Source organism: Symbiopectobacterium sp., assembly GCF_047692315.1.
Classification (GTDB): Bacteria; Pseudomonadota; Gammaproteobacteria; order Enterobacterales; family Enterobacteriaceae; genus Symbiopectobacterium.
The window spans coordinates 1-229,724 of sequence record NZ_JBLLJS010000020.1 but is presented as its reverse complement, the minus strand read 5'-3'; the positions used below and the strand labels follow the sequence as shown (position 1 = coordinate 229,724).

The following is a 229,724-nucleotide window of genomic DNA, read 5'->3' as shown; positions in this document are numbered from 1 at the left end:
ACTGGAAAGCGGATCGCGGTCTTTATACCTTGAGCAGGGCGGTAGCGCGTCTGGCGCGGAGAATATCAACGACGGTAAGAAACGGCGATTGCTCCTGCCAGTTAAAGCCGTTGCGATCGATACGTACCAGCTCGTAACGTTCTACCAGAAAATTCGCGGCATTTACCAGCGTGACGCCAGCATCGATGTGCTCCTGAATCACGTTTTCCTCGCAGAACGGTGTGTCGTCCAGCGTGAGTCCGTAGTGTTTTTCCAGCAGATAGGTCAGAAGTTGCTGCCAGACGGCTATAGGCGACGGACAGGGGTTATCCTCCCGTGACGGAATTGCGGGTAATGTTTGCATGGGAATTATCTCTTCAGGTTAAGTCGATAAAATCAGGGAAATGTTCAGAATGGGGATAGAAGCAGCGGATTACTGTGTTGCCACAGAAGAGGGATAAATAGAAATATACACGTAGCCAACGCTGCCCAGCGTATCTGCTTCACAGGTCAATTCGTTGCAATGCATCGTGACGCAGCCCTGCTGGCAGGGATTCAGCTCACCCGCTCGTAGCTTCTGCTCCAACTGCTTAATCAGCTTTGGGAAACAGCGTTCCAGATTGCGGGCTTCTGCTTTGCTGAAAGTACCGATAAAGCTGGCCCGATCTGCCAGATAATGCAGATGGTTACCTTCCTGAACCAACCTGGCTCCGAATTGCGGAGTGATGTCACGTTTTAACCCCCATTCCGGGGTATCAGATGATGTCATGGTATTTTCCTTAGTTAGTAAGAGAGCAGTGGTAAGTGCGGCCATCACAGACAGCCACGTTCAGCGAACGACACCACATCAGCACCGCCGACAACCAGATGGTCGAGCACTTTGACGTCGAGCTGTGACAGCGAGTCCTTCAGCTTGTCAGTGATGTGGCGATCGGCCTGACTGGGCTCTGCCCAGCTGGAGGGATGGTTATGCGCCAATATCGCGGCAGCGGCATTATGACGCAGTGCCGATTTGAGGATTTCACGAGGATGGACTTCGATACTGTTAATACCCCCAGAGCGATAACTTCCTTTTCTATCAGGCGGCGCTGGTTATCCAGATACAGCACCATAAAGACTTCGCGCTCTAAGCTACTGAGTTCCAGCATTAACCAGCTTTAGGTGTCCTCAGAGGTTTTGAACTGTCGCGTATTTTTTCGTACCCGTTTTTCCAGTAGGCGCAGTGCCATCTGGATGATACGTTGCTCCCGGGTTAGCATCGGTGGGGAAGATAAAAGAGATGACATGATGTTGATTCCTTAATAAATAAAACGCCCCCGCTGCATAAGCAACAGGGGCGTAGGTGGCGATAACCAGCCCGATAAGGCTGTCCGAGATACCGGTTTTACTTAAGACAATGACAACCACAACAACAACGATGATGGCAATAATGGGCATGACGTCACCTCTCCCGATTATTCTCGGTGTGTCGTGGCGCACGACGAGATATCTGCCAGCACCTTCTGCACGTTCTTTTGCCTGGGCTCCCAGGCTCCCACATGCCGGTCATTAAGATAAACATCGAACTGTGTCGCGCTGCCAATCTTGCGCCATCCCAGCGGGGACGGGATACCGTACTGCTGCTCATCAATAACGACAACGATATCAATATCGGTGGCAAAGCGTGAATCGACACTCTGACCGCTCACGGGCGATACCGCCACGCTGTGTTGCAACGTGTTGTCCGCCGGTACAGTTAACGGTAAAGACGCTGCCCTCGGTATTGGCTATCCGGTATTCTGTGACGCCCTGACCAGAACCGGTACTCCACAGGTTCGGCACGGCCTGTACGGACAGCGGCAGCAGCAGTGCGCCTGCGAGCAGAAGTGAAGGAGTGTGTTTCATACGGGTTCCTCTGTGTGAATGGACATGTCTCACGGTCAGTAGCCGTAATGCGTAACGGCGGTAGTGCTCTTTGTTAAAGCCATCTGCCATCCACTTACCCAGCCGCTGCTCCTGCTCGCGTTTCTGTGCCTTGATTTCTTCCATCTTTTTCTGGTCTATACACTTCTCCGGAATACTCAGTAATAACGTCGGCTTCTCAGGCTTGCCGTTGGCAAAATTGGCATTGAAGTAGGTCTTTTTATCGGTAATTTCATAGGCACAGTTGCTGGATTTGTTACCGAGATAGGCGACCCCCAGGTCACCTGATGATTGTGACCGGGTCTTTAGATTCACCAGGGAAAGCGTTTTAGCCTTTTTATTCGCCAGAAAGACAGGGCCGGTGCCATCTCTGACAAAAAACTGCTCAGTCCAGGGATAGTTAAAAATCGCTCTGCCTTTATATATTTTGCGGATTAGCTCGTCGTCACTCATCCCATCAGGGTTGGTCCAGCCTCTTTTCTTTAAGGTGAACCAGTCAACCTGAGCAGGAAGTTCAGTTGCTGCCTGAGCAGAGAAGGTTGCCAGTAGCCCGATTATCAGCCATCCCCGTTTGCCCGGAAGGTATGTAAACATCATCGTATCCTTTATGTTGAAGTCATCATAAAAATCGCCCGGGCAGGACAGTGCCTGCCCGTGACGTCTGGTGTGGTCCTTCACTGATATGTCCGGTAAACGGCTTCTGTGGGCGGTTTCCGGTACATTCCTTTCTTATCCGCCTTTCTGGTTTTCCCTGGTGTTGGCCGCGTCTCTGACTTACGCGGTCGGAGACGTGCCGAAAGTGGTCAGTACTTCGTGAATAAAGCGAAAATGCGGCAATGCCGTGATGAAGCCGGATTGCGTGGTCAGGTGACAGATATCATCGCGGCGCTGGAATGACTCAGTGGAGACTGTCACACCATGAATCTCATGCATCGGCAGGACCAGAAGATGCCCCAGCGATTCGGACACCAGATACCACTCGCCATACAGGCAGATAAGCCGGTAAGGCGACAACCCGTCATAGCGTTGACCGTCAGCCAGAACGGTGACGCGTAACTGGTCGCCAATCGCCCGGGTGAGACGGTAAAAATGTCCCGGTAGTGTCGGCGTACCGCGCAAGGGCGGATGCCAGACCAGACAGGGCGCGGCCTCACCGCTGTCCAGCAGGGTGTTGACCAGCCGGTTATCCAGACCGGGAAAGAACACACCTACGCCAGTCTGTCGGGCAAACATCAGCACATCCTGCTCATGCCGTGCCGGATTGTGGTATTCCGGCAAACGACAAAGACCGTTACGGTATTCCAGGTCAAGATACATCAGTCGTTCACGGAAGTCCCGTCGCAAGGTACGGGTGGAGACGCCGAACTCTGCCGCCAGTTTTCTGACGCCCAGCGTTTCTCCTGCCAGTAATCGGCTGATTATCAATGACAGCCTGACAGCCTGACAGCCTGACAGCCTGACGGCCAGCCGGTCATATCGGCGGTCAGCCTGTGTCATGGTGCAGCCTCCTGAGGCAGTTAACTGAATGAAAGTCCTGTGATTACTTTAAATAGGGGCGTGGTCAGGGTATGGACACTGTGAAAAATATTTTTATTTTCAGTAAGAAAGCCGGTGGGATACGGCCTGAGGGGTAATTGAGGTAAACAGGCTATGAGGGCAAACGCTAACCGCCGGACACACCCTGTCCATGTGGTTACAGATTGATAACACGCTGTCCATCAATCACTGGCATGTCGCCAGCATCGTTTCTGCCATCACCCACAGCGCACGGTTGAGTTTGATATCGCCATCAATCCTTTTGACGGCCCGAGTCCGGGACTGCCTGCCTTGCACGGAGCGACCAGGCAGTCCGCCTTTTATCAGGTTCTCCTGCACCCGCTGATAGGTGGTCCACAGGTCGTTGGATTCATCCTGCCAGCGGCGTGGGGCCAGTATCTGAGCCGATGTGACCGGTTGGTGGTCTTCGCCAAAGCGGTAGGTCAGTGCCGCCGTCGCCAGCGCCACCTGAGCAGGTGGCGGCAGCAACAGTGACTGCATCGCATCCCGCTTCTCATCAATACGCTCAAAGGTGTCCAGCACCTCATAAGAGCCTTCAATCACCCGCCCAACCACATCGCCTTTGTGCGGTACCCGGACCTCACCAAACGATTCGCCACAAATCAGCCCATTCTGACACACACTGCGAGACAGCCCCGGCAACATCTGGTAGGAGCTTGAGCCGCCATGGCTGTTCAACAGGATAATTTCCGGCACCTGCTGGCCGGTGATTTGTCCTTCCCGACGCAGGCGTAACATGTGTTTGGTGTGCTCACGTTTGCCGATATCCCTGACACGGGTCTGGCAGGCAAAGAAAGGCTGGAAACCTTCACGTTGCAGGTTATCCAGCAGGGTAATCGTCGGGATGCAGGTGTAGCGCTGACTGCGCGAAGCGTGCTTGTCTTCACTAAACACACTGGGAACCACGCGGAACAGTTCATCACGCGTTAACGGACGGTCACGACGGATAACATTGGCGGCACCAAAGCGGGAAGCTAAACGAACCATAGGAGTTTCCTCAGAGAAAGAATAAGCAAAAGCCCTGCCACAAAGCGACAGGGCCGGACGGGAACGAAAAGGTCAGGTATTACCTAGAACAGCAGTGACCACAATGAACGGGCGAGTGAGACCACCGTTTGTTTGAGGCCACCGATAAGCATTTTTAGCGGCGCAGGGACGACAGGCAGAGCAATAACACTATCAAGAACCTCGCCGACCGACTGGGCAAAATCATCCCGAGCCTAGTTTTCAATGGTCACTGAGCGCCAGTCAGACTGTAAACGGGCCGACAACGGACTGCTAATGGCCTGCGTTACATCATCAGCTATCTGGCGAAAGAAGAGCAGAAGCACGGCCATTATTACTACGGCTCCAGAGAAGTCCCTGCACCCAGCAGGTTAGGAAGGCCGCGAGGTAGCCACTGAAGACAAAACACTTTTTACATTCTCCCCGGTTGTTATGCCGGAGTAGGCAGTGATAATCAGCATCTCGACTCCGGTACTGTTAAACCTTCCCTACTCGAAGACCAGTTTGTCGATATGGCATTCATCACCAAACTGACTGGGTTGACCGACAAATGGTTTTATAAGCTGATCAAAGATGGCCTGTTCCCCAAACCAATTAAGCTGGGACGTAGCTCCCGTTGGCTACAAAGTGAAGTGGAAACCTGGTTACAGCAGCGCATTGCTCAGTCTCGCCAGTAACGCTTTCCGGTATTTGCAACATTCCCCCCCAACAGCTAATTCAACAAGCCGCCTGCTGCGGAACTTTTTGGTTACCTGTTTACTGAGATAAAGGGTTATTTACCGATGAAAGAAACAGTTGCTTGCTACGACGATCTACTCAACGCCTATCAGCGCTGGTTGACCGATTTGACCAATATCGCAATCAGAAACGGTATGTGTCATCCAGACATTCGATACAGTCACTGTCTTGCAGTTTCAGTGTTGCACTTTCCCGAGGCAGGAGCGGTTAACCTTCCGACAGAGATGGTCTTCTTCGACGGTTAAGAGCTGCTGGGCACGAGGACATGAGAACACCTCATTTCGATGAAGATATTGCAATGCTTCGTCAAAAAACGCAGACGGAGGTGGGTCGGCTGCAGCATCATGCCTTACTGCCTATTGCTGGTGGGCTTCAGATTGAGCGAACATTCATGCCAGCACTGAAAACTGCCGCTGACGCAGGCAGTTTTTTGTGAATAGGAGAGCCTGGTGCCGGCAAGACTGGCGTGCTTGTAGAGTTTACTCAGGAGCGTCTGACAGCAAATCAGACAACGGTCTTTATTTCCGCAGATGATCTAGCGGGAGTAGTCACAGAAGATGCCTTACGAATTGCACTAAATCTGCAGCATCCCCTTATCGATGTATTGTTCGCATGGCCGGGGCAAGGCCGCGGTGTTCTTGTCATTGATGCGCTGGACGCATCGCGAGGAGGTTACTCAGAGGGGGTGTTCGCCAGCATAATAGAAGGCGTGCAGGCGAGGCTGGGAGAAAGATGGTCGGTGATTGCTTCCATTAGATCCTTTGATCTTAGGAATGGAAGGCGCTTTCAGAGAGCGATGGCAGGAACGCCACCTGACTTTACGTACATTGACAGTACAGCAGCAAATGTCAGGCACTTCTTGGTACCAATGCTTACAGAGCATGAGATGAATGCAGTAGGTTGCAGAGAAGCACGCATCGGTGAATTGCTCGCTACCGCCCCTGTATCGGTTCGAACATTGTTGCGTAATGTGTTCAACCTTTCGTTAGCGGCTGAATTGTTGGAAAGTGGAACAACAGCTATAAGCATCGCAATGGTGACAACTCAATCGGACTTAATTGATCGCTACGAAGATGAGCGACTGCCCTCTACAGATCTACAAGCATCCGTTACGAGAGCTGTCGAAGTCATGGTCGAACGGCGTCGTCTAATACTTCGCAAAATGGATGTGGCACACCCAGCGCTGGACGGCGTACTCGTTGCTAATGGCGACCGTATCGGGTTTGCACACCATGTTCTTTTCGATCACGCCGCCAGTCGTTTCTTCCTCGACTGAAATGATACTTCGCAACTCGTCACTCAGCTTTCCGGAACTGAAGGCCTTGGCCTCCTTTTAGGGCCGTCTCTGCGGTTCGCTATCGAGAGAGTTTGGCGTGATGATTCTGCCTGCCGTCCGCACAGTTGGGGCTTTGTCACCGAACTGGTCGCGACACCTGGCATTGATCCTGTTGTGTCGAGTGCCGCGCTTCGTTCTACAACTGAGCGAGTTGCTGAACCAGAGGATGTGGCCTCTCTATGTTCAATGCTCATGTGGCCAGAGCAGGCAGGTCGGATGGGACCTATATTCTCAAAAATCGTTCGGTTTGCTGAGCTAAGTTTTGCCCTAAATAGCCCTGTTTCCATCTCGGTTTGTACAGCTTGGGCAATGGCGGCAGCAGTTGCGGCCGACACGGAGCAGCGAGAATATGCCGATGGCATACGTATAATTTTGCAGACCCTCGTCCAGAAGGCGAATTTCACTGATGCTGATTTCTTAGATAGTTTTGGGAGGGCTGCGCGTGGTTTGTTGCGACTCAGTTGGTTGGGGGACCCACAATCAACGTTATTCTCTAGTAGTGCAATTTGTTTCGTCACCAAGTCATTTGGTAGCGACCCTGCTGCGTCAAGGTTCCTTCTTCAGCAGATTCTTCAAGAGCCTCGCTTCTCAGAGTATGCGCACAATGAAGCCCCATGGTTGGCGGAAGGAGTAAAACATATCGTTCCCCATGATCCCGAATTTGTCACCTCTGTTTATGAGACTCTCTTTGGGCGATCCGCGCCTTCAGATGGAGATAGCTGGATCGGTGGGTCAGTAAGCAGGATTATGCCGCTACGCTCAAATCGTCGCCAGGACTACGAGCACGGCCGCTGGAACCTGCTGCAGGCACTTCCCGAGTTTCTTCGTGCCTTTCCTGCAGAGGCGACGCGAGCGGTCAATGCAGCAACCATCGGCATAGCATTGAGCGATGGCCAAAGGTACGCAGAACGCCTAGCACATGTTGTCCAATACGATACACAATCAATTAACATTGTCGAGGATGGCCTTTCCTATACAGATTGGCGAGGTAGTGATGATGGTATGGGCTCACAAGGCGGTGATGTGCTCTCAGCACTCGTCAGTTTCCTTGTGGCATGCCAGCCTGATGAGTTTCGACACGTCGTAATTACCGCTCAACGGGTAGAAGTGGGAGCTGCATCGGTATGGGCACGTATTTTTGGCATTGGTGCCGAACGTCCTGGAATTGCAGACGATCTGCTTTGGCCTATTGCTTCGGCTCACGGTGTCGTCCAAATATCTGGTCTTGCTAGAGATTGCACTGCCTACCTATCTTCTGCCTATGCAACAGCATCGGCAGAGCAACGCTCAGCATTTGAACATCGTTATGTGGAAAGCGTTCACTCAACTGATGAGGACGAGGTTGCTCGAGCGCGTTATTATGCAGCACGTCTGCTCTCTGTGCTGGGCGACGAATTTATAGTTACAGATGCATTTCGCGATCTGAAAGTGCAGCTGGAGGCAGCAGGACTTCTCACGGGTAATCGTCCAGCTATGACCATAGAGACCCGATGGGATGTAGCCAGTGACGTTACCGAAAGCCTTGTACAGAGACTCGGGGCTAACGTTGATGAAGTGCCTGATCGACTGGTTCTAGATGCACTGCGAGCTTTGGATGCCCAGTTTAATGAAGCATTTAATAACCCTGAATTCGAGTCCCTAGCTCGTCTGTGGACTCAGGTGGTCGCAACTGTTGGGTTAATTGATGGGCTTGTAGTTTCGGCTCATGAAGCCACGATGCACGCTGCATGGGGGAAAATAAGCAATGCGCTTGACTGCATTGCAGGGGCGGAACTCTACGATCCTGCGAATACTGCGCATCCCACATTGGCTTTACTTTTGGGGCTATTGGATCGGTTGGTGGAAAGTCAGCACCCCGAACCTCGTTCAAATGAGGAAAGGATCACGATGTCTTGGGGAAACTGGGATGTTCGCGTATATATGGCTTCCAGTTTTATGAACCTTGCTTGCCGATTTGGCAATTCCGACTCCACGTTGCTCGATCGTATTGAAGTGATGCTTGATGATGAGGAGCCTACGGTCAGGCACCAAGTGTCTGGTTATCTCAATCGTCTATGGGATGTAGACCGCCAACGTATGTGGGTCCTAATGACAAAGGTTGCCCACCAGGAAGCAGAACGTTGCACTATGGGCTATTTTGTGGGCGGGCCGCTACGTAGTGTTTCGAACGTGGACGTCGAAGAAGCCGAGCATTTACTTACTACTATTATCCAGCGCTTCCCGCTAGCAAGTGAAAGTGATTCCCATAAGGAGAGAAAACTTGCACAAGCATTAGGATCTATAGTGACCGCACTCTATGTCAGTCAAGATAGAACTGCATGCTTTACTCATTTTCAAAATATTGCCAATGCCAGCGACTTACTTTTGTCAGCCGTTTCTACACTGCGTAATGCGCTCTTCTTTAAATACCAGGATACCGATTCGGATGCGGATATCCAGGATAGAGCGCGTGAAGTATTAGGTCAGGTAGTTGCGGCTGCAGCAAGATCATTGCCAGTAGCACTGTCGAACTTCAACACTTCTGAGGAAGGATCGGATCAACATGCTGCGAGCCAAAGGGATTACAACTTAGCCTTAATGCTTATTTATCATTGTATTAACCAGCTGTATTTCGGATCGGGTGCGTATAATTCCAGCAATGTACAGCACGAAGCCATGCTTAATACGGCAGCCCACAAACGTAGCTTCTTGGTTGATTATCAGACTGTACTTTTTGAGATAGGTCAGTCGGGTGGCCCATCTGCAATTCATTACCTAGTTCAACTCTACGAGTATATTGCTGATGGTGATCCGGCTGCAGTATTCGATGAGGTTGCCGCACTTCTTGTAGGGCCGGCAGCGCGCGAGCAGTATCACTTCGAGAGTCTCGGGCTTGATGTTGTAGTGCGGATAGTCCGACGCTATCTCGCGGATTACCGGGAGTTATTCGAGGATCCTGCCAGAAGATCTGCATTATTCAATGTGCTTGAACTCTTTTCAAATGCCGGCTGGCCGCAAGCGCTCAAATTGTTATACGAATTGCCTGATTTAATGCGATAGAGTTAGTAAGGCCAGTGAAGGTAGGGATGTTCGACAGTGAGCTGTGTATGAAAGCCTAACTCTATGGAATAGATTTACATGTCACGCAAAGATCTCGAAGCAAAAAAACGACACCATTACGTGTGGGCGAAGTACCTCACTAGCTGGGGTAATGGGACGAAAAATGTTTTCTATACTACGAAGACTGGTAAGGTCGCGCATGACAGCGTCCGAGCCATAGCTGCTGACAACTATTTCTACAAAACCACAATACTAACAAGTAAGCACGTCGAAATAATAAAAAGCTTCTCCCGCCAAAGCCCCAATCATCTTCAACAACATCACATGTCGTATCTTAACGACTTCCTAAAGATGCAGCAGCTTGGGGCCATTTACTCTGAGTCTGGTATTCAAGATCATGAAACCGAGGCTCCTCTGCATGCAACGAAGTGTAACCTAATGGAAAATCTCCACGCCTCCCATGAAAAAATGGTGCTACCCGTTTTATCTGCGTTAGCCAATGAGCAGCTTGATATACTGCAAGATAAGCAGCACATGATCGAGTTCATGATGTTTTTTGGGCATCAAATCGTTCGCACGAAGCCTTTTCGAGATGGTGTGCTTCAGGCTCAGCCTCGCCGCAATATTATTGCAATCGAAGTAGCCGACGCGATGGCGCACGCATGGTGGTTTCTAAGCTACATGTTCGGGATGAACATTGGATTCAGCCTGTACTCAAGCCGTCATGACGCTAGACATGCATTACTGATAAATGACACGGAGTTGCCTTTCATTACGTCCGACCAGCCGGTCGTCAACGTGCACTCATGTGTTTCAGAGACAGAGTTCACCGCACCTGAGCACGCTGATTTTTACTACCCAATTTCGCCGCGTGTTGCCTACATCATCTGCGATTCTGAACGGTTTTTACCAGGTAAGAATAAGGTAGATGAAGCCACAGTTGCTAAGTTCAATACTAAAGTGGCAGCCCAAGCTATGGTGCATATCATCGGTAATACTGAGGGAGCCATTCTACCCCTACGGAATCATATTGGACTGCGCTATGCAAAGAAGAACGCAGTTTTGTCAACAGTCACATTAAATCCCATTTATTTCTCTCTGCATTTTAGGGATATTCAATTCGAAAGAACGACAATAATAGATAGGATTTTGATGCTGTAATAAGGGGGGGGTGTAAACGGGGTGACTGCAAAATAACGCTACTCTAAACGGGAGGTAGTGCCCAAAGCTCTTCAAGGTTTACATCATCACTGCTGGGCCGATGCTGCTTCAATAGCGGGTCAATTTTTAGGATCATTGGAAGATCAAACGCCGTTCCTGTGACCACGCAACAGCCTTTAGCGAGGGTTGGGATGAGGGCCTTTGAACTAGAGTCCAACGTGCTGATGGTGTTGTCCAGCAGCATGAGGTCGCGATCGTTCACCAAGCGATGTATGAAGAAGTTGTGAATCTGGGACACAATGGTAGGTGAAATGTCGGCTGGTCGCTGACTGGATGGTGTGAGGTATACGCCATATTTGCGCCCCTCCTTGATGATTTCTTCAAAGAGTTCAAGTCGATAGTCTTTCCAGATTTCATGTTCACGAGCGGACTGCTCTGACAAAATGTTGTGGGCCTCATCAATAATGAGGTGAAGGGTCCGACTCGGTGGACTCTTAAGATTCTCGGCGTCCTTATGATTTGTGTAGAAATTCTTGGCAATTAGCAATGGCAAGATCTTCATTCTTACATTTCTTCAAAGATATGACATGTAAGAGATGTGGCGGTGGTGGCACATCAACGATTTCAAGAACATTACGAAGGGCCGAGGTGGATGATTTGGCCCTGGCAAGCACTGGCTGTATGTGTTCGTATTGTGCATAGCCGAATACGACATCTGAACAGAGTTGGAGGTAGCACCTTAAGATTAGCTCATCGAACTGATTGATTTCATCCAAATTAACATGCTCATCAATGATAGGATTGATGTTGGCGTCAAAGCTATTGCCATTTGAGTTGTAGTAAGTTCCGCTGTTGTGCTTGAAATACTTATCTTTGTTGTAATAAATGATTCCCTTTAGATGATCCTGCAACGAATCGCATTCAATCATCCTCGCAATTTCACGGCTCAGGTCCAATGCATCTGATTTCGCCTCACCAGTGCTAAAAACTTTCTCAAAAACTTTTTCCACATACCTTTTGAGTGGCGTTGTCTTAAATTTCTCTTTACCGGATAGAACGCGGCGCAAGAACGGCTGCTGTGTATTGGTGGTAGCCTGGAACAAGAGGCTCAGTGTTTCAACATCCCAAAAATGAGCGGCTTCAATCTTGAATTTATGCTTGGCTTTTTTAGAGTCCAGCACAATTATCCGCTTTTCCTTGGCCGGCAGGAGCTGGTCTTCCGTGTATTCGCCATTGAAGTCAATGATGACGAACTGGCTCTTCTGCTTCAGTGCCTGGAATCTCTCATTGAATAGGGTAGTGTAGAGCTTCGCTAGCGTATTAGACTTACCGCTTCCAGTGTTGCCAAAGATGCCTAGATGACTGTTGAATAACCGTGTCCATGGAAGATTGATAGGCACATTCTCTTTGAGCATGGATCCAATTGAAAAATCAGCTTTGCCTTCTGCCCCATAGATTTTCGCCACTATGAGTTCGCAGAGAAGAGATGCTTTATCTCTAATCATCGGCATGTATTTCACGCCTTCAAAAAATTTGTCATCCACTATGTAGCCTCCTATGGGGCGAACATCTACCTTTCGGATGTAATGGACCTTCTCGGCATCAGCATCCAGCCTCTTCTCGTCCAAAAATTCGCCTTCAACAAGGCAGACTATGTCTATGAAGCCTCGCTGGATGGAGGCGTGTTCTCTAAGGGAAATTCCCCGATACTTTACTCCTTCATAAAAGATTGTCTCATGATTGGAGTCTTCAAAAATGCGTAGAGAGATGCGCACCCCATTCACTGCAATGACTTCGCCTACAACGATACTCATAGCAGATCTTCCTCTTCAGGTGGGACTGGAGGTTCGTACTTATCTGGCTTGAGAGAGAAGACATATCTGTTGAAATTGGTGAAGTCCATCCTCGTGTCTTCCGGCGGTCCAATGACTTGAACGTTTTTCCAGAGCTTGAATTCTTCCCTCATGTTGTTCGAGCTGTCGTTGCTGTAGCAGCAAATGAAAGTATGAAGTTGCGGGTTGGAGAGGGAGCGCTGGATTAGCCTGAGAATGTGCTCATCGGCAAATGAAAAGCCGAATGTGATGAGTACGGAATTTGGTTTCTCAAGCTCATAACTTAATAGCCTGAGCATCTGGTAGTAGTGCTCTTCAAAGACAGTCTCGTAAAACTTCCACTTAGTGGGGTTCACGATGGGCAGCTTGTTGTACTCATCCCAGAAGTTGTCCATCTGCTCTTTACTGAAGGACAAGGCAGGTATGTTTTCGGTTTTATTGGCTTTGGTACCAAGAAACACCGAATATCTATTCAGATTTTCGAGTGTCTGTTTTCCAAAAGGTTACTAAAATTACTGCGGTAGTTGACCTCAATCTTATCACCGTTTTTGGACCAGTAGACGGAACCATGAAGGTGAATAATGTTAAGCTGCGGGATACCGTAGTTGCTTCGTTCAAAGATTCCGGTTTGGCATTGAAACGTACTGAAGTTTTTGGAATGAAGGTGCTTCCTGTGAAAGCCTGAAGTGCCATCGTTCACTACAAAATCATGTGAACCCTTCATGAGAATACTGTCGGCTGTATGAGACAGGCACCCATCATAGTTAGTGGTGAAAATATTGATCTTGCGGTTAAGGTCTTTCCTTCTGTCCAGCAACCCTAAAAGTGTTGTCAAAAAAATCTCATAATTATTAAGATTTTCCTTCCCTTTAACTGAGGCGATGGAACTTGGATTGAAGGTTTGTACTGGGAAAATACACGTGTCGTAGTAATGCATGAATAAGGCGGTTCGCTTCTCAGGCGAAGTTTCAAACTTCGTGGCGAGCGTCTCAATCGTTTCCCTCTGCCCCTTGGCATCTTTGATAGCGAGAGCTAGCGTCGGGAACAAGTCTGCCGAAGCGCCTGAGCCAATCAGTATGTTGATGTTCTTGTTGTATATGTCCAGTGGCTCAATCGACTCAAACATACTTGCCTCTCTTATTTTGCTTCGTAGAAAATAGCACCACAGCATGGGTAGGCCAAGCTTTGGCCTTGCTTTATTGCTTAGGTTCTGGTGATTGCTACTACTATGCCTGCTAGAGGCTCAGTACAGTTCTGTCCATTAGTGTTCATCATCCATCTTGTTGGTACGTTTCATTGGGAGCATTGCGCTGCGGCAAGCGGTTTCCAGCTCGTCTTGGATATTTGCGAAGGCTTCGTAGTACTTACACGTACACTTAATGACGGTATTTGCACATGGGATGGCATTCTCCGGAGGGTACTACAACGTTCGGTAAGTCCGCTCCTCACCGATGCAGCCAATTATTATGCTATCGGTCTACATGAACTGATTTACTGGAGTGGTGGTAAAAGTCGTCTTGATCACGTAGTGAAAGGGCGATTTGGCACTGAAAATTGTACATTTGAAGAACTTATTGCGGAGATTGGAAGTACTTTTTTGATGGTGGACTTGGGAATTGTCAGTGAGGTTCTGCACAAAAGCAATATTGTCGCCTGGCTGAAAGCACTAAAAAACGACAAGCGCTATATTTTAAAGCCGCCAGTGCGGCATCGAACGCACATCGTTATCTAATGGATAAATTCTGAGCTGGGCAGGTGCTACCAAGGAATGGGACCTTTTAGAGTGAAGATGCTTTTTGGACTTGTAATGCTGTAGGGGCATAGTTGAGGAGGTGTGCTGCCATGGCAAGAACCGAGCAGTCATGTCCCTATTGCGAAAACAGTGTCCAATCAGATATGACCATCAACTTGGTGCCAGAAGCGGACATAACTGGGAGTGAGTCTTTTCGCTGGGTAAAGCTTCCAACCATTAAGGGGCATTTAATTATTGAAATTAACGTCTGGGCTACTAACCTGTCCCAGAATTAGTTCGCTTAACATCTTGAACAGGTAGTAATTTCAGACATGGATAGAATACAGTACTATTTATACGAAAAATTGATGAGCACAGAGATTCGTGGTCCCGCTAGCCTTGATTCAGATGAGGATGGCCGAGAAATGTATGAGTGGTGTAAAACGCAGCCAATGGTTTGCTGAAGTTGTTACGTAACATGTTAAAAAACTATATTATTTATTTTACAATCACGTTCACGAAATCGTAGATACGATAATAAAAAGGGATAATCTATGTTAGAAAGAAAATATTGTCTTAGACTGGCTACTATCCTCTCTGAAAACTGGGAATCCGGTGACTGGAATAGCATGTTTGCTGAGACGGATTGCGAGGATGTTCCAGAAGACATCCCGAGTTTTTTCAGCCATGTCGCCTATAAAAATGAAAACTTGTCCGCAGCCTGTCAGATTGCAATTGAAGAGGTGTTAGGCCGTAATCCCGATAATCTGAACACCCTATGGAAACGCTGCGGAATGGAAAAAATTATTCAAAGGAATGACGCTGAATTATATTCAGAAATAGACTATGCCGTGAGTAATGAATCTCAAAGAAATGTCCAAGCGTCTCCTGTGAGAAACGTGAACGATACCATTCAGAAAGCGCTGGCTGATGCTGAGATTCTGCTGAAAGAAACTGGCCCAGATTCAGCTTATGACGGGATCCACACAGCCCTGTATGGTTCTTTGAAACAAATCTGTGACAATCATGTAATTAGATATAATAGTACCTGTGATTCGGTTGATGGTCTTTTGCCTCTGATAATGAGTTACTATAAAGGTAATAATACAGATAAAAGAAATGATACTGTATTTAAAATGTTAAGATCTGCTAACTCAATTCTTAAGGGAATAAATGAGCTTCGCAATCATAACAGTCTAGCCCACGCAAACTCGTCATTGCTTAATGAGGCTGATGCTCGGCTTGCTATCAACTTGGCTCGTTCGATAATGACTTGCGTGGATGATTTGATGTAGTAAATAACTTACCTATAATAGGCTATTATAGGGCTCAGAAAAATGGGAAAGCATTTTTTCTAAGAAGTGAAGCTTTCCCAATATTTATTTATCCGCATATCTCTTTTATTCATTTTGAGGATGCTTTTTACTCTATCACCTCAACTCACCACGTAAGCCTGTGAGCCTTAACGTTAGGATGGAAAAACAGTTGATAGGAGATGTTTCTACATTCTTCAGCAAATGTACCATTCTTGATTTTTTCAAATTTCGAATGCGTTGTTTCTTGTTTTTCGAAATCAAAGTCAGCGAGAGTACCTGCAATGTAGTCAGGCACTCGTATAAAGCTGTCATATAATAGCTCACCCATTGTATCTGGCTTAACTAGCAATAATTTCCCTGCAGGACCTATGCCGTTGTTTATGCACAATACATGATATGCAGTACTCACTTGTTCAAGCATGAAATCGCCAATTCTTTTATGTTTAAAAGTTAACATATTGTCGCGATCTGAGAGCCAAGAGATGATTTCAACATTCGCTGAAACACTCACTTCAGTAAGGAAATATGCTGCTAGATTTGCAACCATTTCAATATCTCTAAATAGCCGTAAATTAACGCCTGGGGAACTAACTAAATTTTTCGCTTGTTTCAGTTTTGAAATTCTTTTTTTATAGTTGTCTTTTCCCTCAGGTGTGGATTTGCACCAATATTTGAAAAGATTAATCATCGATTCAAACCTGTGCAAATGATATTTCCTCTCGTCACCGTGCATTCTTCGATCTCGATCAAGGATAAGGGAAATATTAAACACCGGACCTTCCTTTAGGAAGGAGATGAATTCATCGCTGACTGAGCTGACATTTTTGATATCTGAAGGCGCCATTAAATTTATGCACTCAGACATTTAGTTAATGTGTGCAAGATGTGGGAATAAAGAAAATGTCACTACATCGTTTTTTTATTAGAGTCATAAAATGCATAGTCTGGAGAGAGGATCCATTTTTTGACACCTGAATGCTCTTTGATGAAGTTATCTAGAAGATCTTTACCGCTCTGAATAAAACTATTATTGAAATGGAGAACTGTGGTGTGGATGCAGAAGCCTATGGGGCTTTGCTCCAGATCAATGCTCTCAAGTGCTTCTGGCTTAATAAAGCTGGAAAAATCCATTTTTACCTCATTCTAATTTAATAAATTTTTGTCTGGTGTAAAATCTTCTCAATGGAAATGTCATCAGTTTATCAAAGCACGTAGTCACATCATAGGTGTAGCGACTCATATTCATCGAAGCTGGCATGGTCGTCTTGCTCTGATCCTCACAGCTCAACACTTAACAATCTTAGGTCCGTTCTTCGCTCACAACCGACTATCAGATTTAGCCACATTTTGCCGCAGATCAGTATCTTGTTGAGCAATGGCTAACCCATTTGATATTCAGCGTTATCTTCTGATATGCATTTGGATATTCCTGTTCCATCGCATCTCTCTAGCGTGATCCCGGTTCAATCAGCGAACTACATACCACCGTGTGAAAGCCGGAACAACTCCGGCTAATTATCCCCTTGCCTATTTTCGGTTCCCTATCTCCACAACCTTCCTTGCATCCTCATGCTCCAGGCCATCAACAAAATCCTCATACCACTGCAACATGCCTCTCCGCTGTTCCAAATACTGCGCATGGTTATACGTCCCACGAATTGTGTTCTTATCTACATGGGCAAGTTGCAATTCGATCCAGGCGGTGTTATAGCCTTGCTCATGTAGTATGGTGCTCATCGTGTGGCGAAAGTCGTGTCCTGTCGCTTTTCCATGATAACCAATCCGTTTCAGTACCTGATTAATACTGGCTTCACTCATCGGTTTCGTAATGTCGTTACGTCCAGGGAAAACCAGGTTGTAGCGTCCGGTAACGGCATAGAGCTGTTGCAGCGCATCGATCACTTGATCGGAGAGGGGAACGAGGTGAGGGCGGCGCATTTTCATGCGTTTTTTCGGTACTTCCCAAAGCTGTTTCTCAAAATCAAACTCCTTCCATTCTGCTTGTCGTAATTCGATAGTGCGCACGCCAGTAAGCATTAGGATACGTGTTGCCAGTTGTGTGACCTTACTACCCGAATAAGTTGATAAAGCGCGTAGAAAATCTGGCAGTTCATCAGGCAATAAGTGAGGGTAGTGCGTGGCTTTGGGTTGGGGAAGGGCGCTTGCCAGTTCTGATGCTGGGTTGTTTTCCGCTCGACCAGTGACGATGGCGTAACGGAACACTTGATTGCAGGCCTGTCTGATTTTTCGCAATTTGTCCAATACGCCGCGTTTTTCCAGTTTGCGCAGTGTGGTTAGAATCTCCGGCGGCTTAATTTCAGCAACAGGACGTTTGCCGATATCAGGGAAGATGTCGTTCTCAAAGGCTTCCATCAGGTCTTCTGCATAGCCTTTCGACCAGTTAGGGCGCTTATATTCACGCCATTCGAGAGCGATGGCTTTGAAGGTGTTATTGATATTGATTTTCTTTGCCTGTCTTTCGACCTGCTTTTGTTCACTAGGATCGCCACCTGAGGCGACGATTTTTCGAGCCTCATGCCGTTTTAGTCTCGCTTCTGCCAGCGAGATATCAGGATAAACACCGATAGATAATTTTTTCTCTTTCCCTGCAACGCAGTACTTCAAACGCCAGTATTTGGCTCCGTTCGGCTTTATCAGAAGATAAAAGCCTGCGCCGTCAGTGAGTTTGTATTCTTTGTCTTGTGGTTTGGCGGTTTCTATCTGTCGAGCATTAAGTGGCATGGTGGGGGCCCCTAATAGTCATTGAACAAGAAGAGCCCCCATATAGGCCCCCAACATCGACTTGATTTCCGGTATGCTGGGTTGACCTCGGTGGAGCTCAGCGACAGAAAATCCTTGTGGTATCAATGAATATAACGGGGTTTTGTTGAATTCGGTAGAGTCTGGGAGAACTTAAAATGGTACGCCCTACAGGGCTCGCACCTGTGATCTACGGCTTAGAAGGGCGATAACTTCTTGTTTTAACTCATAACAGATGATTCCATTCAGTTTCAACCTACTGTAATAAAAAGATTTTTACATGTTGTCTGATTTCACTTTATGACATAGTATTTCACCATAACGACACCCGTAATGGCAGGAATATTACTCACTGACAGCAAGATCAAAGGTATTAAACCCAAAGAGCAAGCGTATTACGTGTGGCAATTATCAGCCACCAGAGGTACAGGACGTTTGGGTCTGAAAATTTACCCTTCTGGTAGGAAGATTTTTGTTTACAAGTACCATAAAGATGGTGCTCGCAAATTCCTTTCTCTGGGAGATTATCCCACTGTAGCCCTCGCAGAAGCAACCGCAAAAGCTCTCACCGCCGCCGCCAATATCACCACCCCAGAAAAGTCTATTGCTGAACACGCCACTATAAAACAATTGTTTGACGATTACATCACTACTCAAAAAAAGCTGGGAAATCGCTCTTATGACAAAACAAGCAATAGGCTCAACCAAGTGTTAAGCAGTAAATACATTGATCCGGCTACACCCGCTAAGGAAATAACAGCCGTTCAGATCAAGCGTGTTCTTGCAGAGTTTATAGAACGTGGAGCAAACTCCGGGGCAAATAAAGTTAGAGCTAACCTTCATGCTGTATTCAATTTTGGGTTATTCGCGGACAACGATCCGGCCAACATTAACGGAAAAACCATTTACGGGCTTGACCGAAACCCGGTAAGCGTCATTCCACTGCAAAAACGTGTAGATAAGGCGCTTGATCGTTTTTTGTCATGGGACGAACTCAGCGAGCTATTACGATTGCTTGCGGTAACGGAATCAGCCTGCCCCATTCATCCAGACTTCGCTCAATTGACCCTGCTGTGTATCTTTAGCGCCGGGCAGCGCCCGTGGGAAATAATGACCAATACTTGTGATCAATGGGATGAAAAAAATAAAACCCTTACAGTACCCCCTCACATATCAAAAAATAGTGATTTCCACATTATCCCACTGAATCAAAGCGCCACTGAGATTCTGAAACGGCAGAGAAAAAAATATCCAGACGCGGTGTTTCTTTTTCCGGGCAATACAAAAGAAGGGCATTTGCTGTCCGCTGAGTACAGTAAACAACTCCGTAAATTCTGTAAATTAACCGGTTTTAATAAATTCACACCCAGAGATATTCGCTGTACCTTTAAAACCCTAGCAGGGGATATGGGCATTAGTGCGGAAATGCGTGATAGACTTCAAAATCACAAAAGGCCAGGTGTGTCAGCGAAACATTACGATAGGTATGATTATCTAAGAGAAAAACGAGAAATAATTGAACAGTGGGGAAAAAAATTACTTGCTTTATGATGGATATACTCAACGTACTTCAAGATGCATCTACCTATCCAGTAGAAAGCACGGACAGTAAGTCTCTCGCAGGGCCTTGCCGTGTATCTTGAAGTTTATTGAGTATAGAAACAATATCTTATGTAAAAGTCAATTTCAAATCAATTTTTACGTACCCATTGCCATATATTCTGTATAGAATCAATGACCAATAATTTATTCATTATTAATATATCGAAGGGATACAGAAAAGCACATGCCAGTACGAATGCACAAAATACTCGTTCCCACAGCGGATATTTACTGGGGCTCAATATTGGAATACAAAAACGCCAACGACATGGCCATAGCAACGGTACTCCTGCTGGTGTTAACATATCGGCTACAACATGGCTAATATAGCCAACGACCATGGCATGGACGAAGTCTATCGGTATTGGAATAATAATTCGTGACAAAAAGCCTGAAAAAAGAAATATGCTGCACCCTGCAATAGCCAAAAAACTGTGAGTAATACCTCTATGACCGAACACCTTGGCAATGGGCATAGAAAGCCATTTTAATCGCTGACCTAACAAAGATTTAGGGTGATCAATGTCTGGCAGCAGGCATGTCAATATTCCACCAATAATAATATGCCCCCAGTTCCCTTGAGCTAAGGCTGGTGATAACTCCAATTTCTTCGCAAAAATAGCGCTTGCTAAAGCAAAGATGAAATGCCCGCCAGCAGTCATAGTAACCACACATAGTTATATTTGGATATAATTATTTATTTGTGTGCATTATGCAGCTAAAATAATTAAATAATCAACGGGTTACTCAGTGAAAAAACTCCGCCCACGCTAGATAGCTGCTGGTGACATCCATGAGAAGCGATCCGGCTTATTTGAGCTTCAGTAATTTCAATGGTAGATTATCCCCTTAACGCGGTATACTACACCCATGACAAAATCATCACTATCCCAACATGATGCACTGTTCAAAAAGTTTCTTGGCGATATTGCTGTAGCTCGGGACTTTTTGGAGGTACATTTACCACCTCATCTTCGGGAGCGCTGCGATTTCAGCACTCTTGCGATGGAATCAGGTAGCTTTATCGAAGACGATCTACGTACCCAGTGTTCAGATATGCTATACTCTGTGCAGACGAATGCAGGGAAAGGCTATATATACACATTGCTCGAGCACCAGAGTAGGCCCGAGAAACTGATGGCGTGGCGTTTAATGCGTTATAGCATGGCCGCCATGCAACGGCACCTTGAACAAGGCAATGACTCTTTGCCTGTTGTAATCCCCCTCCTGTTTTACCATGGCACAACGTCGCCCTATCCGTACAGCACCCAATGGTTCGATTGCTTTGCTGACCCTGAACTGGCAGAATCAGTCTATAGGCAAGCATTCCCGCTGGTTGATATTACCACGATACCGGATGAGGAAATCCTGACGCACCGCCGGGTAGCACTCTTGCAACTTGTACAAAAGCACATCCGAACCCGCGATATGTTGGAACTTGCCGTAGAATTAGCTAATCTAATAGAAACATGGCAGTATTCCAAAGAACAATGCAGGAGTTTATTATATTATATAGCTCAAGCAGGAAATACGATTGACGGCGAGGGATTCATACGAACCCTTGCGGAAAAAGCACCGACTTACCGGGAGGATTTTATGACGATTGCAGAGCAACTTGAAGCAAAAGGCCGCGAAAAAGGCAAGCATGAAGGCTACCAGCTAGGCCGACAGGATGGGGTTAACGAAGGCAGACAACAAGCTACTCGACAATTGGCAAAACAACTTCTTGCTAACGGTGTAGATCGTTCTGTCATTAAGATATCTACCAGCCTAACGGATGATGAACTAGATAAACTATGAGAAAAGAAGCTATACTCAAAATAATTCAAGATGCAGTCGCTTATCCAGCAGAAGGCGTGGGTAGTAAGGCTATTTAGCTTCACCCCCCTACATCTTCAAGTTAATTAAGTATGTATTTTATTTGAATATTACAAAATAAACAAGAATCAATATTGCTATATTGAGCATGTAGTTTATTACTTTTTTAGTTATTACATTATTTTTATCAGTTGCGGATGACATAGTCTTTTTTTAAGACGATTTTTTCTTCGCTCATCTCTAATACGTTTGTACATTGATACGTTTGTACATTTCTTCAACATCATTTTCTGTCCAATTAGTATTGATGGTGATATGAACATACGGTGTGGCATCATCACTCCATGAAGGCAGCCATACTTTGTAAATTTCAGTCGATATAATTTCTCCGCCTTCTTTTAACATTGGCGATATTTCTTTAGCATCTTCACGAGGAACAAAGCCAATCATTAAGTTATTGAATCCAAAAAATCCTGATTTTGAAATATAAACACCTATTGCATTTCTGTCGTGCTTGTTTCCACTGTGACGAATTAAACTGACATTGATTTTAGTGTAGTCGTCAATATCTAAATTTTTTTATAATATCTTTTCGTAATGTTCCATCTTTATTGTCATAATAAATTCCTGCCACCTCGAAGTTGTATTTTATTGAATTAATTCCTTTGCTCAACAATGACCTTATAAATTATATGATTATTGCTTCTGCGATCATCCAGAAATCATATAATGTTAACAACCATTCTCCTTCGTATGGAAGGATTTTCTTTGATCCTTCTTCTCCGAGACCTCTGAGTCACTGAGAGAGAAAGCCGGTTCAATTTGTCCGGCACTTGGTGCTGTTTTATCGGACATTAGCCACATAGTGTATTTATTCAATTTAGGGTGTTTCACAATTTTATCAATAACGTTTAACCCTACTCCACTCTGTCCTGTTTCGTAATTTCGTATTGCTCCAAGGCTTATACCAGTTAATGCTGAAAATTCTGGCTGAGTAAGCCCTTCTGCATGACGAATATCTTTTAGTTTTTTTCCATACTCACTTGACATCATCCTTTCCTCAGGATTATTATGTTCAAAACATCCTTTATAAAGGATGTTTTTTAAGCAAATGCCGAGAAATCCACCACAAATTAGGTCAATTAAGGCAAATGTACCCAGCGTTAAGCATAACAGATGTCAAGCTCTGTTTTGAGATTTAAAGGACTTAGAGCAACCTAGAAGTACCTAGAAGCACTTTGGAGTATATGGGGATCGGATGATTAAGAATGACTACGAGGTTAAATATCCGCTTGACGCAGTAAGCATTGAAAAGTTTTCCGAGCTACTCGGAAAGCCAGAAGCCGCTGTCAGGAAGATGATAATCAACAACAAATTACCTGTTGTCGAGTTAACCGATCCTGAGGCAGCTGCGGCGCGTGTTGGGGAACGTTGGGTAGTCATCTCAGAATTTAATCGCAGAGTCCTTGAAGCTTATTACAACCGTCCCGCAGAAGAACGTGATGCTTGGCTTAAGTGGCTTGGATTGTGAACCAAGCAAGAAGTTTGAACAAAAGCTCATAGCTAGCGTTCAGGGCTGTGAACTGCTCTTTAACAAATTGAACTAGCGTACATCGATAGGTGTACAGGTAGTCGTTTTCAACATAGTCGAACGGCGCGACTTTAAACCATGCGTCGGGTGCTCGGCGGGCTAAGGATTAGCGGCAATGATGCACTATAAAACATTTATAACCAATGCAAAGGTTCAATGATGGAAACATTAACGAAAAACTCTATATTCACTGCTGTGGATAAATTAACGGTAGAAGAAAAAGAAATCTGTATCGAAGATGCAAAAGACTTGTATGAATCTTTGCGTGACGGTGATGTCGCCAGGTTGCTTACTCAAAAAACCGCAGGATGTCGATATCAAGCCTGGAAACTCGCATTAGAAAAATATCCTAATCTTCAATTATTACCAATCGAGTTAGTGAATTTGGCTGCGCAATACGAATATGTCATGCGAAATGATGACATAAGCTATAACGTATCTGAATAAATCATTTAACTCAGTATTAACAACCGCTATCGCCGAAGAAGGAAGCAGCATGGAAATTCAAACTGAAAATGAAATTCTTCGCGCACTGAAAAAATTAACGGTTGAAGAAGAGGAATTCTGTCAGCCGGGCGGGGAGTATTTATACGAAAGTTTAACCAACGGTTATCTTGCGCAAAAACTCTCCGATACAGATAAAGGCGATGAATACGACGCATGGCTACTGGCACTCGAAACTACCGACGGATTCGATGAAGTCTTGTACGATGTTACCCAGAAAGTCGAACAAATTTTATATCTGATGCGATGCAGAGATGCTCATTATGAGGTACCCGCTTAATGAAAGACAAAACGCATTATAGAAATGCGTTCGATTCACCTTATTTGAGCAGCGCCGATATTGTTGAGCCGACAGTATTAACCATCTCTCATGTTGTGCTGGAATTAGATAAAACCAAGAAAACTCAAGACAAGTTCAATACCGCTTATTTCAAAGAAAAGCAAATCAGGCCAAACGAAAAACTTAAGCCAATGATTCTTAATGCAACCAATAGCAAGGTCATTAAAAAAATATCAGGTTCGTCATTTATCGAGGACTGGCAGAATTTAACCGTGATGATTGGAGTTGAACATGTCAAGTTTGGACGTGAATATGTCGAAGGATTAAGGATTTATCCAGCCATTACCAAGAAAAAAACATTAACACCAACTCAGGTTGAAATGTGGGAAAAGGCCAAACAAAGCTACATCAATAATAAATCGCTAGAAAAAGTATTAGCACATGTTGAGATGTCGCTGGAAGACCAGGAACGCCTCAAGAAGGAGTGCGCTAATGCAATGGTATAACGTGCAGCAAAATACGGAAGAGTGGGATACGCTTCGTTTAGGAAAGGTTACTGCATCACAGTTTAGCTCTTTTATGGCCAACCAGGGAAAACTTTTGGCGAACCGGCAAAGCGATATGCGTTACAAATTGCGCTAGAGATTATTACAGGAAAAAAATCAGATTTTAGTTTCACCAATGAGCACATGCTACGCGGACACGAGCAGGAACCAATAGCCAGAAGGCTATACGAAGAAATAAATTTTGTTGATGTAACCAATGGCGGATTTTTTGACTGTGGTGAATATGGTGATAGCCCTGATGGATTGATTGGAGATGACGGGATTATTGAAATTAAGTCTGTTACAGCACCAGTGCATTATGCCACTTTGGAACGCGAATCTTTTGACCCAACTTACAAATGGCAACTTATAGGCCACCTTGATTGCACAGGTCGTAATTGGGTTGATTTTGTCAGCTACTGTTCCGATTTTCCAGAGGGTGGACAATTAATTGTAAACAGGCTGTATCGAAAAAATCACGAGGAAGATATTAATCAACTTAGGATGCGACGCGCTCAGTTTCTTCACTTTATCCAATTCACCAAAATAGAATAAAACAGACCATAGCGTCTTAAAGAGACGAATCTTGAACAATATCACCTTTACGTATAACCAAGAAGCCGCCTTAGCTGCCGGTCAAAGTGCATTTATCAATGAATCTGGCGCTTATATTGTCACGATTCAGGAAGCAAAATATATGACCAGTAGCGGTGGCGCTGAATCAATTGAATTTTCGGTTGAAGCAGATGATGGAAAGAAAGCGAATTACCTGAATGTATATACGAAGAAAAAAGACGGTACGCCAAATAAATACGGAGTCAATATAATTAACGCTATCATGGGCTGCGCAGGCGTTCAGCAGTTAACAACCAAAATGATTAATGCTCACACACATATAGCGCCAGAGCTTACCAATAAGCGTGTTGGGCTGGTATTGCAAAAAACACTGAAAACAAAAACGAACGGGCAAGACACTTATAGTTTCGACATTCTCTTGCCCTTCATCGCACAAACGCGACAAACATTAGACGAGCAATTAAACGGATTACCCGCTCAAACAATCGATAAGAAGCTTGCCATGCTACAGGATAAAGACGAGAGGAAGCCGGTAGAAAGAGGATATCAGCAATATCAATCAGAATATCCGGGTGATGATATTCCATTTTAGGCTTAACCGCCCCATAGCTTAGGTATCAGATCCTTAAACAATAAACTGAGGATACCGGCGAGTATAAACCATTGAAGACGGTCAAACTTAATTTCTAAGCGATCGAATCTTTTTTCAGAAAAATCAAGGCGTTTATCTATCTGGGCAATATCCTTACGTACATCGGCTATCTGCGCCTCAACTTTTTCAAAGCGATGTTCCATATCCTTGCGAACATCCTCAAGATCGCGCTTAGTAGCAAGGTCTGCTACTTCATGTGATTCACGAACGACAAGGGTTATCGCCTTAGCCTGTTCTCTGTTTAAGCCAGAATTTTCCAGCTTTTCAACGAATTCTTGTGTATCAAATGCAACTTGGCCCATATACCGGATCCTCCTTTTGGCAAGTGTAGCGTACCCAGCATATCAACGGGAAGAATTACTATGCAGAATTTAATGAATGTACAAGATTTAATAATTAATAGTGGTAACGATATTGACTCTCAGCGGTTACTGACAATGGTTAACGAAACTTGCAAGGAGTACGGCGAACGGCCGATTCGCAACAATGTTTTTGTTGAGCGAATCAAGGACGAGCTTGAAGGTGAGTTTTACAAAAGTTTTGTAAAACCCTCTGGAGAGACAGGAGGACGGCCTTTAGAGGTCATAATAATGACCCTCAAGCAAGCCCTACGCGTTGCAGCCCGGGAATCGAAAGCAGTTCGCCGCTCGCTGATTGATAAACTGGAGCAACAGGCTGCACCTAAGTCACAGGCAGAGTTAATCGCGGCTATGGCTCTGGCAAATGTCGCTCAGGAACGACGCCTGAAATCGGTGGAAACGCAAGTTGAACAGGTGGTAGAGGAAATAGGCCATATCAAGCAAGGTACTATCCCTGCTGGCTATCAGGGCTACAGCTATTTGCAAGCGACTTACGGCCTAAGCAATGCCAAAAATAAGCAGCTAGTCATGGCGTGGGGCGTTCCGAGTAAGAAAATCCCTCACTGGACGCCGCATGGTCAGGTTGTACAAATGTCCGTCGCTCATGAAGCCGATTTTGTTTCCTCGCTCCACCTCATGATGAGCGAAGCAGAGCCACGCGGCACCCAATGGTATCACCCCAAAATGGGACGTTTTGCGATTGCAGGATGGGAAGTTGACGGAAGCGGAGCTAAACACGCTGAGTATACCGGTTCGGTAACTTCGTTAGCCCAGCATTGACACAAGGACGAAACATGAGCTATATTGTTCCCAGCACCTTAACAAAACGGGTGCCGGGTTTGATAGCCCGAGTCAAAGAGCGGACATGATTGGCCGCTTCAATGCGGTTTTTGCGTCCGAAATCAGCGTTATGCCCCAATAATGGTGGGATGTAACGGGGGAGCTGAAAGGCTCGCCGGATTTCTCTTTGACCGGTCTATCAATCCCGTTACGTCTCTCCACCCTGTTTGATAGCGGGGAGCGAGGTTTGAAAACTTCAAAGAGAGGCTACCACTATGGTTGCTACCACCCTAACTCGCCCCGAGTTTATTGATACCTACTGGATTATCCCAGAATACTCCACCACGCCTTACGGCAAAGTGTCGTTTACACGTCAAGATCGCCGCACCTTCAACTCCATGTTCAAAGACAGCCTCCTAATCTGGGCTGGCCGTCAACCTGTGCACGCTGGCATGGAGGGAAATTAACATGAGAATTGTTGATATCTCCGGTGCTCAGCAGGAAAAAATAAAGCTAGAAATTAGCTCAGAAAGCTACAGCAAGCTTATTAGAGCAAGAGAAGTCGCCGCTAACATCTATAAGTATCTTGAAGCTGGAGAAGCTGAATTTAGGCCTATCCCGTGGCTACCTGAAATTCTGGATTATCTGTGCAAAGACATGGATGTCATTTTGCATGAAATCGATAAATGGGAATTGAGAAATAGCTTATCAAACGCCTATTTATTTAAAGAAAATAATTTACAGGAGCCTCGTCATGACTGACGTTACCTATGCCTATTTTAAATCAAAAGATGAGGAACAGGCGTTTCTCATGACGGGAAGCGATATTGGATTTACTAAGTGGGATAATGAGTTAAAAGAAACATTACTACGTGCGCCTCTTACATTTCGGCAATATAAGGTATTTGATGCTATTCACCGACTGACTATCGGTTGGAATAAACAGTATGCACACATTGAAAATACGCGGATAGGGAAAATGACGGCGATCCATCATACGCATGTCAGTAAAGTTAGGAAGGAACTTGAAAACATGAATATGATATTTAAACACAATAATGAAGTATCCATAAATCAAAATTATCATGAGTGGAGTTTCAATAAAAGTTTAGCTGAAACAGCTAATAAAGTTAAGCCAAATCAGCAAGGGTTAGCCAAAATAGCTAATGATAATGAAACATTAGCTAAAACGGCTAATAAAAATAAGCCAAATCAGCTAAACATTACCGAATTGGCTAATGGTTGCCAAAATAGCTACACATTAGCTGAAACGGCTAATATGAGTTTAGCTAAATCAGCTAATGAGAGTTTAGCCGAATCAGCTAAACATAAAAGAAAGGAAAGAAATATATTAAAACATAAACCACCCCAAACCCCTCCTTTGGCAAAATCAAAATCGTTTGACCCAAGCTTGGTAGAACTTCCTGCTTGGCTACCCAAACCAATCTGGGATTCTTGGGTACAGTACCGCAAGGAAATCAACAAGCCGATTAAATCCCAGCAGACGGTGACTCAGGCTATCAAGCTGCTAGGCAAGTGCCGCGATAACGGACATCAGCCTGAAGAAATTATCAACACCAGTATCGCCAACGGCTGGCATGGACTTTTCGAGCCTCATCAACCCGCACGAACCCAGCAAACCAATCCCCAATCTGTCGCGGATAACTTTTCCAGCAAGGACTACGGCACTACCCAAATACCTGATTGGGCGAGGGACTGTCTATGAACTACAGCACAGAAATTACAACCGTGCGCCAAAAACTGGCAGACCTGAATGCACCACTTAAGCCACTGGAAAACACGGTTTACGAGGAAAGGAAGGCCATCTGCGACAGGCACGGCATGTTCAAACAGCGCTGCCGTAAGATGTCCATCCACGGTAAGGGGATTGAGACAAAAACCGAATGTCCTGCTTGCCTGACAGAAAAATTATCTCAGTTACAGCAAGCCGAAGTAGAGCAGGAAAAGCAGTGTAATCGCTATAACATTCAGATTATTATGGATAATTTTAACCTCCCCGCGCGCTTTGCTGATGTCACCCTGGATAACTACGAGCCAGTTAACCCCGATGCAGCACGTTGCTTAAAACTTTGCAACGCCTATGCAACCCATTGGCCTGAACGCCTTAAGCGTGGTGGAGGTTTGGTGATGTGCGGAAAGCCCGGTACAGGCAAGAATCATCTGGCGTTGGCCATTGCGAAGCACGTTATCAATGAGCACCAAAGTTCTGCGCTATTCACGACAGTTCTGCGAATTGCCCGCGAATTTAAATCAACCTGGAGCAAAAACACAGAGTGCTCTGAAGCTGATGTCATTAAGCGGTATACGCAACCTGACTTGCTCATCATCGACGAGGTAGGTGTGCAGTTTGGTAGTGAAGCGGAAAAGATGATTTTGTTCGAGGTCATCAACACCCGCTACGAAAGCAGGAAGCCGACGATACTCATCAGCAATCTGGCATTGAACGAACTGGCCGGATTTATTGGGGAGCGCGTTATCGACCGTATGAACGACGGTGGCGGTTGCACTTTGACGTTCACGTGGGGGAGTTACCGTTCACGAATGGCTGCATGAATCAGACATCGACCAGAAATCAATTTTAACAGTGCTAAAACTCCCATAGCGGCGTTTTCTCTACTTAAGACAAAAAGGTACCAATTGTCATCTAGAATTGCGCACAGTGCCGCACATGAGATTCTGGATTATTGCAGTACTTAAAGAAAAAATTAACTCGAGGTTAATGTGAAAAAAATCTATTGATGAGCGTTCCTGATGTTCTGCAATCGATGAATTATGACGAAAGGGAAGCCTTAAAACGTTTTACTTATTCTTGTGAGAGTGAAGTCGATGTAGAGAGTCTTGCACGTATGTTAATCCTCATCGCCCACTGGTTTAGGTTAAACGAAAAAATCTCTTTCACAGAATACGCAAGTCATTATATCGAAGCCAATAAAGATACAGGAACATTTGGCACTTCAACTCAAAAAATGCAAGATACTTGGCCTCTTTCTGGAAAGTGCCGCATAAAAAATGGCGATTGTTATTTTAGGTCGTAAAACTCAGATGACACATTCAAAAAAAAGCTGGTTTCGACATGAAGCCATTAGCACACAACAAGCCAATAGGCTGGTTAAGCAATACACGGAGAAGGGCTATCATGTTGAGAAAACACTGAATACTGACCCCAAACCTTGGGATGTATCGGTTAAGTTGGAAGAGCGCCGAAATAAACAACCCACGCCACGCTGCATGATTAACAAAGTTTGGAACTCTCCGTTATATAAAATCCTACTGTGATTTAAAAACTAACCGCAAGATAAAGAGTGTTAGCATGGACTAAGCGTGATTATCGAGCTCCCTTTCCACCTAGCGTTAATACCTATTGGCGACATAACTCAAAACGAACTTACCTAAGTGATAAAGCAAAATAATTTAAAGCAACAACAACAAAAATTGTCAACGAGATGCGCCAGAAATCTGACTATCAAAAATTTGAAGGTGCAGTGTCCGTATTTATGCGGCTATATCAGCCTGACAAGAGAAAGCGTGACGTAGATAATTATTCTAAAGGCGTACTCGATTCTTTAACTGGGGCGGATATTTGGCACGATGATAGCCAAGTTCGCGTGATGACCGTTGAGAAGATGGATAACAACGGCGGTGTAAAAGGCGGCAAGTGTGTCGTCATTATTGATGAATATTGTTAAATCGTCGCTGTCTGAAAAAATCATCAATACACCAACAAGGTCAATCACATTTAAAATCTAAGGTAACAACGATGACTTTTTCAAACCAACCAATATTGGTTAGCGGAGACTCGTTGCCATATATCAAAACACTGTTAGATAATTCCATCGATCTTATCGTGATTGATCCACCATACTACCGTGTTAAGTCCTGTGCATGGGACAGGCAGTGGAAAACAACCGAGCAATATCTAGCGTGGCTAAATGATTACCTTGTTGAATTCCAGCGGATATTAAAGCCAAACGGCAGTCTCTATCTGTTTTGTAGCGCGGTATTAGCAGCAGATACCGAAATTATGCTAAGAAACCACATGAGGGTGTTAAATCACATTATTTGGGCTAAACCGTTTGGCCCGCGGCGGCGACAGAAGAAAGATACGCTCCGCTCATTTTTCCCCAGCACCGAGCGAATATTGTTTGCAGAGCAGTACGGGCAGAGGGTACAGCAAAAAATGACGCTGGCTATGCATTGAAATGTGCTGAGTTAAAAGGCGAAGTGTTCGCTCCACTGATTGAATATTTCATCACCGCAAAAAATCAACTCAATATCACGGGCAAAGAAATTGAACAGTATATGGGAAGCTATATGCACCGGCATTGGTTCTCGTATTCTCAGTGGCAGCTACCGAACGAAACACAGTATGAACGTTTGCAACAATTCTTTTCGCAAAAAGCAGCAGAGAAAAAATTAGCGTCGTCTCTCTCCAAAAGTCACCATCAACTGAGTTTCACGCACGACGAACTTCAGCGTGATTACTGTGAACTGATGAAAAGCTATGACGAACTTAAGCGACAATATGAAAACTTGCGCCGACCTTTTTCTATCACCAAAGACGTGCCGTATACCGATGTGTGGAACTTTCCACCCGTACTATACTATCCCGGTAAACATCCTTGTGAAAAACCAGCAGCATTGCTTGAGCACATTATTAACGCCAGTAGCAAGCCGAAACATACTGTAGCGGATTTCTTTATGGGATCAGGATCAACGGTGAAAGCCGCAATTCAATTAGGTCGGCAAGCTATCGGCGTGGAGTTAGAAACAGATAGATTTTTGCAGACTAAAAAAGAAATAGAAAATCTTATTCCTCAAATCAATAACAAAGGTATGATTTTTTGACGAAGCGCTACCCTTCCCTCAGAAGAAACATACCCCATTATTCAAACACTCGAAAATAAATAAAGCTATCTATGAATAATATTGAAAAATACACAACGGGCACGGCCTATGGTGCCAGCGCTACGACGTTTCTATGCGGTGCGCTATCGCTTAGTGAATGGGCGCTGGTTACGGGTATTATCTGTTCAGTGTTGACCGTTGGCCTCAACTGGTACTACCGGCACAAAGAATACTGTTTTAAGACGAAACATGAAAAAATAATAACAATAAAGAGGACGTGATGATGAGCAAGGAATTAAAACTTAACTTACATCCTTCAAACGAAAACCCCAGCAAGTTATCAAAGGCTGAGCGGTATCTTATTACCAATAATGCAGCATATTACAATGTCGTGGTCAGTGTTATTGCGGAAAGTGGGGATTTTCTCTACTTTCAGGGTTGGGATAACGGTCAGTATGAAACGTTCACGCCCGATATGTACCAATACTGGGCTGAACTACCGAACAGTTTACTATAATGTCTCCCGAACTTCGTAAACGATTGATAACAGTTACGGCAGGCGGCGTATTAGCACTTGCTGCCGTCTTGGTGCAGTGGCACGAAGGTAAGCGCTATAAGCCCTATCGTGATGGCGGCGGCGTGCTCACTGTCTGTCACGGTCATACCGGCAAGGACGTTACGCCAGGGGAAATTTATAGCGAAGAAGAATGCAAGGAGTTGATGAAGCAGGATTTGCAGGTAGCACGTGCCACAGTTGAACGTTATGTCACTGTTCAGCTTACCGATTTGCAGAAAGCCGCTTTGACTTCATTTGTTTACAACATCGGCAGTGGGGCATTTGCCAATTCAACGCTGCTTAAAAAGTTGAACGCCGGAGATATTCAAGGCGCTTGTGACCAGATGCGCCGATGGAAATACGATGAAGGAAAGGTATCAAACGGGCTGATTAACCGCAGGGAGGTAGAACGGGAAATTTGTTTAAATCCAAATGCACTAATCAATCCAACTCAATGAGCCTTGGTTATCGTTCAAGGCTTTTCTATACGCCCCGCTGCGTAAAGAATCACATCGAACCTGAACCATTTGAAATGAGCCTTTGAGGAAGTCGGTTAGTGCTGGCGAGCCTCGATGGACTGATTTCCTGTGCGGCAACGGTTCATTTCAAAAGGAAAACGCAATGCAATATTCAAATGTTGTAGTACTACCTGTATCAAAAAAACCTACCATGAGTAGCCTTGAAATGGTCGACTACATTAATGATGGCCGTGCGTTAAAAGCAAAAAGTGAAGGCTTGGTGTTCCCTTGTAAGAAATATCGGAAGCTGTAGTGGCACACTAATACCAGCCTCAAATTAAAACAAAATGAGGATGACTCCATGTGGATATTAATTTTTGCTATGTATGCGGCTCCTTTTTCAGAAACTGATTTTGCCTCGGTGAGTAGTCAGGAATTTTCATCAAAAGCGCGTTGCGAAAAAGCGAAAGAAGTATTTGAGTTAAATTTTGAAACAGTAAGGGCGATTAACGGTATAGCGTATTGTGTAGAAAAATGAACTGGAAAATTCCTCTCATTATCGCTTCGCTACTGGCCTCAATGCTTGGCGCAACCTTGCATTATCGCACGTTGTATTATGATGCTGAAAAAGCACGGAAGATTGCCGTATCGGATAGAGAAAAACAACAGGTTGCCTTTGAACAGCTAAATCGGCAGATACAAACTGTCACTGCGCTGGACACACAACACACAAAAGAGCTTGAACATGATAAGAATCTTATTGCCCAGCTTGAGCACGATGTGGCTGCTAGCCGTAGTCGGTTGCACATCAAAGCAACCTGTTCCAAAGCAACCTGTTCCAATGTGTCCGCCAATACCACATCCTCCAGCATGGATGATGCAACCCGCGCCAGACTTACAGACACCGCTCAACGAAATTATTTCACCCTCCGACATAGAATTGAAATTGCCGAGCAACAAATAAATGGCTTGCAGGATTATATACGGCAGGTGGTTTTGTCGAATAAACAGGAAAATCAAAAGTAATGAACTGGATTGATTGTCGTGTATACATGCCAGAGATTGACGATAAGGTATTGATTTATAAAGATGATAGAAAAGCGTATTTGGTCGGTATTTATCTGGGTAATTCTCAGTTTCACTATGCCGATTGTTGCCAGGGAATTCAGAAAACATGTGCCGCTAGCCACTGGATGCCGCTGCCTAAGCAGCCAATAGAGGATAAATAACATGGGAAAATATAGGGCTATTGGTTTTCATGCAATTCAAGTCTTTTTCAAAGATACTGATACGCCAGAAGAATATCTGTCGATGTGTGCGCCAACAATAACGTATGATTTCTTAAGCTTTATCACGCTTGAAAAGAAAGAATGTATTATTCCAGCATCGAGAGTAAAACACTTAAAAATACTTCCTCTAGAAAAATACAGAGCAAGCAATAAGAGTGAATCGAAACACACTTTTTGTACAAGTATTGATTCTGATTGTATCAATAATATTCAAAAAGAATTGCGAATATTATTTAATAATAGACCAGTGAATTAAAATACCAAATGAAGAAAACCACACTCTACGATTCTCGCTGGGATAAAGCGCGCCGGGCATTTCTTGCCAAACATCCTTTATGTGCCATGTGTCAAGCCAATAACTTCATAAATCCGGCAACCGTGGTTGATCATATCGTACCGCACCGTCTGCATTTCGCTAAGACGACAGAAGAATTGAAGATAGCCAAAAAACTATTCTGGGATGAAAATAACTGGCAGCCACTCTGTGTTCAGCATCACAACACAACCAAGCAACGGATGGAGAAAGGTAACAAAGGCTATGGCTGTGATGAGACCGGGATGCCGAGTAATCCCAATAGTCACTGGTATCAACAAAATAAATAGGGAGGGTGGGCTAAAAGTTCCCGTAAAAAGGGCTTCCTGACCCGAGGTCCCCCTTTGTACGCACAGTCGCGAAATGAAAACCCGTCTCATTATCTCGTATAAAATTGAAATGTAAATTTTTTTTGTAACAGTTCAAATAAAAGGATGGATTTATGGCAGGAAGACGCCCAAAACCGACCGCATTAAAATTAATTACCGGTAATCCTGGCAGAAGACCGCTCAATAGCGCTGAGCCTACACCACCACCCTATTCAGTCCCTCCCCCAACACACTTATCCAATAACGCAAAAAAAACTTGGGAACGGCTTACTATACTACTCAATAGTATGAGCGTGTTAACCATTGCTGATGCTTTTGCTTTGGAACGGCTTTGTGATATTTACGATGAGATCCTACGGTATCGCGCCATGATACAGAGCAATGGTGAAACATTTGAGGTGCATTCTCAGAACGGAGTATTAATCAAGGCCAATCCCGCTGTTTCCATGCTGTCGGATGCGGATAAACGCTTTAAAAGCTATCTGGTTGAATTTGGCTTAACACCCGCGGCAAGAACAAAGGTTAAAACGCATGATACGGAAAAAGAACCTGACGAACTCGACGAATTCTTCGGTAACTGATTTAGCCACCCACTATGCAACCGAGGTTGTTTCAGGCAATGAGCTTGCCGGCCCCGATATTCGTCACGCCTGTCAGCGTCACTTGCGGGATTTAGCCACGGTGAATACCCGCGGTATCGTGTGGAATTTATCGGCAGCTCAGCGTGCTATTCGTTTTTTTTCCAACGTATTGAAATTGAACGGCGGTATCTATGAAGGCAAGCCGTTTAATTTACTACCTTAGCAGTGTTTTATCGTTGGCTCCCTTTTTGGCTGGCTAAACAACGAAGGACAACGCCGTTTTCGGATGGCATACGTTGAAGCAGGAAAAGGATCGGGAAAATCGCCACTGGCGGCGGGGATAGGGCTATATTGCCTGGTTGCCGATAATGAAGCGCGAGCCGAAGTCTACGCCGCTGCCACCAAAAAAGACCAGGCGATGATCCTGTTTCGTGACGCAGTCGCTATGGTAGACCAATCGCCAAAGCTGGCCGAACGGATCCAGAAATCCGGTGGGGCGGGTAAGGAGTGGAATCTTGCATTTTTACAAGCCAGTGCTTTTTTCCGGCCTATCAGTGCCGATGATGGGCAATCCGGCCCTCGTCCTCACTGTGCCTTGATTGACGAAATTCACGAACACAAAAGTAATCAGGTCGTTGAAATGATGCGGGCGGGTACAAAAGGTCGCCAACAGGCATTGATTTTCATGATCACCAATAGCGGCCATAACAAAACCAGTGTGTGCTACGACTATCACGAGTACGGGCGCAAGGTGGCAGAAGGGACTGTGGAGGATGAGAGCTTTTTCGGCTTTATTTGTTCGCTGGACGAAGGCGATGACCCCTTTAAAGATAGCGGTTGTTGGAAAAAAGCGAATCCCTCATTAGGACATACGTTCAGCGAACGCTATCTACAGGAGCAAGTCACGCAAGCCCGCGGTATGCCAGCCAAAGAGAGTCTAGTTCGTCGTCTTAATTTCTGTCAATGGGTCGATGCCGAGAATCCCTGGATTAATAGTGATAGCTGGATGGCTTGTGAGGAAACCTCGCTGGATTTAGGGGCGCTGGCAAACTCACCCTGCTACGGTGGCCTGGATTTATCCGGCAAGCAGGATTTAACGGCGCTGGCGCTTTATTGGCCGGAAGAGAAAGTGGCTTATGTCGAGTTCTGGACACCGAAAGACACCTTACTGGAGCGTGCCAGGGTGAATAGAGTGCCTTACGATGCCTGGTTAAGAAACGGTTATCTTAACGCACCGCCAGGGAATGCGATTAATCTGGGCTTTGTTGCCCAACGGATAGCGGAATTATCCGCACGATATACCCTCAATCGTATTGCCCACGATGCGTATCATATTGATTATTTAAGGCTAGAACTGGAAAACGAAGGTGTGAATACGGTATTAACGCCTCACGGACAAGGCTTCGGCAAATCGAAACAATCAGGACTTTGGATGCCAAGATCAATTGAATTGTTTGAGCTGCGTCTTCTCGGTGGCGAATTACGCATTGATTTTAACCCCTGCCTACGCTGGAACGCCGCGAATACCGTTATTGAAGAAGATAAAAACGGCAATCGTGTTTTTAGCAAACGCCGCAGTAACGGACGTATTGACGGTGTGGTAGCACTGGCGATGGCAATAGGGGCCGCCGAGGGTGTTGAGGAAGAAACCGGCGATCTTGACAGCTTTTTAACGAATCCGATTATGGTAGGGCTGTAGTGAAAAAACATAAATCTCCCGGCAAAATTAAAAGCGCGGTGCTCAACTGGCTAGGGGTGCCACAGAATTTAACGGATACGCTGTCATCGTTTCATGACTATAGCCAGAGTAAGAGCGGACAAGTGGTGACAACGGATAAAGCCCTGCAACTCTCTGCGGTCTGGGCTTGTGTTCGTCTGTTGAGTGAATCGATATCCACGTTACCGCTCAAACTGTATCACCGTGAGTCGGATGGCTCACGCAGCCTCGCACAGCAACACCCTGCTTATCCTGTCCTGTGTCGTCGTCCTAACCTGGAAATGACACCTTCGCGTTTTATCCAAATGATTGTTGCCAGCTTGTGTTTACGCAGTAATGCATTTGTTGAAAAAAAGAAGGTCGGTCAGCGTCTGGTCTCCCTCGTCCCACTATTACCCCAAAACATCACCGTTAAACGGCGTGATAACGGGCGACTGGAATACCACTATACCAACGACAGCAAACCGGATTATTCCGTATTAAAACCGCGAGTTATTGCAGATAATGACATGATGCACATACGCGGTTTCGGATTAGACGGCATTTGCGGCATGATGCCGTTGAAAACGGGTCGTGAGGTGTTTGGCTCCGCGATGTCGCTCGAAACAACGGCAGCGCGGTATTTCCAGAAAGGCATGGCGGCATCAGGTTTTGTCACTTTCGACAAATTACTCAGCAAGGAGCAACGAGAAACGTTTAATAAAGAGCTTGAGCGATTTTCAGGATCGGAAAATACCGGAAAAGTCATGCTGCTAGAAGCCGGAATGAAGTTTAATGGTATCACCCTTGATCCACAAACCTCACAAATGCTAGAAAGCCGTGATCATAGCGTCGAAGAAATCTGCCGCTGGTATCGTGTTCCACCGTTTATGGTCGGTCACATCACTAAACAAAGCAGTTGGGCTTCTAGCGTGGAAGGGATGAATCTGATTTTCTTGACCAATACATTACGGCCATTACTGGTGAATATTGAACAGGAAATCGCCCGCTGTCTGCTGGATAATGACGATGATTATTTTGCGGAATTTTCTGTTGAAGGACTGCTCAGAACCGATAGCACGGGTCGAGCGGCCTATTACACTACTGCTTACAAAATGGCTGGATGAGTCGCAATGATGTGAGGAGACTGGAAAATCTGCCGCCGATTGATGGCGGAGACCTGTATACCGTTCAGTTGAACCTAACGCCCCTCGATCAACTGGGGCAGGAGAATGACGGCGAAAAAGCACGAGCTGCGCTAAATGCCTGGTTATTTCCTGAAAAATCCCCTTCTTATCACCCGACTGGCAGCCAGCAAGAAACAGAATAACTGGAGTTTTTCCCGATGAAAAAAATACACTTCCGGTATTACCGGCGGTTTTTCCCTGTCCGAAAATGACCAGTGAAATTTCACCGTCAGCATTAGCAAAATGGAACAGCGGCATCAGGGCATCAAGCCAGGATGATAATACGTTATCGATATTTGAGACGATTGGGCAGGATTGGGCAGGCGAAGGGATCACCGCTAAACGGATTGGCGCAATATTGCGTTCACTGGAAGGTAAAGATATCACCGTCAATATCAATTCGCCGGGTGGCGATCTGTTTGAAGGGCTGACTATCTTCAATCAACTACGTGAATATGCTGGCAAAGTGACCGTGAAAATATTGGGGTTAGCGGCCTCTGCGGCTTCAATCATTGCCATGTCAGGTGATGAGATACAAATCGGGCGCAGTGCTTTCTTGATGATCCACAACACTTGGGGTCTGGCAGTCGGCAATAGACATGATTTTGCCGAAATTGCGGAAAAAATGGCGCCATTTGATTTTGCCATGCGGGATATTTACGTCGCCAGAACCGGCATGGATGAAAAAACAATCACCGCGATGATGGATAATGAAACCTGGATTCATGGCGGAGAAGCGGTAAGAGAAAGGTTTTGCTGATACATTCCTGCCCGCTGATAGCACACAACAGGATAACGATTCGCCCACCGCCGCACTGAGAAAACTGGATGCACTGTTGGCGAAAGTCAATACGCCTCGAGCTGAACGGCGACGATTGTTTAAAGCTTTACGGGGTGATATGCCGAGCGCTATCACTCCCTCTCACGGTACGCTGTGCGCTACCCATGATGTTTCTTCCGAGACCTTGACACAACTGGATAATGCCTTGCGTCGTCTGGTGTCGATACCCCATTAAATTGGAGACAATATGTCTGATATTAATGAAATGTTTAAGAAAGTAACGGCTTCTATTGAAGAAGCCAGCAGCAAATATAGCGCCCAGGCAGAGAGAGCCCTGAAGGAAGCGCAAAAATCGGGTGAGCTTTCCGCAGAAACCAAAGCGGCCGTTGATAAAATGGCGGTTGAACTGAACGCCTTACGCGAAGCAGAAAAAACCCTGAAAGCCCAAGTCGGCGAAGTTGAACAACATATTGCCCAAATGCCGATCGCCAATGCGCTGAACGTGGTGAACTCTATCGGGCAACAGGTGGTTGGCATGGAGGTAGTACAGGCTTTAGGCTCGGGCATGGAATCCAGTAAACGGGTGATAGCGCCGATTAACGCCGCACTCATTTCATCGGATGTCACAGGAACGATTGTCGCGCCAGACCGTCAATCAGACATCTTAACCAAGCCGAAGCAACGATTGTTTATTCGTGATTTGCTTGCCAGTGGCAGGACGTAAAGTAACACGATTTATTACGTAAAGCAGAAAGGATTCACCAATAATGCCAAGCTAGTCGCGGAAAATACCGCCAAGCCCTATAGCACGATTGAATTTGAAGAAGCCACAGTACCTGTTCGCACGATTGCCCATATGTTTAAGGCATCCAAGCAAATTTTGGATGATTTTTCGCAACTGGCCTCCCTTATCGACATGGAGCTACGTTATGGCCTGAAATACGTTGAAGAGCAGCAACTTCTCTTCGGTGACGGTACCGGTTCAAACCTGCACGGGATCTTTACTCAGGCCACCGCATTCAAAGTGGAATTAAAACCATCGCATCGAACCGCGATTGATGATCTGCGGCTTGCCATGCTACAAGCGCAACTGGCACGGATCCCCGCGACAGGCCATGTGTTGCACTTTACCAATTGGGCACAGATTGAACTGATCAAGGATACGCTGGGGAGTTATCTCTTCTCCAATCCGGCAGGCCTGGCTACGCCGACATTGTGGGGATTACCCGTCGTCGTCACAGAATCCGCTGAATTTAAAGACAAATTCCTGGTGGGTGCATTCAGTGTAGGTGCTCAACTGTTTGACCGTGAAGAAGCAAACGTGGTGATCAGTACCGAGAATACCGATGATTTTGAAAAGAATATGATTTCGATTCGTTGCGAAGAGCGTCTGGCGCTCGCGGTTTACCGCCCTGAAGCGTTTATCAAAGGTGATTTAACCAAGATCGAGGTCTCGCCTTCCACTCCGTCAAATGCAGGAGGTGCTGGGAAAAGTGGTTAGTCAGGTAATAATGGTGGGTAATCATCAAGTTAAACAGGGTGGCCTACGGATGTAGGCCATTTTTTACTGGAAATAAACCAACATGTTTATTAACAAAGCACAAGTCAAGCGACAATGCAGGATTGAATTAGACGATAACAGTGAAGATGTGCTGCTTGATAGTTATATCGCCGCCGTAGAGCAAAAAACCATCGCACATCTTAACCGTAATCTATACAAAGAATCCGTGCCTAAAACTGACCCTAACGGCCTGGTTATCAATGCGGCGATTATTCAGGGCATGTTGCTATTGGTGACGAGTTTATATGAGCAGCGCAGTGCAGTAGCCGATCTTGAGCAATTGTCTACGTTTCCTGTCTTTAGGTTTCTGGTGGATGACTATAGGCTGAGTGGGCTATGAAACCGTATTATAGTAGAGCTTATTCTCGTTTCCCAGAACCAGGGGAGTTAAATAAGCGCGTTTTATTTTATACGCGACAGGATGAACCGATAGGCGGTAGCGGGATACAGGCAGCAAATCAAGACGAGCATACCGTCTGGGGAAAATTGATCCCTGTGAGTGACACACTTCGCATCCATTCTTTTCAAATCAACAAAACCGTCACGCATAAAATCATTGTGAGATACAGACAATCGCTTTACTCAAGTGATCAAGCACTGATTAACGGTGTCGTCTACATCATACGGGGCGTTACTGATATCAACAGTGCGGGTCGTTTTCTGTCTTTTTCCTGTGAAGAAATGAGCAGTCAACCAGAAAGAGGAAATGATTTTGGATAATCTCCATATTGATTTTCATCAACCCAAAGAATTTGTCTTTAATCGCGCAAGGATTCGTCGTGCTTTTGTGAAAGTCGGTCAAATGCATCTGAAAGCAGTACGTCGTCGACTGATGAAGCGGGGTGGCCGTTCACGACCCGGTGAAACCCCACGATGGCAAACCGGACGATTAGCCCGATCTATCGGTTACTACGTCCCTCGCGCTTCCTCACGGCGACCCGGGTTAATGGTTAAGATCGCCCCCAATCAGAAACGCGGTGTCGGCAGTAAACCGATTGAAGGCGATTTTTATCCTATTTTTCTGCATTACGGGGTACGTAGCGCTTCTCGCGGCATGTCTAAACAGCACAAACGACAAAACGTCACCACCAACGCGGTGGTTGGCGTATTGAGAAACGTCAAAATTACATGGTCGCCACGTTAACGCGGCTGAAAAGTTGGACGAGCTACACGCTAAAGAAAGCACTGCGTCAATCACTGCGGGCAGAGCGAAGGAAAGGAAAAAATCATGAAACTTAGTCCAATTATTGCGGCATTACGAACCTTCTGCCCCCGTTTTGAAAACAGAGTGGGCAGTGTCTCTCAATATGAGGATTTACCCGATTGCGGAAAGCTGACTTTACCCGCGGCTTACGTTATTCCGGGAGAAGATGTTGTCGGTGAACAACGGTCACAAACGGATTATTGGCAATCATTAACCGAAAGTTTTTATGTCGTGGTGATTTTAAATAATGCACGTAATCAAAAGGGACAATACCCCTCTGTCGACACATTAAATGAAGTCAGGTCTGAAATCTGGCGGGCATTACTCGGTTGGCAGCCAGATCCGGGTTGTGGTGCGATTAATTATGCGGGTGCAGAGGAAGCGGATTCAAACCGCGCCGAATATCACTACCTGTTTAAATTTAATACTGAAACAGAAATCAACGCCGAAGATACTCGCCACTATGCTGACCTGAACAATTTACCCGATTTGCATACCGTTGCTATTGATCTAAACGGACAATCAAGCAGCGTAAACTCGCATTTGGAGATGAATATAAAATGATGGGTACACAACCAGAAATTGTTTTTATAAAACCCAAGCACGGGCGAAAAGCGCCTATTCCGCAATATATGCGCGATACCAAAGAGTATTTTGGTGACTATCTTCCCGAAGAAGGTTTGCATGTGCAAAAAACGCTTTTTTGGATCAAAAGAAAACAGGACGATGATATTGAAGAAGTGATTGAATCCGACAATCCCCCTCTTACGATCGATCAAGAGACGACTGATACCGCAAAAACAAAACTAAAAAAAGCGAAAGAGGAGACTCAGGAATGACCATTAGCTTTAATACCGTGAATGCTAATCTTCGTGTGCCTGGGTTTTATCCAGAAATGGATAACAGTGCCGCTAACACGATGCAAGTCAGTGGCCCTGCACTGTTGATTGGTCATGCACTCCCTGACGCACAAATGACCTTGAACTCACCGATGATTATGCCCTCGGCAGAAATGATGCAACAATTAGCCGGTCGGGGCAGCCAGTTGCACCGCATGGTGCAAGCGTATCGCCGGATTGATGCTGTCGGTGAACTGTTTGTCATTGCCGTACTGAAACGGCTGGCACTGACGCAACAGGCGAGATTGCCATTAGCGGCACAGCAACCGATTCCAGCGTCGTCACACTGTATATCGGCAATCAGCGTATTTTAGCTGCCGTCAAGAAATCGGATACCGCGAATACGGTTGCAGTCGCCCTTGGCAAAGCCATTAATGATAACCAGGACTTGCCCGTCACCGCGACGATTGTGGCTGAGAAAATTACCTTGACGGCAAAACATAAAGGGTTAACCGGCAACGATATTCCGTTGATGATGAACTATTATTCGCTAACCGGCGGTGAAAGCACACCACCTGGCCTGAATATCACTATTACGCCAATGCGTGGTGGCACTGGCTCCCCTGATATGGATAGCGTTATCAGTGCGATGGGTGACTTATTATTCGATTTCATTGGCCTGCCTTTCTCCGATGCTGCCCCCCTACAAAAGATGAGTGCGGAGATGAACGACACGAATGGACGCTGGAGTCCTTATCAGCAGTTATACGGCCATGTTTATACCGCCAAAAAAAGGACAGTCGGCGAACTGGTCGCTTTTGGCGACACGTTCAATGATCCGCATCTCAGCATCGCCGGATACGAACCCGCAATCCAAACCGCGCTTGATGAACTAGTAGCGGCACGACTGGCACGTTGTGCGATATTTTTGCGCAATGATCCGGCGAGACCGACCCACACTGGCGAGTTAAACGGGGTATTACCCGCACCGTCGGGCAAGCGCTTCACCTTGACAGAGCAGCAATCCCTCCTCTCACACGGTATCGCCACCGTCAATGTAGAAAGCGGTGTATTACGCATTCAGCGCGATGTGACGACCTACCAGAAAAACAGTTACGGGGTGGCCGATAATAGCTATCTGGATAGTGAAACACTCTATACCAGCGCTTACCTTTTGCGTCGATTGAAATCGGTGATCACCAGCAAGTACGGGCGGCAAAAACTGGCCGGTGACGGTACCCGATTCGGGGCAGGTCAAGCGATTGTTACGCCAGCGGTGATCAAGGGTGAACTCTGTGCTGTTTATCGTCAGCTGGAAAAAGAAGGTATTGTCGAAAATCTCGATGCCTTTAGTAAAAATCTGATAGTAGAACGAAATACAAAAGATCCAAATCGAATTGATGTGGTCTTTCCTGCGGATTATATCAATCAACTGCGGGTATTTGCGTTGGCGAATCAATTCAGGCTGCAATATAACAATGGCGAGGTGGTGTAATGGTGGGTAAAAGAAAAATAGGTGGGACCTGCTATTTTAAGGTGGATGGTCAACAATTCTCACTGAATGGCAGTGTGCAAGTGCCGATGAATACGGTTATCCGGGAAGACCTGGTGGGTATTGATGGCAGTGCGCATTACAAGGAAACGCATCGTGCGCCTTATATCAAGGCAGAATTTAAAGTTGAGCGAAGTTTCCCCATCCAAAAACTGACCACAGCAGATGAAATGACCATTACTGCTGAATTAGCTAACGGTATGGTCTATATGTTGTCTGGCGCGTGGCTATCCGGCGAATCTTCACATAATGCTGACGAAAGCACGGTCGAGATGGAATTTCACGGAGACGAAGGATTTTATCAATGAAATCAATAGCACTTAGTAAGCCGATTCAGGTACACAATAACAAAGTCACCGTCCTGGAAATTCAGGAACCCACGTTTGATCAGGTTGAAAAATACGGCATTCCTTTTAGTTACTCTGAACGAGGCGATATGCGGCTGGATACGCGTTCAGCACTGTCTTATCTTCCTGAACTGACGGGGATACCCCGTTCCTCCGCACAACAGCTAGCGCTACATGATGTGTTTGTCGCCTCGATGATCATCGTGGGTTTTTTTACCGGTGCCCAGAACCTGGCAGTCTCAGACGACGATTCTATAACGTTGCCTGGTTCTGGCGACTAAATCCCCTTGAATTACGCCAGCATCCGCTAAGCCAGTTCTTTGATCTGGAAGCGGAGGCTGTTCGCATCAACGAGGAGCAGCACGGTGGCTAACAGTATTGAGTTAAAAGCAATTATCACTGCCGTTGATAAACTCTCCGCCCCGCTAAAGGGGATGCGGAGTGAAATGAAGACCTTCAAAAAAGAGTTTAGCGCGAGAATGGCAGGCGCGGCGGCATTAGGGGCGGGGATTGTTACCGCAATGGCTGGCCCTATCAAGCAGGCGATAGACTTTGAGTCGATGATGGCCGATGTCCGTAAGGTGGTTGATTTTGATACGCCTGAGCAGTTTAAACAGATGTCGGAAGATATTCTTAAGCTATCGACAGAATTGCCGATGGCCGCAGACGGTATTGGACAGATTGTGGCCGCAGGCGGTCAGGCTGGAATAGCAAAAGAAGAACTGATGTCTTTTGCGGAATCAGCCGTAAAAATGGGTGTTGCTTTTGACCAGACGGCTGAGCAATCCGGGCAGATGATGGCACAGTGGCGGACTGCATTTCGGTTGACGCAAAATGATGTCGTCTCGCTTGCCGATAAAATAAACTACCTTGGCAATAACGGGCCAGCTAATGCCGCCAAAATCTCTGAAATTGTGACCCGTATTGGCCCGCTGGGTGAAGTGGCGGGTCTTGCCTCCGGTGAGATTGCCGCACTTGGCGCGACCATTGCTGGGATGGGGGTTGAGTCAGACGTGGCGGCAACCGGCATTAAAAACTTTATGCTAGCGTTAACAAAAGGGAAATCAGCGACAAAATCGCAAAAAATAGCGCTACACACCTTAAAAATCAGCCCCAAAAAACTGGCAGCACAGATGCAGAAAGACGCGAAATGGGCAATGTTGATGGTGCTGAAAGCCATTGAAAAAGTCCCTAAAAAAGATCAGGCCGCATTATTAAATGATTTGTTTGGTTCTGAATCCCTTGGGGCAATTGCGCCGCTGCTCACCAACCTTGAATTACTGGAAGTTAACCTGGATAGAGTCGCCGATAAACAAAAGTATGGCGGTTCTATGCAAAAGGAATATGCTACTCGTGCAGCCACTACCGCAAATGCAATACAACTGTTTAAAAATCAGATGCATATTGCAAGTGTCAGCATCGGGTCAATTTTTTTACCCACTATTGTCGAAATGACAAAGAAAGTTCAACCATTGATTGAGCAATTTCGCCACTGGGTAAAAACCAATCCAGAACTGATTAAATCCTTCGCCAAGTGGGGTCTTTATCTGTTGGGAACAGCGACAGTAGTCGGTGTTGTCACCCGTGCTTTCAGGGTTTTTAACAGTGTGATGAAAATGTCGACGCTAGGTAAGTTGGTCACCTTAATGGTAATAAGCGGTGGACTTATCGTCGAAAACTGGGAAACGATCAGCCCGATTGTTAAATCGGTCTGGCGTGATATTGATGGCGTTATTCAGGCAATAGGCGGTTGGGAAACCGTACTTGCAGGCATTCTCGTTTTTGTTGCGACAAAATGGTCGGTCGATATGGTGAAATCGATTCGGAATGTCACTCGTGAGATGAAAACATTAGCCAAAAATAGTCCATCGGGTATCAAAGGTTTACTCGGAAAAGCGGGGATTATTGGTGCGGTTGCGATGGACGTTGAACCGATTGTCGACAAGGGTCTTAATGCAGTATTTGGGGGGAATGAATGGTTTCAAAACCTCCGGACAGCGCGGGATTGGGGCGAGTTTGGCAGTTCAATCATAGGCAATAGTCACCTGGTTAAAGATGACACGGGGCAGTGGCAATTTAAGGAAGACTCAAAAAATACCCTGGATTCATTCAGCAAAACTGAGCCACGAGACGGTGAAGTCAGGCTTATCTTTGAAAATACCCCGCCAGGTATGCGTGTCGCCCCGGTTGGCAATGCCCTACCCTGGCTGAGTTACGATGTCGGCTATAACCGATTTTCCAAACAGTGAGTAAAACAAAGGAGAAGTCATATGAGTTTTTTAACAATAGACATTGATAATTACGATAATGGAAACGCCTACGAACCAACGAAAACGATAGGGATTAATTTTGAGGCTATAGGAACAATACAGAAAGTAATCAGCTTAGATGTTCCTCAAATATTAATCTTTACTGAAAGAAAGTCCTTTAAAACCATCAGGGAGCGTGATGATTATTTTGATTACCTTGCCAATAAATTAGAAGCCATCGATTTATCGCCCAAGTAAACGAAAAGAGGTAGGCTACCATGGAATTTTTTAGATTAAAATGCCCTAAAGACAATAAAATTGAAGATGTGATTGTCAGATTGGCTAAAATGCCTTGTATAGACAAAAACTATCCAAACAAATTAAATCCCAACAATCCTTGCGAGATTTCATTAAACATTAGAGGTGAATTTTATCGATTCCCATTTAATAATAAAGCCGATGCGGATAATTATTTTAATTATGTGATGGAAAAACTTCGCGCCGTTGAACTAAAACATAAGCCTTGGTAAAGAAATGACTTTTATTATTAAAATTAAATTTATTTAAGTTTCGAGGTTTAGATGACGGTATGGAAAGATAAACTACGACCAGCATCTTTTCGCGGTGTGCCGTTTCAGGTGGAAGACGATGAAGGCACATTGGGGCGGCGGGTACAGGTTCACGAATACCCCAATCGGGATAAGCCGTATACTGAAGATCTTGGGCGTGCAACCCGACGCTTTAGCATCAGCGCGTATCTGGTCGGTGATGATTTTTTCGAGGCCAGAGATCGGCTGATAGTGGCTATTGATACGCCGGGGCCGGGGACACTGGTTCATCCCTACTACGGCGAAATCGCCGTTTGTATTGACGGTGAAGTGAGAGTGAGCCACAGTGGACGAGAAGGCCGCATGTGCCGCGTCAGTTTTAGTGTGGTAGAAGCTGGCGAATTGTCTTTCCCTACTGCGGGTATCGCCACGAGTCATACACTGATTTCTTCCAGTTCTGCGCTTAATGATCGTATTGGGGCTGTTTTTGCTGATCTGGGGTTGAAAGGTTTGGCAGATTTTACTCAGGATGGCGTGTTGAATCAGGCTAAATCCATGATCAGCCATATCACCAAAGCCTTTGACACTATCGATAGCGGCATTACGGCCGCGTCAAGGCTACTGCATGGCGATATTTCAGTGATCTTAAAGCCCGGCTCATCCGGTAAAAACCTGGTCGAAGCGATACAACGTATGTGGCGTTCGGGCAGACGTACTGTACAAGATGTCTCTATGCTGGCGCAGAAAATCAAGACACTATCGGGGATCACGCTAGGGCATGATTTAGCCCCGCGTGGAGTCTGGAAAAGCGATAGACCAAGTGTACAGGCTGAACGTAGGCACAGTAATCGTATTGCGGCTTTGTTGCGTACGACGGCGATCCATGAGGCAACCTGGCGACTAACACAATTGCCACCGCCACGTACTGCCATGTTACCGGTTAATCAACGTGGAAAACGTCAGATACACGTCAATCTATCCCACCCCGCCTTACATGCTGTTTCATCTACGACAGATAGCACAACTGAAAGGATAGCGGTAGTCACATGGGATTCCTTGATTGCTTTGAGAGAAACATTGAATCAAGCCATCGAGCACGAACAAACATTAACGCTAGATGATGCGCTGTTTCTTGACTTGCAGCAGTTAAAAACCGATGTCAACCGAGATATTGCAACACGACTGGCACAAGTTGAAAAAACGGTTACCCGAACACCAGAAACGGTGCTACCCGCCCTAGTTCTGGCGGCCAACTGGTATGACAATGCCGCACGAGAAACCGATATCACCAGCCGAAATGCCGTTAATCATCCTGGCTTTATGCCGGTTAAACCCTTGAGAGTACCTGCAAGATGAGTGATTACGTGATATTGCGTGTCAACGGGCGCGAATGGGGCGGCTGGACGCGCGTCCAAATTTCGGCTGGCATAGAACGACTCTCACGCGATTTCAATGTGGAAATTACCCGTCAGTGGCCCGGTGAATCGGGAAGTGTACCGTTACAGCCCAGAATTAAAAAAGGTGAACTTGTCGGAGTCCTGATGGGTCAGGATAAAGTCTTAACCGGCTGGATTGAAGCAACCCCGATACGCTATGACGCTAAGCGTATCCAGGTTGGCATTAGTAGCCGGAGTAAGACAGCCGATTTGATTGCGCCGCCAACTCGACTGTATTTACGGGGAAAACGCTTTATCAAATAGCGTCAGAACTGACAAAACCCTTTGGTATTAAGGTCATTAGCCAAAAAGCCCCCCAAACGTTGCTACAGGTTTTTCAGGCTGATTATGGGGAAACACTAAACAAAGCGCTAGGAAGCCAACAGGCGCTCGCCTGGGATGATGAAGACGGCAATCTATTGATTGGCACGGTCGGCAATGATCGTGCAACAACGGCGCTTGTCTGGGGAGAAAATATTCTCACCTGTGATACGGAACAGAGTATCCGTGAACGTTTTTCTGAATATCAAGTGGCGGGTCAACGATCGGGTGATGATGACGATTTCGGGGAAGCGACATTAACCGCCATTCGTGCTAAAGCCAAAGACAGCCAGATAACGCGCTATCGTCCGCAGTACATTCAACAATCCGGTAATGCAACCGGGGCCAGCTGTAAAGCACGTAGCGAATTTGAAGCCAAACAGCGGGCAGCCAGAACGGAAGAAACCACTTATACGGTACAAGGCTGGCGGCAAGGTGACGGCAGTTTGTGGAAACCTAACCAACGCGTGATTGTCTTTGATCCGGTGTTGGGTTTTAACAACCGTGAACTGGTTATCAGTGAGGTGGTGTATACACAGGACGAAGGCGGTACGTTATGTGAATTGCGAGTCGGGCCAGAAGCGGCCTATATCCCACCGCTTGAGGAATTAAAAGCTCCAAATGAAGAGGATTGATGAAAATTTCTCTTTACCGCTTACTTAACGTAATATTTGCACAATGATAAATTATCTCAATCTTTCACTTGATAATTTATATACATTGTTACGTTCCCTCTTTCCAACAGCGATAACGGAAATAATTAGCTTGTCATTTATTACTTGATATACAAGACGAAAGCTAGATGCGCGGAGTTTTATTTTATAACAATCGGGTAGGCCACAAAGTTTTGCCGATGGAATGTGAGGATTTTCACAACATTTTTTTAGTTTTTTAGCAAATTGTTGCTGGATGGTTTTATCCAGTCGCTCTCACTCTTTAAATGCATCATGTTTGAATCTTACTTTGTATCTCATAGATATTTATCCAAATCGACATCTATAAAATCTTGGTTTTCTCGCTCTTTTACTAATTTTATAAGTTCCTGATCATCTAGTGCGTCTAGCATGCGTTCATAAACTCATCAGACGGCGCAAAAAGCGAAGGAATATATCGCTCAGGCGCTCAAGGTGGATGACGGAGGACGGGGTGGCGCTTCGTGTTGATATTGAGGTAGTGCGCTCAGGCATCGATAGATTAACGGCAACTGTTACCCTGACTTTACCTGACCATAACATAAAAGCAATGACCATCAACAATTTGTGGAGCGTAATTCATGCAAAATAGCGGTTTTTCGCGCCCGACATGCGCCGTCTTGATGCTGAGGTGTACGCCAGAGTACAGGCCGCCGCAATTCATACCCTGTACGGCTATATCGATTATCTGGCACGTAATATTTTACCCGATTTAGCAGATGAAGACTGGTTGACCCGACACGGTAATATCAAGCGTTGTCCACGCAAGGGGGCGACCAAAGCGAACGGCTTTGTTCGTTGGGAAGGTGTACAAAATGGCATATCAATACCTTCTGACACTGAAATACACCGTGATGATGGGCAAGTCTACACCACAACTACCCAGAAAACATCAGAAAATGGTGTACTTCACGTCCCAGTCGTTGCAAAAAGCAGCGGTCAGGCGGGCAATTGTGAGGATGGTATCGCGTTACGACTTGCTACGCCTATTTCAGGTTTATCTTCGACAGGCTATGCCGATAGCATCAGGACGGGAACGGATATTGAAGACCTGGATAGCTGGCGACAACGCATCATGGCCCGCTGGTACGATACGCCTCAAGGCGGTGCGGATAGTGATTATGTTCGCTGGGCGAAAGAAGTCTTGGGAATAAGCCGAGCATGGACACATCGACACAAGAACGGTATCGGCACAGTTGGGGTCATGGTTGCTAGTGATGATATAGACCATCCTGCCCCCACACAGGAAATATTAACCAAAGTAAGAGAGCACATCTTACTCCTTGCCCCCGTTGCCGGAAGTGGCTTAACGGTTTTTGCGGTAACAGAAAAAATAGTCCTCCTCTCTCTTGCCTTATCGACGGACACATCCGAAATTCGAGCGGCTGTCATCGCAGAAATCAAAGCCTTTTTGCAGCGAGAAGGGGAACCGGATAGCAAGCTTTTTCTCTCAAGACTCGCTGAAGCCATCAGTCTTGCGGCAGGTGAAGTCGCTCATCGCCTGATTGCGCCAACGGCAGATATTGAATTGACCAATACGGAAGTGCCGGTATTGGGTGAGGTAACGTGGGCAAAATATAAGGAGTGAGCATCATGACAAATCTGGACGACGAATATACGCAATTGTTGAGAACGTTATTACCGCCTGGCCCCGCATGGGATGAAGAAGAACCGCTCATTAAAGGGCTAGCCCCTTCACTGGCACAAGCCCATCAACATGCTGATAGCCTGATGATTGAAATTAACCCGGCCCAATCGGTTGAATTAATTAACCGCTACGAAAAATTATGCGGGCTGCCGGATAAATGCCTAGCTAATAGAGCGCAAACGCTAGAAGAAAGGCAACAAGTGCTTGATGCCAAGGTGAATACAGTAGGCGGTATTAATGAGGCTTTTTTCAAAAAGCAGTTGGAAATATTGGGGTATCCAACAGCAACAATAGAACAATTTCAACATCTTGATAGTACACTGGATCCGGCTTGGGGGGACAAGTGGCGCTACTACTGGCGAGTAAATATTCTTGCTGAAGCTAATGTACGCTGGATTAGCTGTACCAGTTCTTGCAATGAGTCAATTCGGACGTGGGGCGATAACGCCGTGGAATGCGTTATTGAACGCCAATGTCCTTCGCATACCCAAGTACTTTTTGCCTACATAAAAGGAGAAAATGATGCATCGCATTGATACCCCCTCCGCACAAAAAGATAAATTCGGTCAGGGGAAAAACGGGTTCACCAACGGCGATCCCACTACCGGCACACCGTCAACAAAATTGAATAGTGATATTTATGATGCACTACAGGAAGAAGTTTGTACTGTGGTTGAGCGTTCAGGTATCCGATTAGATAAAAGCCAGCATGACCAGCTTTATCAGGCGGTGAAAAAATTGTCTGAGGCAGAAGCGAATAAAGCAAAAAACGCGCTGATTGATGGCTCGCCAATAGATTTAAACACGTTAAACAAGCTCTCAAAAGCATTGGGCAATGACCCGAAATTTGCCGAAACGGTGACACAGCAACTCAGTCAAAAGTTAGCCAAAAGTGAAAATGGCGCAGGCATCCCGGACAAGAATTTTTTATTAAAAACATTGGTTTGTTGGAATTCATGCTTCCTGTAGGAATAGTGACGTGGTTTGCTCAACACAAAAATCCCAATACCTTGTTTAAAGGTACTACGTGGAAATATATTGGTGAAAACAAAACCATCAGACTAGGTAAACAAGACGGTAGTGATATACTGAATACCGGTGGCACAGACAATCTCTCGCTGAGCGTCGATAATCTTCCTGAGCATGCTCACGACTTTTCAGCCAGGACAGATACCTTTGATTACGGCCATAAAGGTTCCAATAATGCGGGTGGTCACTCGCATCAATACAACGCTGTTTTTCGTTATAATGATGTTAGTGATGATGGAGGTGGACACGCTTTATATGGGGTCAGAAGCGAAAATACCAGTCATTCAGGTGACCATAGTCACATAACGTACATTGGGTCTCACAGTCACGGTGTATCTGGTACAACAAAGAATACCGGAAGGGGAGTTCCGATTAATATTGTTAATAGTTTTATCAAACTCATGGCTTGGTACAGAGTATCGTGACCCAGTGAAAATTGAAGCCGTTGTTCTGGCGATTGGTTTATGAAGGAAGAGCTGGTCAGTTGATATCCGGCGCTTTGCTGATATCAACACGGTTAAGCAGCACGCGGTAGGTTTTCCACGCGACAAGCTGCGCCGTTTCTGCCTCCGTGGCCATATCGAGGTCTGCTGCATCCTGTAGCGGGTATATCACTCGGGTGGCTTCATCCATCCGCTGCCGCTTCATCCATCCGGCTTCATTCTTTTGCGCGGGACCGGATTTATTCCGGGTCATATGACGATTAATTTCCTCTTCGGTCATGGCAATCATGTCTGGCTTAATATACTTATCCTGTGAACCATCAGATTCAAAGGCAAAAACCTCAGCACCACGCTGATAATATTTCATTATTGTAGCTCCCAGATACTACCGATATTACTTATCATATACGTTGCCCCTTCCGGAACCATTAACGTCACGGCAGCCGTTATTCCCCCATTAACTACATAAAATTCCTGTATCTTCTTCCCGTTAACATATCCCGTTATGCTGTGTTTGTCCGGTAAATACTGCCTGGCTGACACCACAATGAGCCTACCGGTAGAGTTGGTATACGTTGCTCCCGAAACGCGGCTCGCGGTCATATCCTGCCAAGTCTGGCCTGACCCTACATAGCGCCCATCGGATTCCGCTTTGGTATATGCCTGACCTGCCGGGGTGAAACTGCCTTTTGGCTGGAAAGTATTTCTCAGGTAAGTGGCCAGCCACTGATTTCCCCACATACTGCCGTAGATATTGCCGTCAGAGGCCATCCTTGCGGCTCCGGCATACACGGAAGCAGGAGCACGAAAACTACCCTCTTTATGGAAAATATACTCGCCGCCGCCATCAATACCGTTATTGATGTGTATTCCATCACCGCCCTTATCTTTGTAGAGACTCATGCGAGTTCCACCATCCTGATTATGAAAACTCAGATGCTTGCGGTTATCCCCCTTCAGTGAGATGTTGGCACCCTGTGAAATAATGTTGCCATTGACCGTTCCGCCAGTGCGTCTATCCAGTGCATTTTTTGCACAATTTACCGTTTCTGTTAAACCAAGGTTTTATAAAATCGAGAAATTAGCTAAAATTTAGACAATAACGAGCGATTATAAGGCTTACAGAGGGGTAGAAAAGGTCAAAAATGGCAAAAATAGGCTATATGCGGGTGTCAAAAAATGACCAAAACACCGATTTACAGCGAAAATCGTTGATTTGCGCAAATTGTGAGCAGATTTTTGAAGATAGAATCAGCGGAAAAGTCGACCAGAGACCCGGATTAAAGCGCGCATTAAATTGCTTAAAAGCGGGCGATACATTGGTGGTTTGGAAACTCGACAGGTTGGGGCGCAGCATAAAGCATTTAATCGGCTTAATCTCTGAACTAGAAGATAAAGGGATTCACTTTCATAGTTTGACTGATTCTATCGACACCTCTTCATCCGCAGGACGTTTTTTCTTTCATGTGATGAGCGCTTTAGCACAAATGGAACGGGAACTCATTGTTGAACGTACTAAAGCGGGTTTAGCAGTCGCAAGAAGCAGAGCAGAGGGCGTATCGGCGGTAGACCTTGCTCATTATCTTCTGCACAGCAACAGCAGGCTAAAAAATTACTTGAGTCAGGCAATAGTAGAAAACAGCTGGCATTACTGTATGGCGTTTCATTGGCTAGCATCTACAAGTATTTTCCAGTTAATCGTGCCGCTAAAACGGTCGAAAATACGTCTGATGAAAAATAAAAGTGTAATTTTGTTGCACTGATGGAAATAAAAGTAGCTTGTCATTTATACTCAACGTACTTCAAGATGCATCTACCTACCCAGCAGAAGGCAGTCATCCAGCTTTTTGAGATTGTCTTTATGTGATATTGAGCATCGGTAAGTAATGACGTCAGGGCCTTTGCTTTAGCTTCGTGAACATTGGGTGCTACAAATAGGTCAAAAGCGTGTAGCTCAGCAAGAGTTGAAGGTTTGTAAGCACCAACATTCACAAAAAACAATTTATTTTTTCCTGTGGCTGGCACATCAGACAGCATAACCGTATACCCATCGGTCCAAGTAATACGAGAATATCCATCAATGTGTACTTTGTCCACATCACCAAACCAAGCTTCTCTAAGAGAAGGCCAAGCATCTTTCGGTTTTTGGGCTGCTACAAACTGGATATCATGAACTTCAATGTTGGCCTTACCAGCATTGCCACCTAAGTAAAACATATACAAATACACCTGCCTTTCCCCTTGAATTGATGCCTGATAAGTGGACCTAGAAAATTCTCTGCAACTCTGTCATGCCAATCAGTATGCTTATCTAAATATTTTTATTGATTAATATGACACTTGGCAGTGTGCCTGTATTGCGGATGACTTACTTAGACTACTTATCAACAAATTTAAGTCATGACAGTGCGTTGAGTATAATTCCTTTGCACTGACGGAAAAAAGTAACCCACCATTTATTGCACTTTTTAGCTTCAAATATAGCACATCGGATTATGCACAGCATATTGAATAGCTAGAACTACCGCTCAAAAGAGATTAGGGCTATGAGTATATCAAGTTAAATACATTGGTCACGACAGACTAACTCTCCTTCATTGCGTCATCACAAACCCCATCCCTACGATTCACCGACTGCTCACTGTTATGACGAATAGTGAAGCAGCTTAAAAAGAGGTTTATAAAAATGATAAACTATTATATCGGACTTAAAGAAATGTGTCAATTAACCGGTAAGAGTCACCCTACACTTTGGAGAATGTGGGCAAAAAAGAAAGACTTTCCTGCTCCACAGAAAAGTAGAAGCGGTACATTCCTAGGCTGGCCTGAAAGAGATTATGAAGAATGGGTGGAAGCTCAAAGAGTTAACAACACCCGTTAAAGCACCTATTATTTTAAATTTTGAGAGGGAAATTCACCTAACCAATTGATTTTAAATGGTACGCCCTATAGGATTCGAACCTATGACCTACGGCTTAGAAGGCCGTTGCTCTATCCAACTGAGCTAAGGGCGCATAGCAAGATGCGGCTGTATCGTTTGACGACAGTGGGCTGGATTATACCCACACGTCTTGATGAGTCAACGCATTGCGCCCGGAATTGTGTTATCCGGTGAATCGCTGTACAGTTTTGCGCGATATCTGTTAACTCTCTTCCCCTTCCTCATCCTTGCGTATAATGGCAATCTATTGTGTATTAAGCACATGCTGGTCTAACAATTGCCAAGAGAAGAGTCCCATTGATGCAACGAAACCTTTTGATGCGAGTGCCTCAGCAAGTCGTGCAAACATGGCTGCCCGTCATTTTGCCGCATTATTTACCCTGTTCTGTCTCCCGCTACCAGCTACTGCCGCTGAGAGCACCACACCTGCGGATGTGGCTGCCGCCGCAAAAATCAATGTAGACAGCGAAGTTGCTAAACTGCAAAAGCAGTTGGATGGCATCAAGCAGCAGGTCTCCAACGCCGCCAGTGACAGCAAATACGGTGAATTGAACGACGCGGTACAGCAGTTAATTGGCAGCGTTAATGATCTGGCAACGGCGTTGGCACCGCTTCAGGCTCAGCTTCAGGCGCAAGTCGATGTGCTGGGACCCGCGCCGGAGCAGGGGGCAGCAATAACGGAAACCAGCGAGGTGACACGCAAACGTGCCAGTTTGAATGCGCAAAAAACCAAGCTGGATGCGCAGCTGGAACAGATTCAGGCGATTCGTACCGGAGCCATCAACCTCTCAGCACAGATCGTCACGCTGCGCCGTAATGCGCTAAAAACCCAGTTGGTGCTCAATTCGGGAAGCATTCTGGGGGCGCGTTTCTGGTCCCCGTTGTTGGCGTCTCAGGCCGAAGATGAAAAGCGGCTGTCGCAGTTTCAGGAACAGCTCAGTGACACGTTCATTGCAACCTGGGAACCGGACTGGCGTTACGGAACGCTGTTTTATCTGTTGCTGGCGGTGGCGTTAGCCACGGCGGGCCAGCGGCTGCTGGAGAAATATCTGGCGCGTGCCGGGATCCGCTGGCTGCCTGAGGGGCGCTTGCGCCGCAGTTTTCTTGCATCAGCGACGGTGCTCTCTTCGGTCACCACTATCGGGCTTGCCGCAAATCTGATTGACTATACGCTGGCGCGACCCGGTGATATGCCTGCCGCCATCGGTAATTTTCTGGATAATCTGGTGCGGTTGGCGGTGTTTAGCGCCATGATCGCCGGATTGGGGCGGGCGTTTCTTTCTAACCATCGTCCTTCCTGGCGCTTGCCTGCCATTGCTAACCCGGTCGCCAAAGCGATGGATCCGTTCCCGATTATTGCCGCCAGCCTGATGTTTGTGTTTGGCATGCTCGAGCAGCTCAACACCACCGTGGGCACCTCCGTCGCAGTCACTATCGTAGGTAACGGGTTGTCGGCCTTGGTACTGGCGCTAACGGTCGGGGCCATTGCGCTGCGCAGCAATCAGGTGCGGCGACAAATGGTAGAAGCCGGTGAACAACCGGAGGCGCGTTCCACGCTGTCAGGGCTGGTTCATTTGGCCACGTTGCTGACGGCTATTGCCGTGCTGATTTCGCTGGCAATTGGCTATATCTCACTGGCGCGTTTCTTGATTTATGAGCTGATTTGGATAGGAATGGTGCTTTCCTGCCTGTATCTGCTGATAACATTGGTGACGGATCTCAGCGAAAGTATTTTTTCACCCAATACCGCCAGTGGGCGTCGTATAAAACGCTCTCTCAATCTTGATGACCGCCATTTGGCACAGGCCACGTCTCTGATGTCGGTGTGCGGGAAAGTCTTCCTGATCCTGATGGGGGCAGTGGCGTTATTAAATGGTACTTTTGGTACCACAACGCCGTTGGAGCTGTTGCAGAAATCGGTGGAGATTTGGGGCGGAAAAGGGCTGGAGTCGTTAAGCATTGTTCCGGCAAATCTGGTGAACGCCGCCGTCTGTCTGGTGATTGGCATCTACGTTCTGCGCTCATCCCGGCGTTGGTTAGAAGATGATTTTCTACCGGAGACTACGCTGGAAAAAGGCATTCGCGCCTCACTGGTTACCCTGTTTACCAATATCGGTTACATCCTGCTCATTCTGTTGACGCTGGCGGCATTAGGTATCCAGTGGAACAAGCTGGCATGGATTGTCAGCGCGCTGTCGGTAGGGATCGGTTTTGGTCTGCAAGAGATTGTCAAAAACTTTATCTCGGGGCTGATTCTGCTGACGGAACGACCGGTAAAAGTGGGGGATTTGGTTAACATCAGTGGCGTAGAAGGGGATATCCGGCGCATCAATGTGCGCGCTACGGAAATTCAACTCGGCGATCGCTCCACGGTGATTGTGCCGAATTCACAGTTCATCTCGCAAAATGTGCGCAACATTACCATGGGTAATGCAATGGGGGTGGCAACGCTGGCATTAACGTTCCCGTTGGATACCGATCCTGAAACTATTCGGGAGATCCTGCTTGGGGCTTACGGCGATCATGAATCTATTTTAGAAACGCCCGCGCCTTCGGTAACGTTTAGCCAGCTTACACCGACGGGGATGGTGCTGAGTGTGACCGGCTATGTCCCCAGCCCCCGCATGGTTGCAGGGGCAAAAAGCGACTTGTTGTTTGAGATAATCAAGCGCCTGCGCGCTGCCAGCGTTCCGTTGGCATCCCCGCAGAAGATGGTGTTAGAAAACGCCTCGGACAATACCTTGCTGCCGGAATAACAAAAACGCCCATCGCGGAAACCCGCAATGGGCGTTTTGTGCAGTAGCCTGAAGCAAGCCGCAATAACGCTGTTATTCGCCCTGTGCTTTTACCCGCGCAATATAGATTTCACGCAGTCGTTTGGCGATGGGGCCGGGTTTGCCGGTACCGATGGTTTTGCCATCCAGTGAAATTACCGGCAGTACAAAGGTGGTCGCCGAGCTGAGGAAGATCTCGCTGGCGTGGTATGCCTCTTCCGGCGTAAACGGACGTTCTTCCAGTGCGATATTGTCCTTGGCGGCGAGTTCAAGAAGTGACTGACGGGTAATGCCGTGCAAAATGTCATTGTTCAGTTGGCGTGTCACCACGGTGTTATCGGCCAGCACGATATAGCAGTTACAGGAACTGCCTTCGGTGATAAATCCGTTTTCCACCAGAAATGCGTCATCAGCGCCTTTGCTATGGGCCATTTCCTTTGCCAGACAAGCTGCCAGCAGGCTGACGGTCTTGATGTCGCGGCGATGCCAGCGAATATCCGGGCAGGTTACCACGTGCAGGCCCGTTTCCGCTTTCGGGTTATCGATAACCGAACGCGCCTGAGTAAACAGCACCAGCGTGGATTTCACTTCCGCGCCGGGAAAATGAAAATCACGATCGCCTGCGTTGCCGCGGCTAAGTTGCAAATAGATGGCCCCTTCGTGGAGCTGGTTTTTTTCGATCAGCGCCAGATGGATCTTTTTCAGTTCATCAATCGATACTGGCAGTTGCAGTGCGAGTTCACGGCAGGAACGCTGCAAGCGCGTGATGTGGCCGTCATATTCAGCCAGCTTCCCATTGATGACAGCAGTTACTTCATAGACGGCGTCGGCGAACAAAAAACCGCGGTCAAAAACGGAAACCTTGGCGTCCTGCTCTTCTACATACTGACCGTCAACATACACAATACGTGGCATTACAACACTCCTAAAGAAGGTAAATGATCTGGCATCCCATCAGGGGCCAGATCACGCGCGAATCAGCACTAGCCCCACAATGCGGCTGACGGCGGGTTGATGATGCTGCCTTGGTATTCCAGCCCGGCATCGCGATCGCGTTGCAGCAACAGCGGACCATCCAGATCGACAACATCAGCCCCCTGCGCCACGATAAACGCAGGTGCCATCGCCAACGACGTACTGACCATGCAGCCTACCATAATTTTTAACCCGTGCTTGACTGCTTCATCACGCAGACGCAGCGCTTCGGTCAGGCCGCCGGTTTTGTCCAGTTTGATGTTAATCATGTCGTAACGCCCCACCAGCACGGCCAGTGAATGACTATCGTGACACGATTCATCCGCACAAATCGGGATGGGTCTGGGTAGCGATGCCAGCGCTTCATCTTTTCCGGCGGGCATCGGCTGCTCAATCATGGTAACGCCAAGGTTGACCATTTCCGGCACCAGACGGGTGTAAAGCGCTTCATCCCACCCTTCGTTAGCATCCACTATCAGGCGTGCGGAAGGTGCACCCTCGCGCACGGCGGCAACGCGCTCCAGATCGTGCTGATCGGCCAGCTTCAGCAAGGGGCGGTGTGCCTGCTTCTCCGCTGCCTGGCGCATCCAACGACAGGGTATAGGCGGTTTCCAGCGTGTGAGGCGTTGGCAAATTAAGCCGCTGCCAGATACGCTGGCGATAGAGCTTGCACTCCAAATCCCACAGGGCGCAGTCGAGAGCGTTGCGTGCCGCTCCCGCAGGCAAGCGGGATTGCAGTGTGAGCCTGTCCAGTCCATTGCGCAGGTCGCTCTCAAGCGAAGCGATCTGCTCCGAGACGCTTTCGACCGATTCACCATAACGGGCGTACGGTAGGCACTCGCCGTGACCGGTGATATCGCCCGCCCTGAGTGCGGCGACAACCACATCGGCCTGTCGTTTGCTGCCGCGTGAAATGGTGAAGACTTCACGCAGCGGCCAGCTTTCGCGGGATAACGTAAGTTCTGTCATAGGCTGGCCAGTTGCTCAACAATACGGCCCACGCCGTGACGAACCGGATCGACCGCTGGCAGGCCGAATTCTGCTTCGATGGTTGCCAGCAGGGAGAGGGCTGCATCTTCATCCAGCGCCGAGGTATTTACCGAGATCCCGACGAAGCGTGCATTGGGGTTAGTCAACCGTGCCATCGACAGATTGAGTGCCATGCAGGCCGCCAGATCGGGAATCGGGTAGTCAACGCCGCGCATGGTTTTGCGTGTAGGTTCATGGCACAGTACCAGAGCGTCCGGTTGTGCACCGTGAATAATCCCTGTGGTCACGCCCGCAAACGAAGGATGGAACAGTGAGCCCTGGCCTTCAATCACGTCCCAGTGATCCGCATCATTGGCCGGAGCCAACACCTCAACGGCACCTGCGATAAAGTCAGAAACCACGGCATCAATACTGACGCCCGCGCCGCTGATCAAAATACCGGTCTGGCCGGTTGCGCGGAAGGTCGCCTTGCCACTGCGCGCCAGAATCTCTTTTTCGATGGCCAATGCAGTGTACATTTTGCCGCAGGAGCAATCCGTGCCCACGGGTAGCAGGCGTTTGCCGCTGCGTTTGCGGCCATTTGCCACCGGATAGGTTTCAGTGGGGTGGCGCACATCAAACAGTGAACGACCCAGCTTGGCCGCCAGTTCACGCAATTCCGGCACGTCAGCCAGCCTGTTGTGCAACCCGGCCGCGAGGTCCATACCGCTTTCCAACGCTTCACGCAGAATGGCAATCCACTGTTGAGAGATAATGCCGCCACGGTTGGCCACACCAATCACCAACGTTTGTGCCCCGGCGGCGCGTGCTGCCGCGATGTCCAGATCGGGCAGTCCGCAATCCGCATGGCAGTCCGCCATACGATATTGACCCACACAATATTCTGGGTGCCACTGCTTGATGCCGATAGCGACCTTGGCGGCTAACTGATCGTGCGCATCACCAAGGAAAAGCAAATAGGGCTTTTTGATATCCATTATTTTTCCTCATTAAATTTTGACGTAATAAATGATAAATCGCTATCAGGCGCGTCAATGATTGTTATCTTGATAACAGCCGATTACCTTTGATGATATTCACAGGCTTTTTGTTGTCAATATAGCGACGTTTTTAGAATAAAATATTTAACTGAATGGGTTGTTTGGCGATTGATTTGAGTGATTGCTTTATTGTTTGGTGTTTTTGTCTGTGTTGTGCGTAATTTTGTTATTTCCTCGGTTTTTTATAAAAAAGCATGCCCATACCGTTTTCTTATTTTTTATTTAATTATTTTTTAAGGTTTTTTGTTTATTGGTTTCTGCATCATTTTGGCGCGATGCAATAAAATTGGGCCCACTAATAATGCACTGGGTAATTATTTTTCAATGGCTCATTGAGTAACATTCACTTTACTAATCTCCGCGTGTTGAAAACAAGAAAAAGTAATGAAACGGAGACGCTGTAGTTTGAAATAATATGCTGCGCGATAACCTGTCATCGCAAATGTCAGCATAAAGCTCCGCGATAGTTCGTTAGCGCCATTTATCGATTTCATCAGGAAATATTTCAGGTAACGCGCGCCGTATGACATCGCCGGGCGCTATTCAGCGCCCGCTTCTTTAATATCACCGCCTGGCCAGTCAGAAAGTGCATCCAGAATAAAAATCTCGCCGTCAGCATTGAATAACGTGATGTCTTGCTGGATCTGCTCGATAACCAACCCTTCCATTGGGCTCTCACCTTCCTGATAACGCACACCGTTAAGCGTAACGCTGCGTCGGGACGGATCTGAGGTGAACACATGAGCACTGTAAACTAGCGGCGGCACCTGACCGTTTTCCACTTTAGCCGGTTTGGGCGTTCTTGCTAGAGAGGGAGTAGGAGCCGGTTCTGGTACCGGGAGTGCGGGCTCGGCCTGGACCGGTTGCGGTGTGTTTTCGTTATGCACGTTTTCTAGCGGTTTTTGTGGTGTAGCGGCGTGCGCTGCAACGGTCGCAGGCCTTTCCATCCATCGCTGATGAGCGAACCAACCCAGTGACAATAACAAGAGCGCATAGGTTGCCAGCAGATACCCCGGCATAGCATAAGTCGTTGTCAAAGACATACGTGGTGAAATGCGGGGACTGGATATCGGTTCCACGAGGGGTTTCCTTAATGACATTCAATAGGTGCGACTGCGTGCCAGAAGTGCAACGAGAGTGGCTGCATCGCCAGCTTGCACGGCAGGAGCGTCTTGATAGTTTCTTTACATGCCCGATTTTATGGCAAATGAACAGCGCTAAATGCTTTTACCTGGTCGTTCTGTGACGGAAATTTGATTTCATGAAAAAGTCATAATTTGCCTCTGCACTACTAATGAAACCTTGAACTTAGTCTCAAAAAAGGCGCAGATATGCTTTAATGACTTCTATAATAAAATTGTGTTTTATTAATAAAGATATATAGTTTCTTTTGTGAGAATAACAACATGGCGGTCAATCAATGATGTGAAAAATTTGCATGTAAAAATGTAAGTGATTTTTACGTTGAATAAAACTTAACAACTATAAGCCATGCTTGCCCTTGGTCAGGGTCTTTTTTATCTAAATAATCAAAATATATCAAAGGATTTAAAGAATAACTTTTTTATGCGGTGAAAAAAAGCCGCAGGGCATTATGTTGCCTTTTTTTGTCACAATACTGAGGGATAAAACTTTATGTTAGTCAAAAATAGTCGGCGTTTCCGTTATAGCGTTCTCTGTGTTGCATTGTTTTCTTTATTTTTGTCCGGATGTGATAACAGCTCATCACATACGGAATTGGCTGACGAGACGCTACCGGTTAAAACGGCTCCGTTTGGTTGGGCTGCACAGTATAAGGATGTGGAGGGTACGGCAGCGGCCACAACCGGTGGTGAAGGTGCGCGGGCTGAAAGCATTTACGTCGTCAGTTCTCGCCAAGAATTGAAAGATGCGTTAAGCAATGTGCGCAGTCCGAATTACCTGGCTGGGGATGCCACTGCGGAATTGGCTGCCAAGCTGGAACCCAAAATTATCTATTGGGTTGGCACCATTCGTGGTGATGATTTAGGCAATGGTAGTTACGCCGATGCCACCTATTACAAAACCAAACCGAATAAAACCACCTTTGACTTTGATTTGTACGTGAAGGCGTTTGATAAAGATTATCTGGAGCAGTTGCAAGCGACGATCGATGCCGGTGGCGCAGAGGCTACAGCGGCGCAAGCCGAACTGAGCTTGTTGAAAAAACAGAATGACCAGCGTTCGCAATATGCCAACAACCAAAAAGCGCAGATTCAGTTCCAGGTACCACCCAACACCACCATTTTGGGGGTAGGAGAAGATGCAAGGCTGGAAGAGGGCTACCTGTCGATTAATACCCTGAGCCATACCTTTAATAAAACGGATAACAGCAACATCATTATTCGTAATATTACCTTCCAGGCAGCACCGCGTGATTTCGCGCCTGCCTGGGACGCGGGTGATGGTGCATCAGGTAACTGGAACGCGCGTTACGATGCGGTCTCCATCAATGCCAGTAAAAACGTCTAGATCGATCACTGTACCTTTACTGATGGTGAACACCCGGACAACAAAGAACAGGCGCTGTTTGGCAAACACATTCAACGTCATGACGGTTTGCTGGATATTGAAGATGGTGCTGACTACCTGACCATCTCTTACAACGTTTTCGAAGAGCACGATAAAACCACCATTATCGGCTCGGGTGACAGCGATGAAGGTGAATACCGCATTACCTTTGAGGTTAACCTGTGGAGCAATTTAACCCAGCGTGCGCCGCGCGTGCGTTTTGGTCAGGTGCACCTGGTAAATAACTACCACCGTGGTGCCACGGATGCTGACTATCCGATTCTTTATTCCATCGGCATGGGTTACTCCTCTTCTATTTTATCCGAAGGGAACGTATTTAATTTCCAGGGGGCGGGCGCAGAGGAAAGCACCATTATTGGTGCCTATAAAGATAGCAAGTTTAAAGATAACGGCTCCTGGTTTAATGGTGCAAAAGCTAAAAACCTGAATCAGATTGCTATTGAAAAATGTTCTGCATTGCAAGAAGAAGAAAAAGCGGCGGCGGAAAGTGCGGGCAAAGCACCAGGAAACTGGGCATTGGAAACCTGTACCAATGATATCGATTGGGAACCGCCTTATACCTATGCAGTGGGTAAATCTATCGCTGCCTGACTGATTATTCGCCATGGATGATTTTTAAAACCGTTTTTTTAGGGCTGGCAATAGAATAGTTAACATTCACTATTACACGGGAAATGATTTTATGACGCAATTTTTACCCAAAACCCGATTAACGTTGTGTGCAACATTGGTATTGGGAGGGCTGTTGGCGAGTTGTGATAATAACTCCAGTCACACCACCACTCCGGTTGATCGTTCGGCTGCACCGCAGAAATTGCAGGTGCCGACGCTAGCCTTTGATGACAGTTCTATCTCGCTGGTGTGGGAAAAGCCGCTGACTGCGAGCGGTGAGATCAAAGACTACAACGTTTACATGAACGGCAAACTGCTTGGCAGTACGCTGGAAAACCAGGATAAACACTCGCCTGCCAAACCGTATATCGATAACTTCTACACCAAATTTGATGCGGATAACTGGCACGTGCGCGTCAAGTTCCACAACTTCACCGCCGACAGCACGGACGGTTTGAAACCGGATACCGAATACAGTTTACGGTTCGCACTGTGTATGCTGATGGTAAAGAGTCAGTCGACAGCGAAACCATCACGCAACGCACCAGCAAAACGCTGCATGTGATTGATGTCAAAGCAGAGGGCGCGGTGGATGATGGCACAACGGTCAACACCACGGCAATCCAAAACGCGATCGATTCCTGCACCATTGAAGCATATCCGCAAGGATGTAAAGTGCTGCTGAGTGGCGGTGTCTTTAAAAGCGGTGCGCTGTTCTTGCACAGCGACATGACCTTTGAAATTGCAGAAGGTGCCAAACTGCTTGGTTCCGAAAATCCGGACGATTACCCGCTGGCAAAAGGTTATTACCTTTATCCGTAAGTCATTAAAGGCGAGACACTGACCAAACGTCCACCCTCCTTGCTGAATGCTTTGGTGGCGAATGACACAGGTAGCAGCCATGCCGGTACCTTCAAAAATATCCGTATCGTGGGTAAAGGCAGCATTGACGGCAATGGCTGGATCGCGGGTATTAGTACGGCCAAACCAGATGCAATATTCACTGACGAATTGGGCAATTCATTGCCACAAATCCGCGCCAGTAGCGCCAGCAAAGTCAGCAGCGACGGAATTCTGGCGAAAAACCAGACTGCCGCTGCCATGGCTGATGGCTTGACGCAAGAAGATGCCTACAAAAACCGCCGTTCATCCATGATGACGCTGCGTGGCGTAAGCAACCTCTATGTGGGTGGTTTGACGGTCTTGAATCCGGCTTATCATGGTGTGATGGCGCTGGAATCCGAAAATGTGGTGATGCATGGGCTGCAACACAAAACCTATGACGGCAACAACGCCGATGGTATTGAGTTCGGTAACAGAAAAACGTCATTATATTAAATAACTTATTTGATATCGGGGATGACAGAGTCAACTTCGCCGCAGGGTATGGTGCGGGCGTGGAAGAGCACAATCAGAAAGCCCAAAGCGGCGCCTGGATTTTCAACAACTACTTCCGTGAAGGTCACGGTGCGGTGGTTGCAGGAAGCCATACCGGTGCCTGGATCGAGAAGATTGTGGCGGAAAACAACGTCATGTACCTGACGGATGTGGGTCTGCGCATGAAGAGCCGTCCGTATTACGGCGGTGGCGCACGTGACGTGCTGTTCCGTGATAACGCGATGAAAGATATCGGCGGTAATGAGCCGTTTATTTTCATCATCGCTTACAGCGCGGATACCAACGACACCGATCCTGCCAAAGAACCGGCACAGTTCCGCGATATTACCGTGTACAACATCACTATCGATGGCTCCAACAAAGAAGAGCAGTATCGCTGTGGATGGCATGACTCAAGCTGCAATGCTGGACTCGTATAAATTCGATCTAGGCCGCGATGCGTATCATCAAAACTTCGATTTTGAAGATGTGAAGTTCCGCAACGTCAAAGCGACGGCCATCGGCTTCCTGCACGACAGCCAGTTCAAAAACGTCACGTTTGAGAACGTATCGGGCGGGGCACAAGCCTGGAGCTTCGGTGAAGGGGTTTCCAACGTCAAGCTGAAAGATAGCGTGAACGACGAGACCATTACCACCACGGGTTCGCAAACCATCACGCGCGATGCGGCAACGCCGCGTTCTTTTTTACCGGCGGTAAACAGATGCAAAGTGAAGACGACTATGTGCGCTTCACGCGCGATGGCTGGCTTAACCCGCTGGGTATTTTACCGCGCAGCGAATTACAGGGTGTGGCTTATCGATTGCGTGATAACCAACTGGAGCGGCTGTTTTATCGCTACGCCGATCCGATCCCGGGTGAAAAGCCGGAGCAGATAGCGATATTGACGCAGGTGGAGGGGTTTCGCTTACGTTTCTACGGCAGCAACGGCTGGCAGAACGCGTGGGGCAACACCTCGCAGTTACCGCAAGGGATTGAGGTGATTTTAACGCTGCGCGATTACGGTGAAGTGTCACGCCTGTTTCTTATCGCGCCGGGAGAGAAAACATGAGGTCGCGCCAGCGCGGTGTCGCCTTACTGGTGGTGTTGCTGATCCTGGCGTTGATGGTCACGGTAGCCGCCAGCATTGCTGAACGACAAGGCAAGGTGTTTATGCGCACCGACCGCCAGTTGGGGCACCAGCAGGCTAAATGGTATGCCCTTGGCGCGGAGGCCTTTGTGGGCAAGGTTATCCTGCGGGATGCGCTAATCACGCCGGAACGTACCACGCTGTCGCAAAACTGGGCGCAGCGCGGACGTCAGTTTCCGGTTGAGGGAGGGGAGATCCTCGGCTATGTGCAGGATGGGCTGGCCTGTTTCAACCTGAATGCGCTTAATCAAACTATCAGTGACGACAGCACGGCAGTCAGTACGCCTTATCCGGCGCAGGCGGTGACCATCGTGGCGGCGGTGCTCGATTGGATTGACGAAGACAGCCAGCCGATGGCGAACGGGGCTGAAGATGAAACTTACATGGCGCAGCCCGATCCTTATCGCGCGGCCAACCAGTCGATGGTGGATGTCAGTGAATTGCGCATGGTGCAAGGGGTGGATGCTGCGCTTTACCAGCGCCTGCTGCCGTTTGTCTGAGCACTGCCGACACAAAAGTTGCAGATAAATATTAATACATTGCGGGAATATCAGGCACCGCTGCTTTCCGCGCTGTTTCTTAACACGTTAAACAGCGAGCAGGCGAAAACGCTGCTGCAACAGCGCCCCGTGGCGGGATGGCAAAGTGGCACGGCATTTTTATCGCAAGACGGGTTTCCCAATATTAACAAAAGCAGTGCTCAGCGGGTGCTGGTGGCGAGAAGTGACTGGTTTTTTGCCCATATGCGGGTTCTCATGGGCGACAGCGGAGACTTCTATCAAACCAGCCTGTTGCATCGGGATGGAAAAACAGTGTCCGTGGTACGACGGTATTCAGGCGGTTACCGCACGGTGAATCCATGAACAGGAACAGTATGAAGACGTTTAATTTTCAACGTGTGTTGCCCCGTCGTGCGGCTGCATCTGCGCGCCAGCGTGGCGACAGCGCGCGGGCTTCTGACAAGCCGCGTCTGATCGTGCGTCTGGCAGGGGATGAGACGGACATTGAATGGCTGATTGCGCGCGGTAGTGAGGGGCGCATGGTGACGCAAGGGCTGGGTAGCGCAGCACAACTGCGCGAGCTGCTGGCGGGATATCCGGGCATTCACTCCGCCTTGGTGCTGGTGCCGACGACCGACGTGGCGTTTCACTCGCTGAACATTGCCCGACAGGCTCGCCGCCAGCTACAGCAGGCGCTGCCGTTTATGCTGGAAGAGCGTCTGGCCGTTGATGTGGAAACAGTACACTGTGCCGTACTGGCATGGGAAGTCGATCGCGCCACGGTCGCTGTTGTCGCAAAGAGCAGGATGGAACACTGGATTGCGCTTTGTGCTGCGCTTTCTATCAAACAAACCTGACATCATGCTGCCGGATGCGATGGTTCTGCCCATCGCTGCCTCCGGTATCAGTGCGCAATGTCACCGCGATCTGTGGCTGTTTTGCCATGCAACAGGTGAGGGCATGGCGGCGGAACAGAGCTGGCATGCTGCGCTGCTTGCTGCATTGCCACAAGCGAACCCCTATGTTGATCCTGACGCGCAAGAGCATGAAACCGATGAAGACGTGCCGGTTCTACACGGCGACAGTTACAGCCAGCCAGCTCCTGCCGTTGGTCTCTGGGCATCACAACCTGTTACGCCGCTGCTGCAACTGGCGGCGCAAACACCGAGGCTGGCTGCTTCAGGGCTGGAACAGGGCGCGTTCGCACCGGTAAGAGCATGGCGCAGCGGTTGGGATGCCTGGCGCACTGTGGCCGCGCTGGCAGGCTGCTATCTGCTGCTGGCGGAGGGGATTTGGCAACACTACCAGCTGTATCAACAGGCGAGCTACTGGCAGCAAGAGAGCGTACGTGTCTACCGCCAGATATTCCCCGGAGAAACGCAGGTGGTGAACCCTCGGGCACAGATGCAACAACATTTGCAGCAGGTGGGAGGAGAGCGCGATACGCCGCGCTTGCTGCAATCGATGAATCGTTTACAAGCGTTACTGGGCGAAAATCAGGATATCCGCCTGACTGTGCTGGCCTATAACGGTAACTGGCGCGAAATTCGCCTTGCTTACAGTGCGCCAGCCTATCCCGAGCTGGCTGTTGCTTTCGATAACCCTGATGGGCTGCGTGGAAAAGGCGTGATTCGTGGCTGGCAGCAGGCGCAACTTTTTCAGTGGCAGGTTTCTGTTCCTGCCGCTTACGTAGTGAATAAACTGCCGCCCATTGTTCCTTTCAGCGCGCAGGGCTGTGTGCAATTGCGACTGCAATAAGCCGTTATCGATCCACGCGGATGCCAATCGCTGGAGGCAACGCTGAACTGGCAGGATGCCGCATTAGGCACGCCGCTCGGAACGGTTGCGCTGGCTCAGCCTCAGGCACAGCTCAGTTGCCACGATGGTCGGCTAGAAATGGCACTGCGCCAGCAATCGCCCTACGTGCAAATCACGGGTAAGGGCAGTCTGGCCGTCAGCGGGGAATATCAGTTTGATGGCCGAATGGCCAGCGGTGATGCCATGCCACAGGCGATTGGGCGCATCTTGTCCACGCAGGGTAACGCAGATACGCAAGGTGGCCGTTTGTTGCGTTTTCAGGGGCGTCTGGCGTTTTAATTGCGTGCTGGTGCACAAGCTTGCATTTGCGGATGTTTTACCGGTTGTTGCTCCTTATGGCGTGTGAAACGATAGCGCGCAAAGGCGATGCCAACCATTATGAGGATCATGATATGCGAGGCACGGCGTGGATCAACTGGTAGCGTTTTCTGAAGCGTATCCTCTGCTCTGGTGCAGTGCGCTTTTGGTGTTGGGGCTGGTCATTGGTAGCTTTCTGAATGTTGTGATTCATCGTTTGCCTGTCATGCTGGAAATGCAGTGGCGCGATGAAGCCACACTGAACGCTGAGGGTGATGTGCAGGTTGTACAGGCGCGCTATGATCTGTGGTGGCCGCGTTCTCACTGTCCATATTGCCAACAGCCAATCGCCCTGCGCCACAACGTGCCGGTGCTGGGGTGGCTTGTGCTGCGTGGGCGCAGTCGCTGCTGCGATCGGCCTATTGCTTGGCGCTATCCGCTGGTGGAAGCGGCAATCGGGATCCTGTTTGTTGCGGCGGGTAGCCTGTGGCCTCCGGGGGTATCCTTGATCGGGGCATTGGTTCTGCTCGCCTTTCTTATTGCCTTGGCGGCGATTGATGCCGAGATGTTGCTGCTGCCAGATGCGTTGACGCAGCCATTGCTGTGGTTAGGATTGTTCATCAATCTCAGTGACGCATTTGTACCACTGGAGAGTGCTGTCATTGGTGCCATGGCCGGCTATCTTGCACTCTGGATCGTCTACTGGCTGTTTAAGACCCTGACGGGAAAAGATGCGTTAGGCGCGGGGGATTTCAAACTGCTGGCGTCGCTCGGTGCCTGGCTCGGATGGCAAGCGCTGCCGCAGCTGATGCTGTTAGCCGCGTTGGGGGGATTGGTGGTAACTTGCCTGTGGCGCTGGCGATTTCGATCAGCCGCTGGCATTTGGTCCCTGGCTTGCGATAAGCGGCGGTATTCTGCTCTTTGTACCCGGTTTCTCTTTCTGATTTTTCCTGATACGCATCCAACAAAATAGGCTGAGCGATTATTCGCCCAGCCCTTATTCATTTCTTTTATTCGATTTTATTTATTTTATGCTGTTTGGTATCGAACTCGCGATGACCTTGTCACTAAATCATCAGTATAAAAGTACCCGCCCACACCATCAGCATGAATGAGATACCCATAAAAAAATACTTCACTGATTGTCATCTCCAGCAAACATACGCCCGCAACGATTCCGATTGTGCGTCTCTTTTGGAAAGCATTTACCCCTGCTAACTGACGCAGAGCGAGGGCTTTCCGTCTGTCATGAACGGGACGTGCCCGTTATGATGGAATCGGCGCTAAATCTACGCCTGGTGGGGGTTGAATATCAATAGAGGGAAGGAGGAAAATGCAATAAATAGCATTAAAAAGCAGCGTGTTCGAAAGCGTCTTTAAGGGAAAAAAGCATGCTGTGGCGATTCATGCTACCAATAATCGGGAGGTTGACAGGAAAACGCGAGAAAGGATATCTACCCAGAAAAAGTATTTGAAAGTACGCTTTGCCGTTAATCGCTCTCTTACCGTAATGCTTCCTGACGCCCTCACGAATGATGCCGGATTCAAAGGGGCATTTTGAATCTATACTGTGATCTGTCTCGCGCTATTTGTTGCGAATCGCCCGTGAGTACCGTGATAAAACACGAGACACATTAGGGTTACCTACGCCTGACTTCAGGCCGGTTTTTGACAAAGGAAAATGCTATGCCGAATCTATTCGAGCCAGTCGCTATCGGCGAACTGACGCTGTCTAACCGTATTGTGATGGCTCCGTTGACGCGCATGAAAGCCTTTAACGAAAGAACGCCTGGGCCGCTGATGCTGGAGTACTACGTGCAGCGAGCCAATGCAGGACTCATCATCAGCGAAGCCACTTCAATCTCGCCGCAGGGCGTAGGGTATCCCAATACGCCGGGTATCTGGTCAGATGAACAGATTGCTGGTTGGCGCGTATCCGATCCTGTCTATCTCAATGGGGAATTGCCGGTTGCACCGAGCGCAATTGCGCCGGAAGGTCATGTTGCCACCATTCGCCCTTATAAGGGCTACGAAGTGCCGCGTGCGCTGGAAACGAATGAGATCCCGGCTATTGTTGAGGATTTCCGACAGGCGGCAGCCAATGCCAAACGTGCAGGCTTTGATGGCGTAGAGATACATGCGGCCAATGGTTATCTGCTCGATCAGTTCTTGCACGATGGCTCGAATCAGAGAACGGACCGCTACGGCGGTAGCATCGAAAACCGGGCGCGTTTTCTGCTAGAAGCGGTGGATGCAGTTCTTACTGTCTGGCCTGCTGGCCGCGTTGGCGTACACTTGAACCTGATGTCCAATACCCACTCCATGCAGGACTCCGATCCGGCTGCGTTATTTAGCTATGTGGCGCAGCAACTGGATACACGGAGTCTGGCCTTTATCTTTGGTCGGGAAGATATTGCGGGCAGTACGTTGTATGACCCGCTGGTGCGTAAGCATTTCACCGGTGCTTACATTGCTAATGATGGCTTGACGATTGCGTCGGCACAGGCGCTGCTGGATGAAGGCGGTGCGGATGCCGTGTCGTTTGGGCGCTAGTATATCGCAAATCCCGATCTGGTGCAACGCTTGCGCCTTGGCGCGCCACTCAATGCGTTGAACGCACAGACGATCTACACCAGCGATCGTACCGGTTACACCGATTATCCGAGCCTGGATGACGATACTGCCAGTCTCCAGAGAGAAGAGTGATGGCGAGTATCAAATTAACGGTAAATCACCTGTATCAATTACAGGGTGCGGAAAAAAAACCGGCTCATGCGGTGGCGCGGGTCTATGTGGGAGATACGCTGCTGGCGACGGAAGAGATAACGGGAATGACAGAAGAGGCTGTCAGCAAGTATTTGCACCATTCACTCCCAGAAGGGCAAGCCGTGCTCGTGGAGTGGGATTGTACGGGGTAACAGCAATAAGCGCCGCTGAGGTGCATGTGTGCCCCTGCTGTCACACAGACGATTGACCCGGTGATTTCACAGGCGGGCCCGTGCTGACAACGCTGATGTTAGCACGGGCGCGAAATCGTCACATGCATTAAACGTCGCTTCCGTTTTCCTTGCCAAGCAGCTCTTGAATACGCTGATAGACTTCAGCCGCAGTTAGTCCGCTGTAAGATTCGTTACTTTCAAAATTCAACACTTGCTCAGGATCAGCGCCGAGTAGAGCAAGATCTTGTTGCGAAATGCGTTTTCCCGTCAGGGTGTCAAACATCTCTGACTGGCCATCGGGATATTTAATCACCGAAACCAATTTCCCGCCAAACAGAGGAATGCCTGTCATGATCAATGAATATTCACTACTCGCCGCAGCTTCATCATCATTCTGTTGCTCTGCCTGTTTTCTCTCGGCGGCATCGCCGCGAGCAGCACGCGCTTTATCAGAAGACAGGGTCACTTTGGTACTGTTCGCCGGAGAAAATGAATCCGAAGAATCTGAGCCAGTCGAGGAAGAACCTGTTTTACTCTCGGTATTAACAGCCGCAACTGCATTGGATGACTTGATCACATCGACGGCAGAGACATTAGGTTGAAAAGTGGCGCCATGTAGATTTTGAGTCTGAATATCTGGAATAACCACAATATAACTCCTTTATATATTCATTACTGGCAGTATTTAATGCCAACACGTCACTTTGAAATAAAGCGAAAAAGATAAAAATGTCAGTTAAATATTTCTGACAAAACAGCCGCTTAACATAAATATGCGCAATCACAACGCGTTGGGTTTTGAGGAACGCGACGTCTGGCCTGGTTACCGTTGGTAATCGATGTGTTAGCCTTTGCACGCTGGTGCATCGAGCTTATCTGTATGTGCACAGAACACAAACCCTTAAACATACTATCGGCCAAAAAAAGACCTTTTTTAATACTTAAAATGAATAATAGATGATTTCAGTTATTCCATACGATAACTGTGGATGTGGCGCGTTTTTTGATATTTGGCCAGGATTATTTGGGTTTACGGGATACATTGTTGCCTGCATCTGCACTTAATTTAATGATATCCCACAGCGCCACGGCGGTAATCAGCGCAATCATGGCAAACCCGATACGAAAACTGATACCTGGTATGGCGGGCAAGGTAAACGTATCGCTGAGCCAGGCTCCCGAGCGAATGCACAATGCCCTAAGTATAATACCAAAGCCGTTGGCCAACTGCAATGAGGTGCTGAAAAGCGTGTTGGCGGAACTCATTTCCTGCGAGGGAACATCGGCGAAGGCCAACGAACTGATCCCAGTGAATTGCATTGAACGAAACAATCCCCCCAAAAACAGCACCACCAGCGTGATTGCCTGTGGCGTCTCGGGACTTAACAGCGCACAGCCTAACAAAGAAAGCACACAGAATACCGTTACCGATCAGCAGTTTTTTAAAGCCAAAATAGCGGATTAACGGCGTTGTAGCGGGTTTCATTGCCAGGTTGCCTGCAAAAACTGCCAGCACCAGTGCGCCAGAATGAAAGACATCCATACCAAATCCGACCTGAAACATCAGCGGCAGCAGGAACGGCACGGAGCTGATGGTGGCGCGTAAAACAAATCCTCCGCGCATGGTGATATGGAATGTTGGAACACTCAATGCGTTAAGGCGAATCAGTGGCGTAGAGGCCGCGCGCAGGTGTTTTATGGCCCAAAACAGAGAGAGCATTCCAGCTGCGATGATGACAGATGACAAAGGCATAAGCCGGGTGACTCTGTTGCTGGCTGAGCATTTCCAGCCCAGAAACCAGGCATAGCATGGTGATTCCGGTAGAGAGAAAACCGCGCACATCAAACGGCAGGTTCTTTTCCGGTTTCTGATTGGGCATTATCCGAAGCGCGATGATAATGGCGATAATCCCCAGCGGCACATTGAGGAAAAAAATCCAGTGCCAACTGGCATAGGATGTGATGAATCCTCCTAGCGGTGGCCCGATGATGGGGGCGACCTGAGCGGGCCAGGTGAGCGTGGCTATCGCCTTAATCAGCTGATCTTTGGGGGTAGTTCTTAATACTACCAGACGACCGACGGGCACCATCATGGCACCGCCAATGCCTTGCACGACGCATAATAACACAAACTGCGTTGCTGATTCCACCAGCCCGCACAACGACGATGAAAAGGTAAATATCGCCAATGCCAAACTGAAAATTGTTCTGGCACCAAAACGCTCGGCAACCCAGCCGCTGGCGGGAATAAGCGCCGCCAATGTGAGCAGATAAGCCGTAATACTAATATTGAGATCCACGGCAGAAACGCCAAACGAGTGCGCCATATCGGGCAACGCGGTGGCGATGACCGTGCCGTCGAGAAATTCCATAAAAAAAAGCGCTGGCTACCAATAGAGCGACACCTGAGATGGGGGCCGATGTGGGTTTGCTCTGCTGATGCTGTGCGGAATCCGATACAGCCATAGTTAATCCCCTGACGTGACAATAAAAAATGATATTATTATTTAATGGTATAACAGTACCAATAAAGGTGTTATACCACTATTGGATTGAGGGGAAAACTACAATTCCATAGCAGGATTAGGGTTTTTGGTATGCAAACGTTGCTCTGACTTGCCTAGGTTGCATGGCGTGAATTGTGGTCAGCCAGATGATCCATGAGCTTATCGAATACTGCGCGGTGAAAAAAACTCTCTAGCCGCTTTTACTGAGGCATCAGTTAAAGAGCCAGCCTCTGCAATGATGTTTGCATAATAAATGGTATAACGCCCACAGTCATTGCCGTTGAGGAGGTGTTGATGCCCGTGATGTTGGGTATTGAGGATAAACTGCTTGTCTAACCCAAGGTTTTCTTTGGCCAGAAACTGTTCCTTAAGGTGTTCTGCTCCGTGATAGAAGGCATCAACCAATCCCGCTTTTGAATCATGAAGTGTTATCGTACTTATTTTGCCATCATTGATATCCACCTCGCATAGCGCAAAGTGGCCGCGTGGCCCAAAGCACCCTAGCGGGTTACTTTGTGCGATAGGAATTAAGGTTCTTATTTGACCTGTCGGAAAGTTATTTTTTATTTCCTCTAAAACGGATGCGGCAGAGCGGCCACCAGATCGCTGTGCTGCATTGCTACTCTCATCGAGAAGGTCGTGTGCTGGCGCGCACACGAGACAGGTGATATCATTGAGCTGTTTGCTGCGATAGCCCGTTTGTCTTGTGCCACCGTACTCAAATGATGTTTCTGCTGTCCAATCGTATTGTTGGTTAAACACATTATCCAACTCTCTGTTTAGCTGTGAGCACGTGAGTTTTTCACCATAGGTCTTTGTCAATACGTTGAATAATTCCACGACCCTGGAACAGAAATCTCTGAACTGGAAGGACAGGAGTGACTTCATGGCTTCCTTCACGAGCGTCGCACAACTGCTTTGTGAGAGAGTAGGGATGAGCGGGGGGGGGGGCATCGTTTGAAATTGACAGTGCCATACTATTTATCTCTAAACATGCGTTAATAGACAGTACTAGATACAAAATACTTTAGTGATTCAAGGCGAATTGAATGTCTTGATAAATGAATAATGGATTTTCTGGCTATTGAAAAAATAAGAAGTAAACCTTATTTTGTTGCCTGAAAGGGGGAATCTGGCGATAAACCGGAGCCAACAAGGAGGATTTTGTTGGCTCCGGGAATTTCATTATTTTCTGCTGGAAAGTGCGTTTATTTCTTCCCACGACAGAGCAAGATAGTTGTTTTTCTGCAATTCAGTTAATCCGTACAAGCGTTCACGAACCATATCCAGATTATCTTTAGCGTGGAACAGATAAACGGCAATCAGGTAATCATAAGTAAATTTGCCGAACCCGGTATCACTAAAATAGGTTTGATAGGCATCACAAATTTCTGCTTTAAACAGATCCCACTCTTCTTCATTGAGCATGTTGCAGGTGAAGCCCCAGCGAACCAGCATGGCAGCACGTTTTAAATTGAAAGCAACGAAGGGAAGGGTCGTTTCGTGATGCTTTTCCAACTGCGTTTCTGTCACTGCTGAAAATTTATCCAGAATGGCAAGCGCTTCACTGTAGGTGGATTTGGCTTCCGGTCTGTTCTCTTCCGGCAATGACCGAAATAACTGACCAACAAACTCAACCAAGTCACTGCGTTTTTCTATGTCATAGCTCAGCATTAAATAGGTCAAAAGCGGAGTTATCAATAATGCCTTTTTTATTGGGTTCTTTATTGACATCGTAAGCCTCACGGCTGTTTAAATAGGATCTTGCATGATCGGCGCGGTTGTTTCTGGTATCACAGATATCCATCAACCCAGATAATTTCACCACCAACGCATCTGCGTCATCTCTGAGAGGATAACGCATTGTGGTGGCAATTCCATTGGAAAATTGCGGGATGCCATCCTTGAAGCCATAGTTGGTGACAATATTTAATAATAGCCGAAGGATTACCCACGCTAATGACACACCAATCACCCACGGGAAATAGGTGTGTATGCTATCCAAACGTGTACCCAACAAATTTTCGATGTAGGGGAGGGAATAGTGTACCACCAGAAAGAACGCTGCGATTTTGGTAAGGTCGATGACGAGTTTTTTTATTATAGGTTTGTAGATCTCAAACATAAAATTTCCTTATAAATGTGTCTTGCATAACGCCATGATATTGAACTGGTGAACAGGCAATTTTCCATCATTACCTGAACGGGAAAAACGTGAAAGTGAATAGTAAATATCCGTCTATTAAGCGATGCCAGATGACATTACTGGCGAAAATTTTGGTGTGAATCTAACAATTTCATAGGGATAATTCAATGCCAACGTGACAGCTTCTTTTTTTTGCGATTTGTTGTGAAGGGTAATTATTTTATCTGTTTCTATATTATTATCTTAATATTTTATTTGTGGTGGATGTTCATGCTGAGTCGCTGAGAGCTACCCGGTTAAACAAAAATTTTCTGTTCAGCAACTGCCAAGAGTGTCGATCGCGTCAATAACGCACGTAAAACACGATTTCTTGATAACGCTTGCAATGTGGTCAACTTTATGGGTTAATATACTAGTCGGTTTGATAGACAGGCACGATCAACACAGTTTACTAAAGCAGTTCTCACTTCTAAGTGTTATCCACGATATCCCTTCTTTTTGAGTATCATCTTTACGCTCTGATTCACACTGTTCTCAAACCCTGTTCGCTGTAAGGCTCATTAAGAAGGTTATAGATATGTCTAACAAAATTATTGGTTTAGCAAAATGGTTCAACGCAGACAAAGGTTTTGGCTTCATTTCCCCTGCGGATGGCAGTAAAGATGTTTTTGTTCATTTCTCTGCTATTCAAAGCAATGCATTCCGCACTCTGGATGAAGGTCAGAAAGTGGAGTTTTCGATTGAAAACGGCCCGAAAGGCCCAGCCGCCGCGAACGTGGTTGTGCTGTAAATAAAGGATATACGCGTTATTACTACATTATTTCTAAAATGCCCATGTTGCCAGAGTTCCCAATACAGAACGTCTCACTTTGATGTTTCTGCATGGAATCCCTATGGTGCAAAATGTATTTTTTGCAAATCCATCATGCAACTGGACAGTAATCCTGCTCTTTATCATGGGCAGAAAATACAAACGCCATCTGCATTGGTGAGTTGTTCTTGATTATTTCAGAATAAAAACCTCTGTATAAACTGAACCACACCAGGTGCGCTAATACTCATTGACCGCGGTGTGGTTTTTTTACATCAGGAAGACGTTACTGCATTTTTCTTGATACCTTTGAATATCGAAATAACGGGTATCGTGAACGTCACAAAAAGTATGGCATTAAAGGTAAAAATGATGGTAGTTGTTTCAATAACGGTAAAATACTCGAACATGAAAATGGTAAAGATATTTTGAATTTTATTTAAAATAGGTAAATCATTAAAGGCAGTATACAAACTGTATAAAAAGTTGCATGTTGCCGCAATCGACAATAATAAACATAATTTCCTTTTCATCAATTCTCAATCCCGAACATTATTTCATCATCAAATAAACAACAGTATACATAATCTACCTGCGAGCCACAGGAATTCGGATAAAAATAACTTGTTACCGTAATAGCTTACAGAGTATAGTCTGCCCGTTGCCGCAAAATCGGTAGCCGAGAGTGGAAACCCGTGTTTGCCATTGGCGATACCAGACGCGCCAAGCGTCTTTTTTGTATCGTAGCCTTAGCACCCCCATACTTTACGAATACCTATTCGTAACACAATGGTGGCTCAGGCGGGGCAGCCTTCGGGCTGGCCGGTTTCCGATAGAGCCAGTACTGCTAAACCTGTCTGGGCTACTACCAATTAAGAGATTGGCAGCTCTGGTGGCGGCATCTTTACTACTATCGGAGGCTACCGTAATGGTTACTACCCCAACCCAAACGCTATCTGAGTTTCCCATTTCCTTTCTGTCACTGCATAGTGTTGAGCTGTTTTCTATTGGCGGTTATCTGCGGGCTCAGAGGACGCGCGATGTTTGATTGTGGTGTGATGATGGAGCATGGAAGGGGAATGAAGGGAACACGGTAGTGCCATCAGGCAACATTAACAATAATACTGCGTTTACCTGTAGAAGTGGTGCTTCTGGAAAAATACTGATTCATGCATATATCACATGCATATATCAATTGGGTTGTTCATTATGGTGTGTATCAAATGAGCGCAAATCTCTACGCGAATGGAGTGCTTGTCGATTCTGATAGAACGGCTGCATTTGAATACGATCATGGCAGAGCATCAGGCTCTAGCGTGACGCTGTTTCATACTGTAGATACTTTTTCAGGAAATGATTACACATTTTCCGTTGGAGCATCGAATGATAGCCTTGTTAAGATAAGCTACTCATGCGTGGGCGTTTAAGCTGAAAAAAATCAGGTCATTTTCTTGGCGCAGAAGAAAAAATTGAAGCTGATAGTGATATTGAAAATAACAATACGCTTATACTTGTATTTTTATAAGTTTCGTTGCGTTATTAAATCAATGTGATGTTATATCGAAAACTAAGTCATATTTGATGAGATAAAATCCGAACTTAATTAAAAATATTGCTATTAATATCTGTATCAAAAACTGAATACATCCCTGATAATGAATCTACAAAATCGCTAAATGATAGCGGAATTTTTTTTGTCAAAGGAGAATGACGATGCCGGGTGCAGCCCGACTTAACGATATCGGAAGTGGTCATGACTGCTTCCCACAAACGCCGATTATTGAAGGCAGCCCAGATGTGATCATAAATGGTCAGCCAGCAACTCGTGTTGGAGATGCTGTTGCAACGCATGGCTGTCCCTGTCCCAATGCTCCACATGGTGTGCATCCCAGAAATATCGCTCAGGGTTCAGCGACCGTCATTATTAACGGTAAAGCTGCTGCGCGTATTGGTGATGGCATCATTTCCGGCAGCGGAAACGTCATTATTGGTGATACGGCTTATAAATAATGCGCTAAACAGGCGGCATCAAATCACTCCCCTTTGTTGACATTATCGCCCATGCTGACAACAGAGCCTGTTTTCGCTAAATCCTGTTTACGTGGTGCGGGGTGTACGGATGCGGGAACGGAAGAAGAGCCACAGGGTAATGTCGGAGAAATGAGTGTGTATTTCTCTGAGCCTGCTGCTCATGAGGCCACTCAATCTGAGCAACAGGGTGAAGTGAAACAGCATGCGCAGGCAGCGAAAAAGAAAAATGCCTCTTCCGTAAAACCCGCTACGGCTTCTTCAGCAGCATCACTACAAAACGAAGCTTCACCCAAAACATCATCCGGCGAGGTTAATAAACCTACGTTACCCCCTGAAGAGCCGTGGTATCAGACGATACTTGGCCTGTTAGTGAGTAAAGCCGATGCTGCGATGTTGCCGCCTCCGCCACAGGTCGTAATGGCAGGAACGGCAGCGCAATCCGGTTCAGCGGCTGCTGCGGGTGGCGCTGTGGCTCAGGCTAATCATGATGCGGCAAAAGCACTAACACATCAGATGACACGCTTGTCAGGCCCGTCAATCTGGCAGGGACAGTTACAGATGGCGCAAAGCTTTTTGCTGATGGGGGCGCTGATTCAGCACCATCTTAAAGGTGAAAAAGAAGACCTGCTGACACCTGAGAAGTTATTAGAGGTTGCGAAAAAACAGGGGACGGTGCCCAGCCGTGTGCGTTATCAGTGGGTGGAAGATGAGGAAACGGGTAAGCTGAAGGCTGTTGGCTATCACACCAGTATGGAAAGCGGGTGTGATCAGGTTCGGGTCAGGTTGTTGAAACATGACTTTGCCAATAACCGTTATGAATTTTGGGAAGAGGGCGCAACAGGGCCAACCATTCTGTGGACACCGGATAATCCGGGGGTTGAATTACCCACAGATACGGCACACGGCGAACAGCCCGTTATCTCGTCAGCGGTACCGGGATTTGAAATTCCTGAGATGGATGATGTCAGCATCCTCTCGACGCCCATCCCTGAGGATAAGGATTTTCGGGATTACATTCTGGTGTTCCCGGAGAACGCGTTTCCACCGATTTATGTTTATTTGAGTAAGAATCCATTTGACCCTATCTGGACTCGAAGAAGGAAAATTACTGAGATTAGAAATGCTTATAAACATTGGGAAAAACATGGGCATGAATTTCCTGAAATAAAGAATGCAAAGCAATATGTTGATGCTGCTCATGATTTTATGAATACTCCTCCTGATGGAACGTTAACTAAAATTCGTGACAATGGCGATGAACTTTTCTATCATCCAGAAACTAATATTTTTGCTTCAAGATCTAAAGATAATGCTCCCCAGACTATGTTTAAGCCCACAGACAAAATGGATTACTGGAATGACCAATGAATTTGAACAGGATTACCCATGTCCATGCTGCGGTAAGCATGAATTTGAGGTATTAGGTGAATATGATATTTGCTCTAACTGTGGATGGGAGGACGATCCTTTTCAGTCTAAAAATCCTGATAGAAGTGGGGCAAACAGGATGAGTTTAAACGAAGCTAAGAAAGCCTTTAAGGATGGGCGAAAAGTTGAATAATCTAAATAAGTGTTACTTCAATAAGTTAATGGTTAATGGAGATTAAGTGGAATGGTTATGCATTCCTTTTTTGATATTATTTCTCTAAGTGTTGATTTCCCTGCGCACGGGTTAAAAAAAGGAATGATAGGGACTATCATACATATTTACACCAACCCAAACCTTGCATATGAGATATAATTTTGTGATGATTATGGCGTAACACTGGCCTGTATCGTATTACCACCGAATTGTTTCAGTGTGGTTAACTATTGAAAAATAGATTCACTGTTCACTCACTCAAGAATAAAAAATTATACCCCCCCCATTTTCTTAGTTTGCAACCCGGCAGTGAGGTGGGTTGCAAATGTCATTTCCTGATATTAATTTTATTTTTCCTCTGCATGCCTACTATTCAAAGTGTTGTTATAATTCACTTGCCAATCGTAAATAAATTGATTATCTCCTGTGTATGGATTAATAAATTTTAGGAGATATTATGCTATTCAACAAAACAAAATTATTATGTCTATTAGTAGCCAGCGGTACTACAAGGCGAGCACTATCAGCCGATAGTGTTTTCAAAGCTCCAGTAGATAGTATCTATTCATTGGAGTATAACCCAGCATACATTGGAGCTAACGTATTAAAACTTACCTTAAGCAATGTTCCAGATAAATCGTGTACAACATTAGCCGCGCAATTAGCTGTTAAATATTTTGAAGTATTGGTAAATGATCAATATGTACCGTTAACACCGCCTGCTTCTGGAATCACATGGAACAGAAACTATGTGGTAGCTGATAAAACAGAATCACTGTGCAAATCAGGCAAAGATAACACAGTTGTAATCAATCATTTTTTTTATCCTAAAACCTACGCACTTTACCATTCTGGCGGCGATATCTTCACGTTGTCTGCGGGCATCGGCAAGTCACACCCTGTCATAGTTACCAAACGAGATCATTTTAGGTTTACCCGCAAAACGGTAGCGGAAACGCCAGCCTTTAGTCCCTTTACTATCAACAAGCAAAGATAGCCCATTACCATCGTTGAGCGTGTAGGGCTTGTCTTAAGCCTTGGCCTTTTTGATTTTGATATCAGTCAGTAACATGAACGTATGTGTATAGAAAAAAGTTCGAACTCATTTTACACACAATCTTATACGCATCAACTGTGAGCTTTTATGAGTAATGGTGAGATGAGATTCTGGCGTCCCCAGCAGGAATCGAACCTGCAATTAGCCCTTAGGAGGGGCTCGTTATATCCATTTAACTATGGGGACTTCCGCCTAGGCATTATATCCATTTTGGCTGTAAGCATAAGCATATGAATGTGCGTTTGCTTAATATCACATCAATCGATGATAAAAAAATGTGAAGAATGCCCGTGCGGCGGGCATTGGGCTTGATGATATGCGCCGAAAAAAGCTGATTTTTTGCTCACTGACTCAGTAACACACGCATAAATAAGCACTATTACGTTAGCTTTCCTCGATGAAGAGCAATAAAATGTTACACTAACAACGACTATTTCTTACCCAAGCGCGTTCTGCTTAATTAAGGCGTTGAAACTCGTCGGGGGTATGCTATACGGTTGTAACGTGGGCGAAATGCAATTTTATCAGGGAGAATCACTATGAATAACCGTTTGAGTGGGGTGGTGCTGGCCAGTGTCATGCTGGTTGGGTGCGCCAGCTCTTCGGATAAAACACCCCAGGGGCGTTCCGACCCACTTCAGGGATTCAACCGCACTATGTTCAACTTCAACTATAACGTGCTGGATCCTTACGTCGTCCGCCCGGTTGCCGTTGCCTGGCGTGATTATGTGCCAAAACCCGCGCGTAACGGGTTGAGCAATTTCCTCAGTAACCTGGAAGAGCCCGCCGCGATGGCAAACTATTTTGTCTCGGGCGATCCCTACAAGGCGATGATTCACTTTAACCGTTTTTTCCTGAATACATTGCTGGGGATGGGTGGTCTGTTTGATCTTGCGTCGGTGGCGAACCCGAAACTAGCAAAAGAAGAGCCACGTCGCTTTGGTACTACGCTGGGAAGCTATGGCGTCGGTTATGGCCCTTATCTGGTTTTGCCCGGCTACGGCAGCGCGACGCTGCGTGAAGATGGTGGTGGCATGGTCGATACGCTTTATCCAGTCCTGAGTTACCTGACGTTCTGGGCTTCTGCCGGGAAGTGGGTCGTAGAGGGGGTAGAGACGCGTGCGCAACTTTTGGATTCGGATGGTCTGCTGAGAAACTCTTCCGATCCTTATCTGATGGTGCGCGAAGCTTATTTCCAACGGCATTATTTCCTGGCGCGCGGTGGCCGTCTGTCTCCGCAGGAAAACCCGAACGCGGCAGCTATCGAAGATTCTCTTCAGGAGATCGATGCGCCGGATCCCGTACCCGCAACACCTGCCAAATAGCCATTTCCCTGGCATCGTTCTTGAAAAAGGCTCCTGGTGGAGCCTTTTGCTTTCTGCGCATTCGTCTGAAATAAAACACTGCAATAACCTTAGCAAGCACGGTGTTATCACTGCTTGTTAATCAATAATGATTGCATTGTTATTTTTTATTTAATTACAAAAATTTATTTTCGCCGCTTCTGTAACAATAATGTTGTGCAGATGTGTGAGGCAATGCGCATTTTTCACGCCTGACGTGCGGCGTAGCAACCGCTCACATCTGGGATGGTTGGAGTAGAGATTTACCTGCAACGACAAAATTAAAATAAACAGAGGCTAGAAGTATGAAAAAACTACGGGCTTTGGTCTTGTGCCTGAATCTGGCGGGAGCCGCAGCCATGCCTGCATGGGCGGAAGGTGCCGCAGAATCTGAAAAAACGACAGATGTAGTGCTGATTGGCGGTAATGTGATGAGCGCCACGCTAGGGACTTATCTTCAGGAACTGCAACCGGACTGGTCAATCACCATGGTTGAACGTCTGGATAAGGTTGCCGAAGAAAGCTCCAACGGTTGGAACAACGCAGGCACCGGCCACTCGGCCTTTATGGAGCTGAACTACACGCCGGAAAAAGCGGACGGCTCCATTGATATCGGTAAAGCCGTTGAGATCAGCGAAGCGTTTGAAATTTCGCGCCAGTTCTGGTCTTACCAAGTCAAGAATGGCGTTCTGCACGATCCAAATCTGTTTATCAACAGCGTGCCGCATATCAACTTTGTCTGGGGAGATGAAAATACAGCCTTCCTGAATCAGCGTTATAAGGCGTTGCAGCACAGTACGCTGTTCCGTGGCATGGAATTCAGCGACGATCACGCCACGATTCAATCCTGGGCACCGTTGGTGATGGAAGGGCGCGATCCGGCACAAAAAGTGGCCGCAACGCGTATGCCGATCGGCACTGATGTCAACTACGGTGAAATAACCCGCCAGCTCGTTTCCGGGTTGCAGACCAAACCTAACTTCTCGCTGCGCCTGAATGCAGAAGTGCGTGAGATAAAGCGTAATGCGGATAACACCTGGAGTATCACTTACGCGGATTTGAAAGACGGTGAGAGAGAGCATGCCATCAATGCCAAGTTTGTCTTTATTGGCGCCGGTGGGGCAGCACTGCCGCTATTGCAAAAATCAGGCATCCCCGAGGCTGATCTTTATGGCGGCTTCCCGGTGGGCGGTGAATTTCTTGTCAACGATAATCCTGACATCGTAAAACGCCACATGGCGAAAGTGTATGGCAAGGCGTCTGTCGGTGTGCCACCGATGTCTGTGCCGCATCTGGATACTCGTATCTTTAACGGTAAACCCGCGCTGCTGTTTGGCCCTTTCGCAACGTTCTCCAGCAAGTTCCTGAAGAATGGTTCGCTGTGGGATTTACCGGGTTCGGTTACCCTGTCAAACCTGATGCCGATGACGCATGTCGGGCTGGATAACTTCGATCTGGTCAAATACCTGATTGGGCAAGTGATGATGGATGATGACGATCGCTTCGCCGCCCTGAAAGAGTATTTCCCCGATGCGAAAAAGGAAGACTGGCGTCTGGCGATTGCTGGTCAACGCGTTCAGGTTATCAAGAAAGATGCAGATAAAGGCGGCGTATTGAAGCTGGGCACGGAGATCGTCAGCTCACAGGATGGCACCATCGCCGCACTGTTGGGGGCTTCACCGGGTGCGCCAACCGCAGCACCCATCATGCTGAGTCTGCTGGAGAAAGTGTTTAAGCAGCAGGTGGCAACGCCAGAATGGCAGAGCAAACTGAAAGCGATCGTTCCTTCTTACGGCAAAAAGCTGGATGGCGATATCGATCTCACCAACCAGATCCGCCGTTACACCAGCGATACGCTGCACCTGAACTACATTGAAGTGAAGCCCGAGTAACACGGCGAACGCTGCTTTACTTTGAGCAAAAAGAAAGGCCGCATCTGCGGCCTTTCTTGTCGATCACGAATCGTGATTAGAAGGTGTAGTTCAGGTTAACGACGTATAGCCAGGCGCGACCTTTGGAGCCGAAGTTGTACTCGGTTCCACCCAGCGCCGCCGGTGCGTGTTCAGTGATGTCCACGCTCTTGCCGTGCATATAGGATACGCCGACATCCACGGACATATCTTTGTTAAACGCATAGGTGGTACCGGCGCTTAACCAGAAACGGTCTTGATCGAGAATGGAAATGGAACGTTTATCGGCAGGAACCGGGCTGTCATCAAACGCGATACCGGCGCGGAACGTCCAGTTATCGTCATGATAATAGGTGGTGCCCAGCGCTAAACGTCGCGGAAACCTTCTTGTTTCTCAAACAGCGTGTTGCCGCCATTGTTGGTCGCTCTTAGCTCTTTAAAGGTGCTCCAACTGGTCAATGCCATACTATAATGCACCCCCCATTGTGGGGCGACGCGGTGGTAAGCGGAAACTTCCCACATTTCAGGAAGGTTTAATGTCAACTTCCCTGGAATGGTCGCACCGTTGAGCCGCCAGTTACGAACGTAGGAAGTTGGTTGCTGTAATCACCTTTGAAGTCGATATCGACCTTGGAACGGTAAGTCAGGCCAAAGCGGTTGTTTTTATCCACTTCATAGAGGATACCGGCGTTCCAGCCATAGCCCCATTCTTTGCCTTCCAAACGTGCAATCTCAGTTGATGGGCGAGTCGTCGGGACACTTGCGGATGCTTCACCAAGGTGACGCACAATTGTAGCATCGGCATAAACGGCATTGATACCCAGGCCAAAGCTAAAGTGCTGATTCAGGCGGTAGGCCGCGCTCAGATTCAGGTTGGACGTCAGCAAATCAGTCTTTCCACCAAGCGCACCAGCCGTGTAGCTGTCATTAAACTCGGTTGCCAGACTGAAGTTGGTGGTGGCAGACGCCCCCACAGCCCATTGATCATTCAACGGCATGATAAAGTGCATGTTCGGCACCCAAGCGTGTGGTGCGATGTTTTTTGCACTTGCATCGTTGTAGGTTGGCGCTCGAGTGCTACGCCCCGTAATATCAATATCCGGATTGATATAGGTCACACCACCCGAGAACGTCAGGCGATCAAACATTGTCATGGTGGCGGGGTTGCGGCTGCCGGATGTTGCATTATCGGCCACGGCACCTTCGCCAGAAAACGCACGCCCCAACCCGGATGAAGAGTATTCATTGAGTTGGAAGCCTGCGGCGGAAACTTGTGCTGAAACCAGTGCCACTGCTATCGCTACTGCAAAGTATTTAAACAGGTTTTTCTGGCTCATGACCAAAACCTCATCGTGTACTTGTTATTTGACTTTGTTACATACCGTAACAAGGGACGCGCATTGTAGGGGGCGCTGGTGGGCTGACAAATCAGACCAGTTGGCGAAAGTATAAGTGGGGAGTTGGGAAATGTTGCAATTCTGTGTTTAAAATATTTCCATATTGATGCAAAAACCAGATCCAGTTAACACATTCGTTAAGAAATGCGCGGTCTAAGGTCGGCAAATTTACCTAATAATAACAAAACGATGTGAGCTTTATCACTAAATGCCCTTACTTGCAGTAAGTCCTAGTGCTTGGCGAGCCTGCTGAGTAAAATAGTGTGAAAAGTGATATTTTTGAACCGGATCAAATCTGCCCGGGCAGATCGTTACCCGTAGAGGAAAGGCATCATGACAAACGCGATAAACAAATGTTCTGCTGAAGAAACCGCCGCTTGCTGCTGCGTGGATGTCGGCACCGTAATGGACAACACCGACTGCACGGCATCTTACAGCAAAGTGTTTGCTGACCGTGCCGCTGCACAAGCCACGCTGACGGCGCTGACAGAAAAAGCCCGTTCAGTGGAATCTGAGCCGTGCCAGATCGACAGCCGTTTTGCTGACGTGAACGACGGTGTACAGCTGGATATCGATTTCACCTTCAGCTGCCAGGCTGAAACGCTGATTTTCCAACTGGGATTGCGTTAAGCATCCAAGTTATACGTGCGGTGCAGCGCGCCGCACGTCGCGCATTTCCCCTGTTTCTGTGCCTGCTCTTCGCCTTACTTCCCCTTTTTATATACAACCTCCCGTTGCAGAGAGAGTGCGCTCGCATTTTGTAGTGAATGGGTTTGCTTAATGTAATGCTCTGGTTAACACTCTATTCAGGTCTGACCTGTTAGAACATATTCTTAATTCTCTGTTTACAGGAGTGTTTATGAGCGAGGTGTTACCTCTGATAACCCGTAGCGGCGAACGGGTCGCGATCGTTAGTGGATTGCGCACGCCTTTTGCTCGTCAAGCGACCGCGTATCGCGGCATGCCTGCCATGGATTTGGGCAAAATGGTGGTAAGCGAACTGCTGATCCGGTATGGCATTGATCCTAAATGGGTCGATCTGTTGGTGTTTGGTCAGGTGGTGCAAATGCCTGCTGCGCCTAACATTGCACGCGAAATTGTGCTGGGCACCGGAATGTGTGTGCACACTGATGCCTACACTGTCTCGCGCGCCTGTGCGACCAGTTTTCAATCGGTCGTCAACGTAGCAGAAAGCATCATGGCGGGCACCGCGCAGGTGGGTATAGCGGGTGGTGCGGATACCTTCTCTCTGCCTCCGATAGGCGTTACCAAAAATCTGGCGATGACGCTGCTGGACCTCAGCAAAGCCCGCTCGTTTCGGCAACGCATAAAACTGCTGTCGCGCTTGCGCCCGCGCGATCTGTTGCCGGTTTCATCGCCCGTGGCTGAATACTCTACCGGACTGCGCATGGGGGATACCGCAGAGCAGATGGCAAAAACTTACGGCATTTCTCGCGCCGATCAGGATGCTTTTGCCCATCGTTCGCATCGACTGGCGGCGAAAACCTGGCAACAGGGGGTGCTGCATCAGGAGGTGATGACAGCCTATGTGCCGCCGTATCGTCAAACACTCAAAGAAGACAACAACGTGCGTCATGACTCTACGCTGGAGCATTATGCCCGTTTGTCGCCTGCATTCGATCGTCTGCACGGCTCTGTCACCGCCGCCAACAGTTCTCCTCTTACTGACGGGGCCGCCGCCGTACTGTTAATGAGTGAAGGAAAAGCGCGCAGCCTGGGATTAACGCCGCTGGGCTATTTGAAAAGCTATGCCTTTACCGCCATTGGTGTTCAGCAAGACATGCTGTTGGGGCCGGCGTATGCCACGCCGCTGGCGTTGGATCGCGCGGGTCTTAGCCTCGGCGATCTCACCCTGATTGATATGCACGAAGCTTTTGCTGCGCAGACGCTGGCAAACGTCAAACTGTTCGCCAGCGTTGATTTTGCTCGAGATAAGCTGGGGCGTTCATCGGCATTGGGGGAGGTGGACATGGACAAATTCAACGTGCTGGGTGGCTCCATTGCCTACGGCCATCCGTTTGCGGCGACGGGGGCAAGAATGATCACGCAGACGCTGCATGAGTTGCAGCGCCGCGGCGGCGGGTTTGGGCTGGTTACCGCCTGCGCAGCGGGCGGTCTGGGTGCGGCAATGGTTCTGGAGGTCACGCCATGAAACAAGCGCACAATATCGAGGATGCACCGAGCGGTGTAGAAACAATCCCCTCGGCCTTCACGCTCTCTATACGGCCAGATAATATCGCCGTGATTACCATGGATGTGGCGGGCGAGAAGATGAACACCCTGAAGAGCGCCTTTGCTGAACAAATGCAAAGCGTGCTGCATCAGGCCCAGCAACATGCGGCACTGCGTGGCGTGATTTTGATTTCGGGCAAGCCTGACTCGTTTATTGTGGGCGCGGATATCACCATGCTTGATGCCTGCACGCGGGCAGAAGAGGCTGAGGCGCTGGCGCGGCAAGGGCAGGAAACCTTTGCCGGTTTTGGTGCTCTGCCATTTCCCTTGGTGGCGGCAATTCATGGTCCTTGCCTTGGCGGCGGGTTTGAACTGGCTCTGGCGTGCGATTATCGCGTCTGTTCACTGGATGACAAAACAGTGCTGGGGCTACCAGAAGTACAGTTGGGATTGCTGCCGGGATCCGGTGGAACGCAGCGCTTACCGCGTCTGATCGGTGTCGATCGCGCGCTGGATTTGATTTTGACGGGCCGCTCGGTCAAAGCGCGACAGGCGCTGAAACTGGGGATGATCGACGATGCCGTTCCGAACAGTATCTTGCTGAAAACGTCAGCGGCCTTACTGAAAAAGGGTAAACGTCGCCAGGTGGCACTGCCCTGGCGCACGCGCGTGGTAAACAGCTGGCCGGTGCGCCATGTGCTGTTTAAGGTTGTGAAACAGAAAACGCGGGCCAAAACGCAGGGCAATTATCCGGCGACCGATCGTATCATTCAGGTGATACGACGCGGCATGGATAAAGGCCTGGCCGAAGGGTACAAACAGGAAGCGCGCGCGTTTGGCAAACTGGTGATGATGACGCCGGCTTCTGCTGCGTTGCGTAGCCTGTTTTTTGCCACCAACGCGTTGAAGAAACAGGCGGGATCGCCAGCCAAGCCGCGTGAAATACACCGTGTTGGCGTGCTCGGTGGCGGCCTGATGGGCGGTGGTATCGCCAGCGTCACTGCCCAGCGTGCACAGCTTCCGGTGCGGATCAAAGACATCAATGAAGAGGGGATTAATCACGCGTTACGCTACAGTTGGGAACTGTTGAGCAAGCGCGTGCAGCGCAAACGCATGAAACCCGCTGAACGCCAGCTCCTGATGACGCTTGTCTCCGGCAGTACCGATTATCACGGTTTTGAATATGCGGATATCGTTGTCGAGGCGGTGTTTGAAGATTTGACGCTGAAGCAAAACATGGTGGCAGATATCGAACAGCATGCGCGTCCGGAAACCCTGTTCGCATCCAACACTTCCTCATTGCCAATACATCAGATCGCCGAACGGGCACAGCGCCCCGAGCAGGTTATTGGGCTGCACTATTTCAGCCCGGTCGACAAAATGCCGCTGGTGGAAGTGATCCCCCATGCGGGTACCAGCGCTGAAACCACTGCCACCACGGTTGCCTTTGCCCGCCAGCAGGGAAAAACGGCGATTGTGGTGGCAGATAAGGCCGGGTTTTATGTCAACCGCATTCTGGCGCCCTATATCAATGAAGCCGCTTATTGCCTGCTGGAAGGGGAGCCGGTGGAAACGGTGGATGCCGCGCTGGTGCGCTTTGGCTTTCCTGTAGGACCGTTAACCTTGCTGGACGAAGTGGGCATTGATGTGGCCACCAAGATAGTCCCGATACTGGTCGAGGCGTGGGGAGAACGTTTTCAGGCACCCGCCACCTTTGAGGCCATTTTGCAGGATGGTCGCAAAGGGCGTAAGAATGGCAAAGGTTTTTACCGTTATGACACCCAGCGCAGATTCTGGCGTGCACAGCGTGAAGTGGATAGTGCCATCTATCCTTTGTTGGCGGTAACGCCAAAAGCGCATCTTGATCCTGCGCTGGTGGCACAGCGCTGCGTGATGATGATGTTGAATGAAGCGGTGCACTGTCTGGACGAGGGCGTGATTCAATGCGCGCGCGACGGGGACATCGGAGCCGTATTTGGTATTGGTTTCCCGCCGTTCCTTGGCGGCCCGTTCCACTATATGGATCATCTGGGTATTGATGCCGTCGTCAAAACGTTGGAGACGTTCGAGCATCAGTATGGGGCCCGCTTTTCACCGTGCCAGCGCCTGCTGACCATGCAGGAAAATGCGGCACGCTTTCATCGTTAACCCTTTTTCCCCTTCCGGCTTTACCCGGAAGGGGGTCAGTTGATGGTGACCGCCACGCTCACCGTATCTTTGTAGCTTCCTGCTGGTTTGTTTGCCTGACTTGCGTTGATGCGCGCCGTAAAGGGGATGGTCTGAGTCAGACCCGTGCCAGTGCCAGCAATAGTTGTTACTCTCTGTCTAGGCGCTGTTATCGGCGCGATAAAGCTGATATTGCAGGTAGTAATTTGTACCGGAAACGCTCGCGGTCATCCGACGCCAATTGGCATCGTCAGGGTGTATGCTGGTGAGGCCACGCTGTAAGCGCCATCTTTGGTGCAACGCACGCCCAGGCGTTGATTGGGGTGAACGCGGAGGGAAAAGCTGCGCTGGCAAACGTGACGTTGTTGGTACTGCTGATCTGGCAATCGTTAGTCACGGTCAGCGTTAGCGTAATGTTAGAGGTCGGTGTGCCGGAATAGTACAGGCAGAGATTGAGCGCGCCGATATCACAAACGAGATAGTCCCAGTTAACGGCGATAACATCGGTATAAGTGCCCGCAGAAAGCACAGCAGCGGTGCTTGTTCTTATCCACAGTGGCAAGGTGCTGTTTGGGCCGGTAAACAGACCCAAGAGACCTAAAAGCGTCGAGCTCGTCCAGGTGTATGAGCCATTCAGGGCGAGTATGTTGTTGCAGTTTTGATCGATGCAGAGCGTATAGGGCAGGACATCGATCGCTTTTCGTGGCATGCTTAACTGACGCAGGCTACCGGAGGCGTTATTCCCCGCACCAAACGAGGCAATGACACGGTTGGTGCCAGCCAGTGACAGCGTGGGAGCATCGCAATTAAAACCGGTACTGGCCTGCGAGGTTTGTGCCGTGCCGTTAAGCGTGATGGAACTGGCGCTGCCGAGGGAAGATGAGGTGCTGGGCACACGGCACTGCGCCCATGTCATCGGCGTATAGCTGAAACCGAACAGCAGAAGCGAGAAGAAAAGGGAGAGTATACGCATCATCTTATCCTTGGTTATCCGACTGGCACGTCAGTGGGCCAATCTGTGCCTGCATCGATTGTTGTTCTGGCAGTGAAAACTGCACACGACAGCGACGGCCATCTTCCTGGGTAAACGACAGCCGGTTTTGAGTGCCTAACTGGGAAAAATAGACCAAACCGTCATAGCCGCTGATCGTGGTGTTGCCGCTCGCTTCATCGGTAATCCAGGTGCCAACGCGCAGCGCTTCGCCGCTGCTGTTACGCAACGCGATATTGGCCGAGCGCACCTTTTTGAGCGTGAAAGAGGCCAGCGTTCCGCTGCCTTCCTTCACGGCCAACCGGGTTTCAACCGCTGATATGTCCACATCGGGCGGTAAGGGGAGTGGATCAATTTCTGCTTTGGCCGGGTAGTGGGATGTCACCCACGGAATTAGCAGCCGCCCTTGTTGATTGGTATACCCGACCAACTGGTTTTTGTAGCACACGGGCACATCGGCATAGCCTTGCGTATCGACCACGATAAAGGCGTTGTTAATGCGGTTGCTGGGAAACAGGCTACCATCCAGATAGATAACCGAGCCGCTGATTTCGCCCCATTGCGTTTGCCTTACCTCATTGCCGTAAATCCCACCTTGTATCTGGTTATAGGGGTCGCGCCAACTGAGTGCGCCCTGATGATAAGGATCGTTGCCTGCGCTGTAGGCGACATCCCAGCCAAAACCCCCGTCGAGTGGGAGCGTGCGCGTCACACCCAGTGTGGTGAGGCTCTCTCCCTGGTTATTGCGTTGTACGCTGGTATTGAACGTATCGTTGTTGCCGAAGGGAATAATCACCTGAAGCTGGGCGCTGTAACCACGATCGCCCAGCGTTTTGTTGGCTGCCAGATACAGCGTGCTGTTACCCCACAGTTGTCGCGTATAGGAAAGATTCACCAGTTCCGTGCGTGAATCATTAAACGGCGTAATGGCGAAATAGCCGATACCGACTGTGCCGTTTGCCGTGCCGAATAATGCGCTGCTGAGTGTGGCTTGCAGGCTCTCTTTGCTCATGTTGCCGGGAGTGGCATAGGTGCTGAGATCCTGATAACGCTGGGTGCGACGCTGGTGCTGAACGTTTAAACCTACGGTATTGCCATAATAGGAATAGCCGAAGACGTATTGCTGTCCACTTCCGTCTCTTTCGCTGTGGCTGTAAGCGCCGCTGAGCGTTCCCCAGCGCCCGACGGCCATGTCGGCACCCGCACCGAGCAGGGAAAGATCGCGCACCGTTTCTCCATGTCCTGCGAGCGTCAGGTTCTGCGTGACCCCATAGCGATAGAAGCCGCTGAACGCGGGGTCTGACGCATAGAGATCCTGCCCCAGCCCGTAAGTGCGGCGCAACACGCCAACGGAAAGATCAAAATCGCTAAGTCCTTGGCGCAGTAGAGTGTTAGACACGTAAAACGGCACGCTGGTGGCTATCTGCCGCCCTTGGGCATCGGTGGTGATAATGGTAGCTTCACCCGCACCGTTGAGATAGGGGGTATTGGTCAGGGTGAACGGGCCGGAATTGAGCGTCATGCTGCTGGTTTTAAAGCCGTTGATAAACAGGTCCAGCGTGCTGGGCACCGCCGCTGAACCCGCGTATTGCAGCATCGGATAGGTGACGATATCCGGGCGCAGATTGAAGTTGCGCCCGATGCGCAGGCCCGCCATACGCGCGGATTGGCTCCAGGTCAGCGAGTTGCTGATGAGATCGCCCATGGTAACTGACCATGTGTTCACTGTCGCTGTAGCGCCAGTAGGTATCGTAGCGGCGATAGCGATTTCCATCGCCGGTGTAGGGGCTTTTTATCACCCACAGCCCCGAGTTGGACAAGGTGCCATAGTCACTGAACAGACGCTGTTCCATCAACGCGTTCATCGTGTCACCCTGCTGTGGCGGCGAGGTATAAAACAGGTTGTAATTAAACAACAGGCCGGTACTGCTGCGTGCGGATAAACGCGGCATGCTGCTGCCATCGCTGATGCTGAGCTGCTGCTGAGGCAGCCAGTCTGTCGGTATTGTGAGTTGAAGCTGCTGCATCTGGCTGTCATAGAATACAGTCACATCGGGCAAAGTGCTGACGTCTACCCGTCCTGCGGCATGTGCGGGCAGTTTTATGTGTCGCCGGGCCAGTTCAGCGCTGTCCACTTCATAGTGATCGCCATGCACGGAAACTGGGATGACCTGATTATCGCTGTATCCATTGACAGCTAACGTCAGGTAATACAGTGCCGTCCCTTGGGTGGGTGGCGCGGTGGGAGGTGGCGGCAAATCGCCAAATTCCTGCGCGGCAAACGCGGTCGATACGCACAGGAGCGTACCTCCTGCGAGCAAGGAAATGCGCGGGCAAATGCGCAGCGATGGATATCCCAAACGCTCCAGCATCAGGATTAACCGCGAGTGATCACAATAGGTTCAGGCGCATCCGCTAAATGGGTGAACAGAATGGCATTTGCGCCCGGTGTCGCCGCTGAGGCGGGCAGCGGCCAGCGCATTTCCTGCCCTGGCAATACGTACCCAAGAAAACCTTCGCTGATCAGGGTGCGTGCGCCTTTCCTTTCCCCTGTGGTGAGGCAGACCAAAAAACATTGTTCAGGCGGGCATACGTTTGGCCCTCGTTGCGTACATAGAGATAGGGTTTGTCCTCAACGGGCGCGATGCGCCAGCGCAGTTGCATCGGCGCTAGCGGGCTTATCGTTGCCTGAGCCTCGCAAAAAGAGTGGCAACAGATAACGCATCTGGAATTGTACGCCTGAGGCTGTATTGCTGCTTTGCGGCAAGTAGGGCGTTGCTATTTCATCGATAACAATGCGAAAGGCGCGTTCCTGAGAGGTTGAGGTGGGGGTCACACGCATCAGTCGGATCATGCTGCGCTGGCCAGGTTCGAGTTTGATAAACGGTGGGGTCGGGATCACCTCGGTTTGATCGGCGTAGCGATCCTCATACTGCATCTGACGCCAGGCCATAATCCGAATTTGCAGGCCAACAACATTATTCCCCCGGTTTTCCAACCAGAGCGCTGAACTGCTGTTATTGGCCTCGATAATTTTGTAAATCGGCCACACCAGCAAAGAACTGGCGGCAAATGCGCCTGAACAGACAAACAGTGCTACAACGCATAAAAATCGCCCCACATTACTTTTCATTATCTTCATGCCAACGCCTTATTGTTGTTAATAACGCTGTATTTATTAACGCCGCTACGCTTATCAAAATGATTGCTGCCCGCCCTCCCTCCGCGGTTAATAAGCCACGTTTATGGTGACACTATCGCTATACTGCCCGGCAGCAGGCAACGGCGTAGCGCCAAAATACATGCATACACCGTATAGGTTTGTGTGGTGCTAGGAAAAGAGGAGACGCTGAGTGCCAGTGCGCCGGTGCCCCATACCTGAGAACGCGCTGCGTCACGGTAGAGCTGATAGGGCAGCGTGCGTGTTCCTGCACTGTTTTTCATGTAACGCTGTGCACTGCTGCCGCCGTTTGCGCCGTAATCCAGCGCAATAGAGACAGACACGCCAGGCGTGCAGGTAACGACGATGGAACCGCTGCCTGCGCTGCTGGCCACATTCACATTGGTGGCAGTGGCACTTTGTGCGCCGAAATTGAGGGTGCCCATGTCGCTTGAGCTGCTGCTGTTAACGCCAAACAGACAGCCATTTTGCAAGGTAGCAGTCACGTCAAATGACGCATTGACCGTGACGGCAAACACCGGGTTAGCAAAACCAGGCAGTATTACCAGTAGCGGCGTAGCATCACGGAAAAACCGCCATGCGCTGATGCCCGTGGTTCTCCCTGTGCAAGCCTTCATGGCAATAAGATTCTCCTGTTGATCAGTTCCAGGTAAGCGTTGCAGTGATGGTGTCTGTGTAGTTGCCTACAGGTGGGTATTTGAGCGTTTGCTCAGATGAGACAATTTGGCCATAGATGGGCACGGTTTGTGCTACTCCTGTTCCTGCGGGAACGTTAAGGGTGCCACCGATAGCAATTTCCGATGAGCGCGCACTGTTGCTGTAAAGTCGATAGGAAATCAGTGTCGGAGTACCCGCACCGTTGGTGAGACGGCGCACGGAGCTGGTGCCGTTTGAACCCGATCCGATAGTGAGCACGGCGGCGGTACCTGACGAACAGAGCACTGAAAGGCCAGAACTGCCCACCTCGGCGTCAACGTTGTTGTTTAAATCCGCTACCTGGCCAAAGGCCAGCGTTCCGAATGTACCACTGCTCAGGTTGTTAACAAGGCAGGTCGAATTTACCGTCAGGGAAACACCGATATTGCCGCTAATGGTGGCACTTTCAACAAACGTTGTTGGCATAAACAGGAATAAAGAAGAGAGTGTGGCGAGCGCAGCTTTTTGTTTATTCATTGCCATTCCTTCGTACAAGCGCTGAGCACGATAATCCTAGTAAACGCCATGGCGTTTTAACCGTGGAAATAGAGGCAGCGCATAGGTTTTTCATTTCCACTGCGACAAATCAGCACAGGGAAAATCGGCAAAGCGTGCGGGTTATCAACTTTTAACCCTGTTTTTACAGCATTGCTTTCTCTGGTGGGCAATATAAATAAAAAGAAGGTGCAATCGGTGCTTTCGCGGGTATCGCCAGCGGCACGGAATAATAGGTTATGAACGACTTTTAAATAAATTTAATAATAACTTACATAAAACACTCTTCATAAAGATAGATGCCACCCCCTTGTTTAACAATGTAAGTATTTTGATAAAAAGAAAAAAGAAATGAAAAAGCAAAATTATGTATGCTGTTGGTTTTTAATTTTAAAATAGTAACTATTTATGGGTTTTTAATCTATTTTTTTGCCTTGCAACGATGTCAAAAATGTCGTTTTTCGCTTTTTTTCCTCAATCACGGAAGCAGCAAAAACGAGAAGAAGGCTTAACCATATGATTAGTTTGTGTAATCTGGCCGCAATGTCGGGGTTGGCAGCAGAGTGTGGTGCGCGCCTCTTTATCGGCATGCGCAAATCGGTTGACTCATGCTTCCTATGTAAGGTAAAAAAAGTCTTTCGTGCTTCGGTTAAATTTGCAACAAAACGGCACTTTTTGCCCCCAGCCCGGACGGTGTCCGCACGGATGGGATTGCTCGGGTAAGATGCGTTAACAGCATAATATAAAGAAGTTTTTTACTATAACGGTGTTATATGCAAGTTTTGATCATGCGTCATGGTGATGCAGTTCCTGACGCAGCCAGCGATGCGCTTCGCCCGCTCAGTGCGCGCGGTGTTGAAGAATCGCGTCAGATGGCTTTCTGGTTGCATGACCAGAATATTGGCATCGCGCGTGTTCTGGTTAGCCCTTATGTCCGCGCTCAGCAAACCCTGTCTACCTTGCGTGGTATCCTTTCTCTGCCCGATGAAGAAGATTGCTTGCCGGAGCTGACTCCGGGAGGCGATGCTGCATTCGTGGGTGATTATCTGTTGGCCTTGGCCGGTGAGGGGATTGAATCAGTATTGATCGTCTCACACCTGCCCTTGGTGGGCTATCTAGTGGAGGAGCTCAGCCCGCAAACGGGTGCACCGATGTTTGCCACCTCGGCAGTGGCCTGTGTCACGCTGGATGCGCAGACCGGATCCGGTATATTTGATTGGCAAATCGGCCCATCTCAGCTCACGCTTAAATCCTGAACGACGATAACCTGTCGCGAACGCCTTACGATAATGCGTCACTAAAGTGCGCATTATCGCGGCGTTTCACTGCCTGCTTTTGTCTGGCCATAAGCCGCATCCAGTTCCACCAACACCAATAGCGCTGCGTCGCCGCCAAACTCTTTGGGTGCCTGATGGAAAGCCAGTACATCGGGGTGTTGTGCCAGCCAGAGCGGGGTCTGCTGCTTGAGAATATGCTTGCCGTGACGTGCATGACGCAGGCGCAGTAAACGTGTTCACGACGGCAGGCTGCGAGCAGGGCGCCCAGCTCCTGTTTGGCTTGCAACTGGGTCAATCCGTGCAAATCGAGAAACAGATCCGGGGAGTAGTCGCCGCGCCGCAGTTTTTTCAACTCGTAGTGACTGCTGCCGGGGCGCACATAGCGCATCGGCCCCTCGCTGTCTAACTGGGGCTGAAATTCGTCAGAAAAATAAAAACTGGCATCCACCTGCTCCTGTAACGCCTTGCGTGGCGGTAGCTTCCCTTCGAGGTGAGGGCGCTGAGGGCGGTGCACATAGGTATCTTGGCGCAGCGTTTTAGTTCCGGCAACCGAGGAACGGAACAGTTGCGCGTCGTCGTCATTCAACGCGTGTTTTCTACTCATTTGGTCACCCCGTTGTGAATCTCTCAGTCCTTTTTACGTCGGCGTATCTGCTTCCCGATGGGGCGGCCTGGCGTCAGGGCATCAATTCATATGGCATGTGCCATAAATCATATTTGCTCCAGTGTAACCTGTAATATCACCTGCGCTACCTTTTTAATAGCAAACCCGCTATTGCCTTAAGGAGAAAGACGGTGAATCGATTGATAGGCAAAGAGGTAGGATTTCTGCGCTGACGGGTGATATCTGCTGATTTGTCGTTGGCTTCATGGCAAACTAAGCGGCATTTCCGGACAGGTGGGGTCTGTGGAGGACTAACTTGGATAAAATTTTCGTCGACGAAGCGGTCAACGACCTGCATACCTTGCAGGATATGCTGCGCTGGGCTGTGAGCCGTTTTAACGCGGCCGAACTCTATTATGGTCATGGCACAGATAATCCGTGGGATGAAGCGCTGCAACTGGTGCTGCCGACACTCTATTTGCCCCTTGATTTCCCAGCGGATATGTATGGCTCGCGTCTGACGTTATCGGAGCGTCAGCGTATCGTTGAGCGGGTGATTCGTCGCGTGAATGAGCGTCTGCCCGTGGCTTACCTGACCAACAAGGCGTGGTTTTGCGGGCTGGAGTTTTTTGTTGATGAGCGCGTGCTGGTGCCGCGCTCGCCAATTGGCGAGCTGATTTCGCAGCAGTTTGCCGGATTGATTGCCGCTGAGCCGCAGTATATTCTCGATCTCTGTACCGGGAGCGGCTGCATCGCGATTGCCTGCGCGCACGCATTCCCCGAAGCGGAAGTGGATGCCGTCGATCTCTCCAGCGATGCATTGGCGGTCGCTGAGCACAATATCCAGCAACACGGCTTGGAACAGCAGGTAACGCCGATTCGCTCCGACCTGTTCCGCGCGTCACCGCCGCTCCAGTATGACCTGATTGTGACCAACCCCCCTTATGTCGATGAGGAAGACATGGCCGATTTGCCGCAAGAGTTTCGCCGCGAACCGGAGCTGGGGCTGGCCGCAGGCCATGACGGGCTGGATTTGGTACGGCGTATTTTGGCCTGCGCGCCGGATTACCTCAACGATCAGGGCGTGCTGATTTGTGAAGTGGGCAACAGCATGGTGCATTTGATGGATCAATATCCGGATATTCCATTTACCTGGCTTGAATTCGAGCACGGAGGGGATGGCGTATTTACGCTGACAAAAGCGCAGCTTGTTGATTGCCACAGCCATTTTGCCGCGTATCGGCAATAAACATAGCGTTGATGCCGGGCACATACTGGCCACATAAATCATAATGCTGTACAGAATAGCGATGTAACACAGAAAGGAGCCGTGATGGCGGGCAACAGTATTGGCCAGTTCTTCCGCGTCACTACCTTCGGCGAATCCCACGGTATTGCGTTGGGATGTATCGTTGATGGCGTACCACCGGGCATTCCGCTGACCGAGGCGGATCTTCAACGCGATTTGGATCGCCGTCGTCCCGGTACCTCTCGTTATACCACCCAGCGCCGCGAGCCGGATCAAGTGCGTATTTTGTCCGGCGTTTTCGAAGGGGTCACCACCGGTACCAGCATTGGTCTTATCATCGAAAATACTGACCAGCGCTCTCAGGATTACAGCGCGATTAAAGATGTATTCCGTCCCGGTCATGCCGATTATACCTACGAACAGAAATACGGCGTGCGTGACTATCGCGGCGGTGGCCGCTCTTCGGCCCGCGAAACCGCGATGCGCGTGGCAGCGGGGGCCATTGCCAAAAAATACCTGCAAATGAAACACGGTATTCAGGTGCGTGGTTATCTGGCACAGATGGGCGATGTCACCTGCGAGCTGAAAGATTGGGATATCGTTGAGCAGAACCCGTTTTTCTGCCCCGATGCTGACAAGATTGATGCATTGGACGAACTGATGCGTGCCCTGAAAAAAGAGGGCGACTCCATCGGTGCTAAGGTGAGCGTTGTTGCCGAATCTGTGCCCGCCGGCTTAGGCGAGCCAGTGTTCGATCGTCTGGATGCGGATCTGGCTCATGCCCTGATGAGCATCAACGCCGTAAAAGGCGTGGAAATCGGCGATGGATTTGCGGTTGTCGCCAAACGAGGCAGTGAGAACCGTGACGAAATTACCCCGCAGGGATTCCAAAGCAACCATGCGGGCGGTGTTCTGGGCGGCATCAGTAGCGGACAGGCGATTGTTGCGCATCTGGCGCTGAAACCGACCTCGAGCATTACCGTGCCGGGGAAAACCATCAACCGACAGGGTGAAGCAACGGAAATGATCACCCGCGGACGCCACGATCCCTGCGTGGGTATTCGTGCAGTGCCGATTGCGGAGGCAATGATGGCGATTGTATTGATGGATCATCTGTTGCGTCAGCGCGCCCAGTGTGCGGACGTCGTGAGTCAGTTTCCTCGTTGGTAAATTAAACATGAAAAAAGGGTTGGTGGGGGGGCCATTGCTGTGCTGCTGAGCGCGGGCGTATGGGCAAAACCCCGTGGCAAGAGATCGCGCATCCGGTGCCCGGTGCGGCGCAGGCTATTGGTGCGTTCTCTAACGGTTGTATTGTCGGTGCGCAGCCGTTGCCGTTGGAATCCGTAAATTATCAGGTGATGCGTATCGATCAACGCCGCTATTTCGGTCATCCGGATTTGCTGGCGTTTATCACGCGACTGAGCGCCAAAGTGAAGCAGCAAACCGGTGGTATTGTGCTGGTGGGTGATATGGGGATGCCAGCAGGTGGTCGATTCAGTATCGGCCATGCCAGCCATCAGTCCGGTCTGGATGCGGATATTTGGTTACAGATGCCGTTGCAACGTTGGACGGCCCAGCAACTGCTGAAACCACAACCCATCGATCTGGTGGCGGCCAACGGTCGTCAGGTTAACCCGCGCTTGTGGCAACCGCAGGTGACGGCGCTGATCAAACTGGCAGCGCAGGATAATGAGGTCACCCGCATCTTCGTCAATCCGGCAATCAAGAAACAGCTGTGCCAGGAAGCAGGGCAGGATCGTGACTGGTTGCGTAAAGTGCGCCCCTGGTTTGCGCACCGGGCGCACATGCACGTGCGGTTACGCTGCCCGGCGGATAGCTTGGAATGTCAGGATCAAGAAGCCCCACCCGTTGGCGACGGTTGCGGGGCAGAGCTGAGCAGTTGGTTTACGCCACGCCAGCCGAGCGCTGAAGCGCCAGTGAAAACGCCACCCCCGTTACCGGCCTCGTGCCAGGCATTACTCGATAAACATCTGTTGGTGAACTAAGTCATGGAATGGTTTTTGATCAGCCCCGAAATGCTCGGGGTGTTGTTTGCTTTTGCGGCGCTTGCCGGTTTTATCGATTCTATCGCGGGTGGGGGCGGGTTACTCAGCATCCCTATTTTGCTCTCGGCGGGTCTGAGCCCTGCACAGGCTCTGGCAACCAATAAACTGCAAGAGGTCGGTGGCTCTTTTTCTGCCAGTCTCTATTTTGTCCGTCAGCGCGCAGTGAAATTAAGTGAACAAAAGCTGCCCATCGCGTTAACCTTTTTGGGCTCAACGTTTGGCGCATGGTTGATTCAGCAGATTCACGCGGATTTTTTGCGCCAGATCCTGCCTGTGTTGGTGATCGGCATCGGGCTCTATTTCCTGTTAATGCCAAAAATTGGCGATGAAGACCGCCAGAAGCGCTTGTCTGGCCTTCCGTTTGCCTTTTTGGCGGGCGGATGTATCGGGTTCTATGACGGTTTCTTTGGTCCGGGGGCGGGCTCTTTCTATGCGTTGGCGTTTGTCACGCTCAGCGGTTTCAGCCTACCCAAAGCCACGGCGCATGCCAAGGTGCTCAATTTCACCTCCAACTTTGGCGGGTTGCTGTTCTTTATTCTGGGCGGTCAGGTGTTCTGGGGTGTCGGTCTGGTGATGCTGGTAGGGCAGGTGTTGGGCGCGCGTCTCGGGGCTCGCATGGTGCTCAATAAGGGGAAAAAGCTGATCCGACCGATGCTGGTGATTGTGTCGGCCTGCATGAGCGTGAAGCTGATTTATGATAACCACGGCAGCGATATTGCCCAATGGATGGGACATCTTTGGTCATGACCACATCTACCCTAAGCACCACGCACGATTACCGCGATCTCATCACCTTATTCGCGCAGTGCTTTGAACAGGACTATAACACTCGGCTGGTGAAAGGGGATGATGAGCCTATTTATCTGCCCGCCGATGAACAACTCCCTGACCATCGCATTGTGTTCGCCCATGGGTTTTATGCCAGCGCATTCCATGAAATTTCACACTGGTGTATTGCCGGTGAAGCGCGACGCAAGCTGGTCGATTTTGGCTATTGGTACTGCCCGGATGGGCGTGATGCGGCAACGCAGGGGCAATTTGAGCAGGTAGAAATCAAGCCACAGGCGTTTGACTGGCTGTTTTGCGTGGCATCTGGCTTTCCCTTTAATGTGAGTTGCGACAATCTGGAAGGCGATATCGAGCCGGATCGCATTGCTTTTCAGCGTAAAGTACATGCGCAAGTGATGACGTATCTCGAGCAGGGTATCCCGGCACGGCCATTGCGCTTTATTCGTGCATTACAATCGTTTTACAATACGCCGCCTTTGACGGCGGAGCAGTTCCCGTATCCCGCCGATCTCAACTGATGCGGATAAACGTTAATAGTGAGGATGTTAGATGATCGCAGAATGTGAAGCGCGTATTCTCGCGCTGATTGATGATATGGTAGAACGTGCCAGCGATGATGAACTTTTTGCCGGTGGCTACCTGTGCGGTCATTTGACGCTGGCAGTGGCGGAGGCTGAAGAGCAGGGCGAAACCACTGTTCAGGCGCTCTATCAGCGCGTTTGCGGCAGCGTGCAGCAAGCGATTAAAAACGGTGAGCTTTCGCCGCCGGATCAGATATTGGTCAATGGCATGTGGGAAGATTTATTTCAGCGCGCCTCAAAAATCAACTGATAAATAGATCTGAATGGGTTAGAAAGATGAGAAATAGTATTATTTCTCATCCTGTGACTATTCCCGCGCAAGCGGGTGTTTTGTTTAAAAACAATATCTTGCAAAATAATTTATTTCTATTGGTAAATAAATTTTTCGTACTTTCGCGTATCTTTACACTATTCTGATTAAATTATATACGCACAGTAAACTTCTCTTTATAATATCCGGAATAATAGCCATCAACGAGTGATGCTACAGCAGCAAGGAATAAAAGCAGCTGCCTGGCCTGTTAAACTGACAGGTTATATTCTGCAAGGAATCAGAGTTAATGATGCGTTATCTCGTTATATCTTTACCCTCGTGTTGAGGGTAATAAATTAACTTTGATGACAGAGAATAGATAAATGATGCTGAATAAATATGCTGTAGCTTTTGGTTTTGTTGCTTCACTGGTTGTCGTTCCGGGAATGGCACTGGCTTCTGACAATACCATTTCTTTTCAGGGTGAAGTCGCGGACGAAACCTGTGAGGTTTCGGTCAATGGTAATAACGCATCACCCGTCGTATTACTGCCGACAGTCAGTGCCAGCCAACTGAATGCTGCGGGCCAAACTGCTGGGCAAACCACCTTTGATATCGGTGTGAGCGGCTGTACGGGTGATGCCGACGGCATGACGGTTTCCACGGTATTTGTCGGTAATCAGGTTACCAGCGCGGGCAACCTGGGCAATACCGGCACGGCGAATAACGCTCAAGCTTGCCAGCGATCAGCGTATGTGGCCGCAAGGGCGCAGAGGATTTGCACCAGAAGTGCGCGGTGTGGCGGGGGCGTCGGCGCGCGTGGTGGTACGGCAATTAGGGCAAATTATCTATGCAACCATCGTTCCGCCCGGCGCTTTTGTTATCCGTGATTTGTATAACGCGCAGGATCGCGGAGACTTGCGGGTCGAGGTCATTGAGGCCAACGGACGGGTTTCGACCCTTACTGTGCCTTATGCCTCCGTGCCCGATTCTGTGCTCCCCGGGAACTGGCAATACGAAGTGGCGCTGGGGCGCGTGCGTCATTTTAACAGTCTCGATAACCAGTTTGTCGGAGGGGTTGTCCAGCATGGGCTCAACAATGTGTTTGTGCGCGTTGCAGATGACTATGTGGCGGGGCCGCTTGGCACCGTGATCGCCACCCCCTTAGGGGCAATAGGGACGAACGCGACCTGGTCACACGCGGATGTGAATGGTCATACCGAAGCGGGTTGGCGCAGTGAACTCAGCTATGGCCGCACTTTTACCTCGGGTACCAGCGTGGTGTTGGCAGCCTGGCACTACTCCACCACCGGTTTTCGCGATCTGCAAGATGTACTCGGCCAGCGCCGCCAGTACCGCAATGATGGAAATTACTGGTCAGACAGTCTGAACCAAAAAAACCGTTTCTCTGCCACGGTGAGTCAGGCGATGGGTTCCTGGGACATGCTGAATATGTCTGCCAGCACCAGTAGCTACTACGGCGAGTCATCACGCGTCACCCAACTGCAACTTGGTTACAATAACACCTGGCGCAACATCAGCTATAACCTGAGCGTGGCGCGTCAGCGCACCGTTTGGGATCGTGGGCGTAATTTTGTCAGCGTTAATGACGGAGACTATGACAACACCGGTCAGCAACGCTATACCGAAACCCTTGTCGCGCTCGGTTTTTCTGTCCCCTTTGATGTCGGGAATACCCGCTCCACGGTCTCATTGGACATGAACCGGACAGGAGCCTCGCGCTCAGGCACGCTGAGTGTGGCAGGGGCTTCGGGCGACAACAGTCAGTTCACCTGGTCTGCCTACACCAGGGTTGAAGATTATCAACACGGCGGCAATGCCATGACATTTGGCGGCAGCGCACAGCAAAGCACTTCCCTTGGCTCGGTGCGTGCCTCTGTGGCGCAAGGTGGACAACTACCGTCAGTTTGGCGTGGGAGCCGCCAGTACGCTGGTATTGCATCAGGGCGGAATCACGCTCGGGCCTTATGCCAGCGATACTTTTGCCTTGATTCGTGCGCCAGGTGCCGAAGGGGCGATGGTGCGTAATGGGCAGGGTGCAACTATCGATCGCTTTGGCTACGCCATCCTGCCGTCGCTGGCGCCCTACCGTTACAACACCATCACGCTGGATGCCAGCACCATGAATGATGAAACCGAATTGCAGGACGGCAGCCAGCGATTGGTCCCCTATGTGGGCGCTCTGTGACGCAGGTCAGTTTTTCTACACTGCAAGGCCGGGCTGTACTGATCGCCACGTATCTGGAAGACGGTAGCTTTCCCCCGATGGGGCCGATGTGATAGATGCGGCGGGTAACAGCGTTGGCATGGTTGGGCGAGGTGGACAAATCTATGCCCGTCTTGCGAAGAATGCGGTAACTTGCAGGTAACCTGGGGGCCGCAGGCCGGAGAACAGTGTGCGGTCAGTTACCGTTTACCGCCACGCGGCAGCGACGCTTTCACCCATCTTGATCTGCCTTGTCAGCCACGGAGGTCGCCATGACATTGCGTATGACATTCTGGTTGGCATTGCTGTTGCTCGGGTGCCAGACTGCCTACAGCGCCTGTATTCGCGTCACCAGCACAACATCCTTATCGCAGGCAGCGCGAAATGCGGGTTATACCGCGACCGCCTGGAATGGAGCATATGATACCTGTAACGGCAGAAACATCGGCATGCCCGGCGTGATAAGCTTAAGCAGCGGTACTTTTCAGCCGTCAGGAACCTTACTGGTGAGCAGCTCAATCAGCTTTCTGAGTCAGGGCGCACAGACAGCATTTACCGCCAACCAGATCCTGTTTCGCTGCGCGGTGGCTGATGCCAGCAGCCTGTTTGAAATGTATGCCACCAATGGCGATAGCGGTTATGCCGGTATGTATGCCGCCAGTGAGATAGACGGCGCTTACTACAGCTATGTGCGCAATGTTGCCGTCAGGCTCACTCATTTAAAGACCGATGCCTGCTTTTCCCGCTACTGGCAAGGAAGGCAACTGACGCCGTCGGACTGGTTCTCTCACGGCACCTATATTTATATCCCCGCCAGTGCCTTCAGCGATGTCTTGATGGAGGTGTTTCGCATCGACAGCACCACCTGGTATGGCAACGCCTATAATCGCTATACCTACCTCTACAGCCAGCCTCATGGCTATACTGCATTTAAAGGCCCGGGGTTGAGTACGAATGTCACCGAAGGTGCTGATTCGGCAACTAAATACGAAGGGTGGCCCTACGACTGGCCAGGTACCTGGAGCCTGTACGCGACGGGCGTAACCTTTGTGCGCGGTGCGTCTTGTCGGGTGGATGATTTTCCTAATGTCGTGATGCTGCCGTTGATCACTGCCAATCAACTGCGTCAGGGAGGCACCAGCCGTACCGGGTCCTCCGTCACCATTACAGTGTGAATCCGGGGCATTGTCCAGCACCAGCGTATCAACACTCACTGCTGCGAATGTTTCGATGGGGTTTCTGGTGAATAAGCCCGCCGCAGTGGCGGCGGCACGGTCGTTGGGGTTAGTCACCAGCGGCGGCGGTTTGACCTGGTTGCTGGATAATCAGTACGGCACGGGGGCGGGCGAGGCCTCTGGCGTTGGTATCCGTATTTTCAACAGTAAAGGCCAGGCGATCAACCTGCTGCCGGATTTGACGTCATACGGCACCGGCAACCCGCGCGGGTGGTATGCCTTCAAAGATTTGACCACCAGGGTGTCTGGCGGCAGCACAGAAATTTACGCCGGGGATTTTACTGCATCGCTGGAAGCGATTAATCAACAACCGATTACGCCGGGGACAGTCAATGCGCAATTGCAGATCATGGTCAGTTTTCAGTAGCGTATAGAAAGCCATCGGCGGGATGGTTTGCGCACTTTGGCTGATGGGCTCTGTGCCCGCATTCGGTGTGGTCAATATTGAAGGCACGCGTGTGATTTTGCATGACGGCGAGATGTCGACATCGCTGATTCTCTCCAATTCAGAAAAACAGCCCACGCTGGTTCAGGTCTGGAGCGATGACGGCGATCCGTTGACGCCGCCAGAGCGCGCCACGACGTCGCTGATCGCCGTACCGCCGGTATTCAGTATGAAGCCAGGCGAAGCGCGCTCCTTGCGTTTGCTGCTCACCTCACGTCAGGGGGTTGCCAATGACAAGGAATCGCTGCTGTGGCTTAACGTCTATCAAATCTCACCGAATACGGCAGAGATGACACGCCATACGCAAAACGTGGTGTTGCCGCTGCGTCTGCGCCTGAAAGTGTTTATCCGGCCGGCCGGGTTGGGCGACCCCAATGAGTCTGATGGCGAGCAACTGCGTTTTCGTTTGCTGCAAGGCAGGGACGGAGCGCAGTTGCAGGTCACCAATCCCACCCCTTGGCATATGACGCTGACAGACATCAGCTATGCTGAACAACGTCTGGGCAGCATGATGGTGGCTCCGACGTCCAGCGTAAACCTGCTGATAAACCGCGCGATCGTCGGACAGGCGCTCAGTTATCAGCCCATCAACGATCTCGGCACGCATTGGCGCTATTCCACCACGCTGAATCTGTAATAGCGTGGATTACACCACTCTGCCTCTTAGCAGTTTTCTTACCCAAAAACGGTTCGGATTCAACGCGGCGAGCGTTGGTGCATCCAGAGGCAACGGCTCGCCGTACAGTTGCCCGGCCAGGATCTCTGCGGCCAACGGAGCGGAACACAGCCCGCGCGACCCAAGCGCGCCGATAATGAACAGATCGGGATGAACCGGTGCCGGAGCTACCCTTTCCGGCGTGTGCTGCTGCGTCTCCAGTGTGGCGTATTCCTGTAGCGTTTGCGGGTAATCCGGCGCGGCGCCGATCAGCGGCAGATGATCGCGAATGGCGCAACGTACCCCCCTGACGTGCTGCATTGTCGCTGACGTCAATGTCATTCACCCATGTTGCCTCTGGCAAGCAGGCCGCGAGGCGCTGGTGGTTTTCCTGCTGCTCGTCCGCGCTAAACGTGGTGGCAACCACGCCGCGCTGATAGCTGGCGCCGATACAGTGCTGTTGATGGCGAGGGCTGACGGGCGTCAGATAACCGTCGTAACAGAGCATGCGTTGCAAGCGTTGCATTAGTGGCGTCGTCGGGATATGGCTCACCTGACCGCGCACCGCATAGCAAGGAAGATGTTGGGTTTGCGGCCAGGCGCTGAGCGCGTGTCCGTTAGCCAGGACCACCGCAGGATGGACGAGCTGCTGCTCGTTAGCCAACGTAAGCCGCCAGCCCGAGCGATTGCGCGTGCTTGAGCGCATTCGTCGTCATCTCTGCCGGACACAACCAGCCGCCCTCGGCATAGCTCAGACCAGGAAAACCTATCGCTAATCGTTGCATCCATCTCATCAACACTGAGCGGAGTGACCAAATCGGTTGGCCAATCGCCGTGCAAAATTTGTGTGATTTTTCGCGCGCTCTTTTCATCGTAGGCAATCTGGTTCACGCCACACCAGTCATGCTCAGAGGCAATACCGGCTTGCCCTAGCGCGTCATATTGACGGCGGGCAAAGCCAAACGCCGTGGCGAAAAAGCGGGAAAGCGCATCGTGTTTGTCGTTAAGCAGCGGATAGAGTGCGCCCTGACGGTTACCGGAAGCCCCCAACGCCGGAGCATCATCCTCACAATAGAGCGTCACGTACGCACCGCGGCGCAACAATGCCAGCGCCGTCAGCACGCTGGCGATGCCACCGCCGATAATGGCGATATTATCTGTAGTGCTCGCTGCCGGCCGCGAATACCAGGGTGTTACCGCCGCCGCAGGGATGGCATGGGGTAACACACCGCACAGCATTTCGCGTTTTTGCCCGTACCCCTTGATTTTTTGCACCTCAAAGCCCGCCTGTTGCAAGCCTCGACGCACAAATCCTGCGGCGGTAAAGGTCGCGAAAGTACCCTGTGCTCGGCACAGGCGCGCCATGGCGTGAAACAGGTTCTCCGTCCACATGTCCGGGTTTTTAGACGGGGCAAAGCCATCGAGAAACCAGGCGTCAACCTGATGCGTCAGCGAATCGTCCAGCGTGGGCAGCAGATCGTTGATGTCACCAAACCACAGATCAAGGGTGATGGCGCCGTCAGCCAGAATGAGGCGATGGCAGCCGGGCAGCGCTGACGGCCACGCGTGCCGCAGTTCCTCGGCGTAACGGGCAAACGTCGGCCAGTGGGCGTGTGCCAGCGCCAGATCGTCCACGCGCAAAGGGAGTTTTTCAAAACTGACAAAGTGCAGGCGACGCAGCGTAGCATGCGGGTGCTGCGCGCGAAAATGCACGAAGGCTTCCCACAGCGTCAAAAAGTTCAGGCCAGTGCCGAAGCCGGTTTCAGCGATGACACTCAGTGGGCGATCGTGCTCAAGGAAGCGCGTCGGAAAATGATTGCCCTGCAAAAAAACATAGTGGGTTTCTTCCAGCCCATCCTGATTTGAGAAGTAAACGTCATCAAACTGTTGCGAAACAGGTGTACCTTGTTCGTTCCAGGAGAGTGTACCGTGCTGAATAGCATGGTCTTTCACGATAATTGGCTCATTTTTAAAGCGATAGCGCGATTTTACTCAGCGGGTGCCCGTGGCGCAAATTTTGTAAAAGGTTGGGTGATCGGACTTGTTCAGCTTACATCTGTACGCTAAAGTGCGTGGCGAAATCCCAAAATACATTTATGCGGAAAGAGGTATTGAATGAAACGTGCAGTGATTACTGGCCTGGGGATCGTCTCAAGCATTGGTAATAACCAGCAGGAAGTCATGGCATCGTTGCGGGAAGGCCGCTCGGGTGTTACGTTCTCTCAAGAGCTGAAAGATTCCGGCATGCGTAGTCACGTCTGGGGCAATGTGAAGCTGGACACCGCCGGCCTCATTGAACGTAAGGTCGTGCGTTTCATGAGCGATGCCTCTGTCTATGCTTTTCTGTCAATGGAACAAGCCATTGAAGACGCCAAGCTGGCCCCTGAAGTTTATCAGAACAATCCACGCGTAGGTCTGATCGCCGGCTCAGGCGGTTCTGCGCGCTCTCAGGTGTTTGGTGCGGATGCCATGCGCAGCTCGCGCGGCCTGAAAGCGGTTGGCCCGTATGTGGTCACCAAAGCAATGGGATCGGCGGTTTCTGCATGTCTTGCGACCCCCTTTAAAATTCAAGGTGTGAACTACTCCATCAGCTCCGCGTGTGCCACCTCTGCGCACTGTATCGGTAATGCGGTGGAGCAGATTCAACTGGGCAAACAGGACATCGTGTTTGCTGGCGGTGGTGAAGAGCTGTGCTGGGAGCTGGCCTGTGAATTTGATGCCATGGGCGCACTTTCCACCAAATACAATGAAACGCCGGAAAAAGCTTCCCGCACCTATGATGCCGATCGCGACGGTTTTGTGATTGCTGGCGGCGGTGGTATGGTGGTGGTGGAAGAGCTGGAACATGCGCTGGCGCGCGGCGCGCACATCTACGCTGAAGTGGTTGGCTACGGCGCAACCTCTGACGGTGCCGACATGGTTGCCCCCTCAGGCGAAGGTGCCGTGCGTTGCATGAAGCTTGCGATGCAGGATGTGGATACCCCTATCGATTATATCAACACCCACGGCACGTCTACGCCAGTGGGCGATGTCAAAGAGCTGTGGGCGATCCGTCATGTGTTTGGCGACGCCGTCCCGCCGATCTCGGCGACCAAAGCGATGACCGGGCATTCTCTGGGCGCGGCGGGCGTACAGGAAGCTATCTACTCTCTGCTGATGTTGGAGCACGATTTCATCGCGCCGAGCATTAACGTTGATACGCTGGATGAACTGGCGCAGAACATGAATATCGTGACCGAGCCGACCGAGCGTAAGCTGACGACTGTCATGTCCAACGGTTTCGGTTTTGGCGGCACCAACGCCACGTTGGTGATGCGTAAGTTGCAGTAATCGATAGTCCGTTTTTCTGAACCGGGGCCTTGTGCCCCGGTTTTTTTTGCCGATTAAAACAGTATCCACAGCAGAAACATCACCACGAAAAAGCTGACAATCGGCCAAAACAGCGGTTTGTTGAACACCGACTGCAAAGCGGGTGGCAACGCGGCAACCAGCGGGTTGGTAATCGGCTGTGGATGAGGGAACAGGATCTGTATTGTCAGCCCCCCTTCGGAAGATCGTTGCATGCGGTGAGCAAACAAAAAGGTCACCAGCTCGTTGAGCTGAGGCTGGGTGAGCGGTGTCTGTACCCCGGCATTGAAACGGTTTTGGCTATAGTCCAGCAACAACTGCTGTTCATTGGCTTCCAGCGCGGGCTGAAACAGCGTGTGCAATGCGGACAGGGTCGCCGTCATTGGAGGCTGCGCCGTATTGCCCGCCGTGGTCGCCATGGTCGCGGCTGCGGCCGCCGTTGCTGGTGCGTCGCTGTGCGCATTGCCGGTAGTCAGCAAATGGTGCAGGTCGGTTTGCGTTTGCAAATATTGCATCAGGAGCGGCAGGTGGCGCGCGGGAATCGAGGTGCCCGGCGGCTGGTGTTGCATTGCCGTCAGTGAGGTCCAGATTTTTTCTGTTGGCTCCCCGAACAGCGCTGATAATCGCACTACCATCTGATTCAGGCTGTTCTGCTCGACGCTAGACAGCGGGCGTTGCAGCAGGGCAGTGGTCGCCGCATTGGTAGCGACATTGGTGAGCGCATTTTGCACCAGCGTAGTCGCAAGCGTGGGAGCTCTGCTGGGGGCGGGATTTGTTGTCGCCGCATCCTGCGGCATTTGCAGCATGGTCAGCACCCGCTGTAGCTGAGGCTGGGTCAGCGCTTTTAGCTCGGTGTGACCAAATTCCTGACGCAAAAACTGGGTAACGCGCTGGCTGTTATTTCCTTGCGGTAGCAGATCGGTCAGACGCTGCAACAACGGGTGGCACGCGCTGTTTTGTTGTACCTGAGCCTGGACAAGCTGGTTCTGCAATGACTGCTCGGCGGCAGTAAAATGCTGACCGAGCAGCGTCTGGTTAGGGGCCAGGCCGATATCCTGACGCAGCGTGGTCCAGATGGCATTGTTACTCAGCGACGTCAGCGCCTGTAGCTTAACCACCAGCGTATCCAGCGTAGCGCGTTGGGTAAAGGTCAACGGGGAGTTCGCCGCCGCCGTATTGGAAGACGATGACGTAATGGCTGAAGCCGGCGACGCGGGGGGGCGATCTCCAGGCGTCGGGGTTCCCGGACTGCTGACAGGCTGCATGATGGACTCCTTGCTGCGTGAAAGGCACCCCGCATTCCCCCGGGAGCCCTGAATAGGCAACAGAAATCATAGCAAGGTGTCAGGTGCAAGAATAGTCAGATCATCGGGGAAAATACCGCCTTATTTGTGATTTGCGTCTGCTTCACGCGTTTGCTCAGGTGGCATATTGGCATTTGGCGTGCAAATGGCTTTGCGTCGATAGAGCGGCGTTCGTACACGCTGCGCCATAACAACCCCAAACAATACCATGACCCCACCTACCACGTGATAACTGTGCAGCGCTTCGTGCAGGAACGTTACGGCGATCATTGCGGTAAATACTGGTGTCAGGTTAATGAAAATGCTGGCATTGTTGGCTCCGATGCGCATCACCCCCGCGATCCACATCCAGGGTGCCAGAATCGAGGCAAAAATACCGGCAAACAACACCAGGGGAATATTTTGCGCGTTCAAGGAGATGCTGTCAGCCAACAGCACGACGCCAAAGGCAATTTGCACGTAGAGAGACACCCAGGTCGGCAAAGCAATGGACCAACGTTTGGTCAATACGCCATACAAGGCATATGCCGATGCGGCAATAAACATCATGACTTCGCCGCGCCCGATGCCCTGGGCCAGAATCAGCGCCGGATGCCCACCGCTGATAAGCCAGGTAATGCCAAAGAAGGAGAGCAGCGCGCCGCACAGTAAGCCCAATGTGGGTACCACGCCGAGCAGCGGAAGGCTGATCAACACCGTGGACAATGGGATCAATGAAACCAGAATGCCCATCATCAGCGCGCTGATGCTGTGCGCCGCGTAATAGGCCATGCTTTGGTACAGCACCATGCCGAGAAACCCCAGCAACAGCAATTTTCCCCAGTGTTGCCTGATGGTGTCAGCATGGTGTCGCAGTTGAGGCAACATAAAGGGTGTCAGCACCAGAAAGGCCAACAGCCAGCGGTAGAATGACATCGCAGCCGGATCGATGACGCCAACGGAGAGCTTGTTGACGATCACGTTAAAAGACCAGAACAGGACGGCGATGAGGGGGAATAACGCTTGCATGATAATGATTCTCATTAACTGGGTGAGCCAGTTTACGACAGGCGGGTTCGTTATATATAGTGAAAACAAGACATCTTTAACGGCAAGGCAGACAACATGACCCGGCAACGATCTTACTACCGCCCTGAAGGTATACCGCTACACGGTGTATTTTTGCGTTCAGAGGCGGTCAGTGCCGATACGGAATACTTGCCTCATCGCCATGAGTGGGGACAGTTGCTGTATGTGGTTTCTGGTGTTGTCGTCCTGCGTCTTGAACATGAGCGTTTTTGGGCACCGACCCATTTTGCCATCTGGTTACCGCACGGTGTGGAGCATGCATGCTATAACCAACGTCAGGCCACCATTCGCACCATCAATTTTGATACGCGCTGGTGTGGTGAACTTCCCGAAACGCCTTGTTTGCTTGAGGTCGGCCCGTTGTTTAAGGCGATTCAAGATGATTTGTTTGCGCGCAATGTTTTGATTCCACATGACAAACCCGATCTGCGCTTGTGTCGCGTGCCGTGCGATCAAATGGCGGTGGCACCGCGTCAGCGTAACTATTTGCCGGGAACTGACGATCGACTGCTGGCTCCGGTGCTGCATGCGCTGGAGCAGTGCCCGGCGGATAACCGTACTTTGGCGCAATGGGCAAACGAGGTATACAGCACCGAGCGCACGCTTTCTCGGCGCTGCCAGGCATTGCTCGGTATGTCGTTTAGCGAGTGGCGACAGCGGCTGCGCTACCTGCAAGAGCTGGCATTGCTGCGACAGGGTATGGGCGTGCAGTCAGTGGCGCTGGAGGTCGGCTACAGTTCTTCATCGGCTTTTATCGCCATGTTTCGCCAGCAAAGTGGAGCCACGCCGGAAGGGTATCGAGCCAGACCCTAAGCTATTGGGATAGCGTTGGGATTATTTACCATTCGGTGGCAAAATAGTGCCCCTGTTTTTCTTGCAAGCGTAGTCTGACAGGGGTCGTACATGAAAATTGTGGTTGATGAGAATATGCCGTATGCACGCGAGCTGTTTAGCCGCGTGGGTGACGTGGTGGCCGTGCCGGGAAGGCCGCTGCCCGTGGAGGCGCTGGCACAGGTGCAAGCCCTGATGGTACGCTCCGTCACGCCGGTCAATGCCGCACTGTTGGCGGGGACGGAAGTGACCTTCGTCGGCAGTGCGACGGCAGGCACCGATCATGTCGATGAAACCTGGCTACGCGAGCAGGGTGTGGGCTTTTCGGCGGCGCCGGGATGCAATGCTATTGCAGTCGTGGAATACGTGTTCTCTGCGCTGTTGATGTTGGCGGAGCGCGATGGTTTTCAACTGCGCGACAAAACAGTCGGTATCGTTGGCGTGGGCAACGTCGGGCGACGTTTGCAGGCACGTCTTAATGCCTGGGGCGTGAAAACCTTGCTGTGCGATCCTCCACGGGCGCGCAACGGCGATGTCGGTCCTTTTTTGCCTCTGGATACGTTACTGCGTGAAGCTGATATTCTCACGCTGCATACGCCGTTGACGAAGGGGGGCCCGGATAACACCTTTCATCTCATCGATGATGGGGTGGCAGCCTGGCCGGCGGGGCGTATTCTGATCAACGCCTGCCGCGGTCCCGTGGTGGATAACGCTGCGCTGCTGCGGGCGTTGCAGCAGGGCAAAGATCTGCGCGTAGTGCTGGACGTGTGGGAGCCGGAACCGGGGTTGTCTCTGGATTTGCTGGCGCGTGCTGATGTCGGTACGGCACATATTGCTGGTTATACCCTGGAAGGCAAAGCGCGCGGCACCACGCAGGTGTTTGAAGCGTTGTGCCAGTTTATGGGTCAGCCTCAGCAGGTGCCGCTGGCGTCGCCGTTACCTGTCCCGGATATCACGGATGTCCATCTCACTGCCCCTCTCGATCAAGCGCTGCTTAAGCGTCTGGTACATCTGGTGTATGATGTACGCCGTGACGATGCGCTATTGCGCCAGTCTGCGGGGCAATCTGGCGGATTTGATCGTCTACGTAAACACTATCAGGAGCGCCGCGAATGGTCTTCGCTGCGAGTCACTTGTTCTGATGAGGCCAGCGTGGCCTGTCTGAATGCATTAGGCTTCACTGCCATCTTGCCCTAGTGGGCGAGAGGGTGTCATGAAATACGACGTTTTTAGCGTAGGGTATTCGGGCGGTGATACACCGCCCGAGCAAGAGGTATTGACGAATGGGAGAACACCACATGTTTGACGGCTGGAATATTGCGCTATTGGGCGCAACGGGTGCGGTGGGAACGGCGCTGCTGGAGTTGTTGCAAGAGCGCGCGTTTCCCGTAGGTACGCTCTATCCGCTAGCCAGTGAGCGCAGCGTGGGGGAATCCGTGCGGGTCAACGGTAAATCCTGGCAGGTCGAGGATGCGGCCGATTTCGATTGGTCTCAGGCGCAATTGGCCTTTTTTGTTGCTGGCAGTGAGGCGAGCGCACGTTATGCGGAAGAGGCAGGTAATGCGGGCTGCCTGGTGATTGACAGCAGCGACCTGTTCGCACTGGAGCCGGATGTCCCGTTGGTGGTGCCGGGCGTCAATACGCACGTGCTGGCTGATTACCGCAACCGTAATATTGTTGCGGTGGCAGATAATCTGGTGAGCCAACTGTTGCTGGCTATCAAACCGCTGGTTGATCATCAGGCGGGGTTGTCACGTCTTCACGTCACCAACCTGCTTTCGGTCTCTGCGTTGGGTAAAGCGGCCGTAGACGATTTGGCAGGGCAAAGCGCTCGCTAGCTGAACGGCATTCCACCGGAGCCGGGCCTGTTTGATAAACAGCTGGCGTTCAATTTGCTGCCGTTGCTGGCAGACGAGCAAGGTAGCGTGGCGCAAGAGCGTCGTCTGGTGGATCAGGTACGCAAGGTGTTGCAGGACGAAGGGCTGCCGATTTCCGTTAACTGCGTGCAGGCTCCGGTGTTTTATGGGCATGCACAGGTCGTGCACCTTGAAGCACTGCGTCCGCTGTCTGCGGAAGAAGCCCGAGATGAACTCGCGCGTGCTGAGGATGTGCAACTCAGTGATGAAGATGACTACCCAACGCAGGTGGAGGATGCCTCTGACAACGTTCAACTTAAGATAGGTTGCCTGCGTAACGACTATGATATTCCCGAACTGCTGCAATTCTGGTCGGTGGCGGATAACGTGCGCTTTGGCGGCGCGTTGATGGCAGTGGAGACGGCAGAGCGGCTGGTGCAGGAGTATCTGGGGTAATGTCAGACAGTAATTTGCCGCAGGGGCCAGAAATTATCAAGGTGGCTCTGGGCATTGAGTACGACGGCAGCCGCTATTATGGCTGGCAGTGTCAGGCCGAAGTGGGAAGCGTGCAAGGGCATCTGGAGCAGGCACTGAGCAAGGTAGCCGATGAGCCGATTACTGTGTTTTGTGCGGGCAGAACCGATGCCGGCGTGCATGCTACCGGGCAGGTGGTGCACTTTACAACCCAGGCACAGCGTAAAGATGCCGCCTGGACCATGGGCGTCAATGCCCATTTACCACGGGACATTGCCGTGCGCTGGGTTAAAACGGTGGATGAGGATTTCCACGCGCGTTTCAGCGCGACGGCGCGCCGCTACCGCTACATTATCTTTAATCACCGTTACCGCCCTGCGGTGTTGGCGCAGGGGGTAACCCATTTTCACTTCCCGTTGGATGCAGAGCGCATGGTACGTGCCGGACGGTGTCTGCTGGGCGAGAATGATTTTACCTCGTTTCGCGCCGTGCAATGCCAGTCGCGCACGCCGTGGCGCAATGTAAATCATTTAAAGGTTACGCGTCATGGTGCTTACATCGTGGTAGATATTAAAGCCAATGCGTTTGTGCATCACATGGTGCGCAATATCGTCGGCAGCCTGATGGAAGTGGGGTGCGGCAATCAGCCTGAATCCTGGATAGCCGAATTGCTGGCTGCCAAAGATCGCACGCTGGCGGCCGCCACGGCGCGCGCAGACGGTCTTTATCTGGTCGCGGTAGATTATCCGGTGCGTTTCGAACTGCCAGCGTTGCCGATGGGCCCGCTGTTTCTGGAAGATTGACCTGTGGCGGGCAGTTGCGCCTGTGTCCACACTAAACACTGATGAGGATAGTCACGGCGCTGTGCCGTGAAAAATGCCCATGATGGAACTTGTCGCGTTTATACGCTTTATCATCGATTTTATTCTGCATATTGATGTTCACCTCTTGATGTTCACCTCGCGGAACTGGTTGCGCAATACGGTGTCTGGATTTATGCGATTCTGTTTTTGATCCTGTTTTGCGAAACGGGCCTGGTGGTGACGCCGTTCCTACCGGGGGATTCCCTGTTGTTTGTTGCTGGTGCGCCTGGCGGCGCTACCGAGTAACGATTTGAACGTGCACACCATGGTGGCGCTGATGGTTGCGGCGGCCATTCTGGGGGATGCCGTCAACTACACTATTGGGCGTTTGTTCGGGGAAAAGCTGTTCAGTAACCCGAATTCGAAAATTTTTCGCCGCAGTTATCTGGATAAAACACATCAGTTTTATGCCCGACACGGCGGTAAAACGATTATTCTGGCGCGTTTCGTGCCGATTGTGAGAACATTCGCGCCGTTTGTCGCCGGTATGGGGCATATGCGCTACCGCCACTTTGCTCTCTATAATGTGGTAGGGGCGTTGTTGTGGGTATTGCTGTTTACCTACGCAGGTTATCTGTTCGGCGACCTGCCGATTGTGCAAGAAAACTTGAAGTTATTGATTGTCGCTATTATTTTCATCTCTATTTTGCCGGGTATCATTGAAATCTGGCGGCATAGACGAGCGGCGGCGCGAGCGGATAACCACTCGCACTCGCAAGAATAAACGCGGTAATCTCTCCGGTTTGACCAGTTTTCTATCCACAGTCCCGGAGTGTTATGGTTTAATGAGCGGCATTTATGGTCTGTCCCCGGTGACGACCTGCGTTGCCAACGCCCCGAAACGACGGAGTAGCAATCGGTTCGGACAGCGGCAAACGCACGTAATGACGGGGCAGAGCGGACTGGCCATGGCCAGGTTCAAGTAGAAAGGTTATCAATGAGCTGGATTGAACGAATTCTTAACAAGAGCAACATTACACCGACCCGCAAGGCCAATATTCCTGAAGGGGTATGGACAAAATGTGATAGCTGCGGTCAGGTGCTTTACCGCGCCGAGTTGGAGCGTAACCTTGAGGTGTGTCCTAAGTGTGACCACCACATGCGGCTTTCCGCCCGTGCGCGCTTGAATGCGTTTCTGGATAAGGACAGCGTGGTTGAGCTGGGTAGTGAGCTGGAGCCCAAGGATGCGCTGAAGTTCAAAGACTCTAAGAAATACAAAGATCGTCTGGTTGCCGCGCAGAAACAGTCTGACGAAAAAGACGCGCTGGTGGTGATGATAGGCACGCTGTACGGCATGCCAGTAGTGGCTGCCTCTTTTGAATTTGCCTTTATGGGCGGTTCCATGGCCTCTGTGGTCGGTGCGCGTTTCGTGCGTGCAGTAGAGCAGGCGCTGGAAGATGGCTGTCCGTTGGTGTGTTTCTCCGCCAGCGGTGGTGCGCGTATGCAAGAAGCGCTGATGTCGCTGATGCAAATGGCGAAAACCAGCGCAGCCTTGGCTAAGATGCGCGAGCGCGGTCTGCCCTATATCTCCGTATTGACCGATCCGACCATGGGCGGTGTTTCGGCCAGTTTGGCGATGCTCGGCGATCTGAACATTGCAGAACCTAAAGCGCTGATTGGCTTTGCCGGCCCGCGCGTTATTGAACAGACGGTACGTGAAAAACTGCCTCCGGGTTTCCAGCGTAGCGAATTCTTGCTGGAGAAAGGGGCGATCGACATGATCGTGCACCGTCCGGAAATGCGCTTCAAACTGGCCAGCATCCTGTCTCGGTTGACGAACCATCCTGAGCCGGTGGAAACCGCTGATGTTCGTCCGCCGGAAGTGACCACTGAACCGCAGGATGATGCGCAATAAGTGACACATGTACAGGATGCGGCAGGCGACGCTCGTGTTGGTTACGCATCCTGTATCAATGAACCGTAAGCCAGTGAACGAGACTCATGGAAAATCTTCACATTCCCCAAGCCACGTCGCCTTTGGCCGCGTGGCTTCATTATCTGGAGCACCTGCACGCCACTGCCATTGACATGGGATTGACGCGTGTTAAACAGGTTGCTGCTCGTCTTCACCTGCTTCGTCCGGCCCCAACGGTATTTACTGTAGCGGGAACCAACGGAAAGGGCACTACCTGCTGCACGCTGGAAGCCATTCTGATGGCGGCGGGACTGCGTGTCGGTGTCTACAGTTCGCCCCATCTGCTGCGCTACACTGAGCGGGTGCGCATTCAAGGTCAGGAGTTGCCGGAGGCCGCCCACTGTCAGGCTTTTGCTGAGATTGACGCCGGGCGTGGCGATGTTTCGCTGACCTATTTCGAATTTGGCACCCTTGCCGCGCTGCACCTGTTTAAGCAGGAGAATCTGGATGTGGTTATTCTGGAAGTCGGGCTGGGGGGACGTCTGGACGCCACCAATATCGTCGATGCCGATGTGGCGGTGGTGACCAGCATAGCGCTCGATCATACCGACTGGCTGGGGCACGATCGCGAAAGTATTGGTCGTGAAAAAGCCGGTATTTTCCGCGGTGAAACACCGGCGGTGGTCGGTGAGCCGGATATGCCCGCCTCTATCGCTGCTGTGGCTGAAGAGAAGGGGGCATTGCTGTACAGGCGTGGTCTTGATTGGCAGTTCGCGCAAGAAGGCGACGGTTGGTATTGGCAGCCAACCGGTGGGGAGCGCATGACGCTGCCTCTACCGAACGTGCCGCTGCCTAATGCCGCTACAGCGCTGGCGGCGCTACATCAAGGGCCAATTGATGTTCCTCTGGCTGCTATCGAACAGGGGTTGCGACGCGCGGCACTGCCGGGCCGTTTTCAAACGGTAAGCGAACAGCCGCGGCTGATTCTGGATGTTGCTCATAATCCACATGCTGCGGGTTATCTGGCCGGGCGCTTGGCACAGTTGCCACAAACGGGCAAAGTGCGTGCGGTGATAGGCATGCTGGCTGATAAAGATATTCCCGGCACCCTGGCGTACCTCAAGCCGGTGGTGGATGAATGGTATTGTGCCCCGCTGGAAGGTCCGCGGGGTGCAGGTGCTGAATTGATAACCGCACACCTCGATCGTAGCCGGTCGTTTGATGATGTCGCGACCGCCTGGCGTCAGGCGATGCAAGAGGCGGACACTCAGGATACCGTCGTAGTGTGTGGATCTTTTCATACGGTAGCGCATGTGATGGCGGCGCTGGATGAGAGTAGGGTGAATGGCAAGTAAGTTTCAAAACCGTCTGGTCGGCACCATTATTCTGGTCGCGTTGGGCGTGATTGTGCTGCCTGCGCTGCTGGATGGCAAAAAGAAACATTACGAAGATGAGTTTGCCGCGATTCCTCTGGTGCCTAAGCCGGGCGACAGCAGTGAGGCAGAATCACTGCCTTCATTGAACCAGTCATTGCCCAGTCAGCCGCCAGAAGGGGCGCAGCAGGCGATGCAGGGGCAACCGCCCCAGGGCGGCGTGACCACGCCTGAGGATGAAGGTGAAACGCAGGCACCGCCGACCAACGCACCTTCTTCTGCTTCTGCGCCGATAGAAATCGCACCGCCCGCTGTGGCCGCTCGTCCGGTAGCCCCTAAAGCGGAAGTGAAGCAGGAAACCAAGCCCAAGGCGAAACCGGAAATCAAACCGGAAGTGAAGCCTGAGGCCGCGCCAGCAGGACAAGCCTATGTCGTGCAACTGGGGGCGTTGAAAAATGCCGACAAAGTGAACGAGATTGTGGCTAAACTGCGCCTGTCGGGATACCGTGCTTATACCATTCCGTTGACACCTGTCGCTGGGGAGATAACCCGTATTTACGTCGGGCCGGATGCGTCGAAACAGAAATTGCAATCTGCCCTGGGCGAACTGCAACAGTTGAGCGGATTGAGCGGTCAGGTAAGAAACTACAGCGCACGTTAAATGTGTCCAGAGGGCATTGCCCTCTGAGGTTGTTGGCAAACCTTTTGGTATGTCCTTGTTTCCCGGCGCATCACGCCGTGGGGCGCTCCAGCGGCTTACGCCGCTACGACCCCATCGCCGTACTTCGCCTAACAACGGACTTTGTCATTAGTCTGAGAGGCATCGCCCTCGGGGTTTTGACACCCGATGCGAAAGGGTGAGTGCATCGCGTAGCGATGCTGCCAGCAAATTCACCTATCGGTGAAATCGTTGGGGAAATAGGCTACGCAAACGTTTTCTTTTTCTGTTAGAATGCGCCGCGAACAGGATGATGAGCGGCGCTACGCTCTCTTAACCAGGCGATAATCGTTGCCTGTACGAGAGGGATTGTGTTGGCATCGTTCGTGAGTGAGAGAGTTCATGGTTTGGGTTGACTACGTCATCATGGGCATTATTGGTTTCTCAGCGCTGGTCAGTTTGATCCGGGGCTTTGTTCGTGAGGCGCTTTCGCTGATCACCTGGGGCAGTGCATTTTTTGTCGCCAGCCACTATTACCCATACCTGTCAGTCTATTTCACGCGCTTTGAAGACGAGCTGGTGCGCAACGGGGTTGCCATCGCCATTCTGTTTATTGCGACATTGATTGTGGGAGCGATCGTCAACCATGTGATTGGCTCACTAGTTGAACGAACCGGGCTTTCAGGCACCGACAGGGTACTGGGCATTTGCTTTGGTGCGCTGCGCGGCGTGTTGATTGTCTCTGCACTGCTGTTCTTTTTGGATACCTTTACCGGTTTTTCACAAAGCGACGACTGGAAACGGTCTCAGCTCATCCCGCAGTTTAGCTGTATCATCAGGTGGTTTTTCGACTATCTGCAAAGCACGTCAAGTTTCTTGCCGCAGCACATAGAGCTGCGGTAGCGCTGATGAGGAAAAGACAACATGTGCGGTATTGTCGGTATCGCCGGTTTTACACCGGTAAACCAGTCGATTTATGACGCGTTAACGGTGTTACAGCACCGTGGACAAGATGCCGCAGGCATCGTCACCATCGATCCCATGAACTGCTTCCGCCTGCGTAAGGCGAACGGCCTGGTGAAGGACGTATTCGAGGCACGCCATATGCAGCGTCTGCAAGGCAATATGGGCGTGGGGCATGTGCGTTATCCTACCGCGGGCAGCTCCAGCACATCGGAGGCCCAGCCGTTTTATGTCAATTCCCCGTTTGGCATCACGCTGGCACACAACGGTAACCTGACCAACGCGCACGAACTGCGTAAACAGTTGTTCGAGCGAGGGCGTCGTCACGTTAATACCACCTCTGATTCTGAGATTCTGCTCAATATCTTTGCCTGCGAGTTGGATCGTTTCCAACACTATCCGCTGGATGCTGACAATGTGTTTGCTGCCGTTGCCGCAACCCACAAGCAGATTCGCGGTGCGTATGCCTGCGTTGGCATGATCATCGGTCATGGCCTGTTTGCCTTCCGCGATCCGCACGGTATCCGTCCGTTGGTGATCGGCAAGCGCGAACTGGCGGATGGCCGCATCGAGTATATGGTGGCCTCGGAAAGCGTGGCGCTGGATACCCTCGGTTTTGAGTTCTTGCGTGACGTAGCGCCGGGAGAGGCGGTTTACATCACCGAGAAAGGGCAACTGTTTACGCGCCAGTGTGCCGAGAACCCGAAAAGCAATCCGTGCCTGTTCGAGTATGTTTACTTTGCTCGTCCGGACTCCTTTATCGACAAAATTTCGGTCTACAGCGCCCGCGTACGCATGGGGCAGAAGCTGGGTGAGAAGATTGCTCGCGTGTGGGAAGATCTGGATATCGATGTGGTGATCCCAATTCCGGAAACCTCCTGCGATATCGCGCTGGAGATTGCGCGCATTATTGATAAACCGTACCGTCAGGGGTTTGTGAAAAACCGCTATGTTGGCCGTACCTTTATCATGCCAGGTCAGGAACAGCGTAAAAACTCGGTGCGCCGTAAGCTGAATGCCAACCGCGCTGAGTTCCGCGACAAAAATGTGCTGCTGGTGGATGACTCCATCGTGCGTGGCACCACTTCGGAGCAAATCGTCGAAATGGCGCGTAAAGCGGGTGCGCGTCGCGTTTATCTGGCTTCAGCTGCGCCGGAAATTCGTTTCCCCAACGTGTATGGCATTGATATGCCGAGCGCCAATGAGCTGATTGCCCACGGGCGTGAGGTGGAAGAGATTCGTCAGATTATCGGTGCTGATGCCCTGATTTTCCAGGACCTGGACGATCTGATCGCCGCTGCGCGGGAAGAGAACCCGGATATCGTACAGTTCGAATGCTCGGTATTTAACGGCGTCTACGTGACCAAAGATGTCGATCAAGGGTACCTCGACTATCTGGAAGGGTTGCGCAACGACGATGCCAAAGCGCTGCGCGGCCAGAACGAAGTCGAAGATCTGGAACTGCACAACGAAGGCTGATTGCATTCTCGACATTGATCGGCAATCACAGTGAAAAGGGAGGCGCGTAAGAGTCTCCCTTTGTTGCTTATTGGCCGGGGATGAGGCAAAGTCAGCCCAGTTCTCTTTTTTACGCAGCAGCATTTCGAGGTTAGGCATGAAACGACTCATCATTGGACTTTCCGGTGCCAGCGGAGCTATCTATGGCGTGCGCCTGTTGCAGGTGTTGCAGCCGTTGGAAAACGTGGAAACCCATTTGATCATGAGTCCTGCCGCCAGACAGACGTTGACGCTCGAGAGTGATTTCAGCGTGCGCGATGTGCAGGCATTGGCTGACGTGGTACATGACAGCCGTGATATTGCCGCCTCGCTGTCATCCGGATCGTTTCGCACCGCGGGGATGGTGATTCTTCCCTGCTCGATCAAAACCCTCTCCGGCATTGTGCACAGCTATAGCGATAATTTGTTGATCCGCGCAGCCGACGTGATACTGAAAGAGCGCCGCCCGTTGGTGCTGTGCGTGCGCGAAACACCATTACATCTCGGACATCTGCGCCTGATGACCGAGGCCGCAGAAATGGGGGCGGTCATCATGCCGCCTGTTCCCGCGTTTTATCACCGCCCGCAGACCTTGCAGGACGTCGTCGATCAAACGGTCAACCGTGTCCTCGATCAGTTTGATATTGCGTTGCCCGAGGCGTTGTTCACTCGCTGGCAAGGCAGTTGACGCCGCCGAATCTTGCAAGGTTATGCAAAAACACACCAATCAGGTGCAATTTGCGTTGCCTTTTCTCTCGCTTTCTTGCCTGTCTCCACTGGGTTTGCACTACGCTTAAGCGGTGATGCGTTGTTATGGTGCAATTGTTGATTGATTTGCACCAAATTGTTGCCAAGACCGTGCGCCGCATCCGTCTTGGCTAACCTGTGCATCAGCACCATCGGCAGGGTGCCCCTATCATTACGCGCTTGCGGCAGATTTCGGATTTATCCGTATTCCGCTGCAATTATGGAGCGGATTTTGCAGGGTTTCTGCTGATGAGACTGGCGGCGCTGGCATCCCTTTCGCGCAAACGCGCGCAGGCGTCTGACCGCCCCTTTACGCTTAGTGATATTCATTCTTTTGATCATCATTCCATCAAGATAAGGGTTGCGAAATGAAAAAATTATTCAGAATTCTGCCGTTGGTCTTAGTTATTGCTGCGGGAAGCGCGCTGGCCGATGTTCCCAAGAATCTCAAAATCGGCACCGATCCGACGTATGCACCCTTTGAGTCCAAAAATGCTAGCGGTGAATTGGTGGGATTTGATATCGATCTGGCCAAAGAGCTGTGCAAGCGCATCAAGACCGAATGTACCTTTGTTGAAAGCGATTTCGACGCGCTGATCCCTTCACTGAAAGCGAAAAAAATTGATGCCATCATCTCTTCGCTCTCCATCACCGAGAAGCGCCAGCAGGAGATTGCTTTCACGGAAAAACTCTACGCCGCCAACGCGCGTCTGATCGAGAAGAAAGGGGCGAACATTCAACCGACGCTGGAATCGCTGCGTGGTAAACGTGCCGGGGTATTGCAGGCATCCACTCAGGAAGCCTATGCCAATGCCAACTGGCAGCCGAAAGGCATTGATGTGGTTGCTTACCAGAACCAGGATATGATCTACGCCGATTTGACTGCAGGCCGTATCGATGCTGCATTCCAGGATGAAGTGGCAGGCAGCGAAGGCTTCCTGAAATTACCTGCGGGCAAAGATTACGTGTTTGCTGGTCCTGCGGTAAAAGATGATAAATTCTTTGGCGTGGGTACGGGTATGGGGCTACGCAAAGAAGATAAAGAGCTGAAAGCCGCGCTGGATAAAGCGTTTGAAGAGATGCGCAAAGATGGCACCTACGACACTTTCGCGAAGAAATACTTCGATTTTGACGTATACGGCGGCTAATGGCGTGTTGCCGGAATCTGCCTGCGTCATGCAGGCAGAGTGTGCATTTTTAGACGGAAACGCGCGATGCTCTACGGCTATACCGATTTGATCCTTGATGGAGCGCGCATGACGCTGCAATTGACAGTGTGCTCGCTTCTGTTGGCGTTGGTCATTGGGCTTATTGGCGCGGCCGCCAACCGCCCGCTGTCCGGTTTTTTCTCCGCGTATACCACGCTTATCCGTGGTGTGCCGGATCTGGTGTTAATGTTACTGATTTTTTATGGCTTGCAGATTGCGCTCAACAGCCTGACCGAAACGATTGGCATCGCACAAATCGATATCGACCCACTCTCGGCGGGGATCATCACGCTCGGATTTATCTACGGGGCCTATTTTACCGAAACCTTTCGCGGTGCCTATCTGGCTGTGCCGCCAGGACAGATTGAAGCTGCGGTGGCTTACGGTTTTACCCCACTGAAAGTATTTCGCCGCATCATGTTTCCTTCCATGATGCGCTTTGCGCTGCCGGGGATCGGGAATAACTGGCAGGTGATCCTCAAAGCAACGGCGCTGGTCTCACTGTTGGGGTTGAATGATATTGTCAAAGTGACACAGTTGGCAGGCAAGGGCGCGCATGAGCCGTTCTATTTCGCCATTGTCGCTGGGGTGATGTATTTGATTTTACCACGGTCTCCAATGGGGTGCTGTGGTGGCTGGAACGCCATTACTCGCAGGGCGTGAAGAAGGTGAATTATGAGTGAGATCCTGCAACAGTACTGGCAACCCTTGCTGTGGAGTGACGGTTATCGGCTCACCGGTCTGGCGATGACGTTGTGGCTGCTGATTTCGTCCGTGGTGATTGGCGGTCTGCTGGCAATCCCGCTGGCAATTGTCCGTGTATCCCCGCGGCGGCGTTTCAGTTTTTCGGTATGGGTTTTTACCTATGTGTTTCGCGGCACGCCGCTTTACGTGCAACTGCTGGTGTTCTACTCCGGCGTCTACAGCCTGGAAATCGTGCGCGGTACTGACATGCTGAATGCGTTTTTCCGCAGCGGGCTGAACTGTGCGGTTTTGGCATTGGCGTTAAACACCCGTGCGTATACCACAGAAATTTTTGCCGGTGCGATCCGCTCGGTGCCCCACGGTGAAATTGAAGCCGCCAGAGCCTATGGTTTTTCTCGTTTTAAACAGTATCGCTGCATTATTTTGCCCTGTGCGTTACGCATTGCGCTGCCGGCATACAGCAATGAGGTGATTTTGATGCTCCACTCCACGGCGCTGGCTACGGCATATTCATACCCGTTCTTCTCATTAATATCAGGAAAAAAACAGCATGTCAGACCATCAGCTGATGGTGACGGAACTGCATAAATGTTACGGGGAACACTCTGTGCTGAAAGGGGTCTCCCTTCAGGCGAAAGTGGGCGATGTGATTTCGATTATCGGTTCGTCAGGATCGGGTAAAAGCACCCTGCTGCGCTGCATCAACTTTCTGGAAAAACCGTGCGAAGGGGCGATTTTCGTCAACGATGAGGAAATTCGCATGGTGCGTGACACCGACGGGCAACTGAAGGTGTTCGATAAAAAACAGCTGCAGCTGCTGCGCACTCGGTTGACCATGGTGTTTCAGCATTTCAACCTGTGGAGCTTTATGACGGCGCTGGAAAACGTCATGGAAGCACCGGTTCAGGTGTTGGGATTGAGCAAAGCGGAGGCTCGCGAGCGCGCCGTGCGTTATCTCGATAAAGTCGGGATTACCGGCGAGGCGCAGAACAAATATCCGGCCAATCTCTCCGGTGGGCAGCAGCAGCGCGTATCTATCGCGCGAGCGCTGGCGATGGAGCCGGAAGTCTTGCTGTTTGACGAACCCACGTCGGCGCTGGATCCGGAACTGGTGGGTGAAGTGCTGCGTATCATGCAGCAACTGGCGGAAGAGGGTAAAACCATGGTGGTGGTAACCCATGAAATGGAGTTTGCTCGCCACGTATCAAGCCATGTGATCTTCCTGCATCAGGGCGTGATCGAAGAAGAAGGCCCGCCAGATCGCGTATTTGGTAACCCGACGAGCCCGCGCTTGCAGCAGTTTCTCTCTGGTGCGTTGAAGTAGACGGTGCCGTCATCAACCGGGCGTATTTGCCGATTTTTGGCGATGCGCCCTTTGGCTATTTTTTCCCGGTCACATCCTTGAGCGCTTCTTCCAGTTCATAATAGCGAAAGCCGAATCCTGCTGCCTCCAGCCGATGCGGAATGGCGCGCTGTCCACCCAATACCAGCGTGGCCGCTTCTCCCATCAGCAGTTTGAGCGCAAACGCGGGGACGCGCATAAAACACGGGCGATCCAGCACGTGGGCCAGCATGGCGCAGAACTGCTCGTTACGCACCGGATAAGGTGCGGTCATGTTGAATGGTCCACACAGAATCGGGTTATCCAACAGGTAAAGAATGGCATTGACCATATCGTCGATATGAATCCAGGGCATGTACTGTTTGCCGGACCCCAAGGGGCCACCCAGCCCGATGCGGAAGGGCGGTAGCATTTTTGCCAGCGCGCCGCCGTTCGCAGCCAGTACGATGCCGGTGCGCAGCAGGCACACTCGTGTGTGATCGCTCTCCGCACTCAGTGCCAACTCCTCCCAGCGTGCGCAGAGTTGATGGGTAAATTCGGGCGTGGGAGATTCTTCCTCGGTGATCAACGCCGCCCCTTGGTTGCCGTAATAGCCCACGGCAGAGCCGGAAATGAATACCGAGGGCGGTGAGGCGCTGGTTTTAATCAACGTAGCCAACTGCTCGGTAATGTGCCAACGGCTCTCGCTGAGTTTCTGCTTTTGTTGTGGCGTCCAGCGTTTATCAGCAATCGGTTCTCCTGCCAGATTGATGATAGCATCGATGTCGTCCAGCTCGGTACGATTTTGCAGCGTTGACCAATACTCCACACGTTCGCCCAGTATCTGGCGTGCACGCTCTGTATCGCGAGTGACGACCGTGACATGGTGAGATAAAGACAGTAATCGAGCAATCAGGTGACGACCGATCAAGCCGGTTCCGCCCGTAATCAGTAGTTGCATCGTTGCCTCACTTATTCCCTATCGGTTCTGACGGCGCTTCAAGGATGTAACCTGGAACCTATCCGTATTTTTATCATGAATGCTAATGATAATAGGTGATTCTGAGCGAGATACGGGGACTCTCTGATAAAAAAACGCTGCATTTCAGTACGCCACGCTGCCCTTGGGATTGGCAAAACCTGCTGCATTATGGGGCAATGCTGCAAAACGGCGCATGCTGAATAGCAAAGATGTTCGTTCAGCCTGCGTAATATCAAGGCATGTGAGCTTTTTCGGCTTTGGTATGCGCTTTGCAGCGTGGTTTTCATTCACAGTAACTAAACAGAGCAGACGAGGAGGGGGAATGTATCACACGACACTGGGACACCAGCGTTACACCTTTGACTCTCTGCGTACGCTACTGGCCAAAGCGTCACCGGCGCGTTCCGGTGATTATCTGGCCGGAGTGGCGGCATTGAGCGCTGAAGAGCGCATGGCTGCGCGTATGACGCTGGCCGAAGTGTCGCTAAAGACCTTTTTACGGGAGGCTTTGATTCCCTATGAGCAGGATGAGGTTACGCGACTCATTGTTGATAGCCATGATATGGGCGCGTTTGAGCCCATCTCGCATTTGACCGTCGGGGATTTTCGCAACTGGCTATTGAGCGACACCACCAGCAGTGAACTGCTGGCGCGCGTTGCGCCGGGTATCACGCCAGAAATGGCGGCGGCGGTGAGCAAGCTGATGCGTAATCAGGATTTGATTCTGACAGCAAAAAAATGTCGTGTCGTCACGCGCTTTTGCAACACGATTGGCTTGCCGGGGCATCTCAGCGTGCGTTTGCAGCTGAACCATCCCACCGATGATGTAAAAGGGATTGCCGCCAGCATGCTCGATGGTTTGCTGTATGGCAGCGGCGATGCGGTAATAGGTATTAATCCGGCCAGTGACAGCCTGCCGCTGCTGGAACAGCTTAATTACATGCTCGATGATGTTATTCACCGATTTGAGATCCCCACGCAGTCCTGCGTGCTGACGCATGTCACCAATACGCTGAAACTGATTGAGCGGGGTGCGCCAGTGGATCTGGTGTTTCAGTCGATCGCCGGTACTGAAGCCACCAATGCCAGCTTTGGCTTCAATCTTGCGACGCTGGAGGAGGCGCATCAGGCAGCGCTGAGTTTACAGCGCGGCACGGTGGGTAACGACGTGATGTATTTTGAAACCGGGCAGGGCAGCTGTCTTTCCGCCAATGCGCATCACGGCGTCGATCAACAAACCTGCGAGGCGCGTGCCTACGCGGTGGCACGGCGCTTCTCTCCGTTGCTGGTGAACACCGTCGTCGGGTTTATCGGGCCAGAATACCTGTATGACGGTAAGCAAATTATCCGCGCCGGATTGGAAGATCACTTCTGCGGCAAACTGCTGGGTGTCCCCTTGGGGTGCGATGTCTGCTACACCGACCACGCTGAAGCCGATCAAGATGACATGGATACGCTGTTGACGCTTTTAGCGACAGCCGGGTTGACCTATCTGATGGGCATACCGGGTGCCGATGACATTATGCTCAATTACCAGAGCACCTCGTTTCATGATGCGCTGTATGTGCGCGAACTGTTGGGATTGAAGCATGCGCCGGAGTTTGGCGAGTGGCTGGCGCGCATGAAGATCCTTGATACTCAAGGTCGGCTATGTGATGCCAGCCGTCAGCATCCGTTGCTGCAACACCAACCTTACCTGGAGGGGCGCGTATGAAGGCGATCGTTCACACCAACCCGTGGGAAATGCTGCGTGAATACACGGCAGCGCGCATTGCCTTGGGGCGCTCGGGCGCTAGCCTGCCTACCGAAGAACTGTTGAAATTTGGCCTGGCACACGCACAGGCGCGCGATGCGGTGCATCAGGCGTTTGACAGTGAGAGCATTGCCGAGGCGTTAGCGGCAAACGTTCACCGTGCACAGCGCCGCCACATCACGCGAGCAGTACCTATGCCGTCCCGATTTGGGACGAAGGTTGTCCGATGCCAGCCGTGAAGCGCTACTGGCTCTGCATCAACCGCCTGCCGACCTGCTGATTGTGGTGGCAGATGGCCTTTCTTCCAAGGCGGTACGCCGCTCATCAAACAGGCGCGCCCTTATCTGGAACAACTCGGGTTGTCGCTGGCACCGGTAGTGTTGGCACATCAGTCGCGCGTGGCGCTTGGCGATGACATCGGCGAATGTCTGCGGGCGAAAGCGGTGGCGATTCTTATCTGTGAACGCCCCGGTTTGTCGTCACCGGATAGCCTGAGTATTTATTTAACCCGGAGGCCTCACACGCGCCGTTTGGAGTCGGAACGTAACTGCATTTCCAATATTCGCCCGGAAGGGCTGGATTATCCACAGGCCGCGTTTAAATGGGCCTGGCTGCTGGAGCAAGCGTTTTAACGCCGTCTGTCGGGGGTCGCGCTGAAAGATGAGAGCGATAACCCGGCGATGCACGGCAAGATTCACCCACCTGCCGTAGGGCATTTGACAACACCATGATGGTGACTCGCTTTTCGCTGCGCGCTGCATCGTGCAGAAGGAGGCGAGATTGTTCAATTTGCTTTCATCCGCGTGTCACTGACACGGATTCTGCAACTCAGGATCGTACTGAACAAGGAGTGTTCAGTACGTTTTTTTTCACGCTGTGCTTTCCCTTCGTTTAGTGACGGTATTTGTAAAATACGTTCAGGGTTTGGGTGTGTGCAATCGTGCGGCACGCGCCTTTCGGATGAAAAAAGGACAAGAGATAAGGGAGGTAATTTTGTTACACTTTGCCTCATCGCTCACTGTGTTTTTTCGAGTTTCATCATGAAGTTGATGTTTGCCTCAGATATCCACGGCTCCCTTACGACGACGGAGCTCGTACTTGATATTTTTACTCGCAGCGGTGCAGATTGGCTGATTCTTTTAGGGGATTTTCTTAATCACGGCCCGCGAAATCCCCTGCCGGACGCCTATCAGCCCGCCGAGGTGGCGAGCCGATTGAATGCCTTTGCCCGCAATATTGTTGCGGTTCGCGGCAACTGTGATAGCGAAGTGGATCAGATGCTGCTTGACTTTCCGGTGACGGCACCGTGGCAGCAGGTGCTATTGCCACAGCAGCGTCTTTTTCTGACGCACGGTCACCTCTATCATCCTCAACATCTCCCACCGTTGCAGGCGGGCGATGTGCTGGTTTACGGACATACCCATCTTCCGGTAGCAGAGCGCCAGGGGGAGATATACTGCTTTAACCCCGGTTCAGTCAGCCTGCCGAAAGGAGGCAATGTGCCTAGCTATGGGATGCTGGTGCAAGGGAGCTTCAAGTTTTGCCCTTAATGGGGGGCGAGCCTATTGCACAGGTGACTATTAGTCACTAAGTTATCAACGATCTTGCACGACTAACGTTTAGTACATTTAAAACAGACGCGCGTTGCAACGCGCCAATACTGAAGGGTTCAGAGGATGGTGGAGCAAAGTCAAGCGGCAGGTACCGAGTGGGTGGATATTGTTGACGAGAACAATGATGTTATCGCCCAGGCCAGCCGCCAGCAAATGCGCGCTCAACGTTTACGTCATCGCGCCACCTATATCGTTGTTCATGACGGCATGGGGAAAATTCTGGTTCAACGCCGTACCGATACCAAAGATTTCTACCCCGGCTGGCTGGATGCAACGGCGGGAGGCGTAGTGCAAACGGGCGAGCAAATGCTGGAATCTGCCCGTCGTGAGGCGGAGGAAGAGCTGGGGATTGCAGGGGTGCCTTTTGCCGATCACGGTCTGTTCTATTTTGACGGGGACAACTGCCGTGTGTGGGGTGCATTGTTCAGTTGCGTTACTCGCGGTCCGTTTGCCTTGCAGGAAGAAGAAGTGGCTGAAGTCTGCTGGATGACGCCGCAAGAGGTTAACGCGCGCTGTGATGAGTTCACGCCAGATTCACTGAAAGCCCTGTCGCTGTGGATGAGCCGTTACAATGAGCAGAGCTATGGCAAACCCATTGCGCGCGAGCCTGCGAAAACCGATGACGCCGTTGCTGCGTCGGATGACGCTGAAGAATAGTCGGTCGCTGTTTTGCTGCGGGCTTCCAGTGGTGGCCCGCAGCGCAGGCGATTATGCGGTAGCGACGGCCTGACGTGAGCCGGGGTACACCAGTTGGCGGCTCTTGATATGGTACATCTCCAGGTCTTCACGCAGGAAGAACGCCATCTCCCACGGGTTTTTGTGAATAAATGCCTCGCGCACCTGCTCGAACAGCGGATTGTGTGGCGGGATCAGATAGGCATCGCCCTCAATCAGCGTGTAGTTCTATTCAATGGCGCGTTCAAAGGTGTAGTGTGAGCACTCATCCATGGCAAAGAAGCAGTGCGGGTTACGCTTGAGCTGCCGGGATTTGAACGTCTCCGGGAAGGTGATGAGGAACACGTCATTTTCCACTGAAGAGAGAAACGCCAGCGCCGTAGTATGGGGCTGTTCTTCCGCCATGGTGACCAGCACGCCTACCTTGTTGGTGAAATCGTGGTGTTCCGTCTCTGGCAGCGTATTCAGTGGGGTCAACGGTACCGCGTGTTCTTCCCGTGTATCCTGAGGATCTTCCCGTGTATCCTGAGGATAGTGATAGCCTGGTGCGCGGATATCCAGCACGCAGCTTAGCCCATACATCACCTGACACTCACGCGGTTCCAGCAGCACCCAGTCTTCATCTATCTCCATCACGCGTCCTTTGTAAGAGGCACGATAAACGGAAATACTGGCATCAAACTGATCCACCCCGGTGCGGTTATCGAGATGCAGCGTAGCGAAATCTCCGACGGCCAGCGCGTGTCCTTTGGGGAAGAAAACCCGCAGCGCATTGTTGGTGCGTGGATAGACGCCGCAAATGTGCATCACTACCTTTCCCTGCTGATAGCAGGCTAAAACTCCCAGCGTCTGCTTGCCGAGATAGTGAACCAGATTCATGCTGTGTGTCCTTGCTCGTTGTTTTAATGGGTTGCTGTGTTTTAACCAGTAGCTATTTTTAACAAGTAACTATTTTTAACGGCTTACTATGGCAGAAAAGCAAAAGGCCGCGAAAGCGGCCTTTTGATAATTCAGAACCCCTAAATTACTGCTGGGTAGCCTGAATGGCGGTCAGGGCAACGGTATAGACGATATCATCCACCAGTGCGCCACGGGACAGATCGTTCACTGGCTTGCGCATACCTTGCAGCATTGGCCCGATGGAGATCAGGTCGGCAGAACGCTGTACCGCTTTGTACGTGGTGTTACCGGTGTTCAGATCCGGGAAGATGAACACGGTAGCCTGGCCAGCAACCGGTGAATTCGGCGCTTTGGATTTCGCAACGTCGGCCATCACAGCGGCGTCGTATTGCAACGGGCCATCGATAATCAGATCCGGACGTTTTTCCTGTGCCAGACGGGTCGCTTCGCGGACTTTTTCCACATCACTGCCCGCGCCGGAGTTACCGGTGGAGTAGGAGATCATGGCAACGCGCGGATCGATACCGAATGTCGCTGCGGAGTCGGCGGACTGAATGGCGATTTCTGCCAGTTGCTCTGCGGTCGGATCCGGGTTGATGGCGCAGTCGCCATAAACGAATACCTGTTCTGGCAGCAGCATGAAGAACACGGAAGAAACCAGCGAGCTGCCCGGTGCTGTTTTGATCAACTGCAACGGCGGACGGATGGTGTTGGCAGTCGTGTGAACGGCACCAGAAACCAGACCGTCAACTTCGCCCTGTTCCAACATCAGGGTACCCAGTACCACGTTGTCTTCCAGTTGCTCGCGCGCAACCACTTCGGTCATGCCTTTGCTCTTACGCAGCTCAACCAGACGCGGGACATAACGTTCGCGAACTGCTTCCGGATCGACAATTTCGATGCCTTTGCCTAGTTCAACGCCTTGCGCAGCGGCAACGCGTTGGATCTCGTCCGGGTTACCCAGCAGAACGCAGTGTGCAATGCCACGTTCGGCACAGATAGAGGCCGCTTTCACAGTACGCGGTTCGTCGCCTTCCGGCAGTACGACGCGTTTGCCCGCCTGGCGTGCCAGTTCGGTCAGTTGATAACGGAATGCTGGTGGAGACAGACGACGTGAACGTTCGGACGCGGCGCTTAGGGATTCGATCCACTGGCTGTCGATGTGACGAGCTACGTAGTCTTGTACTTTCTCAACGCGTTCGCTGTCGTCAGCCGGAACTTCCAGGCTGAAGCTTTGCAGGCTGAGAGAGGTCTGCCAGGTGTTGGTGTTCACCATAAATACCGGCAGGCCCGTCTGGAAGGCGCGTTCGCACAGTTTAGCGATGCTGGAATCGATTTCATAACCGCCGGTCAGCAGTACGGCACCGATTTCAACGCCGTTCATGGCCGCCAGGCAAGCGGAAACCAGCACGTCAGGACGGTCCGCAGAGGTTACCAGCAGGGAACCCGGACGGAAATGTTCCAGCATGTGCGGAATGCTGCGCGCACAGAAGGTCACGGTTTTCACACGACGGGTGTGAATTTCACCTTCGTTGATGATGCGGGCATTCAGGTGTTTTGCCATGTCGATAGCGCGCGTGGCGATCAGATCGAAACTCCACGGCACGCAGCCCATCACCGGAAGCGGGCTGTTGGCAAACAGCTGTTTCGGATCGACGTTCGGTACGTCAGCTTTACTGGAATCGTCGAAGATTTCTGACAAATCAGGACGAGTACGGCCTTGCTCATCCACCGGGGCGTTCAGCTTGTTGATGATAACGCCGGTGATGTTTTTGTTCTTGCTGCCGCCGAAGCTGCTGCGCACCAGCTCGATGCGCTCTTTCAACTGATCCGGAGAGTCGTTGCCCAGAGCGATAACGAACACGATTTCAGCGTTCAGGGTTTTGGCGATTTCATAGTTCAGCGCGTTGGCAAACTGATGTTTGCGTGTCGGCACCAGACCTTCTACCAGCACCACTTCTGCATCTTTGGTGTTTTCGTGGTAGTTGGCGATGATCTCTTCCATCAGCACATCTTGCTGGTTGGAACTGAGCAACGCTTCTACGTGGCTCATTTTCAACGGTTCAGCCGCATTGATAGCGGAGTTGGCGCGAATGATGGTGGTGGTCTGATCCGGCGTGTTATCGCCAGAGCGTGGCTGGGCGATCGGCTTGAACACGCTCAGACGCACGCCTTTTTGTTCCATGGAACGAATGACACCGAGGTTGACGCTTGTCAGACCAACGCTGGTGCCAGTGGGGATCAACATGATTATACGGGACACGGCTAAACCTCTTTACGGTTGCTTGTTGAGTCAAAAACAGCTTAGTCAAAAACGACACCATCAGCCTTGGCTGACGGTGTGGAGTAACTTGTCTTACGCGGTAAGATGCAGGGCGTCTTTCGCGATAACCAACTCTTCGTTGGTCGGGATGACCAGCGCAGGGCGGAAGCCCTCTTTGCTTATGTTGCCGCCTTTACCAAAGCGGGCAGCCAGGTTACGCTCATGGTCAACTTCAAAGCCCAAAAGACCCAGTTTGTTCAGGGTAAGCTCACGTACCATGGCCGCATTTTCCCCGATACCGCCGGTGAAGATAACCGCATCAAGACGACCTTCCATCAGTGCACTGTAAGCACCAATGTATTTGGCCAGACGGTGGCAGTACACGTCCATGGCACGTTTGGCGTCTTCTTTGGTCTGGTAGTTGTCTTCCACGTAGCGGCAGTCGCTGGTGACTTCAGTCAGGCCCAGCAGACCCGATTCTTTGGTCAGCAGCTTGTTGATCGCTTCAACGCTCATACCCAGAGAATCGTGCAGGTGGAAAACGATAGCCGGATCGATGTCACCGCTGCGGGTGCCCATTACCAGGCCTTCCAGAGGGGTCAGACCCATAGACGTATCAACACATTTACCGTTGCGCACAGCAGTAACAGAACCGCCATTGCCCAGGTGGCAAGTGATCAGGTTAACTTCATCCACCGGCTTGTTCAGTGCTTCTGCGGCCTGTTGGGTCACGAAGAAGTGGCTGGTGCCATGCGCGCCGTAACGGCGGATGTGATGTTCTTTGTACAGTTTGTACGGCAGAGCATACAGGTAAGATTCTTCCGGCATGGTCTGGTGGAATGCGGTGTCGAACACAGCAACGTTTTTGTTCGCCAGCGCCGGGAACGCTTTCAGCGCTTCGTCGATGCCGATCAGGTGAGCCGGGTTGTGCAACGGTGCAAACGGCACGGAATCTTTGATGCCTTGCAACACGTCGTCGTTGATCACGGCAGACTGGGTAAACTTCTCGCCGCCGTGTACGATACGGTGGCCGATAGCAACCAGTTGGGCGGAGAGTTCAGGTTTCTGAGCCAGAATGGTGTTTACGATAAAGTTCAGTGCTTCGCTGTGTGCAGCACCTGCGCCCAGCGCCGCTTCCTGCTTGCTGCCATCCATTTTCCACTTAAGGCGGGCTTCAGGAAGATGGAAACACTCGGCCAGACCTGACAGGTATTCTTCCCCGTTGACAGCATCGATGATAGCGAACTTCAGGGATGAACTACCGAAGTTAAGAACCAGTACTAACTTACTCGACATGGAAGTACCTACTTGTTATACATGGTGAATAAATGTCAAACAGCGCGTAGCGTAGCCTAAACAGCCGCTGACATTTATGACTAACGTCATGGCACGGTGTGATTTCCCTGACATGACCATGAAAAAGCGCCGATATGGCCTATCCGCATAGCATACTGGATGCACGGCGTGCGAAGATGACATATCGGCCCTGAAAAGCATGTGGCGAAAAATAAGGCGATAAATGTCGCGCCCGCACCAATGGCCCTCTGTTTTTGCCTATGCTGTAGTTGATACAGTAGAAAACGTCATTCAGTATGAAGGATGGTGAATGGATCGTTATCCTGGCATGTAGTATGACCACTTTGGTTCAGTTAGCATAACCACTTTAGTATAGATGGCGGCCTAAGCCGAGGTAGGATACCGATAGCGCCAGGCAAACACAAAATATATTTTAAGTTTATCAAATATAATTTATATATTTTCAATAATTTTATTTTTTATCTGTAATTTTGATGGTGCAATTGAAAATGGTAATAACTGAAACGGTAACAAAGGAGTCGCCATGAAATCTCAACCTACTGATAAACGCGGGGGATGGTGTGTACTCCATTACGGGCAGCATTATATGAAAACCTGGCCGCTGGATAAACGTCTGGCGCCCGTTTTCCCGGAAAACCGCGTTGTGCGCGCCACGCAGTTCGGTATTCGTTTTATGCCGCCGCTGGCGGTGTTCACCTTAACCTGGCAGATTGCGCTCGGAGGCCAATTGGGGCCCGCGGTCGCTACCGCACTGTTTGCCTGTAGTCTGCCGTTACAGGGGCTATGGTGGCTGGGTCGCCGCTCGGTATCGCCGTTGCCATCTACGCTTTCAGAATGGTTTCACGATCTTCGCCATAAACTGCAAGAAGCGGGGCAGGCGCTGGCACCCATTGAGGGTAAGCCGACTTACCAGATGCTGGCTGACGTGCTGAAACGCGCCTTCAAACAGCTGGACAAAACCTTTTTAGACGATCTGTGACCGTTTTCACCCTTTGTGTGTGAATAGCACTATTTTGTCATTCCCCTCTGTTTTAAATCAAAAAAACCGGAGGCTAGCGCTATCTTCCTACTTTGGGGTATGCGATTCTGGCATCAGGTTAAACGAGTCAGCGGCGTCAGGCCGGGTACTATAAGAGTTCAGGAGAACACGATGGAAATGACGAATGCCCAGAGATTGATCCTTTCGAATCAATACAAAATGATGACGATGATGGATCCGGACAATGCAGAACGCTATCGTCGGCTGCAAACCATCGTAGAGCGCGGCTACGGGCTGCAAATGCGTGAGTTGGATCGGGAGTTTGGCGAACTCAGTGAAGATGTGTGCCGCACCATCATCAATATCATGGAAATGCACCATGCCTTGCAGGTTTCCTGGGATAACCTGAAGGACCGCAAAGATTTGGATCAGCGCCGCCTGACATTTTTGGGATTCGATGCAGCAACCGAAGCGCGCTACCTCGGTTTTGTACGCTTTATGGTGCATGTGGAAGGACGCTATCCGCATTTTGATTCCGGTACCCATGGCTTCAACGCACAGACCAAAATGTGGGAAAAATATAACCGTATGCTGGCAGTGTGGGTATCTTGTCCGCGCCAATATCATTTGAGCGCCGTAGAGATTGCGCAAATCATCAATGCCTGAATGGGTGAAATGAAAGAAAGAGGTGGTTGTGGAGTGTAAAGGTTTCCTATTCGATTTGGATGGTACGTTGGTAGATTCATTACCGGCCGTGGAGCGTGCCTGGGTTAACTGGACTATCGCCCACGACATTGAACCCCAGGAGGTGCTCGATTTTATCCATGGCAAACAGGCGATCACCTCGCTGCGACACTTTTTGCAGGGTAAAAGCGAAGCGGAGATCCAGCGCGAGTTTGATGAGCTGGAGCGTACTGAAGCATCGGACACGCGGGGTGTGCAGGCGATGCTGGGTGAGAGCGAGTTACTCGAGCGTCTCAATGCGCTGGGCATTCCCTGGGCGATCGTGACCTCGGGTACTGTGCCTATCGCCCATGCGCGCCACCGCGCCGGGCAACTGCCGCAGCCGCAGGTATTTATCACTGCCGAGCAGGTGGCTCGGGGTAAACCGCAGCCGGATGCTTACTTATTGGGGGCATCACGTTTGGGGCTGGAGCCGCATGAGTGTGTGGTGGTAGAGGATGCGCCCGCTGGGCTGGAAGCCGGGTTGGCGGCAGGCTGTCAGGTGATTGCGGTTAACGCACCGGCAGATACGCTGGCGTTAGAGGATGTTGATATGGTGCTGGCCTCGTTGACGCAACTGCGTTTGACGCCATCGATTAACGGCGTGCAGGTGAATAAGCTAACCGATTGATAAAAGCGTAACTAAATATGATCAAAACCCCGCCTCGGCGGGTTTTTTTTATGGCAGACTAGCCGAACAGACTCGGATTAAGAGTGATTTTTTAGGCTGTTACCGTCTGACGGTTGTGAGTGACCGTGTTGCCGCTTGTGTACGCTTGTTTACGCTTGTTTTTCTGGAGGATCTTTTGAACCGCGAACTGCTCTGGGTGTTATCCCTGCTGTTGATCGCTATCTTATTGTTTAGCAATAATAAGCTGCGCATGGATGTGGTTGCGCTGTTGGTTATCATCGCATTTGTGTTAAGCGGCACGTTGACACTCTCTGAGGCACTGGTTGGCTTCAGCGATCCCAATGTGATTCTTATCGCTGCGCTGTTTGTTATCGGCGAAGGGCTGGTGAGAACCGGCGTGGCTTATCAGGTGGGGGAGTGGTTAATCCGGGCGGCGGGCAGCAGTGAGATCAAAATGCTGGTCCTGTTGATGCTGACGGTAGCTGCATTAGGCGCGTTTATGAGCTCCACCGGGGTGGTGGCAATCTTTATTCCTGTGGTGTTGGGTGTTTCGGCCAAAATGAAAACCTCGCCGGGGCGACTTATGATGCCGCTCAGTTTTGCTGGCCTTATCAGCGGGATGATGACGCTGGTAGCGACGCCGCCCAATATGGTGGTAAGCAGTGAACTGGTGCGTGACGGTAACCACGGTTTCGGCTTTTTCAGCGTGACGCCGATTGGTGTGGTGGTGCTGCTGGGGATTGCTTACATGCTGGTGGCGCGCTTCTGGCTGAGCGGTGTCGATCCGGAGGCAGCCAAGAAAGAGGGGTGGAAGCGTAAAACTTTTCGTGACCTGATCCGTGATTACAAACTGACGGGCAGGGCGCGTCGTTTGGCGATACTGCCGGGTTCACCCTTTATCGGTCACCGCCTGGACGATTTGCGGTTGCGCCAGCGCTATGGTGCCAACGTGGTGGGGATTGAACGCTGGCGTAAATTTCGCCGAGTGATGGTCAGCGTGGCGGGCAATACCGAATTGCGCTTGAACGATGTGTTGCTGATCGATATGTTGGCTTCTGAAGTTGATCTGCGTGAGTTTTGTACTTCGCAGCGACTGGAACCGATGGTGCTGCGCGGCGAATACTTTTCTGAACAGGCGCGCGACGTAGGTATGGCGGAAGTGTCGCTGATTCCAGATTCTGAACTTATCGGCAAAACGCTTTACGAGGTAGGGTTTCGCAGCCGTTACGGGCTTTCCGTGGTGGGTATCCGCCGCAATGGCGAGGCGATGGACTGGTTGCTGGCCGATGAACCGCTGCAACTGGGCGATATTCTGTTGGTGATTGGCGACTGGAGCATGATCCGCCAATTGCAATCGCAAAAGCATGTGATGCTGGTATTGAATCTGTCCGCTGAAGTGGACGACGTTGCTCCCGCTGTGAGTCAGGCTCCGCACGCGCTGTTCTGTCTGGCGCTGATGGTGGCTATGATGCTGACCGATGAAATCCCCAATGCGATTGCCGCGTTGATCGCCTGTTTGCTGATGGGAAAATTTCGCTGCATCGATATAGAGAGTGCTTATCGCGCGATTCACTGGCCGAGCCTGATTTCGATCGTCGGGATGATGCCGTTTGCGCTGGCGCTCCAGCAGACCGGAGGCGTGACGCTGATTGTGAATGGCCTGATGGATATCGCGGGCGGCGCAGGGCCACAGGTGATGCTGGTGTGCCTGTTTGTGCTGTGCGCAACGATCGGATTGTTTATTTCCAACACCGCAACGGCCGTGCTGATGGCGCCGATCGCCATCGCCGCAGCGAAACAGATGGGGGTTTCTCCTTATCCCTTCGCCCTGATTGTGGCCATTGCCGCATCAGCTGCGTTCATAACGCCGGTTTCTTCACCGGTGAATACGTTGGTGCTCGGCCCGGGGGGCTATCGCTTTGGTGATTTCGTGAAAGTCGGCGTGCCGTTCACCGTGTTGGTGATGATTGTCAGCGTTATCATGGTGCCGTGGCTGTATGGTTTTTAATCGTATGTTGATGCACTTTATAAAACCACTTTTTTGCGCGTGCCGTGAGGGTTTCGTGCGCGAAGGGCTAAGAGGCTTTCTGCTACTCGCGTAGCACGCGCCCGACATGGGGCGGCTCAATCGCCGTCGCCCCATGGCCCCTGGCTTTTCGCGGGAAACCACGCCGCTATGCGGTACCCTCGGCGTTCGTGACCGCTATCGGACCGCCAGCGACGCGTTCCCGACGCGGCGCTGCCTTTCGCCGCATCCATGCGGCTCACCCGGCGGTCTCGCCCACCTCGGCGTGATTTTTTACGCGAATAAAAAACAAAAAAATCAAAACAATGATGTTGCTGAATTACAGGGTGGAACCCTGACTAATCTCGTCCAGCGACAGGCTAAAACTCGGAATAAATATCTCCATGAAGTAGTCCATCTCCGGGCTTTGGCGCTGTTGCAGCGTTTTTTCCAGTCGGGTTTTGGCGAGGGCGAATTCGCTGTTACCTGCTGAGAGCTCCTCAAGGCATTTCAGGTAAGCGCACAGGGCATCCGCCTGTTTGACGATGGCGTGTTCTTCTTCACTACAGCAACTGTCGTCGATCAGTTGGCGGTAATCTTGTTGTAATTCGGGTGGTAACATGGCAATCAGGCTCTGCTGAGCCAACTTTTCTATCTTCTTATATTCATGGGCGATTTGTGCATTGAAATATTTGATGGGAGTCGGCATGTCCCCCGTCAACACCTCGCTGGCATCGTGGTATATCGCCAGCATCCCGATGCGTTCTGCATTCAGGTTGCCGTTGAATTTTCGATTTTTGATCACCGCCAGTGCGTGAGCGACAAAGGCCACTTGAAGGCTGTGTTCGGACACGTTTTCTATGCGCACATTACGCATCAGCGGCCAGCGGCTAATCAATTTCAGACGGGACAAGTGGGCGAAAAAGTGACTCTGATTCATCGTGTTCTCTCAGACAGCAGCACCATAATCGTCTATTGTGGGCGCTCTCTGGAAGGATGTAAACCGGGTGAAAGCCGCCTGCGGGTCGTGACAAAACGGCGCGCAGGCGTAATGCAAATGCAGGTTACTGATGATAATGCGACAGGAAACGACCTAGCTTGTGAATGGCGGAATCCAGTTCATCCACGCGTGGCAGCGTCACGATACGCACGTGATCCGGGTGCGGCCAGTTAAACGCTGTACCCTGTACCAGCAGCACTTGTTCTTGCAGTAGCAGATCCAATACCAGTTTCTGATCGTCATGGATATTGAAACGCTTGGCATCAATGTGTGGGAACATGTAGAGCGCCCCTTGCGGTTTCACACAGGAGACACCTGGAATCTGGTTGATCAGTTCCCAGGCACGCAGACGCTGCTCATACAGCCGACCTCCGGGATGGATGAACGCACTGATGCTTTGATAGCCGCCGAGCGCGGTTTGAATGGCATGTTGCATGGGCACGTTGGCGCACAGACGCATTGAAGCCAGCATTTCCAGACCTTCGATATAGCCTTTGGCATGCTTTTTCGGGCCGTTAAGAGCCATCCAGCCTTGGCGGAACCCCGCTACACGGTAGGTTTTTGACAACCCGTTAAAGGTGACGGTCAGCAGATCCGGTGCCAGCGCGGCGATTGAATGGTGCTGCGCTTCGTCATACAGGATTTTGTCGTAGATCTCGTCAGCAAAAATAATCAGGCTGTGCTGGCGCGCAATTTCTACGATCTCCATCAGTAGCTCTTTGCTGTAGACGGCCCCGGTCGGGTTGTTGGGGTTGATGATCACAATGCCGCGCGTGCGCGGGGTGATCTTGCTGCGAATGTCATCCAGATCGGGAAACCATCCGGCTTCTTCTTCACACATATAGTGCACCGCATGCCCGCTGGATAACGAAACCGCAGCGGTCCACAGCGGATAATCCGGAGCGGGAACCAGCATCTCGTCGCCGGTATTGAGCAAGGCTTGCATAGATTGCACGATCAGTTCGGATACGCCGTTACCGATATAAACATCTTCCAGCGTCATTTCGCGCATACCGCGTGCCTGATAATGCTGCACGATCGCCTTACGCGCGGAATAAAGCCCTTTGGAATCGCAATAGCCCTGCGCGGTCGGTAAATTACGAATCACATCGACCAGAATTTCATCCGGTGCATCGAAACCAAATGGTGCTGGATTGCCAATGTTCAGCTTGAGTACTTTATTTCCTTCCTCTTCCAGGCGCTTAGCTTCTTTTAGCACCGGGCCGCGAATGTCATAGCAAACATTATCCAGCTTTTTAGACTTCTCAATGGGAGACATCATAGATAGAGCGAACCTTTTTCAGGAAAAGCGTATTTCTCGATGAAATAGCATAACCTGCCTAATGTACTCCTGTGTTTACCCCTTTTGAAGAATGATCGTCGATTTTAGTGCAATGCTGCGGGCGGCTGCACTGTTATTGTGCATTTATATCCCTGCTGAATTGTGTCAATCCCTTTATGAAAAAATGGATAGAGCATCCCGTGCGCCTTTCTTTTCATCAGGCTATTTATTCGGAGCGTGAAAATATATTTTCCAGTATAAAGGCGGTGCGGTTGTTTTTTTACCGAGGGGATAGCGATGCCGACACTATTTGATGAGGTGTGTTTGCCGCTGGGTGAAAAGGCGATAATGGTAACGGAACGTGAGTATTTTTTTGCCCTAATCGAACGACTGCGATACTGTTTCAACATGTATTGTCATTAGCGATACATGTAATAAAACACCAGTAATGTTTGTTAAATACTAAAATAGAATAGATAAGTGAAAATCGTATGGCCAATGCAAATCGATCGGTACTCAATCTTGATCTCGATCTACTTAGAACGTTTGTGGCGGTAGCGGATTTGAACACTTTCGCTGCCGCTGCCGTGGCTGTTTGCCGCACGCAATCTGCGGTGAGTCAACAGATGCAACGACTGGAACAACTGGTGGGTAAAGAGCTGTTCGCTCGCCACGGTCGTAACAAATTGCTGACGGAACACGGCGTGCAGTTTCTGGGCTATGCCCGCAAGATCCTGCAATTTAACGACGAAGCTTGCACATCGCTGATGTACAGCGACATGCTCGGTACGCTGGCGATCGGCGCATGTGAAGATACGGCGGATAACATTTTGCCTACGCTTTTGCATCGCGTGACCACACTGTTTCCCAAACTGACCATTGACATTAGCGTAAAGCCTAGTCCAGAACTGCGCACTATGCTGGAAAAAAAAAGCGATTGATTTAGCCATCACCACCATGTCGAGTGAGAGCGCCGAGCAAATTTTGCTGCGTACATCGCCGACCATGTGGTACTGCGCGGCGGATTACCGCTTTCGCCAGGACGAACCGGTGTCGCTGGTGTTGCTGGATGAGCCCAGCAATTTTCGCGCATTGGCGATCGCGTTGCTCAATGAGGCAGGAATCCCCTGGCGTATTGCTTATGTTGCCTCAACGCTCCCGGCGGTGCGTGCCGCCGTGAAGGCGGGACTGGGCGTGACGGTTCGAACCGTTGAAATGATGAACCCGGAACTGAGAGTATTGGGAACAGCAGACGGTTTGCCTGTACTCCCGGATACGCAATATTTCCTGTGCAAACGCATGCAAGAGAGCAACACCTTGGCCGATGCCATTTTCAATGTGGTTGAGTCTGGCCACTATTATCGTGGTGCGCTGATTTCTGGCACATCGGCCAAGTGATGATAGCAACGGAAGCGAAGGGGATGCGGCACTCAAAAAAATGCCATGTTCATGTAACCTCGAACGTTGATCTCGTTCATACGAGTATGGCGTAGTAGCAGGACGCCGTCACGGCTATGCCCGTTTTTTACTCCCTTATGATTATCCCTCTTCATGATTATTTCCATTCATTCGCGTTCCTCTTATCATTATTCCTCCTGCTTTCTAAGGTTTTTATTTTATGAAAAGCTGTTTCTTATTTTTCAAATGAATGTTACAAACTTTTAACTGTTAACATTGCCGATGACAATTGGGTTTTTTTACTAACTAAATTGACAAAAATGTGTGTTGGATCAAAAAATAACCCTATTAACGCTAAAGGGGACCGGGTTTTCCGCACGAAAATGGTATAGTGCTTGCGCATTATCACCTATCCTTTAGCTAGCAGGTTGTTAACAATTGCACCCACCAGCGCAAGACTGACTCGATTTAGCTGAAGTGAGAAAAGTGAAATGTTAACAAAGCAGCCTGCATGTTAAGTAATGTGCTGTTATTTTTAGTAAGGTTGAAAAAAAGGTTACAAAATAAAGGACGCAACCGCTGCAAAAGGCGCTGAACACAGATGTTTTCTGTACAGTTTGCAGGGTGATTATCCTTCCTTTTAATCGATGTGACGCATTAACTGCCAGAAGAGCAGGTGTTCAACGTCACTTTTGATGAGTAAGCAAGAAGTATGTCAACAACGACTGAAATCCTCGCCCATCACTGGGCATTTGCGCTATTCGTTATCATCGCCGTCAGCCTGTGTGGCTTCATGCTGCTGGGCGGGTTCCTGCTAGGCGGGAGAGCCAGAGCAATGGCAAAGAACGTTCCCTATGAATCTGGGATTGACTCGGTTGGCTCTGCGCGCATGCGCCTGTCTGCCAAGTTCTATCTGGTTGCCATGTTTTTCGTTATTTTCGACGTTGAAGCCCTGTATCTCTATGCCTGGGCCGTTTCCATTCGGGAAAGCGGCTGGCTGGGCTTCATCGAAGCTGCCATTTTCATTTTGGTGTTGTTGGCGGGGTTGGTCTACCTGGTCCGTATCGGCGCGCTCGACTGGACGCCGGCGCGTTCAAAACGGCAGGTTATCAAGTCTGACTTTCCGGTTAACACCACCAACACTCATCCGCAGTAACAGCGAGGCACTTTTAAGATGGACTATACGCTCACCCGAATAGAGCCGGACGGTGAGAATGACCGTTATCCCCTGCAACGCCAGGAGATCGTCACCGATCCTCTGGAACAGCATGTTCACCGCAGTGTCTTCATGGGCAACCTGGAGCATGCCTTACACGATACCGTGAACTGGGGGCGCAAGAATTCACTGTGGCCCTACAACTTCGGTCTTTCCTGCTGCTATGTGGAAATGGTGACCTCGTTCACCGCCGTGCATGACGTGGCGCGTTTTGGCTCTGAAGTGTTACGTGCTTCACCGCGTCAGGCTGACTTTATGGTGGTGGCTGGCACCTGTTTCACCAAAATGGCGCCGGTGATTCAACGCCTGTATGAGCAGATGCTTGAGCCGAAATGGGTTATTTCCATGGGGGCATGCGCCAACTCCGGTGGCATGTATGACATCTACTCTGTGGTGCAGGGTGTCGATAAATTCCTGCCGGTGGATGTCTATATTCCGGGCTGCCCGCCGCGTCCTGAAGCCTACATGCAAGCGCTGTTGCTGCTCAAAGAGTCTATTGGTCAAGAGCGTCGCCCTCTGTCATGGGTGGTGGGAGAGCAAGGCGTGTATCGCGCCAACATGCAATCCGAGCGCGAACGCAAACGCGCAGAGCGTATTGCGGTGACGAACCTGCGTTCGCCCGACGAGATTTAATCTGTTAATGACAAGCATATTGGCTGCGTAATACTACTCTCACAGGGTAGCAAGATAATAAACGGCGGCCTCACCATTAACAGAATGGCAAAATTACCGTGGTGACATATTTATGACAGATTTAACGACGCACGACCTCGCGCAGCCGGCCTGGGCTACCCGCGATCACCGGGATGATTCCGTCGTTGGCGAGCTGTGTAACCGTTTTGGACCCGAAGCCTTTACCGTCCAGGCAACCCGCACCGGGATGCTTGTTGTATGGGTAAAGCGTGAGCAATTACTGGACGTTGTCACGTTCCTGAAAAAACTGCCCAAACCCTATGTGATGCTGTTCGATCTGTACGGGGTGGATGAGCGCCTGCGCACGCACCGTGAAGGTTTGCCTGCCGCAGACTACTCCGTCTTCTATCACTTCATCTCCATTGAACGTAATCGCGACATCATGATCAAGGTGCCATTGTCTGAAAATGACCTGCGCCTGTCGACCATGGTGAAACTGTTCCCCAACGCCAACTGGTACGAGCGTGAAGTGTGGGACATGTTCGGTATTACGTTTGACGGGCACCCGCATCTGACGCGCATCATGATGCCGCAGACGTGGGAAGGGCATCCGCTGCGTAAAGACTACCCGGCGCGCGCCACCGAATTCGATCCCTTTGTGCTGACCAAGCAAAAAGAAGATCTGGAGATGGAATCCCTGACCTTCAAACCCGAAGACTGGGGCATGAAGCGCGGCACGGAAAACGAAGATTTCATGTTCCTTAACCTCGGGCCGAACCACCCCTCCTCACACGGGGCGTTCCGTATCATCCTGCAACTGGATGGTGAAGAGGTGGTGGACTGTATTCCTGATGTTGGCTACCACCATCGCGGCGCGGAGAAAATGGGAGAGCGCCAGTCCTGGCACAGCTATATCCCTTATACCGACCGTATCGAATATCTGGGCGGCTGTGTCAATGAAATGCCCTATGTGTTGGCCGTAGAGAAATTGGCAGGGATCGTGGTACCGGAACGTGTGAACGTCATCCGAGTCATGCTCTCAGAGCTATTCAGAATAAATAGCCACCTGCTCTACATCAGTACCTTTATTCAAGACGTCGGTGCCATGACACCGGTCTTTTTTGCTTTTACCGATCGCCAGAAAATTTATGATTTAGTGGAAGCCATCACTGGTTTCCGTATGCATCCGGCCTGGTTCCGCATCGGCGGCGTTGCGCATGACCTGCCGCGCGGCTGGGAGCGCTTGCTGCGTGAGTTTTTGGACTGGATGCCCAAGCGTCTAGACACTTACGTCACGGCCGCGCTGAAAAACACCATCCTGAAAGGACGTACTCAGGGCGTGGCGGCGTATAACGCCAAAGAAGCGCTGGAGTGGGGCGTCACTGGGGCTGGGCTGCGCGCTACCGGTATTGCGTTCGACGTGCGTAAATGGCGTCCGTACTCTGGCTATGAAAACTTTGACTTTGAAGTTCCGGTCGGCGACGGCATCAGTGACTGCTATGCCCGTGTGATGCTGAAGGTGGAAGAACTGCGCCAGAGCCTGCGTATTCTGGAGCAATGTCTGAACAACATGCCGGAAGGTCCGTTCAAAGCCGATCACCCGCTGACGACGCCGCCGCCGAAAGAGCGCACGTTGCAGCACATCGAAACGCTGATCAACCACTTCCTTCAGGTCTCCTGGGGGCCAGTGATGCCGGAAAACGAATCGTTCCAGATGATCGAGGCGACTAAAGGCATCAACAGTTATTACCTGACCAGCGACGGCGGCACCATGAGCTACCGTACCCGTATTCGCACCCCGAGCTACGCGCACTTGCAGCAGATCCCTTCCGTGATTCGCGGTTGTCTGGTCTCTGACCTGATCGTGTACCTCGGGAGTATTGATTTCGTTATGTCAGATGTGGATCGCTAATTATGCATGATCAAGACACTCAACAACCTATTAACGCCGCAGCCGCGCTGAACGAGTCTGTTTTTGTATTGAGCGACGCTGAGCGTGATGCCATCGAGCATGAGAAACATCATTACGAAGATGCGCGTGCGGCGTCCATCGAAGCGTTGAAAATTGTCCAGAAAGAGCGTGGCTGGGTGCCGGATGGAGCCATCAACGCCATTGCTGACATTCTGGGGATTCCGGCAAGCGATGTGGAAGGCGTGGCAACGTTTTATAGCCAGATTTTCCGTCAACCGGTCGGACGGCATGTGATTCGCTATTGCGACAGCGTGGTGTGCTACATCAACGGTTTTCAGGGCGTGCAGGCTGCACTGGAGCGAAAACTGAAGATCAAACCCGGTCAAACGACCTTTGATGGCCGCTTTACCCTGCTGCCGACCTGCTGCCTGGGCAACTGTGACAAAGGCCCGTCGATGATGATCGACGAAGATACGCACAGTCATGTCAAGCTTGACGATATCGATTCGCTATTGGAGCCGTATCAATGAGTATGAACAGGATTTTGACGCCCGAACAGCATCCGCTGACCTGGCGTCTGCGTGATGACAAGCAGCCGGTATGGCTCGATGAATACCGCGCCAAAAATGGCTATGCGGCGGCTCAGAAAGCGCTCAGCGGCATGGTGCAGGACGAAGTTGTCAGCCTGGTAAAAGACGCGGGCCTGAAAGGGCGCGGCGGTGCGGGCTTCTCCACCGGTCTGAAATGGAGCCTGATGCCGAAAGACGAAAGCATGAACATCCGCTATCTGCTCTGTAACGCGGATGAGATGGAGCCGGGCACCTACAAAGACCGTTTGCTGATGGAGCAATTGCCGCACCTGCTGGTGGAAGGCATGCTGATCAGTGCGTTCGCCCTCAAGGCGTATCGCGGTTATATCTTCCTGCGTGGCGAATACGTGGAGGCTGCGGTTCACCTGCGTCGCGCCATCGAAGAAGCCAAACAAGCGGGCCTGCTCGGTAAAAATATTCTCGGCAGCGGGTTCGATTTCGAGCTGTTCGTGCACACCGGTGCCGGGCGCTATATCTGTGGTGAAGAGACGGCGCTGATCAACTCCCTGGAAGGCCGCCGCGCTAACCCGCGCTCCAAGCCACCGTTCCCGGCTTCTGCCGGTGCGTGGGGAAAGCCGACCTGCGTAAACAACATGGAAACCCTGTGTAACGTGCCTGCGATTATCGCGCACGGCGCTGAGTGGTATCAGGGGCTGTCTGCCGGTAAGAGTAAAGATGCAGGCACCAAGCTGATGGGATTCTCTGGCCGCGTGAAAAACCCTGGCCTGTGGGAATTGCCGTTTGGTACCACGGCACGTGAGATTTTGGAAGACTATGCGGGCGGCATGCGCGAGGGGCTGAAATTCAAAGCCTGGCAGCCGGGCGGTGCAGGCACCGATTTTCTTACCGAAGCCCATCTCGATCTGCCAATGGATTTCGAGCACATCGCCAAGGCGGGCAGCCGTCTCGGTACAGCGTTGGCAATGGCGGTGGATCACGAGATCAACATGGTGGCGCTGACCCGCAATCTGGAAGAGTTCTTTGCCCGTGAGTCCTGTGGCTGGTGTACGCCGTGCCGCGACGGTTTGCCGTGGAGCGTGAAGATCCTGCGCGCGCTGGAGCGGGGCGAAGGGCAACCTGGCGATATCGAAACGCTGGAACAGCTGTGCCGCTTCCTCGGGCCGGGCAACACCTTCTGCGCCCATGCGCCAGGCGCTGTTGAGCCGCTGCAAAGCGCGATTAAGTATTTCCGTGACGAATTTGAAGCGGGCATTGCGCCGCAATATCTGGGAAATACCAAAGCGATTGGCGGTATTCAGCCGAACCTGCTGAAAGAGCGTTGGTAATCAAGCCGACAATAACAGGGGACGAAGCACATCCCCACTGGCGGATAGCCTGCTCTTATTACAGAATTTTTGATTAGCGCCTGTGGCAACACGGGCCATTATGGAAGCATGCTGACTATGGCTACGATTCATGTAGACGGCAAAGAGTATGAGGTGAACGGCTCGGACAACCTGCTAGAGGCATGTCTTACGCTGGGGCTTGATATTCCTTACTTTTGCTGGCATCCCGCGCTGGGTAGCGTCGGTTCCTGCCGCCTGTGTGCGGTTAAGCAGTACCAAAATGCGGAAGATACGCGTGGCCGTCTGGTCATGTCCTGTATGACCCCCGCAACCGATGGCGCTTTTATCGCCATCGACGATGAGGAAGCCAAACTGTTCCGCAAAACCATCGTCGAATTCCTGATGACCAACCACCCGCACGACTGCCCGGTCTGCGAAGAGGGCGGTAACTGTCATCTACAGGATATGACGGTGATGACGGGACACAACTTCCGCCGTTATCGCTTTACCAAACGTACTCACCGCAATCAGGATTTGGGGCCGTTTATCTCGCATGAGATGAACTGCTGCATCGCCTGTTACCGCTGCGTGTGTTACTACAAAGACTACGCCGGTGGCACCGATCTGGGTGTGTATGGCGCCCATGACAACGTCTACTTTGGCCGTCCTGAAGATGGCGTGCTGGAAAGCGAGTTTTCCGGCAACCTGGTAGAAGTGTGCCCGACCGGGGTGTTCACCGACAAGACCCACTCTGCGCGCTACAACCGTAAATGGGATATGCAGTTTGCGCCCAGCGTGTGCCAGCAGTGCAGCGTTGGGTGTAACACCAGCCCGGGTGAGCGTTACGGCGAACTGCGTCGTATCGAAAACCGTTATAACGGCAGTGTAAACCACTATTTCCTGTGTGACCGTGGCCGTTTTGGTTACGGCTACGTCAACGCTAAAGATCGTCCGCGCCAGCCGTTGCAGCGCCGGGGCGATGACTGGATTGCCCTGAACGCCGACCAGGCGTTGCAAGGGGCAGCGGATGTGCTGCGCCAGTCAAAACGCGTGATTGGTATCGGCTCTCCCCGCGCCAGTGTGGAAAGCAACTTCGCACTGCGTGAGCTGGTCGGGGCAGAAAGCTTCTACACCGGCATTGCGCACGGTGAGCAGGCGCGTTTACAACTCATCCTCAAAGTGCTGCGTGACAGCGGTGTACGTACGCCGATGCTGCGTGACATCGAAGGCTATGATGCCGTATTGGTGCTGGGTGAAGACTTGACCCAAACCGGTGCGCGTATCGCGCTGGCGGTCCGCCAGGCGGTGAAGGGCAAAGCGCGTGAAATGGCGGCTGCGCAAAAAGTGGCAGACTGGCAAATTGCGGCGATCCTCAATATTGGTCAACACGCTAAGCACCCGTTGTTTATGACGTCGGTGGATAAAACCCGTCTGGATGATATCGCTGCCTGGAACTACCGCGCACCGGTAGACGATCAGGCGCGCCTTGGCTTCGCCATCGCCCATGCGCTGGATGAAAATGCCCCGGCGGTCACTGATTTGGCCGCCGATTTGGCACCGAAAGTCGATGTTATCGTGCAGGCGCTGGCAGGGGCGAAAAAGCCGCTGATTATCTCCGGCACTCATTCTGGCAGCGAAGCTATCATTGAAGCCGCCGCCAACGTGGCACAAGCGCTCAAACAGCGTGGTTCTGATGTCGGCGTGACCTTTGTTGCAAGCGCTGCGAACAGCATTGGCCTGTCGATGATCGGCGGTGGTTCGCTTGATGATGCGCTGGCACAGTTGGAGAGCGGCGCAGCCTACAGCGTGGTGGTGTTGGAAAACGATCTGTATCGCCACGCCCCGCAGGCGCGTGTGGATGCGGCGCTCGCCAAAGTCACCAACCTGATTGTGCTGGATCACCAGCGCACGGCCATCATGGACAAGGCTTCGCTGATCCTCTCTGCTGCCAGCTTCGCTGAAAGTGACGGTACGTTGGTGAATCAGGAGGGCCGCGCCCAGCGCTTCTTCCAGGTGTACGATCCGGCTTACTACGATAACAGCGTCGTGATGCTGGAAAGCTGGCGCTGGTTACATTCGCTTGCCAGCACCTACCAGAGCCGCAAGGTTGATTGGACGCAACTGGATCACGTAATTGATGCTTGTGTGACCGCGTTGCCGCAGTTGGCGGGGATCAAAGACGCCGCACCGGATGCCAATTTCCGCATTAACGGGCAGAAGCTGGCGCGCTCACCCAATCGTTCCAGTGGCCGTACCGCCATGCGTGCCAATATCAGCGTGCATGAACCGCGTCAGCCACAAGATAAAGACACCATGTTTGCCTTCTCGATGGAAGGGAACAACAGCCCGACCGCCGCGCGCCAGCAGATTCCGTTTGCCTGGTCTCCCGGTTGGAACTCCCCGCAGGCCTGGAACAAATTCCAGGACGAAGTGGGCGGTCACCTGCGCCACGGCGATCCCGGTGTGCGTCTGATCGAAGCGGGCGAAGATGTGCTGAGTTACTTCGACGCTATTCCGGCGGCATTTAGCGCGCAGCCGGGGCAGTGGCGCATCGCACCTTACTACCATTTGTTCGGCAGTGAAGAGATGACGCAGCGTTCGTCGGTTATCCAACAACGTATGGATGATGCTTACGTGATGGTCAGTACCGCCGATGCCGCGACGCTGGGCGTCAACGCGGGCGCACTGCTTGAGCTGCAATGTCAGGGGCAGACGCTGCGCCTGCCCCTGCGCCTGAGCGATGCACTGCATCAGGGGCAGGTCGGATTGCCGTTAGGGTTCCCGGGTATTGCGCCGTCGCTGGCTGGGGCAACTATTGAAAGTCTGCGGGAGGCTGCACAATGAGCTGGTTAACACCGGAGGTTATGGATGCCTTGATCGCCGTCGGCAAAGCCGTGGTGATCCTGCTGGTGGTGGTCACCTGCGGCGCATTCATGAGTATGGGCGAGCGTCGTCTGCTGGGGCTGTTCCAGGGGCGTTACGGACCAAACCGCGTGGGCTGGGGCGGATCGTTGCAGCTGGTCGCCGACATGATCAAGATGTTCTTTAAAGAGGACTGGGTACCGCGTTTTACCGACCGCGTGATTTTCACACTGGCGCCGGTGATTGCCTTCACCTCACTGTTGCTCTCGTTCGCCATTGTACCGGTCACCCCGACCTGGGGTGTCGCCGATTTAAACATCGGCCTGCTGTTCTTCCTGATGATGGCGGGGCTGGCGGTGTATGCTGTACTGTTCGCCGGTTGGGCGAGCGGTAACAAATACTCCCTGCTGGGGGCGGTGCGTGCGTCAGCGCAGACGCTGAGCTACGAAGTGTTTCTCGGCCTGTCGTTGATGGGCGTGGTGGCACAGGCTGGTTCGTTCAATATGCGCGATATCGTCGAATCTCAGGCACACCTGTGGAACGTCATCCCGCAGTTCTTCGGCTTTGTTACCTTTGCCATCGCCGGTGTGGCGGCGTGTCACCGTCATCCTTTCGACCAGTCGGAAGCAGAGCAGGAACTGGCGGATGGTTACCACATCGAATATTCCGGTATGAAATTCGGCCTGTTTTTCGTCGGTGAATATATCGGCATTGTGACCGTATCGGCACTGATGGTGACGCTGTTCTTTGGTGGCTGGCACGGACCGTTGTTACCGCCTTTCATCTGGTTTGCGCTGAAAACGGGCTTCTTCATGATGATGTTCATCCTGATCCGTGCCTCTTTGCCGCGTCCGCGCTATGACCAGGTGATGACATTCGGTTGGACCGTCTGCTTGCCATTAACGCTGCTCAACCTGCTGGCGACGGCGGCTGTGATTTTGTACAACGCACACTAAAGGGAACTGACCATGAAGATAAAAGACATTGTGGTTGGTTTCGGTACCCAGGTACGCAGTATCTGTATGGTTGGTTCCAACGCGTTCAAAAAGCGCGAAACCAAAATGTATCCGGAAGAACCCGTAAACCCACCGTCGCGTTATCGTGGCCGTATTGTGCTGACGCGCGATCCGGATGGTGAGGAGCGTTGTGTTACTTGTAACCTGTGCGCTGTGGCTTGTCCGGTTGGTTGTATCTCCTTGCAGAAAGCGGAAATGAAGGATGGTCGTTGGTATCCCGAATTTTTCCGCATCAACTTCTCGCGCTGCATTTTCTGCGGGTTCTGCGAAGAGGCGTGTCCGACTACGGCGATTCAGCTGACGCCAGATTTCGAAATGGGCGACTACAAACGCCAGGATCTGGTGTATGAAAAAGAGGATCTGTTGATCTCTGGGCCCGGTAAATACCCGGAATACAACTTCTACCGGATGGCGGGCATGGCTATCGATGGGAAAGAGAAGGGCGACGCCGAAAACGAAGCCAAACCCATTGATGTCAAAGGCCTGTTGCCCTAAGGAGCCGAGCATGGAATTCGCGTTTTATGCATCGGGGTTAATCGCTATTCTGGCGACCATACGTGTGATTACGCACACCAACCCTGTACATACATTGTTGTATTTAATCGTTTCGTTGCTGGCCATTTCCGGCGTATTTTTCTCGCTGGGGGCTTACTTCGCCGGTGCGGTAGAAATCATTGTTTACGCCGGTGCCATCATGGTGTTGTTCGTGTTTGTGGTGATGATGCTCAACCTCGGCAACAGCGTAACGGAACAGGAAAGCGCCTGGCTGAAACCGGGCGTGTGGATTGGCCCCGGGTTGCTCTCGCTGCTGTTGCTGATCGTGGTGGTCAGGGCGATTTTCAGCCTCAGCGGCGCGGAAATTTCTGGCGCAGTGATCGATGCTAAAGCGGTAGGCATTACGCTGTTTGGGCCGTATGTGTTGGCAGTTGAACTGGCATCCATGTTGCTGCTGGCCGGGCTAGTGGTCGCGTTCCACGTAGGTCGCGAAGACAAAATGATCGACAAGCAGCCGAAAGAAGATGCAGAGAAGAAACTGGCGGAGGAGCGCGCATGATCCCGTTACAACATGGGCTGGCCTTGGCTGCCATTTTATTCCTGCTCGGGCTGACTGGTCTGATTATTCGGCGTAACCTATTGTTTATGCTGATCAGTCTGGAGGTAATGATCAATGCTGCTGCGCTGGCGTTTGTGGTTGCTGGCAGCTATTGGGGACATGCGGATGGGCAGGTGATGTATGTTCTGGCGATCACGTTGGCGGCAGCTGAAGCCAGTATCGGTCTGGCGCTGTTGCTCCAGATGTATCGCCGTCGTCATACCCTGAATATCGATACTGTCAGTGAGATGCGCGGATGAACTTACTCTACTTAACAATACTATTCCCGCTGCTTGGCTTTTTGCTGTTGGCATTTTCACGCGGTCGTTGGTCGGAAAACACCGCTGATACCGTGGGCGTGGGTTCCATCGGGTTGGCCGCATTGACCACCTGTTGGGTTGCGATGGATTTCTTTGCGCAGCAGCATGAAGGCGGCGTGACGTTTTTCAGTCAACATCTGTGGACCTGGATGGCGGTAGGCAACTTTGACATTGCCTTCCGTTTGGCGCTGGATGGCCTGTCTCTCACCATGTTGTCGGTAGTGACTGGCGTTGGCTTCTTTATCCACCTGTTCGCCTCCTGGTACATGCGCGGTGAAGAGGGTTACTCCCGCTTCTTCGCCTATACCAACCTGTTTATCGCCAGCATGGTGATTCTGGTGCTGGCGGATAATTTGCTGCTGATGTACCTCGGCTGGGAAGGGGTAGGGCTGTGCAGCTATCTGCTGATCGGCTTCTACTATACCAACCCGAAAAACGGTGCGGCTGCGATGAAAGCCTTTGTGGTGACGCGCGTGGGTGATGTGTTCCTGGCCTTTGCGCTGTTCATCCTGTTTAAAGAGTTGGGCACGCTCAATTTCCGCGAGCTGATGGTGCTGGCACCGCAGAAACTGGCGGAAGGTTCACCGGCTATTACCTGGGCAACCCTGATGTTGCTGGGTGGTGCGGTGGGTAAATCTGCCCAGTTGCCGCTGCAAACCTGGCTGGCAGATGCGATGGCGGGCCCGACACCGGTTTCCGCGCTGATCCACGCCGCCACCATGGTGACCGCAGGGGTTTACCTGATTGCTCGTACCCACGGCTTGTTCCTGATGGCGCCGGATGTGCTGCATCTGGTTGGCATTGTCGGTGCAGTGACGCTGGTGCTGGCAGGCTTTGCCGCGCTGGTGCAAAGCGACATCAAACGCGTGTTGGCCTACTCCACCATGAGCCAGATTGGTTACATGTTTCTGGCGCTGGGTGTTCAAGCGTGGGATGCGGCGATTTTTCACCTGATGACGCACGCCTTCTTTAAAGCGTTGCTGTTCCTGGCCTCCGGTTCGGTCATTCTCGCCTGCCATCACGAACAGAACATCTTCAAGATGGGCGGGCTGCGTAAAACCATTCCGTTGGTGTACGTCAGCTTCCTGATTGGTGGCTCGGCGCTGGCGGCATTGCCGTTGGTCACCGCTGGCTTCTTCAGTAAAGATGAAATTCTGGCCGGTGCCTGGGCTAACGGCCACATGGATCTGATGATGGCGGGACTGGCCGGGGCGTTTATGACGTCGCTGTATACCTTCCGCATGATTTTCATCGTGTTCCATGGCGAAGCGAAGACCAAGGCGCATGCAGGAAAAGGACTGTCTCATCACATTCCATTGCTGGTGCTGATGGTGCTTTCCACCTTCGTCGGTGCGTTGATTGTGCCGCCGTTGCACGGCGTGCTGCCGCAGACAACGGAACTCGGCCATGACCGCACCTTGACGCTCGAAATTGCATCTGGCGTGGTGGCGATTGAAGGCATTCTGCTGGCTGCCGTGCTGTGGTTGGGTAAACGCCAGGTCGTGACCAGCGCACCGGGCCGCTTCTTCTCCACCTGGTGGTTCCACGCCTGGGGATTTGACTGGTTGTATGACAAAGTCTTCGTACAACCGTATCTGGTGATTGCCAAACTGCTACAGCGCGATCCGTTGAACGCGATGATGGGCTTGCCTGCCGTGGTGGTGCGTTGGGGTAACAAAGGGTTGGCCATCAGTCAGAATGGTCAACTGCGCTGGTATGTTGCGTCAATGGGCGTAGGAGCGGTTGTGGTGCTGGCATTGTTACAATTTATCTGATGGCGATGTGCCACCAGATAAACGCGATAAGAGATATGCAGTAACAATGCGCAGGGGCGGGAGGCCAACAATAATGGCCTCCGCCACAGCAAGTTTTCAGATTTCTTAAAATTAGGGACGCAAAACGCCATGCTACTACCTTGGCTAATTCTTCTCCCCTTTATCGGCGGCCTGCTGTGTTGGCAGCTCGAGCGCTTCGGCACCCGCGTGCTGCGCTGGATCGCACTGATATCAATGGGGTTAACGCTGGTGCTGTCGCTGCTGCTTTGGTTGCAGGGCAGCTACTCTTTAACCGCGCAGGCTGATGTGCCGTTGTGGCAGTCTGAATACAATGTGCCGTGGATCCCACGTTTCGGTATCGGTATTCATCTGGCGCTGGATGGGCTGTCGCTACTGGTGGTAGTGCTAACCGGTTTGCTGGGCGTTCTGGCTATCCTCTGTTCGTGGAATGAAATCCAGCGTTATCAGGGGTTCTTCCACCTGAACCTGCTGTGGATACTCGGCGGCGTAATTGGCGTGTTCCTGGCGATCGACATGTTCCTGTTCTTCTTCTTCTGGGAGATGATGCTGGTGCCGATGTATTTCCTCATCGCACTGTGGGGGCACAAAGGTTCGGATGGGAAAACGCGTATTACCGCGGCAACCAAATTCTTTATCTATACCCAAGCAAGCGGTTTGATCATGCTGATCGCCATTCTGGCGCTGGTGTTCGTGCATCACGATGCCACCGGGGTTTGGACCTTCAATTACACCGATTTGTTGAAAACCCCGATGTCGCGCGGCGTGGAATATATGCTGATGCTGGGCTTCTTTATCGCCTTTGCGGTGAAGATGCCGGTGGTGCCGCTGCACGGCTGGCTGCCGGATGCGCACAGCCAGGCACCGACGGCGGGCTCTGTCGACCTTGCCGGTATTTTGCTGAAAACGGCGGCCTATGGTCTGTTGCGTTTCAGCCTGCCGCTGTTCCCCAATGCCTCTCATGAATTTGCCCCTATCGCGATGTGGCTGGGTGTTATCGGTATCTTCTACGGTGCCTGGATGGCGTTTATGCAGACCGATATCAAGCGCCTGATCGCCTACACCTCGGTGTCTCACATGGGCTTTGTGATGATTGCCATCTACTCCGGTAGCCATCTGGCTTATCAGGGGGCGGTCATTCAGATGATTGCGCACGGGCTTTCCGCTGCTGGTTTGTTTATTCTGTGCGGCCAGCTTTACGAGCGTCTGCATACGCGCGATTTGCGCCAGATGGGCGGTCTATGGGCGCGTATTCGTTTCTTGCCTGCGCTGTCGCTGTTCTTCGCGGTAGCAACGTTGGGGATGCCGGGCACTGGCAACTTTGTGGGCGAATTTATGATCCTGTTCGGCAGCTACCCTGTCGTGCCGGTGATTACCGTGATTTCGACGTTTGGTTTGGTGTTCGCATCTGTCTACTCGCTGGTGATGATGCAACGTGCCTACTACGGTGCGCCAAAATCCGAGGAGAAACTGCCGGGACTGTCCACCCGTGAATTGTCGATGGTGATGTTGCTGGTGGTATTGCTGGTGCTGCTCGGCTTGTTCCCGCAGACCATCCTGAATACGTCAGATGCGGCGATGGCTAATATCCAGCACTGGTTTATGTCATCTGTAACTGATTCAACACGTTCAACGACAAGGCCGTAATTCGCCATGACAATAACTCTTCAACACCTAATCGCACTCCTGCCGCTGTTAATCGTCGGATTAACGGCAGTGGTTGTGATGCTGTGCATTGCGTGGCGACGCAACCATTTCTTTAATGCGACCGTCACGGTTATCGGTCTTAACATTGCGTTGTTCTCGCTGGTTCTGGTGGGTAATGCCGGGCCGATGGATGTCACGCCTTTGCTGCGGGTAGACGGTTTCTCAATGTTCTATACCGCGCTGGTGCTGCTTGCCAGTCTGGCGACCTGCACCTTTGCCTATCCTTGGCTAGAAGGCTATCCGGATAACCGCGATGAGTTCTATCTGCTGGTGGCGATTGCCGCATTGGGCGGCGTCTTGCTGGCAAGTGCCAACCATCTGGCGTCGCTGTTTATCGGTATTGAACTTATCTCGCTGCCGTTATTCGGTCTGGTGAGCTATGCGTTTCGTCAGCGTCGATCACTGGAAGCGGGTATCAAATACATGCTTCTTTCTGCTGCTGCGTCTTCCTTCCTGCTGTTTGGTATGGCGCTGGTCTATGCCGAATCTGGCAGCCTGAGCTTTGCCAGCCTGGGCGCACGTTTGGCGGATCGCACGCTGCATGAGCCTCTGCTGCTGGCGGGCCTCGGCATGATGATCGTGGGTTTAGGGTTCAAACTCTCGCTGGTGCCGTTTCACCTCTGGACGCCGGACGTGTATCAAGGTGCACCTGCGCCAGTGTCGACTTTCCTAGCTACCGCCAGCAAGATCGCCATTTTTGGGGCGGTGATGCGTTTGTTCCTTTATGCGCCGATGGTAGACAGTGACTCGGTAAGAACCGCGCTGGGTGTGATCGCGTTTGCCTCCATCCTGTTCGGTAACCTGATGGCCGTTGCGCAAAGCAATATCAAACGTCTGCTGGGTTACTCTTCCATTGCTCATCTCGGTTACCTGCTGGTGGCGTTGATTGCCGTGCAAACTCACCAGTTGGCATTGGAAACGGTGGGTGTTTATCTGGCGGGTTACCTGTTCAGCAGTCTGGGCGCCTTCGGCGTTGTGAGTCTGATGTCCAGCCCGTACCGTGGTCCGGATGCCGATTCTTTGTTCTCTTATCGCGGTTTGTTCTGGCATAAGCCGATCCTGTCTGTGGTAATGACGGTGATGATGCTTTCCCTGGCCGGTATCCCGATGACGCTCGGTTTCTTCGGCAAATTCTATGTATTGGCTGTGGGTATCGATGCCAAGCTGTGGTGGCTGACGGGTGCCGTGGTTGTGGGGAGTGCTATTGGTCTTTATTACTATCTGCGTGTGATGGTTAGCCTGTATCTCACTGCACCGCAAGAACGCCAGCGCGATACGCCTAACAACTGGGCATTGACAGCAGGCGGCGTGGTCGTGCTGATTTCCGCCATCGCGGTGTTGCTGCTGGGTCTCTATCCGCAGCCGCTGATTTCGCTGGTTCAGATGGCGCAGCCTCTAATGTAATTCATTGGGTTTGCGCTATAAAACCGCCGCAGCCGTTATCGGTCGCGGCGGTTTTTTTTGCTGCGTCACTGTATAAGTCTGATCTCTTGGCGGCATCTGTTTTTTTATTTTCGGAATGGTCTGTGGAAATCGTGGTCCTATGAGCGGAGAAGTTGACTATAGTTAATCTACTGTTGTGTTACATAACATGGAGTAGATAATGGCTGAGAAAAAACAACCTGTTGAAGATATTCGTATTGAAGACGACGCTAAATTATTAGCAGATACGTTAGATGATATATTACGTTATTCCGGTGATAGTGCCGATGAAGCTTATATTACCTTGAAGAAAAATGCGGAGAATGCCCTATTGGAAGTTAAGGCCATGTTGGGTATTTCCGACAGTTATTATGCCAAGGCAAAACAAGTCGCGAATCGTGCTGATGGCTATGTTCATAAAAAACCATGGCACGGTGTGGGACTGGGGGCATCGGTTGGGATAGTGCTCGGCATATTGCTGGCGCGCCGCTAACGTGGGGGCCAACGGAGTACGGTGATAATATGATTATTGCCGTGCTATCCCCCTATTGACTAAAAACGCTCGCTATCTCTAAGGAGATTTTTGCTTGCGCGTATTATGTGGTGGGAACTGCATAAGGCAGTCACTTATTTATCGTTGCTAAATATCTTCACAATTAACGAAGATTCTCATTTATTTTCCCTGTCGGTAATTTTGTTTCTTTCTGGCTAACATATCTGCTACTGTGTCGCCGTCATTGACGTTACTTATACCTGTAAATTATATCACTAACGAATAGGTGCATTACTGCTTCGGTGCTGGGGTTATGTTGGTATTATCATCACCGATTCCTGTTGAGAGAATTCGCTGCATAAACCTGTATTGCCAGAGTGCACAAAATATTGAGGAGAACCGCCAAGAATGAAGACGCCACGACCTCGATGGAATGGAACAGAGGCGCCTTGCTTTCTTCACGGCCGTCTCTGTTCACCCCGGTTTGGAACAGATATCGCCGCAAATACCCTTCGCCTCAATCGCTATTAAATGCGTGGGGTATAGAAGCGCTGCAACTCGATGAAGACGCGATGCAGCATCAGTTATTAACACTAAAACAATTGTCTATCTGCTTGCCTGATGGCACCCGGATCGGAACTGCCAATACGGCGGCTCTTCCATGCGCTGTGCCCTTGGATCAGCATCTGGCACAAGAGCTGCAACAGGTCGATGTGCTGCTGGCTCTCCCCACAAATGAGCACCGCCCGTTACAGCACCACTCTCGAGTGCAGGAACCGCCTGCGTTAGCTTACCAGGCGGGATCCTCTGGCCGGGAAGCGTGTGGGAGAGATGTGGCGATGAGTGCCGCGATCGGCTTACGTTTCAGTGCTGATGAAAACCGTGGCTATCAAACCTATCCCCTCCCCTTGCGCGATTGAACCGAAACGCACAAGGACGCTGGGAAATTGACCCCTCCTTCATCCCACCGCTGCTGGCGTTCTCCGCCGCGCCGATGCTGGTGGCACAGACAGAGAAATTGTTGTCGAGTTCACGCATGAAACGCCGCCCCGCCTGCTGGCGCTGCGTTATGAACAACGAGGACACCATAGGCGACCTGATATCCCGCTGTTTTGGCTGCTGAATGTGTTCCGCTACGAGTCAGTGTTGAGTGAAGTGAGCCTGGCAACGGCATTGCATCCGGAATTGGTCTATCGGGAACTGGTTAAATTAGCTGGGCCACTGTTGGTTTATACACCGGAATGGAGCATGGCCGATATTCCACGCTATGACCACTTGCGGCTTGGTGACGTGTTTCCTCCTCTGTTTGCGCTACTCAATGCGTTGCTTGAAACCTGCTTGCCTGCACGGGCTGTGGGAATTGAGTTGATGCGTGAAAAAGATCATCTGTGGGTGGGGCAGTTGCGGCAGCATAATCTGGATTCTGTCTCCGGAGTTTATCTTCTGGCGCGCTCTTCGTGGCCTTCGCATCGGTTACAATCTCATATTATGGCGCGGTGTGAGATCGGCACTCGGCATGCTGTCCGGGGGCACAACGCTGCGACGGGTGAAAGCAGGCCGTTACAACCGGTTAATCGTATTCCCGCTGCTATACCTTTAGATTGGGAAAATCTCTGTTTCATGGTCGATCTTGAGCATTCCGCCGTGCGGGGGGAGCTGGCTGCCGGGCACTGTGCTATCTCGGTGCCCGATCACGGTGGCGATTTAGCGCTTACGCTTTTCGCCGTGGTGGAGGAGTAATCCTCCGCGGTCACCTTTACAGTTCGGTGTCAGACAGCCAATAAATCGCTTCGTAAGGGCGTAGCGTGAGTGACGCCGGGTGCACGCTGGCATCATCATAGTTGCTCAGCAACAGACGCCAGCCCTGTGGATGCGGCAAGGCTGACAGCGCGCAAGGCTGCATATCCCGGCTTAGGTTGGCGAGTACCAGTAACTGCTGTCCCTGCCAACGACGGCGATAGAACCAGATGCTGGGATGTTCAGGGGCCAGGTCCTGATAGTCTCCATAGGTTAACAGGGGAAGCGCTTTACGCAGGGCGATCAACCGTTGGTAGGTGTAAAACACCGAATGCGGATCGGCGAGAGCCTGTGTAACGTTGATTTCAGGGTAACGCACGCCGGGGGCGATCCAGGGAACACCCGGCGTAAAGCCAGCCGATGCAGCATCTGACCACTGCATCGGGCTGCGCCCATTATCGCGCGATTTGCTGGCGAGAATACGCAATACATGTGCTGGCGTTTCGCCTTTGGCGAGATGTTCCTCGTAACTATTCAGGCTTTCGATATCGCGATATTGTGCAATGGTGTCATAGCCCGGGTTGGTCATGCCGATCTCTTCCCCTTGATAGATATAGGGCGTGCCCTGCATACCGTGCAGTACCATCGCCAGCATTTTGGCTGATACTGTGCGATATTCACCTTCATCGCCGAAACGAGAGACGATACGCGGCTGGTCGTGATTACACCAGAACAGCGCGCTCCAGGCCTTGTTGTGCATGCCTTGCTGCCAGGTATTAAACAGCGCTTTCAACTGAATGAAATCGGGGGCGGCCAGCGTCCATTTTTCTCCGCCAAGGTAATCCACTTTTAAGTGATGAAAGTTGAACGTCATCAACAGCGCGTTGCCCGACAGCGGGGCATAGTACTGACACTGTGCAAGCGTAGTAGAGGACATCTCACCGACGGTCATTAGCTGGCGCGGTAAAAACACATCACGGTTGAATTCGTGCAGAAATTCCACCATACGTGGGCCGTCAGTGTAGTAACGTCGGCCATCCCCTTCAGTGTCGGAAGGAAAATCCTGCTGTTTTGACACCAGATTGATGACATCCAGACGCAGGCCATCTACCCCCTTGTCAGCCCAAAAGTGGCACACGGCTTTCAATGCTTCACGAACCGGCGCGTGCTCCCAGTTTAAATCTGCCTGTTCCGTTGCGAACAGGTGCAGGTAGTACTGCTGGCTGGGCGCATGCCACTGCCAGGCGCTGCCACCGAACTTGGAGCGCCAGTTGTTGGGGGGCGCATTTTCTGTTCCCTCCTGCCAACAGTAAAAAGCGCGATATTCACTGTCTGGCGCTTGTGCCTGCACAAACCAGGGGTGTTGTGTAGACGTATGGTTGAACACCATATCCATGATGATACGTATGCCGCGCGCATGCGCATGTGTGATCAACGCTTCCATATCATCCAGGGTGCCATAAGCGGGATCGATGTCGCAATAGTCTGCGACATCATAGCCATTATCCACCTGCGGCGAGGGATAAACCGGCGTTAGCCACAGCGCATCGACCCCCAACTGTTGCAGATAATCCAACCGCGAAATGATGCCGCGCAGATCGCCGGTACCAGAACCGGTGCTGTCCTGAAAACTTTTGGGATAGATTTGATAGATGACGCCAGTGCGCCACCAGGGAAGCGGTGCTGTCATGCCATTATCCGTTTACGCTTGCCTGTACGCTAGTTATAGGCCGCAATCACCCATTGGGCAATGCGCCCAGCCGTTGTTTCCGTCGATACACGGTGGTGGTGAGCATTACTGGTATGACGATAGCAATCGCTATGGCGACCAGATAGATGCCCCAAAATGAGGGCTTGATGGACAAAATGCCGGGTAATCCACCGACACCGATACCATTGGCCATCACGCCACTCACGCCACACAAGAGTGCAGCCAGTGCAGAGCCAATCATGGCACAGAGCATGGGAAAGCCATATTTCAGGTTGATACCGTACATGGCGGGCTCTGCAACACCCAACATGGCAGAAATTGCTGCCGGTACCGAGGTTTCCCGCTCATTCACTTTTCTGCTGATCAGCATAATGCCAATCACTGCGGAACCTTGTGCAATGTTTAACAGCGCGATCAGCGGCCAGACCGGGGTATGCCCCAGACTCTGGATCATTTGCAAATCGATCGACAGCGTCGTTTGATGCACACCGGTAATCACCAGTAGCGTATAGAGAAAGCCGAATAACGCTGCGCCGAGGGGGGCAAAACTGCCGGTCATCACGCCGGTGATCGCCCAGGCGATACAGTCCCCAATGGTACGCCCAACAGGGTCGATAACCGTGTGTGCCAGAAACACTGCCAGCAGTAGCGACAGCACTGGAACCATAACCAGGTGCAATGAGTCCGGTATCCATTGTTTGAGACGTAGCTCAATCATTGCCAGCACAACAACGGCTAGCAGGGACGGGATAACCTGCGCCTGATAGCCAATACGCTGTATCGTGAACCAGCCAAAATCCCACACGGCCGGTATTTGCTGCCCGATGGAATAGGCATTCATTAGCTGAGGGGAGACGAGGGTAATACCGAGAATAATACCTAACACCGGTGTGCCACCCAGTTTCTTCACGGCTGACCGGCAGATAGCCACAGGCAGATAGTAGAAGATGGCCTCGCCCAGCAGCCAGAGAAAGTCATACACTGTGCGGCAAACAGGGCTGATTTCGATCAGTGTCTGACCCTCTACCATCGGGATATCACCGATAACGTTGCGTACGCCAAGGATCAGGCCGCCGCTGATCAAGGCAGGCAGCAGCGGATAGAAGATCTCTGCGAAGTGTGAAATAGCCTGCTCCCACAGTGACACATTATTGCGCACGCAGTGCAGGGCCGCTTCTTCATTCTCAGGGGCTTTACCGATGGCGACCTGTAATGCCTGGTAATAGGCTTCAACGTCAGTACCGAGCGTCTGTAATCGCCGATGAACCGGTATTACGAGCGAATTATTAGATTTGTGAGGCACCGGGCTATTAACCTGATGCCCATTGCGCATTGAACGCGCCACTTACTGGAAAGGCAAGGTGCCATTGCGCTGTTTACGGCGATAGACCACCATGGTTAACAGCGCCGGTATCACCATGGCAATCGCCATTGCGGCTAAATAGATGCCCCAGAAGGTTGGCTTGATGGACAAAATGCCGGGTAAACCGCCAACGCCAATTCCATTGGCGGTGACACTGATAAGTCCACACAGCAACCCAGCCAGGGAAGACCCCGTCATGGCACACAACATCGGAAACCCATATTTCAGATTGATGCTGTACATGGCAGGTTCGGTGACGCCCAGCATGGCAGACACGGCTGCTGGCACGGAAACTTCGCGCTCGTTGTGTCGGCGACTGATGAGAATAATCCCGATAACGGCGGAACCCTGGGCAATATTCGATAACGCAATGAGCGGCCACACCGGAGTACCACCCATGCTTTGAATCATTTGCATATCAATGGCGAGCGTCGTTTGGTGCACGCCGGTAATCACCAACGGTGCATAGAAAAAGCCGAACAGCGCGGCACCAATCGGCGCAAAACTGCCGGTCATCAGCCCTTTGACCACCCAGGCGACACCATCGCCGATCAAGCGGCCAAACGGACCAATCACCGCGTGTGCCAGTGCGACGGAGATCACCAATGCGGTGACAGGAACCACCACCAGATAGAGTGAATCAGGCACCCATTTTTTTAATCGGGTTTCAATCATAGCCAGGGTGATGCCGGCCAGTAGCGACGGAATAACCTGCGCCTGATAGCCGACTTTTTCAACGGCAAACCAGCCAAAATCCCATACGTCGGGGCTTTGCTGACCAATCTGGTAGGCATTCATCAACTGCGGGGATACCAGCGTAATTCCCAGGATAATGCCCAAGACGGGCGTACCGCCCATTTTCCTCACCGCAGACCAGCAAATGGCAACGGGCAGATAGAAGAAAATCGCTTCACCCAACAGCCAAAGGAAATCATACAGCGACTGCCAGGCGGGGTAACGTTGGATCAAGGTTCGCCCGTCAGAAAACGGAATGTCGCCGATAACGTTACGCAAGCCCAGAATCAGCCCACCGCTGATCAGAGCGGGCAGTAGCGGAAAGAAAATTTCAGCAAAGTGGGAAATTCCACTTTCCAGCAGCGACATATTCTGGCGGGCCGACTGACGCAGGCTCTCCTTATTGGCTTTGGTCTTGCCGGTACGCGCGCTGAGCGCCTGAAAATAATCGCCCACCTCGGTACCGATAACGACCTGAAGCTGCCCTGCGGTGATGAAACAGCCTTTGACCATTGGTAGCGTTTCAATGCCTTTGGCATCGGCACGGGCGGGGTCTTGCAGCACAAAACGTAAACGGGTGATACAGTGCGTGAGTGTAACGATGTTGTCGATTCCACCCAGCAGTGTGATTAATCGCTCAATATCTTGTTGTTGTACTTTGCTCATTGCGCATCCTTGTGTGAATACCCAGTGAAACCAGGTTACAACGAATGTGGCGCTGGGTAAACAACGTAACCGCAGTGCGATCGCAATCAAATAATCGCATCAGTTATAATCGGTTCTTGTCAAAACGAGGGCGTGAGTAAAGAAAAAGAAGGCCGCCAAGAGAGAAAAAGGCGGCCTTAGCAAGGGACGTAGTTGTTATCAGAACGGGCTGATGATTGAGCCGATACGTTCACAGTAGCTGATATAAACATTCCCCATTTTTTTGAAGAATTTACTGATATCGCGAAACATTTTCATAATCAGTCTCCTTGGATGAGTTAATAAATATGATGTTTATCACGTTTTAAAGAGTAACCCAAAGAGAACGGCATTTCAACATTTTTGTGACGAATGTCACTATTTTTTCGCAATGACTGGTATCACCTTACTGTGTTGATGTTTGCTCATTGTGGAACGTGGCGTTGATAGCGATAACGGTTTTGATCGTAAACGTTTTCCCCGATTTTCTCTGCGGCGGGTAAGCGATCGACAAACGCAAAGCCCAGGCGTTGGGCCAGTGCATTGCTACGCTGATTCACTGTGGCGGCCTTGATGATAAAGGTGTCCAGTATGTCGGCATCGGCGAAAGAATCGATCAATAATTGGATCGCCTGCGAAGCGATGCCTTGCCCCTGAAAGCGTTCAGCCATCCAGTAACCTATCTCTCCCTGAGATTCCTTCAGGCTATTAAACGATGCCACACCTGCAATTTCGTCTTTCCAGCGGATGAGATAGACCGCTGCGCGCCCGGCAAAAAAATCCTCGCGGTTTTTTCTGATGGTTGCCAACGTGTCCTCGATTTGCCGCACTTTATCCGGCCAGGCCAGTGTTTGCCGCAGGCGGGCTTTTTCCTGTTGTATCAGGGAGAACAGTGTGGGGGCATCTTACTCTTCTTGTAATGCCAATGTCAGATGGGGAGGGCGGTGCAGAATCTGTAGTGTTCGTAACATATTGGCTCCCTGCTGTGATTTTTGATGAGAAGTGTGACTGTGATGGCGTGAAAGTCTTGCCAGCGAGCATCAAATGATTCTACTGTGCTGATATGTTGGGTCAACTTCTCCACTAATGAGGCTTTATGGCGTGCATGCATCTGCAACGATCTTGCCTGTCACACGGGCAGGTGAGGTTGGTATTCGCCGGGATCATGGCGCTGATGGTAACCTGGAGCGGGGCGGTATTTGCCAACGCGACGCTGATTGCCGTGAAAGCATCGGCTATTCGCCCCACTCAACCAGCGATAGGTAAGGCTGAAGTTGCCTACACGATCTCGCGCGCTATCGCCAAAAACCGCGCACGCTATTTGATGATTTTTGTAAAGGAGAAGGGGCTGGGAAAGTGGCTGATTTCTCTGACTTATCGACCCTTGCCGCACCCGTGAGCTTTCGCTGCACGAAACCGGCTGGGACACATCCCGAAGAGGTGAAATCGGCGGTGTTTGCTCCAGACGGTCAGATTTACCTGACAGACGGCCATCATTCCGTGAGCGCGCTACGCGCCAGCACGCTGGATAGCGATATCACGCTGTCATTGCGTATTACCGATGATTTGCGCCATTTATCGTCGATGGCTGCATTCTGGGACTACATGCAACAACATCATCTGGTGTGGTTGACTGGCCCTATGGGCAAAATTGCGCCTCAGGAACTACCTGCGCAGGTGGGAATTAGCACCATGCAGGACGGCCCTTATCGATCGGTGCTGTACTTCTTGCGTGGCATTGCTTATGAACGACCGGAACCGTCACCGCCTTTTCTGGAATTTTATCTGGGCGCATGGCTAAAAAGCCAACTTGCGATTACGCCAGCGGATACTGCAACGTCGCAGGCCTATTTTGCTCTGTTGCAAAAGGCGGCACAGATCATCACACAGGCGTCACCAGAGACCCACACCTTACCCGATTCCGCTTCGCCTACGCTGCAACAGCTCGGGCAATTTACCGAGGTAAACCACAAAAATTGAACAAGTTGAATAAATCCGACGGTAAATTGGCACTGCTGTATTCGAAACGGTAGGCGTGTTATGCCTGGCATGACACATGACCATTTCTATTCGGTTTATAAACTGCACGCGACCCCAAGGCGTGCCTGTGGCATAATGCGCGTTAAATCACACTTTTTATTTGAGTCAACGCCGTGTTAAGCACCAACAACATTACGATGCAGTTTGGCGGTAAACCTCTGTTTGAAAATACCTCCGTCAAGTTTGGCAACGGCAACCGCTACGGGTTGATCGGCGCTAACGGTTGCGGTAAATCCACCTTTATGAAAATTCTGGGCGGTGACCTGGTACCGAGTGGTGGCAACGTTGCCCTCGATCCGAATGAGCGTCTCGGTAAGCTGCGTCAGGATCAGTTCGCGTTTGAAAATTTCAGCGTACTGGACACCGTGATTATGGGACACAGTGAACTGTGGACTGTAAAGGAAGAACGTGACCGTATTTACGCGCTGCCGGAAATGAGCGAGGAAGATGGCTATAAAGTTGCCGATCTGGAAGTCAAATACGGTGAAATGGATGGCTACAGCGCAGAATCCCGCGCGGGCGAATTGTTGTTGGGCGTGGGTATTCCGCTGGAGCAGCATTATGGCCTGATGAGTGAAGTCGCACCCGGTTGGAAACTGCGCGTACTGTTGGTGCAGGCGCTGTTTTCCAATCCTGATATTTTGCTGCTCGATGAACCGACCAACAACCTGGATATCGACGCCATCCGCTGGCTGGAAAATGTGCTGAACGAGCGCAACAGCACCATGATCATCATTTCGCATGACCGCCATTTCCTGAATATGGTGTGTACCCACATGGCGGATCTGGACTACGGTGAACTGCGTGTTTATCCCGGTAACTACGACGAATACATGACGGCGGCCACCCAGGCGCGCGAACGTCTGCTGGCAGACAACGCCAAGAAAAAAGCGCAGATTGCTGAGCTGCAATCCTTCGTCAGCCGTTTTAGCGCCAACGTATCCAAATCGCGTCAGGCAACGTCTCGCGCGCGACAAATTGAAAAAATTCAGCTTGATGAAGTGAAGGCATCCAGCCGTCAGAACCCCTTTATTCGCTTTGATCAGGATAAAAAATTGTTCCGTAATGCGCTGGAAGTGGAAGCGCTGGCAAAAGGGTTTGATAACGGCCCGCTGTTCTCCGGCTTTAACCTGCTGCTTGAAGTGGGTGAAAAAGTTGCCATTTTGGGGACCAACGGTATTGGTAAAACCACATTGCTGAAAACCTTGGTGGGGGAACTGGCGGCGGATAAAGGCACGGTTAAGTGGTCTGAAAATGTCAACATCGCCTACTACGCGCAAGACCATGAATATGAGTTTGATGGAGATTTGACGGTATTTGACTGGATGAGCCAGTGGAAACAGGAGAAGGATGACGAGCAGGCTGTGCGCAGCGTGCTGGGTCGCCTGCTGTTCGGCCAGGATGACATCAAGAAGAAAGTTAAAGTCCTCTCTGGCGGTGAAAAAGGCCGTATGCTGTTTGGCAAGATGATGATGCAACGCCCCAATGTTCTGGTGATGGATGAACCCACCAACCACCTGGATATGGAATCGATCGAAGCGCTTAACATGGCGCTGAAGCTCTATCAGGGCACCTTGCTGTTTGTCTCTCATGACCGTGAGTTTGTCAGCTCGCTGGCGATGCGCGTACTGGAAATTACGCCGAACAAGGTGGTGGATTTCACCGGAAATTATGAAGAGTACCTGCGCAGTCAAAGTATTGAGTAACCCAATTCTCTGTTATCCCGCTGTACGTGAGTATTCTCGTGCAGCGGGAGTTTCGCCGCAAACTCCCTCGCCAACCCTTTTTGATATCGAGTATTCGATCACACGTAGTATCTTGCAATTTCGCTTAAGCTGCTGTTCTCACTAGGGCGATTTGCAATGCTCCTACTCCCTTAGGGTTATAGTCACTGTTATTTATTATTTTTCGTCAACCATCATTGGGCTATTTGTGCCTTTTCCTCTACCTGAGCAATATATCCCGCGTTGTGATGCGATTCAAAAAATTTGCGTTAAAGGTTTTTATTTAACTAAATTTTTTAAAGAGGTTTTTGAAAGATCCTATGTTGACCTGCCAGAAACAGGAAAATACGATATATTAAAAAATAATATAATTTATATTTAATTTTGTTAAAAATCAATAATATATATAAACCCTTTCTGGGTTAATCGATTAAGCACCGAAATCAAGGCTGCAAAAAATAGAAAAAAATAGTTATTGAGATTGTTTCTCATTTAAATTCGATGTGAATGGACAAAATAAAAGGATGATGCGTAAACAATCACACTTATAACAGAAATAAGCAGGCTAATGTCCCAGCGCTTGATGAAGATCAAGTCTGTTAAATGAATTTCCTCATTACCATACCCGCACATATGTTGTGTGTTATACCCCACACCGTTGAAGTTGCAGGTGTGTCGGCTTTCTTGCTTACCCCGCTAGGCTTATCCACATCAGTTTTCGGGAGTATGCGAGACAGTCGTCTGTCTGCTTTTCGAAATCCATTGGGTAAGCTCCGTTCTGGTTACAGGAGAATAATAAAAAATGACTGGGGAAAATGTAATGCTTTCCCATCACGGCGTTAATCGCCGTTATTTTATGAAGTTATGTGCAGCACTTGCCGAGTCGATGGGGTTAGCGGATTCCGCTGCCGCAGAGATTGCGCAATCCCTTGGCTCCGCGCAGCGTCCGCCGGTGCTTTGGATTGGCGCTCAGGAGTGTACGGGTTGTACCGAATCCCTGCTGCGTGCTACTCACCCGACGATTGAAAACTTGCTCCTGAATACCATTTCGCTCGAATACCATGAGGTACTTTCGGCCGCATTTGGTGAGCAGGTGGAAGAGAACAAGCACCGTGCCATTGAGCAGTACAAAGGCAAGTATGTGCTGGTGGTGGATGGCTCGATTCCGATTAAGGATGGTGGCATCTACTGCATGGTGGCGGGCAAACCTATCGTCGATCATATCCGTGAAGCTGCGGAACATGTAGCAGCGATTATCGCCATCGGTTCCTGCTCCGCCTGGGGCAGCGTTGCGGCGGCGGGCAGCAACCCGACCGGTGCCGCCAGTCTGGAAGCGGTGCTGCCCGGTAAGACCGTTATCAATATTCCCGGTTGTCCGCCGAATCCTCATAACTTTCTTGCGACTGTTGCTCATATCATTACCTACCAACGTGCGCCTGCACTGGATGCCAAAAGGCGTCCTACCTTTGCCTATGGTCGCTTGATTCATGAGCACTGTGAGCGTCGCCCGCACTTTGATGCCGGTCGTTTTGCCAAAGAGTTTGGTGATGATGGGCATCGTCAAGGCTGGTGTCTCTACCACCTGGGATGTAAAGGGCCGGAAACCTACGGCAACTGCTCGATCATTGAGTTCTGCGATGTCGGAGGCGGTATCTGGCAGGTGGGCATCGGTCACCCCCTGCTATGGTTGTAACGAAGAGGGTGTCGGCTTCAGGAAAGGGATCTTCCAGCTAGCGAATGTGGAAAATCCCACGCCGCGTGCGCAGAAACCCACGGTAGATCGCCCCGAAGGTGGCGAGGTCTCCGCCACTGCGGTGGGCTTGATCGGGGGGGTACTGGGCGTAGTCGGCGGCGTCAGCTTGATGGCAGTGAGGGAATTGGGGCGTCAACAGAAAAATGCTCAGCAAAAACAGGGGCAGCAAGACGCCGGTAACGATTCCCGGGAGGGCTAAGCCGTGAACAGACGCAATTTTTTCAAGCTAGCCTCTGCCAGCGCGGTAATGGCGGGAACGCCGTTTGCTGCCAAGGCAGCGGCGACCAACCGACCGCCGATTCCAGGCGCATTGGGCATGCTCTACGACTCTACGCTGTGCGTTGGGTGTCAGGCATGCGTAACCGAGTGTCAGCAGGTTAATAAATCGACCTATAACCCGGATAGCCAGATTTATGCCGGAGGTTCACCTACCTGGTCAAATAATGACAAGTTGAGCCCTTACACCAATAACATTATTCGGGTGTGGAGCAGCGGCACGGGTCAGAATAAAGACCAGGTCGATAACGGCTACGCCTACATCAAGAAGCAGTGTATGCACTGTGTCGATCCGAACTGTGTTTCGGTCTGCCCGGTGAGCGCGCTGAAAAAAGATGCCAAAACCGGTGTGGTGCACTACGACGCCAGTGTGCGTACAGGCTGTCGCTACTGCATGGTGGCGTGCCCCTTCAATATTCCCAAATACGACTACGAAAACCCGTTCGGCAAACTGCACAAGTGCGAACTGTGCAACCAGAAAGGGTTGGAGCGGTTAGATAAAGGCGGCATGCCGGGGTGCGTGGAAGTGTGCCCAACCGGCGAGGTCATCTTTGGCACGCGGGAAGAACTGCTTGATGAAGCCAAACGCCATTTGGCATTGAAACCGGGCGAAGAATACCGCTATCCGCGCCAGACGTTTGGGGCAAAAGATACTTACCTGCATACCATCCCGACCTACGATCGCCATATTTACGGCGAAAAAGAAGCGGGCGGTACACGGGTGCTGGTGATGGCGGGGGTACCCTACCAAAACCTGGATCTGCCGCAACTAGATGGGCTCTCCACCGGTGCACGTTCTGAGCACGTTCAGCACACCCTGTATAAAGGAATGGTGTTGCCGCTGGCGGTGTTAGCCGGGCTCTCGGTGCTGGTGCATCGTAACATCCGGGATGAACGTAAAGCAGATGACGAGCATCACGACGATCCTCATCACCCGAAGAAAGATCAGGAGAACGATCATGACGGCGCATAAAGCCAGCCCGCTGGGCGGGCGTCTGGTCAGTTGGCCGGTTATGCTGTTGGCACCGCTTGCGGTGATTTGCGGCGTATTGATTCTGCGGCGGCTTATCTTTGGTATCGGTGCGGTGGCAGCCCTGAACGGGGGATATCCATGGGAGCTGTGGATCGCGTTTGACCTGCTGGTGGGCACGGGTTTTGCCTGCGGCGGCTGGGCACTGGCCTGGGCGGCTTATGTCTTCAACCGCGGGGAATATCACCCATTGGTGCGTCCTGCGCTGTTGGCCAGCCTGTTCGGCTACTCGCTGGGTGGGTTGTCCATCACCATCGACGTAGGGCGTTACTGGAATCTGCCGTATTTCTACATTCCCGGTTTTTTCAACACCAACTCGGTGCTGTTTGAAACCGCTGTTTGTATGACCATCTACATCGGGGTGATGGCGCTGGAGTTTGCTCCGGTCGTGTTCGAACGGTTCGGATGGAAGAAAGCGCTGAAGCACCTCAACAAGGTGATGTTCTCCATCATCTCGCTCGGGGCGTTGTTACCGACCATGCACCAATCCTCCATGGGATCGCTGATGATCTCGGCCGGATATTAAGGTGCATCCGCTGTGGCAAAGCTATGAACTGCTGCCGTTACTGTCACTGCGGACCGCTTTCATCATGGGCTTCTCCATCGTGACGTTTGAAGGATCGCTGGTGCAGGCTGGGCTGAAGGGGCGCGGACCGAATGAACGTCCGCTGTTCACCAATCTGAGCACTATCACACAGGTATTGCTGGTGTTGTTCCTGGTGCTCCGCTTTGGCGAACTGTTATGGCACAACAAAACCGGCTACCTGTTCAGTGGCGATCGCTTCTCCATCATGTTCTGGTTTGAAGCTGCGCTGATGGCGTTCCCATTGGTGCTGTTCCGGTTGCCGGGCGCGCGTGAAGATTAGCGCTGGCTGTTTGTCGCCAGCCTGAGCATGTTGTTTGGAGCGGCACTGTGGCGCTTGAGCTACTCGTTGCTGGCGTTCAATCCTGGCGGTGGCTATCACTACTTCCCTGCGGCGCAGGAAGTGCTGATCTCCATGGGATTTGTTGCCATTGAAGTGTGCGCATACATCTTGTTAATCCGGTTGTTGCCGGTTCTTCCCGCGCTGGGAAGCGTTCATAAGAATTATCAGACCGAGGTAAAGCATGAGCCAACGCATCACCATTGATCCTATTACCCGTATCGAGGGGCACCTGCGCATTGATTGCGAGATTGAGCAAGGGAAAGTCACTAAAGCCTGGTCCTCAGGGACCATGTGGCGGGGAATGGAAGAAATCGTTAAAGGTCAGGATCCGCGCGATGCGTGGATGATTGTGCAACGCATATGTGGGGTTTGTACCACGGTGCACGCCATTGCCTCCGTGCGTGCGGTGGAAAATGCGCTCGGGCTGGATGTGCCGGTCAATGCACAGTACATCCGCAACCTGATTCTGGCTGCACACAGCATTCATGGCCATATCGTCCACTTTTATCAACTGTCGGCGCTGGATTGGGTCGATGTAACGGCTGCGCTGAAAGCGGATCCGAACAAGGCAGAAGCATTGCTCAAAGGTGCCTCGACCTGGCAATTGAACAGTGCGGCAGAATTCACCAAAGTGCAGCAGAAGATCAAGGATCTGGTGGCCAGCGGCCAACTGGGGATCTTCGCCAACGGGTATTGGGGACACCCCGCCATGGCACTGCCACCGGAAGTGAACCTGATTGCCGTCGCACACTACCTGCAAGCGCTGGAGTGCCAGCGTGATGCTAACCGTATCGTTGCCATTCTGGGCGGTAAAACACCGCATATCCAGAACCTGGCCGTCGGCGGTGTGGCCCCCGATTAACCTTGATGCGCCTGCCGTATTGAACCTGGAACGACTGATGTACGTGAAATCGTTCATCGACAGTCTGGGGGATTTTATCGAGCAGGTTTACAAAGTGGATTGCGCCGTTATCGCCGCGCACTACCCTGAGTGGCTGACGCTGGGTAAAGGGGCCGATCACTACCTGAGCGTGCCTGAGTTGCCGACCGACAACAAAGGCGGCAGCTTCCTGCTGGCAGGTGGTTACCTTGAAAACGGTGATTTCAGCAAGTATCGTCCGATCACCAGCCACAACGATGCGTTTTTGATCGACGGCATCAAAGAAAGTGGTAAGCACGCTTGGTATAAAGATGATGAGCCATTGGCACCGTGGGAAGGGCTCACGCGTCCTAACTACACGGGCTGGCAGGAAGATGGCAAATACACCTGGGTAAAAGCGCCGACATTCTATGGCAAGACGGTAGAAGTCGGGCCGTTGGCCTGCTCTGGCACAAATTCTTGCTGCGCTCAGTGCCAGCGGTATCACGGTTCGCAGGAAAACGGCGCAGGAGCAGGTGGCGTATCCTACCACTTGCCTTTCGGTGGAGCACTGCGTATGAGTGAGCGCATTGAAGGTCCCGCTGCCGTAGCAGAACATCGCGTGGATGAGGAAACCTTGGGTTTCGTTGATTCTCCTGCGGTCTGGCTGGAAGCGGCGTTTACGCGCGTCGCTCGCAGTGATATGCAATCATTACCATTCTATCGTGCTGCAATTCCGGTAAAGGCTTGCGGTTTTACGCTGTTTGAACAGCAGTGGGTCGGCTGCTTGTTAACGCCAGTCTGTTGGTGCTGCCAGGGCCAGACCAGACTTGGTCACGACGAGCTGCCGGTGAACGCCTGGCGCTGCAACTGCCGTGCGGCAATGTCACGTTTCTGGTAAGCGAAATGGCCGACGATAGTGGCCAAAACCACCAGTATCTCTCCTGTTCACTGATGTCGCCCATCGATCCCCATATGTCGGCAGAGCAGAGTGCGCGTATGGCGCTGTCGCTTCCGGTGGTGGATGCAGATGCGCCGCGTAATCTCAGCCGCCGAGCTCTGTTCCTGCGTGGGAGCGCGTAGCATGCATGAAATTTCCTTATGCTACAGCACGCTGGAGTTGATAGAGCAACAGGCGCGTCAACACGGCGCGCATAAAGTCACGGGTGTATGGCTGGAAATCGGCGCGCGCTCCTACATTGAGGAGAGCGCATTGCGCTTTTGCTTTGAGTCCGTTTGCCAGCAAACGCTGGCGGAAGGATGTGAGTTGCATGTCGCCGTGCGCGCTGCACGGGCCTGGTGCTGGGAGTGCAGCGCGATGGTTGAAATTTCGCGCCACGGCGCGGGCTGTCCACAGTGTGGCAGCTATAACCTGCGTATTGATGAAGGCGGTAGCCTGCAATTGAAACAGTTAGCAGTAGAGTAAAGCGGTTTAACACCGTAAGGAGTCAGTTTCTATGTGTACAACATGTGGCTGCGGCGAAGGGGAACGCAGAATTGAAGGTGACGAGCATGATGTTCATGCCCATGACCACGCTCACGATCATCACCATGCCCATCACCACGGGCACAATCACCACGATCATTCGCATACGCATCAACACTCCCATGCACATCATCACCCGCATCATCATGATGATGAACATCTGCATGAAGAGGGCGGAGCGCCACGCTATGTGGTCATTCATCACCACCACTACCATCATAACGGTGATGTTCACCACCACTATCACGGCGAAAGCAAAGTGGTATCGCGGCGCAGCGTAGAAAAAGCACACCATCATGTGCATGATGACCACCCTCATCACCATGCCGCTCATCACCAGGATAGGCATCAACAGGCAGCGTTTCAGCTGCAAGTGAACGGTGCGGATCTGCATTATGGGCAGGGCGAGGCGGGAACACACGCACCGGGCATGGGACAGCAGCGTCAGTTGCAGATTGAAATGGATGTGCTGAGTAAAAATAACGCGCTGGCTGAGCAGAGCATAACCGTGAACATTTTTCAGCGCAAAAAATTCTGGCACTCAATCTGGTTTCCAGCCCCGGCTCCGGTAAAACCACCTTGTTGACACACACGCTCGATCATATCAGCAGCCATGTGCCTTGCGCGGTGATTGAAGGCGACCAGCAGACGACAAACGATGCTGAACGCATTCGGGCAACGGGAGTGAGTGCAATTCAGGTTAACACGGGTAAAGGATGCCATCTGGATGCGCAAATGGTGCATGATGCTGCGCATCGCCTGCAACTTGCGGATAACAGCATTCTGTTTATCGAAAATGTCGGTAATCTGGTGTGCCCGGCCGGGTTTGATCTCGGGGAACGTCATAAAGTGGCTGTGCTGTCGGTGACAGAGTGTGAAGATAAGCTGCTGAAATATCAGCATATGTTTTCTGCCGCAGCGTTAATGATCATTAACAAGATCGATCTGCTGCCGTATCTGGATTTCGATCTGGAAGCCTGTATTGCTTATGCACGTCGGGTGAACCCGGATATTCAAGTGATTGCGCTCTCTGCCCGCAGCGGCGAGGGGATGGATGAATGGTTCGCCTGGCTGGAGGCGCAACGATGTGCTTAGGCATTCCCGGTAAAGTGGTGTCGGTCGGGGAAGATATTCACCAACCGGCACTGGTGGATGTGTGCGGCGTGCAGCGCGCGGTGAATATTGCGCTGGTGTGCGAAGGTGAACCGGCTGAACTGATCGGCCAATGGGTATTGGTGCACGTTGGGTTTGCCATGAGCTTGCTGGATGCGTTGCAATCCATGCAGGCTGTTGGGCTGGAGTTGGACGAAATGCGCCAGCACGGGGACGGCTATGCAGTACGTTGATGAATTTCGAGATCCTGAATTGGCCAAAACGCTGCTGCGGGAAATCGAGAAACAGGTAGCGGCGATGCCGCACTGGCGCGAGCATCCGCTGCAACTGATGGAGGTGTGTGGCGGGCACACCCATGCTATTTTCAAGTTTGGCCTCGACAGGCTATTACCGCCGGAGATTGAATTTGTGCATGGCCCCGGTTGCCCGGTCTGTGTGCTGCCGATGGGGCGTATCGATGCCTGTATCGAAATCGCCTCGCACCCTGAAGTCATCTTCTGTACCTTTGGCGATGCCATGCGCGTACCGGGGTGTAACGGCTCCCTGCTTGACGCACGCTGGCACGGTGCAGATGTGCGTATTGTCTACTCGCCGCTGGATGCGTTGGCGCTGGTAGAGAAACACTCTGATCGCCAGGTGGTGTTTTTCGGACTCGGATTTGAAACCACGATGCCCAGTACCGCTCTGACGTTACAGTAGGCCAAGCGACGCGGTATTCACAATTTTTCGCTTTTTTGTCAGCATATAACCATTATCCCCACGCTGCGCAGTTTGCTTGAGCAGCCGGATATCCGCATCGACGGTTTTCTGGCACCGGGGCACGTCAGCATGGTGATCGGCGCTTCGCCTTATCAACCGCTGTGCGATGAATTTCATAAGCCTTTTGTGATTACCGGTTTTGAGCCGTTGGATATTCTGCAAGCGCTGCTGATGCTGGTGACGCAACTGCGCGAAGGGCGCTGCCAGGTGGAGAATCAGTACCGTCGTATTGTGCCGAACAGCGGCAACGAACTGGCGCAGAAAGCGATGGCCGAGGTGTTTGAAATCAAAGCCAGCAGCGAATGGCGCGGGCTCGGTGAAATTGCCGATTCCGGCATGCAACTGAGCGCCGCCTATCATGACTATGATGCTGAACGGCGCTTTCAGCCGCGACAACAGCGGGTGGCCGATGAGCCGCTATCGCGCTGTGGCGATGTGCTGAACGGGCGCTGCAAACCGGCGGACTGTCCGCTGTTTGCCAAGCGTTGTTCGCCAGAGAATGCCATTGGCGCACTGATGGTGTCGTCAGAAGGGGCCTGTGCGGCCTATTACCAATATCGCCGGGAAGAAAGCCCCATCGGGAGTGACGTTTAAGTGAATATTTCCAATAAGTGAATATTTCCAAACCGCCAAAAGAGATAACGCTGGCGCACGGCAGCGGCGGTCAGGCCATGCAACAACTTATAGCCTCGCTGTTTTTAACCGAGTTTGACAATCCGTTGCTCGGGCAGCGGGAAGATCAGGCGCGTATGCCGCTGGCCCCGCTGACGCAGCAGGGCGATCGTCTGGCGTTTACCACCGATAGCTATGGCATCGATCCGATTTTTTTCCCCGGTGGGGATATTGGCAAGCTGGCGGTATGCGGCACGGTAAACGACCTGGCGGTCAGCGGTGCACAACCGCTCTACCTATCTTGCGGTTTTATCATTGAAGAAGGTTTTCCTGGCGAAGATCTGATGCGCGTGGTGACATTCATGGCACACACTGCGCAGCAGGCCGGTGTGCAGATCGTGACAGGGGACACCAAGATGGTACCGCGCGGTGCGGCCGACAAGCTGTTTATCAATACGGCCGGCATCGGTGTAATCCCTATGGAGATTAATTGGGGGCTGCACATATCTGCGCCGGTGATAAGATCATTGTTACCGGGACACTGGGCGATCACGGTGCAACTATCCTCAACCTGCGCGAAAAATTGGGTTTGGAAGCGGAACTCAGCAGTGATTGTGCGACCTTGACATCGTTGATTGCGCCTTTGCGCGCCATTGAAGGCGTTCGTGCACTGCGCGATGCCACGCGCGGCGGTGTCACCGCCATTTTGCATGAATATGCGCAAGCCAGCGGCTGCGGTATGGTGATTGACGAAGCGGCACTGCCGCTGAAAACGGCCGTGCGCGGGTATCTGCGAAATTCTCGGGCTGGAAGCGCTGAATTTTGCTAATGAAGGTAAACAGTTGTTAGCGGTAGCGCTGCAGGCAGAACAGGCAGTGCTTGATGCATTGCATGCACACCCGCTCGGGAAAGACGCTGCCACCATTGGCGAAGCGACGGCACAAACGCAGGTGCGCCTGCGCGGAATATTCGGCACCTCGCGACTGCTGGATCTGCCGCATAATGAGCCCATGCCGCGGATATGCTAACCGTCAACGGCCTGTAGCAGGGAAGAGGTTTCTGTCAGTGCAGTGAGAGTTTCGTGCGCGTCAGCTTTAGCCTTTTCTGCAACGCGAGTTGCACGTGCCCGACACGGGGCGGCTCAATCGCCGTCGCCCCGTGACCCCTGGCTTTTCGCGGAAATCACGCCGCTGCGCGGTGCCTTCGGCGTGCGAGCCCGCTGTTCGGGCCACCTGCGACGCGTTCCCGACGCGGCGCAGGCTTTCGTGGCATCCATGCTGCTCACCCGGCGGTCTCAATCACCTCAGCGCGATTTTTTACGCGAATGAAAAACAACACAACATTCCTATGGAGTTCGGCTCCCTATGAGCAACGGTATTCGTATCCGCGTGAAAGGCAAAGTGCAGGGGTGGGGTTTCGCCCTTACGTTTGGCAACTGGCGCATCGGCATCAGCTATACAGTAATGTCAGCAATGACAGCGCAGGCGTGTTGATTCATCTTGTTATATCACCGCAGGTTACCCCCCTTTCTTGACGATCTTGTCCGTGAATGCCCACCGCTCACGCACATCGGCAGAATCGAATCACACCCTTACGAATGGGAGCAGGAACTCACTGACTTTAGTATTGCCCACAGCGGCGCGGGAGCAATGGATACACAGGTGGTGCCTGATGCGGCGACCTGTCCTGCTTGTTTGCAAGAGCTGATGACACCGGGAAATCGACGCTACCGTTATCCCTTTATCAACTGTACTCACTGTGGGCCGCGTTTTACCATCATTCGCCATATGCCTTACGACAGGACAAATACGGCGATGGCGACGTTTCCCCTGTGCTCGCCTTGTGCCAGTGAATATCAAAACCCTGCCGATAGACGTTTTCATGCCCAACCCACTGCATGTCCTGATTGTGGCCCACACGTGTGGTTATGCGATGCGTCTGGCAATGAACTGTCGCAGGTGGATCTGGCGCTGGAGCAGGCGGGGCAGATCGTTGCGGTCAAAGGACTGGGTGGTTTTCATCTGGCATGCGACGCTCTGCAACAGGGCGCGGTGGAGCAATTGCGTCAGCGCAAGCGCCGTCCCGGAAAACCGCTGGCGGTGATGCTGCCCAATGAGCACTGGTTGCCGCACTGTGCGCAAATAGCGGACCATTCCCCTGCCATTAATTTGATGAAAAGCGCTGCTGCACCCATCGTATTGCTTCCGTTGAAACACGACGGTGTGCTGTGTGATGCGATTGCGCCAGGTTTAGGGGAGGTGGGATTGATGCTGCCCGCCAACCCGCTCCAGCACCTGCTGCTGGAGCGCCCGCTGGTAATGACCTCTAGTAACGCCAACGGCAAACCGCCCGCATTGACCAATGCGCAAGCGTTAAGCGATCTCAATGGGTTAGCCGATCTCTGGCTGTTACATAACCGTGATATCGTGCAACGCGCTGACGATTCGCTGGTGCGTTTTCATGACGGCGATGCGGAAATGCTGCGCCGTGCTCGCGGCTATGTCCCAGATGCCTTCACGCTACCACCCGGCTTTGAGCACCCGCCTGGCGTAACTGGTCCAGCGCGGCCTGCGGTTGGGCGTCCTGCCAGGTCATCACCAGCGAGGGCTGCAAAGACAACATGCCATCCACGTTTAACTGCTGCCAGTGGCTGACCTTGGCGACCGTTTGTGTTTCGGGTGGGTAGGTAGTGGTTTGATCCACCCCTACCACTGCGCTGCCGCTCCCCAGTGCATAGACGATTTCCGTCAGAGAACCGCCAGCGACCACGATGCGCGATGGTGCTGATGCACTAAGTGCTGGCAGGCTGAATGCCAAACAGCTGATAAATAGCGCAGATATTACCCTTAACATGTCATTTCCCTCAGAATGCCATGGAGGCACCAATAACCGTGCTGAACCCGGATGCCGGAATGCCTTCATGCGCAGTGGTATAGCGTTTATCCAGCAGGTTGTTCAGCGCCCAGTTCACCTGATACTGGTCTTCTTTGCCAAAGGTGGCGGTAAACGTCAGATTAGCCGTTGCCCAGCCAGCATGCTGGGTTTCCTGATCGGCGGTACGATCTTTCGCACGCGTTGCTGCGCGCAGGAAGGCATCTGACTCCAGTGAGAACAGGTTAAACAGGGTGACATTCTTCACGCCAAAACGCCCGGTTAGCGCGGGTTCACCGGTGTCAAAGGTGCTGCGGTTTTCCAATTCCAGCTCGCGGCGAATCACATTTCCGGTTACATAAGGTGATACCGTCCAGCCCAGATATTCCGCATGCAGTTCCATTCCGTAGGTTTTCGTGCGATTGGCGTTAGCATAATAACGGCTGCTGGTATCGGTGCTGCCAGCGCAGGTAGCGCTGCCCGCACAGTTAAGTGTGGTGATGTAATCTTTGGCGCGTGAGTGATAAATCGCACCGTCCAGCAACCAGTCTGCATTTTTATAGCGAGCGCCCAGTTCATAGTTGTCCGAACGTTCCGCTTTCAGATTCGGGTTACCGTACGTGGTGCCACCGCCCGCGCTGGTGTCGTAGAACTTATGCGTTAAGGTTGGGTAAACATAACCCTGCGCGTTAAGAGGCGCGTAACTGCGTGTTGGTGAAGCCCGAATAGCGCAGCGTGGTGGCGGTCACGGTGGTGCTGTCGTGTTCGCGTTGGCCGGCTTTGGTACTGTTGGTATTAGCAGAACCGTTTACGCCAATCGCGTCAGGGAAGCCATAACGGGTGATAATGCCATTACTGGCGCTGCCATAAGAGAGCGATTCGACCCAATATTGGCGTGCGCCTAAGGTCCAGGTCCAGTCTGGCGTGATTTTCCATTCATCCTGTGCAAACAATGACCAGTGCGTTTGTTGCCAGTAGGCGTCAGAATTTATGTTGGGGTTGATATTGATGTTATACGGGCTGCCGCGAAAGCTGATTGTTTTGCCAATATTCACGTTGGTTGATGCCGTCTGTTTTACATCGTCGCGTGACCACTGCCCGCCGACAATCAGCAGATGATTATCCCAGGGGGTAAGATCGGTTTGCACCGTGATGCCATCGCTAACCTGCTTGTCATTGGTACCGGTTTTCAACGCCATCACCGAATCGGTCATTGCCCAGCCTTGGTAACTGTAATCAACGCCGCTCTGCACCAAATCGTTACGGAATTCCCGCTTGATGTTTTGCCGGTAGGCGTCCAGATGCACCTTTTTCAACAGGCTATTGCCGACGTTCCAGTCGTAGAACAGACCGATTTTATCGCGTTCCAAATTGGGAATACGCACGCTGAAGCTGTCATATTCGGTGGAGTTGTTGTAGGTCTGGGTGCTGACTTTATACCTGTCCAACGACAGTCCGAACTTGTGTTCGCCGAGGCGATAGCCCAGCCAGGCTGACTGGCTATTGTTACGGAAATCCGTACCGGGCAGGTGACCATCCGGCGTACTGCGATTGCCCTGATCGCTGTAGCTGCCGCTGAGGCAATATTCAAAATCACCCAGTGAGCCGTATGCGATCGCCGATTGTTGCCAGCCTGCGTTCACGCTGTCATACATCACCTTGATTTTGCCGCCGATGGGCGAATCTCCGCCTTTGCGGGTGATAAAATTGATAATCCCGCCAATGGCCTGTGAGCCGTACAGCACCGAGTGCGGCCCCTTCCTGCCCGTCGATAAGCACCAAAACGCGAGAGGCTTCTTCGCCACGAATACGAATCTGCTTACGCCCGGCCAACGAACTGTCGACAATATCCACCCCGGGAATATCACGCAGTGCTTCCGCCATCTGGTCGCCGGTAAATCGGCTCAGCTTTTCACTGTCGACAACCTGCATACTTACCGGACTTTCCCACAGATTCTGTTCGGTGCGCCCGGCACTGATTACCGTGATTTCGTCTTCCTGTCCGGCAGCCAGTGAGGTATTGCCATAAAAGTGAGGTATTGCCATAAATAAGCGGCAGTAAACATACCGCTGTGTGCGTCATTATTTTTTTCATCTGTTATCCCTGAAAAACAAACAATTCTCATTTGTATTATCATTTATTGTATTTCAGATGAAACAATTTGTCAAAATAATTTTATTTTTTGTGATGCTTGTCATGAATTATTTTTAATAAACACTTGATTTTTGTGTATTTAATTAAATTAAGCAAACTTAATGAAGCGCGCGTATTTATCATTAACGTAACAACTGCATTAACTTTTATTTTTAGATATTTGATTTTTATTATATTTTTTATCTTTTTGTGAATTAATGATTTTTACAAAAAAGTGAAAAACTCGTTAACGCGATCTTGTGTCTGGTGAGGTGCTCTCGTTTGGCTCGCAATTCACGCCTGGGCGTGTTGCTAAATACAAATAGTTATCATCTAAGCTTTTTACCGTTGTAGATGTGGAAAGGATGAAGGAAGAGATGAACATTGATTTAACGCCGTATTACGCCCAGCCCGGCGAGCAACCGTTCGCCGCGCGGCGCATGGCGATGCCCTGGCGTAATCATGTGCCGCTTTCTCCGGAGCAGATCGCAGCAAGCTGGCAAACGCTGTGTCAGCAAACAGTGCCTGCGCGTAAACGTCTATTCTATTTACACATTCCTTTCTGTGCTACGCACTGTACCTTCTGCGGTTTTTATCAGGACAAGCTGCGCGATGACAGCACTGCGGCCTACACCTGTTACTTGTTACAGGAACTGGCGCTGGAAGCGGAAAGTACCCTGCATCAATCCGCGCCCATTCATGCGGTCTATTTTGGCGGCGGCACGCCGACGGCGCTGTCTGCTGACGAGTTGTCGCAGATCATTCGCGCAATCCGCACCGCTCTGCCTCTGGCACCCGACTGCGAGATCACTATTGAAGGTCGCAGCGCCGGGTTTGATGATGAGCGCATCGATGCCTGCCTGGAGGCAGGGGCAAACCGTTTCTCCATCGGTGTCCAAACCTTTTGATAGCCGTATACGCCAGCGCATGGCGCGCCTGTTTGACAGGCAGCAGCTCATCCACTTTTTGGAAAACCTGTGCAGCCGGGATAAGGCTGCCGTAGTGTGTGATTTGATGTTCGGTTTACCGGGACAAACCGCAGAAAGTTGGCGCGAAGATTTAGCGATTGTCAGCGATCTGCCGTTGGATGGCGTCGATCTTTATGCGTTGAACCTGTTACCGACCACACCGCTGGCAAAAGCGGCAGAGAACCAGCGTGTGACGCTGCCGGAGGAGGTGATGGAACGGCGCGATTTTTATCGTACGGGAGCAGATTTTCTTGCCAATGCCGGCTGGCATCAGTTGAGCAACAGCCACTGGGCAGAAACTACCCGTGAGCACAATCTCTATAATATGATTATTAAACAATGAGATGACTGTCTGGCAATGGGCAGCGGCGCAGGCGGCAACGTCAACGGCCAAGCGTATATGATAGAGCGCGATTTGGAACGCTACTACGCGAAGTTGGATAACGGTGAGAAACCGATCGCGATGATGACGCCTGCCAGTAAAGCCGGTGCCTGGCAGCACCGCTTGCAAGCCGGTATTGAAATTGGACGTGTCGCCTTGCCGCTGTTAACACCGCAGGCCGACGTGCTGACACCGTTACTGCGTCAATGGCATGAAGCCGGATTAACCCGCGATGCGTCAACCTGTCTACGGTTGACCAACGATGGACGTTTCTGGGCGAATAATCTGATGCAGGCGCTACAACAGCTTATCCCTCAGCTCAATGCTGGGGAATCATTGCCTCATTAAGGGAAGAACATGATGACTTTACAAGAATTATTGGCAACAAACCCGGATGGCACCTTAGAGGCGATCGCGGAACAATACCAGACCAGTCTGTTTGTGGTCACCGAAGCGTTGCCTGAAGCACAGCGTACGCTGGTAGCGGGGGAACAGTTCGATCGCATGTGGGATACTATCACCTAGTGGGGTGAAGTGACGCTTATCAGCCATACGCCCGATGCTATTCTGGAATTCAAGAGCGTGTTGCCGACGGGAACGCACCGCCACGGCTATCTTAATCTGCGTGGCAGAAATGGGCTGAGCGGCCACATTCGTGCCACCCATTGCCAGCAAATTGCGCTTATCGAGCGTAAATTTATGGGCATGGATACTGCCTCTGTAGTGTTTTTCAACGCGTCGGGTGATGCCATGTTCAAAATTTTCCTTGGTCGCGACGATCACCGCCAACTGCTGGCGCATGAACTGCGGGCGGTGGCGGCGTGACGCCCTGGTTGCTGTTCGGTGCAGGCAGCGGTGTTGGCGCGTGCCTGCTGCAACGTGCACTGGCGTGCAACCAGCCTGTTGTTCTGGTGTTGCGCGACAATGAACAAGCCAGACAGTGGCGTGAGCAAGGCGTTACCGTAGTGGAAGGGGATGCCTGCGAGCCTGCGGTGGTTGCTGATGCCTGTCAGGCGGCGGGGCCGGATGCAGTCATCGTCTCCACGCTGGGCGGCGGCTCGGTGAACTATCTGGGGCACCGTACGCTGATCGATGGCGCAGAGCAAGCGGGGCTGAAACGAGTGCTGTTGGTGACTTCGTTGGGGTACGGTGACGGTTGGCCGCTGCTCTCCTCGCGGGCGAAAGCGGCCTTTGGTTTGGCCGTGAGAGAGAAGTCGCTGGCGGAATGTTGGCTGCAAAGCAGCTCGCTTGATTACGCTATCGTTCGGCCTGGTGGGTTGCTGGATGTGGTCGCGACGCATAACGGTCAACTGACGCTATGGCCCGCGTGCGCTTTCGGTGCAGTTCCATCCGGAATTTACCGCCGCGATCATGACGCAGTGCGTGCGTAACAGTGCCAATGCGCTACGGGTCGCCGGCCACGATGTTGATCGGCTGCTACAGTTTGAGCAGGAACCGCTCTGGGCTCGTCGTATATTGCTCGACTTTGTGGCACAGATTGATGCTGACGCTCCGCGCTGTATGCCAGCGGCCTGATAGGCAGCTATCTCTCATGTTAAAACATAATAACGGGCTGCAATAATCCAGCTCGTTTATTTAATAATAAATAACTTTTCAGGGTAATAGTCGTGTTTTCTGTTCTTAATAACCAATGAAATATAAAAGAAATCTGATGGTGCGTTATTGCTCTCTGGTTTTTCCCCCATAATTGGTTCTCACTTTTTAAAAATCTATATGTAAGTAAATATATAACGACTATGCAATCATCTTTGATTGCTATTGATAATTATTATCATTTATTGCGATTTGACGTTGCGTTTGGTGGTTTTTTGAACGTAAATATAATCAGTGTGTTGTTGTTTTGATAATCGTTTGCGCTTTTTTTATTTCAATGCATAATACTTAATAAGTATATGGTTTTATCCCCAATCCGGTTCTATCTTATTTATTAAACGAAATGCTATTTGTGCCACCAGTTTTTGAGCAATGTGAGCTTAGGAGTTTTTTATGCAAGTCAGCAGAAGACAATTCTTTAGAATATGCGCGGGCGGCATGGCGGGAACTACGGTAACCGCATTAGGTTTTTCTCCCGCCACGGCATTCGCAGAAACCCGACAATACAAACTGTTGCGTGCCAGAGAGACGCGGAATAACTGCACCTATTGCTCCGTCGGGTGCGGCATTTTGATGTACAGCCGTGGCGACGGTGCCAAAAATGCCGTTGCCTCCATCTTCCATATCGAAGGCGATACGGATCATCCGGTAAGCCGTGGTTCGCTGTGTCCGAAAGGGGCGGGACTGATTGACTTTATTCATAGCGATCAACGCTTGAAACAGCCGGAATATCGAGCGCCGGGTTCTGACAAGTGGGTGCCTATCAGTTGGAATGACGCCTTCGACCGTATTGCTCGTTTGATGAAAGCTGACCGCGATGCGAACTTCGTGGAAAAAAACAGCGCAGGCGTGACCGTTAACCGCTGGCTCACCACTGGGATGTTGTGTTCTTCTGCGGCCAGTAACGAAACCGGCGCATTGGATTACCGCTTTGCCCGTGCGCTTGGCATGCTGGGCATGGATACACAGGCACGTTTGTGCCATGGGCCTACGGTTGCTGCACTGGGCGCAACCTTTGGGCGCGGCGCGATGACCAATAGCTGGGTTGATATCAAAAATGCAAACGTGATTCTGGTGATGGGCGGTAACCCGGCAGAAGCGCATCCAGTGGGGTTCAAATGGGCGGTTGAAGCTAAGGTAAAAAACGGCGCCCGCATGGTGGTGGTCGATCCGCGCTTTAACCGTACCGCAGCCGTGGCGGACATGTACTCGCCGATCCGGGCAGGTTCGGATATCACTTTTCTGCTCGGTGTGGTCAACTATCTGATCACGCAAGATAAAATACAACATCAATACGTATTGTCCTATACCAATGCCAGCCTGCTGGTGAGGGAAGATTTCGCCTTTACCGACGGTTTGTTTAGCGGTTACAGCGAGAAAGACAGTAAATACGACAATACCACCTGGAACTATGAACTGGACGAGAACGGCTTTGCCAAGCGTGATATGACGCTGACGCATCCGCGCAGCGTATGGCAGCAACTGAAACAGCACGTCAGTCGTTACACGCCGCAGCTGGTTACCGAGGTTTGTGGTATGCCACAGGACGATTTCATCAAAATTTGCGAACTGCTCGCCACCACTGCCGTACCGGATAAAACGGCCACTATCCTTTACGCATTGGGCTGGACGCAACACACCACTGGCGCACAGATGATTCGTACTGCTGCCATGATTCAGTTGTTGTTGGGCAATATCGGTATGGCGGGCGGTGGGGTGAATGCGCTGCGCGGTCACTCCAACATTCAGGGTTACACCGATCTTGGGCTGCTGTCGCTGCGCTTGCCGGGATATATGGATCTGCCTTCAGAGAAGCAGACCACGCTGCAACAGTATTTGAGCGAAATCACCCCCAAAACGCTGTTGGCGGATCAGGTCAATTATTGGAAGAACACGCCCAAATTTTTTATTAGCTTGATGAAGAGCCTGTATGGCGATAAGGCGCAGAAAGAGAACGACTGGGGCTTTGACTGGCTGCCGAAGTGGGACAAGAGCTATGACGCGCTTAGCTATTCGCGTCTGATGCTGGCGGGCAAGGTGAACGGTTATATCGCCCAAGGCTTTAATCCGATGGCTGCATTTGCCGATTCCAATCAGGCACGTGAAGCGCTCAAGAAACTCAAATTTCTGGTGATTATCGACCCGCTGGCCACCGAAACCAGCAACTTTTGGCAAAACCACGGCGAGCTGAACGATGTGGACCCAGCCCAGATTCAGACGGAAGTGTTTCGTTTGCCGTCGAGCTGTTTTGCTGAGGAAAACGGTTCTATCGTCAACTCCGGTCGCTGGTTGCAATGGCACTTTGCCGGTGCGCAACCGCCGGGTGAGGCGCTGCATGATGGGGTGATTCTCGCCGGTATTTTACTGCGACTGCGCGAAATGTACGCCAAAGAAGGGGGCGCCAATCCGGAACCGCTGCTGAACATGACCTGGAACTACGCGGACCCGGAAGATCCCACTCCTGAGGAAGTGGCGAAAGAGGCCAACGGTTATGCGCTGGAGGATGTCTTTGATGAGCAGGGCAAGCAGATCCTGAAAAAAGGCCAATTGCTCGACAGCTTCGCGCAAATGCGTGATGACGGCTCTACTGCCAGTTTCTGCTGGGTCTACGCCGGAAGCTGGACGGAAAAGGGCAACCAGATGGCTAACCGCGACAATGCTGATTCCGGCTTGGGCAATACCCCCGGTTGGTCTTGGGCGTGGCCACAGAATAGACGCATTCTCTACAATCGCGCTTCGGCGGATGAAAGCGGACAACCGTGGGATCCGAAACGTGAAGTGCTGCGTTGGGATGGAAAACGCTGGACCGGCAGCGATGTGGCGGATTACAGCACGGCTGCACCGAACAGCGGTGTCGGTCCCTTTATCATGAATCAGGAGGGATTAGGGCGGCTGTTTGCCATGACGAAAATGGTCGATGGCCCCTTCCCGGAACACTATGAGCCTGTCGAATCACCGCTTAAACATAATCCGTTGCATGCCAACGTGATGCACAACCCGGCCATGCGTCTGTTTGATGTGGATCGCCAACGTATGGGAACACCGGACGAGTTTCCCTATGTTGCGACCACCTATTCGCTCACCGAGCTGTTCCGCCACTGGACCAAACACGCGCGCCTGAACGCGATTGCGCAGCCCGAGCAGTTTGTCGAAATTGGCGAAGGGCTGGCCCAGCAGAAGGGCATTCGTGCGGGAGATACGGTGAAGGTCAGCAGCAAGCGCGGCTTTATCAAAGCCAAAGCCGTGGTGACTAAACGAATTTGCACCTTGACCATTGCCGGACAAACGGTGGAAACCATCGGTATTCCCTGCCACTGGGGATTTGAGGGCACCACGCGCAAAGGCTACATGGCGAATATTCTGACGCCACACGTGGGGGACGCCAATAGCCAGACCCCAGAATACAAGGCTTTCCTGGTAAACGTGGAAAAGGCGTAAGCGGAGACAGCACATGGCAATGCAATCACAAGATGTTATTCGTCGCTCGGCAACCAGCGCTTTCACACCGCCGCCGCAGGCCCGCGACCATCAGGCAGAAGTCGCCAAACTTATTGATGTCACGACCTGCATCGGCTGTAAGGCCTGTCAGGTCGCCTGCTCTGAGTGGAACGATATTCGCGATGAGGTAGGCCACAACATTGGCGTCTATGACAACCCTATCGATCTTACGGCCAAGTCCTGGACGGTGATGCGTTTTTCGGAAGTTGAGGAAAACGGCAAACTGGAATGGCTGATCCGTAAAGACGGCTGTATGCACTGCGCGGATCCGGGCTGCCTGAAGGCCTGTCCGGCAGAGGGGGCAATTATCCAGTATGCCAACGGTATCATTGATTTTCAGTCCGAGCAGTGTATCGGCTGCGGCTATTGTATCGCCGGTTGTCCGTTCGACGTGCCGCGGTTGAACAAAGATGATAACCGCGTTTACAAGTGCACACTGTGTGTCGATCGCGTGGCAGTCGGGCAGGAGCCTGCCTGTGTCAAAACCTGTCCAACGGGCGCTATCCATTTTGGCACCAAAGAAGATATGAAAACGCTGGCCGCAGAACGTGTGGTTGATCTCAAAGAGCGCGGCTACCAAAACGCCGGGTTGTACGATCCGGCTGGTGTGGGCGGTACCCATGTGATGTATGTGCTGCACCATGCCGACAGGCCGCAGCTCTATCATGGCTTACCGGATAACCCAGCCATCAGTCCCACCGTGACCTTCTGGAAGGGGATTTGGAAACCGCTCGTGGCGATTGGCTTTGCGGCCACCTTTGCCGCCAGCGTCTTCCACTATGTCGGCGTAGGACCGAATCGCGTCGACGAAGAGGACGATGAAGATGACGCAAAGGATGAGGCAACCACAGCACAGCATGAGGTCAAACAACATGAAAAAGAGTAATCGCATTCAGCGCTATAGCGCGCCTGAGCGGATTAATCACTGGATTGTGGCATTCTGCTTTGTGTTTGCAACGATAAGCGGGTTAGGGTTTTTGTTCCCTTCGCTGAACTGGTTGCTGCATATACTCGGCACGCCGCAACTGGCGCGCATACTGCATCCGTTTGTTGGCGTGGTGATGTTTGTAGCCTTTTTGCTGATGTTCCTGCGTTACTGGAAACACAACCTGATCCAGCGTGATGACATTGAATGGGCTAAAAACATCCATAAAATTGCTAGAAATCAGGAAGTCGGCGATACGGGACGGTATAATTTCGGGCAAAAGTGCGTGTTCTGGCTGGCCATCATTTGCCTGGTGTTGCTGCTGGCGAGTGGGATCGTGATGTGGCGTCCCTACTTTGCTCCGGCGTTTCCTATCCCGGTCATTCGCTTGGCCCTGCTGGTACACTCGCTGGCGGCCGTTGGTCTGATCCTGGTCATTATGGTGCATGTGTATGCTGCACTATGGGTGAAAGGGACAATTACTGCTATGGTAGAAGGCTGGGTACCCGCAGTGTGGGCGAAGAAGCATCATCCGCGCTGGTATCGAGAGATCCAACGAAAACAACAAGAAAAACAACCGTAAACAACAGGAAAAATCACCCGGATGAGTATTCGTATTGTTCCTCAGGAGCAGTTAGAAAGTAATGAAAAATCCTCAACGGTGGGCGTGATCCCACCGTTGTTGTTCGCTAATTTAAAGAGTCTGTACAGCAGCCGGGCACAGCGGCTACGCCAATTGGCGGCTGAACATGCGTTAAGCGATTACCTCGATTTTGCTGCTGCCATCGTTGAGGCACAGCAGAAGGTGCTGCACGATCATCCGTTGCGTGTTAATTTGACCGATGTGTTGGCGCAGGCGCAGCAGACTAACCGTCCGCCGCTGGATGCCAGCGTCTTTCCGCGTGATGCACACTGGCATACGTTGCTGCACGCGTTGATCGAAGAGATGAAGCCCGCAGCCAGCGGTCAGGTGCTGACCACGCTGGAAAACCTGGAGAAGATGTCGGAACAAGAATGGGAAACGCTGGCCGACAGTCTGTTAGCGCATCAGTTCAGCGGCGAAAATAATGATAAAGCCCCGTTCATCTGGGCGGCGCTCTCCCTGTATTGGGCGCAGATGGCGACACAATTGCCCGGTAAAGCAAAGGCGGAAGTGGGTGAGCATCGCCAGTTCTGCCCGGTGTGTGGTGGCATTCCGGTTTCCGGTGTGGTGCAACTGGGTACCACTAGCGGCCTGCGTTATCTGCATTGCAACCTGTGTGAAAGTGAATGGTACATGGTGCGCGTGAAATGCAGCAACTGCGAAGCAACCGGCAATCTTAACTATTGGTCGTTGGACAGCGAAGAGTCAGCCATCAAGGCTGAAGGCTGCGGCGATTGTGGAACCTATATCAAACTGCTGTACCAAGAGAAAGATCATTGCGTCGAAGCGGTGGCGGACGATCTTACCTCACTGGTGCTGGATATCAAAATGGAAGAAGAGGGGTTCTCTCGCAGCAGCATCAATCCCTTCCTGTTCCCAGAGTACACCACGGCTGATTGATGCCGAAGTGCACCGTTATTTAGAACGGTGCACCGCCTCAAGTTGCATTAGTTTAGCAAGGCTTGCAGGAAGCTCCACGCTAGCACCAGTGCCGTCACGACCACGGAGGCAGAACAAAACGCGATGGCATAGCGCACTAATGTTGCGCCCGATGTTGCGCCCGATGTTGGGCGATGGGACGTGAAACGCAAACGCCAAACGCTCATCGTCACCATCACGACGGCGAGTGTCAGCAGCAGCGCGCTGCATAGCAGTGTTAACCCTGTATCGTGAGCAAATGCTGAAGCGAAAACAGAGCAGGCTGACAATCAGGGTTAACAGCACGGAACGTGACCATGCCATGCCCGTTCTTTGAGGTTGCAGCCCCGGATCGGGAGTCATCGGCATTTGGTTAACCAACAATGACCACCACAGCCAGCACCAGCGCAATCACGGTAACAAACAGTGTTACCAGCAGTAACAGAGGGCTGTAGGGCATGTTTTGTTCCTGGCGCATGGCATTTTCACTGCGTGCCCAGCGAAAGTAGGCCAGCCCGCCGAGCAGCGCAGCACCAAGCACCAGCAATAGTGCCAGACTTTGCCGGACAACGGGTGTTGCCAGATTAACGGTGAATTGATCGATGGCGATGGCACCAGCAAGAAAAGTCAGAGCCGTTCGAATCCAGGCAAGAAACGTTCGCTCATTAGCAAGGGAAAAGCGATAATCAGGGGTTTTTCCTTGCTGCCACCAGGGCTTTTTGTCTGATGGGGATGGCGGTGTGGTCATCATTCTTCTTCACAATTGATAGGTGCTAACGCAACCTTGCTGGGTGGTATAAAGCAGCACCCATTCATGGGTGTGCAGCTATTTTACCTGTCGTCCTCGCATCTGTCAGGTATGAAGATCTCTTTATTATTCGCTGCAGAGTGAAACGGCTCCCACAGCGGCTCGGACAGTTGTCAATTCTCGTGCTGGCCATCAGTAGTGAGGTAGCGGATTAACGTATTGATTTTTTCGCTGTTCAGGGAAGAAGAGGAGGTGTTCAGCCGTAAAATCTCCTGAGCCTGGTTAAATAGCGCAAGTAGGCTCGGTTCTTTGGCGCTATAGGCAAGGGCCAACTTTTGCGCTAGTGCCATGTATTGCCCTTCGTTAATCAGCGCGGGTGTTGTCGTGCTGGCGTTATAAAGCACACTCATAATTTCATTGAGTTTGTTGCGAATTTCAATGTCGGATAACCGCTCACTCGCGGTTGCTTTTAGCTTTGCCAAAACGTGTATGATGTCGTGTTTAAATTCATTGCTGATGGTGTCTTTGCCCAGATTTTGTGTCAGCGTGATCAGTATGGCCTCGTTTTCTGCCTTTACCAATGCATAGATAATCGGTTGTCTGTTATGAAGCGTGGTCGTGTTCAAAGATTGATTTTCTTTGATCGTTGCCGTGATCTCTGAGATATCTGCGATATGCGTAGTTGCCATATTCTCTGTGGTCGCAGGCTGTTTAGGCGATAAGTGCAATGCTGCTGCCGTGTTGTGGTTATATTTTTCCTGCTTTTTAACCTGCTTTAATATCGATTTCAGGTTTTTAATGGCTTTTTGGTACGAGTGATTTGAATCAACGAGATGGAGAACCTCCTTAGCGCAGGACTGCTGTTGCTCCAGAGCGGTATTTAATTCGGTGATCTGACTATTAATATCACCGATGCTTTGCTGGGTGTCTTTGATTATGGTTGTGAATGCATGGTGTAATTGGGTAGTTTGCGCTTTGAATTCTGCTCTAGCTTGATTAGCCTTCTCACGTGTATTTGTCAGAAAAGTGTTCATTGTTATTTCAGCGCCAGAGGCCCCGTCAGTGATAAAATCATCATATTCATCGGGGATAAGCGTTGAATCATGTAAAGATATTCTGTCTTCAGCACGAGGTATTTTATTATTGATACGAAGGGTGTTTCTGTTGCACTGTGACAAAACAACGATTAATTTGTTTTTTAGTCGATGCAATGTGCGGGTGTAATGCAAACGGTTTTCTGATAAAAGAGACCCACTATGATCAAGACGTCCTTTGAGCAATTTTATTGATGCTAATAAATCCCCTTTGGTTTCTGCAATATCTAATAAATTATTAATATTGAAGGGAATATTTTGCACGTTTGGCAATGTTTATCTCTGTCGCTGCGTTTTTACCAAAAGAAGGTTTTGCAGCGTGGGGATTAATCTGTCTCTCTTTTTCAGATCGCCATTGCCATCGCTTTTACTGATGGCATCAGCGTAGTAAGTGGTACTGTTTGAGTGAAGTATACGTAGCATTTCATTATCCGATAATGATAAATAAGTTACTTCATAAAGAGTAGAACGCGAGATTATGGGCTAATTTCAAATAACGCTACGTTTAGGCACTCAAGTATATTTGCCATCCTTTATAATAAGTAAAAAGGCTCCTTATCCCTGAGGGCTGTTTTATTCTCAATTTATAGCTTTGATAATAATAACACGTTACTCTTGTTACATATTGCAAGTATGTTTTTGTATGCTGGGTAAATGTTATCACGATGTGTTAAATATTGATGTGTATTTTTTCTTTCCTGATTTCATTGTTTCCCATTTCATTTTGCAGGACAAAGACGTTATTGTTCAATTATTTAATTGATAATCATTCTCACTTGTGGTGGTGTAAGGCGCTGACATCACAACATCTTGCTATGAGGGATGTTTAGCATCAAATCACGTTTACGGGATGGTTTTCAGAATGAAAAAAGATCGTTTTGTTGATGACTGGGATTTTAAAATTGTTTATGTCAAATGCACTAAAAGAGGATCCGTTTCGCAATATGTGAATGTCAGCATGAGATCTATCAGTGGTGTTTTATTTCATCATCTAGGGTGACACGATGTCAGATTTCATTGTAAACAGAGCCAGCAACCCGGCCGAAAGACCAGTAGATTTCTCCTATTACTCATCGCACCGGTGTGTGACGGCTTCGGGTATTTTTGAACGGATTTCATAACCTGCTGAAACAGACGGTGATAATGGTCGGGGTCTATGGCAACAAATACAAGCGACCATGGCGCGGGCCCGGGCACAAGGCATCCATGCTCCGCTTATCGTCGGCGCTATCCCTTTTGATACGCGGCGTCCATCCTGCTTGTTTGTTCCGCAGCACTATCATTTTTCCCAGAGACAGGTTCATTCATCGAAAGCGCGTGTGCATCATGCTGCTACGATTACTCGCGTGAACAGTATTCCTGATGCTCTGCATTTCCAGTCAGCCGTGGGAGCAGCATTACGCTATATACATCAGGGGGAAATCCGCAAAGTAGTGTTATCTCGTCTGCTTGATGTGGAAGTGGCACAGTCAATAGATTGCGCAGCAGTCATGCAGAATCTGCGGATACAAAACCCCCATGCGTATCACTTCTCTTTGCCGTTGCCAGAGGGAGGCATGCTCGTAGGGGCTAGCCCAGAATTGTTGATCCGCAAAATGCGCAGCGTATCTGGAGTAACCCGTTAGCGGGCTCAATTTGTCGCCATCAGAATCCGTTACGCGATAAACTTCAGTGTCAACAGTTGTTAGATTCACACAAAGATCAGCGAGAACATCGTATGGTGGTTGAGGATATTGCCCAGCGTTTACGGCCGCTGTGCCGTCAGCTTGTCACGCCGCTTACCCCATCACTGTTGTCAACCAACACCATGTGGCATCTATCCAGCCCTATTGAGGGGGAATTGCGTCAAGCGGATAACAGCAACTTGCTTGCTTGTTGCATCCGACGCCTGCGATGTGTGGCACGCCCATGGCAGCAGCACGGCAGTTGATTGCCGAATTGGAACCTTACGATCGCGGTGTATTCAGCGGTATTGTGGGATGGAGCGATGAATACGGCGACGGTGAATGGGCTATTATCATTCGTTGTGCCATCATCCGGCAGCAGCAGGTGCGTTTTTTTGCCGGTGCCGGGATTGTCGACGGTTCTGACGCACAGAAAGAGTGGGAAGAGATCTCAGGAAAACTGGATACCATGCTGCGTGCGTTGGGATTGAAGTTGCCTGGCTGATTTACATTTGGTACAGCGCTGTGTAAGTCAGGCCAGGAAAAAATAACAAGAGGGGTGCCATTTTTGTATCAGCATTATCCAACGCGGAAGGAGATTTTTACTTCTTCCACCTGTGGGGACTATCAATTGTTTATTGCCTGGCCCGATGAGCCTGCACCTGTGCAGGGGTGGCCGGTAATCTACCTCCTCTATGGTGATATACACTTTCCGGTGGCGGAATCCCTGATGCGCACACTGGCACGCCCTCGTTGTTGTATGACGCCTGGTGTGGTGGTCGCGATCGGATATCTGGAAGGCACGTTACGTGAACGGGATTACCGTCCTTCGGTCACACAGCGGATACCAGAGCCCAATCCGCGCGGCGGCTATTATCCGATTGGTCTTGCCGGGCAGTCAGAGGCTTTTTTAGCGTTTATTCAACATGAGTTGAAGCCCTATATCCGACAACAGTTCACTGTCGATCCTCACAGAGAGGCCTTATTTGGGCACTCCTATGGCGGGCTATTTACACTCAATACCTTATTTATCTGCCGTCATGCTTTTCAACTCAACACTACTATGCATAGAGTCCCTCAGTGTGGTGGAACGATGTCTATATCAATGATGTCGTGACAGATTTTCTGCAGGCTGACGTGACCGGTGGTGCCCCCGCTGCGCCCGTGCTGTTTTTGTCTGTCGGTGAGTGGGAGCAATCGCTGGAACGGTGGGAACTGAGGCTACCCGAGATACAGCGCGAAGCGCTGCGGCAGCATCGGCGCCAGCGCCGGATGGTTGATGGCGTTCGCGAGTTGGCGTGGCGTCTACAGGATGCCAGTGCAGATAAGCTTGAGGTTTCATTTTTTGTCCATGCCGGGCAATCTCACCAGTCAGTACCTCTGCTTTCATTACAGCAGGCATTATATGCACCATTTTCAGCGTTGATGACACAGAATCATCGACGAAATGGGAGAATCATAAAGCTATTTTCTTATTTTATGTGGATGAACACAGTTTAAGCAGGGTGAATTTGTTATTACATAAGGAGTAAAAAAATAAATGTTATGTTATAACGTAATTAATGCGTGACTTGCGCACCTTGCTGTGAATTTTGAATGGATTACGCAGCGTGGAGATAGAACAACATGAGGAGCCTGAATGAACGATTCAACGCAGCCTATTGATGAACAAACGTTGCTTGCCATGTCAGAGGCAGACTATATGAATAGTGCTCAGCGGGATTTTTTCCGTCGGCGGTTGGAAACGGAGCGGCAGACCATTCTGGCGCACATTGGGGAACTGAAAGGAGAGATCTATCGCTACGACACCAGCGGTGATGAAGTCGACAAAGCGGCGCATGAAGAAGAATTACGCATGTTGTTCCGACAAATCGATCGAGAAAGTCGCCTGTTGCCCAAGGTTGATGATGCGCTACGCCGTATCGAAATGGGGGATTATGGTTATTGTATTGAAACCGGCGAGCCGATAGGGTTGCGTCGTTTGCTGCTTCGTCCGACGGCAGAGCGCAGTATTGATGCGAAACAGACGCAAGAACAGCGTGAGCCTCAATACCGAAAGGTGAAATAGTTTTGCCAGCGATGGAGCTATGGCACTGAATCCTGCCACTCTGTCTGCCCACCTTGATAATGCATAGCATCTGCCTGCTTTCTGCAAATCGGCCTTGCATCTGTCGCTGATAACACGTGCAATACACGCCACCGCCTAGGTTGCCCCGACGCAGCGTTGGGGTAAACCGCTATAACAGACTGAAGGATAGATGAAAATTGCCAGGAAAGGCGATAGTGGCTTTGAGGTGATGTGAACAAAAAATAGTGAATTATTTGCTTACTACAGTGAATTATCACGATGTGATACCTTGAGTGCAGCTAAATCTAGTTATAAGAAAAAATTAATCAGTGACATGTTTTACATTTTTTCGATGCCTGGCTCTCTAAGCTGGTCTCAGTGACAAGGTCTGCGGCTACGCCAATGCGATAGAACGTCAGGTCCCTCGCGTGCTGAATCTGTCAGAGGGGATGAAAACGCGGACGATATTCAATGGTTAAAAAAACAATGTCAGCCAATAAATCGATAGACATGTATGCGGTTCAGGTGTTTGTAACCGTAGCGGAAGAGGGAAGCATGACAGCGGCTGCTTCCCGGTTAGGGCTGACGCCATCGGCTGTGTCGCAGACCATCCGTCAGTTGGAAGATGATTTTGGCGTGATGCTGGTGAACCGGACGCGCCGTCCGTTTGTGCTGACACCGTATGGTATTGCGCTGAAAAATCGCGGGGAAGTGCTGACGCAGGAAATTGCTAACCTGAAAGCACAAGTGCTGGAAGCGGGGAAAGGCATTAAACCCGATCTGCACATCGGTCTGGTGGATTCCTTTGCGATCACGTGTGGTTCAGCATTTACTAAACGTCTGCTGAACAGCTCATCGCAGTTGCTGATCAGAACCGGGCTTAGCCCCCAGCAAGGAGAAGCGCTGATCCGGAGTGAACTGGATCTTATCGTGACCAGCGATCCGTTGATGGACAGCGACAGTGTGGTGCGCTATCGCCTGTTCTCCGAGGGCTATTTCATCATTATGCCACCGAACTATCGTAAACGCATTAAGACCATTGAAGATCTTCGCGAGCTTTCAGCCACGATTCCCCTGGTGCGTTTTAACCGCAACGCACAGATAGGTATGCATATTGAGCGTTATCTACGCCGGATTGATATTCGCGTACCTAATCAGCTTGAGTTTGATAATGCAGATACCCTGACAGCGATGGTCGCCGCAGGTTTGGGCTGGGCGGTGACCACACCGATCAGCTTTTTGCAATCGGAAACCTATTCACGCCAGGTGCTAACGCATATGCCTGAACAACTGAACATGAAGCGCTCTTTATATATTTTGGCGCATCGTGACGAATATAGTGCTTTTGTTCAGGAAGCCTGTGATGTGACTCGTGAAATTATCGAGACGGTATTTATTCCAAAACTGGAAAGTCTGCACCGCGGTATTGAAAAGCTAGTCTCAATTAATGCAGATGAAACGTCGGAATGAGGATGATGTATTTCAGTAAAAACCAAAAATGATTGAATAGCGCGAAACGCTATTACAGCGAGATAAAATACGCATCCATGATGTGATGCGTTTTATACCCTGAATAATATGCCGGGTTAGAAAAGCTGTCTGAGAATCTATCTCGGGGGGCTCACTGCATTCGCAACTGTTTAATGTTACTCGATATTGAAAAATGTCGTGCGGCCTCTTATTGGCTAATGAATCCATGGACCATATTTGTAAGCGGCGCGAATCGGTGGGTCAATAATAAAAACGGTTCACGCATTTAAAAAAGGAATAGTGACTATGTCAAATAACATCCGTATTGAAGAAGATCTGCTGGGTACGCGTGAAGTGTCATCTGATGCCTATTACGGTATTCACACTTTGCGCGCTATCGAGAATTTTTATATTAGCAATCATAAAATCAGTGATATTCCCGAATTTGTGTGCGCCATGGTGATGGTTAAAAAGGCAGCTGCGTTGGCGAACCGTGAGTTAAAAACCATTCCCCGCCCGATTGCCGATACCATCATCTGTGCCTGCGATGAAGTGTTGAACAACGGCAAATGTATGGACCAGTTCCCGGTTGATGTGTATCAGGGGCGCGCGGGCACCTCCGTTAACATGAATACCAACGAAGTGCTGGCCAATATTGGTCTGGAACTGATGGGCCATAAAAAGGGGGGAATACCAGTACCTTAATCCCAACGACCATCTGAACAAGTGCCAGTCCACCAATGATGCCTATCCCACCGGTTTTCGTATTGCGGTGTACAGTTCCATCCTGAAACTGGTTGAGGCCATCACTCAGTTGGCTGACGGTTTTGAGCACAAAGCCAAAGAATTTGAAACTATCCTGAAAATGGGCCGCACCCAGTTGCAGGATGCGGTGCCGATGACCCTGGGTCAGGAGTTCCACGCCTTCTATGTGCTGCTGAAAGAAGAGAACAAGAATCTGCTGCGTACCGCAGAGCTGTTGCTGGAAGTGAATCTGGGCGCGACCGCTATCGGTATGCGTTTGAATACGCTGGATGAATATTAGCACCTTGCTGTACAACGTCTGGAGGAAGTGAGCGGCCTGCCGTGCGTGCCGGCCGAAGATTTGATCGAAGCGACATCCGACTGCGGTGCTTATGTGATGGTGCATGGTGCACTGAAGCGTCTGACGGTGAAGATGTCGAAAATTTGTAATGACCTGCGTTTGCTCTCTTCAGGCCCGCGTGCTGGCCTGAATGAGATCAATCTGCCGGAATTGCAGGCAGGCTCTTCCATCATGCCCGCCAAGGTGAACCCGGTGGTGCCGGAAGTGGTCAATCAGGTGTGCTTCAAGGTGATCGGTAACGACACCTGCGTCACCATGGCCTCTGAAGCTGGCCAGTTGCAGCTAAACGTGATGGAGCCGGTGATCGGCCAGGCGATGTTTGAATCTATCCAAATCCTCACTAACTCCTGCTACAACCTGTTGGAAAAATGCGTTAACGGCATCACGGCCAATAAAGTGGTCTGTGAAGCCTACGTGTTTAATTCCATTGGCATTGTTACTTACCTCAACCCGTTTATCGGCCACCACAATGGCGACATTGTCGGCAAGATTTGCGCTGAAACCGGTAAGAGTGTGCGTGAAGTGGTGCTGGAGCGCGGCCTGCTGACTGAAAGTGAGCTGGATGACATTTTCTCCACCCAAAACCTGATGCATCCGGCCTACAAAGCGAAGCGTTACACCGACGAAAACGTCTGACTCTCCCATTGATTAACCGCAGGCACAGGTTAGCCCTGTGCCTGATGTCCACTCATAAAAAAAGATAATAACAACAATACCATCGCACGATTTAACCATCGTTAAGGAGCATTGTGTGTTTGTCGTGGAACTCTTTGTCGTTCTGCTTGCCATTTATCTAGGATCTCGTCTTGGTAGCATCGGTATCGGCTTTGCCGGTGGGTTAGGGGTGCTTGTGCTGACGCTTGGCCTTCATATCAAACCGGGTGCCATCCCGTTTGATGTGATCGAAATCATCATGGCGGTGATCGCCGCCATCGCCGCCATGCAGGTGGCGGGTGGCATGGACTATCTGGTGAGTCTGGCGGAAAAACTGTTACGCCGTCAGCCTAAATATGTCACGTTTCTTGCCCCAGTCGTCACCTACTTTATGACGCTGCTGGCGGGTACCGGGCATACTGCATTTTCAACATTGCCGGTGATTGCAGAAGTGGCGAAAGAGCAGGGAATTCGCCCGTCTCGCCCGCTCTCTGCCAGTACTTTCAAATCTGGTATGAGTGCCTGTGTGTGCGTGATGGGGGTCGCCTGGTTGGGGATACCTTTGTCAAAGCGCACATCAATGATATCCAGAGTACTGCTGGGGCGCTGTTACAAAACTATCTCTGGATGTTGGCCGTTGTACTGTTCTTTGCTTCGATGCTGCTGTATTCACAGGCGGCAACAGCGAAGGCGTTGCTGCCCGCCGCCTTGGTGCTTGGCGTTTCGCCCGTCACGGTGGTGGCTTCCTTTGCTGCGGTATCTGCGCTGTTTGTCCTGCCAACCTATCCTACCTTGCTGGCGGCGGTGGAAATGGATGACACCGGCTCAACGCGCATAGGAAAATATGTGTTTAAACATGAATTTTTGGTGCCGGGCGTGTTGACGATCGCTCTGTCTGTCGCGTTTGGCTTTGTGGTCGGTAATATCGTGCTGTAACGGATGGCGCTCTGCAACCGTTGATGTTGCCATCATGAAGAGGAGGTATACTGCTTGGCAGTGTATCTCCTTTTTTATTGAACCTGCTTTATTAAACCAGAGTGACCGCCTGATGAAACTGATTAATCGCCCCCTGTACTGCACCGTTTTTGCCAGCCTGTCAATGACCGGAAACCTGCAGGCTGCCAACTGGCAGGATACCCTATCCAGTGCTGCCAGCCAGCTTGGGCAAAATGGTGGCTCAACCAATAAATTAACCGGTTTGCTCAGCGGTGGTACACAGGCATTGAGCGCTGGCAGCATGGGCAATGCCGCGGGCATTTTGCAGTACTGCATTAAGCAGAAGCTGGTATCCGCGACCAATACTGAAAATATCAAAGATAAATTGCTCGATAAATTGGGGCTGAACAGTGCCGAAAAGCAGAAGCAGACAGATTACACCCAAGGAATGGCCGGACTGTTGCAGACCAAGGATGGGCAAGCGCTAAACCTCAATAATATCGGCAGCACGCCATTGGCGGAAAAAGTCAAAACCAAAGCGTGCGATCTGGTGCTTAAGCAAGGGATCGCATTTCTCTCCTGATAGTGTAGCCGGTGAAGGCCACACTATCAGGCTGCATTGTGGTGATAAAAGCGTTACGCATAATGGCAGACGTGCGTCTGCCTCTATTGGTAGCTGATTACCACCACTTTGACAGTGTCGCTTAATGATATCGGCGCGATATAGCCCACGCCCTGTGGCAACGCGTGCTGTTGCGTTAACGTAGAGAGCGTGAGTGTATGCTGTTGTCCTTGTCGAAAACAGTGCGCTGTCACCTGCTGTGATTGTGTTGAAATATCACACGGAGGTTCAACGATGGTACCAACAATGTGAATGACCCCGCTATTGATAGGGGGAGAGGCAATTGTAGTGGGAAGAGAAAAACTGGCCAATGACAGAAGTGCGCCATACAAAAACCATGCTCTCATGATGACGTCTCCAAACAGCCCTACGTTTACTAACACCAAACAGCCCTACGTTTACTAACAACGGACTCTTTGGAAATAACTTTAAGACATTTATTGAAATGTTAAATATTTGCCAATGAAATGTTTTTTTTGTTTTTCCCGCGGCGGGAAATTGCGACTATTGTCACTTTTTGGCGTTTTTTCATCACCTCTCGATTCGGGTTTGGCGTAGCGTGTTTACAGGTAACTCAGTTTGAAGTGTGCCGTTGCCGTGTAGTCGCCTGATTGCAACGTATCGTCTGCCGTTTTTTCAATCCGAGCTGAAAAGGGAAGGATGTTATCTCCGACCTGCGAGGGGATCCATTCTGAGTTGTTGTTAATGGCAACGAGACTGTTGCCGTAATAAATACCAATGGCTACGCCTTTGGCGCCCGAACTGCTGTCCAGTGCCAGACGACCCGGAAGCTGCGTGTCTTCGGTGCCTAAAAATTGGATGGCAACGTTCTGAAAGGTATCCGTATTACATTCAGTCAATCCAAGTGTGAACGTGTGCCAGTCTCCATGCTGCTGGGTTTGCAGGGTGCGCGTGGAGGTTTCGCCCATCTCAACGATAATTTCCTTATTATTGTCCTGAAAGCTACAGGGAGAACTGACCACTTGCACATGAAAGGTCACGGTTGCATCAGTCAGATTGGACGGCGTTTCTCCCCACGTTGTGACCGATGCCAGCGCAGATATACAGAACGTCGATAAGCGCACCAGGCGGATAGCATCGTTTTTCATCTTTTCCTCTTTATAAAACCGGACGGTAAACGTGTAGTACAGGTCAATAGTAGTTAAAACGCAGAATGATATTTTTCTCTGTATCACCGATTACCGCTGGGCCAGAGGCATACAAACGTGCCGTGTAAGATCGTTCAACGACGCCGTTCGCGGAGGTGAGTTGGCTGATAAACGGAATAAATTGGTTGAACGCCACATTACTGGCGGTATGTTGCTCTTCGATTTTTAGCGTCGAGCCATTCCCCATATCCATCCCATCAATGCCGACCAGTGCATTTCCCTGTGCCGTCGCATCGAAATTAACGTTTAAATTAAACCCCTTCCCGCAATCTTCTCCTCCATCCGTTGAGGCGTTAATGCGAAATATTGACTGGGCTACGACGCCTGCATTGGCATCATTCCATGACTTTATCGTACCAAAATCGACGTAGCTGTCGGGTGAGACCGTAATATTTGCAGAGCACTGCATCACTTCAATACCATGCAAACCTGAGAGCGTAAGACCGTAGTTACTGTCTGGTTTGTTGTTGATACTGCCTTCACCATCAATCTGAAAGACTTTTAATCCGTCAACCCCGGCAGTGTTATTGGTAATATTCCCGGTTTTTTCCAGGTAGACCTGTACCGTGACATTGAGCATTGTGGGATTGGGGGACGGGAGGCTACAGAATGGTCCCGGATTGATCCAACTTCCGGTGGCCACGCGTGAAGCCGATGTGCCGCCATTGGTGATAATACCGAGATCTTGACCATTGTAGATAATCCCGATGCCGATACCTTCACCAATGACTTTCCTCTCTGGATTGGGGTAAAAATAGGACATTTCACCTTGGGGCTTTACGATTTTATAGGCCCAACAGGCGAGATTTCGCGTGTAACTTTGCGAAGTCCACAGTCTGCTGCCTATTGGTAAGGTTGCGAGTATTTTTAACGTACCCACATTTTCATAGTCGTTTACCGCACCTGTAGTGCTGCCTAAACGACATTCCAGCGCATTGGCCTGAAATGACAATACGCTGAGCAGGAGTAAACCGCCGCTAGAAATAAGTGTACGGAGGTTATTTGTGGGTAAAAAAGGCATATGCCACTCCAATATTTTTATCATTTAAATCGAACGGGTGTCATCAGTAAAACATGCAGATAACGTTCATTAATAGCGGCATCACAAATTGACGGGCTGACAACGATTTTGTGTGCAGGTAAAAGGCAACTCCAAATGACCACCGTAATCATTAACGTAATACAGGTAAAATTGATTTGCCCGGCTATCCGTGACATCCACATCAATAGTGCCTCTCGGAGAGACCATAAAGGCATTTCCGGCTAACAGGCGAGTCGGGTTTTGATGTGCATTTTTGGACTGCTGTAATATATTGCTAATGGTAATGTAATAGGGCGTAGGATTTTCAACTCGGAACTGTTTTCCGGATTTTGTAATCCTCAGTTTATTTTGCCATATTTCCCCTTTTGCCGGGGTAATCTGTTGCGGACGGAAAAAAACTTTAATTTCCGACTGAATCGCAATTTGCAATACGTTAGCTTTATCCGGTTTGGGGGGAATTTCCCGCACATTTAAATAAAACAGTGATTCTCTGTCCTTCGGTAAATGCGCCAGCTTTCCGGTTTTTACCAGACTAATCAAGCTGTGCCCTTTAGGCTCAATGCGCTGTAATGCCGGAAGCACTAACAATGGCGTAGAGATCTTGTTACGATTTTCATCCGTTAACCAGGACTGAGCCAGAAACGGGTTCTCCACATTTTGATTCGATAGCATCACCGTGGTGGATTGCTCGTTTTCGTTAAAAATAACGCGCGTGCGATCCAGATTAATGGCGCTGTTTGCGCTGGGCATGATCAAAGCCGTGCTGATAAATAACCCCGCCAGTTGCAGGTATAAAAACATTTTCATATTTATTCTCCAGAAACTTTAATGAATAGCTGTACTTGTTTTATTTGCAGGGCAGCAGTAATTGATCTAAATAACTGACGGTAGCAGGCAACGTAATCTGACACTGGGCTTTGCCATCCCAAAAGACGGACAGTGTTTCATTCTCTGATACGCCGGTGATATAGGCCTGACCCTGATCGGCCACTATGGCCACATCCCGTCCCTTGCTGTTTTTAACGCGAGTAGCGAAAGGAGGCGATTTGCCATTTTCCAACATGATGCTGGCGAGAATTTTTGCGCCGCTGACTACCGTGAATTTTCTATAGCCAATCGCCCCTTCGGTGAGCGTACCCTGCAACACATTGGTGGTCGCTTCGATGTGTTTGGGCAGTTTTTGTACATCGATGCGCGTGGAAACATCGTAATAGCTGCTGGTATCGGCTATGACAGCTATCCCTGCGCGGTTAGTAGTTGCGCGGCTTTGGGCAAAGGGGACATCGGGCTGTCCATCAGTATCCACCATAATACGGGTTCCACCGTTATTCCCTTTCGGATGGGCGGCAACGCCGTGTTGAGTTGAGGTTATTCCTCCGCGTAATGAACCGCTCAGGAAGGTGTAACGGTTTTGCTGCCAGGCCATGCTGACGCTCGCATCGGTGGTTGACGCCAGATAGTTGTAATTGCCGCTGAAGTAGCTGTTCTCTTCGTCGTTATAACGTGTGCTCAGATTCCAGTTACTGTCCGTAGCGCGGTTATTGGTGTAGGCCAGCGTTTGGTTTACCTTGCTGTTAAAACTGCCTGCGCTATAACTCACACGTTCTTTATCCCGTAAGGGAATTGAGAAACTCAGATAAATACTGTCATCAGTACGCTGGTTGTTATACTTTGTTTTATAGGCGGAGAGATTGGCTGAAATCCCTTTTATTTCAACAATATCAAAATATTTGTTTAAAGAAACACCATAGCGATCCTGCTCAGAAGCATTCCAAAATGTGCTGTGGGTATACGTCAGATAGGTGGACATACCACTCAACAGCGAGTTGTTACCCTCGGCAGAAAAATTTTTGGATAGCGTTATGCTATAGCGTTCTTTCTCACTGTACAGGGCTGCGTTGTCATAATTCAGTGCCGACAAGAACTGAGGCATTCTCATGAATGTTCTTTCCGAAAAACGGTATCCGGCAAAGCTGACCTGGCTCTCGATGCTGTCGAAGAATTTGGACCAGTTCAGAGAAAAAGAGTGTCCCATCAGCGTCGAGGGCGCTTGTTCAAGCGAGGCACGTGACTGTGTGACATCCGCAGTGAGTGCTCCCAGCAAATAGAGGTTTTTCCCCACTCCCGCAGCCCAGGATTGATGGCTGTCTGAAAGCAACGTCCCGCCATAGACTGACCAGGAACTGCTGAGTCCCCACGAGGCCTCTGCGGAGGAGAATACAGGGCTCTGAAAATGATGATCGGTATTCGACGGCCGTCCGGCAGACAGTTTGTATTTCACATGGCCAGGGCGCGTCAGGTAGGGCAGATTCGCGGCTTCTGTTTGAAAACGTGAAACCGACCCATCTTCTTCTGTAACTTCAACATTCATTGTACCGCTGATACCGCTTCTGAGGCTCTGGATCGCGAAAGGACCGGCCGGCACGGTTGTTTCGTGAATCACGCGCCCGTTCTGGGTGACGGTGACTCGCGCGTTCGAGCGCGCAACACCACGGATCTCAGGAGCATAGCCGCGCAATGACGGAGGAAGCATATTTTCATTATTTTCTAATGAGATACCGGTTAAACGATAGCTGTCAAACAGATTGCTGCCAGAAAACATTTCGCCCAGCCGCAGGTCCGCAGACATCATCGGCAACGGACGATACGCGTAGAATTGGTCCCAGGAGAATTGATCCCGCTGAGTTGTACAAGATTGTTGACGGAAATAGCGATAGTCAGCACGATAACGCCAGGCTCCCAGATTGAAGCCTGTCGTGCCATAGCTACTCAGATAGCGGTCTGAGCCCATATTATTGGTATTACGCCGTGCCGTACCGACCAGGTTATAGTCCAGCAGTACGCCATTGATGCCCGCATCCCATTGTTCAGGCGGTGTCCAACTGGCGTCACTGTAGCGTAACCAGGCTTGAGGAATGGTTATATCCAAATCCCCCATTCCGATACGGTTAGATATTTTTACGCCAGAAATTGGGGTCAGATCGGCACATTCATCGTTGTTCCATAAAACGATCTTGCTGCTGGCTTCTTTTGTTAATGCCAGTTTGTTAGCAATATCAGGCGTAATACAGGCTGTTGGTTTGTTACTGTTTGGCCCCGCAGGGAGAAACTGAACCCTACTTTGCTGAATTTCTCGGGTGTTTATTCTGATGGACAACAGATATTCCCCCGGCGTGACATAATCCGGATCGGAAAAGTGGCTGAGGTCGACTTTTTGACGCTCGTCCACGTCCAAAACGTTAATGTTAAATTCTGTTGCATGCAACGCTGAGACGCTCAACGAAAAAATAGAAACGCCAAAGCGTAATAGAATGCGCTTATTTTCTCTGCCGAACAGTTTTTTTAACATAATCGTTAGACCGGTAATTTTATAAGACGTGCAAAATATCATTGATAAGAAATTGTGAAGTTGATAACGGAGTAAAACTCGCCGACGGTTATCTGATTCATGTTAGCAATAAGTTTTACGGCAAAACGAAGCGTGTTATCACCCTCAATTAATTGAAAATCGCTGCCTTCACTACCGTAAGGAATAGGGGTGTTTGCCTCTGTCAAAAAGCTGTAATGCAATGCCAGAAGCTTCACCAGAAACTGCCCATAATTGTGGGTTTTGTTGACTCTGTTGATCAAGGAACGTGATTCTTGCACTGCTTCCTGTCTTATTAATGTCTTTTTCTGCTGCAAGAGAACACCCTAAAAGCTTTATTTCTATCATCCTCTTTGCTGAGAATGAAAGGATCAGCGAACTGGTACTAATCTGTCCAAAATCAATGCGCTGATACATGGATTTGTTAGCGAGAAAACAGGGGGTTGCCGTAATACTTCCCCCAAACGTCACATCACCTCTTTGCTCATCCCATTTAGCATGGGAATAAAAAGGGATGTAAAATAGAATGAGATAAACTACACGGTATAAAAAACTCTTCACTCTATTTCTCCACAATGTCAATGTTTAAAGCGGCATCCGTGCCATTGTTTCCCTAATTACTTATATTTACTGATAAGATATATTTACTGATAAGATACAACAAAGTTTGCTGTACTGGTAAATTCACCGGTAGTGATATCAACAGCAGTACCTGATTGTGGCGTAGGTAGTTTCTCTACGTAGGTAGAGAAAGTGAATGTATTATCGCCGTTTGACAGCGGGGATGCACTGACAGCTGGGGTGCTACCATCAAATTTGATTTTGCTACCTGAATATTTAACGGCAATACCTGCGCCAGAAGCCGCACCGTTCAATGCCAGTAATTCACTGTTGGTGCCAGCAGCTGTACCACCGTTAAAAACGATTTTTGCCGTTGTGGCTGTATCAAGGCTGCAATCTTTTAACGCGATATCAAATGATTTAATGTCAGAGGTACCGCCATTCTCCAGAACGGCTTTGCTGATTTCACCAAATTCAACCGTTTGCTGAAGGTCATCTTGATCTACCGAGCACGGAGTATCGATGATTTTTCCGTTGAATGTCACTGTGCCATTATGGGTATCGGCAGCATTAGCGCTAAGAATAAAGGTCATCGCGATGGCAGATGCCAGTGCAACTTTGGTTAATTTCATAATTTATTTCCATACCTTGTTTAATATATTTTGGTTTAACAAACACAATAATAATCAAGTTGTGAAGAAAACCGCTTGTAGCAGTAAAGCTAAAATGACGGCAGGAATAGTAGGGTGAGTTCCGGTGTGTGTCAAGGTAGTTGTCGCCTCAGTTGATTCATGCGGCCAGTGTTTCCCGCTCCGGATTTAGCCACACTTCATTCTGCCGACTCCAGTTTCTCGTCGGCCCTGACCACCGATGCGGATTCTGCATTTTCGCTGCCTCATACACCGATTTACGCTGCGCCAGCAACGCACGGTCTTCGCCTCTGTGCCGCTGACCTGTCGTGACGTAACGGATGCCGCTGTGGCGGTGTTCCTCGTTGTACCAGTTAACGAAGGTTTCCACCCAGGCTCGTGCTTCTTCCAGCGTGGAGAAGCCCTTCTCCGGCCATGCCGGCACGTATTTCAGCGTCCTGAACAGCGATTCCACGTGGGCGTTGTCGTTGCTTACCCGCGGCCGGCTGTGCGACGGCGTTATCTTCAGCTCCGCAAGCTTCATCGGCGCCCCGTTATCCGCATGCAGCACCAGCGGCTCCTGCCAGCAGCGCTCGCTCAGCACCGTCCGTTTCAGCAGCTCGGCCGCATATTCTCCGCTTTCAACAAGATGCACTTCGTAACCCACGATTTTGCGGCTGGACACGTCTTCTATCAGATACAGATAGAACCAGTGGCCCGCTGTCAGCGACTTTAGCCAGGTGATGTCCCATGACCACACCTGCTTCGGCGCCGTCGCCTTCCAGGTCGACAGAGGCTTGATTTGCGGTCCCTGCTGCCGGCACGACGCAGCACCCGGTAGAACGTCGACTCGCTGGCGATGTAGCGGTTTTCATCGGCCAGCGCGGGGACGATTTGCGCCGGCGGCAGGCTGGCGAACCGTGGCTCATGGCAGATGGCCAACACTTGCTGCTCTTCTTCCGCGCTGAGCTTGTTTTTCGGCACCGGTCGCGGCAACGTGGTTCGCCGGTTGTCAGGGCTCTGTTGCCAGCGCTGGAGCGTCCGTTCGCTTATGCCGACACGATGACAGGCTTCGTTCTGTCGGGCGCCGGCGGCGACAGCCTCCTGCACCATCGTCATCAGCCGCAACCTGTCGGCGGTGCGCGTCATTCGGCCTCGCGTTCTTCGTCGAAGAACGCCTTCAGCTTTTTTTCCAGTATCAACAGTGTGGCGGCTTCGGCCAGCGCTTTGTCCTTGCGGGCGATTTCACGGTTAAGCTGTTGAATTTCCTTTTGCTGTTTTTTTATTAAGGCTTTTTCGTCACGCTGGCTGGGCTGCATAAATTCGTCCTTCCACTGCTGAAGTTGCTCAGGATAGAGGCCTTTACGGCGACAGTATTCAGCAACAGCATGGGCAGAAAGTGGTGCGGTTTCAACGAGAACAGCAAAGCGTGCATCCTGGGACCACTCCCCGGGCGATTTACCGCCATCGGTCGCCGGTCTGGTCTTGCTTCCCACCTGAGAGCGCCACCCGTATAGCGTGTTTACGGGAATGCCTTCCTGGCGAGAGAGCTGATGAATCGACTGGTTATGGGGTGGTAACATTTTGGCGATCACCACCGCTTTACGTTCTGGTGAATAGCTTCCCCATGATCATCTCCAGCCCCCTGGATTTTTTTTCAGTTAGAGGCGACAACTACCCTGACATGGGGGGGTTCTTTGATAAGTACAACATAATAACTACTTTAGTTAAATTTATATAATATTCTTAAAATATAAGTTTATTTAGTTTTTCATTCTGTATATTTTGTTTTTGCGGCTTTATGTGATTTTGTGTTGCAGATTTGTCTGGGATACGAAAAGAGACAAATGGCTTTTATGGGAGAGATATGTAAAATTAATTAAAGAATTATCATCTTATTCATTGTCATTAGAAAATTTTACATGACTAGGGTATGATCCCGGTCAGTAAGCTAAATAATCTTTGACAACAATGATGTAGCTCCATATCCTATAAAAATAGAAATTCCTCTGTTGTTTGTACCGAATTTAAACCTCCGTTTGATGGAAAAATAGAAGTAATAAATCTTATCTTGAGAAGACAAGCAAGATACTTGCCCTCTATTGCATTATATAATACTAAAGAGATGTCGTTATACAGCCTAATTACCTGCTGATGGCAATGGCATTTCAGAAAGAGGATTGTCATGATCTATTTTATTAATCAATTAATTGTCTTCGACTCGGGTGACAGGACACTGGCATGGCAAGCTCGAGAAAACGAGGCGGTATCGCTGAGTATTCCAGTTTCCAGATTGTTTGAGACATTGATAACGAATCCAGGCACCTTGCTTAGCCGTGAACTGTTGATGCGTGAGGCATTAGAGAAACATGCACTTTCGCCTTCGATTAATAATCTGAACAATTACGTCTCTCTGTTAAGAAAAGTTCTTCGTGAGTTCGATCTTGATGATGCGATTGTTACTGTGCCAAAGTCTGGAATTATTTTTAATATCAGTGATGTAAATGTCATTGAAAATAATAGAAAAGATAAAGAATTGACAGGGGTTGCCGAGGCCGGTAAAGCTACCTGTTCAACAGCAATATCCCTAGCCTCTTCCGTACAGCGTGAAAAAAGGAAACGGTATTTTTTCGCTGGGGAATAAGTATGTTCAGTATTACTGTGTTATTCCTGGCCGGTTTCAAAATGCTCGCAGAAAATGAGAACTATTTTCCCGCCCGAAGCACCATGAGTATGGATGGAAACGGGAAATGCGACATGTACTATCTCTATGACCACTTGACCGATGATGATGATGCGCTTTCCGCTAGCAGCGTAGAGAATTTATGCTCCAACAATGTGCTGTTTTTTCTATCGAAAAAAATTGTCATCTCTGACGCGCTGGATAAAAAGCATGAAATCATTATTACCTGCAAGAAAGATGGGAAAGAGTGTGTGACCTATGTTAATTATTAAAATCAGAAAAAAATAGCGCTTTTTACTGCTGTTCTGGTCTTTTTTTCTTTAATGTGTAATGTTTTTTTCTTTTCGGAAAAGAAAGACCTAATCCACTGGTTTATCAGGGAAAATCAAGTCAACGGGAACTGAAAGAGGAGCACTGGTTCGAAAGGAGTATGATGTTTATGTCTATTTGAATGATAAAGAACGCGCATTGGTGCTGATTGGCGGTGTTTATGTGGGCGGAGATAATGTTGTTAAAACACTCCGTCGAACCCTCAGTTTTGACCCGCAATGGAATGGTAATCATCTAAAAATACGTAATTTCTCTGTGGATAAGAACATCAATGACAATGCACCTGATGACACTATTTCTCTGGTGGGAGAGAATGATGTTATCAAATTTGAAATGTTGATGAAGGACGTTTACTTAATCAGCTCCGTGCATTCCAAGGTAGCCTGTCAGCGGCGTTAATCCGTGCTGATACCATGTCTGCTCTCCCGCGCGTACCGTTCTTAGGGTATGAGTGAGCACAGTCAGAACGATAAAGATGAATCGATTGTTGCAACGTATAGAAAAGTAAAAATGATAAACTTTGGCTGTGAAGTTCCGATAATGAATGAGGCTGCTTGCGCAGTTCCATATGGCAAACGGCTTTTGTTATAACCGAAAGTAATTACTTCATTTTTCGGGAGAATGTTATGGATGTTTCGCAGATTGCAGCGCTGGCGACCAGCCTCAATGACATGCAAACACGTAATGAAGCCAGCACACTCGTGTTCAAAAAAACGTTGGATAATCAATCTTCAGCGGCGCTCGGTCTGATCGAGTCAATTCCGCAATTGCCTGCTAACCCGGCGATATGTCGTAACATCAATAATACGACGGCATGAGGCTGCGATGTGGATGGGGTGATGCCATCATCTCTTCCATAACCTTAAAAAAGCAGACGTCGATTCTGGCGTCTGCTTTTTTATGCCGCACGATACCTAGTGGCAAGATCTGAATGACTCCCGCCTCACCGTCTCCCAGTCGAATAAAAATCAATTATTAGAAATGTGAACCTACTCAACTTTTCTTACGGACAAAAGATGGGCCTTGAATGAGTCAGTATTTGGCCTTGATGGTAAACGTATTCGTGTAGTTTGATGGTGATGCCAAATACACCAGGGACCATATTATGAACTCCAACTTCAAAAACGAAATACAAACGTTTGGGCGCTCCCTATTATTGCCTATCGCTGTTTTAGCCCCGGTGGGGATGCTGATGGGGATATCTAGCACGCTGGGGCAGGCATATATGATCGATAAGCTCCCTTTTTTGGGGAACGCTTATTGCAATATGATTCTGTCTTCCGTTGGTCTTATCAGCAGTGTCGTCTTCCAGAACATCCCATTGCTGTTTGCCATGGGGGTTGCTTATGGAATGTCAAAGAAAGAGAAGGGCATTGCTGTTTTTTCTTCTGTGATCGCCTATTTAACGCTGTTGATCTCAATGTACGTACATCTGAAATTGATGGGGCAATTGGTCACGGAAAATATGGCATTTGTCGGGCAAGGGATGGTGCTTGGCATATATACGCTAAAAATTGAAGCAACTTCCGTTGGAATTTGCCTTTTTTAGCGGGAAGTCAGTTGCGATCCTTTCTATCGCTTTTACCATCCCAGTAGGGTTGATTATTCCCTTTATCTGGGATGTGTTTACCTATGGAATGAGAAGCATCTCAACGGTGATGATGGCACCTGATATTGGCGCCAGGATCTATATGACGTTAAACCGTTTACTGATCCCGTTTGGTCTGCATCACGCATTGAGCTCGACCGTGCGTTTTACTGAAGCCGGTGGCACTTATTTGATTGATGGCCAAACTTATGTCGGCATTTTGCCCGCCATGAACAAGATCTTGTTCGAACTGGGGCCGAACCATCCGGCATGGAATGAATTTATGCCAACCTTGTGCAGCTATCTGGCATCGTCACAGATGCTGACCACGCTGTTCCGTGTTCCGGCGATTGGCCTGGCGATGTATCACATGGCCTACTTCAAGAACAAAAAATTCGCCAAAGGGATGATTCTGACGGTTGTGCTTACTGCCTTTCTGGGCAATATCACCGAGCCGCTTGAGTTTTCTTTCCTGTTTATCGCACCAAAACTTTTTATTATCTACGCAATAACTGTGCGGCCTGTTGACCATCCCGTTGCAAATGCTGGAAGTGTCTATCGGGTATATTCGCGGCACCATCTTTGATTTCGGCATTTTTGGGCTGATGTATGAAAACACCCAGTGGGTAAATCTTATTTTACTGGGCGCGGTAAATTTCATTGTGTTCTATGGCGTCTTCCGCTATGCCATTGGCAAATTTGATATCAAAACACCGGGACGTGAGAACGAAACGGCAGACAGTGCGTTACTGAATAACAAAGAGTACGGCAAGGTTGCGGAATTAGTGATCCAGGGGTTGGGGGTAAACAAAATATCAAACGCGTTGAAAACTGTGTGTCGCGGCTGCGTATCGATCTTGGCGATCAGAAATTGGTGAACATGGAATTGCTGAAAAAGGCGGGCTCATTGGGCACCTTTATTCCTTCCAGTAATCACATTCACGTTGTTTTCGGGCCGCATGTCGAATTTGTCCGCAATGCGGTAGATGATCACCTTGCTGGCATCACACAACGTTAAGGAGAAGACGGATGCGCGCGCTTTATGATTCCAAAAGCAAAACGATTGACCATCAGGGAATGAAAGACCTGTTCACGCATGAAGCCAGAGTCCAGTCATGGCTTGATGTTGAGGCGGCACTGGCGCAGGCGAAGGTAGGGATGATACCCACTGCTGCGGCAGAAAATATTGCTGCTAACTGCCAATTGGCGCGGATCGATCTCGCCGAGATTGACCGGCTGATGCGCAAGATTGGCCATGGTTTTGTGCCCGTCATCAAAGTGCTGGTTAAGGCGTGTGATGCTGAAAGCGGTAAGTATGTGCACTAAGGGGTAACAACACAGAATATTCAGCAGACAGCACACTTGTTTATCGTTAAAAAATTTCACCACAAGCTGATGATGTTTGTGGATGCCACGTTGGTAAATTTGGCTAAGCTGGCAAAAGCGCATAAAAACACCCTAATGGCAGGGCGTACTCATGGTAAACACGCCTTGCCGATCACTTATGGTTACAAGGTATCGGTGTGGATTTATGAATTGCTGGCCGCCGTGGAGCGTATGCAAGAGGCGGAGAAAAGGGTCTTTACTGTGATGATGGGCGGCGCTGTGGGGGCTTTCCATGCTACCGGGGAGCCGGGCAGAACAGTACAGGATCTGGTCGCTGAGCAGCTTGGTATGCACGCGATGCTGGTGCCCTCACGCAATGCGTGCGTGTTCCGCGCTGAGTACATCAGCAACCTGTGCCTATTGGCAACTACGCTGCATAAAATTGCGGAAGAGGTCTATCAAACCTCAAGTGAAGAGTTTGGCGAGGTCTCGGAAGCATTTGCCAAAGGTACTGTGGGCAGCAGCACCATGCCGCAGAAGGTGAATCCTAAGCTGGCGAAAGGGATTATTGCCAATGCACAGAAATTGTATTCGGTGCTGACAGCCACTTTATATGTTTGCCCACGCCCCTTTGAAGAGGACAGTTCTGCCTACTTTATTTTTGATGCCAGCCTGCAAGAAAGTATTGAATTGATGGCGGAGATAATCCTACGCGCGGAGGAATTGACACGCACATTGGTGATTAATGACGATCGGATGCATGACAACGTGATGCTGACGCACGGGTTAATCAATAGCGAAAGAATTATGATGCAACTGGTGGATAAACTGGGTAAGGATCCGACGCACGAACTGGTTTATAACATGGCGATGCGTAGCACCCATGAACATCTCGAATACAGTAAGGTGTTAAGTAGCGATCCGCTCATCGCGAGTAATTTTACAGCGCAAGAAATTGCTGAATTGTTCGATCCGGCGGCCTATACAGGACTCTGTGCCGTGTTGGCCGATGAATTGGCTGAGCGGGGTGTTGGGGAGGGAGCATGAATGATGTCGACTCCGGTGTAATCAAATCCAACAGGATTGTGTTCCCTGATGGCATTAAATCCGGCTACCTCCTGATACAGGATGGAAAAATTTGTGGCTTTGAACCTCACTTCTCCTCTCAATATATTGATCGCAGCGAGCAGATCATTATGCCCGGCTTTGTTGATATTCACGTACACGGCTGGGGGCGAGGCTCTTTTGCTTATAAGGGGAATCAATCCTCCCTCAAGTGGATGAGTCACGATTTGGTCAACGTGGGGGTTACCTCTTATTTACCCACCTTCGGCACCATGCCAAATGATTTCCTTGAAGCGTCATTAATGGCTACTGCCGACTATATTGCTACGGCAACGGTCACTGACGGAGCTGAGGCGATTGGTATTCATATGGAAGGGCCCTATATCAGTGAGAAACATCTGGGTATGCAACGGGCAGACTGTTTACAACGCCCCAGCATTGCCAGTTTCGAGCGTTTTAATCAGCTTGCCGGTCATCATATTCGCCTGATGACGTTGGCACCCGAGCTGGAAGGCGCACTGGAGGTTATACGACATTTGCGCGCGCAGGGTATTACAGTATCAGCAGGGCACACGGATGCCACCTTTGCCGAAATTACGGCGGCAATAGAGGCGGGATTAAACCATTTTACCCATGCTTACAGCGGGATGCGCGGCTTCTACCACCGCGAGCTGGGCGTGGTTGGTGCACTGATGTATTACCAGGATACCTATGCGGAAGTGGCGAAACAAAGCGGCATCACGATTAAGCCCGAAGCCTTCGATTTACTCTACCGGTTGAAGCGGGATCGGCGCATGGTATTGATGAGTGACTGCATGGGCTACGTGGATTTTCCGGAAGACTATGAGTTTTATCATTATCTGCGCAAAGAGACATTTTGCATCAAGCAGGGACTATTGGAAATAGCTGCCGATGACAGAGATACGCGTCAGGTTTGCCCGTGCGATTACGAAACGGTCAAACATCTGGAGATGAACTTTCTGGACTCAGTGAAGAATATCGTTGGCCGCCTCGATCACGGATTGGTTTCTGTTGCCAGGATCGCTTGCGAAAATCCGGCTTTTCTCGCTGGCGCCGCGGATCGTAAAGGCGCTTTGTCTCCAGGCAAAGATGCCGATATTCTGGTGTTGGATGACGACTTGAATTTGCTGGATGTCTACTGCCGGGGACGGCGGCAGAAGCAGTTGTTTGAAGATTAGCCTTGCTTGCCAGAACGACTGTCATGCGATGGATGGTCGTTCTGTTTAAAATAAAGAAATCAGGATATTTTTGTTCTAGCAGCGTCTGGAGCTGCGCTCGATCCAATCCTTCGATGTCTTGAATAAATGTCTCTATGGATATTTTCTTCTTGGCACGCGAAAGTCCGTATTTGCTTAGCAGAGAGATATCATCGCGGTTCAGATAAAAATTTACCTTGATGTAAGGGAGTTGATAATATTTCAGATAGCTGGATATTTTGTTTGTGAAGGTAATCAGTAAGTCAAAAGAAAGCTGTTTGAGCGTGTGTAATTCATTAATGTTAACGCAACTGACAATATCAATATGGAAGTGAGATTTCAGCACTTCCTTGAAATAACCTACCTTACTTTCAGAAGAATTAGTGACGATAATAACGCGCTTCTTCTCCTCAGTGTGGATACGATTTCACAACTCGTATTTCTTTAATATCAGAACCAGCGTTGACAGATGCACCGGTGAAAAAGTGGAATAGGAACTGTCGCTTCCACAACCCCCTGATAGAATGAGGCATAGCGGGTCTGAACCTCATGCAGTTTTTTATCGTCGAAATAGAGATTGAACTTGTTTTGTATGATAGCCGAATAGATAAATGGGTAGACCTCCGCAAAAAAAGGGAAGGTATTGTGTATCTTCGCCCTCAGCAGCGGTGTCAGGGCGTGACACAACTGTCTGACTTGCTCAATTAGCGTGGCATCATAAATATCAAACGGTCGCCAGGTATAGGTCAGAGAAGAAATCAGCAGGTCGAGAAACCGATCTTCATGATCTCGGTCTAGCAGAAAAATTGAAGGACTGAATAAATCCGAGATCATCGCTGTGGGCAATGACATGACCGCGCCGCATGCGGTGTAGCGCAATGCTCATGTATACCAGGAAATATTTCTTGCTGTTATAACCCAGCGTAACTCTGTGGCTCAGTTGTTGGTATAGATGGGCGGCAGAGGTAATCTCCTGCTGGCACTCTTTCAGAAATTGTGTGGCAATGGCTTTATTAATGGGTTCATTGGCTTTATGCAGCACCAACAGGTTGTCATCGCCAATTTCTACGGTTTTAAGGATTGTCAGGCAAATGGCTATTCGCAGCAGAATCTCATCACCTTCCAGGCAGGAACCCTGCTGAAGGATAGCCGTAACGGAGAGATGGTTGGCCTGCAAAAATGCGGTTAGCGCTGGATTATCATTTTTTAGCGTTGTCGAGCTGACATTGAATCTGCGGTAATACTCGCTTTTATTTACCACATCGTGCAGACACAACGCCACACTCAGACACTTGATTCGCTCTTCGGCGGTAGTGATATAGCGATTAAACGGGATCTGTTCCAGAAAATCGATATATTGCCGATAGGTTATCGCGGTGACTATTGATTGTCCATCAATATGCAAATGGTATTCAGGCTCAAGAAACTCGTTGATACCTTTTAGAGAACGCTTCAGCGTTGAGGTTGTCTTGCCAAATTTAGACATGACATCCTCAATCAATACCGGACTGTGCCCCTGAATATATTTTAGCAACGACAGATCAAAGCTGTTCACGAGGGAATCTCAAGTACCAGTCAGAGCAGGGAAGTTGAGAGTATAGAAAACGGTGTGGTATGTCTGTGAGCTGTGTGAGTTAATCTTGCTGTGGTGCGATGCGGTAACGCCAGTAACGGTTGGAGTGACCGCATCTTTTGGCCGTTTTTCTGAATTCTCAGGGATGAATGGCGACCACCATTTCAAGCTCGATAGGGGCTCCTCGCGGGAGCTCTGCAACGCCCACCGAGGTTCGGGTATGCTGTCCTCGCTCACCAAGACGTGCAACCAGGCGATCGGAGGCTCCGTTCATCACTTGGGATTGTTGTGTAAAGCCGGGGGCTGAAGCAATGTAACCCACAACTTTTAATACCTGCGCTATCTTGTCATCGCCACCGAGGGTGTGTGCGATAGCGTCCAGACAGAGGTCTGCACAGAACGCCGCTGCCTTCTGAGCTAGTGCGATATCCACATCTGCTCCCACTTTGCCGATGCAGAGCAGTTCATCACCACGGCGTGGCAATTGGCCGCTGACGTAAGCTATACCATTATGAACGATAACCGGCAGGTAGTTCCCACCCGGTTTATTTACGCTATGCGATGTTTGCGCTGACATAATTCTCTGCCTTGTAATTGTGTGGTTGAAACGATCGTTGCTTGCAAAACAGCGGTAGTACAGCAATGTATGCCGTAGTTTCGAAGCGCCTCTTCGTTAGAAAGAGAAGAGCCAAAACTGTACTTTACACGGGTATTGAACAAAGAGAAGCGGTTTAGCGTGCTGATTTTTACTCTGGTGAAACGGGCGTCATTTGTCACAAAGCCACTTGCTGGATTTATCAAAAAGAGATGACGCCATATTTTATGTTGAGCGTGAGTCTCACCTTCGGAGATAAGAAAGAGAAGCGAGAGAGGTAAAACTACTACAAAAAGTAACTGTTATAATTATATGGGTTTAATCTGTACCAGAAAAGACAAAGAGTAACTAGCCTGGTAATATGATTTTTGGATTTAATTTCTTTAAATTTATTTAATTTGAGTTTTTATTTCAATTTTATTTGTTGTTTTGGTTTTTTTATTCTTGTTTTGATCTAAATTATGTCTCTAGTGATATGAGAAAACTGTACTATTTATTCATTGTTTTTTGCACGTTATAATCCTTTCCCGATTCATTACGAATTCATGCTTATCTCATCGCTGCGATAAACTCCGGCTGTCATTCTGTCCGCCGGACAGGTTTTTTATTATTCAAATCATCGCTATTTATTCCGGCTGGAATGCGGAATAACTGCATGGCGTGCGTTTACCTGCCACGCTAGGAGTCTAATATGTTTGATGTCGTCGAACTGTCTCGGCTGCAATTTACCCTGACTGCCATGTATCACTTTTTATTCGTTCCGCTGACGTTGGGATTGTCTTTTCTGCTGGCGATTATGAACACCACATATGTGCTAACCGGCAAGCAAATCTACAAGGACATGACCAAATTCTGGGGCAAGCTGTTTGCCATCAATTTTGCTTTGGGGGTCGCCACCGGTCTCACCTTGGAGTTTCAGTTTGGCACCAACTGGTCCTACTATTTCCACTATGTAGGCGATATTTTTGGCGCACCTCTGGCAATGGAAGGACTGATGGCGTTTTTCCTTGAGTCCACGCTCATCGGTCTGTTCTTTTTCGGTTGGGATCGCTTGAGTAAAATCCAGCATATGCTGGTGACCTGGTTTGTTGCATTGGGATCCAACTTTTCGGCCTTGTGGATTCTGGTCGCCAACGGCTGGATGCAAAACCCGGTTGCACAGGTGAAATTTGTGCACACCGTAGCAGCAGGCTACACCGCAGGCGCGATGTTTGTGCTAGGAATCAGTTCTTACTATCTGCTCAAATGCCGCGATATCCCGTTTGCCAAACGTTCGTTCGCTATTGCGGCCAGCTTCGGGTTGGCTTCTGTGCTCTCCGTTATTGTTTTGGGCGATGAATCCGGTTACGTGATGGGCGATGTGCGGAAAACCAAGCTTGCCGCGATCGAAGCAAAATGGGAAACTCAGCCGGCACCCGCCTCTTTCACGTTGTTTGCCATTCCGAATCAGGAGACGATGCAGAATGATTTCGCCATTCACGTTCCCTACCTTCTGGGCTTGATTGCCACCCGTTCTCTCGACAAACCTGTCGTTGGTCTCAGAGATCTGATGGCGCAGCATGAAATTCGCATCCGTAACGGCATGATGGCCTATGGGTTGCTAGAGGCTTTGCGTGCGGGGAATTCCGATCCTTCTGTTCGAGCACGCTTCGACGCCGCCAAACGCGATCTTGGCTATGGCATGTTGTTGAAACGCTATACCGATGACGTTGCCAACGCCAACGAAAGCCAGATTCAACAAGCGATTAAAGACTCAATTCCTCGTGTTGCACCGCTGTATATCACTTTTCGGGTGATGGTGGGCTGTGGCGTGCTGATGCTGGCCATTTTCGCTCTGTCGTTCTGGAGCGTAATACGTGGACGCATCGGGCTGCGCAAAGGGTTGTATCGCATGGCTCTCTACGGCATTCCCCTTCCGTGGATTGCGATTGAATCCGGTTGGTTCGTTGCGGAATACGGTCGTTAACCTTGGGCCGTTGGCGAAGTGTTGCCTACCGCAGTGGCGAATTCCTCTCTTGAAGCGCATGACATTCTGCTGTCGATGGGGCTGATTTGCGGGTTGTATACGCTGTTCCTGGTGGCAGAAACCTACCTGATGTTCAAGTTTGCCCGGCTGGGGACAAGCAGTCTGAAAACAGGGCGCTACCACTTTGAGCAGCAGATTTCACCCTTGCTTGCCACACAGAGCAAAGATTAACAGGAGCCTACATCATGTTGGATTACGAAACATTGCGCCTGATTTAGTGGGTACTGATTGGGCTGTTGTTCATCGGCTTCGCCATTACCGACGGCTTTGATATGGGCGTAGGTATTTTGCTACGTGTATTGGGTAAGAGCGATATTGAGCGGCGAGTGATGATTAACGTCATCGCCCCACACTGGGATGGTAATCAGGTCTGGTTGATCACCGGCGCGGGGGCGCTGTTCGCCGCCTGGCCGATGGTGTATGCCGCCGCTTTTTCCGGGTTCTATTTTGCCATGATTCTGGTGCTGGCCGCGCTGTTCTTCCGCCCGATTGGCTTTGATTACCGTTCCAAGCTGGAAAACGCTCGCTGGCGCGCGCTATGGGACTGGGGCATTTTTATTGGCAGCTTCGTTCCCGCATTCGTATTCGGTATTGCCTTTGGGAATCTGCTACAGGGGGTGCCGTTAAGTGTAGATAAGTATTTGCGACTGACTTATCACGGCGGTTTTTTCGAGCTACTGAACCCCTTTGGACTGCTGGCGGGGTTGGTAAGCGTGGCGATGCTTATTACCCACGGTGCAATTTACCTGCAAATGCGCACCACGCAGACGCTGCAAGCGCGGGCGCAAAAAACCGTTCAGGCGGCCAGCGCACTGATGAGTATCGCCTTCTTATTGGCGGGTGTTTGGGTGATCGCAGGCACTGATGGCTATGTGATTACCTCTGTGTTGGATAAAGCGGCGCCTTCCAACCCGTTACGTAAAGAGGTGATTCAGCAAGCTGGCGCCTGGTTAATCAATTTTAATACGCATCCTGTGTTGTGGTTGATTCCGGCTCTGGGCGTAACTCTACCGTGGGGAACGCTCCTTCTTTCACGTGCTAATCGCTGCGGCTGGGGTTTCCTGACTTCGTCACTGACGATTGTTTGTGTGATTCTGACTGCGGGAATTACGCTGTTTCCATTCGTGATGCCTTCCAGCTTCGCGCCAAATGTTAGCCTGACGATTTGGGATGCCACATCGAGTCAACTGACGCTTCAGGTCATGACGATTTTGGCCTGTATTTTTGTCCCTGCCATCCTGCTCTATACCAGTTGGTGTTATTACAAGATGTTTGGACGGATTGACGCGCGTTATATCGAAGAGAATAAGCATTCCGCTTATTAACATTTTAAGGAGAGAAAGGATGTGGTATTTCGCCTGGATACTTGGCACGATGCTGGCTTGTGCGCTCTCACTGATCACTGCGCTGGCAGTAGAGAATCAAGACATGGGTAGCCGCGCACAGTAAGAGAATCTGACGCAGAGACTCGGCGTGTTTGTGAGGAAATGCGCCGGTTGTTTCACTATTGATGAGTTAAAAGATAAATCTGCTCAAACGCTGCTTTATCACTATGGCCGCGAGAGCAGATTTATATCGTCGATTCTGGCTGTTTATCATTTCATTCGATGCATTGCTTTTATTTGTTGCTGAATGAGTGCCGATAATATTCTTACACTTTGCTCACATTTGTCATCCCATTCATAGGATACGTTCAAACGGAAATAACGGTCGTATTTTTCGCCCGTGGTAAACATTCTTCCGGGGGCGATGCTTATCCCTTTCTCTAATGCTTGCCTGTAAAGTGCTGTGCTGCTGAGGACTGGCGGTAATTCTAGCCAGAGGAAATAGCCACCGCGTGAAGGGTAAATGTTAACGTCATAGGGAAGGTGTTGTTGTAGCGATTGGAGCGCGGCATATTTACGTTGCTCCAGTGCCTTGCGCAGACGTCGCAGATGGCTGTCATAGCTGCTTGTAGCGAGATATTCAGCGATAGCTAATTGCATGGGACACTGGCAGATAGGGTACTCATCAGTTGTAGGCGTTGGATATTCTTTGCGTGATGTCCCGCTGCAACCCAACCAATCTGAAATCCCGCCATCAAATTTTTGGAGAATGATGAGCAGTGCAGGATCAATCCCTTTTTGTCCAATGCCTTGGCTGGAAGTGGCCGCTGTAAGCCCGCGTACAGCTCCCCGTACACATCATCTTCAACCAATCCAACGTTATGTTTTTCCAGCATGGCAACGAGTCGTTGCTTTTTTTCCCATGACAGCGTGCAGCCGAGCGGGTTATGAAAATTGGTCATCAACCAGCAGGCTTTGATTGGATAGTCGTTTAACGCCTGATGCAGTGCATCAAGGTCTATTCCTTGTTGTGGATCGGTTGCTATTGAAATGGCTTTAAGTTTGAAGCGCTCAATGGCCTGCAACGCACCATAAAAGGCAGGCGATTCAATCGCGACATAATCTCCCGGTTCGGTCAGTGTTTGGAGGCTCAAGTTGAGTGACTCCAGCGCGCCAGAGGTAATGACGATTTCATCGGGTGAAACCGCAATCCCCTGTAATGCGTAGCGCTGAGCAATGTGTTTTCTTAGATTCTCATTGCCCGGTGGTAAATTATCCAGTGCATTGCGTGGCTGCATTCCTTGTGCTACGGAGGCCAAAGCGCGTGTTAATTGACGTTGAGGGAAAAGAAATGGATCAGGGAATGCCGACCTAAAGGGGACGATGGGGGGATTTTTACTGGCTTGAAGCACATCAAAAATGAAAGCATTAACGTCTACTTCTTCAGTCAATTCAACGCGTGCTTGCGCGTCAGACGAAGATATGTGATCCAGCGGCGGCGGTGTTAACTGTGGCGCAGCATAGTAACCCGATTGTGGGCGCGCGATAAGTAGCCCCTGACTTTCTAATAATTGGTACGCTCGCAGTACTGTCATCAGACTCATACCGGAGTGAATCGATTTTTCCCGCAGCGACGGCAGCTTGTCACCCGGTTTCCAGATCCCCTCCTGAAGTTGCTTTCTTGTCTGGCGAGCCAATTGCTCAAACTTAGACATAGCACACCTGTGTTTTGCTGTAATGGATAATAACAGGAGAGCGTATCACCACATGCGGGCTAACGGTTAGTGTCAGTATCGACAGGATTGTTATGTTGGAAATGGGGAAACCGTCTGCATTTCAGACCAGAACGATTAATATCACTACCGGGCCCATGTGTGGACAATCAAAACGCGGATTTTCTAAGATAAGCCAGAGAAAAAACATCGTAAAAACCCACATCACCCTTCGTAAGCTGGATTTTTTTATTCCTGTTTTTATATCCGCAGAAACATATTCATTATTCAGCAGCTTGCTAAGCGTGTCTTGTGAGATTTGACGATGGGTAAACCACTCACCATTATAGCAAACACGTAAATCCAACACGTCAATATCTTCAAAACGATATTTGGGGTTAATATCTATCGAAAGAGCCACTGACATGGCCAGCATAAGGCCAGTAAAGCCAATCAAGTAGGGCAGGCCAAAATAAGGTGCATAGAACAAAATCAAGGCGACAGGCACATAGCTAGTCAGAACAGATAAGGGTGTGAATGCACAAATTTCAGGCTGAAACGTATTTTATTATCACGTTTCTCTGCCTGGTTAATGTATTCAATCTCTTCAGTCAGAAGGCGCTTTACTTCATCCATTTTCAACACCGCTATGCTTATGGAAATGTTTCTAGTTCAATAGGGAACTGATCTGCTTGGCCGATTACAACACAGTTGTACCAAAGAGAATAGATACAGTTTTCTCTCTATTCGCTATAACAGTTTGGTGGCTGCAAATGTCGCTGGCTTCTCATCGTTGAAAGAGTATTGCCGCTTGCGCAAATACATCATGTCTTAACTATCTGTGAACACACGTCGATAAACGCCCGCAATTTGGGCTGATTTCTCGCAGCTCTTGAGAAATAAAGAAAAAGGCCGTCATTTCCTGGTGAAAGATCAAGTAAGGCGGGCTCTAGCGTTCCGTTTTCCAGTTCACGAGAGGTATGAAATGTTGATGAGTAAATAAGACCGATGCCCCTAACCTCCAGACTACGCATCAGTTCCCCATCATATTAGGTGGTAAGGCACCTAACGCATACAAGTTTGATAAAGCACCAGGGGCTCTGGATGTTGCGCCCCATGTCATCTTCTCTGAACAAAATGTCACCGCTAAGGTTAGTGTCATGCTCGGTGGAATGTTCGAAACTGGGAGCTATTAAAGTATGGTTTCCGCCATCTGCCTTATCAACAAAAAAACCGAGCGCCAGTATTAACGGTAAAGGCGTTATCAGGAATGCTTCGTTCAAAAACTTCTCTGACGTGTCTGTGTTTGTGCGCGTTCTTGCATATTGGTGAGAGCATGAATCGGCAGACAGAGGGTCGTTAGCTCATACGTTCATTGACACAAACTCCCTGCGTGGAGCTCTATACTTTATTTGTGGATGTTCAGTGCCCACTGTCTGCGCAGCACATTTAATTTCCGCTAGGCTGAGTAACGGATACGTGCCCAACGCAATGCGGGTTTCTTTGCCACCGAAATAATATCTGAAATACCAGAGGCGCGAACCTGTCGGTTTAACGTGAAGATACAGACCGTGTGAATCGGACAGTTTTACTGGGGTAACTGGAAGTTTTAAGTTGCGGAT

201 protein-coding genes, 2 tRNA genes and 56 pseudogenes are annotated in these 229,724 nt (G+C 50.4%); 178 read left to right on the top strand and 81 right to left on the bottom strand.

The genetic code is table 11. The features are described 5' to 3' along the window. Positions 1 to 22: 22 nt before the first annotated feature. The 8 genes and pseudogenes from ACMZI0_RS10645 to ACMZI0_RS10610 form a co-directional block, all read right to left on the bottom strand. A complete protein-coding gene (locus tag ACMZI0_RS10645) occupies positions 23 to 343 on the bottom strand; it encodes a TA system toxin CbtA family protein (RefSeq protein WP_415672918.1) in 321 nt (106 codons plus the stop codon). 69 nt (positions 344 to 412) lie between these two features. Continuing rightward, positions 413 to 748, bottom strand: coding sequence for a type IV toxin-antitoxin system YeeU family antitoxin (locus tag ACMZI0_RS10640; RefSeq protein WP_415672917.1), 336 nt, complete (start codon positions 746 to 748; stop codon positions 413 to 415). 44 nt (positions 749 to 792) lie between these two features. Continuing rightward, positions 793 to 1,265 (bottom strand): annotated as a pseudogene (gene radC / locus ACMZI0_RS10635) (RadC family protein). After that, a complete protein-coding gene (locus ACMZI0_RS10630) occupies positions 1,147 to 1,416 on the bottom strand; it encodes a hypothetical protein (RefSeq protein WP_415672916.1) in 270 nt (89 codons plus the stop codon). Before ACMZI0_RS10630 ends, radC begins: the two are co-directional and overlap by 119 nt. Before the next feature lie 17 nt (positions 1,417 to 1,433). After that, positions 1,434 to 1,667 (bottom strand): hypothetical protein, encoded by a 234-nt coding sequence (locus ACMZI0_RS10625; RefSeq protein ID WP_415672915.1) that lies wholly within the window; start codon positions 1,665 to 1,667, stop codon positions 1,434 to 1,436. Next, the gene (locus tag ACMZI0_RS10620) at positions 1,624 to 2,478 is read right to left on the bottom strand and encodes a hypothetical protein (protein WP_415672914.1); all 855 of its coding nucleotides are present in this window, start codon (positions 2,476 to 2,478) and stop codon (positions 1,624 to 1,626) included. The genes ACMZI0_RS10625 and ACMZI0_RS10620 overlap by 44 nt, the downstream gene beginning before the upstream one ends. Before the next feature lie 177 nt (positions 2,479 to 2,655). Further along, a complete protein-coding gene (locus ACMZI0_RS10615; protein ID WP_415672913.1) occupies positions 2,656 to 3,378 on the bottom strand; it encodes a DeoR family transcriptional regulator in 723 nt (240 codons plus the stop codon). 225 nt (positions 3,379 to 3,603) lie between these two features. Then, a complete protein-coding gene (locus ACMZI0_RS10610; protein ID WP_415672912.1) occupies positions 3,604 to 4,425 on the bottom strand; it encodes a DUF932 domain-containing protein in 822 nt (273 codons plus the stop codon). Between the two features lie 530 nt (positions 4,426 to 4,955). Here ACMZI0_RS10610 and ACMZI0_RS10605 point away from each other — a divergent pair. The 4 genes from ACMZI0_RS10605 (at position 4,956) to ACMZI0_RS10590 (ending at position 10,717) form a co-directional block, all read left to right on the top strand. Next, on the top strand, positions 4,956 to 5,120 hold the full coding sequence (locus ACMZI0_RS10605) for a helix-turn-helix transcriptional regulator (protein ID WP_415672911.1): 165 nt from the start codon (positions 4,956 to 4,958) through the stop codon (positions 5,118 to 5,120). Between the two features lie 527 nt (positions 5,121 to 5,647). Then, positions 5,648 to 6,457: a hypothetical protein gene (locus tag ACMZI0_RS10600; protein WP_415672910.1), complete on the top strand. Its 810-nt coding sequence runs from the start codon at positions 5,648 to 5,650 to the stop codon at positions 6,455 to 6,457. Between the two features lie 276 nt (positions 6,458 to 6,733). Next, a complete protein-coding gene (locus ACMZI0_RS10595) occupies positions 6,734 to 9,556 on the top strand; it encodes a hypothetical protein (protein ID WP_415672909.1) in 2,823 nt (940 codons plus the stop codon). Positions 9,557 to 9,634: 78 nt separating this feature from the next. Beyond that, positions 9,635 to 10,717 (top strand): DUF4238 domain-containing protein, encoded by a 1,083-nt coding sequence (locus ACMZI0_RS10590; RefSeq protein ID WP_415672908.1) that lies wholly within the window; start codon positions 9,635 to 9,637, stop codon positions 10,715 to 10,717. Between the two features lie 43 nt (positions 10,718 to 10,760). Here ACMZI0_RS10590 and ACMZI0_RS10585 read toward each other — a convergent pair whose 3' ends face one another. From ACMZI0_RS10585 to ACMZI0_RS10570, 4 genes are all read right to left on the bottom strand, one after another. After that, positions 10,761 to 11,159 (bottom strand): ATP-binding protein, encoded by a 399-nt coding sequence (locus ACMZI0_RS10585; protein WP_415672907.1) that lies wholly within the window; start codon positions 11,157 to 11,159, stop codon positions 10,761 to 10,763. Positions 11,160 to 11,229: 70 nt separating this feature from the next. Beyond that, positions 11,230 to 12,531 carry a helicase HerA domain-containing protein gene (locus tag ACMZI0_RS10580; protein ID WP_415672906.1) on the bottom strand — a complete coding sequence of 434 codons (1,302 nt, stop codon included), beginning with the start codon at positions 12,529 to 12,531 and terminating at the stop codon, positions 11,230 to 11,232. Then, on the bottom strand, positions 12,528 to 13,010 hold the full coding sequence (locus tag ACMZI0_RS10575; RefSeq protein ID WP_415672905.1) for a hypothetical protein: 483 nt from the start codon (positions 13,008 to 13,010) through the stop codon (positions 12,528 to 12,530). The genes ACMZI0_RS10580 and ACMZI0_RS10575 overlap by 4 nt, the downstream gene beginning before the upstream one ends. A gap of 11 nt (positions 13,011 to 13,021) precedes the next feature. Continuing rightward, complete coding sequence (locus ACMZI0_RS10570; protein ID WP_415672904.1) at positions 13,022 to 13,675, bottom strand: hypothetical protein; 654 nt, start codon at positions 13,673 to 13,675, stop codon at positions 13,022 to 13,024. Between the two features lie 315 nt (positions 13,676 to 13,990). On the opposite strand from ACMZI0_RS10570, the pseudogene ACMZI0_RS10565 reads away from it, so the two are divergent. Then, positions 13,991 to 14,295, top strand: a pseudogene (locus ACMZI0_RS10565) (zincin-like metallopeptidase domain-containing protein); the annotation flags it as partial. 540 nt (positions 14,296 to 14,835) lie between these two features. Continuing rightward, positions 14,836 to 15,576 carry an abortive infection family protein gene (locus ACMZI0_RS10560; protein WP_415672903.1) on the top strand — a complete coding sequence of 247 codons (741 nt, stop codon included), beginning with the start codon at positions 14,836 to 14,838 and terminating at the stop codon, positions 15,574 to 15,576. A gap of 145 nt (positions 15,577 to 15,721) precedes the next feature. Here ACMZI0_RS10560 and ACMZI0_RS10555 read toward each other — a convergent pair whose 3' ends face one another. From ACMZI0_RS10555 to ACMZI0_RS10545, 3 genes are all read right to left on the bottom strand, one after another. Continuing rightward, a complete protein-coding gene (locus tag ACMZI0_RS10555) occupies positions 15,722 to 16,441 on the bottom strand; it encodes a hypothetical protein (protein WP_415672902.1) in 720 nt (239 codons plus the stop codon). A 62-nt stretch (positions 16,442 to 16,503) separates the two neighbouring features. Then, positions 16,504 to 16,728, bottom strand: a complete 225-nt coding sequence (locus ACMZI0_RS10550) for a hypothetical protein (protein ID WP_415672901.1) — start codon at positions 16,726 to 16,728, stop codon at positions 16,504 to 16,506. A 396-nt stretch (positions 16,729 to 17,124) separates the two neighbouring features. Then, entirely contained in the window at positions 17,125 to 18,339 is a 1,215-nt protein-coding gene (locus ACMZI0_RS10545; protein ID WP_415672900.1) for a tyrosine-type recombinase/integrase, read from the bottom strand. A 351-nt stretch (positions 18,340 to 18,690) separates the two neighbouring features. On the opposite strand from ACMZI0_RS10545, the gene ACMZI0_RS10540 reads away from it, so the two are divergent. After that, complete coding sequence (locus tag ACMZI0_RS10540; protein WP_415672899.1) at positions 18,691 to 19,908, top strand: tyrosine-type recombinase/integrase; 1,218 nt, start codon at positions 18,691 to 18,693, stop codon at positions 19,906 to 19,908. A 140-nt stretch (positions 19,909 to 20,048) separates the two neighbouring features. Here ACMZI0_RS10540 and ACMZI0_RS10535 read toward each other — a convergent pair whose 3' ends face one another. Next, the gene (locus tag ACMZI0_RS10535) at positions 20,049 to 20,621 is read right to left on the bottom strand and encodes a metal-dependent hydrolase (RefSeq protein WP_415672898.1); all 573 of its coding nucleotides are present in this window, start codon (positions 20,619 to 20,621) and stop codon (positions 20,049 to 20,051) included. Between the two features lie 208 nt (positions 20,622 to 20,829). On the opposite strand from ACMZI0_RS10535, the gene ACMZI0_RS10530 reads away from it, so the two are divergent. Then, a complete protein-coding gene (locus tag ACMZI0_RS10530) occupies positions 20,830 to 21,759 on the top strand; it encodes an Rpn family recombination-promoting nuclease/putative transposase (RefSeq protein WP_415672897.1) in 930 nt (309 codons plus the stop codon). A gap of 258 nt (positions 21,760 to 22,017) precedes the next feature. Here ACMZI0_RS10530 and ACMZI0_RS10525 read toward each other — a convergent pair whose 3' ends face one another. Beyond that, on the bottom strand, positions 22,018 to 22,311 hold the full coding sequence (locus ACMZI0_RS10525) for an HIRAN domain-containing protein (protein ID WP_415672974.1): 294 nt from the start codon (positions 22,309 to 22,311) through the stop codon (positions 22,018 to 22,020). Between the two features lie 198 nt (positions 22,312 to 22,509). After that, the gene (locus ACMZI0_RS10520; RefSeq protein ID WP_415672896.1) at positions 22,510 to 22,830 is read right to left on the bottom strand and encodes a helix-turn-helix domain-containing protein; all 321 of its coding nucleotides are present in this window, start codon (positions 22,828 to 22,830) and stop codon (positions 22,510 to 22,512) included. 205 nt (positions 22,831 to 23,035) lie between these two features. Here ACMZI0_RS10520 and ACMZI0_RS10515 point away from each other — a divergent pair, with 205 nt between their 5' ends. The 6 genes from ACMZI0_RS10515 (at position 23,036) to ACMZI0_RS10490 (ending at position 25,865) form a co-directional block, all read left to right on the top strand. Continuing rightward, positions 23,036 to 23,308 (top strand): Cox family DNA-binding protein, encoded by a 273-nt coding sequence (locus tag ACMZI0_RS10515; RefSeq protein ID WP_415672895.1) that lies wholly within the window; start codon positions 23,036 to 23,038, stop codon positions 23,306 to 23,308. A 216-nt stretch (positions 23,309 to 23,524) separates the two neighbouring features. Further along, positions 23,525 to 23,815 (top strand): hypothetical protein, encoded by a 291-nt coding sequence (locus tag ACMZI0_RS10510; RefSeq protein ID WP_415672894.1) that lies wholly within the window; start codon positions 23,525 to 23,527, stop codon positions 23,813 to 23,815. A gap of 49 nt (positions 23,816 to 23,864) precedes the next feature. Continuing rightward, positions 23,865 to 24,152 (top strand): hypothetical protein, encoded by a 288-nt coding sequence (locus ACMZI0_RS10505; protein WP_415672893.1) that lies wholly within the window; start codon positions 23,865 to 23,867, stop codon positions 24,150 to 24,152. Continuing rightward, positions 24,152 to 24,658: a hypothetical protein gene (locus ACMZI0_RS10500; RefSeq protein WP_415672892.1), complete on the top strand. Its 507-nt coding sequence runs from the start codon at positions 24,152 to 24,154 to the stop codon at positions 24,656 to 24,658. Before ACMZI0_RS10505 ends, ACMZI0_RS10500 begins: the two co-directional genes overlap by 1 nt. Before the next feature lie 126 nt (positions 24,659 to 24,784). Beyond that, on the top strand, positions 24,785 to 25,252 hold the full coding sequence (locus ACMZI0_RS10495) for a YqaJ viral recombinase family protein (protein ID WP_415672973.1): 468 nt from the start codon (positions 24,785 to 24,787) through the stop codon (positions 25,250 to 25,252). Positions 25,253 to 25,283: 31 nt separating this feature from the next. After that, on the top strand, positions 25,284 to 25,865 hold the full coding sequence (locus tag ACMZI0_RS10490; RefSeq protein WP_415672891.1) for a DUF669 domain-containing protein: 582 nt from the start codon (positions 25,284 to 25,286) through the stop codon (positions 25,863 to 25,865). A 2-nt stretch (positions 25,866 to 25,867) separates the two neighbouring features. Here the strand turns inward: ACMZI0_RS10490 and ACMZI0_RS10485 are convergent, their stop codons facing one another. Continuing rightward, positions 25,868 to 26,227: a DUF1640 domain-containing protein gene (locus tag ACMZI0_RS10485; protein ID WP_415672890.1), complete on the bottom strand. Its 360-nt coding sequence runs from the start codon at positions 26,225 to 26,227 to the stop codon at positions 25,868 to 25,870. A 60-nt stretch (positions 26,228 to 26,287) separates the two neighbouring features. On the opposite strand from ACMZI0_RS10485, the gene ACMZI0_RS10480 reads away from it, so the two are divergent. From ACMZI0_RS10480 to ACMZI0_RS10305, 36 genes and pseudogenes are all read left to right on the top strand, one after another. After that, complete coding sequence (locus tag ACMZI0_RS10480; RefSeq protein ID WP_415672889.1) at positions 26,288 to 27,064, top strand: hypothetical protein; 777 nt, start codon at positions 26,288 to 26,290, stop codon at positions 27,062 to 27,064. A gap of 275 nt (positions 27,065 to 27,339) precedes the next feature. Continuing rightward, entirely contained in the window at positions 27,340 to 27,531 is a 192-nt protein-coding gene (locus tag ACMZI0_RS10475; protein ID WP_415672888.1) for a hypothetical protein, read from the top strand. A 1-nt stretch (position 27,532) separates the two neighbouring features. Continuing rightward, entirely contained in the window at positions 27,533 to 27,826 is a 294-nt protein-coding gene (locus ACMZI0_RS10470; RefSeq protein WP_415672887.1) for a hypothetical protein, read from the top strand. Next, entirely contained in the window at positions 27,819 to 28,790 is a 972-nt protein-coding gene (locus ACMZI0_RS10465) for a replication protein (RefSeq protein WP_415672886.1), read from the top strand. Before ACMZI0_RS10470 ends, ACMZI0_RS10465 begins: the two co-directional genes overlap by 8 nt. After that, positions 28,787 to 29,638 (top strand): ATP-binding protein, encoded by an 852-nt coding sequence (locus tag ACMZI0_RS10460; RefSeq protein WP_415672885.1) that lies wholly within the window; start codon positions 28,787 to 28,789, stop codon positions 29,636 to 29,638. Before ACMZI0_RS10465 ends, ACMZI0_RS10460 begins: the two co-directional genes overlap by 4 nt. 212 nt (positions 29,639 to 29,850) lie before the next feature. Next, positions 29,851 to 30,120, top strand: coding sequence for a hypothetical protein (locus tag ACMZI0_RS10455; protein WP_415672884.1), 270 nt, complete (start codon positions 29,851 to 29,853; stop codon positions 30,118 to 30,120). Between the two features lie 396 nt (positions 30,121 to 30,516). Next, positions 30,517 to 30,771: a RusA family crossover junction endodeoxyribonuclease gene (locus tag ACMZI0_RS10450; protein WP_415672972.1), complete on the top strand. Its 255-nt coding sequence runs from the start codon at positions 30,517 to 30,519 to the stop codon at positions 30,769 to 30,771. Then, complete coding sequence (locus tag ACMZI0_RS10445; protein ID WP_415672883.1) at positions 30,765 to 31,283, top strand: DNA methyltransferase; 519 nt, start codon at positions 30,765 to 30,767, stop codon at positions 31,281 to 31,283. The genes ACMZI0_RS10450 and ACMZI0_RS10445 overlap by 7 nt, the downstream gene beginning before the upstream one ends. After that, complete coding sequence (locus tag ACMZI0_RS10440; protein WP_415672882.1) at positions 31,280 to 31,930, top strand: site-specific DNA-methyltransferase; 651 nt, start codon at positions 31,280 to 31,282, stop codon at positions 31,928 to 31,930. Before ACMZI0_RS10445 ends, ACMZI0_RS10440 begins: the two co-directional genes overlap by 4 nt. Positions 31,931 to 32,001: 71 nt before the next feature. Then, positions 32,002 to 32,211, top strand: coding sequence for a phage holin family protein (locus ACMZI0_RS10435; protein WP_415672881.1), 210 nt, complete (start codon positions 32,002 to 32,004; stop codon positions 32,209 to 32,211). Then, positions 32,211 to 32,447: a hypothetical protein gene (locus ACMZI0_RS10430; protein WP_415672880.1), complete on the top strand. Its 237-nt coding sequence runs from the start codon at positions 32,211 to 32,213 to the stop codon at positions 32,445 to 32,447. The genes ACMZI0_RS10435 and ACMZI0_RS10430 overlap by 1 nt, the downstream gene beginning before the upstream one ends. Then, positions 32,447 to 32,944 carry a lysozyme gene (locus tag ACMZI0_RS10425; RefSeq protein WP_415672879.1) on the top strand — a complete coding sequence of 166 codons (498 nt, stop codon included), beginning with the start codon at positions 32,447 to 32,449 and terminating at the stop codon, positions 32,942 to 32,944. Before ACMZI0_RS10430 ends, ACMZI0_RS10425 begins: the two co-directional genes overlap by 1 nt. Positions 32,945 to 33,107: 163 nt before the next feature. Then, positions 33,108 to 33,254 (top strand): annotated as a pseudogene (locus tag ACMZI0_RS10420) (Rha family transcriptional regulator); the annotation flags it as partial. A 51-nt stretch (positions 33,255 to 33,305) separates the two neighbouring features. Then, positions 33,306 to 33,482 carry a hypothetical protein gene (locus ACMZI0_RS10415; protein ID WP_415672878.1) on the top strand — a complete coding sequence of 59 codons (177 nt, stop codon included), beginning with the start codon at positions 33,306 to 33,308 and terminating at the stop codon, positions 33,480 to 33,482. Further along, positions 33,479 to 33,970, top strand: coding sequence for a lysis protein (locus tag ACMZI0_RS10410; RefSeq protein ID WP_415672877.1), 492 nt, complete (start codon positions 33,479 to 33,481; stop codon positions 33,968 to 33,970). Before ACMZI0_RS10415 ends, ACMZI0_RS10410 begins: the two co-directional genes overlap by 4 nt. Further along, positions 33,970 to 34,173, top strand: a complete 204-nt coding sequence (locus ACMZI0_RS10405; protein ID WP_415672876.1) for a DUF551 domain-containing protein — start codon at positions 33,970 to 33,972, stop codon at positions 34,171 to 34,173. Before ACMZI0_RS10410 ends, ACMZI0_RS10405 begins: the two co-directional genes overlap by 1 nt. A 1-nt stretch (position 34,174) precedes the next feature. Then, the gene (locus ACMZI0_RS10400) at positions 34,175 to 34,489 is read left to right on the top strand and encodes a hypothetical protein (RefSeq protein ID WP_415672875.1); all 315 of its coding nucleotides are present in this window, start codon (positions 34,175 to 34,177) and stop codon (positions 34,487 to 34,489) included. A gap of 8 nt (positions 34,490 to 34,497) precedes the next feature. Next, positions 34,498 to 34,836, top strand: a complete 339-nt coding sequence (locus ACMZI0_RS10395) for an HNH endonuclease signature motif containing protein (RefSeq protein ID WP_415672874.1) — start codon at positions 34,498 to 34,500, stop codon at positions 34,834 to 34,836. 152 nt (positions 34,837 to 34,988) lie between these two features. After that, entirely contained in the window at positions 34,989 to 35,456 is a 468-nt protein-coding gene (locus ACMZI0_RS10390) for a phage terminase small subunit P27 family (protein ID WP_415672873.1), read from the top strand. After that, positions 35,407 to 37,155 (top strand): annotated as a pseudogene (locus ACMZI0_RS10385) (terminase large subunit). The gene ACMZI0_RS10390 and the pseudogene ACMZI0_RS10385 overlap by 50 nt, the downstream one beginning before the upstream one ends. Continuing rightward, positions 37,155 to 38,482, top strand: a pseudogene (locus ACMZI0_RS10380) (phage portal protein). Before ACMZI0_RS10385 ends, ACMZI0_RS10380 begins: the two co-directional pseudogenes overlap by 1 nt. Before the next feature lie 65 nt (positions 38,483 to 38,547). Next, positions 38,548 to 39,355 (top strand): annotated as a pseudogene (locus ACMZI0_RS10375) (head maturation protease, ClpP-related). Positions 39,356 to 39,367: 12 nt separating this feature from the next. Then, positions 39,368 to 40,621 (top strand): annotated as a pseudogene (locus ACMZI0_RS10370) (phage major capsid protein). Between the two features lie 82 nt (positions 40,622 to 40,703). After that, positions 40,704 to 41,021 carry a head-tail connector protein gene (locus ACMZI0_RS10365; RefSeq protein ID WP_415672872.1) on the top strand — a complete coding sequence of 106 codons (318 nt, stop codon included), beginning with the start codon at positions 40,704 to 40,706 and terminating at the stop codon, positions 41,019 to 41,021. Then, positions 41,018 to 41,401: a phage head closure protein gene (locus tag ACMZI0_RS10360; protein ID WP_415672871.1), complete on the top strand. Its 384-nt coding sequence runs from the start codon at positions 41,018 to 41,020 to the stop codon at positions 41,399 to 41,401. The genes ACMZI0_RS10365 and ACMZI0_RS10360 overlap by 4 nt, the downstream gene beginning before the upstream one ends. Further along, positions 41,388 to 41,920 (top strand): annotated as a pseudogene (locus tag ACMZI0_RS10355) (hypothetical protein). The gene ACMZI0_RS10360 and the pseudogene ACMZI0_RS10355 overlap by 14 nt, the downstream one beginning before the upstream one ends. Beyond that, positions 41,910 to 42,449: a hypothetical protein gene (locus ACMZI0_RS10350; protein ID WP_415672870.1), complete on the top strand. Its 540-nt coding sequence runs from the start codon at positions 41,910 to 41,912 to the stop codon at positions 42,447 to 42,449. Before ACMZI0_RS10355 ends, ACMZI0_RS10350 begins: the two are co-directional and overlap by 11 nt. After that, positions 42,446 to 42,724: a DUF2635 domain-containing protein gene (locus ACMZI0_RS10345; protein ID WP_415672869.1), complete on the top strand. Its 279-nt coding sequence runs from the start codon at positions 42,446 to 42,448 to the stop codon at positions 42,722 to 42,724. Before ACMZI0_RS10350 ends, ACMZI0_RS10345 begins: the two co-directional genes overlap by 4 nt. After that, positions 42,721 to 44,219: pseudogene (locus ACMZI0_RS10340) on the top strand (phage tail sheath subtilisin-like domain-containing protein). Before ACMZI0_RS10345 ends, ACMZI0_RS10340 begins: the two are co-directional and overlap by 4 nt. Continuing rightward, positions 44,219 to 44,584, top strand: coding sequence for a phage tail tube protein (locus tag ACMZI0_RS10335; RefSeq protein WP_415672868.1), 366 nt, complete (start codon positions 44,219 to 44,221; stop codon positions 44,582 to 44,584). The pseudogene ACMZI0_RS10340 and the gene ACMZI0_RS10335 overlap by 1 nt, the downstream one beginning before the upstream one ends. After that, positions 44,581 to 44,904 (top strand): phage tail assembly protein, encoded by a 324-nt coding sequence (locus tag ACMZI0_RS10330; RefSeq protein ID WP_037388042.1) that lies wholly within the window; start codon positions 44,581 to 44,583, stop codon positions 44,902 to 44,904. The genes ACMZI0_RS10335 and ACMZI0_RS10330 overlap by 4 nt, the downstream gene beginning before the upstream one ends. A gap of 84 nt (positions 44,905 to 44,988) precedes the next feature. Beyond that, positions 44,989 to 46,872 (top strand): phage tail tape measure protein, encoded by a 1,884-nt coding sequence (locus tag ACMZI0_RS10325; protein ID WP_415672867.1) that lies wholly within the window; start codon positions 44,989 to 44,991, stop codon positions 46,870 to 46,872. Positions 46,873 to 46,893: 21 nt separating this feature from the next. Further along, positions 46,894 to 47,130 carry a hypothetical protein gene (locus ACMZI0_RS10320; protein WP_415672866.1) on the top strand — a complete coding sequence of 79 codons (237 nt, stop codon included), beginning with the start codon at positions 46,894 to 46,896 and terminating at the stop codon, positions 47,128 to 47,130. 20 nt (positions 47,131 to 47,150) lie between these two features. Beyond that, a complete protein-coding gene (locus ACMZI0_RS10315; protein WP_415672865.1) occupies positions 47,151 to 47,402 on the top strand; it encodes a hypothetical protein in 252 nt (83 codons plus the stop codon). A gap of 51 nt (positions 47,403 to 47,453) precedes the next feature. Beyond that, positions 47,454 to 48,776: a DNA circularization protein gene (locus tag ACMZI0_RS10310; protein ID WP_415672864.1), complete on the top strand. Its 1,323-nt coding sequence runs from the start codon at positions 47,454 to 47,456 to the stop codon at positions 48,774 to 48,776. Continuing rightward, positions 48,773 to 49,812, top strand: a pseudogene (locus ACMZI0_RS10305) (phage baseplate assembly protein). The gene ACMZI0_RS10310 and the pseudogene ACMZI0_RS10305 overlap by 4 nt, the downstream one beginning before the upstream one ends. Before the next feature lie 51 nt (positions 49,813 to 49,863). On the opposite strand, the gene ACMZI0_RS10300 reads toward ACMZI0_RS10305, so the two are convergent. After that, on the bottom strand, positions 49,864 to 50,100 hold the full coding sequence (locus tag ACMZI0_RS10300) for a type II toxin-antitoxin system RelE family toxin (protein WP_415672971.1): 237 nt from the start codon (positions 50,098 to 50,100) through the stop codon (positions 49,864 to 49,866). Positions 50,101 to 50,147: 47 nt separating this feature from the next. Continuing rightward, positions 50,148 to 50,255 (bottom strand): annotated as a pseudogene (locus tag ACMZI0_RS10295) (antitoxin); the annotation flags it as partial. A 224-nt stretch (positions 50,256 to 50,479) separates the two neighbouring features. On the opposite strand from ACMZI0_RS10295, the gene ACMZI0_RS10290 reads away from it, so the two are divergent. From ACMZI0_RS10290 to ACMZI0_RS10275, 4 genes and pseudogenes are all read left to right on the top strand, one after another. Further along, a complete protein-coding gene (locus tag ACMZI0_RS10290; RefSeq protein ID WP_415672863.1) occupies positions 50,480 to 51,457 on the top strand; it encodes a baseplate J/gp47 family protein in 978 nt (325 codons plus the stop codon). 5 nt (positions 51,458 to 51,462) lie between these two features. After that, on the top strand, positions 51,463 to 52,053 hold the full coding sequence (locus ACMZI0_RS10285) for a YmfQ family protein (protein ID WP_415672862.1): 591 nt from the start codon (positions 51,463 to 51,465) through the stop codon (positions 52,051 to 52,053). Further along, positions 52,040 to 52,247 (top strand): annotated as a pseudogene (locus ACMZI0_RS10280) (phage tail protein); the annotation flags it as partial. The gene ACMZI0_RS10285 and the pseudogene ACMZI0_RS10280, both read left to right, overlap by 14 nt. A 244-nt stretch (positions 52,248 to 52,491) precedes the next feature. Then, entirely contained in the window at positions 52,492 to 52,971 is a 480-nt protein-coding gene (locus tag ACMZI0_RS10275; protein WP_415672861.1) for a phage baseplate protein, read from the top strand. Positions 52,972 to 53,026: 55 nt separating this feature from the next. Here the strand turns inward: ACMZI0_RS10275 and ACMZI0_RS10270 are convergent, their stop codons facing one another. Next, positions 53,027 to 53,242 carry a tail fiber assembly protein gene (locus tag ACMZI0_RS10270; RefSeq protein WP_415672970.1) on the bottom strand — a complete coding sequence of 72 codons (216 nt, stop codon included), beginning with the start codon at positions 53,240 to 53,242 and terminating at the stop codon, positions 53,027 to 53,029. Positions 53,243 to 53,355: 113 nt separating this feature from the next. Further along, entirely contained in the window at positions 53,356 to 53,892 is a 537-nt protein-coding gene (locus ACMZI0_RS10265) for a hypothetical protein (protein WP_415672860.1), read from the bottom strand. 242 nt (positions 53,893 to 54,134) lie between these two features. On the opposite strand from ACMZI0_RS10265, the pseudogene ACMZI0_RS10260 reads away from it, so the two are divergent. Beyond that, positions 54,135 to 54,730: pseudogene (locus ACMZI0_RS10260) on the top strand (recombinase family protein). Positions 54,731 to 54,802: 72 nt separating this feature from the next. On the opposite strand, the pseudogene ACMZI0_RS10255 reads toward ACMZI0_RS10260, so the two are convergent. Further along, positions 54,803 to 55,218, bottom strand: a pseudogene (locus ACMZI0_RS10255) (DUF1543 domain-containing protein). A gap of 457 nt (positions 55,219 to 55,675) precedes the next feature. On the opposite strand from ACMZI0_RS10255, the gene ACMZI0_RS10250 reads away from it, so the two are divergent. Continuing rightward, positions 55,676 to 55,870, top strand: coding sequence for a helix-turn-helix transcriptional regulator (locus ACMZI0_RS10250; protein WP_415672969.1), 195 nt, complete (start codon positions 55,676 to 55,678; stop codon positions 55,868 to 55,870). Between the two features lie 56 nt (positions 55,871 to 55,926). Here ACMZI0_RS10250 and ACMZI0_RS10245 read toward each other — a convergent pair. Beyond that, positions 55,927 to 56,003, bottom strand: a tRNA-Arg gene (locus tag ACMZI0_RS10245). A gap of 274 nt (positions 56,004 to 56,277) precedes the next feature. Between ACMZI0_RS10245 and ACMZI0_RS10240 the strand changes: the two genes are divergently transcribed. Further along, the gene (locus ACMZI0_RS10240) at positions 56,278 to 58,686 is read left to right on the top strand and encodes a DUF3772 domain-containing protein (RefSeq protein WP_415672859.1); all 2,409 of its coding nucleotides are present in this window, start codon (positions 56,278 to 56,280) and stop codon (positions 58,684 to 58,686) included. 72 nt (positions 58,687 to 58,758) lie between these two features. On the opposite strand, the gene ACMZI0_RS10235 is transcribed toward ACMZI0_RS10240, so the two are convergent. From ACMZI0_RS10235 to gspB, 4 genes and pseudogenes are all read right to left on the bottom strand, one after another. Next, positions 58,759 to 59,619, bottom strand: coding sequence for a D-amino-acid transaminase (locus tag ACMZI0_RS10235; RefSeq protein WP_415672858.1), 861 nt, complete (start codon positions 59,617 to 59,619; stop codon positions 58,759 to 58,761). Positions 59,620 to 59,687: 68 nt separating this feature from the next. Next, a pseudogene (gene dgcA / locus ACMZI0_RS10230) lies at positions 59,688 to 60,648 on the bottom strand (N-acetyl-D-Glu racemase DgcA). Further along, positions 60,645 to 61,646, bottom strand: coding sequence for an N-acetyltransferase DgcN (dgcN, locus tag ACMZI0_RS10225; protein ID WP_415672857.1), 1,002 nt, complete (start codon positions 61,644 to 61,646; stop codon positions 60,645 to 60,647). Before dgcN ends, dgcA begins: the two are co-directional and overlap by 4 nt. Positions 61,647 to 62,248: 602 nt before the next feature. Further along, a complete protein-coding gene (gene gspB, locus ACMZI0_RS10220) occupies positions 62,249 to 62,752 on the bottom strand; it encodes a type II secretion system assembly factor GspB (protein ID WP_415672856.1) in 504 nt (167 codons plus the stop codon). Positions 62,753 to 63,446: 694 nt separating this feature from the next. On the opposite strand from gspB, the gene ACMZI0_RS10215 reads away from it, so the two are divergent. The 9 genes and pseudogenes from ACMZI0_RS10215 to ACMZI0_RS10175 all read left to right on the top strand — a co-directional run bounded on the left by ACMZI0_RS10215 (position 63,447) and on the right by ACMZI0_RS10175 (position 70,955). After that, entirely contained in the window at positions 63,447 to 64,199 is a 753-nt protein-coding gene (locus ACMZI0_RS10215; protein WP_415672855.1) for a hypothetical protein, read from the top strand. Continuing rightward, positions 64,200 to 64,850, top strand: a complete 651-nt coding sequence (locus tag ACMZI0_RS10210) for a hypothetical protein (protein WP_415672968.1) — start codon at positions 64,200 to 64,202, stop codon at positions 64,848 to 64,850. A gap of 91 nt (positions 64,851 to 64,941) precedes the next feature. After that, positions 64,942 to 66,941: pseudogene (locus ACMZI0_RS10205) on the top strand (glycosyl hydrolase family 28 protein); the annotation flags it as partial. A 29-nt stretch (positions 66,942 to 66,970) separates the two neighbouring features. Then, the gene (gspJ, locus tag ACMZI0_RS10200; RefSeq protein ID WP_415672854.1) at positions 66,971 to 67,318 is read left to right on the top strand and encodes a type II secretion system minor pseudopilin GspJ; all 348 of its coding nucleotides are present in this window, start codon (positions 66,971 to 66,973) and stop codon (positions 67,316 to 67,318) included. Further along, positions 67,315 to 68,259 (top strand): annotated as a pseudogene (gene gspK, locus ACMZI0_RS10195) (type II secretion system minor pseudopilin GspK). The gene gspJ and the pseudogene gspK overlap by 4 nt, the downstream one beginning before the upstream one ends. Positions 68,260 to 68,270: 11 nt before the next feature. Further along, entirely contained in the window at positions 68,271 to 68,753 is a 483-nt protein-coding gene (gene gspL / locus ACMZI0_RS10190) for a type II secretion system protein GspL (RefSeq protein WP_415672853.1), read from the top strand. Next, positions 68,725 to 69,654, top strand: a complete 930-nt coding sequence (gene gspL, locus ACMZI0_RS10185) for a type II secretion system protein GspL (protein ID WP_415672852.1) — start codon at positions 68,725 to 68,727, stop codon at positions 69,652 to 69,654. The genes gspL (ACMZI0_RS10190) and gspL (ACMZI0_RS10185) overlap by 29 nt, the downstream gene beginning before the upstream one ends. Positions 69,655 to 69,660: 6 nt before the next feature. Then, on the top strand, positions 69,661 to 69,993 hold the full coding sequence (gene gspN, locus ACMZI0_RS10180; protein WP_415672967.1) for a type II secretion system protein N: 333 nt from the start codon (positions 69,661 to 69,663) through the stop codon (positions 69,991 to 69,993). Between the two features lie 127 nt (positions 69,994 to 70,120). Beyond that, a pseudogene (locus tag ACMZI0_RS10175) lies at positions 70,121 to 70,955 on the top strand (prepilin peptidase). 123 nt (positions 70,956 to 71,078) lie between these two features. Here the strand turns inward: ACMZI0_RS10175 and ypdK are convergent. Continuing rightward, positions 71,079 to 71,150, bottom strand: coding sequence for a membrane protein YpdK (gene ypdK, locus ACMZI0_RS10170; RefSeq protein ID WP_415672966.1), 72 nt, complete (start codon positions 71,148 to 71,150; stop codon positions 71,079 to 71,081). Between the two features lie 547 nt (positions 71,151 to 71,697). Here ypdK and ACMZI0_RS10165 point away from each other — a divergent pair. Together ACMZI0_RS10165 and ACMZI0_RS10160 are read left to right on the top strand one after the other, a co-directional pair. Beyond that, positions 71,698 to 72,717 (top strand): annotated as a pseudogene (locus ACMZI0_RS10165) (alkene reductase). Then, on the top strand, positions 72,717 to 72,929 hold the full coding sequence (locus ACMZI0_RS10160) for a hypothetical protein (protein WP_415672851.1): 213 nt from the start codon (positions 72,717 to 72,719) through the stop codon (positions 72,927 to 72,929). The pseudogene ACMZI0_RS10165 and the gene ACMZI0_RS10160 overlap by 1 nt, the downstream one beginning before the upstream one ends. Positions 72,930 to 73,056: 127 nt before the next feature. Here ACMZI0_RS10160 and ACMZI0_RS10155 read toward each other — a convergent pair whose 3' ends face one another. From ACMZI0_RS10155 to ACMZI0_RS10135, 5 genes and pseudogenes are all read right to left on the bottom strand, one after another. Further along, positions 73,057 to 73,599 (bottom strand): hypothetical protein, encoded by a 543-nt coding sequence (locus tag ACMZI0_RS10155; protein WP_415672850.1) that lies wholly within the window; start codon positions 73,597 to 73,599, stop codon positions 73,057 to 73,059. A 371-nt stretch (positions 73,600 to 73,970) separates the two neighbouring features. After that, positions 73,971 to 75,416: pseudogene (locus ACMZI0_RS10150) on the bottom strand (MFS transporter). Positions 75,417 to 75,616: 200 nt separating this feature from the next. Next, positions 75,617 to 76,345: a hypothetical protein gene (locus tag ACMZI0_RS10145; protein ID WP_415672849.1), complete on the bottom strand. Its 729-nt coding sequence runs from the start codon at positions 76,343 to 76,345 to the stop codon at positions 75,617 to 75,619. Between the two features lie 297 nt (positions 76,346 to 76,642). Then, on the bottom strand, positions 76,643 to 77,131 hold the full coding sequence (locus ACMZI0_RS10140) for a DUF1266 domain-containing protein (RefSeq protein ID WP_415672848.1): 489 nt from the start codon (positions 77,129 to 77,131) through the stop codon (positions 76,643 to 76,645). Continuing rightward, positions 77,118 to 77,582 (bottom strand): hypothetical protein, encoded by a 465-nt coding sequence (locus tag ACMZI0_RS10135; RefSeq protein WP_415672847.1) that lies wholly within the window; start codon positions 77,580 to 77,582, stop codon positions 77,118 to 77,120. The genes ACMZI0_RS10140 and ACMZI0_RS10135 overlap by 14 nt, the downstream gene beginning before the upstream one ends. A 598-nt stretch (positions 77,583 to 78,180) precedes the next feature. Between ACMZI0_RS10135 and cspA the strand changes: the two genes are divergently transcribed. From cspA to ACMZI0_RS10105, 6 genes and pseudogenes are all read left to right on the top strand, one after another. Then, positions 78,181 to 78,393 (top strand): RNA chaperone/antiterminator CspA, encoded by a 213-nt coding sequence (cspA, locus tag ACMZI0_RS10130; protein ID WP_415672846.1) that lies wholly within the window; start codon positions 78,181 to 78,183, stop codon positions 78,391 to 78,393. A 9-nt stretch (positions 78,394 to 78,402) separates the two neighbouring features. Then, complete coding sequence (locus tag ACMZI0_RS10125; RefSeq protein ID WP_415672965.1) at positions 78,403 to 78,606, top strand: cold-shock protein; 204 nt, start codon at positions 78,403 to 78,405, stop codon at positions 78,604 to 78,606. Between the two features lie 597 nt (positions 78,607 to 79,203). Next, positions 79,204 to 79,290 (top strand): ash family protein, encoded by an 87-nt coding sequence (locus ACMZI0_RS10120; RefSeq protein ID WP_415672964.1) that lies wholly within the window; start codon positions 79,204 to 79,206, stop codon positions 79,288 to 79,290. 837 nt (positions 79,291 to 80,127) lie between these two features. After that, positions 80,128 to 81,813: pseudogene (locus tag ACMZI0_RS10115) on the top strand (S-type pyocin domain-containing protein). Continuing rightward, positions 81,803 to 82,006: a CPCC family cysteine-rich protein gene (locus ACMZI0_RS10110; RefSeq protein ID WP_415672845.1), complete on the top strand. Its 204-nt coding sequence runs from the start codon at positions 81,803 to 81,805 to the stop codon at positions 82,004 to 82,006. Before ACMZI0_RS10115 ends, ACMZI0_RS10110 begins: the two are co-directional and overlap by 11 nt. Positions 82,007 to 82,057: 51 nt before the next feature. Next, a complete protein-coding gene (locus ACMZI0_RS10105; protein ID WP_415672844.1) occupies positions 82,058 to 82,186 on the top strand; it encodes a DUF4926 domain-containing protein in 129 nt (42 codons plus the stop codon). A 736-nt stretch (positions 82,187 to 82,922) separates the two neighbouring features. Here the strand turns inward: ACMZI0_RS10105 and ACMZI0_RS10100 are convergent. Next, positions 82,923 to 83,099: pseudogene (locus tag ACMZI0_RS10100) on the bottom strand (Arm DNA-binding domain-containing protein); the annotation flags it as partial. A gap of 96 nt (positions 83,100 to 83,195) precedes the next feature. After that, a tRNA-Arg gene (locus ACMZI0_RS10095) sits at positions 83,196 to 83,270 on the bottom strand. Positions 83,271 to 83,623: 353 nt separating this feature from the next. Between ACMZI0_RS10095 and mlaA the strand changes: the two genes are divergently transcribed. Next, entirely contained in the window at positions 83,624 to 84,409 is a 786-nt protein-coding gene (gene mlaA / locus ACMZI0_RS10090; RefSeq protein ID WP_415672843.1) for a phospholipid-binding lipoprotein MlaA, read from the top strand. Between the two features lie 323 nt (positions 84,410 to 84,732). Then, positions 84,733 to 86,319, top strand: a complete 1,587-nt coding sequence (gene mqo / locus ACMZI0_RS10085; protein WP_415672842.1) for a malate dehydrogenase (quinone) — start codon at positions 84,733 to 84,735, stop codon at positions 86,317 to 86,319. Positions 86,320 to 86,395: 76 nt separating this feature from the next. On the opposite strand, the pseudogene fadL reads toward mqo, so the two are convergent. After that, a pseudogene (gene fadL / locus ACMZI0_RS10080) lies at positions 86,396 to 87,674 on the bottom strand (long-chain fatty acid transporter FadL). Between the two features lie 393 nt (positions 87,675 to 88,067). Here fadL and ACMZI0_RS10075 point away from each other — a divergent pair. The 3 genes from ACMZI0_RS10075 to fadJ all read left to right on the top strand — a co-directional run bounded on the left by ACMZI0_RS10075 (position 88,068) and on the right by fadJ (position 92,075). Then, the gene (locus ACMZI0_RS10075) at positions 88,068 to 88,364 is read left to right on the top strand and encodes a YfcZ/YiiS family protein (RefSeq protein WP_415672841.1); all 297 of its coding nucleotides are present in this window, start codon (positions 88,068 to 88,070) and stop codon (positions 88,362 to 88,364) included. 229 nt (positions 88,365 to 88,593) lie between these two features. After that, entirely contained in the window at positions 88,594 to 89,907 is a 1,314-nt protein-coding gene (gene fadI, locus ACMZI0_RS10070; protein WP_415672840.1) for an acetyl-CoA C-acyltransferase FadI, read from the top strand. Continuing rightward, on the top strand, positions 89,904 to 92,075 hold the full coding sequence (gene fadJ / locus ACMZI0_RS10065) for a fatty acid oxidation complex subunit alpha FadJ (RefSeq protein WP_415672839.1): 2,172 nt from the start codon (positions 89,904 to 89,906) through the stop codon (positions 92,073 to 92,075). The genes fadI and fadJ overlap by 4 nt, the downstream gene beginning before the upstream one ends. A gap of 35 nt (positions 92,076 to 92,110) precedes the next feature. On the opposite strand, the gene ACMZI0_RS10060 is transcribed toward fadJ, so the two are convergent. From ACMZI0_RS10060 to ACMZI0_RS10035, 6 genes and pseudogenes are all read right to left on the bottom strand, one after another. Continuing rightward, entirely contained in the window at positions 92,111 to 92,203 is a 93-nt protein-coding gene (locus ACMZI0_RS10060; RefSeq protein WP_415672963.1) for a hypothetical protein, read from the bottom strand. A 140-nt stretch (positions 92,204 to 92,343) separates the two neighbouring features. Further along, positions 92,344 to 93,069 carry a spore coat protein U domain-containing protein gene (locus tag ACMZI0_RS10055; protein ID WP_415672838.1) on the bottom strand — a complete coding sequence of 242 codons (726 nt, stop codon included), beginning with the start codon at positions 93,067 to 93,069 and terminating at the stop codon, positions 92,344 to 92,346. Between the two features lies 1 nt (position 93,070). Beyond that, positions 93,071 to 94,789: a fimbria/pilus outer membrane usher protein gene (locus ACMZI0_RS10050; RefSeq protein WP_415672837.1), complete on the bottom strand. Its 1,719-nt coding sequence runs from the start codon at positions 94,787 to 94,789 to the stop codon at positions 93,071 to 93,073. A gap of 927 nt (positions 94,790 to 95,716) precedes the next feature. After that, positions 95,717 to 96,226: a molecular chaperone gene (locus ACMZI0_RS10045; RefSeq protein WP_415672836.1), complete on the bottom strand. Its 510-nt coding sequence runs from the start codon at positions 96,224 to 96,226 to the stop codon at positions 95,717 to 95,719. Positions 96,227 to 96,313: 87 nt separating this feature from the next. Beyond that, positions 96,314 to 96,813: pseudogene (locus tag ACMZI0_RS10040) on the bottom strand (spore coat U domain-containing protein). 91 nt (positions 96,814 to 96,904) lie between these two features. Then, entirely contained in the window at positions 96,905 to 97,438 is a 534-nt protein-coding gene (locus ACMZI0_RS10035; RefSeq protein ID WP_415672835.1) for a spore coat U domain-containing protein, read from the bottom strand. A 791-nt stretch (positions 97,439 to 98,229) separates the two neighbouring features. On the opposite strand from ACMZI0_RS10035, the gene sixA reads away from it, so the two are divergent. Next, positions 98,230 to 98,712: a phosphohistidine phosphatase SixA gene (gene sixA, locus ACMZI0_RS10030; RefSeq protein ID WP_415672834.1), complete on the top strand. Its 483-nt coding sequence runs from the start codon at positions 98,230 to 98,232 to the stop codon at positions 98,710 to 98,712. Positions 98,713 to 98,765: 53 nt separating this feature from the next. On the opposite strand, the pseudogene smrB reads toward sixA, so the two are convergent. Then, positions 98,766 to 99,337, bottom strand: a pseudogene (gene smrB, locus ACMZI0_RS10025) (endonuclease SmrB). A gap of 316 nt (positions 99,338 to 99,653) precedes the next feature. On the opposite strand from smrB, the gene prmB reads away from it, so the two are divergent. From prmB to ACMZI0_RS09965, 12 genes and pseudogenes are all read left to right on the top strand, one after another. Next, on the top strand, positions 99,654 to 100,586 hold the full coding sequence (gene prmB / locus ACMZI0_RS10020; protein WP_415672833.1) for a 50S ribosomal protein L3 N(5)-glutamine methyltransferase: 933 nt from the start codon (positions 99,654 to 99,656) through the stop codon (positions 100,584 to 100,586). An 84-nt stretch (positions 100,587 to 100,670) separates the two neighbouring features. Next, positions 100,671 to 101,756 carry a chorismate synthase gene (gene aroC / locus ACMZI0_RS10015; protein WP_415672832.1) on the top strand — a complete coding sequence of 362 codons (1,086 nt, stop codon included), beginning with the start codon at positions 100,671 to 100,673 and terminating at the stop codon, positions 101,754 to 101,756. A gap of 59 nt (positions 101,757 to 101,815) precedes the next feature. Continuing rightward, positions 101,816 to 102,592 (top strand): penicillin-insensitive murein endopeptidase, encoded by a 777-nt coding sequence (gene mepA / locus ACMZI0_RS10010; RefSeq protein ID WP_415672831.1) that lies wholly within the window; start codon positions 101,816 to 101,818, stop codon positions 102,590 to 102,592. A 3-nt stretch (positions 102,593 to 102,595) separates the two neighbouring features. Then, the gene (locus ACMZI0_RS10005) at positions 102,596 to 103,399 is read left to right on the top strand and encodes a sulfite exporter TauE/SafE family protein (RefSeq protein WP_415672830.1); all 804 of its coding nucleotides are present in this window, start codon (positions 102,596 to 102,598) and stop codon (positions 103,397 to 103,399) included. Next, a complete protein-coding gene (locus ACMZI0_RS10000; protein ID WP_415672829.1) occupies positions 103,396 to 103,959 on the top strand; it encodes an elongation factor P hydroxylase in 564 nt (187 codons plus the stop codon). Before ACMZI0_RS10005 ends, ACMZI0_RS10000 begins: the two co-directional genes overlap by 4 nt. Positions 103,960 to 103,990: 31 nt before the next feature. After that, a complete protein-coding gene (locus tag ACMZI0_RS09995; RefSeq protein ID WP_415672828.1) occupies positions 103,991 to 104,272 on the top strand; it encodes a YfcL family protein in 282 nt (93 codons plus the stop codon). 386 nt (positions 104,273 to 104,658) lie between these two features. Continuing rightward, a complete protein-coding gene (locus ACMZI0_RS09990) occupies positions 104,659 to 105,165 on the top strand; it encodes a fimbrial protein (protein ID WP_415672827.1) in 507 nt (168 codons plus the stop codon). Beyond that, positions 105,065 to 106,324, top strand: a complete 1,260-nt coding sequence (locus tag ACMZI0_RS09985) for a fimbria/pilus outer membrane usher protein (protein ID WP_415672826.1) — start codon at positions 105,065 to 105,067, stop codon at positions 106,322 to 106,324. Before ACMZI0_RS09990 ends, ACMZI0_RS09985 begins: the two co-directional genes overlap by 101 nt. Next, positions 106,209 to 106,484 carry a fimbria/pilus outer membrane usher protein gene (locus ACMZI0_RS09980; RefSeq protein WP_415672825.1) on the top strand — a complete coding sequence of 92 codons (276 nt, stop codon included), beginning with the start codon at positions 106,209 to 106,211 and terminating at the stop codon, positions 106,482 to 106,484. The genes ACMZI0_RS09985 and ACMZI0_RS09980 overlap by 116 nt, the downstream gene beginning before the upstream one ends. An 88-nt stretch (positions 106,485 to 106,572) precedes the next feature. Then, on the top strand, positions 106,573 to 106,665 hold the full coding sequence (locus tag ACMZI0_RS09975; protein ID WP_415672824.1) for a hypothetical protein: 93 nt from the start codon (positions 106,573 to 106,575) through the stop codon (positions 106,663 to 106,665). Positions 106,666 to 106,774: 109 nt separating this feature from the next. Then, positions 106,775 to 108,104: pseudogene (gene stbD, locus ACMZI0_RS09970) on the top strand (fimbrial usher protein StbD). A gap of 22 nt (positions 108,105 to 108,126) precedes the next feature. Then, positions 108,127 to 108,819 (top strand): fimbria/pilus periplasmic chaperone, encoded by a 693-nt coding sequence (locus ACMZI0_RS09965; RefSeq protein WP_415672823.1) that lies wholly within the window; start codon positions 108,127 to 108,129, stop codon positions 108,817 to 108,819. Between the two features lie 9 nt (positions 108,820 to 108,828). Here ACMZI0_RS09965 and mnmC read toward each other — a convergent pair. Then, positions 108,829 to 110,790, bottom strand: a pseudogene (gene mnmC, locus ACMZI0_RS09960) (bifunctional tRNA (5-methylaminomethyl-2-thiouridine)(34)-methyltransferase MnmD/FAD-dependent 5-carboxymethylaminomethyl-2-thiouridine(34) oxidoreductase MnmC). Between the two features lie 162 nt (positions 110,791 to 110,952). Here mnmC and fabB point away from each other — a divergent pair. Continuing rightward, positions 110,953 to 112,167: a beta-ketoacyl-ACP synthase I gene (gene fabB / locus ACMZI0_RS09955; protein ID WP_415672822.1), complete on the top strand. Its 1,215-nt coding sequence runs from the start codon at positions 110,953 to 110,955 to the stop codon at positions 112,165 to 112,167. Positions 112,168 to 112,220: 53 nt separating this feature from the next. Here the strand turns inward: fabB and ACMZI0_RS09950 are convergent, their stop codons facing one another. Both ACMZI0_RS09950 and ACMZI0_RS09945 read right to left on the bottom strand, forming a co-directional pair. Next, positions 112,221 to 113,450, bottom strand: a complete 1,230-nt coding sequence (locus tag ACMZI0_RS09950) for a flagella biosynthesis regulator Flk (RefSeq protein WP_415672821.1) — start codon at positions 113,448 to 113,450, stop codon at positions 112,221 to 112,223. 120 nt (positions 113,451 to 113,570) lie between these two features. Next, complete coding sequence (locus tag ACMZI0_RS09945; RefSeq protein ID WP_415672820.1) at positions 113,571 to 114,497, bottom strand: DMT family transporter; 927 nt, start codon at positions 114,495 to 114,497, stop codon at positions 113,571 to 113,573. A 96-nt stretch (positions 114,498 to 114,593) separates the two neighbouring features. Between ACMZI0_RS09945 and ACMZI0_RS09940 the strand changes: the two genes are divergently transcribed. The 11 genes and pseudogenes from ACMZI0_RS09940 (at position 114,594) to ACMZI0_RS09890 (ending at position 125,615) form a co-directional block, all read left to right on the top strand. Beyond that, positions 114,594 to 115,370: an AraC family transcriptional regulator gene (locus ACMZI0_RS09940; RefSeq protein ID WP_415672819.1), complete on the top strand. Its 777-nt coding sequence runs from the start codon at positions 114,594 to 114,596 to the stop codon at positions 115,368 to 115,370. A gap of 90 nt (positions 115,371 to 115,460) precedes the next feature. Continuing rightward, positions 115,461 to 116,585, top strand: coding sequence for a DUF3410 domain-containing protein (locus ACMZI0_RS09935; RefSeq protein WP_415672818.1), 1,125 nt, complete (start codon positions 115,461 to 115,463; stop codon positions 116,583 to 116,585). 101 nt (positions 116,586 to 116,686) lie between these two features. Beyond that, positions 116,687 to 117,700, top strand: a pseudogene (locus ACMZI0_RS09930) (aspartate-semialdehyde dehydrogenase). Then, positions 117,700 to 118,521, top strand: a complete 822-nt coding sequence (gene truA / locus ACMZI0_RS09925) for a tRNA pseudouridine(38-40) synthase TruA (RefSeq protein WP_415672817.1) — start codon at positions 117,700 to 117,702, stop codon at positions 118,519 to 118,521. The pseudogene ACMZI0_RS09930 and the gene truA overlap by 1 nt, the downstream one beginning before the upstream one ends. An 82-nt stretch (positions 118,522 to 118,603) precedes the next feature. Next, positions 118,604 to 119,305: pseudogene (locus tag ACMZI0_RS09920) on the top strand (DedA family protein). Between the two features lie 213 nt (positions 119,306 to 119,518). Next, entirely contained in the window at positions 119,519 to 120,436 is a 918-nt protein-coding gene (gene accD / locus ACMZI0_RS09915; protein ID WP_415672816.1) for an acetyl-CoA carboxylase, carboxyltransferase subunit beta, read from the top strand. A gap of 86 nt (positions 120,437 to 120,522) precedes the next feature. Next, positions 120,523 to 121,791 (top strand): bifunctional tetrahydrofolate synthase/dihydrofolate synthase, encoded by a 1,269-nt coding sequence (gene folC / locus ACMZI0_RS09910; RefSeq protein WP_415672815.1) that lies wholly within the window; start codon positions 120,523 to 120,525, stop codon positions 121,789 to 121,791. After that, entirely contained in the window at positions 121,781 to 122,470 is a 690-nt protein-coding gene (gene dedD / locus ACMZI0_RS09905) for a cell division protein DedD (RefSeq protein ID WP_415672814.1), read from the top strand. The genes folC and dedD overlap by 11 nt, the downstream gene beginning before the upstream one ends. Before the next feature lie 399 nt (positions 122,471 to 122,869). Beyond that, positions 122,870 to 123,370: a colicin V production protein gene (gene cvpA, locus ACMZI0_RS09900; protein ID WP_415672813.1), complete on the top strand. Its 501-nt coding sequence runs from the start codon at positions 122,870 to 122,872 to the stop codon at positions 123,368 to 123,370. Positions 123,371 to 123,391: 21 nt separating this feature from the next. Beyond that, positions 123,392 to 124,909 carry an amidophosphoribosyltransferase gene (gene purF, locus ACMZI0_RS09895; RefSeq protein WP_415672812.1) on the top strand — a complete coding sequence of 506 codons (1,518 nt, stop codon included), beginning with the start codon at positions 123,392 to 123,394 and terminating at the stop codon, positions 124,907 to 124,909. 136 nt (positions 124,910 to 125,045) lie between these two features. Continuing rightward, positions 125,046 to 125,615 carry a UbiX family flavin prenyltransferase gene (locus ACMZI0_RS09890; RefSeq protein ID WP_415672811.1) on the top strand — a complete coding sequence of 190 codons (570 nt, stop codon included), beginning with the start codon at positions 125,046 to 125,048 and terminating at the stop codon, positions 125,613 to 125,615. 20 nt (positions 125,616 to 125,635) lie between these two features. Here ACMZI0_RS09890 and ACMZI0_RS09885 read toward each other — a convergent pair whose 3' ends face one another. Further along, entirely contained in the window at positions 125,636 to 125,827 is a 192-nt protein-coding gene (locus tag ACMZI0_RS09885) for a hypothetical protein (protein ID WP_415672810.1), read from the bottom strand. 215 nt (positions 125,828 to 126,042) lie between these two features. Here ACMZI0_RS09885 and ACMZI0_RS09880 point away from each other — a divergent pair, with 215 nt between their 5' ends. The 4 genes and pseudogenes from ACMZI0_RS09880 (at position 126,043) to hisP (ending at position 128,911) form a co-directional block, all read left to right on the top strand. Next, positions 126,043 to 126,822, top strand: a complete 780-nt coding sequence (locus ACMZI0_RS09880) for a lysine/arginine/ornithine ABC transporter substrate-binding protein (RefSeq protein ID WP_415672809.1) — start codon at positions 126,043 to 126,045, stop codon at positions 126,820 to 126,822. 66 nt (positions 126,823 to 126,888) lie between these two features. Then, a pseudogene (locus ACMZI0_RS09875) lies at positions 126,889 to 127,565 on the top strand (histidine ABC transporter permease HisQ). Next, positions 127,558 to 128,106 (top strand): annotated as a pseudogene (hisM, locus tag ACMZI0_RS09870) (histidine ABC transporter permease HisM); the annotation flags it as partial. The pseudogenes ACMZI0_RS09875 and hisM, both read left to right, overlap by 8 nt. Before the next feature lie 31 nt (positions 128,107 to 128,137). Next, entirely contained in the window at positions 128,138 to 128,911 is a 774-nt protein-coding gene (gene hisP, locus ACMZI0_RS09865) for a histidine ABC transporter ATP-binding protein HisP (protein WP_415672808.1), read from the top strand. A 55-nt stretch (positions 128,912 to 128,966) separates the two neighbouring features. Here hisP and ACMZI0_RS09860 read toward each other — a convergent pair whose 3' ends face one another. After that, entirely contained in the window at positions 128,967 to 129,869 is a 903-nt protein-coding gene (locus tag ACMZI0_RS09860) for a TIGR01777 family oxidoreductase (RefSeq protein WP_415672807.1), read from the bottom strand. A 343-nt stretch (positions 129,870 to 130,212) separates the two neighbouring features. Between ACMZI0_RS09860 and ACMZI0_RS09855 the strand changes: the two genes are divergently transcribed. The 4 genes and pseudogenes from ACMZI0_RS09855 to yfcD all read left to right on the top strand — a co-directional run bounded on the left by ACMZI0_RS09855 (position 130,213) and on the right by yfcD (position 133,913). Then, positions 130,213 to 131,604, top strand: coding sequence for an ethanolamine ammonia-lyase subunit EutB (locus ACMZI0_RS09855; protein WP_415672806.1), 1,392 nt, complete (start codon positions 130,213 to 130,215; stop codon positions 131,602 to 131,604). After that, positions 131,601 to 132,374 (top strand): annotated as a pseudogene (gene eutC, locus ACMZI0_RS09850) (ethanolamine ammonia-lyase subunit EutC). Before ACMZI0_RS09855 ends, eutC begins: the two are co-directional and overlap by 4 nt. 309 nt (positions 132,375 to 132,683) lie before the next feature. Next, positions 132,684 to 133,234 (top strand): annotated as a pseudogene (yfcE, locus tag ACMZI0_RS09845) (phosphodiesterase). A gap of 85 nt (positions 133,235 to 133,319) precedes the next feature. Then, positions 133,320 to 133,913 carry an NUDIX hydrolase YfcD gene (yfcD, locus tag ACMZI0_RS09840; RefSeq protein ID WP_415672805.1) on the top strand — a complete coding sequence of 198 codons (594 nt, stop codon included), beginning with the start codon at positions 133,320 to 133,322 and terminating at the stop codon, positions 133,911 to 133,913. Positions 133,914 to 133,964: 51 nt separating this feature from the next. On the opposite strand, the pseudogene ACMZI0_RS09835 reads toward yfcD, so the two are convergent. From ACMZI0_RS09835 to ackA, 3 genes and pseudogenes are all read right to left on the bottom strand, one after another. Continuing rightward, positions 133,965 to 134,810: pseudogene (locus ACMZI0_RS09835) on the bottom strand (hypothetical protein). A 145-nt stretch (positions 134,811 to 134,955) separates the two neighbouring features. Then, entirely contained in the window at positions 134,956 to 137,094 is a 2,139-nt protein-coding gene (gene pta, locus ACMZI0_RS09830) for a phosphate acetyltransferase (RefSeq protein ID WP_415672804.1), read from the bottom strand. Between the two features lie 93 nt (positions 137,095 to 137,187). Continuing rightward, entirely contained in the window at positions 137,188 to 138,390 is a 1,203-nt protein-coding gene (gene ackA, locus ACMZI0_RS09825; RefSeq protein ID WP_415672803.1) for an acetate kinase, read from the bottom strand. A gap of 544 nt (positions 138,391 to 138,934) precedes the next feature. Between ackA and yfbV the strand changes: the two genes are divergently transcribed. From yfbV to ACMZI0_RS09805, 4 genes are all read left to right on the top strand, one after another. Further along, the gene (gene yfbV / locus ACMZI0_RS09820; protein ID WP_415672802.1) at positions 138,935 to 139,390 is read left to right on the top strand and encodes a terminus macrodomain insulation protein YfbV; all 456 of its coding nucleotides are present in this window, start codon (positions 138,935 to 138,937) and stop codon (positions 139,388 to 139,390) included. 171 nt (positions 139,391 to 139,561) lie between these two features. Then, positions 139,562 to 140,056 (top strand): YfbU family protein, encoded by a 495-nt coding sequence (locus tag ACMZI0_RS09815; protein WP_222157565.1) that lies wholly within the window; start codon positions 139,562 to 139,564, stop codon positions 140,054 to 140,056. A 28-nt stretch (positions 140,057 to 140,084) separates the two neighbouring features. Continuing rightward, positions 140,085 to 140,744, top strand: coding sequence for a sugar phosphatase (locus tag ACMZI0_RS09810; RefSeq protein WP_415672801.1), 660 nt, complete (start codon positions 140,085 to 140,087; stop codon positions 140,742 to 140,744). Positions 140,745 to 140,919: 175 nt separating this feature from the next. Then, the gene (locus ACMZI0_RS09805; RefSeq protein WP_415672800.1) at positions 140,920 to 142,752 is read left to right on the top strand and encodes an SLC13 family permease; all 1,833 of its coding nucleotides are present in this window, start codon (positions 140,920 to 140,922) and stop codon (positions 142,750 to 142,752) included. Between the two features lie 337 nt (positions 142,753 to 143,089). On the opposite strand, the gene yfbR is transcribed toward ACMZI0_RS09805, so the two are convergent. The 3 genes from yfbR to ACMZI0_RS09790 all read right to left on the bottom strand — a co-directional run bounded on the left by yfbR (position 143,090) and on the right by ACMZI0_RS09790 (position 145,441). Then, on the bottom strand, positions 143,090 to 143,689 hold the full coding sequence (gene yfbR, locus ACMZI0_RS09800) for a 5'-deoxynucleotidase (protein ID WP_415672799.1): 600 nt from the start codon (positions 143,687 to 143,689) through the stop codon (positions 143,090 to 143,092). 124 nt (positions 143,690 to 143,813) lie between these two features. Continuing rightward, entirely contained in the window at positions 143,814 to 145,028 is a 1,215-nt protein-coding gene (locus tag ACMZI0_RS09795; RefSeq protein ID WP_415672962.1) for a pyridoxal phosphate-dependent aminotransferase, read from the bottom strand. Between the two features lie 107 nt (positions 145,029 to 145,135). After that, positions 145,136 to 145,441, bottom strand: coding sequence for a hypothetical protein (locus ACMZI0_RS09790; protein ID WP_415672798.1), 306 nt, complete (start codon positions 145,439 to 145,441; stop codon positions 145,136 to 145,138). Between the two features lie 81 nt (positions 145,442 to 145,522). Here ACMZI0_RS09790 and ACMZI0_RS09785 point away from each other — a divergent pair. The 18 genes and pseudogenes from ACMZI0_RS09785 to tssK (ACMZI0_RS09700) all read left to right on the top strand — a co-directional run bounded on the left by ACMZI0_RS09785 (position 145,523) and on the right by tssK (ACMZI0_RS09700) (position 164,512). After that, positions 145,523 to 146,429, top strand: a pseudogene (locus ACMZI0_RS09785) (LysR family transcriptional regulator). Positions 146,430 to 147,141: 712 nt separating this feature from the next. Beyond that, the gene (locus ACMZI0_RS09780; RefSeq protein WP_415672797.1) at positions 147,142 to 147,585 is read left to right on the top strand and encodes an NADH-quinone oxidoreductase subunit A; all 444 of its coding nucleotides are present in this window, start codon (positions 147,142 to 147,144) and stop codon (positions 147,583 to 147,585) included. Positions 147,586 to 147,603: 18 nt separating this feature from the next. Further along, the gene (locus ACMZI0_RS09775) at positions 147,604 to 148,278 is read left to right on the top strand and encodes an NADH-quinone oxidoreductase subunit B (RefSeq protein ID WP_195315038.1); all 675 of its coding nucleotides are present in this window, start codon (positions 147,604 to 147,606) and stop codon (positions 148,276 to 148,278) included. A gap of 112 nt (positions 148,279 to 148,390) precedes the next feature. Then, the gene (gene nuoC, locus ACMZI0_RS09770; RefSeq protein WP_415672796.1) at positions 148,391 to 150,190 is read left to right on the top strand and encodes an NADH-quinone oxidoreductase subunit C/D; all 1,800 of its coding nucleotides are present in this window, start codon (positions 148,391 to 148,393) and stop codon (positions 150,188 to 150,190) included. 2 nt (positions 150,191 to 150,192) lie between these two features. Next, positions 150,193 to 150,720, top strand: coding sequence for an NADH-quinone oxidoreductase subunit NuoE (nuoE, locus tag ACMZI0_RS09765; RefSeq protein ID WP_415672795.1), 528 nt, complete (start codon positions 150,193 to 150,195; stop codon positions 150,718 to 150,720). Next, positions 150,717 to 152,066, top strand: coding sequence for an NADH-quinone oxidoreductase subunit NuoF (gene nuoF / locus ACMZI0_RS09760; protein ID WP_415672794.1), 1,350 nt, complete (start codon positions 150,717 to 150,719; stop codon positions 152,064 to 152,066). Before nuoE ends, nuoF begins: the two co-directional genes overlap by 4 nt. Positions 152,067 to 152,183: 117 nt before the next feature. Continuing rightward, positions 152,184 to 154,910: an NADH-quinone oxidoreductase subunit NuoG gene (gene nuoG, locus ACMZI0_RS09755; RefSeq protein WP_415672793.1), complete on the top strand. Its 2,727-nt coding sequence runs from the start codon at positions 152,184 to 152,186 to the stop codon at positions 154,908 to 154,910. After that, entirely contained in the window at positions 154,907 to 155,884 is a 978-nt protein-coding gene (gene nuoH, locus ACMZI0_RS09750; protein WP_415672792.1) for an NADH-quinone oxidoreductase subunit NuoH, read from the top strand. Before nuoG ends, nuoH begins: the two co-directional genes overlap by 4 nt. Positions 155,885 to 155,896: 12 nt before the next feature. Next, the gene (gene nuoI / locus ACMZI0_RS09745; RefSeq protein ID WP_415672791.1) at positions 155,897 to 156,439 is read left to right on the top strand and encodes an NADH-quinone oxidoreductase subunit NuoI; all 543 of its coding nucleotides are present in this window, start codon (positions 155,897 to 155,899) and stop codon (positions 156,437 to 156,439) included. 10 nt (positions 156,440 to 156,449) lie between these two features. Then, positions 156,450 to 156,998: an NADH-quinone oxidoreductase subunit J gene (gene nuoJ / locus ACMZI0_RS09740; RefSeq protein WP_415672790.1), complete on the top strand. Its 549-nt coding sequence runs from the start codon at positions 156,450 to 156,452 to the stop codon at positions 156,996 to 156,998. After that, a complete protein-coding gene (gene nuoK, locus ACMZI0_RS09735) occupies positions 156,995 to 157,297 on the top strand; it encodes an NADH-quinone oxidoreductase subunit NuoK (protein WP_195315030.1) in 303 nt (100 codons plus the stop codon). Before nuoJ ends, nuoK begins: the two co-directional genes overlap by 4 nt. Continuing rightward, positions 157,294 to 159,132 (top strand): NADH-quinone oxidoreductase subunit L, encoded by a 1,839-nt coding sequence (nuoL, locus tag ACMZI0_RS09730; RefSeq protein WP_415672789.1) that lies wholly within the window; start codon positions 157,294 to 157,296, stop codon positions 159,130 to 159,132. Before nuoK ends, nuoL begins: the two co-directional genes overlap by 4 nt. Positions 159,133 to 159,261: 129 nt before the next feature. After that, positions 159,262 to 160,797 carry an NADH-quinone oxidoreductase subunit M gene (gene nuoM / locus ACMZI0_RS09725; RefSeq protein WP_415672788.1) on the top strand — a complete coding sequence of 512 codons (1,536 nt, stop codon included), beginning with the start codon at positions 159,262 to 159,264 and terminating at the stop codon, positions 160,795 to 160,797. A gap of 6 nt (positions 160,798 to 160,803) precedes the next feature. Next, positions 160,804 to 162,261 carry an NADH-quinone oxidoreductase subunit NuoN gene (nuoN, locus tag ACMZI0_RS09720; protein WP_415672787.1) on the top strand — a complete coding sequence of 486 codons (1,458 nt, stop codon included), beginning with the start codon at positions 160,804 to 160,806 and terminating at the stop codon, positions 162,259 to 162,261. A gap of 199 nt (positions 162,262 to 162,460) precedes the next feature. Further along, on the top strand, positions 162,461 to 162,772 hold the full coding sequence (elaB, locus tag ACMZI0_RS09715) for a stress response protein ElaB (protein ID WP_415672786.1): 312 nt from the start codon (positions 162,461 to 162,463) through the stop codon (positions 162,770 to 162,772). Positions 162,773 to 163,221: 449 nt separating this feature from the next. Continuing rightward, on the top strand, positions 163,222 to 163,692 hold the full coding sequence (tssK, locus tag ACMZI0_RS09710; protein ID WP_415672785.1) for a type VI secretion system baseplate subunit TssK: 471 nt from the start codon (positions 163,222 to 163,224) through the stop codon (positions 163,690 to 163,692). Continuing rightward, a complete protein-coding gene (locus ACMZI0_RS09705) occupies positions 163,689 to 163,895 on the top strand; it encodes a hypothetical protein (protein WP_415672784.1) in 207 nt (68 codons plus the stop codon). Before tssK (ACMZI0_RS09710) ends, ACMZI0_RS09705 begins: the two co-directional genes overlap by 4 nt. Beyond that, positions 163,826 to 164,512, top strand: a complete 687-nt coding sequence (gene tssK / locus ACMZI0_RS09700) for a type VI secretion system baseplate subunit TssK (RefSeq protein WP_415672961.1) — start codon at positions 163,826 to 163,828, stop codon at positions 164,510 to 164,512. The genes ACMZI0_RS09705 and tssK (ACMZI0_RS09700) overlap by 70 nt, the downstream gene beginning before the upstream one ends. Positions 164,513 to 164,528: 16 nt before the next feature. Here the strand turns inward: tssK (ACMZI0_RS09700) and treC are convergent, their stop codons facing one another. The 4 genes and pseudogenes from treC to ACMZI0_RS09680 form a co-directional block, all read right to left on the bottom strand. Further along, positions 164,529 to 166,199 (bottom strand): alpha,alpha-phosphotrehalase, encoded by a 1,671-nt coding sequence (gene treC / locus ACMZI0_RS09695; RefSeq protein ID WP_415672783.1) that lies wholly within the window; start codon positions 166,197 to 166,199, stop codon positions 164,529 to 164,531. Positions 166,200 to 166,245: 46 nt separating this feature from the next. Then, positions 166,246 to 167,466: pseudogene (gene treB / locus ACMZI0_RS09690) on the bottom strand (PTS trehalose transporter subunit IIBC); the annotation flags it as partial. Positions 167,467 to 167,565: 99 nt separating this feature from the next. Next, positions 167,566 to 168,984, bottom strand: coding sequence for a PTS trehalose transporter subunit IIBC (gene treB, locus ACMZI0_RS09685; protein WP_415672782.1), 1,419 nt, complete (start codon positions 168,982 to 168,984; stop codon positions 167,566 to 167,568). Positions 168,985 to 169,427: 443 nt separating this feature from the next. Continuing rightward, a complete protein-coding gene (locus tag ACMZI0_RS09680) occupies positions 169,428 to 169,895 on the bottom strand; it encodes a GNAT family N-acetyltransferase (protein WP_415672960.1) in 468 nt (155 codons plus the stop codon). Positions 169,896 to 170,098: 203 nt separating this feature from the next. Between ACMZI0_RS09680 and ACMZI0_RS09675 the strand changes: the two genes are divergently transcribed. The 14 genes and pseudogenes from ACMZI0_RS09675 to hypF form a co-directional block, all read left to right on the top strand. Beyond that, positions 170,099 to 170,401, top strand: coding sequence for a hypothetical protein (locus ACMZI0_RS09675; RefSeq protein WP_415672781.1), 303 nt, complete (start codon positions 170,099 to 170,101; stop codon positions 170,399 to 170,401). After that, the gene (locus ACMZI0_RS09670; RefSeq protein ID WP_415672780.1) at positions 170,359 to 170,982 is read left to right on the top strand and encodes a ParB/Srx family N-terminal domain-containing protein; all 624 of its coding nucleotides are present in this window, start codon (positions 170,359 to 170,361) and stop codon (positions 170,980 to 170,982) included. The genes ACMZI0_RS09675 and ACMZI0_RS09670 overlap by 43 nt, the downstream gene beginning before the upstream one ends. Before the next feature lie 173 nt (positions 170,983 to 171,155). Next, positions 171,156 to 172,748 (top strand): ABC-F family ATPase, encoded by a 1,593-nt coding sequence (locus tag ACMZI0_RS09665; protein WP_415672779.1) that lies wholly within the window; start codon positions 171,156 to 171,158, stop codon positions 172,746 to 172,748. Between the two features lie 820 nt (positions 172,749 to 173,568). Then, positions 173,569 to 174,718, top strand: a pseudogene (hybO, locus tag ACMZI0_RS09660) (hydrogenase 2 small subunit). 3 nt (positions 174,719 to 174,721) lie between these two features. Then, positions 174,722 to 175,768 carry a hydrogenase 2 operon protein HybA gene (gene hybA / locus ACMZI0_RS09655; RefSeq protein ID WP_415672778.1) on the top strand — a complete coding sequence of 349 codons (1,047 nt, stop codon included), beginning with the start codon at positions 174,722 to 174,724 and terminating at the stop codon, positions 175,766 to 175,768. After that, positions 175,755 to 176,955, top strand: a pseudogene (gene hybB / locus ACMZI0_RS09650) (Ni/Fe-hydrogenase cytochrome b subunit). The gene hybA and the pseudogene hybB overlap by 14 nt, the downstream one beginning before the upstream one ends. After that, a pseudogene (locus ACMZI0_RS09645) lies at positions 176,933 to 178,073 on the top strand (nickel-dependent hydrogenase large subunit); the annotation flags it as partial. The pseudogenes hybB and ACMZI0_RS09645, both read left to right, overlap by 23 nt. 159 nt (positions 178,074 to 178,232) lie before the next feature. Further along, positions 178,233 to 178,693 (top strand): annotated as a pseudogene (hybE, locus tag ACMZI0_RS09640) (hydrogenase-2 assembly chaperone). A gap of 1 nt (position 178,694) precedes the next feature. Continuing rightward, positions 178,695 to 179,036: a hydrogenase maturation nickel metallochaperone HypA gene (gene hypA / locus ACMZI0_RS09635; protein WP_415672777.1), complete on the top strand. Its 342-nt coding sequence runs from the start codon at positions 178,695 to 178,697 to the stop codon at positions 179,034 to 179,036. Between the two features lie 31 nt (positions 179,037 to 179,067). Further along, a pseudogene (gene hypB, locus ACMZI0_RS09630) lies at positions 179,068 to 180,191 on the top strand (hydrogenase nickel incorporation protein HypB). Continuing rightward, a complete protein-coding gene (gene hybG, locus ACMZI0_RS09625; protein WP_415672776.1) occupies positions 180,182 to 180,442 on the top strand; it encodes a hydrogenase maturation factor HybG in 261 nt (86 codons plus the stop codon). The pseudogene hypB and the gene hybG overlap by 10 nt, the downstream one beginning before the upstream one ends. Then, positions 180,429 to 181,562, top strand: a pseudogene (gene hypD, locus ACMZI0_RS09620) (hydrogenase formation protein HypD). The gene hybG and the pseudogene hypD overlap by 14 nt, the downstream one beginning before the upstream one ends. 77 nt (positions 181,563 to 181,639) lie before the next feature. After that, positions 181,640 to 182,608: pseudogene (gene hypE / locus ACMZI0_RS09615) on the top strand (hydrogenase expression/formation protein HypE). Positions 182,609 to 182,944: 336 nt separating this feature from the next. Continuing rightward, positions 182,945 to 184,132 (top strand): annotated as a pseudogene (gene hypF / locus ACMZI0_RS09610) (carbamoyltransferase HypF); the annotation flags it as partial. Here hypF and ACMZI0_RS09605 read toward each other — a convergent pair. Genes ACMZI0_RS09605 through ACMZI0_RS09590 form a run of 4 tightly spaced genes read right to left on the bottom strand, consistent with a single transcriptional unit; the run spans position 184,095 to position 186,497 of the window. Then, complete coding sequence (locus ACMZI0_RS09605) at positions 184,095 to 184,433, bottom strand: ABC transporter substrate-binding protein (protein ID WP_415672775.1); 339 nt, start codon at positions 184,431 to 184,433, stop codon at positions 184,095 to 184,097. The pseudogene hypF and the gene ACMZI0_RS09605 sit on opposite strands and share 38 nt — an antisense overlap. Positions 184,434 to 184,443: 10 nt before the next feature. Further along, positions 184,444 to 185,178 carry a TonB-dependent receptor gene (locus tag ACMZI0_RS09600; RefSeq protein ID WP_415672959.1) on the bottom strand — a complete coding sequence of 245 codons (735 nt, stop codon included), beginning with the start codon at positions 185,176 to 185,178 and terminating at the stop codon, positions 184,444 to 184,446. Beyond that, positions 185,141 to 186,196 (bottom strand): TonB-dependent receptor plug domain-containing protein, encoded by a 1,056-nt coding sequence (locus ACMZI0_RS09595; RefSeq protein ID WP_415672774.1) that lies wholly within the window; start codon positions 186,194 to 186,196, stop codon positions 185,141 to 185,143. The genes ACMZI0_RS09600 and ACMZI0_RS09595 overlap by 38 nt, the downstream gene beginning before the upstream one ends. Next, positions 186,099 to 186,497, bottom strand: a complete 399-nt coding sequence (locus ACMZI0_RS09590; RefSeq protein WP_415672773.1) for a TonB-dependent receptor plug domain-containing protein — start codon at positions 186,495 to 186,497, stop codon at positions 186,099 to 186,101. The genes ACMZI0_RS09595 and ACMZI0_RS09590 overlap by 98 nt, the downstream gene beginning before the upstream one ends. Before the next feature lie 465 nt (positions 186,498 to 186,962). Here ACMZI0_RS09590 and hutW point away from each other — a divergent pair. From hutW to fdhE, 8 genes and pseudogenes are all read left to right on the top strand, one after another. Next, a pseudogene (gene hutW / locus ACMZI0_RS09585) lies at positions 186,963 to 188,283 on the top strand (heme anaerobic degradation radical SAM methyltransferase ChuW/HutW). Between the two features lie 12 nt (positions 188,284 to 188,295). Continuing rightward, positions 188,296 to 188,760: pseudogene (gene hutX / locus ACMZI0_RS09580) on the top strand (heme utilization cystosolic carrier protein HutX). After that, the gene (locus tag ACMZI0_RS09575) at positions 188,757 to 189,326 is read left to right on the top strand and encodes an NAD(P)-binding oxidoreductase (protein WP_415672772.1); all 570 of its coding nucleotides are present in this window, start codon (positions 188,757 to 188,759) and stop codon (positions 189,324 to 189,326) included. Before hutX ends, ACMZI0_RS09575 begins: the two are co-directional and overlap by 4 nt. Next, positions 189,307 to 189,471 carry a hypothetical protein gene (locus tag ACMZI0_RS09570; RefSeq protein WP_415672771.1) on the top strand — a complete coding sequence of 55 codons (165 nt, stop codon included), beginning with the start codon at positions 189,307 to 189,309 and terminating at the stop codon, positions 189,469 to 189,471. The genes ACMZI0_RS09575 and ACMZI0_RS09570 overlap by 20 nt, the downstream gene beginning before the upstream one ends. 471 nt (positions 189,472 to 189,942) lie before the next feature. Beyond that, positions 189,943 to 192,987 (top strand): formate dehydrogenase-N subunit alpha, encoded by a 3,045-nt coding sequence (fdnG, locus tag ACMZI0_RS09565; RefSeq protein WP_415672770.1) that lies wholly within the window; start codon positions 189,943 to 189,945, stop codon positions 192,985 to 192,987. 13 nt (positions 192,988 to 193,000) lie between these two features. Next, positions 193,001 to 193,933: a formate dehydrogenase subunit beta gene (gene fdxH / locus ACMZI0_RS09560; protein WP_415672769.1), complete on the top strand. Its 933-nt coding sequence runs from the start codon at positions 193,001 to 193,003 to the stop codon at positions 193,931 to 193,933. Continuing rightward, positions 193,920 to 194,555 carry a formate dehydrogenase cytochrome b556 subunit gene (gene fdoI, locus ACMZI0_RS09555; protein WP_415672768.1) on the top strand — a complete coding sequence of 212 codons (636 nt, stop codon included), beginning with the start codon at positions 193,920 to 193,922 and terminating at the stop codon, positions 194,553 to 194,555. Before fdxH ends, fdoI begins: the two co-directional genes overlap by 14 nt. A gap of 21 nt (positions 194,556 to 194,576) precedes the next feature. Further along, complete coding sequence (gene fdhE, locus ACMZI0_RS09550; RefSeq protein WP_415672767.1) at positions 194,577 to 195,515, top strand: formate dehydrogenase accessory protein FdhE; 939 nt, start codon at positions 194,577 to 194,579, stop codon at positions 195,513 to 195,515. Positions 195,516 to 195,562: 47 nt separating this feature from the next. On the opposite strand, the gene ACMZI0_RS09545 is transcribed toward fdhE, so the two are convergent. From ACMZI0_RS09545 to ACMZI0_RS09535, 3 genes are all read right to left on the bottom strand, one after another. Further along, on the bottom strand, positions 195,563 to 195,823 hold the full coding sequence (locus ACMZI0_RS09545) for a hypothetical protein (RefSeq protein ID WP_415672980.1): 261 nt from the start codon (positions 195,821 to 195,823) through the stop codon (positions 195,563 to 195,565). An 83-nt stretch (positions 195,824 to 195,906) separates the two neighbouring features. Continuing rightward, positions 195,907 to 196,281: a YidH family protein gene (locus tag ACMZI0_RS09540; protein WP_415672958.1), complete on the bottom strand. Its 375-nt coding sequence runs from the start codon at positions 196,279 to 196,281 to the stop codon at positions 195,907 to 195,909. A gap of 173 nt (positions 196,282 to 196,454) precedes the next feature. Continuing rightward, positions 196,455 to 197,648 (bottom strand): hypothetical protein, encoded by a 1,194-nt coding sequence (locus tag ACMZI0_RS09535; protein WP_415672766.1) that lies wholly within the window; start codon positions 197,646 to 197,648, stop codon positions 196,455 to 196,457. A 905-nt stretch (positions 197,649 to 198,553) separates the two neighbouring features. On the opposite strand from ACMZI0_RS09535, the pseudogene ACMZI0_RS09530 reads away from it, so the two are divergent. The 9 genes and pseudogenes from ACMZI0_RS09530 to ACMZI0_RS09490 all read left to right on the top strand — a co-directional run bounded on the left by ACMZI0_RS09530 (position 198,554) and on the right by ACMZI0_RS09490 (position 205,855). Continuing rightward, positions 198,554 to 199,305, top strand: a pseudogene (locus ACMZI0_RS09530) (chorismate-binding protein). Next, positions 199,284 to 199,544, top strand: coding sequence for a chorismate-binding protein (locus ACMZI0_RS09525; RefSeq protein ID WP_415672765.1), 261 nt, complete (start codon positions 199,284 to 199,286; stop codon positions 199,542 to 199,544). The pseudogene ACMZI0_RS09530 and the gene ACMZI0_RS09525 overlap by 22 nt, the downstream one beginning before the upstream one ends. Positions 199,545 to 199,607: 63 nt before the next feature. Continuing rightward, positions 199,608 to 200,156, top strand: a complete 549-nt coding sequence (locus tag ACMZI0_RS09520) for an alpha/beta hydrolase (RefSeq protein ID WP_415672764.1) — start codon at positions 199,608 to 199,610, stop codon at positions 200,154 to 200,156. After that, entirely contained in the window at positions 200,153 to 200,539 is a 387-nt protein-coding gene (locus ACMZI0_RS09515) for a hypothetical protein (protein ID WP_415672763.1), read from the top strand. The genes ACMZI0_RS09520 and ACMZI0_RS09515 overlap by 4 nt, the downstream gene beginning before the upstream one ends. Before the next feature lie 139 nt (positions 200,540 to 200,678). Next, positions 200,679 to 201,107, top strand: coding sequence for a TraR/DksA C4-type zinc finger protein (locus ACMZI0_RS09510; RefSeq protein ID WP_415672762.1), 429 nt, complete (start codon positions 200,679 to 200,681; stop codon positions 201,105 to 201,107). 471 nt (positions 201,108 to 201,578) lie between these two features. Next, positions 201,579 to 202,577, top strand: a complete 999-nt coding sequence (locus tag ACMZI0_RS09505) for a LysR family transcriptional regulator (protein WP_415672761.1) — start codon at positions 201,579 to 201,581, stop codon at positions 202,575 to 202,577. 306 nt (positions 202,578 to 202,883) lie between these two features. Beyond that, positions 202,884 to 204,318 (top strand): annotated as a pseudogene (gene aspA, locus ACMZI0_RS09500) (aspartate ammonia-lyase). Between the two features lie 115 nt (positions 204,319 to 204,433). Continuing rightward, positions 204,434 to 205,272, top strand: a pseudogene (locus tag ACMZI0_RS09495) (anaerobic C4-dicarboxylate transporter family protein). Between the two features lie 109 nt (positions 205,273 to 205,381). Beyond that, positions 205,382 to 205,855: a DUF2501 domain-containing protein gene (locus ACMZI0_RS09490; protein ID WP_415672957.1), complete on the top strand. Its 474-nt coding sequence runs from the start codon at positions 205,382 to 205,384 to the stop codon at positions 205,853 to 205,855. Positions 205,856 to 205,938: 83 nt separating this feature from the next. Here the strand turns inward: ACMZI0_RS09490 and ACMZI0_RS09485 are convergent, their stop codons facing one another. The 8 genes and pseudogenes from ACMZI0_RS09485 to ACMZI0_RS09450 form a co-directional block, all read right to left on the bottom strand. Beyond that, the gene (locus ACMZI0_RS09485; protein WP_415672760.1) at positions 205,939 to 206,241 is read right to left on the bottom strand and encodes a type 1 fimbrial protein; all 303 of its coding nucleotides are present in this window, start codon (positions 206,239 to 206,241) and stop codon (positions 205,939 to 205,941) included. Positions 206,242 to 206,457: 216 nt separating this feature from the next. Further along, the gene (locus ACMZI0_RS09480; RefSeq protein WP_415672759.1) at positions 206,458 to 207,003 is read right to left on the bottom strand and encodes a fimbrial protein; all 546 of its coding nucleotides are present in this window, start codon (positions 207,001 to 207,003) and stop codon (positions 206,458 to 206,460) included. A gap of 43 nt (positions 207,004 to 207,046) precedes the next feature. Then, positions 207,047 to 208,084, bottom strand: coding sequence for a hypothetical protein (locus tag ACMZI0_RS09475; RefSeq protein ID WP_415672758.1), 1,038 nt, complete (start codon positions 208,082 to 208,084; stop codon positions 207,047 to 207,049). Positions 208,085 to 208,165: 81 nt separating this feature from the next. Next, a complete protein-coding gene (locus ACMZI0_RS09470; RefSeq protein ID WP_415672757.1) occupies positions 208,166 to 208,912 on the bottom strand; it encodes a molecular chaperone in 747 nt (248 codons plus the stop codon). Positions 208,913 to 208,952: 40 nt separating this feature from the next. Further along, positions 208,953 to 211,454: a fimbria/pilus outer membrane usher protein gene (locus tag ACMZI0_RS09465; RefSeq protein WP_415672756.1), complete on the bottom strand. Its 2,502-nt coding sequence runs from the start codon at positions 211,452 to 211,454 to the stop codon at positions 208,953 to 208,955. A gap of 171 nt (positions 211,455 to 211,625) precedes the next feature. After that, the gene (locus ACMZI0_RS09460; protein ID WP_415672755.1) at positions 211,626 to 212,033 is read right to left on the bottom strand and encodes a fimbrial protein; all 408 of its coding nucleotides are present in this window, start codon (positions 212,031 to 212,033) and stop codon (positions 211,626 to 211,628) included. An 83-nt stretch (positions 212,034 to 212,116) separates the two neighbouring features. Next, complete coding sequence (locus ACMZI0_RS09455; protein WP_415672754.1) at positions 212,117 to 212,665, bottom strand: fimbrial protein; 549 nt, start codon at positions 212,663 to 212,665, stop codon at positions 212,117 to 212,119. 157 nt (positions 212,666 to 212,822) lie between these two features. Continuing rightward, positions 212,823 to 214,245 (bottom strand): annotated as a pseudogene (locus ACMZI0_RS09450) (IS3 family transposase). 602 nt (positions 214,246 to 214,847) lie between these two features. On the opposite strand from ACMZI0_RS09450, the gene ACMZI0_RS09445 reads away from it, so the two are divergent. From ACMZI0_RS09445 to nagA, 10 genes and pseudogenes are all read left to right on the top strand, one after another. Next, positions 214,848 to 215,306 (top strand): winged helix-turn-helix domain-containing protein, encoded by a 459-nt coding sequence (locus ACMZI0_RS09445; protein WP_415672753.1) that lies wholly within the window; start codon positions 214,848 to 214,850, stop codon positions 215,304 to 215,306. Between the two features lie 2 nt (positions 215,307 to 215,308). Next, a complete protein-coding gene (locus tag ACMZI0_RS09440; RefSeq protein ID WP_415672752.1) occupies positions 215,309 to 215,617 on the top strand; it encodes a hypothetical protein in 309 nt (102 codons plus the stop codon). Positions 215,618 to 215,792: 175 nt separating this feature from the next. Then, the gene (locus tag ACMZI0_RS09435) at positions 215,793 to 216,074 is read left to right on the top strand and encodes a FidL (protein ID WP_415672751.1); all 282 of its coding nucleotides are present in this window, start codon (positions 215,793 to 215,795) and stop codon (positions 216,072 to 216,074) included. Between the two features lie 227 nt (positions 216,075 to 216,301). After that, positions 216,302 to 216,493, top strand: coding sequence for a YjfB family protein (locus ACMZI0_RS09430; protein ID WP_415672750.1), 192 nt, complete (start codon positions 216,302 to 216,304; stop codon positions 216,491 to 216,493). 287 nt (positions 216,494 to 216,780) lie between these two features. After that, positions 216,781 to 217,224 (top strand): PTS transporter subunit EIIC, encoded by a 444-nt coding sequence (locus tag ACMZI0_RS09425; protein ID WP_415672749.1) that lies wholly within the window; start codon positions 216,781 to 216,783, stop codon positions 217,222 to 217,224. Further along, a complete protein-coding gene (locus tag ACMZI0_RS09420) occupies positions 217,205 to 217,849 on the top strand; it encodes a PTS transporter subunit EIIC (protein WP_415672748.1) in 645 nt (214 codons plus the stop codon). The genes ACMZI0_RS09425 and ACMZI0_RS09420 overlap by 20 nt, the downstream gene beginning before the upstream one ends. Continuing rightward, on the top strand, positions 217,815 to 218,141 hold the full coding sequence (locus tag ACMZI0_RS09415; RefSeq protein WP_415672747.1) for a hypothetical protein: 327 nt from the start codon (positions 217,815 to 217,817) through the stop codon (positions 218,139 to 218,141). Before ACMZI0_RS09420 ends, ACMZI0_RS09415 begins: the two co-directional genes overlap by 35 nt. Next, complete coding sequence (locus ACMZI0_RS09410; protein WP_415672956.1) at positions 218,045 to 218,281, top strand: PTS transporter subunit EIIB; 237 nt, start codon at positions 218,045 to 218,047, stop codon at positions 218,279 to 218,281. The genes ACMZI0_RS09415 and ACMZI0_RS09410 overlap by 97 nt, the downstream gene beginning before the upstream one ends. An 11-nt stretch (positions 218,282 to 218,292) precedes the next feature. Then, positions 218,293 to 219,636, top strand: a pseudogene (locus tag ACMZI0_RS09405) (adenylosuccinate lyase family protein). Next, entirely contained in the window at positions 219,633 to 220,853 is a 1,221-nt protein-coding gene (nagA, locus tag ACMZI0_RS09400; protein WP_415672746.1) for an N-acetylglucosamine-6-phosphate deacetylase, read from the top strand. The pseudogene ACMZI0_RS09405 and the gene nagA overlap by 4 nt, the downstream one beginning before the upstream one ends. A gap of 799 nt (positions 220,854 to 221,652) precedes the next feature. On the opposite strand, the gene ACMZI0_RS09395 is transcribed toward nagA, so the two are convergent. Both ACMZI0_RS09395 and ACMZI0_RS09390 read right to left on the bottom strand, forming a co-directional pair. Then, a complete protein-coding gene (locus tag ACMZI0_RS09395; RefSeq protein ID WP_415672745.1) occupies positions 221,653 to 222,426 on the bottom strand; it encodes a hypothetical protein in 774 nt (257 codons plus the stop codon). A gap of 157 nt (positions 222,427 to 222,583) precedes the next feature. Then, entirely contained in the window at positions 222,584 to 223,021 is a 438-nt protein-coding gene (locus ACMZI0_RS09390; RefSeq protein WP_415672744.1) for a RidA family protein, read from the bottom strand. A gap of 709 nt (positions 223,022 to 223,730) precedes the next feature. Here ACMZI0_RS09390 and ACMZI0_RS09385 point away from each other — a divergent pair. The 3 genes and pseudogenes from ACMZI0_RS09385 (at position 223,731) to cydX (ending at position 226,514) form a co-directional block, all read left to right on the top strand. Further along, a pseudogene (locus ACMZI0_RS09385) lies at positions 223,731 to 225,236 on the top strand (cytochrome ubiquinol oxidase subunit I). A 53-nt stretch (positions 225,237 to 225,289) separates the two neighbouring features. Beyond that, positions 225,290 to 226,390, top strand: coding sequence for a cytochrome d ubiquinol oxidase subunit II (gene cydB, locus ACMZI0_RS09380; protein WP_415672955.1), 1,101 nt, complete (start codon positions 225,290 to 225,292; stop codon positions 226,388 to 226,390). A gap of 19 nt (positions 226,391 to 226,409) precedes the next feature. After that, positions 226,410 to 226,514, top strand: coding sequence for a cytochrome bd-I oxidase subunit CydX (gene cydX, locus ACMZI0_RS09375; protein ID WP_415672743.1), 105 nt, complete (start codon positions 226,410 to 226,412; stop codon positions 226,512 to 226,514). A 146-nt stretch (positions 226,515 to 226,660) separates the two neighbouring features. On the opposite strand, the pseudogene ACMZI0_RS09370 reads toward cydX, so the two are convergent. The 4 pseudogenes from ACMZI0_RS09370 to ACMZI0_RS09355 all read right to left on the bottom strand — a co-directional run. Beyond that, a pseudogene (locus ACMZI0_RS09370) lies at positions 226,661 to 228,105 on the bottom strand (PLP-dependent aminotransferase family protein). 167 nt (positions 228,106 to 228,272) lie between these two features. Next, positions 228,273 to 228,738: pseudogene (locus tag ACMZI0_RS09365) on the bottom strand (YlaC family protein). A 188-nt stretch (positions 228,739 to 228,926) separates the two neighbouring features. Then, positions 228,927 to 229,148: pseudogene (locus ACMZI0_RS09360) on the bottom strand (LysR family transcriptional regulator); the annotation flags it as partial. A 402-nt stretch (positions 229,149 to 229,550) separates the two neighbouring features. Next, positions 229,551 to 229,724, bottom strand: a pseudogene (locus tag ACMZI0_RS09355) (Arm DNA-binding domain-containing protein); the annotation flags it as partial.

What these genes read in the sequence shown, in the direction of transcription:
- ACMZI0_RS10645 (WP_415672918.1), bottom strand. Translation starts at nt 343, where the DNA reads ATGCAAACATTACCCGCAATTCCGTCACGGGAGGATAACCCCTGTCCG.
- ACMZI0_RS10640 (WP_415672917.1), bottom strand. Translation starts at nt 748, where the DNA reads ATGACATCATCTGATACCCCGGAATGGGGGTTAAAACGTGACATCACT.
- ACMZI0_RS10630 (WP_415672916.1), bottom strand. Translation starts at nt 1,416, where the DNA reads ATGCCCATTATTGCCATCATCGTTGTTGTTGTGGTTGTCATTGTCTTA.
- ACMZI0_RS10620 (WP_415672914.1), bottom strand. Translation starts at nt 2,478, where the DNA reads ATGATGTTTACATACCTTCCGGGCAAACGGGGATGGCTGATAATCGGG.
- ACMZI0_RS10615 (WP_415672913.1), bottom strand. Translation starts at nt 3,378, where the DNA reads ATGACACAGGCTGACCGCCGATATGACCGGCTGGCCGTCAGGCTGTCA.
- ACMZI0_RS10610 (WP_415672912.1), bottom strand. Translation starts at nt 4,425, where the DNA reads ATGGTTCGTTTAGCTTCCCGCTTTGGTGCCGCCAATGTTATCCGTCGT.
- ACMZI0_RS10605 (WP_415672911.1), top strand. Translation starts at nt 4,956, where the DNA reads ATGGCATTCATCACCAAACTGACTGGGTTGACCGACAAATGGTTTTAT.
- ACMZI0_RS10595 (WP_415672909.1), top strand. Translation starts at nt 6,734, where the DNA reads ATGGGACCTATATTCTCAAAAATCGTTCGGTTTGCTGAGCTAAGTTTT.
- ACMZI0_RS10590 (WP_415672908.1), top strand. Translation starts at nt 9,635, where the DNA reads ATGTCACGCAAAGATCTCGAAGCAAAAAAACGACACCATTACGTGTGG.
- ACMZI0_RS10580 (WP_415672906.1), bottom strand. Translation starts at nt 12,531, where the DNA reads ATGAGTATCGTTGTAGGCGAAGTCATTGCAGTGAATGGGGTGCGCATC.
- ACMZI0_RS10570 (WP_415672904.1), bottom strand. Translation starts at nt 13,675, where the DNA reads ATGTTTGAGTCGATTGAGCCACTGGACATATACAACAAGAACATCAAC.
- ACMZI0_RS10560 (WP_415672903.1), top strand. Translation starts at nt 14,836, where the DNA reads ATGTTAGAAAGAAAATATTGTCTTAGACTGGCTACTATCCTCTCTGAA.
- ACMZI0_RS10555 (WP_415672902.1), bottom strand. Translation starts at nt 16,441, where the DNA reads ATGGCGCCTTCAGATATCAAAAATGTCAGCTCAGTCAGCGATGAATTC.
- ACMZI0_RS10550 (WP_415672901.1), bottom strand. Translation starts at nt 16,728, where the DNA reads ATGGATTTTTCCAGCTTTATTAAGCCAGAAGCACTTGAGAGCATTGAT.
- ACMZI0_RS10545 (WP_415672900.1), bottom strand. Translation starts at nt 18,339, where the DNA reads ATGCCACTTAATGCTCGACAGATAGAAACCGCCAAACCACAAGACAAA.
- ACMZI0_RS10540 (WP_415672899.1), top strand. Translation starts at nt 18,691, where the DNA reads ATGGCAGGAATATTACTCACTGACAGCAAGATCAAAGGTATTAAACCC.
- ACMZI0_RS10535 (WP_415672898.1), bottom strand. Translation starts at nt 20,621, where the DNA reads ATGACTGCTGGCGGGCATTTCATCTTTGCTTTAGCAAGCGCTATTTTT.
- ACMZI0_RS10530 (WP_415672897.1), top strand. Translation starts at nt 20,830, where the DNA reads ATGACAAAATCATCACTATCCCAACATGATGCACTGTTCAAAAAGTTT.
- ACMZI0_RS10520 (WP_415672896.1), bottom strand. Translation starts at nt 22,830, where the DNA reads ATGATGTCAAGTGAGTATGGAAAAAAACTAAAAGATATTCGTCATGCA.
- ACMZI0_RS10515 (WP_415672895.1), top strand. Translation starts at nt 23,036, where the DNA reads ATGATTAAGAATGACTACGAGGTTAAATATCCGCTTGACGCAGTAAGC.
- ACMZI0_RS10510 (WP_415672894.1), top strand. Translation starts at nt 23,525, where the DNA reads ATGATGGAAACATTAACGAAAAACTCTATATTCACTGCTGTGGATAAA.
- ACMZI0_RS10505 (WP_415672893.1), top strand. Translation starts at nt 23,865, where the DNA reads ATGGAAATTCAAACTGAAAATGAAATTCTTCGCGCACTGAAAAAATTA.
- ACMZI0_RS10500 (WP_415672892.1), top strand. Translation starts at nt 24,152, where the DNA reads ATGAAAGACAAAACGCATTATAGAAATGCGTTCGATTCACCTTATTTG.
- ACMZI0_RS10485 (WP_415672890.1), bottom strand. Translation starts at nt 26,227, where the DNA reads ATGGGCCAAGTTGCATTTGATACACAAGAATTCGTTGAAAAGCTGGAA.
- ACMZI0_RS10480 (WP_415672889.1), top strand. Translation starts at nt 26,288, where the DNA reads ATGCAGAATTTAATGAATGTACAAGATTTAATAATTAATAGTGGTAAC.
- ACMZI0_RS10475 (WP_415672888.1), top strand. Translation starts at nt 27,340, where the DNA reads ATGGTTGCTACCACCCTAACTCGCCCCGAGTTTATTGATACCTACTGG.
- ACMZI0_RS10470 (WP_415672887.1), top strand. Translation starts at nt 27,533, where the DNA reads ATGAGAATTGTTGATATCTCCGGTGCTCAGCAGGAAAAAATAAAGCTA.
- ACMZI0_RS10465 (WP_415672886.1), top strand. Translation starts at nt 27,819, where the DNA reads ATGACTGACGTTACCTATGCCTATTTTAAATCAAAAGATGAGGAACAG.
- ACMZI0_RS10460 (WP_415672885.1), top strand. Translation starts at nt 28,787, where the DNA reads ATGAACTACAGCACAGAAATTACAACCGTGCGCCAAAAACTGGCAGAC.
- ACMZI0_RS10455 (WP_415672884.1), top strand. Translation starts at nt 29,851, where the DNA reads ATGAATTATGACGAAAGGGAAGCCTTAAAACGTTTTACTTATTCTTGT.
- ACMZI0_RS10435 (WP_415672881.1), top strand. Translation starts at nt 32,002, where the DNA reads ATGAATAATATTGAAAAATACACAACGGGCACGGCCTATGGTGCCAGC.
- ACMZI0_RS10430 (WP_415672880.1), top strand. Translation starts at nt 32,211, where the DNA reads ATGATGAGCAAGGAATTAAAACTTAACTTACATCCTTCAAACGAAAAC.
- ACMZI0_RS10425 (WP_415672879.1), top strand. Translation starts at nt 32,447, where the DNA reads ATGTCTCCCGAACTTCGTAAACGATTGATAACAGTTACGGCAGGCGGC.
- ACMZI0_RS10415 (WP_415672878.1), top strand. Translation starts at nt 33,306, where the DNA reads ATGTGGATATTAATTTTTGCTATGTATGCGGCTCCTTTTTCAGAAACT.
- ACMZI0_RS10410 (WP_415672877.1), top strand. Translation starts at nt 33,479, where the DNA reads ATGAACTGGAAAATTCCTCTCATTATCGCTTCGCTACTGGCCTCAATG.
- ACMZI0_RS10405 (WP_415672876.1), top strand. Translation starts at nt 33,970, where the DNA reads ATGAACTGGATTGATTGTCGTGTATACATGCCAGAGATTGACGATAAG.
- ACMZI0_RS10400 (WP_415672875.1), top strand. Translation starts at nt 34,175, where the DNA reads ATGGGAAAATATAGGGCTATTGGTTTTCATGCAATTCAAGTCTTTTTC.
- ACMZI0_RS10395 (WP_415672874.1), top strand. Translation starts at nt 34,498, where the DNA reads ATGAAGAAAACCACACTCTACGATTCTCGCTGGGATAAAGCGCGCCGG.
- ACMZI0_RS10390 (WP_415672873.1), top strand. Translation starts at nt 34,989, where the DNA reads ATGGCAGGAAGACGCCCAAAACCGACCGCATTAAAATTAATTACCGGT.
- ACMZI0_RS10365 (WP_415672872.1), top strand. Translation starts at nt 40,704, where the DNA reads ATGTTTATTAACAAAGCACAAGTCAAGCGACAATGCAGGATTGAATTA.
- ACMZI0_RS10360 (WP_415672871.1), top strand. Translation starts at nt 41,018, where the DNA reads ATGAAACCGTATTATAGTAGAGCTTATTCTCGTTTCCCAGAACCAGGG.
- ACMZI0_RS10350 (WP_415672870.1), top strand. Translation starts at nt 41,910, where the DNA reads ATGAAACTTAGTCCAATTATTGCGGCATTACGAACCTTCTGCCCCCGT.
- ACMZI0_RS10345 (WP_415672869.1), top strand. Translation starts at nt 42,446, where the DNA reads ATGATGGGTACACAACCAGAAATTGTTTTTATAAAACCCAAGCACGGG.
- ACMZI0_RS10335 (WP_415672868.1), top strand. Translation starts at nt 44,219, where the DNA reads ATGGTGGGTAAAAGAAAAATAGGTGGGACCTGCTATTTTAAGGTGGAT.
- ACMZI0_RS10330 (WP_037388042.1), top strand. Translation starts at nt 44,581, where the DNA reads ATGAAATCAATAGCACTTAGTAAGCCGATTCAGGTACACAATAACAAA.
- ACMZI0_RS10320 (WP_415672866.1), top strand. Translation starts at nt 46,894, where the DNA reads ATGAGTTTTTTAACAATAGACATTGATAATTACGATAATGGAAACGCC.
- ACMZI0_RS10315 (WP_415672865.1), top strand. Translation starts at nt 47,151, where the DNA reads ATGGAATTTTTTAGATTAAAATGCCCTAAAGACAATAAAATTGAAGAT.
- ACMZI0_RS10310 (WP_415672864.1), top strand. Translation starts at nt 47,454, where the DNA reads ATGACGGTATGGAAAGATAAACTACGACCAGCATCTTTTCGCGGTGTG.
- ACMZI0_RS10290 (WP_415672863.1), top strand. Translation starts at nt 50,480, where the DNA reads ATGCGCCGTCTTGATGCTGAGGTGTACGCCAGAGTACAGGCCGCCGCA.
- ACMZI0_RS10285 (WP_415672862.1), top strand. Translation starts at nt 51,463, where the DNA reads ATGACAAATCTGGACGACGAATATACGCAATTGTTGAGAACGTTATTA.
- ACMZI0_RS10270 (WP_415672970.1), bottom strand. Translation starts at nt 53,242, where the DNA reads ATGACCCGGAATAAATCCGGTCCCGCGCAAAAGAATGAAGCCGGATGG.
- ACMZI0_RS10265 (WP_415672860.1), bottom strand. Translation starts at nt 53,892, where the DNA reads ATGAGTCTCTACAAAGATAAGGGCGGTGATGGAATACACATCAATAAC.
- ACMZI0_RS10250 (WP_415672969.1), top strand. Translation starts at nt 55,676, where the DNA reads ATGATAAACTATTATATCGGACTTAAAGAAATGTGTCAATTAACCGGT.
- ACMZI0_RS10240 (WP_415672859.1), top strand. Translation starts at nt 56,278, where the DNA reads ATGGCTGCCCGTCATTTTGCCGCATTATTTACCCTGTTCTGTCTCCCG.
- ACMZI0_RS10235 (WP_415672858.1), bottom strand. Translation starts at nt 59,619, where the DNA reads ATGCCACGTATTGTGTATGTTGACGGTCAGTATGTAGAAGAGCAGGAC.
- dgcN (WP_415672857.1), bottom strand. Translation starts at nt 61,646, where the DNA reads ATGGATATCAAAAAGCCCTATTTGCTTTTCCTTGGTGATGCGCACGAT.
- gspB (WP_415672856.1), bottom strand. Translation starts at nt 62,752, where the DNA reads ATGTCTTTGACAACGACTTATGCTATGCCGGGGTATCTGCTGGCAACC.
- gspJ (WP_415672854.1), top strand. Translation starts at nt 66,971, where the DNA reads ATGCAAAGTGAAGACGACTATGTGCGCTTCACGCGCGATGGCTGGCTT.
- gspL (WP_415672853.1), top strand. Translation starts at nt 68,271, where the DNA reads ATGAAGACGTTTAATTTTCAACGTGTGTTGCCCCGTCGTGCGGCTGCA.
- ACMZI0_RS10160 (WP_415672851.1), top strand. Translation starts at nt 72,717, where the DNA reads ATGGCGAGTATCAAATTAACGGTAAATCACCTGTATCAATTACAGGGT.
- ACMZI0_RS10145 (WP_415672849.1), bottom strand. Translation starts at nt 76,345, where the DNA reads ATGAAGTCACTCCTGTCCTTCCAGTTCAGAGATTTCTGTTCCAGGGTC.
- ACMZI0_RS10140 (WP_415672848.1), bottom strand. Translation starts at nt 77,131, where the DNA reads ATGCTGAGCTATGACATAGAAAAACGCAGTGACTTGGTTGAGTTTGTT.
- ACMZI0_RS10135 (WP_415672847.1), bottom strand. Translation starts at nt 77,582, where the DNA reads ATGTTTGAGATCTACAAACCTATAATAAAAAAACTCGTCATCGACCTT.
- cspA (WP_415672846.1), top strand. Translation starts at nt 78,181, where the DNA reads ATGTCTAACAAAATTATTGGTTTAGCAAAATGGTTCAACGCAGACAAA.
- ACMZI0_RS10120 (WP_415672964.1), top strand. Translation starts at nt 79,204, where the DNA reads ATGGTGGCTCAGGCGGGGCAGCCTTCGGGCTGGCCGGTTTCCGATAGA.
- ACMZI0_RS10110 (WP_415672845.1), top strand. Translation starts at nt 81,803, where the DNA reads ATGACCAATGAATTTGAACAGGATTACCCATGTCCATGCTGCGGTAAG.
- ACMZI0_RS10105 (WP_415672844.1), top strand. Translation starts at nt 82,058, where the DNA reads ATGGTTATGCATTCCTTTTTTGATATTATTTCTCTAAGTGTTGATTTC.
- mlaA (WP_415672843.1), top strand. Translation starts at nt 83,624, where the DNA reads ATGAATAACCGTTTGAGTGGGGTGGTGCTGGCCAGTGTCATGCTGGTT.
- mqo (WP_415672842.1), top strand. Translation starts at nt 84,733, where the DNA reads ATGAAAAAACTACGGGCTTTGGTCTTGTGCCTGAATCTGGCGGGAGCC.
- ACMZI0_RS10075 (WP_415672841.1), top strand. Translation starts at nt 88,068, where the DNA reads ATGACAAACGCGATAAACAAATGTTCTGCTGAAGAAACCGCCGCTTGC.
- fadI (WP_415672840.1), top strand. Translation starts at nt 88,594, where the DNA reads ATGAGCGAGGTGTTACCTCTGATAACCCGTAGCGGCGAACGGGTCGCG.
- fadJ (WP_415672839.1), top strand. Translation starts at nt 89,904, where the DNA reads ATGAAACAAGCGCACAATATCGAGGATGCACCGAGCGGTGTAGAAACA.
- ACMZI0_RS10055 (WP_415672838.1), bottom strand. Translation starts at nt 93,069, where the DNA reads ATGATGCGTATACTCTCCCTTTTCTTCTCGCTTCTGCTGTTCGGTTTC.
- ACMZI0_RS10050 (WP_415672837.1), bottom strand. Translation starts at nt 94,789, where the DNA reads ATGGGCGATCTCATCAGCAACTCGCTGACCTGGAGCCAATCCGCGCGT.
- ACMZI0_RS10045 (WP_415672836.1), bottom strand. Translation starts at nt 96,226, where the DNA reads ATGAAGATAATGAAAAGTAATGTGGGGCGATTTTTATGCGTTGTAGCA.
- ACMZI0_RS10035 (WP_415672835.1), bottom strand. Translation starts at nt 97,438, where the DNA reads ATGAATAAACAAAAAGCTGCGCTCGCCACACTCTCTTCTTTATTCCTG.
- sixA (WP_415672834.1), top strand. Translation starts at nt 98,230, where the DNA reads ATGCAAGTTTTGATCATGCGTCATGGTGATGCAGTTCCTGACGCAGCC.
- aroC (WP_415672832.1), top strand. Translation starts at nt 100,671, where the DNA reads ATGGCGGGCAACAGTATTGGCCAGTTCTTCCGCGTCACTACCTTCGGC.
- mepA (WP_415672831.1), top strand. Translation starts at nt 101,816, where the DNA reads ATGGGCAAAACCCCGTGGCAAGAGATCGCGCATCCGGTGCCCGGTGCG.
- ACMZI0_RS10005 (WP_415672830.1), top strand. Translation starts at nt 102,596, where the DNA reads ATGGAATGGTTTTTGATCAGCCCCGAAATGCTCGGGGTGTTGTTTGCT.
- ACMZI0_RS10000 (WP_415672829.1), top strand. Translation starts at nt 103,396, where the DNA reads ATGACCACATCTACCCTAAGCACCACGCACGATTACCGCGATCTCATC.
- ACMZI0_RS09995 (WP_415672828.1), top strand. Translation starts at nt 103,991, where the DNA reads ATGATCGCAGAATGTGAAGCGCGTATTCTCGCGCTGATTGATGATATG.
- ACMZI0_RS09990 (WP_415672827.1), top strand. Translation starts at nt 104,659, where the DNA reads ATGATGCTGAATAAATATGCTGTAGCTTTTGGTTTTGTTGCTTCACTG.
- ACMZI0_RS09965 (WP_415672823.1), top strand. Translation starts at nt 108,127, where the DNA reads ATGGTTTGCGCACTTTGGCTGATGGGCTCTGTGCCCGCATTCGGTGTG.
- fabB (WP_415672822.1), top strand. Translation starts at nt 110,953, where the DNA reads ATGAAACGTGCAGTGATTACTGGCCTGGGGATCGTCTCAAGCATTGGT.
- ACMZI0_RS09950 (WP_415672821.1), bottom strand. Translation starts at nt 113,450, where the DNA reads ATGCAGCCTGTCAGCAGTCCGGGAACCCCGACGCCTGGAGATCGCCCC.
- ACMZI0_RS09945 (WP_415672820.1), bottom strand. Translation starts at nt 114,497, where the DNA reads ATGCAAGCGTTATTCCCCCTCATCGCCGTCCTGTTCTGGTCTTTTAAC.
- ACMZI0_RS09940 (WP_415672819.1), top strand. Translation starts at nt 114,594, where the DNA reads ATGACCCGGCAACGATCTTACTACCGCCCTGAAGGTATACCGCTACAC.
- ACMZI0_RS09935 (WP_415672818.1), top strand. Translation starts at nt 115,461, where the DNA reads ATGAAAATTGTGGTTGATGAGAATATGCCGTATGCACGCGAGCTGTTT.
- truA (WP_415672817.1), top strand. Translation starts at nt 117,700, where the DNA reads ATGTCAGACAGTAATTTGCCGCAGGGGCCAGAAATTATCAAGGTGGCT.
- accD (WP_415672816.1), top strand. Translation starts at nt 119,519, where the DNA reads ATGAGCTGGATTGAACGAATTCTTAACAAGAGCAACATTACACCGACC.
- folC (WP_415672815.1), top strand. Translation starts at nt 120,523, where the DNA reads ATGGAAAATCTTCACATTCCCCAAGCCACGTCGCCTTTGGCCGCGTGG.
- dedD (WP_415672814.1), top strand. Translation starts at nt 121,781, where the DNA reads ATGGCAAGTAAGTTTCAAAACCGTCTGGTCGGCACCATTATTCTGGTC.
- cvpA (WP_415672813.1), top strand. Translation starts at nt 122,870, where the DNA reads ATGGTTTGGGTTGACTACGTCATCATGGGCATTATTGGTTTCTCAGCG.
- purF (WP_415672812.1), top strand. Translation starts at nt 123,392, where the DNA reads ATGTGCGGTATTGTCGGTATCGCCGGTTTTACACCGGTAAACCAGTCG.
- ACMZI0_RS09890 (WP_415672811.1), top strand. Translation starts at nt 125,046, where the DNA reads ATGAAACGACTCATCATTGGACTTTCCGGTGCCAGCGGAGCTATCTAT.
- ACMZI0_RS09885 (WP_415672810.1), bottom strand. Translation starts at nt 125,827, where the DNA reads ATGGTGCTGATGCACAGGTTAGCCAAGACGGATGCGGCGCACGGTCTT.
- ACMZI0_RS09880 (WP_415672809.1), top strand. Translation starts at nt 126,043, where the DNA reads ATGAAAAAATTATTCAGAATTCTGCCGTTGGTCTTAGTTATTGCTGCG.
- hisP (WP_415672808.1), top strand. Translation starts at nt 128,138, where the DNA reads ATGTCAGACCATCAGCTGATGGTGACGGAACTGCATAAATGTTACGGG.
- ACMZI0_RS09860 (WP_415672807.1), bottom strand. Translation starts at nt 129,869, where the DNA reads ATGCAACTACTGATTACGGGCGGAACCGGCTTGATCGGTCGTCACCTG.
- ACMZI0_RS09855 (WP_415672806.1), top strand. Translation starts at nt 130,213, where the DNA reads ATGTATCACACGACACTGGGACACCAGCGTTACACCTTTGACTCTCTG.
- yfcD (WP_415672805.1), top strand. Translation starts at nt 133,320, where the DNA reads ATGGTGGAGCAAAGTCAAGCGGCAGGTACCGAGTGGGTGGATATTGTT.
- ackA (WP_415672803.1), bottom strand. Translation starts at nt 138,390, where the DNA reads ATGTCGAGTAAGTTAGTACTGGTTCTTAACTTCGGTAGTTCATCCCTG.
- yfbV (WP_415672802.1), top strand. Translation starts at nt 138,935, where the DNA reads ATGAAATCTCAACCTACTGATAAACGCGGGGGATGGTGTGTACTCCAT.
- ACMZI0_RS09815 (WP_222157565.1), top strand. Translation starts at nt 139,562, where the DNA reads ATGGAAATGACGAATGCCCAGAGATTGATCCTTTCGAATCAATACAAA.
- yfbR (WP_415672799.1), bottom strand. Translation starts at nt 143,689, where the DNA reads ATGAATCAGAGTCACTTTTTCGCCCACTTGTCCCGTCTGAAATTGATT.
- ACMZI0_RS09795 (WP_415672962.1), bottom strand. Translation starts at nt 145,028, where the DNA reads ATGTCTCCCATTGAGAAGTCTAAAAAGCTGGATAATGTTTGCTATGAC.
- ACMZI0_RS09790 (WP_415672798.1), bottom strand. Translation starts at nt 145,441, where the DNA reads ATGTTGAAACAGTATCGCAGTCGTTCGATTAGGGCAAAAAAATACTCA.
- ACMZI0_RS09780 (WP_415672797.1), top strand. Translation starts at nt 147,142, where the DNA reads ATGTCAACAACGACTGAAATCCTCGCCCATCACTGGGCATTTGCGCTA.
- ACMZI0_RS09775 (WP_195315038.1), top strand. Translation starts at nt 147,604, where the DNA reads ATGGACTATACGCTCACCCGAATAGAGCCGGACGGTGAGAATGACCGT.
- nuoC (WP_415672796.1), top strand. Translation starts at nt 148,391, where the DNA reads ATGACAGATTTAACGACGCACGACCTCGCGCAGCCGGCCTGGGCTACC.
- nuoE (WP_415672795.1), top strand. Translation starts at nt 150,193, where the DNA reads ATGCATGATCAAGACACTCAACAACCTATTAACGCCGCAGCCGCGCTG.
- nuoF (WP_415672794.1), top strand. Translation starts at nt 150,717, where the DNA reads ATGAGTATGAACAGGATTTTGACGCCCGAACAGCATCCGCTGACCTGG.
- nuoG (WP_415672793.1), top strand. Translation starts at nt 152,184, where the DNA reads ATGGCTACGATTCATGTAGACGGCAAAGAGTATGAGGTGAACGGCTCG.
- nuoH (WP_415672792.1), top strand. Translation starts at nt 154,907, where the DNA reads ATGAGCTGGTTAACACCGGAGGTTATGGATGCCTTGATCGCCGTCGGC.
- nuoI (WP_415672791.1), top strand. Translation starts at nt 155,897, where the DNA reads ATGAAGATAAAAGACATTGTGGTTGGTTTCGGTACCCAGGTACGCAGT.
- nuoJ (WP_415672790.1), top strand. Translation starts at nt 156,450, where the DNA reads ATGGAATTCGCGTTTTATGCATCGGGGTTAATCGCTATTCTGGCGACC.
- nuoK (WP_195315030.1), top strand. Translation starts at nt 156,995, where the DNA reads ATGATCCCGTTACAACATGGGCTGGCCTTGGCTGCCATTTTATTCCTG.
- nuoL (WP_415672789.1), top strand. Translation starts at nt 157,294, where the DNA reads ATGAACTTACTCTACTTAACAATACTATTCCCGCTGCTTGGCTTTTTG.
- nuoM (WP_415672788.1), top strand. Translation starts at nt 159,262, where the DNA reads ATGCTACTACCTTGGCTAATTCTTCTCCCCTTTATCGGCGGCCTGCTG.
- nuoN (WP_415672787.1), top strand. Translation starts at nt 160,804, where the DNA reads ATGACAATAACTCTTCAACACCTAATCGCACTCCTGCCGCTGTTAATC.
- elaB (WP_415672786.1), top strand. Translation starts at nt 162,461, where the DNA reads ATGGCTGAGAAAAAACAACCTGTTGAAGATATTCGTATTGAAGACGAC.
- treC (WP_415672783.1), bottom strand. Translation starts at nt 166,199, where the DNA reads ATGACAGCACCGCTTCCCTGGTGGCGCACTGGCGTCATCTATCAAATC.
- treB (WP_415672782.1), bottom strand. Translation starts at nt 168,984, where the DNA reads ATGAGCAAAGTACAACAACAAGATATTGAGCGATTAATCACACTGCTG.
- ACMZI0_RS09675 (WP_415672781.1), top strand. Translation starts at nt 170,099, where the DNA reads ATGGCGTGCATGCATCTGCAACGATCTTGCCTGTCACACGGGCAGGTG.
- hypA (WP_415672777.1), top strand. Translation starts at nt 178,695, where the DNA reads ATGCATGAAATTTCCTTATGCTACAGCACGCTGGAGTTGATAGAGCAA.
- hybG (WP_415672776.1), top strand. Translation starts at nt 180,182, where the DNA reads ATGTGCTTAGGCATTCCCGGTAAAGTGGTGTCGGTCGGGGAAGATATT.
- ACMZI0_RS09605 (WP_415672775.1), bottom strand. Translation starts at nt 184,433, where the DNA reads ATGTTAAGGGTAATATCTGCGCTATTTATCAGCTGTTTGGCATTCAGC.
- ACMZI0_RS09590 (WP_415672773.1), bottom strand. Translation starts at nt 186,497, where the DNA reads ATGGCAATACCTCACTTTTATGGCAATACCTCACTGGCTGCCGGACAG.
- ACMZI0_RS09570 (WP_415672771.1), top strand. Translation starts at nt 189,307, where the DNA reads ATGACGCAGTGCGTGCGTAACAGTGCCAATGCGCTACGGGTCGCCGGC.
- fdnG (WP_415672770.1), top strand. Translation starts at nt 189,943, where the DNA reads ATGCAAGTCAGCAGAAGACAATTCTTTAGAATATGCGCGGGCGGCATG.
- fdxH (WP_415672769.1), top strand. Translation starts at nt 193,001, where the DNA reads ATGGCAATGCAATCACAAGATGTTATTCGTCGCTCGGCAACCAGCGCT.
- fdoI (WP_415672768.1), top strand. Translation starts at nt 193,920, where the DNA reads ATGAAAAAGAGTAATCGCATTCAGCGCTATAGCGCGCCTGAGCGGATT.
- fdhE (WP_415672767.1), top strand. Translation starts at nt 194,577, where the DNA reads ATGAGTATTCGTATTGTTCCTCAGGAGCAGTTAGAAAGTAATGAAAAA.
- ACMZI0_RS09540 (WP_415672958.1), bottom strand. Translation starts at nt 196,281, where the DNA reads ATGACCACACCGCCATCCCCATCAGACAAAAAGCCCTGGTGGCAGCAA.
- ACMZI0_RS09525 (WP_415672765.1), top strand. Translation starts at nt 199,284, where the DNA reads ATGGCAGCAGCACGGCAGTTGATTGCCGAATTGGAACCTTACGATCGC.
- ACMZI0_RS09510 (WP_415672762.1), top strand. Translation starts at nt 200,679, where the DNA reads ATGAACGATTCAACGCAGCCTATTGATGAACAAACGTTGCTTGCCATG.
- ACMZI0_RS09505 (WP_415672761.1), top strand. Translation starts at nt 201,579, where the DNA reads ATGGTTAAAAAAACAATGTCAGCCAATAAATCGATAGACATGTATGCG.
- ACMZI0_RS09485 (WP_415672760.1), bottom strand. Translation starts at nt 206,241, where the DNA reads ATGAGAGCATGGTTTTTGTATGGCGCACTTCTGTCATTGGCCAGTTTT.
- ACMZI0_RS09480 (WP_415672759.1), bottom strand. Translation starts at nt 207,003, where the DNA reads ATGAAAAACGATGCTATCCGCCTGGTGCGCTTATCGACGTTCTGTATA.
- ACMZI0_RS09475 (WP_415672758.1), bottom strand. Translation starts at nt 208,084, where the DNA reads ATGCCTTTTTTACCCACAAATAACCTCCGTACACTTATTTCTAGCGGC.
- ACMZI0_RS09470 (WP_415672757.1), bottom strand. Translation starts at nt 208,912, where the DNA reads ATGAAAATGTTTTTATACCTGCAACTGGCGGGGTTATTTATCAGCACG.
- ACMZI0_RS09465 (WP_415672756.1), bottom strand. Translation starts at nt 211,454, where the DNA reads ATGTTAAAAAAACTGTTCGGCAGAGAAAATAAGCGCATTCTATTACGC.
- ACMZI0_RS09455 (WP_415672754.1), bottom strand. Translation starts at nt 212,665, where the DNA reads ATGAAATTAACCAAAGTTGCACTGGCATCTGCCATCGCGATGACCTTT.
- ACMZI0_RS09445 (WP_415672753.1), top strand. Translation starts at nt 214,848, where the DNA reads ATGATCTATTTTATTAATCAATTAATTGTCTTCGACTCGGGTGACAGG.
- ACMZI0_RS09440 (WP_415672752.1), top strand. Translation starts at nt 215,309, where the DNA reads ATGTTCAGTATTACTGTGTTATTCCTGGCCGGTTTCAAAATGCTCGCA.
- ACMZI0_RS09430 (WP_415672750.1), top strand. Translation starts at nt 216,302, where the DNA reads ATGGATGTTTCGCAGATTGCAGCGCTGGCGACCAGCCTCAATGACATG.
- ACMZI0_RS09425 (WP_415672749.1), top strand. Translation starts at nt 216,781, where the DNA reads ATGAACTCCAACTTCAAAAACGAAATACAAACGTTTGGGCGCTCCCTA.
- nagA (WP_415672746.1), top strand. Translation starts at nt 219,633, where the DNA reads ATGAATGATGTCGACTCCGGTGTAATCAAATCCAACAGGATTGTGTTC.
- ACMZI0_RS09390 (WP_415672744.1), bottom strand. Translation starts at nt 223,021, where the DNA reads ATGTCAGCGCAAACATCGCATAGCGTAAATAAACCGGGTGGGAACTAC.
- cydX (WP_415672743.1), top strand. Translation starts at nt 226,410, where the DNA reads ATGTGGTATTTCGCCTGGATACTTGGCACGATGCTGGCTTGTGCGCTC.